Origin of the sequence: Streptomyces sp. CB02261 (genome assembly GCF_001905665.1) — a bacterium.
In the GTDB taxonomy this organism is placed as follows: Bacteria; Actinomycetota; Actinomycetes; order Streptomycetales; family Streptomycetaceae; genus Streptomyces.
Genome location: NZ_LIVX01000007.1, coordinates 1 through 224,299, shown reverse-complemented (window position 1 = coordinate 224,299; position 224,299 = coordinate 1). Strand labels below are relative to the sequence as shown.

General features: G+C 73.3%; 208 protein-coding genes, 3 pseudogenes and 2 riboswitches (1 of these 213 cut by a window edge). Of the genes and pseudogenes, 96 read left to right on the top strand and 115 right to left on the bottom strand.

The window, feature by feature from the left end; translation table 11 throughout:
- Nucleotides 1-1,568, bottom strand: partial view of a M14 family zinc carboxypeptidase gene (locus AMK29_RS23635; protein ID WP_073816313.1) — the 5' portion only. Its footprint begins 205 nt before the window's first position; 1,568 of the gene's 1,773 nt are visible here — the first part of the coding sequence; its start codon is at nt 1,566-1,568; the stop codon falls past the left edge of the window.
- A 443-nt stretch (nt 1,569-2,011) separates the two neighbouring features.
- On the opposite strand from AMK29_RS23635, the gene AMK29_RS23630 reads away from it, so the two are divergent.
- Complete coding sequence (locus AMK29_RS23630) at nt 2,012-2,971, top strand: helix-turn-helix transcriptional regulator (RefSeq protein ID WP_079197088.1); 960 nt, start codon at nt 2,012-2,014, stop codon at nt 2,969-2,971.
- A gap of 82 nt (nt 2,972-3,053) precedes the next feature.
- Here the strand turns inward: AMK29_RS23630 and AMK29_RS23625 are convergent, their stop codons facing one another.
- Nucleotides 3,054-3,884 (bottom strand): DUF1206 domain-containing protein, encoded by an 831-nt coding sequence (locus tag AMK29_RS23625; RefSeq protein ID WP_073816311.1) that lies wholly within the window; start codon nt 3,882-3,884, stop codon nt 3,054-3,056.
- Nucleotides 3,885-4,021: 137 nt separating this feature from the next.
- Between AMK29_RS23625 and AMK29_RS23620 the strand changes: the two genes are divergently transcribed.
- On the top strand, nt 4,022-4,291 hold the full coding sequence (locus tag AMK29_RS23620; RefSeq protein WP_073816308.1) for a WhiB family transcriptional regulator: 270 nt from the start codon (nt 4,022-4,024) through the stop codon (nt 4,289-4,291).
- A 44-nt stretch (nt 4,292-4,335) separates the two neighbouring features.
- Here AMK29_RS23620 and AMK29_RS23615 read toward each other — a convergent pair whose 3' ends face one another.
- From AMK29_RS23615 to AMK29_RS23605, 3 genes are read right to left on the bottom strand one after another with little or no spacing between them, the layout of a single operon-like run.
- Entirely contained in the window at nt 4,336-5,271 is a 936-nt protein-coding gene (locus tag AMK29_RS23615) for an RNA polymerase sigma factor SigF (RefSeq protein ID WP_079197087.1), read from the bottom strand.
- Between the two features lie 42 nt (nt 5,272-5,313).
- Nucleotides 5,314-5,766: an ATP-binding protein gene (locus AMK29_RS23610; protein WP_073817164.1), complete on the bottom strand. Its 453-nt coding sequence runs from the start codon at nt 5,764-5,766 to the stop codon at nt 5,314-5,316.
- Nucleotides 5,766-7,016, bottom strand: coding sequence for a PP2C family protein-serine/threonine phosphatase (locus AMK29_RS23605; protein WP_311775897.1), 1,251 nt, complete (start codon nt 7,014-7,016; stop codon nt 5,766-5,768). The genes AMK29_RS23610 and AMK29_RS23605 overlap by 1 nt, the downstream gene beginning before the upstream one ends.
- 107 nt (nt 7,017-7,123) lie before the next feature.
- Here AMK29_RS23605 and AMK29_RS23600 point away from each other — a divergent pair, with 107 nt between their 5' ends.
- Entirely contained in the window at nt 7,124-7,636 is a 513-nt protein-coding gene (locus tag AMK29_RS23600; RefSeq protein ID WP_073816304.1) for a MarR family winged helix-turn-helix transcriptional regulator, read from the top strand.
- A 144-nt stretch (nt 7,637-7,780) separates the two neighbouring features.
- On the opposite strand, the gene AMK29_RS23595 is transcribed toward AMK29_RS23600, so the two are convergent.
- The 4 genes from AMK29_RS23595 to AMK29_RS23580 form a co-directional block, all read right to left on the bottom strand.
- Nucleotides 7,781-8,941: a PP2C family protein-serine/threonine phosphatase gene (locus tag AMK29_RS23595; protein ID WP_073816301.1), complete on the bottom strand. Its 1,161-nt coding sequence runs from the start codon at nt 8,939-8,941 to the stop codon at nt 7,781-7,783.
- Between the two features lie 62 nt (nt 8,942-9,003).
- On the bottom strand, nt 9,004-9,372 hold the full coding sequence (locus AMK29_RS23590) for an STAS domain-containing protein (RefSeq protein WP_073816299.1): 369 nt from the start codon (nt 9,370-9,372) through the stop codon (nt 9,004-9,006).
- Nucleotides 9,373-9,417: 45 nt separating this feature from the next.
- Nucleotides 9,418-11,934 (bottom strand): GAF domain-containing SpoIIE family protein phosphatase, encoded by a 2,517-nt coding sequence (locus tag AMK29_RS23585; protein WP_079197085.1) that lies wholly within the window; start codon nt 11,932-11,934, stop codon nt 9,418-9,420.
- A 120-nt stretch (nt 11,935-12,054) separates the two neighbouring features.
- Complete coding sequence (locus tag AMK29_RS23580) at nt 12,055-16,080, bottom strand: HAMP domain-containing protein (RefSeq protein WP_073816297.1); 4,026 nt, start codon at nt 16,078-16,080, stop codon at nt 12,055-12,057.
- 325 nt (nt 16,081-16,405) lie between these two features.
- On the opposite strand from AMK29_RS23580, the gene AMK29_RS23575 reads away from it, so the two are divergent.
- Entirely contained in the window at nt 16,406-16,633 is a 228-nt protein-coding gene (locus AMK29_RS23575; RefSeq protein ID WP_073816294.1) for a DUF5133 domain-containing protein, read from the top strand.
- Nucleotides 16,634-16,785: 152 nt separating this feature from the next.
- Here AMK29_RS23575 and AMK29_RS23570 read toward each other — a convergent pair whose 3' ends face one another.
- The 19 genes and pseudogenes from AMK29_RS23570 to AMK29_RS23480 all read right to left on the bottom strand — a co-directional run.
- On the bottom strand, nt 16,786-16,947 hold the full coding sequence (locus tag AMK29_RS23570) for a DUF5670 family protein (RefSeq protein ID WP_073816292.1): 162 nt from the start codon (nt 16,945-16,947) through the stop codon (nt 16,786-16,788).
- A gap of 189 nt (nt 16,948-17,136) precedes the next feature.
- Nucleotides 17,137-17,394, bottom strand: coding sequence for a hypothetical protein (locus tag AMK29_RS23565; RefSeq protein ID WP_073816288.1), 258 nt, complete (start codon nt 17,392-17,394; stop codon nt 17,137-17,139).
- Between the two features lie 169 nt (nt 17,395-17,563).
- Nucleotides 17,564-17,839, bottom strand: a complete 276-nt coding sequence (locus AMK29_RS23560) for a gas vesicle protein K (RefSeq protein ID WP_073816286.1) — start codon at nt 17,837-17,839, stop codon at nt 17,564-17,566.
- Nucleotides 17,836-18,021, bottom strand: coding sequence for a gas vesicle protein (locus tag AMK29_RS23555; RefSeq protein ID WP_079197084.1), 186 nt, complete (start codon nt 18,019-18,021; stop codon nt 17,836-17,838). The genes AMK29_RS23560 and AMK29_RS23555 overlap by 4 nt, the downstream gene beginning before the upstream one ends.
- The gene (locus AMK29_RS23550) at nt 18,021-18,869 is read right to left on the bottom strand and encodes a GvpL/GvpF family gas vesicle protein (protein ID WP_073816281.1); all 849 of its coding nucleotides are present in this window, start codon (nt 18,867-18,869) and stop codon (nt 18,021-18,023) included. The genes AMK29_RS23555 and AMK29_RS23550 overlap by 1 nt, the downstream gene beginning before the upstream one ends.
- Nucleotides 18,866-19,177, bottom strand: coding sequence for a gas vesicle protein (locus AMK29_RS23545; RefSeq protein WP_073816279.1), 312 nt, complete (start codon nt 19,175-19,177; stop codon nt 18,866-18,868). Before AMK29_RS23545 ends, AMK29_RS23550 begins: the two co-directional genes overlap by 4 nt.
- Nucleotides 19,178-19,249: 72 nt before the next feature.
- Nucleotides 19,250-19,489 carry a gas vesicle protein GvpG gene (locus tag AMK29_RS23540; protein WP_073816276.1) on the bottom strand — a complete coding sequence of 80 codons (240 nt, stop codon included), beginning with the start codon at nt 19,487-19,489 and terminating at the stop codon, nt 19,250-19,252.
- A gap of 4 nt (nt 19,490-19,493) precedes the next feature.
- A complete protein-coding gene (locus AMK29_RS23535; protein ID WP_073816273.1) occupies nt 19,494-20,213 on the bottom strand; it encodes a GvpL/GvpF family gas vesicle protein in 720 nt (239 codons plus the stop codon).
- Complete coding sequence (locus tag AMK29_RS23530; protein ID WP_073816271.1) at nt 20,210-20,653, bottom strand: gas vesicle structural protein GvpA; 444 nt, start codon at nt 20,651-20,653, stop codon at nt 20,210-20,212. Before AMK29_RS23530 ends, AMK29_RS23535 begins: the two co-directional genes overlap by 4 nt.
- Before the next feature lie 61 nt (nt 20,654-20,714).
- Nucleotides 20,715-21,035, bottom strand: coding sequence for a gas vesicle protein GvpO (gene gvpO / locus AMK29_RS23525; protein WP_073816269.1), 321 nt, complete (start codon nt 21,033-21,035; stop codon nt 20,715-20,717).
- A 75-nt stretch (nt 21,036-21,110) separates the two neighbouring features.
- On the bottom strand, nt 21,111-21,374 hold the full coding sequence (locus tag AMK29_RS23520) for a hypothetical protein (RefSeq protein ID WP_073816266.1): 264 nt from the start codon (nt 21,372-21,374) through the stop codon (nt 21,111-21,113).
- Nucleotides 21,375-21,530: 156 nt separating this feature from the next.
- On the bottom strand, nt 21,531-22,796 hold the full coding sequence (locus AMK29_RS23515) for a peptide ligase PGM1-related protein (RefSeq protein WP_073816264.1): 1,266 nt from the start codon (nt 22,794-22,796) through the stop codon (nt 21,531-21,533).
- A gap of 59 nt (nt 22,797-22,855) precedes the next feature.
- Nucleotides 22,856-24,403, bottom strand: coding sequence for a PP2C family protein-serine/threonine phosphatase (locus AMK29_RS23510; RefSeq protein WP_079197083.1), 1,548 nt, complete (start codon nt 24,401-24,403; stop codon nt 22,856-22,858).
- Nucleotides 24,404-24,459: 56 nt separating this feature from the next.
- Nucleotides 24,460-25,935 carry an aminotransferase class I/II-fold pyridoxal phosphate-dependent enzyme gene (locus tag AMK29_RS23505; protein WP_073816262.1) on the bottom strand — a complete coding sequence of 492 codons (1,476 nt, stop codon included), beginning with the start codon at nt 25,933-25,935 and terminating at the stop codon, nt 24,460-24,462.
- A gap of 146 nt (nt 25,936-26,081) precedes the next feature.
- Nucleotides 26,082-26,855, bottom strand: coding sequence for a metallophosphoesterase family protein (locus tag AMK29_RS23500; protein ID WP_073817158.1), 774 nt, complete (start codon nt 26,853-26,855; stop codon nt 26,082-26,084).
- 185 nt (nt 26,856-27,040) lie between these two features.
- Nucleotides 27,041-27,292, bottom strand: coding sequence for a BON domain-containing protein (locus AMK29_RS23495; protein ID WP_073816260.1), 252 nt, complete (start codon nt 27,290-27,292; stop codon nt 27,041-27,043).
- Nucleotides 27,293-27,326: 34 nt separating this feature from the next.
- Nucleotides 27,327-28,730 carry an FAD-dependent oxidoreductase gene (locus AMK29_RS23490; protein WP_073816257.1) on the bottom strand — a complete coding sequence of 468 codons (1,404 nt, stop codon included), beginning with the start codon at nt 28,728-28,730 and terminating at the stop codon, nt 27,327-27,329.
- 39 nt (nt 28,731-28,769) lie between these two features.
- Nucleotides 28,770-29,447, bottom strand: a complete 678-nt coding sequence (locus AMK29_RS23485; RefSeq protein ID WP_073816255.1) for an HAD family hydrolase — start codon at nt 29,445-29,447, stop codon at nt 28,770-28,772.
- A 213-nt stretch (nt 29,448-29,660) separates the two neighbouring features.
- A pseudogene (locus AMK29_RS23480) lies at nt 29,661-30,128 on the bottom strand (SRPBCC family protein); the annotation flags it as partial.
- 171 nt (nt 30,129-30,299) lie between these two features.
- On the opposite strand from AMK29_RS23480, the gene AMK29_RS23475 reads away from it, so the two are divergent.
- The 7 genes from AMK29_RS23475 (at nt 30,300) to AMK29_RS23445 (ending at nt 36,685) form a co-directional block, all read left to right on the top strand.
- Nucleotides 30,300-31,022, top strand: coding sequence for a HemK2/MTQ2 family protein methyltransferase (locus AMK29_RS23475; RefSeq protein WP_079197081.1), 723 nt, complete (start codon nt 30,300-30,302; stop codon nt 31,020-31,022).
- A 55-nt stretch (nt 31,023-31,077) separates the two neighbouring features.
- On the top strand, nt 31,078-31,587 hold the full coding sequence (locus tag AMK29_RS23470; RefSeq protein ID WP_079197080.1) for a CDGSH iron-sulfur domain-containing protein: 510 nt from the start codon (nt 31,078-31,080) through the stop codon (nt 31,585-31,587).
- Nucleotides 31,584-32,624 (top strand): iron-containing redox enzyme family protein, encoded by a 1,041-nt coding sequence (locus AMK29_RS23465; RefSeq protein WP_073816250.1) that lies wholly within the window; start codon nt 31,584-31,586, stop codon nt 32,622-32,624. The genes AMK29_RS23470 and AMK29_RS23465 overlap by 4 nt, the downstream gene beginning before the upstream one ends.
- Nucleotides 32,625-32,700: 76 nt before the next feature.
- Complete coding sequence (locus AMK29_RS23460; protein WP_073816248.1) at nt 32,701-33,186, top strand: Lrp/AsnC family transcriptional regulator; 486 nt, start codon at nt 32,701-32,703, stop codon at nt 33,184-33,186.
- 136 nt (nt 33,187-33,322) lie between these two features.
- Nucleotides 33,323-33,718, top strand: a complete 396-nt coding sequence (locus AMK29_RS23455) for a TOBE domain-containing protein (protein WP_073816246.1) — start codon at nt 33,323-33,325, stop codon at nt 33,716-33,718.
- 69 nt (nt 33,719-33,787) lie between these two features.
- Nucleotides 33,788-34,606, top strand: a complete 819-nt coding sequence (gene modA, locus AMK29_RS23450) for a molybdate ABC transporter substrate-binding protein (RefSeq protein WP_073816244.1) — start codon at nt 33,788-33,790, stop codon at nt 34,604-34,606.
- A 120-nt stretch (nt 34,607-34,726) separates the two neighbouring features.
- Nucleotides 34,727-36,685 (top strand): ABC transporter permease, encoded by a 1,959-nt coding sequence (locus AMK29_RS23445; RefSeq protein WP_073816241.1) that lies wholly within the window; start codon nt 34,727-34,729, stop codon nt 36,683-36,685.
- A 4-nt stretch (nt 36,686-36,689) separates the two neighbouring features.
- Here AMK29_RS23445 and AMK29_RS23440 read toward each other — a convergent pair whose 3' ends face one another.
- Nucleotides 36,690-38,750 (bottom strand): SpoIIE family protein phosphatase, encoded by a 2,061-nt coding sequence (locus AMK29_RS23440; protein WP_073816239.1) that lies wholly within the window; start codon nt 38,748-38,750, stop codon nt 36,690-36,692.
- A 292-nt stretch (nt 38,751-39,042) separates the two neighbouring features.
- Here AMK29_RS23440 and AMK29_RS23435 point away from each other — a divergent pair, with 292 nt between their 5' ends.
- Nucleotides 39,043-40,509 (top strand): hypothetical protein, encoded by a 1,467-nt coding sequence (locus AMK29_RS23435; protein WP_073816237.1) that lies wholly within the window; start codon nt 39,043-39,045, stop codon nt 40,507-40,509.
- A 171-nt stretch (nt 40,510-40,680) separates the two neighbouring features.
- Complete coding sequence (locus AMK29_RS23430; RefSeq protein WP_241845695.1) at nt 40,681-42,408, top strand: serine/threonine-protein kinase; 1,728 nt, start codon at nt 40,681-40,683, stop codon at nt 42,406-42,408.
- On the opposite strand, the gene AMK29_RS23425 is transcribed toward AMK29_RS23430, so the two are convergent.
- Nucleotides 42,390-45,560 carry a helix-turn-helix transcriptional regulator gene (locus AMK29_RS23425; protein ID WP_073816233.1) on the bottom strand — a complete coding sequence of 1,057 codons (3,171 nt, stop codon included), beginning with the start codon at nt 45,558-45,560 and terminating at the stop codon, nt 42,390-42,392. The two genes, AMK29_RS23430 and AMK29_RS23425, sit on opposite strands and share 19 nt — an antisense overlap.
- A gap of 97 nt (nt 45,561-45,657) precedes the next feature.
- Entirely contained in the window at nt 45,658-46,257 is a 600-nt protein-coding gene (locus AMK29_RS23420; protein ID WP_073816230.1) for an isochorismatase family protein, read from the bottom strand.
- A gap of 182 nt (nt 46,258-46,439) precedes the next feature.
- Between AMK29_RS23420 and AMK29_RS23415 the strand changes: the two genes are divergently transcribed.
- Entirely contained in the window at nt 46,440-47,501 is a 1,062-nt protein-coding gene (locus AMK29_RS23415) for an ATP-binding protein (protein ID WP_073816228.1), read from the top strand.
- Entirely contained in the window at nt 47,498-49,309 is a 1,812-nt protein-coding gene (locus AMK29_RS23410; RefSeq protein ID WP_073816225.1) for a vWA domain-containing protein, read from the top strand. Before AMK29_RS23415 ends, AMK29_RS23410 begins: the two co-directional genes overlap by 4 nt.
- A 6-nt stretch (nt 49,310-49,315) precedes the next feature.
- Here the strand turns inward: AMK29_RS23410 and AMK29_RS23405 are convergent, their stop codons facing one another.
- The 4 genes from AMK29_RS23405 to AMK29_RS23390 all read right to left on the bottom strand — a co-directional run bounded on the left by AMK29_RS23405 (nt 49,316) and on the right by AMK29_RS23390 (nt 52,299).
- Nucleotides 49,316-49,696, bottom strand: a complete 381-nt coding sequence (locus AMK29_RS23405; RefSeq protein ID WP_073816223.1) for a VOC family protein — start codon at nt 49,694-49,696, stop codon at nt 49,316-49,318.
- 38 nt (nt 49,697-49,734) lie between these two features.
- Nucleotides 49,735-50,172: an STAS domain-containing protein gene (locus AMK29_RS23400; RefSeq protein ID WP_079197123.1), complete on the bottom strand. Its 438-nt coding sequence runs from the start codon at nt 50,170-50,172 to the stop codon at nt 49,735-49,737.
- A gap of 225 nt (nt 50,173-50,397) precedes the next feature.
- The gene (locus tag AMK29_RS23395) at nt 50,398-50,805 is read right to left on the bottom strand and encodes a nuclear transport factor 2 family protein (RefSeq protein WP_073817154.1); all 408 of its coding nucleotides are present in this window, start codon (nt 50,803-50,805) and stop codon (nt 50,398-50,400) included.
- 81 nt (nt 50,806-50,886) lie between these two features.
- Nucleotides 50,887-52,299, bottom strand: a complete 1,413-nt coding sequence (locus AMK29_RS23390) for an aminopeptidase P family protein (protein ID WP_073816220.1) — start codon at nt 52,297-52,299, stop codon at nt 50,887-50,889.
- A gap of 160 nt (nt 52,300-52,459) precedes the next feature.
- Between AMK29_RS23390 and AMK29_RS23385 the strand changes: the two genes are divergently transcribed.
- Nucleotides 52,460-53,443, top strand: coding sequence for a LuxR family transcriptional regulator (locus AMK29_RS23385; RefSeq protein WP_198942324.1), 984 nt, complete (start codon nt 52,460-52,462; stop codon nt 53,441-53,443).
- Here AMK29_RS23385 and AMK29_RS23380 read toward each other — a convergent pair.
- From AMK29_RS23380 to AMK29_RS23365, 4 genes are read right to left on the bottom strand one after another with little or no spacing between them, the layout of a single operon-like run.
- Complete coding sequence (locus AMK29_RS23380) at nt 53,337-55,541, bottom strand: prolyl oligopeptidase family serine peptidase (protein ID WP_073817152.1); 2,205 nt, start codon at nt 55,539-55,541, stop codon at nt 53,337-53,339. The two genes, AMK29_RS23385 and AMK29_RS23380, sit on opposite strands and share 107 nt — an antisense overlap.
- A gap of 40 nt (nt 55,542-55,581) precedes the next feature.
- On the bottom strand, nt 55,582-57,648 hold the full coding sequence (locus AMK29_RS23375) for an iron ABC transporter permease (protein ID WP_073816215.1): 2,067 nt from the start codon (nt 57,646-57,648) through the stop codon (nt 55,582-55,584).
- A 4-nt stretch (nt 57,649-57,652) separates the two neighbouring features.
- Nucleotides 57,653-58,630, bottom strand: a complete 978-nt coding sequence (locus AMK29_RS23370; RefSeq protein ID WP_073816213.1) for an iron-siderophore ABC transporter substrate-binding protein — start codon at nt 58,628-58,630, stop codon at nt 57,653-57,655.
- Nucleotides 58,627-59,487, bottom strand: coding sequence for an ABC transporter ATP-binding protein (locus AMK29_RS23365; protein WP_073816211.1), 861 nt, complete (start codon nt 59,485-59,487; stop codon nt 58,627-58,629). The genes AMK29_RS23370 and AMK29_RS23365 overlap by 4 nt, the downstream gene beginning before the upstream one ends.
- 172 nt (nt 59,488-59,659) lie before the next feature.
- On the opposite strand from AMK29_RS23365, the gene AMK29_RS38000 reads away from it, so the two are divergent.
- The 6 genes from AMK29_RS38000 (at nt 59,660) to AMK29_RS23340 (ending at nt 65,054) form a co-directional block, all read left to right on the top strand.
- Entirely contained in the window at nt 59,660-59,743 is an 84-nt protein-coding gene (locus AMK29_RS38000; RefSeq protein ID WP_352027631.1) for a putative leader peptide, read from the top strand.
- 187 nt (nt 59,744-59,930) lie between these two features.
- A complete protein-coding gene (locus AMK29_RS23360) occupies nt 59,931-60,791 on the top strand; it encodes an ABC transporter permease (protein WP_198942323.1) in 861 nt (286 codons plus the stop codon).
- On the top strand, nt 60,764-61,495 hold the full coding sequence (locus tag AMK29_RS23355) for an ABC transporter ATP-binding protein (protein ID WP_073816208.1): 732 nt from the start codon (nt 60,764-60,766) through the stop codon (nt 61,493-61,495). Before AMK29_RS23360 ends, AMK29_RS23355 begins: the two co-directional genes overlap by 28 nt.
- 38 nt (nt 61,496-61,533) lie before the next feature.
- Nucleotides 61,534-62,565, top strand: a complete 1,032-nt coding sequence (locus tag AMK29_RS23350) for an ABC transporter substrate-binding protein (protein WP_073816205.1) — start codon at nt 61,534-61,536, stop codon at nt 62,563-62,565.
- Entirely contained in the window at nt 62,565-63,776 is a 1,212-nt protein-coding gene (locus AMK29_RS23345) for an LLM class flavin-dependent oxidoreductase (protein WP_073816203.1), read from the top strand. The genes AMK29_RS23350 and AMK29_RS23345 overlap by 1 nt, the downstream gene beginning before the upstream one ends.
- Before the next feature lie 201 nt (nt 63,777-63,977).
- Nucleotides 63,978-65,054, top strand: a complete 1,077-nt coding sequence (locus tag AMK29_RS23340) for an NAD(P)-binding domain-containing protein (RefSeq protein ID WP_073817148.1) — start codon at nt 63,978-63,980, stop codon at nt 65,052-65,054.
- 12 nt (nt 65,055-65,066) lie between these two features.
- On the opposite strand, the gene mltG is transcribed toward AMK29_RS23340, so the two are convergent.
- Both mltG and AMK29_RS23330 read right to left on the bottom strand, forming a co-directional pair.
- Nucleotides 65,067-65,972 (bottom strand): endolytic transglycosylase MltG, encoded by a 906-nt coding sequence (gene mltG / locus AMK29_RS23335; protein WP_079197079.1) that lies wholly within the window; start codon nt 65,970-65,972, stop codon nt 65,067-65,069.
- Between the two features lie 288 nt (nt 65,973-66,260).
- A complete protein-coding gene (locus tag AMK29_RS23330; protein ID WP_073816201.1) occupies nt 66,261-68,126 on the bottom strand; it encodes an ABC transporter ATP-binding protein in 1,866 nt (621 codons plus the stop codon).
- 104 nt (nt 68,127-68,230) lie between these two features.
- Here AMK29_RS23330 and AMK29_RS23325 point away from each other — a divergent pair, with 104 nt between their 5' ends.
- The 3 genes from AMK29_RS23325 (at nt 68,231) to AMK29_RS23315 (ending at nt 73,294) form a co-directional block, all read left to right on the top strand.
- Entirely contained in the window at nt 68,231-68,746 is a 516-nt protein-coding gene (locus AMK29_RS23325; protein ID WP_241845665.1) for a MarR family winged helix-turn-helix transcriptional regulator, read from the top strand.
- Nucleotides 68,747-68,786: 40 nt separating this feature from the next.
- Nucleotides 68,787-71,711 carry an FAD-binding and (Fe-S)-binding domain-containing protein gene (locus AMK29_RS23320; protein WP_073816197.1) on the top strand — a complete coding sequence of 975 codons (2,925 nt, stop codon included), beginning with the start codon at nt 68,787-68,789 and terminating at the stop codon, nt 71,709-71,711.
- A gap of 164 nt (nt 71,712-71,875) precedes the next feature.
- Nucleotides 71,876-73,294 (top strand): Gfo/Idh/MocA family protein, encoded by a 1,419-nt coding sequence (locus AMK29_RS23315; RefSeq protein ID WP_073816193.1) that lies wholly within the window; start codon nt 71,876-71,878, stop codon nt 73,292-73,294.
- 45 nt (nt 73,295-73,339) lie between these two features.
- Here AMK29_RS23315 and AMK29_RS23310 read toward each other — a convergent pair whose 3' ends face one another.
- Nucleotides 73,340-74,947: a peptide-N4-asparagine amidase gene (locus AMK29_RS23310; protein WP_073816191.1), complete on the bottom strand. Its 1,608-nt coding sequence runs from the start codon at nt 74,945-74,947 to the stop codon at nt 73,340-73,342.
- Nucleotides 74,948-75,145: 198 nt separating this feature from the next.
- On the opposite strand from AMK29_RS23310, the gene AMK29_RS23305 reads away from it, so the two are divergent.
- Both AMK29_RS23305 and AMK29_RS23300 read left to right on the top strand, forming a co-directional pair.
- Nucleotides 75,146-76,957, top strand: a complete 1,812-nt coding sequence (locus AMK29_RS23305; protein ID WP_073816188.1) for an ABC transporter ATP-binding protein — start codon at nt 75,146-75,148, stop codon at nt 76,955-76,957.
- The gene (locus tag AMK29_RS23300) at nt 76,954-78,735 is read left to right on the top strand and encodes an ABC transporter ATP-binding protein (RefSeq protein WP_073816186.1); all 1,782 of its coding nucleotides are present in this window, start codon (nt 76,954-76,956) and stop codon (nt 78,733-78,735) included. The genes AMK29_RS23305 and AMK29_RS23300 overlap by 4 nt, the downstream gene beginning before the upstream one ends.
- Before the next feature lie 93 nt (nt 78,736-78,828).
- Here AMK29_RS23300 and AMK29_RS23295 read toward each other — a convergent pair whose 3' ends face one another.
- On the bottom strand, nt 78,829-79,620 hold the full coding sequence (locus AMK29_RS23295; RefSeq protein ID WP_073816181.1) for a metal-dependent hydrolase: 792 nt from the start codon (nt 79,618-79,620) through the stop codon (nt 78,829-78,831).
- A gap of 131 nt (nt 79,621-79,751) precedes the next feature.
- Here AMK29_RS23295 and AMK29_RS23290 point away from each other — a divergent pair, with 131 nt between their 5' ends.
- Together AMK29_RS23290 and AMK29_RS23285 are read left to right on the top strand one after the other, a co-directional pair.
- Nucleotides 79,752-82,265 (top strand): DEAD/DEAH box helicase, encoded by a 2,514-nt coding sequence (locus AMK29_RS23290; protein ID WP_073816179.1) that lies wholly within the window; start codon nt 79,752-79,754, stop codon nt 82,263-82,265.
- A gap of 15 nt (nt 82,266-82,280) precedes the next feature.
- On the top strand, nt 82,281-83,144 hold the full coding sequence (locus AMK29_RS23285; RefSeq protein ID WP_073816176.1) for an acyl-CoA thioesterase: 864 nt from the start codon (nt 82,281-82,283) through the stop codon (nt 83,142-83,144).
- Between the two features lie 60 nt (nt 83,145-83,204).
- On the opposite strand, the gene AMK29_RS23280 is transcribed toward AMK29_RS23285, so the two are convergent.
- Both AMK29_RS23280 and AMK29_RS23275 read right to left on the bottom strand, forming a co-directional pair.
- On the bottom strand, nt 83,205-84,275 hold the full coding sequence (locus AMK29_RS23280; RefSeq protein WP_073816173.1) for an RNA ligase (ATP): 1,071 nt from the start codon (nt 84,273-84,275) through the stop codon (nt 83,205-83,207).
- 112 nt (nt 84,276-84,387) lie between these two features.
- The gene (locus AMK29_RS23275; RefSeq protein ID WP_073816170.1) at nt 84,388-84,612 is read right to left on the bottom strand and encodes a DUF6011 domain-containing protein; all 225 of its coding nucleotides are present in this window, start codon (nt 84,610-84,612) and stop codon (nt 84,388-84,390) included.
- A gap of 36 nt (nt 84,613-84,648) precedes the next feature.
- On the opposite strand from AMK29_RS23275, the gene AMK29_RS23270 reads away from it, so the two are divergent.
- Both AMK29_RS23270 and AMK29_RS23265 read left to right on the top strand, forming a co-directional pair.
- Entirely contained in the window at nt 84,649-85,131 is a 483-nt protein-coding gene (locus tag AMK29_RS23270; RefSeq protein WP_073816167.1) for a glutathione peroxidase, read from the top strand.
- Nucleotides 85,132-85,192: 61 nt separating this feature from the next.
- The gene (locus AMK29_RS23265) at nt 85,193-85,900 is read left to right on the top strand and encodes a putative protein N(5)-glutamine methyltransferase (RefSeq protein ID WP_241845693.1); all 708 of its coding nucleotides are present in this window, start codon (nt 85,193-85,195) and stop codon (nt 85,898-85,900) included.
- A 66-nt stretch (nt 85,901-85,966) separates the two neighbouring features.
- Here AMK29_RS23265 and AMK29_RS23260 read toward each other — a convergent pair whose 3' ends face one another.
- Nucleotides 85,967-87,343: a cytochrome P450 gene (locus tag AMK29_RS23260; protein WP_073816162.1), complete on the bottom strand. Its 1,377-nt coding sequence runs from the start codon at nt 87,341-87,343 to the stop codon at nt 85,967-85,969.
- Nucleotides 87,344-87,508: 165 nt separating this feature from the next.
- Here AMK29_RS23260 and AMK29_RS23255 point away from each other — a divergent pair, with 165 nt between their 5' ends.
- Nucleotides 87,509-87,976: a VOC family protein gene (locus AMK29_RS23255; RefSeq protein ID WP_073816159.1), complete on the top strand. Its 468-nt coding sequence runs from the start codon at nt 87,509-87,511 to the stop codon at nt 87,974-87,976.
- Nucleotides 87,977-88,092: 116 nt separating this feature from the next.
- A complete protein-coding gene (locus AMK29_RS23250; protein ID WP_073816156.1) occupies nt 88,093-88,278 on the top strand; it encodes a hypothetical protein in 186 nt (61 codons plus the stop codon).
- Nucleotides 88,279-88,379: 101 nt separating this feature from the next.
- On the opposite strand, the gene AMK29_RS23245 is transcribed toward AMK29_RS23250, so the two are convergent.
- Nucleotides 88,380-89,597 (bottom strand): acyl-CoA dehydrogenase family protein, encoded by a 1,218-nt coding sequence (locus tag AMK29_RS23245; protein ID WP_073816155.1) that lies wholly within the window; start codon nt 89,595-89,597, stop codon nt 88,380-88,382.
- Between the two features lie 162 nt (nt 89,598-89,759).
- Here AMK29_RS23245 and AMK29_RS23240 point away from each other — a divergent pair, with 162 nt between their 5' ends.
- Nucleotides 89,760-90,407 (top strand): TetR family transcriptional regulator, encoded by a 648-nt coding sequence (locus tag AMK29_RS23240; protein WP_073816152.1) that lies wholly within the window; start codon nt 89,760-89,762, stop codon nt 90,405-90,407.
- Between the two features lie 57 nt (nt 90,408-90,464).
- On the opposite strand, the gene def is transcribed toward AMK29_RS23240, so the two are convergent.
- Nucleotides 90,465-91,025: a peptide deformylase gene (gene def / locus AMK29_RS23235; RefSeq protein WP_073816150.1), complete on the bottom strand. Its 561-nt coding sequence runs from the start codon at nt 91,023-91,025 to the stop codon at nt 90,465-90,467.
- Between the two features lie 125 nt (nt 91,026-91,150).
- Between def and AMK29_RS23230 the strand changes: the two genes are divergently transcribed.
- The 5 genes from AMK29_RS23230 to AMK29_RS23210 all read left to right on the top strand — a co-directional run bounded on the left by AMK29_RS23230 (nt 91,151) and on the right by AMK29_RS23210 (nt 95,712).
- Entirely contained in the window at nt 91,151-92,398 is a 1,248-nt protein-coding gene (locus AMK29_RS23230; protein ID WP_073816148.1) for a Mur ligase family protein, read from the top strand.
- Between the two features lie 19 nt (nt 92,399-92,417).
- Nucleotides 92,418-93,146, top strand: a complete 729-nt coding sequence (locus AMK29_RS23225; RefSeq protein ID WP_073816146.1) for a type 1 glutamine amidotransferase — start codon at nt 92,418-92,420, stop codon at nt 93,144-93,146.
- 159 nt (nt 93,147-93,305) lie between these two features.
- Complete coding sequence (locus AMK29_RS23220) at nt 93,306-94,331, top strand: 6-phosphofructokinase (protein WP_073816143.1); 1,026 nt, start codon at nt 93,306-93,308, stop codon at nt 94,329-94,331.
- A 104-nt stretch (nt 94,332-94,435) separates the two neighbouring features.
- A complete protein-coding gene (locus AMK29_RS23215) occupies nt 94,436-95,383 on the top strand; it encodes a cytochrome c oxidase assembly protein (protein ID WP_073816140.1) in 948 nt (315 codons plus the stop codon).
- A 116-nt stretch (nt 95,384-95,499) separates the two neighbouring features.
- Nucleotides 95,500-95,712 carry a hypothetical protein gene (locus tag AMK29_RS23210; RefSeq protein WP_073816138.1) on the top strand — a complete coding sequence of 71 codons (213 nt, stop codon included), beginning with the start codon at nt 95,500-95,502 and terminating at the stop codon, nt 95,710-95,712.
- Between the two features lie 108 nt (nt 95,713-95,820).
- On the opposite strand, the gene AMK29_RS23205 is transcribed toward AMK29_RS23210, so the two are convergent.
- Nucleotides 95,821-96,846, bottom strand: a complete 1,026-nt coding sequence (locus AMK29_RS23205) for a DUF3048 domain-containing protein (RefSeq protein WP_073816136.1) — start codon at nt 96,844-96,846, stop codon at nt 95,821-95,823.
- Nucleotides 96,847-96,926: 80 nt separating this feature from the next.
- Here AMK29_RS23205 and AMK29_RS23200 point away from each other — a divergent pair, with 80 nt between their 5' ends.
- A complete protein-coding gene (locus AMK29_RS23200; protein WP_073816133.1) occupies nt 96,927-97,643 on the top strand; it encodes a lysophospholipid acyltransferase family protein in 717 nt (238 codons plus the stop codon).
- A 64-nt stretch (nt 97,644-97,707) separates the two neighbouring features.
- Entirely contained in the window at nt 97,708-98,745 is a 1,038-nt protein-coding gene (locus AMK29_RS23195; protein WP_073816131.1) for an NAD-dependent epimerase/dehydratase family protein, read from the top strand.
- A gap of 54 nt (nt 98,746-98,799) precedes the next feature.
- Here AMK29_RS23195 and AMK29_RS23190 read toward each other — a convergent pair whose 3' ends face one another.
- The 8 genes from AMK29_RS23190 to AMK29_RS23155 form a co-directional block, all read right to left on the bottom strand.
- Nucleotides 98,800-100,380 carry an alpha/beta hydrolase gene (locus AMK29_RS23190; protein WP_073816128.1) on the bottom strand — a complete coding sequence of 527 codons (1,581 nt, stop codon included), beginning with the start codon at nt 100,378-100,380 and terminating at the stop codon, nt 98,800-98,802.
- Between the two features lie 137 nt (nt 100,381-100,517).
- Entirely contained in the window at nt 100,518-101,261 is a 744-nt protein-coding gene (locus AMK29_RS23185; protein ID WP_073816125.1) for an urease accessory protein UreD, read from the bottom strand.
- On the bottom strand, nt 101,258-101,935 hold the full coding sequence (gene ureG / locus AMK29_RS23180) for an urease accessory protein UreG (RefSeq protein ID WP_073816123.1): 678 nt from the start codon (nt 101,933-101,935) through the stop codon (nt 101,258-101,260). Before ureG ends, AMK29_RS23185 begins: the two co-directional genes overlap by 4 nt.
- 18 nt (nt 101,936-101,953) lie before the next feature.
- Nucleotides 101,954-102,616 carry an urease accessory protein UreF gene (locus tag AMK29_RS23175; RefSeq protein WP_073816121.1) on the bottom strand — a complete coding sequence of 221 codons (663 nt, stop codon included), beginning with the start codon at nt 102,614-102,616 and terminating at the stop codon, nt 101,954-101,956.
- Nucleotides 102,617-102,629: 13 nt separating this feature from the next.
- Nucleotides 102,630-104,351 carry an urease subunit alpha gene (locus AMK29_RS23170; RefSeq protein WP_073816119.1) on the bottom strand — a complete coding sequence of 574 codons (1,722 nt, stop codon included), beginning with the start codon at nt 104,349-104,351 and terminating at the stop codon, nt 102,630-102,632.
- A complete protein-coding gene (locus AMK29_RS23165; protein ID WP_241845663.1) occupies nt 104,344-104,742 on the bottom strand; it encodes an urease subunit beta in 399 nt (132 codons plus the stop codon). Before AMK29_RS23165 ends, AMK29_RS23170 begins: the two co-directional genes overlap by 8 nt.
- A gap of 11 nt (nt 104,743-104,753) precedes the next feature.
- A complete protein-coding gene (locus AMK29_RS23160) occupies nt 104,754-105,056 on the bottom strand; it encodes an urease subunit gamma (RefSeq protein WP_073816116.1) in 303 nt (100 codons plus the stop codon).
- A 239-nt stretch (nt 105,057-105,295) separates the two neighbouring features.
- Nucleotides 105,296-105,574 carry a type II toxin-antitoxin system Phd/YefM family antitoxin gene (locus AMK29_RS23155; protein WP_073816114.1) on the bottom strand — a complete coding sequence of 93 codons (279 nt, stop codon included), beginning with the start codon at nt 105,572-105,574 and terminating at the stop codon, nt 105,296-105,298.
- A 58-nt stretch (nt 105,575-105,632) separates the two neighbouring features.
- Between AMK29_RS23155 and AMK29_RS23150 the strand changes: the two genes are divergently transcribed.
- From AMK29_RS23150 to AMK29_RS23140, 3 genes are all read left to right on the top strand, one after another.
- A complete protein-coding gene (locus AMK29_RS23150; RefSeq protein ID WP_079197078.1) occupies nt 105,633-106,256 on the top strand; it encodes a ClpP family protease in 624 nt (207 codons plus the stop codon).
- Nucleotides 106,257-106,263: 7 nt separating this feature from the next.
- A complete protein-coding gene (locus AMK29_RS23145) occupies nt 106,264-106,569 on the top strand; it encodes a hypothetical protein (RefSeq protein WP_073816109.1) in 306 nt (101 codons plus the stop codon).
- 347 nt (nt 106,570-106,916) lie between these two features.
- Nucleotides 106,917-107,090, top strand: a riboswitch (cyclic di-AMP (ydaO/yuaA leader).
- Nucleotides 107,091-107,093: 3 nt separating this feature from the next.
- On the top strand, nt 107,094-107,570 hold the full coding sequence (locus AMK29_RS23140; protein ID WP_073816107.1) for a C40 family peptidase: 477 nt from the start codon (nt 107,094-107,096) through the stop codon (nt 107,568-107,570).
- A gap of 96 nt (nt 107,571-107,666) precedes the next feature.
- Here the strand turns inward: AMK29_RS23140 and AMK29_RS23135 are convergent, their stop codons facing one another.
- Both AMK29_RS23135 and AMK29_RS23130 read right to left on the bottom strand, forming a co-directional pair.
- A complete protein-coding gene (locus AMK29_RS23135; RefSeq protein ID WP_073816104.1) occupies nt 107,667-108,104 on the bottom strand; it encodes an ATP-binding protein in 438 nt (145 codons plus the stop codon).
- A gap of 176 nt (nt 108,105-108,280) precedes the next feature.
- On the bottom strand, nt 108,281-109,468 hold the full coding sequence (locus AMK29_RS23130) for an 8-amino-7-oxononanoate synthase (RefSeq protein ID WP_073816102.1): 1,188 nt from the start codon (nt 109,466-109,468) through the stop codon (nt 108,281-108,283).
- 143 nt (nt 109,469-109,611) lie between these two features.
- Here AMK29_RS23130 and bioB point away from each other — a divergent pair, with 143 nt between their 5' ends.
- From bioB to mug, 11 genes are all read left to right on the top strand, one after another.
- Nucleotides 109,612-110,880: a biotin synthase BioB gene (gene bioB / locus AMK29_RS23125; RefSeq protein WP_073816099.1), complete on the top strand. Its 1,269-nt coding sequence runs from the start codon at nt 109,612-109,614 to the stop codon at nt 110,878-110,880.
- A 5-nt stretch (nt 110,881-110,885) separates the two neighbouring features.
- Nucleotides 110,886-112,166, top strand: coding sequence for an adenosylmethionine--8-amino-7-oxononanoate transaminase (locus AMK29_RS23120; protein WP_107422688.1), 1,281 nt, complete (start codon nt 110,886-110,888; stop codon nt 112,164-112,166).
- Nucleotides 112,167-112,185: 19 nt separating this feature from the next.
- Nucleotides 112,186-112,935 carry a dethiobiotin synthase gene (gene bioD, locus AMK29_RS23115; RefSeq protein WP_073816096.1) on the top strand — a complete coding sequence of 250 codons (750 nt, stop codon included), beginning with the start codon at nt 112,186-112,188 and terminating at the stop codon, nt 112,933-112,935.
- 9 nt (nt 112,936-112,944) lie between these two features.
- Nucleotides 112,945-113,289 carry a VOC family protein gene (locus AMK29_RS23110; RefSeq protein ID WP_073816093.1) on the top strand — a complete coding sequence of 115 codons (345 nt, stop codon included), beginning with the start codon at nt 112,945-112,947 and terminating at the stop codon, nt 113,287-113,289.
- A 68-nt stretch (nt 113,290-113,357) separates the two neighbouring features.
- Complete coding sequence (locus AMK29_RS23105) at nt 113,358-114,029, top strand: class I SAM-dependent methyltransferase (protein ID WP_073816091.1); 672 nt, start codon at nt 113,358-113,360, stop codon at nt 114,027-114,029.
- An 89-nt stretch (nt 114,030-114,118) separates the two neighbouring features.
- Complete coding sequence (locus AMK29_RS23100) at nt 114,119-114,544, top strand: GNAT family N-acetyltransferase (protein ID WP_073816089.1); 426 nt, start codon at nt 114,119-114,121, stop codon at nt 114,542-114,544.
- Nucleotides 114,545-114,792: 248 nt separating this feature from the next.
- Nucleotides 114,793-116,136: a hemolysin family protein gene (locus tag AMK29_RS23095; RefSeq protein WP_073816086.1), complete on the top strand. Its 1,344-nt coding sequence runs from the start codon at nt 114,793-114,795 to the stop codon at nt 116,134-116,136.
- On the top strand, nt 116,133-117,152 hold the full coding sequence (locus tag AMK29_RS23090; protein ID WP_073816084.1) for a hemolysin family protein: 1,020 nt from the start codon (nt 116,133-116,135) through the stop codon (nt 117,150-117,152). The genes AMK29_RS23095 and AMK29_RS23090 overlap by 4 nt, the downstream gene beginning before the upstream one ends.
- Before the next feature lie 125 nt (nt 117,153-117,277).
- Nucleotides 117,278-118,060, top strand: coding sequence for an SGNH/GDSL hydrolase family protein (locus AMK29_RS23085; RefSeq protein WP_073816082.1), 783 nt, complete (start codon nt 117,278-117,280; stop codon nt 118,058-118,060).
- A gap of 129 nt (nt 118,061-118,189) precedes the next feature.
- Complete coding sequence (purB, locus tag AMK29_RS23080; protein ID WP_198942322.1) at nt 118,190-119,632, top strand: adenylosuccinate lyase; 1,443 nt, start codon at nt 118,190-118,192, stop codon at nt 119,630-119,632.
- On the top strand, nt 119,629-120,177 hold the full coding sequence (gene mug / locus AMK29_RS23075; RefSeq protein ID WP_073816077.1) for a G/U mismatch-specific DNA glycosylase: 549 nt from the start codon (nt 119,629-119,631) through the stop codon (nt 120,175-120,177). Before purB ends, mug begins: the two co-directional genes overlap by 4 nt.
- 13 nt (nt 120,178-120,190) lie before the next feature.
- Here mug and AMK29_RS23070 read toward each other — a convergent pair whose 3' ends face one another.
- Nucleotides 120,191-120,628: a hypothetical protein gene (locus AMK29_RS23070; protein WP_073816074.1), complete on the bottom strand. Its 438-nt coding sequence runs from the start codon at nt 120,626-120,628 to the stop codon at nt 120,191-120,193.
- Between the two features lie 152 nt (nt 120,629-120,780).
- On the opposite strand from AMK29_RS23070, the gene AMK29_RS23065 reads away from it, so the two are divergent.
- The gene (locus AMK29_RS23065) at nt 120,781-121,938 is read left to right on the top strand and encodes an ROK family transcriptional regulator (protein WP_073816072.1); all 1,158 of its coding nucleotides are present in this window, start codon (nt 120,781-120,783) and stop codon (nt 121,936-121,938) included.
- A 217-nt stretch (nt 121,939-122,155) separates the two neighbouring features.
- Here AMK29_RS23065 and AMK29_RS23060 read toward each other — a convergent pair whose 3' ends face one another.
- On the bottom strand, nt 122,156-122,896 hold the full coding sequence (locus AMK29_RS23060) for a GntR family transcriptional regulator (RefSeq protein WP_073816070.1): 741 nt from the start codon (nt 122,894-122,896) through the stop codon (nt 122,156-122,158).
- Between the two features lie 246 nt (nt 122,897-123,142).
- Nucleotides 123,143-124,048, bottom strand: coding sequence for an RNA polymerase sigma-70 factor (locus AMK29_RS23055; protein ID WP_389536373.1), 906 nt, complete (start codon nt 124,046-124,048; stop codon nt 123,143-123,145).
- A gap of 121 nt (nt 124,049-124,169) precedes the next feature.
- Between AMK29_RS23055 and AMK29_RS23050 the strand changes: the two genes are divergently transcribed.
- The 5 genes from AMK29_RS23050 (at nt 124,170) to AMK29_RS23025 (ending at nt 133,873) form a co-directional block, all read left to right on the top strand.
- Nucleotides 124,170-125,003 carry an alpha/beta fold hydrolase gene (locus AMK29_RS23050; RefSeq protein WP_079197077.1) on the top strand — a complete coding sequence of 278 codons (834 nt, stop codon included), beginning with the start codon at nt 124,170-124,172 and terminating at the stop codon, nt 125,001-125,003.
- Between the two features lie 1,061 nt (nt 125,004-126,064).
- The gene (pdxR, locus tag AMK29_RS23040) at nt 126,065-127,549 is read left to right on the top strand and encodes a MocR-like pyridoxine biosynthesis transcription factor PdxR (protein ID WP_073817140.1); all 1,485 of its coding nucleotides are present in this window, start codon (nt 126,065-126,067) and stop codon (nt 127,547-127,549) included.
- Between the two features lie 234 nt (nt 127,550-127,783).
- Nucleotides 127,784-129,376, top strand: a complete 1,593-nt coding sequence (locus AMK29_RS23035; RefSeq protein ID WP_073816064.1) for an alkaline phosphatase D family protein — start codon at nt 127,784-127,786, stop codon at nt 129,374-129,376.
- Nucleotides 129,377-129,558: 182 nt separating this feature from the next.
- The gene (locus AMK29_RS23030) at nt 129,559-132,318 is read left to right on the top strand and encodes a DUF6493 family protein (protein WP_198942321.1); all 2,760 of its coding nucleotides are present in this window, start codon (nt 129,559-129,561) and stop codon (nt 132,316-132,318) included.
- An 88-nt stretch (nt 132,319-132,406) separates the two neighbouring features.
- On the top strand, nt 132,407-133,873 hold the full coding sequence (locus AMK29_RS23025; protein ID WP_073816062.1) for a GNAT family N-acetyltransferase: 1,467 nt from the start codon (nt 132,407-132,409) through the stop codon (nt 133,871-133,873).
- Here the strand turns inward: AMK29_RS23025 and AMK29_RS23020 are convergent.
- A complete protein-coding gene (locus AMK29_RS23020) occupies nt 133,770-135,011 on the bottom strand; it encodes a trans-sulfuration enzyme family protein (protein WP_073816060.1) in 1,242 nt (413 codons plus the stop codon). The two genes, AMK29_RS23025 and AMK29_RS23020, sit on opposite strands and share 104 nt — an antisense overlap.
- 59 nt (nt 135,012-135,070) lie before the next feature.
- On the opposite strand from AMK29_RS23020, the gene AMK29_RS23015 reads away from it, so the two are divergent.
- The 3 genes from AMK29_RS23015 to AMK29_RS23005 all read left to right on the top strand — a co-directional run bounded on the left by AMK29_RS23015 (nt 135,071) and on the right by AMK29_RS23005 (nt 137,839).
- A complete protein-coding gene (locus AMK29_RS23015; protein ID WP_073816058.1) occupies nt 135,071-135,568 on the top strand; it encodes an Lrp/AsnC family transcriptional regulator in 498 nt (165 codons plus the stop codon).
- Between the two features lie 49 nt (nt 135,569-135,617).
- Nucleotides 135,618-137,321 carry a DUF885 domain-containing protein gene (locus AMK29_RS23010; protein ID WP_198942320.1) on the top strand — a complete coding sequence of 568 codons (1,704 nt, stop codon included), beginning with the start codon at nt 135,618-135,620 and terminating at the stop codon, nt 137,319-137,321.
- 68 nt (nt 137,322-137,389) lie between these two features.
- Nucleotides 137,390-137,839: an Lrp/AsnC family transcriptional regulator gene (locus AMK29_RS23005; protein WP_073816054.1), complete on the top strand. Its 450-nt coding sequence runs from the start codon at nt 137,390-137,392 to the stop codon at nt 137,837-137,839.
- Here the strand turns inward: AMK29_RS23005 and AMK29_RS23000 are convergent.
- The 4 genes from AMK29_RS23000 to AMK29_RS22985 form a co-directional block, all read right to left on the bottom strand.
- On the bottom strand, nt 137,829-140,930 hold the full coding sequence (locus AMK29_RS23000; protein WP_073816052.1) for an AAA family ATPase: 3,102 nt from the start codon (nt 140,928-140,930) through the stop codon (nt 137,829-137,831). The two genes, AMK29_RS23005 and AMK29_RS23000, sit on opposite strands and share 11 nt — an antisense overlap.
- The gene (locus AMK29_RS22995; RefSeq protein WP_073816050.1) at nt 140,927-142,105 is read right to left on the bottom strand and encodes an exonuclease SbcCD subunit D; all 1,179 of its coding nucleotides are present in this window, start codon (nt 142,103-142,105) and stop codon (nt 140,927-140,929) included. The genes AMK29_RS23000 and AMK29_RS22995 overlap by 4 nt, the downstream gene beginning before the upstream one ends.
- A 237-nt stretch (nt 142,106-142,342) precedes the next feature.
- Complete coding sequence (locus AMK29_RS22990; protein ID WP_073816049.1) at nt 142,343-142,978, bottom strand: YigZ family protein; 636 nt, start codon at nt 142,976-142,978, stop codon at nt 142,343-142,345.
- Between the two features lie 351 nt (nt 142,979-143,329).
- Nucleotides 143,330-144,748, bottom strand: coding sequence for a PucR family transcriptional regulator (locus AMK29_RS22985; RefSeq protein WP_241845661.1), 1,419 nt, complete (start codon nt 144,746-144,748; stop codon nt 143,330-143,332).
- Between the two features lie 186 nt (nt 144,749-144,934).
- Here AMK29_RS22985 and AMK29_RS22980 point away from each other — a divergent pair, with 186 nt between their 5' ends.
- From AMK29_RS22980 to AMK29_RS22970, 3 genes are all read left to right on the top strand, one after another.
- A complete protein-coding gene (locus AMK29_RS22980) occupies nt 144,935-146,446 on the top strand; it encodes a long-chain-fatty-acid--CoA ligase (protein ID WP_073816047.1) in 1,512 nt (503 codons plus the stop codon).
- Nucleotides 146,443-147,987 carry a carboxylesterase/lipase family protein gene (locus AMK29_RS22975; protein ID WP_073816045.1) on the top strand — a complete coding sequence of 515 codons (1,545 nt, stop codon included), beginning with the start codon at nt 146,443-146,445 and terminating at the stop codon, nt 147,985-147,987. The genes AMK29_RS22980 and AMK29_RS22975 overlap by 4 nt, the downstream gene beginning before the upstream one ends.
- Nucleotides 147,988-148,066: 79 nt before the next feature.
- Nucleotides 148,067-148,513 (top strand): CoA-binding protein, encoded by a 447-nt coding sequence (locus AMK29_RS22970; RefSeq protein ID WP_073816043.1) that lies wholly within the window; start codon nt 148,067-148,069, stop codon nt 148,511-148,513.
- 26 nt (nt 148,514-148,539) lie between these two features.
- Here the strand turns inward: AMK29_RS22970 and AMK29_RS22965 are convergent, their stop codons facing one another.
- Together AMK29_RS22965 and AMK29_RS22960 are read right to left on the bottom strand one after the other, a co-directional pair.
- Nucleotides 148,540-149,103: a YbaK/EbsC family protein gene (locus AMK29_RS22965; RefSeq protein ID WP_073816041.1), complete on the bottom strand. Its 564-nt coding sequence runs from the start codon at nt 149,101-149,103 to the stop codon at nt 148,540-148,542.
- A gap of 44 nt (nt 149,104-149,147) precedes the next feature.
- Nucleotides 149,148-149,720 (bottom strand): helix-turn-helix domain-containing protein, encoded by a 573-nt coding sequence (locus AMK29_RS22960; RefSeq protein WP_073816039.1) that lies wholly within the window; start codon nt 149,718-149,720, stop codon nt 149,148-149,150.
- Between the two features lie 106 nt (nt 149,721-149,826).
- On the opposite strand from AMK29_RS22960, the gene AMK29_RS22955 reads away from it, so the two are divergent.
- Nucleotides 149,827-150,690 (top strand): DMT family transporter, encoded by an 864-nt coding sequence (locus AMK29_RS22955; protein WP_073816038.1) that lies wholly within the window; start codon nt 149,827-149,829, stop codon nt 150,688-150,690.
- Between the two features lie 113 nt (nt 150,691-150,803).
- Here AMK29_RS22955 and AMK29_RS22950 read toward each other — a convergent pair whose 3' ends face one another.
- A complete protein-coding gene (locus AMK29_RS22950) occupies nt 150,804-151,571 on the bottom strand; it encodes an acyltransferase (RefSeq protein ID WP_073816036.1) in 768 nt (255 codons plus the stop codon).
- A gap of 131 nt (nt 151,572-151,702) precedes the next feature.
- Between AMK29_RS22950 and AMK29_RS22945 the strand changes: the two genes are divergently transcribed.
- Nucleotides 151,703-152,230 carry a gamma carbonic anhydrase family protein gene (locus AMK29_RS22945; RefSeq protein ID WP_073816035.1) on the top strand — a complete coding sequence of 176 codons (528 nt, stop codon included), beginning with the start codon at nt 151,703-151,705 and terminating at the stop codon, nt 152,228-152,230.
- Between the two features lie 80 nt (nt 152,231-152,310).
- Here AMK29_RS22945 and AMK29_RS22940 read toward each other — a convergent pair whose 3' ends face one another.
- Nucleotides 152,311-152,970 (bottom strand): DedA family protein, encoded by a 660-nt coding sequence (locus AMK29_RS22940; RefSeq protein WP_073816034.1) that lies wholly within the window; start codon nt 152,968-152,970, stop codon nt 152,311-152,313.
- Nucleotides 152,971-153,166: 196 nt separating this feature from the next.
- Complete coding sequence (locus AMK29_RS22935) at nt 153,167-153,619, bottom strand: DUF4442 domain-containing protein (RefSeq protein WP_198942319.1); 453 nt, start codon at nt 153,617-153,619, stop codon at nt 153,167-153,169.
- 108 nt (nt 153,620-153,727) lie between these two features.
- On the opposite strand from AMK29_RS22935, the gene AMK29_RS22930 reads away from it, so the two are divergent.
- Together AMK29_RS22930 and AMK29_RS22925 are read left to right on the top strand one after the other, a co-directional pair.
- Nucleotides 153,728-154,825 (top strand): hypothetical protein, encoded by a 1,098-nt coding sequence (locus AMK29_RS22930; protein WP_073816031.1) that lies wholly within the window; start codon nt 153,728-153,730, stop codon nt 154,823-154,825.
- A gap of 164 nt (nt 154,826-154,989) precedes the next feature.
- Nucleotides 154,990-156,360 (top strand): MFS transporter, encoded by a 1,371-nt coding sequence (locus AMK29_RS22925; protein ID WP_073816029.1) that lies wholly within the window; start codon nt 154,990-154,992, stop codon nt 156,358-156,360.
- On the opposite strand, the gene AMK29_RS22920 is transcribed toward AMK29_RS22925, so the two are convergent.
- From AMK29_RS22920 to AMK29_RS22910, 3 genes are all read right to left on the bottom strand, one after another.
- Complete coding sequence (locus tag AMK29_RS22920; RefSeq protein WP_073816028.1) at nt 156,322-157,167, bottom strand: spermidine synthase; 846 nt, start codon at nt 157,165-157,167, stop codon at nt 156,322-156,324. The two genes, AMK29_RS22925 and AMK29_RS22920, sit on opposite strands and share 39 nt — an antisense overlap.
- A 298-nt stretch (nt 157,168-157,465) precedes the next feature.
- Nucleotides 157,466-159,622, bottom strand: a complete 2,157-nt coding sequence (locus AMK29_RS22915; RefSeq protein WP_158071353.1) for a LamG-like jellyroll fold domain-containing protein — start codon at nt 159,620-159,622, stop codon at nt 157,466-157,468.
- A gap of 136 nt (nt 159,623-159,758) precedes the next feature.
- A complete protein-coding gene (locus AMK29_RS22910) occupies nt 159,759-160,493 on the bottom strand; it encodes a DNA alkylation repair protein (RefSeq protein WP_073816024.1) in 735 nt (244 codons plus the stop codon).
- A gap of 94 nt (nt 160,494-160,587) precedes the next feature.
- Between AMK29_RS22910 and AMK29_RS22905 the strand changes: the two genes are divergently transcribed.
- Entirely contained in the window at nt 160,588-161,367 is a 780-nt protein-coding gene (locus AMK29_RS22905; RefSeq protein ID WP_073816023.1) for a TVP38/TMEM64 family protein, read from the top strand.
- Nucleotides 161,368-161,384: 17 nt separating this feature from the next.
- Here AMK29_RS22905 and AMK29_RS22900 read toward each other — a convergent pair whose 3' ends face one another.
- A complete protein-coding gene (locus AMK29_RS22900) occupies nt 161,385-162,554 on the bottom strand; it encodes a thiolase family protein (protein WP_073816021.1) in 1,170 nt (389 codons plus the stop codon).
- A 104-nt stretch (nt 162,555-162,658) separates the two neighbouring features.
- On the opposite strand from AMK29_RS22900, the gene AMK29_RS22895 reads away from it, so the two are divergent.
- The 4 genes from AMK29_RS22895 (at nt 162,659) to lnt (ending at nt 166,304) form a co-directional block, all read left to right on the top strand.
- Nucleotides 162,659-163,129 (top strand): winged helix-turn-helix transcriptional regulator, encoded by a 471-nt coding sequence (locus AMK29_RS22895; protein ID WP_073816019.1) that lies wholly within the window; start codon nt 162,659-162,661, stop codon nt 163,127-163,129.
- An 81-nt stretch (nt 163,130-163,210) separates the two neighbouring features.
- Nucleotides 163,211-164,083 carry an undecaprenyl-diphosphate phosphatase gene (locus AMK29_RS22890; protein WP_073816017.1) on the top strand — a complete coding sequence of 291 codons (873 nt, stop codon included), beginning with the start codon at nt 163,211-163,213 and terminating at the stop codon, nt 164,081-164,083.
- 112 nt (nt 164,084-164,195) lie between these two features.
- Entirely contained in the window at nt 164,196-164,642 is a 447-nt protein-coding gene (locus tag AMK29_RS22885; RefSeq protein ID WP_073816016.1) for a nuclear transport factor 2 family protein, read from the top strand.
- Nucleotides 164,643-164,723: 81 nt separating this feature from the next.
- Nucleotides 164,724-166,304: an apolipoprotein N-acyltransferase gene (gene lnt, locus AMK29_RS22880; protein ID WP_079197073.1), complete on the top strand. Its 1,581-nt coding sequence runs from the start codon at nt 164,724-164,726 to the stop codon at nt 166,302-166,304.
- Here the strand turns inward: lnt and AMK29_RS22875 are convergent.
- Nucleotides 166,249-167,154, bottom strand: coding sequence for a Gfo/Idh/MocA family protein (locus AMK29_RS22875; RefSeq protein WP_073816014.1), 906 nt, complete (start codon nt 167,152-167,154; stop codon nt 166,249-166,251). The two genes, lnt and AMK29_RS22875, sit on opposite strands and share 56 nt — an antisense overlap.
- A 53-nt stretch (nt 167,155-167,207) precedes the next feature.
- Nucleotides 167,208-168,398: an FAD-dependent monooxygenase gene (locus tag AMK29_RS22870; protein ID WP_073816012.1), complete on the bottom strand. Its 1,191-nt coding sequence runs from the start codon at nt 168,396-168,398 to the stop codon at nt 167,208-167,210.
- 92 nt (nt 168,399-168,490) lie between these two features.
- Here AMK29_RS22870 and AMK29_RS22865 point away from each other — a divergent pair, with 92 nt between their 5' ends.
- The 3 genes from AMK29_RS22865 (at nt 168,491) to AMK29_RS22855 (ending at nt 170,393) form a co-directional block, all read left to right on the top strand.
- Nucleotides 168,491-169,228: a TetR/AcrR family transcriptional regulator gene (locus AMK29_RS22865; RefSeq protein WP_079197072.1), complete on the top strand. Its 738-nt coding sequence runs from the start codon at nt 168,491-168,493 to the stop codon at nt 169,226-169,228.
- A 35-nt stretch (nt 169,229-169,263) separates the two neighbouring features.
- A complete protein-coding gene (locus AMK29_RS22860) occupies nt 169,264-169,800 on the top strand; it encodes a DinB family protein (protein ID WP_382618700.1) in 537 nt (178 codons plus the stop codon).
- A 95-nt stretch (nt 169,801-169,895) separates the two neighbouring features.
- Complete coding sequence (locus AMK29_RS22855; RefSeq protein ID WP_241845659.1) at nt 169,896-170,393, top strand: hypothetical protein; 498 nt, start codon at nt 169,896-169,898, stop codon at nt 170,391-170,393.
- A gap of 46 nt (nt 170,394-170,439) precedes the next feature.
- On the opposite strand, the gene AMK29_RS22850 is transcribed toward AMK29_RS22855, so the two are convergent.
- The 7 genes from AMK29_RS22850 to AMK29_RS22820 form a co-directional block, all read right to left on the bottom strand.
- A complete protein-coding gene (locus AMK29_RS22850) occupies nt 170,440-170,922 on the bottom strand; it encodes a hypothetical protein (RefSeq protein ID WP_073816008.1) in 483 nt (160 codons plus the stop codon).
- Nucleotides 170,923-170,990: 68 nt separating this feature from the next.
- Entirely contained in the window at nt 170,991-171,674 is a 684-nt protein-coding gene (gene ung, locus AMK29_RS22845) for a uracil-DNA glycosylase (RefSeq protein WP_073816006.1), read from the bottom strand.
- An 85-nt stretch (nt 171,675-171,759) separates the two neighbouring features.
- On the bottom strand, nt 171,760-173,337 hold the full coding sequence (locus AMK29_RS22840) for an ABC transporter substrate-binding protein (protein WP_073816004.1): 1,578 nt from the start codon (nt 173,335-173,337) through the stop codon (nt 171,760-171,762).
- Nucleotides 173,338-173,485: 148 nt separating this feature from the next.
- Nucleotides 173,486-174,253 (bottom strand): SDR family oxidoreductase, encoded by a 768-nt coding sequence (locus tag AMK29_RS22835; RefSeq protein ID WP_073816002.1) that lies wholly within the window; start codon nt 174,251-174,253, stop codon nt 173,486-173,488.
- 30 nt (nt 174,254-174,283) lie between these two features.
- On the bottom strand, nt 174,284-175,045 hold the full coding sequence (gene fabG, locus AMK29_RS22830; RefSeq protein ID WP_073815997.1) for a 3-oxoacyl-ACP reductase FabG: 762 nt from the start codon (nt 175,043-175,045) through the stop codon (nt 174,284-174,286).
- A gap of 181 nt (nt 175,046-175,226) precedes the next feature.
- The gene (locus AMK29_RS22825) at nt 175,227-175,610 is read right to left on the bottom strand and encodes a DUF3037 domain-containing protein (RefSeq protein WP_073815995.1); all 384 of its coding nucleotides are present in this window, start codon (nt 175,608-175,610) and stop codon (nt 175,227-175,229) included.
- Nucleotides 175,607-176,452 (bottom strand): HipA family kinase, encoded by an 846-nt coding sequence (locus AMK29_RS22820; RefSeq protein WP_073815993.1) that lies wholly within the window; start codon nt 176,450-176,452, stop codon nt 175,607-175,609. The genes AMK29_RS22825 and AMK29_RS22820 overlap by 4 nt, the downstream gene beginning before the upstream one ends.
- A 375-nt stretch (nt 176,453-176,827) precedes the next feature.
- Here AMK29_RS22820 and AMK29_RS22815 point away from each other — a divergent pair, with 375 nt between their 5' ends.
- On the top strand, nt 176,828-177,682 hold the full coding sequence (locus tag AMK29_RS22815) for a caspase family protein (protein WP_073815991.1): 855 nt from the start codon (nt 176,828-176,830) through the stop codon (nt 177,680-177,682).
- Nucleotides 177,683-177,688: 6 nt separating this feature from the next.
- On the opposite strand, the gene AMK29_RS22810 is transcribed toward AMK29_RS22815, so the two are convergent.
- The 3 genes from AMK29_RS22810 to AMK29_RS22800 form a co-directional block, all read right to left on the bottom strand.
- Nucleotides 177,689-179,761: a hypothetical protein gene (locus AMK29_RS22810; RefSeq protein ID WP_073815989.1), complete on the bottom strand. Its 2,073-nt coding sequence runs from the start codon at nt 179,759-179,761 to the stop codon at nt 177,689-177,691.
- A 309-nt stretch (nt 179,762-180,070) separates the two neighbouring features.
- Nucleotides 180,071-180,514, bottom strand: a complete 444-nt coding sequence (locus AMK29_RS22805; RefSeq protein ID WP_073815987.1) for an STAS domain-containing protein — start codon at nt 180,512-180,514, stop codon at nt 180,071-180,073.
- 181 nt (nt 180,515-180,695) lie between these two features.
- Nucleotides 180,696-181,346 carry a fasciclin domain-containing protein gene (locus AMK29_RS22800; protein ID WP_073815985.1) on the bottom strand — a complete coding sequence of 217 codons (651 nt, stop codon included), beginning with the start codon at nt 181,344-181,346 and terminating at the stop codon, nt 180,696-180,698.
- Nucleotides 181,347-181,559: 213 nt separating this feature from the next.
- Here AMK29_RS22800 and AMK29_RS22795 point away from each other — a divergent pair, with 213 nt between their 5' ends.
- Nucleotides 181,560-182,264, top strand: a complete 705-nt coding sequence (locus AMK29_RS22795) for an adenosylcobinamide amidohydrolase (protein WP_382618705.1) — start codon at nt 181,560-181,562, stop codon at nt 182,262-182,264.
- A gap of 95 nt (nt 182,265-182,359) precedes the next feature.
- Nucleotides 182,360-183,547 carry a MerR family transcriptional regulator gene (locus AMK29_RS22790; protein WP_073815983.1) on the top strand — a complete coding sequence of 396 codons (1,188 nt, stop codon included), beginning with the start codon at nt 182,360-182,362 and terminating at the stop codon, nt 183,545-183,547.
- A 28-nt stretch (nt 183,548-183,575) separates the two neighbouring features.
- Here the strand turns inward: AMK29_RS22790 and AMK29_RS37385 are convergent, their stop codons facing one another.
- The 6 genes and pseudogenes from AMK29_RS37385 to AMK29_RS22765 all read right to left on the bottom strand — a co-directional run bounded on the left by AMK29_RS37385 (nt 183,576) and on the right by AMK29_RS22765 (nt 189,228).
- Entirely contained in the window at nt 183,576-184,367 is a 792-nt protein-coding gene (locus AMK29_RS37385) for a class E sortase (RefSeq protein WP_241845656.1), read from the bottom strand.
- A 67-nt stretch (nt 184,368-184,434) separates the two neighbouring features.
- Nucleotides 184,435-185,097 carry an alpha/beta hydrolase gene (locus AMK29_RS22780; protein ID WP_073815982.1) on the bottom strand — a complete coding sequence of 221 codons (663 nt, stop codon included), beginning with the start codon at nt 185,095-185,097 and terminating at the stop codon, nt 184,435-184,437.
- A gap of 156 nt (nt 185,098-185,253) precedes the next feature.
- Nucleotides 185,254-185,298 (bottom strand): annotated as a pseudogene (locus AMK29_RS37380) (hypothetical protein); the annotation flags it as partial.
- Nucleotides 185,299-185,372: 74 nt separating this feature from the next.
- Nucleotides 185,373-185,984, bottom strand: coding sequence for a sigma-70 family RNA polymerase sigma factor (locus AMK29_RS22775; protein WP_382618709.1), 612 nt, complete (start codon nt 185,982-185,984; stop codon nt 185,373-185,375).
- A 124-nt stretch (nt 185,985-186,108) separates the two neighbouring features.
- Nucleotides 186,109-187,482, bottom strand: coding sequence for a cryptochrome/photolyase family protein (locus AMK29_RS22770; RefSeq protein WP_073815980.1), 1,374 nt, complete (start codon nt 187,480-187,482; stop codon nt 186,109-186,111).
- Nucleotides 187,483-187,584: 102 nt separating this feature from the next.
- Complete coding sequence (locus AMK29_RS22765; protein ID WP_073815978.1) at nt 187,585-189,228, bottom strand: SDR family oxidoreductase; 1,644 nt, start codon at nt 189,226-189,228, stop codon at nt 187,585-187,587.
- Between the two features lie 119 nt (nt 189,229-189,347).
- Between AMK29_RS22765 and AMK29_RS22760 the strand changes: the two genes are divergently transcribed.
- The 5 genes from AMK29_RS22760 (at nt 189,348) to AMK29_RS22740 (ending at nt 194,168) form a co-directional block, all read left to right on the top strand.
- Nucleotides 189,348-189,839, top strand: coding sequence for a MarR family winged helix-turn-helix transcriptional regulator (locus AMK29_RS22760; protein ID WP_073815976.1), 492 nt, complete (start codon nt 189,348-189,350; stop codon nt 189,837-189,839).
- 193 nt (nt 189,840-190,032) lie between these two features.
- Nucleotides 190,033-192,201 carry an MMPL family transporter gene (locus tag AMK29_RS22755; protein WP_073815974.1) on the top strand — a complete coding sequence of 723 codons (2,169 nt, stop codon included), beginning with the start codon at nt 190,033-190,035 and terminating at the stop codon, nt 192,199-192,201.
- A 104-nt stretch (nt 192,202-192,305) separates the two neighbouring features.
- A complete protein-coding gene (gene sigK, locus AMK29_RS22750; RefSeq protein ID WP_107422686.1) occupies nt 192,306-192,830 on the top strand; it encodes an ECF RNA polymerase sigma factor SigK in 525 nt (174 codons plus the stop codon).
- Nucleotides 192,827-193,585, top strand: a complete 759-nt coding sequence (locus tag AMK29_RS22745) for an anti-sigma factor (protein ID WP_073815970.1) — start codon at nt 192,827-192,829, stop codon at nt 193,583-193,585. Before sigK ends, AMK29_RS22745 begins: the two co-directional genes overlap by 4 nt.
- 175 nt (nt 193,586-193,760) lie before the next feature.
- Nucleotides 193,761-194,168, top strand: a complete 408-nt coding sequence (locus AMK29_RS22740; RefSeq protein ID WP_073815968.1) for a Rieske (2Fe-2S) protein — start codon at nt 193,761-193,763, stop codon at nt 194,166-194,168.
- Here the strand turns inward: AMK29_RS22740 and AMK29_RS22735 are convergent.
- Entirely contained in the window at nt 194,155-194,889 is a 735-nt protein-coding gene (locus AMK29_RS22735; RefSeq protein ID WP_073815966.1) for a cysteine hydrolase family protein, read from the bottom strand. The genes AMK29_RS22740 and AMK29_RS22735 overlap by 14 nt on opposite strands.
- Before the next feature lie 78 nt (nt 194,890-194,967).
- Here AMK29_RS22735 and AMK29_RS22730 point away from each other — a divergent pair, with 78 nt between their 5' ends.
- Nucleotides 194,968-195,435: a pyridoxamine 5'-phosphate oxidase family protein gene (locus AMK29_RS22730; protein WP_073815964.1), complete on the top strand. Its 468-nt coding sequence runs from the start codon at nt 194,968-194,970 to the stop codon at nt 195,433-195,435.
- A gap of 36 nt (nt 195,436-195,471) precedes the next feature.
- On the opposite strand, the gene AMK29_RS22725 is transcribed toward AMK29_RS22730, so the two are convergent.
- Nucleotides 195,472-196,374 (bottom strand): LysR family transcriptional regulator, encoded by a 903-nt coding sequence (locus tag AMK29_RS22725; RefSeq protein WP_073815962.1) that lies wholly within the window; start codon nt 196,372-196,374, stop codon nt 195,472-195,474.
- 73 nt (nt 196,375-196,447) lie between these two features.
- On the opposite strand from AMK29_RS22725, the gene AMK29_RS22720 reads away from it, so the two are divergent.
- The gene (locus AMK29_RS22720) at nt 196,448-197,467 is read left to right on the top strand and encodes a DMT family transporter (RefSeq protein WP_073815960.1); all 1,020 of its coding nucleotides are present in this window, start codon (nt 196,448-196,450) and stop codon (nt 197,465-197,467) included.
- A gap of 32 nt (nt 197,468-197,499) precedes the next feature.
- Here the strand turns inward: AMK29_RS22720 and AMK29_RS22715 are convergent.
- A pseudogene (locus tag AMK29_RS22715) lies at nt 197,500-197,883 on the bottom strand (phosphotransferase); the annotation flags it as partial.
- Between the two features lie 103 nt (nt 197,884-197,986).
- Nucleotides 197,987-199,321, bottom strand: coding sequence for an aminotransferase class I/II-fold pyridoxal phosphate-dependent enzyme (locus tag AMK29_RS22710; protein WP_073815957.1), 1,335 nt, complete (start codon nt 199,319-199,321; stop codon nt 197,987-197,989).
- A gap of 36 nt (nt 199,322-199,357) precedes the next feature.
- Between AMK29_RS22710 and AMK29_RS22705 the strand changes: the two genes are divergently transcribed.
- A complete protein-coding gene (locus tag AMK29_RS22705) occupies nt 199,358-200,029 on the top strand; it encodes a pyridoxamine 5'-phosphate oxidase family protein (protein ID WP_073815955.1) in 672 nt (223 codons plus the stop codon).
- A gap of 126 nt (nt 200,030-200,155) precedes the next feature.
- On the opposite strand, the gene AMK29_RS22700 is transcribed toward AMK29_RS22705, so the two are convergent.
- From AMK29_RS22700 to AMK29_RS22690, 3 genes are all read right to left on the bottom strand, one after another.
- Nucleotides 200,156-201,136, bottom strand: a complete 981-nt coding sequence (locus tag AMK29_RS22700; RefSeq protein WP_073815953.1) for a DMT family transporter — start codon at nt 201,134-201,136, stop codon at nt 200,156-200,158.
- 175 nt (nt 201,137-201,311) lie between these two features.
- Complete coding sequence (locus AMK29_RS22695) at nt 201,312-202,427, bottom strand: EamA family transporter (RefSeq protein ID WP_073815951.1); 1,116 nt, start codon at nt 202,425-202,427, stop codon at nt 201,312-201,314.
- 112 nt (nt 202,428-202,539) lie between these two features.
- Nucleotides 202,540-203,088 (bottom strand): Clp protease N-terminal domain-containing protein, encoded by a 549-nt coding sequence (locus AMK29_RS22690; protein WP_241845654.1) that lies wholly within the window; start codon nt 203,086-203,088, stop codon nt 202,540-202,542.
- Between the two features lie 196 nt (nt 203,089-203,284).
- On the opposite strand from AMK29_RS22690, the gene AMK29_RS22685 reads away from it, so the two are divergent.
- Together AMK29_RS22685 and AMK29_RS22680 are read left to right on the top strand one after the other, a co-directional pair.
- Complete coding sequence (locus AMK29_RS22685) at nt 203,285-203,509, top strand: hypothetical protein (RefSeq protein WP_073815949.1); 225 nt, start codon at nt 203,285-203,287, stop codon at nt 203,507-203,509.
- Between the two features lie 70 nt (nt 203,510-203,579).
- Complete coding sequence (locus AMK29_RS22680) at nt 203,580-204,008, top strand: type II toxin-antitoxin system Rv0910 family toxin (protein WP_073815947.1); 429 nt, start codon at nt 203,580-203,582, stop codon at nt 204,006-204,008.
- 76 nt (nt 204,009-204,084) lie between these two features.
- Here the strand turns inward: AMK29_RS22680 and AMK29_RS37820 are convergent, their stop codons facing one another.
- Entirely contained in the window at nt 204,085-204,702 is a 618-nt protein-coding gene (locus tag AMK29_RS37820) for a PadR family transcriptional regulator (RefSeq protein ID WP_073815945.1), read from the bottom strand.
- Between the two features lie 426 nt (nt 204,703-205,128).
- Between AMK29_RS37820 and AMK29_RS22670 the strand changes: the two genes are divergently transcribed.
- Nucleotides 205,129-205,938 carry a PhzF family phenazine biosynthesis protein gene (locus AMK29_RS22670; RefSeq protein ID WP_073815943.1) on the top strand — a complete coding sequence of 270 codons (810 nt, stop codon included), beginning with the start codon at nt 205,129-205,131 and terminating at the stop codon, nt 205,936-205,938.
- 130 nt (nt 205,939-206,068) lie between these two features.
- Here AMK29_RS22670 and AMK29_RS22665 read toward each other — a convergent pair whose 3' ends face one another.
- Nucleotides 206,069-206,794: a CPBP family intramembrane glutamic endopeptidase gene (locus AMK29_RS22665; RefSeq protein WP_241845688.1), complete on the bottom strand. Its 726-nt coding sequence runs from the start codon at nt 206,792-206,794 to the stop codon at nt 206,069-206,071.
- Between the two features lie 171 nt (nt 206,795-206,965).
- On the bottom strand, nt 206,966-208,465 hold the full coding sequence (locus tag AMK29_RS22660; RefSeq protein ID WP_073815939.1) for a glutamate-cysteine ligase family protein: 1,500 nt from the start codon (nt 208,463-208,465) through the stop codon (nt 206,966-206,968).
- Between the two features lie 483 nt (nt 208,466-208,948).
- Between AMK29_RS22660 and AMK29_RS22655 the strand changes: the two genes are divergently transcribed.
- On the top strand, nt 208,949-209,539 hold the full coding sequence (locus AMK29_RS22655) for a hypothetical protein (RefSeq protein WP_073815937.1): 591 nt from the start codon (nt 208,949-208,951) through the stop codon (nt 209,537-209,539).
- A gap of 332 nt (nt 209,540-209,871) precedes the next feature.
- Nucleotides 209,872-210,078, top strand: a complete 207-nt coding sequence (locus tag AMK29_RS22650; protein WP_053648929.1) for a DUF5999 family protein — start codon at nt 209,872-209,874, stop codon at nt 210,076-210,078.
- A 97-nt stretch (nt 210,079-210,175) separates the two neighbouring features.
- Here AMK29_RS22650 and gcvP read toward each other — a convergent pair whose 3' ends face one another.
- A complete protein-coding gene (gcvP, locus tag AMK29_RS22645) occupies nt 210,176-213,061 on the bottom strand; it encodes an aminomethyl-transferring glycine dehydrogenase (protein WP_073817122.1) in 2,886 nt (961 codons plus the stop codon).
- A 177-nt stretch (nt 213,062-213,238) separates the two neighbouring features.
- Nucleotides 213,239-213,338, bottom strand: a riboswitch (glycine riboswitch).
- Nucleotides 213,339-213,451: 113 nt separating this feature from the next.
- Here gcvP and AMK29_RS22640 point away from each other — a divergent pair.
- On the top strand, nt 213,452-213,826 hold the full coding sequence (locus AMK29_RS22640; RefSeq protein WP_198942318.1) for a PRC-barrel domain-containing protein: 375 nt from the start codon (nt 213,452-213,454) through the stop codon (nt 213,824-213,826).
- 81 nt (nt 213,827-213,907) lie between these two features.
- On the opposite strand, the gene AMK29_RS22635 is transcribed toward AMK29_RS22640, so the two are convergent.
- The 10 genes from AMK29_RS22635 to AMK29_RS22590 form a co-directional block, all read right to left on the bottom strand.
- Nucleotides 213,908-215,272, bottom strand: coding sequence for a DNA polymerase IV (locus AMK29_RS22635; protein ID WP_073815933.1), 1,365 nt, complete (start codon nt 215,270-215,272; stop codon nt 213,908-213,910).
- A 105-nt stretch (nt 215,273-215,377) separates the two neighbouring features.
- Nucleotides 215,378-216,037 (bottom strand): MerR family transcriptional regulator, encoded by a 660-nt coding sequence (locus AMK29_RS22630; RefSeq protein ID WP_073815931.1) that lies wholly within the window; start codon nt 216,035-216,037, stop codon nt 215,378-215,380.
- A gap of 192 nt (nt 216,038-216,229) precedes the next feature.
- Nucleotides 216,230-216,703 (bottom strand): bifunctional nuclease family protein, encoded by a 474-nt coding sequence (locus AMK29_RS22625; protein WP_073815929.1) that lies wholly within the window; start codon nt 216,701-216,703, stop codon nt 216,230-216,232.
- A 65-nt stretch (nt 216,704-216,768) separates the two neighbouring features.
- Nucleotides 216,769-217,512, bottom strand: coding sequence for a transcriptional regulator FtsR (ftsR, locus tag AMK29_RS22620; protein WP_073815926.1), 744 nt, complete (start codon nt 217,510-217,512; stop codon nt 216,769-216,771).
- A gap of 29 nt (nt 217,513-217,541) precedes the next feature.
- A complete protein-coding gene (locus AMK29_RS22615; RefSeq protein WP_073815924.1) occupies nt 217,542-218,483 on the bottom strand; it encodes an FHA domain-containing protein in 942 nt (313 codons plus the stop codon).
- A gap of 81 nt (nt 218,484-218,564) precedes the next feature.
- A complete protein-coding gene (locus tag AMK29_RS22610) occupies nt 218,565-219,548 on the bottom strand; it encodes a DUF881 domain-containing protein (protein ID WP_382618729.1) in 984 nt (327 codons plus the stop codon).
- Between the two features lie 5 nt (nt 219,549-219,553).
- Nucleotides 219,554-219,886 (bottom strand): small basic family protein, encoded by a 333-nt coding sequence (locus tag AMK29_RS22605; protein WP_015032176.1) that lies wholly within the window; start codon nt 219,884-219,886, stop codon nt 219,554-219,556.
- Nucleotides 219,883-220,812 (bottom strand): DUF881 domain-containing protein, encoded by a 930-nt coding sequence (locus AMK29_RS22600; RefSeq protein WP_073815920.1) that lies wholly within the window; start codon nt 220,810-220,812, stop codon nt 219,883-219,885. The genes AMK29_RS22605 and AMK29_RS22600 overlap by 4 nt, the downstream gene beginning before the upstream one ends.
- A 101-nt stretch (nt 220,813-220,913) precedes the next feature.
- Nucleotides 220,914-223,409, bottom strand: a complete 2,496-nt coding sequence (locus tag AMK29_RS22595; RefSeq protein WP_073815918.1) for a mannose-1-phosphate guanyltransferase — start codon at nt 223,407-223,409, stop codon at nt 220,914-220,916.
- A gap of 116 nt (nt 223,410-223,525) precedes the next feature.
- Nucleotides 223,526-224,134, bottom strand: coding sequence for a CDP-alcohol phosphatidyltransferase family protein (locus AMK29_RS22590; protein WP_073815916.1), 609 nt, complete (start codon nt 224,132-224,134; stop codon nt 223,526-223,528).
- Nucleotides 224,135-224,299 lie beyond the last annotated feature (165 nt).

The window sequence follows — 224,299 nt, the reverse complement described above, 5'->3', positions numbered from 1 at the left end:
ATGTACGTGTGCTTGATGTGCACCTCGGCCGTCGAGGACGACGAGGCGGTGCCGGTGCAGCCGGAGACCGTGACGGAGGAGGTGACGGTGGCGTTGTCGCCGATGACCACGTCGTCGCCGTTGGTGGCGGTGCAGCCGGCGGGCGGGGGTGGGGTGGTGCCGTACGGGGTGGCGGCCTTGTCCGCCGCGTAGGTCAGCATGGGCTTGACCTGGTTCCAGAAGGTGTTCTGGCAGGAGTACGCCGGGTGGAAGCCGCTGCAGGTGCCGCTGCTCGGGCCGACCTCCCAGGTGAAGCTCGGCACGCCCAGGTCGTCGTACGCCCAGTCGTCGTGCGAGCCGCTCGCGTCGTAGAGGATCTCGCCGGGCTGGCCGTACTCCCAGCCGCCCGCCAGCCTGGCCATCTCCTTGCCGATCGCCCGCATGGCGGCGTCGTTGCCGGAGGCCACGGTGTCGTCGAAGCCCCAGGGGAACAGCACCATGTCGGCGTAGCTGTGCATGGTGACGAACATGCCCTTGGTGTCGGCGGGCGCCGCGGTGCTGTCACCGGTGGCGCGCTTGTCCGCGAACAGCTTGCGGTAGAGGGCCTGGAGCGCCTTGTTCTCGGCCTCGGAGTCCTTCGCCGGGCCCTTGTACGTCTGGTTGCACGGGTCGGTGCTGGTTCCGGCGCCACCCCAGTGGGAGCCGTTGTTGCGGTTCAGGTCGATGCCGATGCCGCTGGAGGAGCTCTCCGAACAGGTCGAGCCGTGGCTGTGGTTGGCGTTCTTGCGGTGCCACTGCTGGCCGCTGTTGCCACCCATGAAGCCCTGCTGGACCATGTCGACGCCGTCGGGGTTGGCGATCGGCACCACCCAGATCTCGCGGGTGTCGAGGATCTTCGTGGCCGTGGCGTCGCTGCCGTAGCCGTCCGTCAGGTAGTCGATCCAGCGGTACGCCATCTCGCCGGTGGTCAGCTCGCGGGCGTGCACCTGCGCCTGGACGAAGAAGCGCGGCTTGGTCGAGTTCGGCGTGAGCGAGCAGTCGCCGGCCTGCTTCTTGGTGAGACAGACGGCCTTCAGGTCGTAACCGTTCGGCTTGCCCGACGCCTTGCGCCACGAGTCGCCGTAGTCGATCACGGTGGCGAGGCCGGAGTGGTCGGCGGCGACCTGGTCGAGGTGCGCGTACTGGGCGTTCACCGTGCGGTAGCCGCCGTAGTACGTCTCCTCGGCCACGGCCTCGGACAGCACCGCGGCCTGGCCGCTGCGCTTCGGCGGCTCCCAGGGGGCGGGTTCGATCCGCTGCTCGATCTTGGGGCGGAGCCCGGCCGCGATGAGTTCGGCGGCCGTGGTGGCGTCGCCGAGCACGAACAGGTCGTCGCCGTCGCGGTCCTCGATCAGGTCGAAGCGGGCGAGCCGGTTCGGGGACAGGTGGGCGCCGCCGGGTATCCGGTAGATGTAGGCGCGATCGTCGGCTGTGGTCTTCCTGCCGGGGGGAGGCTCGGTGGTGACGACGCCGTAGCCGTAGCCGGTTCCGGCCACGACCGCGGCGGCGGTGACACCCGCGACGAGCCACGCGGTGTACTTGCGTTGCACAGGGACCTCATTCGGTGGGGGGTTGAGCGGACCTGCCTCGAACGATCGGGATCGGAGAGGTGAGGAGGTGGTGATCGCCGTGGCGACGCTCACAGCAGCTCCGGGGGTCCGTCTCGTGGCCGAGGTGGATCCGCCGCACATGCGGTGCGTGCCATCCCGAGGTACGGGCGGGCGCCCGCGCGAGGGTGATGGCAGAGACAAGAATCGGCCTGCGGGCAATCGCCTGTACATCGCCTGACGTTTCCGATCCCGGACAATGTCCGGCTTCTCCGTGGGGACCGTCGCGGAGCTATGGGGAGGAAAGCGGCCGAACCTCCTGGTCCGCGCGGTTCTCCCCGAACGGCGAACCTCCGCACGAGCCTTGACCCGCGGTCGGAGCGCGACCTACGGTCGCATTCCGTCCGGTGCGGCGTCTGTGCCCCGACCTGCTCACGAGGTGCCCTGTGTTCCTGCTGGAGCCGGTCGGCCTCGGACGCGTCGAGAACGACGTCTACCTCGCCCTGCTCGATCTGGGACGGGCCACGACCGACGAAGTCGCCGCTCGTGTCGGGCATTCCGCGGACATCACCGGCACCGCGATCGACCGCCTCGCCGAAGCGGGTCTCGTCGAGGGGCTCGGGCTGCCGCCGACGGTCCATGTCGCCGTCTGCCCCGACGAGGCGCTGTCCGCGCTGATCGACCGCAAGCGCGGGCAACTCGCCGCGATGCAGCTCGACGCCGAGAAGCTGGCCGGGCGGCTGCGCGCGACGTCCGGCTCCCGGGGTGCGCCTCTCGTCGAGCTCGTCGAGGGGGAGGACGCGGTCCTCGCCGCCGTCACCCGGATGCAGGTCCGAGCGCGCGAGGAGATCATCGCCATCGGGGCTCCTCCCTACATCGGGGGCCAGGCGAGCCCCAGCAACCTGCAACTCGCGCGGCTCGCCGACGGCATCACGTACCGCTTCCTCTACTCCCGCGAGTCGCTGTCGTCCCCCGAGCACGTGAAGGCCATGCGCCGCTGCGTCGAGGCGGGCGAGCAGGCGCGCATCCTGCCCGGCGGGGGCAAGAAGATGATGATCGCCGACCGTGCCACCGCGCTGCTCCCCGCCTCCTTCAAGGACCCGGCCCCGGACGTGCGCCTGCTGGTCCGCGAGTCATCGCTGGTGGAGGTGCTGGTCTGCCTGTTCGAGTACCTGTGGTCCCGGTCGACCCCGGTCGACGCGCCCCAGTCCCCCACCGAACTCTCGGCACGTGACCGCGAGTTGCTGTCGCTCCTTGCGTCGGGGATGAAGGACCGGACCATAGCCCGCGCGCTGGGCGTGACGGAGCGCACGGTCGGCCGCCGGCTCACGGAACTGATGACGGCCCTGGGCGCCGAGACCCGCTTCCAGGCGGGTATCCAGGCGGTCCGGCGGGGCTGGCTCTAGCCCGGGGCGCCCGCCGCCGGGCAGGTTCGGCGGTCCGGTGCGGCCCGCTCCGAGGCCGACGGCCTCGACGCGAGTCGGCGGATCAGACCTCGCGCCACTTCGCCTGGCCGAAGGAGAACACGCCGAAGAGCACGAGTCCGACGGCCACGGCGATCAGCAGCCACGGTCCCGCCGGGGTCTGCGCGAACGACCGGATCGCGTCGTCCATGCCCTTGGCCTCGGCCGGGTCGAAGGCGAGGGAGGCCTTCAGGCCGGAGAAGCCGAGCGCGGCGAAGACGAGCCCGCGGCCGACACCGCCCGCCACGCCGGTCACGTCCATCAGACGGCGCTGGTACGACGCCATCCGCCCCCATCGCAGGTGCTTGCGGTACTTCCGCGCCACGGCCCGGCCGGCGATCCACAGCCCGGCTCCCAGGAACCCGGCCGCGACCGCGCCGACCCACCACTGGCCGCCCGGCAGGCCCAGCAGACGTCCGGTGACGTCCTGGCTCTGACGGTCGGTCGAGCCCGCGCCGCTGCCCCGGTCCCCCGCCGCGAAGGACAGGACGAGGAAGGAGGTGACGGCGTAGAAGACGAAGCGGCAGCCCGACAGCGCGCGCTTGCGCGCCCGGCCGCCCTTGGGTCCCGCGGCGCCGAAGAGGGCCTCGGACAGCCGCCACAGCGCCATGCCGGCGAGGCCTATGCCGAGGGCCCAGAGGAGGACGGTCCCGAAGGACGTCGAGGCGACGTCCGTGAGGGCCCCGCCCCGGTCGGCCTGTTCGTCCGAGCCCGTCGTGCCGATCCGCACGGCCAGTGCCCCTATGAGCAGGTACAGCACACCGCGTGCCACGAAGCCCGCCCGGGCACCCGCTCGTACGACCTCGCCGCGTGCCGCTCTTCTCGCCACGGCCGTCGACGCTCCCGCTGTGGTCATGTCCGGTCCTCCCCTTGGGTCAGAACGATCGGGTGCCCCGTCTTTTCGCGCCGAATCCGCCGGGATCGGCGTTTCAACCGCCGACGACCGGTCAGCCGAGAAGTAACGACTTGTCCACTCTTACGTCAGGAGGACCGATGGACAGCTGGCGCGAGGCCGCGGCCTGCCAGAGCGTCGACCCCGATCTCTTCTTCCCGGTGGGGACGGGTGCCCCCGCCCTCGTCCAGGCCGAGGAGGCCAAGGCGGTCTGCCGGCACTGCCCCGTACGCGAGGCGTGCCTCGACTGGGCCATGGACGACTCCCGCCAGGTGACGGGGGTCTGGGGCGGCCTGGACGACGACGAACGCCGTTCCCTGAAGCGGCGGTTGCGCCGCGCGGCGCACGCAGGGGAACGGCCCCACCGGTAAGGGCGCCGGTGAGGCCGTTCGGGAGGGGCTCGTGCCCCCGGGGGTCAGGCCTCCAGGGGGGCGAGCATCCCCTTGCGCAGGCGGGCCAGATTGCGCGAGAGGAGGCGCGACACCTGCATCTGGGAGACGCCGAGCCTCTTGCCGATCTCGGACTGCGTCAGTTCCTCGACGAACCGCAGGTGGAGCAGCAGGCGGTCCCGCTCGCCCAGTTCCTGGAGCAGCGGTGCGAGGGCGTGGCAGTCCTCGAAGAGCTCAAGGGCCGCGTCCTCCTCTCCTATGAGGTCGGAGAGCATGGCGCCGTCCTCGTCGTCGCCGCCGACGGCCGCGTCGAGGGAGGTGGACCGGTACGCGTTGGAGGCGACCCGTGCCTCTATGACCTCGTCCTCCGAGAGGTTCATCAGGGTGGAGAGCTCCGACACGGTCGGCGACCGCCCGAGGCGGGAGCTCAGCTCCTCCGTCGCCTTGGCCAGCTCCACGCGCGCCTCCTGCAGCCGGCGCGGGACGTGGACGGCCCAGGAGGTGTCACGGAAGAAGCGCTTGATCTCGCCCACGATGCACGGGACGGCGAAGGTGGTGAACTCCACCTCGCGGGAGATGTCGAACCGGTCGATGGCCTTGATCAGGCCGATGATGCCGACCTGGACGATGTCCTCCATCTCGTCGCCGCGGGCCCGGAAGCGTCCGGCCGCGTAGCGCACGAGCGACATGTTCATCTCGATCAGCGTGTTGCGCGCGTACTGGTACTCGGGGGTTCCCTCCTCCAGTACCGCCATCCTGCTGAAGAACACCTTCGACAGTTCACGCGCGTCCTTCGGTGCGACGGCGCGGGGAGCTTCTACGACGGGCAGTCCCCCCACAGTCGCCTCAGTACGGTCCTTCGTCTCCGTCTGCACTGCAGTCGACACTCCGCTGACCCCTTCGTTTCTCGACAACCCGATTCTCCCCCGGGCGGCTCGCCTACCCGGGCTCTCCCGGTTCATGCACACAAATTTCGAACCAGTTTTTTTCGGGTCGGACCCGGGTCAGCGGGCCCCGGCGAGGGAGAGGCGGGCCCTGACCCGCTTGCCCGTCGGGTGCGGCTCCACGGTGACGCTCTCGCAGATGGCGACGACGATCTCGACGCCGTGCTGGCCGATGCGGCCGGGGTCGTGGCCCCGTGGGACGGGGGACGTCTCGACGCGGTCGAAGACGGAGATGTCCAGCACGTCGTCGAACAGTTCGAGCAGCAGTCGACAGGGGCCCGGAGCGTGCCGTACCGCGTTGGTGACGAGCTCGCTGACCACCAGCCGTGCCAGGTCCACCCGTTCACGGGAGACCGGCTGACGTCCCACGGCCGGCGAGGCGGTGAGGAAGTCGGCGGTGAAGGCGCGCGCCGACGCGATCATGCCGTCGCCGACGTCGCCGACGTCGTAGTCGACGCTCGCGGACAGCACGGGCTCTCGTGTCGCACGCTCGGTGGCGATCGCGTCCGTCATCAGCATCCCCCTTCCTCACACGGCTTCGTGCCGTGCTTCGCACACACCTCGTACTCCGCCCTTCCCCCCTTTGCGCTTTCCATTCCGTCCGCACCGTAGATTGCGGACCCGCGCCAGTCCAGACAGAGTACGAGGATGTCGTCCGGAAGCCTGCCCGGGGCCCCCCTCAGGGCCCGTACGACGGCCTGGGGCGTCTCGGCACCGTCCAGGTGCCGTGTCCGCTCGATCGCCCGGCCGACCGAGCGGTCGAGGCCCACGTCACCGCCCCCGGACGGGGGCTCGCCCCGGTCGCAGGCGACGAAGAGCAGCCGGTCGCCGGGGAGGACGCGGAGACGCTGCGTGGCGTAGACCGTGTCCTCGAACATCCCGAGGGGCAGCTGCCGCTCCAGCTCGATCCGCTCGGTCCGGGATCCCCGCCGCCGCCAGACCGTCGGCGAGCCGGCGTCGACCACCTCCACGTCACCGGTGGCGAGGGTGAAGCCCAGCAGCAGGGCGGAGAGGGACCGCTCGCCCCGGTGCTGCCCGTAGAGCGCCTGGTCGGTGAGGCTGGCCTGGCCGACCAGGTCCAGTCCGGCGCGCCGGGCATTGCGGATCGCGTTCAGGGCGAGGGTGCTCACCAGGGCCGACCGGGTGCCCGGGCCGGTGGCGTTGGCGACGACCAGCTGGAGTTCCTCCCCGGTCACGGACCAGTCCAGGACGTGCCCGCCCGAGCTGTAGGAGGGCTCCCAGTAGGCGTGGAGGTCGAACTCGGGGCCGGCGCAGGCCCGTCCCGGGAGGGCGCCCCACTGCATCTCCGCCGGGACGCTGAGGGGCCGGGTCCTGCGGGTCAGGCGGTAGAGGTCGGTGTGCCGGTCGGCGACGCGCAGGGCGTGCCCCAGCACCTCGGCGACATGGACGAGGTCCTCGGTCGTCTCCGGTGCGACGCGGTCGGAGGGCAGGACGACCACAAGAACCCCGTAACGCTCGCCACGAACCGTCACAGGAAGGTACGCGGTCGCCGTGGGCCCGTCACCACCGAAAAGATATGGTTGCTGTGTGGCGAAGGCGCGGCCCGCGGGTCCTGTCCCCACGGCCGCGTGCTGCACCCCGGCATGGTCCTGTACGGGCTCGACGGGGCGGAGCGACGTGAGCCCGTAGTCGACGAGCAGGAGGTCGGCGGAGAGCGCGGCGAGTTGCTGTGCCAGATCGACACGGAGGGAGTCCAGAAGCCGGTGTGGCGGCGCCCCGCGCAGTGCGCGTTCCACTGTCACGCGTCGATCCACGGAATGGGTACCGCCTTCCGGAGAGATGTGGAGATGACCGGTGTGTGGCACGGCCGACGCCCTCGGCCCCGGACGTCCGAGGAGTGTCGATAGCCATGAACCCCAACCCCGCCGAGTCCCATCGGGAGCCGCAGGAGACGACGCAGGCCGCCCGCGAGCTCATCGAGCTTCTCGAGGTGCTGTGGGAGCGCGGCCGGGACATGGTGTCGTCGACACCGGTGTCGGCGTCTCAGCTGCGCGTGCTGTACAGCCTCGACCGCGAGGAGGGCATCAACCTCCGTGCCCTGGGCGAGCTGCTCGGTTCCGCACCCCCCTCGGTGAGCCGCATGTGCGACCGCCTGGAGGCGCTGGGTTTCGTCCAGCGGCTGCCCAGCCCCGTCAGCCGACGGCAGCTGGAGCTGCATCTGACCGTCCGGGGGAAGACGTACCTGCGGGAGCTGCGCGTCCAGCGGGAGGAGGCCCTGCTCGCCGTCATCTCCGCGATGCCGGCGACGAGCCGCAAGGCGCTGCTGCGCGGGCTCACGGGCTTCCAGGAGGCGCTGGGCGAGAGACCCTCGTCGAACGCCTCAGGCGGGAGGGCGCCGCTCAAGGACGTCCGGTCCGCCTGATCCTCGTACGCCGCGCGCTCCGTCCGCACGCGTGCCCCATGCCCCACTTGTCACCCTTTGGTCACCTATGACGTGTTCACCTTGGACACGAGCCAGGTGTTGCCTCAAGGATACAGTTGCCGCGCGGCAACTGTTGACGCAGGCTCACTGACGGCCCTGCCAGTCGAGACAGACGACGAGCGCGTCGTCCTCCAGCGGTGTGCCGCCGTGGTACGTGGCGAGCTCACGCAGCACCGCCCCCGGCACCTGCGTGGGCGGCAGCAGCCTCGTCGCGGTGAGCGCGCGGGCCAGCGCCCTCTCCCCGTAGCTCTCCCCCTCCGGGGAGGCGGCGTCGTACACGCCGTCGCTGCCGAACAGCAGCCGGTCCCCCGGCAGCACCGTGAACCGCTCCGGGACGTACGCGCTCTCCTCGAACATCCCCAGGGGCAGCTGGGCCTCCAGGGAGATCCGCTCGACGTTCCGGCCGCGCAGTCGCCACAGACGGGGCGAGCCGGCGTCCACGGCCTCCACCTCACCCGTGGCGAGGTCGAAGCGCAGGAGGAGGACCGAGATGAAGGCGCTCCCGCGGTACTGCGCGTACACGGCCTGGTCCGCGAGCGCCGCCTGGTCCGCGAGGCCGAGGCCGGCCCGGCGGGCGTTGCGGAGCGCGTTGATGGCGAGGTTCGTCAGGAGGGCGGCCTCGATGCCCTCCCCCATGCCGTTGGTGACCGTCAGGGTCAGATGGTCGGCCGACGCCGACCAGTCGTAGTTGTCCCCGAAGATCGCGTAGGCGGGTTCCAGATGCGCGCCGAGGGCGAACTCGGGGCGGGCGCAGGAGCGGCCCGGCAGGAGCTGCCACTGCATCTCGGCCGCGAGGGTCAGCCTGGTGGCCCGCCGCGCCAGGACGTACAGGTCCGTGTCGCGTTCGGCCACCAGGATCTCGTGGCCGAGCGCCTCGCAGAGGTGGCGCAGCCCGGGTAGGAGCGGCACCAGGTCGGTCCCCGCCGGCATGCCCACGGTGAGGACGCCCATCCGGTCCCCCCTGATGGTGACCGGCAGATGCACGGAGACGGAGTCGGCCTCCTGGGTGACGTACGGCTCCTGGGCGTTGAAGGCACGGCCCTGCGGGCTGTCGTTGATGAGGACCTGGCGGGGCGCGTCGGGCGCGCCTCCGACGAGCTGGAGCGACCGCAGCCCGTAGTCGGCCAGTCGGAGTTCCACCCGCCGGGCGTCCCGGTGCTTCCGCAGAGCGTCCTCCACGACGCTCACGAGGAGGTGCGGAGCGGCCCGGCGCAGTGCCTGCTCGACTCCGGTGATCTCGTCCACGTGTTCCCGCTGGTCCTTCCACCCGGGTGCGGTGTCCGCGTGGGGACCGCACCGCTCTTCGTCTAGGCCGCTCTGTCGGCCGCTGCCAGGGCCTCCGCCACATCGGCGTGGAGGGGCGTCGTCATCGTCAGGCCGGTGATCTCCAGAATGCGTCGCACGGCCGGGGTCGGCGCGGCGAGGTGCAGGTCGCCGCCCGCCTCCCGGGCGTCCCTCGCCGCCCTGATCAGCACGTTGAGGCCGGACGAGTCCATGAAGTTCAGCGGGGAGAGGTCCAGCACGAGCCGGTGCCGGCCGTGCAGGAACTGGTTGGCCAGGTGGTGGTGGAGCTTGGTGGCCGTCTCGATGTCGAGTTCGCCGCCCACGGAGAGCACCGCCGTAGCGGCGTCGCGGATCTCCACTTCGACGTCGAGGTTCATTTCTCGTTCGGGCATGTCTCCTGCTTTCCACGGTGGGGGAACGGTCGGTCGGGCATGCGGTCAGTAGACGCGCACACCGATCAGGCACGTGTCGTCGTCGGTGTCGGACTTGCTGTGCGTCAGCAGCAGGTCGAGCCGTCGTTCGAGGCTGCCGGCCGGAGCCTGGGCCATGGTCAGCAGCTGGGCGACGGAGTCCTGGACGGAGGTGTCCCGCCGTTCGACGAGACCGTCGGTGTACATCAGCACCGTGTCCTCCGCCTCCAGCTGGATCTCCGCCTCCTCGTACTCCGCCTCGGCGAGGGCGCCGAGGAGCATGCCCCTGAGCAGCGGCAGGTTGCTGGCCTCAGCACCCCGTACGAGGACCGGCGGGAGGTGTCCCGCCCTGGCCCAGCGAAGGGTGCGGGCCTCGGGGTCGAAGATGCCGCAGACGGCGGTGGCCGTGACGTGCGCGGTGAGGTGGTGCGCCACGTTGTTCAGCCAGGACAGCAGCTGCGCGGGTCCCGCCCCGGTGACGGCGAGGCCGCGCATCGCGTTGCGGAGCACGACCATCCCGGTGGCGGCCTCGATGCCGTGGCCCGCGATGTCCCCGACGCACAGCAGTATCTTCTTGGACGGCAGGACGACGGCGTCGTACCAGTCGCCGCCGACCAGGGACTCGGTCTCGGCGGGCCGGTAGCGCACGGCGACGTCGAGGCCCGGGGCGTCCAGCGGGGGTTTGGTCGGCGGCATGATGGCGTGCTGCAGCTGGAGGGCGAGGCGGTTGCGCTCCGCCGACTCCTGCTCCGTGACGGCGAGCTGGTCGCGGGTGGCGGCCAGGGCGACCTCGGTCCAGTGCTGCGCGGAGATGTCCTGGTAGGCGCCGCGCACGGCGAGGAGCCGCTCGTCGATGTCGAGAGAGGGTTCGGCGATCACCCGGATGTGACGGGTGACCCCGTCCTGGCGGAGCATGCGGAAGGCCGTGGAGCTCGCCCGGCGCTGGTGCAGCACGGCCCGCAGGAAGCGTCCGATGGCGACCGCGTCGTCGGGGTGGGCGTGGGCCGTGAGGTCACGCAGGGAGACCGGCGGTTCGGTGGTGTCCCGGCCGAAGAGCTCGAAGAGCTGGCCGTTCCAGGTGATCTCCCCGGTGAGGACGTCCTCCTCGAAACCGCCGATGCGGCCGAGGCGCTGGGCGTGCTGCAGCAGGCTCGCGAGCCGGGCGGACTCGTCCTCGACGCGCCAGATGAGCAGGACGCTGTCGCCGTGACGGCTGATGCTGATGTCGGCGACGGAGGACAGCGGCACCTGGTCCACGAGGGCGGTCATCCGGGTCCGCCGGGCGCGGAAGGGCTCACCGGTGGCGTAGACCCGCTCGATCTGCTCGAAGAGTTCGCTCTCGCCGGCCGTCGCGGGGTACGCCTCCAGGAGCAGGGTCCCGTCGACGGCGCTCCTGGAGCGGCCCGCCGGGTCCTGGAAGCGCGCGTTGGCGTGACGGATGCGGAAGTCCCGCAGGTGGCCGTCGTCGTCCAGGTACGGGATCAGGACCAGGGCGGGGTCGTAGAGACCGTCGGCGAGCTCCACCAGTTCCGACGACCGCTCGGGGCCGGCGAACGGCCGTACCGGCGGCGACTCCGCGGGAAGGGTCTCCAGCGTGTGTGCGCACAGCTCCGCCAGGGCCTCGATCTGGCGCTCCACGGCCTGGGGCTGGGGGTCCAGGGGCCGGGGCCAGCAGATCTCCAGGACGCCGTGGATGCGGCCGCCGGTGCCCGCGGGCACCACCACGCGGCCGCCGTCGGGGTGGCGTGCGTGGCCGATCGAGGGGATGCCGGCGGCTGCGAGCGAGGGGATCCAGACGGTTCGGCGGCCGGTGAGCGCCTGCCGGGCCGCGGTGGCCACACCCGGCGGTACGTAGCGCCAGCGGGCGGGCTCGTCGGCGCCGAAGCCGGCGTGACCGACGAGGGTCAGCGAGGCGTCGGGGCCGGTGGTCCAGATGGCGACGGCGCTCGCGCCCAGGGGGGCGAGGGCGTGCGCCAGCAGAGACTCGGCGACGGCCTGACTGTCCCCCGCGTTGAGCGCGGCGCTCTCGGCCGTCCGCAGGCGCACCCCGACCGAGGGGTCGGCAGCGGCGTCGGCGCCGGGCTCGGCCGACTCGCCGATGGTCTGCTTGACGAAGTCGCCCGCGACCTCGGCGACCCGGTCGTGGGCGGCCTGGTTGATGATGTCCGCGGCCAGCTCCAGCTGCGAGAGCCCGGCCTGCCCGGCGAGCGCGGCGAGTTGCCGCGCCGCCTGGGCGGGGCCGCAGCCGAGGCGCTCGACGATGACGCCCTTGGCGAGTTCGATCAGGGCGCGGCCCTCGGCCGCGGCGTGCGCGGCCCGCACCTCCTCACGGAGCCGCTCCACCGTCGCGGCGAGCCGGCCGACGGTGGAGTGGTCCTCCGGCGGTCGGCTCTCCACGGAGACGTCGGACGGGAGGCTCTCCAGGGCGGTGTCCGGCCGTCGCGGGGAGGGCGTGGCGCCCAGGGGAGTCCCGGTCGGCACGAGGGCTCCGTCCCCTTGGGTCTGGGCGGCGGTGTCTCCGCCGCGGGGAGGGGGAGCGCTCATGACGGGGACTCCTCGGACAGGGCGGCCGTGGGCCGCGGGACGGTCGGGGACAGGGTGCGCCGTGGGGGGCGCGGGGCCCGCGCGGTGGCGCGGTGCGTGCCGGCGGGGAGACCCATGGCCCTATCCGTCGATCAGCCACCGGCGGACGCAGGCGATGAGCTCGTCGGCGTCGACCGGCTTGGTCACGTAGTCGCTGGCACCCGAGGCCAGGCTCTTCTCGCGGTCCCCCGGCATGGCCTTGGCGGTGACCGCGACCACCGGCAGGTCGGCGTGCTCGGGCATCTGCCGGATCCTGGAGGTGGCCGTGTATCCGTCCATCTCGGGCATCATCACGTCCATCAGGACCAGGTCGATGTCGGGGTGCTCGGTGAGCGCCTCGATCCCCTCCCGGCCGTTCTCCGCGTGCAGGACCTTGATGCCGTGCAGCTCCAGGATGCCGCTGAGGGCGTACAGGTTCCGGGCGTCGTCGTCGACGACGAGGACCGTGCGGCCGTGCAGGGTGGAGTCGATGGTCTGCGGCGCCGGCGGCCGGTGCTCGCCGCGCATCAGGGGGACGACGTCGCCCGGCTGGTCCGCCGACAGGTGCAGGGCGATCCGCTCGCGCAGTTCGTCGAGGCTGGAGAGCAGTTCGAGCGGCCGCTGGCGGGCGAGGGCCTGCAGGGCGCGTTCCTGGTCGTCGGCGAGCCTGCGGTTGTTGTGGGCGAGGACGGGGACGGTGCGCAGGGCCTCGTCGCCGTCCATGGCGTCGAGGAAGCGCAGGGCCTCGCCGTGGGCCATGTCGACGTCGAGCACCACGCAGTGGAACGGCTGGGTGGCGAGGGCGGTCGCGGCCTCCTGCGGTCCGACGACGGCGATCAGCTCGATGTCCTCCCGGTCCGCGTGCGAGCGGTCCGCGGTCAGCTCCGTGACCGCGTTCTCGGCGACGAGCGAGAGCAGTCCGCGCGGGCGCTCCTCGATGACGAGGAGGCGTCTGGTCTGCCGGGCCTGCGGGCCGGCCGGCAGTGCGGGGCGGCCGGTGGGGGCGCCCTGGGGCTGGTCCTCGGGGCCCTCGTCCGGTTCCGGCGCGGGGGTCGGGGTCTGGGTGGACAGCTCCTTGAGGTCCGCCCGGGCGACGGGCAGGTAGAGCGTGAAGGTGCTGCCTTCGCCGGGCTCGCTCGTGACCGTGAGGGCACCGCCGAGCAGGTAGGCGATCTCCCGGCTGATGGACAGACCGAGGCCGGTGCCGCCGTACTTGCGGTTGGTCGTGCCGTCCGCCTGCTGGAAGGCGCCGAAGATGGCCTCCAGGTGCTGGGCGGGGATGCCGATGCCGGTGTCCTTGACCCGGAAGGCGACCACGGCGCCGCCGCGGTGGACGGTGGCGGGGAGCTCGTCGTCGGACGCGGGCTCGATGCTCAGGTCGACGCTGCCGCGCTCGGTGAACTTGACGGCGTTCGACAGCAGGTTGCGCAGGACCTGCCGCAGCCGGGTGTCGTCGGTGACCAGGTCGGCGGGGGCGCCGGGGGCGGTGGAGACGGTGAAGGTGAGGCTCTTCTGCGTGGTGAGCGGGCGGAACGTCGCCTCGACGTAGTCGAGGAGGCGGCGCAGCGGCACCCGTTCCGGGTTGAGGTCCATCTTCCCGGCCTCGACCTTGGACAGGTCGAGGATGTCGTTGATGAGCTGGAGCAGGTCGGATCCGGCGGAGTGGATGATGCCGGCGTACTCGACCTGCTTGGCGGTGAGGTTGCGGGTCGGGTTCTGGGCGAGCAGCTGGGCCAGGATCAGCAGGCTGTTGAGCGGGGTGCGCAGCTCGTGGCTCATGTTGGCCAGGAACTCGGACTTGTACTTGGAGGCGAGGGAGAGCTGCTGGGCCCGGTCCTCGAGTTCCTGCCGTGCCTGCTCGATCTGCAGGTTCTTGGCCTCGATGTCGCGGTTCTGCGAGGCGAGCAGGGCCGCCTTGTCCTCGAGTTCGGCGTTGGAGCGCTGCAGCTCGACCTGCTGCACCTGGAGCTCCTCGGAGCGGGCGCGCAGTTCGTCGGCCAGCCGCTGGGACTCGCCGAGGAGTTCGTCGGTACGGGCGTTGGCGACGATCGTGCTGACGTTGACGCCGACCGTCTCCATGAGCTGCTCCAGGAAGTCCCGGTGCACGGAGGTGAAGGGGGCGAAGGACATCAGCTCGATGACGCCGAGGACCTGGTCCTCGACCACGATCGGTACCACGATCAGGCTGCCACGGGCCGTCCGGCCGAGGCCGGAGGAGATGGAGACGTAGTCCTCGGGCACGTTCTCCGCGGCGATGGTGCGGCGGCTGCGGGCGGCCTGGCCGACGAGGGACTCGCCCAGCCGGAACCGGTCGTGGCCGGAGCTGTCGGCGGGGCGGCCGTAGGAGCCGACGAGGCCCAGCTCGATGCCGCCGGGGCCGTCCTCCGCGAGGTAGAAGGCGCCGTACTGGGCGGAGACGAGCGGGGTCAGCTCGTCCATGACGAGCTCGGCGACGACGGCGAGGTCGCGGTGGCCCTGCATGAGGGCGGAGATCCGGGCGAGGCTGGACTTGAGCCAGTCCTGCTCCTGGTTGGCCCGGGTCGTCTCGCGCAGCGAGCCGACCATCGAGTTGATGTTGTCCTTGAGCTCGGCCACCTCGCCGGAGGCGTCGACGGTGATCGAGCGGGTCAGGTCGCCCTCGGCGACCGCGCTCGCGACCTCGGCGATGGCGCGGACCTGGCGGGTGAGGTTCCCGGCGAGTTCGTTGACGTTCTCGGTGAGCCGCTTCCAGGTGCCGGAGACGCCCTCGACCTCGGCCTGGCCGCCGAGGCGGCCCTCACTGCCCACCTCGCGGGCGACGCGGGTGACCTCGGCCGCGAACGAGGACAGCTGGTCGACCATGGTGTTGATGGTCGTCTTCAGCTCCAGGATCTCGCCGCGGGCGTCGACGTCGATCTTCTTGGAGAGGTCGCCGTTGGCGACGGCGGTGGTGACCTGGGCGATGTTGCGGACCTGCCCGGTCAGGTTGTTCGCCATGGAGTTGACGTTGTCGGTGAGGTCCTTCCAGGTGCCGGCCACGTTCGGCACCCGCGCCTGGCCGCCGAGGCGGCCCTCGGTGCCGACCTCGCGGGCCACGCGGGTCACCTCGTCGGCGAAGGCCGACAGGGTGTCCACCATCGTGTTGATGGTGTCGGCGAGGGCGGCGACCTCGCCCTTGGCCTCCACGGTGATCCGGCGGGAGAGGTCGCCGCGGGCCACGGCGGTCGCGACCTGGGCGATCGAACGCACCTGCCCGGTGAGGTTCGACGCCATCACGTTGACGTTGTCGGTGAGGTCCTTCCAGGTGCCGGAGGCGCCCCGCACGGTGGCCTGACCGCCCAGGTTGCCCTCGGTGCCGACCTCCCGGGCGACGCGGGTGACCTCGGCGGCGAACGCCGACAGCTGGTCGACCATCGTGTTGATGGTGGTCTTCAGCTCCAGGATCTCGCCCCGGGCGTCGACGTCGACCTTCTTGGAGAGGTCACCGGTGGCCACGGCGGTGGCGACGTGCGCGATGGCACGCACCTGGGCGGTGAGGTTCCCGGCCATGGAGTTGACGGAGTCGGTGAGGTCGCGCCAGGTGCCGGAGACGCCCTTCACGTCGGCCTGACCGCCGAGGATGCCCTCGGTGCCGACGTCACGGGCCATGCGCGTGACCTCGTCGGCGAAGGAGGAGAGCTGGTCGACCATCGTGTTGATGGTGTTCTTGAGCTCCAGGATCTCGCCCCGGGCGTCGACGTCGATCTTCTGCGAGAGGTCGCCCTTGGCGACGGCGGTGGCGACCTGGGCGATGTCACGGACCTGTGTGGTGAGGTTTCCGGCCATCGCGTTCACCGAGTCGGTGAGGTCCGCCCAGGTGCCGGAGACTCCCGGCACCTTGGCCTGCCCGCCCAGGGTGCCCTCGGTGCCGACCTCGCGGGCGACGCGGGTCACCTCGGAGGTGAAGAGGGAGAGCTGGTCGACCATCCCGTTGAAGACGCTGGAGATCTCGCCCATCAGCCCGCTCGCCTCGTCGGGCAGACGGGTGCCGAAGTCTCCGTCCCGCACGGCGGTCAGCCCGGCCAGGAGCTGCCGCAGTTCGGACTCCCCCACGGCGGCAGGCCCCGGCCGCCGCGCGGCCGAGGAGCCTTCGATCGTGGTCTCAGACATGCCTCATCCTCGTTCGCTCGCCAGGCACCCGCTGCGGTGTACCTCGGTCACGGTCGGTGCCGGACCGCCGCCCCTCCTGTACGACTCCGGCCTCGACCGTTGCCGTACGACAATAAAGACGACACTACCCCGCTGTGATCGGTACGAGGAGAGCGGTAGCCGATCAAGAGGCCTGAACGAGCCGCTGCCGGAGCTCTCCCGTCCCGCGCCTTCCGGAGGCCTACCTGCCCATGAGGCCGCGCGTCAACCCGCATGGAACCGGGGTGCGGGGGTACGCGGCGCTTCGAACCGGGCGGTCGGCGCCCTACGGCGAGGGGAGAGCACTGTGTTGATGGCCCATCCCGCGGTGTTGAGCAATCTGATCGAGCAGTACGAGACGCTGAGGGTGCTGCACGCGGAGAACGGCAGCACCGAGGTACGGCGGCGTATGGACGACATCGCGTACACGCTCTGTGTGTCCACGGGCACGCGGGACGTGGACACCGCGCTGGTCGCCGCCCGCCACCGCCTGCCCGGCGCGCGCCCGGAGGACGACTCGGTCCTGATGGCCTGAAATCAGCACGGTCGAACCCGGCACGGCCCCCCTCCCAGGGGCCGTGCCGGGTTCTTCCGTGTCGTGTCCCGCGAGCCGACGACGACCGCGCCCGCTGCCGGTGTCGGCAGCGGGCGCGGTCGTCGTGGCGCGGTCTACATGTGATGAATGTCCTACCAGCGGTACCAGCGGCCCGAGCCGCCCTTCGGCCGGGCCACGAAGCCCAGCAGCCAGAGGACGAGCACGATCACGGCGATCCACCAGAGGGCCTTCACCGCGAAACCGGCGCCGAACAGGATCAGAGCCAGCAGGAGAACCAGCAGAAGGGGAACCATGTGTCTTCAACCTCCGGAATTATTTATGCAAACGCTCCGCCCGCCCGTCCCCGTGAATGCTCGTGAAAAGGAATTCACGGGGACGGGTGTCGCGTGAGCGGGTCTCGCAGGAACGGTTTTCACGTCAGCGGGTCGGTCTTCTTCTCCACGGCCGGGAAATTCGGTTTCTCTTTCCCGTGGCACCGCGTGTCAGAGACGGCCGCCCGTGAGCCGGGAGAGGGGACCGCGGGAGCGGAGCCCCGCCCGGCGTCCCAGCGCGTACGCTCCGGTGAGCGCGGCGGCCGCGCTCACGGCGGCGCTGCCGGAGACCGCCTTGCGGGCGCGTACGACGGTCAGCAGCGTCCCACCGGTGCCGCGGACGGCGTGGACGGCCGCCATGGTCTTCTCGGCGAGAGGAGCGGGAAGCGCGGTCAGCGTCCCGGTGACCGTTCCCTCACCCTTCTCCACCGCGTGGACGGTCTTCTTCGCCGCGTTCGATGCGCGGCCCGTTCGGCTCCGCGTGCCGGTGCTTTCCGAAGCGGCACTCGAATTGTTCCGACCGGACGGGGTCTCGTTGCTCTTCTCCGATGCACTCATATGCATCGTGTAGCCCCACCCGGTCGGAACAAACCCTCTTTCAGAGGAGTTTGCCGAGCGGACCGAGATCGATATTGAGGTCCTCCGGTTCCAGGCCGAACCGGTCGCGCAGCAGTCCCATCCGGTCCTCGAGGAGCATGAGGGTCAGCCCGAGCCGTTCCTCCTGCTCCTCGGTGAGATCGCCCACCTCGACCCGCCGCAGGGCCTGGCGCTCCATCAGCTGCCGCAGCAGCTCGACGACGGTCAGGACCAGGCAGGCGAGGTCGCGTTCGACGGTGTCGGGGTCGAGTTCCACCCGTCGTGGTGAGGTCGTCACGGTGTCACCTGCTTCCACGGGGAGGGCACGGCGTCGCCGACGGAGCTGATGAGCGCCTTCAGGTCCACGCGGACGAGGTCGACGTCGGCGATCGTCAGGGTGATGTCGCCGGCCAGGACCACGCCGCCGGCGAGGAGCCGGTCGAGGAGGTCGACCAGGGCGATCTCGCGCTGGTCGCTCATCATCGGTCCGGCCCCCCGTCCGCCCCGGTCCGTGCGGCCTCGCTCGCGGTCCCCACGGCATCGGTCTCGGTCCGGGTGAACGAGTAGGGCACCCAGGGGCCGGTGATCTCCACGCGCAGACCCGCGTGGAGATCCTCGGGCGGGGTGACCGTGTCGAGGAACTCCTGCCGCCTCCCGTCGGGGACGAGATAGGCGGCGTTGAAGACGTTCCGGCCGGGCCCCTCGGCCAGCCGCGCCTGCTGGGGCGGGTGCAGCACCGTCTCCGCCGCCACCCGCGCGAGTGACTCGTGCAGGTCCCGTGCGGTACGGGCGGCCGTGTCGTCGACGTCCTGGCGGGCCCGCCGGTCCCCCAGCCTGCGCCGCAGGTAGTCACGCCCGGAGCTCGCCGGCTCCGCGGCGCCGCCGCCGGGGCTCGCGGCCCCGGCGGCGGCGGACGGCTCGTCGACGTACAGCTTGATCCCCCACTCGTGGGCGCCGGTCAGGCGGTCGATGGCCTCCGAGAGGCGGTGCTCGCCCTCTTCGAGGAGACGGCGCACGCCCGGCTCGCCACGGCAGACGGTCGCGAGGCGCAGCGGCACCGTCGTGACATGGCCGCCGGCGGCGGCGACCACACGGTGGTGCGCCCTGGCCACCCCCGCCAGCCAGTCCAGGTCCTCCAGGCGCGCACGCAGGGGCGCCTCGTCGAAGTCGGCCGCCGGGACCTCCTCGACGAGGGCGGTGAGGCCCCGGTGCGCGACGGTCGTGACGCCCGCGCCCAGGGTCTCACCGGCCGGGGGGCCGGGAGGCGGCCCGGTCGTACCGGAGGCCCGCACGACGGCGTACACGTACAGCAGCGGTTCGTCCTTCATGACTCCTGCCTCGCCTCCAGCTCCTCGATCCGGCGGCGCAGCTCCTCGTTCTCCCGGCCGAGCTCGTTGCGGCGGGCTCCGGACGACAGGGCCGGGTCCTGTTCCCACCAGTCGATGCCCATCTCCTTGGCCCGGTCGACCGAGGCCACGACGAGACGCAGCTTGATGGTGAGGAGTTCGATGTCGAGGAGGTTGATGCGGATGTCCCCGGCGATGACCACGCCCTTGTCGAGGACGCGTTCCAGGATGTCGGCGAGGTTGGCCGACTGCTCGTCATACGGACGGGGAAGTCCCGACGGCATCGTCATACGGTGTCCTCCTCGTCTTCCGGCTGTGCGGGCGGCCCGGCCCCGTCGGGCACCGGGCGCGCGTGGGAGTGGTCATCGGATGTCCCGCCGCGCCGTCTCCAGGCGGGCCAGGAGGTCGTCCTCGCGGCGGTCGAACTCCTCCTCGTCGATCTCTCCGGCCTCGAAGGCCGCGACGAGGCCGGCCAGTTCGCGGTGGACGACCTCCGGGTCGTAGTACTCCCGCTCCGCCACCTCGACGACCTGCCGCAGCACCCAGGCGGTGCCCCGCACCGGCGCGGCCGGCAGCAGGAGGACCTCCTTGAGCAGTCCCATGGGGTCACTCCGTCTCGACGAAGCTGTACACGGGCAGCGGCCCCGTCACCTGTTCCTTGAGGTGCTCGTGCTCCTGGTGGAGGGCGCGTACGGCGGCGAGGAACTCCTCCTGCCGTTCGCGTTCCACGAGGAACGACAGGTTCGCGAGCCAGCCGCTGCCCTCCGGGCCGCGCACCACCGCCGCCGCGTACGGCGCGAGGGCCTGCTCGACGAGCGCCGCGTCGGTCTTCTCCCGTTCGGCGACGGCCCGGGCGACCAGCTCCCCGAAGGCGAGCTTCTCCTCGTGGGTGGCTCCGCCCGCCGCGCGCTGGGCGGCGTGCCGGGCCAGGAGTTCGGGGTCGGCGGCGAGCACCACATGCAGCACGGCCTCCTCGTCGTGGTAGACCTTGACGTTGAACTCCTCCTTGCCGTCCAGCGTCTTCAGCCGCTCCACATAGCGGTCGTGGTGCTCCTCCAGGATGGCGGCGACGGTCTCGTCGTCGGGCGAGACCCCACCGAACCGCAGGGGCAGCACCGGACCGTCCTTGCCGGCCGTGATCACCACGTGCTGGTGCGCCAACAGGTCGCGGCGCTTGGCCTTCAGCTCGGGCGGCGCGTCGCTGCACAGGGCGACCAGCTCGCCGCTGCGCACGGTGCGTACCGGCATCGGCGGCTGGCCGATGCCCTCGATCGTGTCGGGCAGCTTCCGGTCTGCGGGGGCGATGCCGTAGACGTACGTGCTCATTCCTTCTCCTCCCGGCGGGTCGAGGTGCGGCGGCGCGAACTGCCGCTGCTGCTGGTGCTCTTCTCCTCCGGCTCCTCGTCACGCGACTGGTGCAGGGCGTCGGAGATGGTCTGGGCGGCGCCGCTCAGGGCGCCCTTGGTCTTGCCGCGGGCGCCGGACTCGGTCATCTCGCCGACCAGGTCGGGCAGTCCGGGGCTCTTGCGCGGACCGGCCTCCAGGTCCAGCCGGTTGCACGCCTCGGCGAACCTCAGATAGGTGTCGACACTCGCGACGACGACACGGACGTCGATCTTCAGGATCTCGATGCCGACCAGGGAGACGCGCACGAACGCGTCGATCACCAGGCCTCGGTCCAGAACCAGTTCGAGCACGTCGTACAGACCGCTGGAGCCACCTCCGGAGGTGGCCGGAGCGGCGGTCTGGGTGGGAACGACAGTCATTCTTCTCGGTCTCCCTCTCGTCTGGGGACGGACGGGTGCGGGAAGGGCGGAGCCGCGTGGGTCAGCGGCGGTCCGCCCGCCCCCGCTCGTAGCGGCGGGTGCGCCGGTAGCCGATGAGGTGCCCGCTCGGGTCGGCTTCGACCTCGTACGAGGCGAGCAGGCTCATCGTGTCCGGTACGCGCTGCAGTTCGAGGACTTCGACGGTCAGGTGCCAGTCGCCGTCCTCGCCGCGTCCACAGGAGCTGACGGCCTCCGCCTGCTGGTTCAGGAGCAGCGCGAGCTGCTCCATCGCCGTGCGGATCACCTCGGCCACCGGTGCCGGCCGATCCGTCTCCTTCTGCGCGGCCTTGCTGTCCGTCCCGCTGTCCGATGAATGGGCCATGACTTTCTCCTCTCTCGTGTGTCCGGGCGTTCCGTTCCCAAACCGGCTGAAACGCACGGCACTTGTGGTCCGGGGTCAGCGCAGACCCTTCACCTGCGACAGGGCGGCGACGCCGAGGGCCGCGAGCAGCAGCTGCGCCAGCCACTCGGTCCAGTCCACCCCGGAGGTGTCGGAGAGCCCCACCACGCGGGCGAGCGCGGTGCCCGCCAACGCGGCGGCGATGCCGACGACGAGGGTCCACAACACCCCGATGTGCTGGTGCCCCGGGACGACGAGCCTCCCCAGCGCACCCACGACCGTTCCGATGAGCAGCGCGCTGATCACGCCCGATATCTCCACCGTCGCCTCCCCGGTCTCCGGACCACGTGTCCTTCGACCCGCCTGCCCGCCGCGCGCCACTCCACGCCCGGGTCGGAGCATCCGATGGCTCTCCGAAGGCTCGACGATGGCTCAGGAAGCGATTCGACGGCCGCCGGGCACCGCGGTGACGGGCTCTCAGGAGGCCGTGGTCCAGGTGGACCGCAGCAGTGCCTCGTACCGCTGCAGGCTGTCGCGGTCGTCCGCGATCACCGCGTAGCGCCAGGTCACGCCGTCCGCCGGCGCTCCGGAGTAGAGCACGATCCCCTCGCCGCGCGCGGGGTCGAAGGCGATCCGGAGGGCGTGCAGCCGGTCCACGGCCTCCTCGAAGGAGTACGGCGCGGACGCCCGCAGCCGGCCCGTCGCCCAGGTCGGGTCACCGGGACCGGCGAGGCGGGCCACCATGGCCTGCGGGGTGGTCGTGGCGGTGCGCCGCACGTTGCTCTCGCCCGCGTACAGCACGCCGTCGGCCGACACCATCGCGTCGACGCCGAACGGCCCCGCGTAGCCGCGCTCCGTCAGGAAGCCGCCCAGCGCGCGTCCCCAGGCCTCAAGCTCGGGCGCGAACCGCGCCACGGCGGCGGGCAGGGGGGACAGATATCCCGTGAAGGAGCCCCCGACGGTCCGCATCTCACCGCTGAAGAGCGGCTTCGGTCCCTCGCCGCCCGTCTCCAGCTGGACGCTCACCGAGCGGGCCACGTCGATCTCCTCCTCGACCACCCACAGTCCCTCCGTCCCGCCCACCGGGGCGAGGGTGCCCGCGTCCCACGGGCCGCCCGCCGACGAGAGGAAGAGCAGACCGTGGCCCCCGGCGGACCGGTCGGGCTTGACGACGACCCGTTCGTGCGAGGCCAGCAACTCCCCGACGACGCCCGCCACCTCGGCGCGGCGGCAGACGCGGCCGTCCGGCAGCCGCATACCGAGGGCCTGTGCCGTACTCCGGAAGCCGGCCTTCGTGTTGAGGAGGTGGGTCACGTCGAGCGCGGCCTCGGCCGCCGCGGCGGAGGCGTACGGCGCCACGGTCGCTCCGAGGCCGCGGGCGAGACCGACCGCCGCGTCGTCCAGGGCCGTGGGGAGGACGGCGGCGACGGGGCGACCCGCCGCGGCCTCGCGCACCGCCTCGACGGCCGCCCGATACGCGCCCCGGTCCCCGGCGGACACGAAGCCGTCGGGCAGGGTGATCACCGTCACCGACGCGCGCGGGACGCCGGTCAGGGCGCAGGCGTACGCCAGGAACGCCTCGCCGACCGGCACCGGCGTGACCAGGACGTCTCCGGAGCGGAGCAGCCACACCTCACGGGTTGCCTGTTCCGCCCAGGCACCGAGCACCTCGCGCTGTTCGAGGTCCACCGCCAGGTCGGAGACGAGATTCGCGTAGAGGACCTGAAGGCCGGGCCTGTCCATACGGGTCCTCTCGCGGGGTGGTCGGGTCGGCACCGGGCGCGGGGTGCGCCCGGTCGCGGTCAGACGCTGATGTGCATGACGCAGATGTCGTCGCGGCGGGTGTCCGGGTCGACGAGGGAGTCGAGCACGTCGTCCAGGAGGCGGCCGCCGCCGCTGTGTTCGGCCGCCGTGCGGGCCAGGCGGGCGAGCCCGTCGTCGATGAGCTGCCCGGGTGCCTCCACCAGGCCGTCCGTGAAGAACAGCAGGTGGTCACCGGGCAGCAGGCGGAAGGTGGCGGAGTCGTACCGCGTCGCGGTCGTGGCACCCAGGAGGACGCCGTGGGGCGACGTCAGATAGCGCGCCTCGCCGTCGCGCAGGAGCAGCGGCGGCAGGTGCCCGGCCTGTACCCAGGTGAGCAGTTCCGCGTCGGGCTCGTAGCGCGCCATGATCACCGTGGCGGTGTTGAAGGCGCGTTCCGCGCTGTGCCACAGGAGCGTGTTGAGCCGGGCGAGGATCGTGGGGAGCGGAGTGCCCGTGATCGCCATGCCCTTGGCGGTGAACCGCAGCTGGGCCATGGTGGCCACGGCGTCGAGCCCGTGCCCGGCGACGTCGCCGACGACGAGCAGGGCGCTGCCGTCGGGGAGCTCGATGGCGCTGTACCAGTCGCCTCCGACGTTGAGGCCCTCCTGGTGGGGCTGGTAGGCGACGTCGACGGTGAGGCCTGCCAGGCGCAGCGACTGCTGGGGAAGGGGCAGCAGCGCGTGCTGGAGCCGGGCGGCGAGGGTGCGCTCGGCCGCCAGCCGCCCCTGCTGGGCCATGGCCGACCGCTCGTGCCCGAGAAGGCGCTCCTCGGCACGGGTCAGGTCGGTGAGGTCCTGGAAGAAGCCGTGGATCTCGACGGGCACGCCGCGGACGTCGGCCTCGGCCTCCGCGACCATCCGGACGTGCCGGACCTCCCCGCCGTCCGTGGTGACGCGGAAGGTGTGGTCCATGGAGCGGCCGTCGCCGACGAGGCTCCGGATGTTCTCGCCCAGGGCGGGCAGGTCGTCGGCCACGACGTGCCCGGGCAGTTCCTCCAGCGTGATCGGGCCGAGGGACGGGTCCCGGTCGAAGATGTCGTAGACCTGTCGCGACCAGGTGAGGGTGGAGCGGACGAGGTCCCAGTTCGCCCAGCCCATGCTTCCCAGGCGCTGCATCACCTCCAGGCGGCGCTGCTCGCGCTCCCCGCTGTCGAGGCGGACCCAGGAGACGATCAGCCCTCCCTGGCAGGCGGCCGCGCGGACGGTGAAGCGGGAGCGGCGGGGGAAGCCGGCGAGCACCTCCTCGTACTCGAACGGCTCGCCCTCGTAGCGGGCGCCGCCCGCCAGGACCCCGAGGTATCCGTGCCACAGGGGCGTGCCCCGCACGCTCGGGTACGTCTCCGCGATGCTGAGCCCCACCAGTTCCCCGCCCCGCCGGCCCCCGATGTCCAGGGCGTCGGGCGAGGCCGCCTCCACCCGGAAGTCCTCCACCTCGCCGTCCGCCCCGTAGAGCGGCACCAGGAAGGTCACCGAGCCGGGAAGCCCGTCCAGCAGTTCCTGGACGACGGTCGCCGTGGGGGCGGGTGATCGCGCTCCTTCGGCCTTCATGGGACGAGCATGCCACGGCCGGAGACGACGGCCCCGCGGGGTGGTGCCCGGCGCGCTCACCCGGTCGATCCGTGGGAGGCCACGACGCGGAACGTGCGGAGGGAGGCGTCGGCCGCGTCCGGGACGAGCATGCCGTGGGCGACGCCGCTGCGCAGGTAGTCGACGACCTCGTCGGTGATGACCTCGCCGGGTGCGATCGCGGGCACGCCCGGCGGGTAGGGGGTGATCAGCTCGGCCGCGATCCGGCCGGCGGCGCGCTCCGCCGGTACGTGGTCCGCCTCGGCGAAGAACGCGTCGCGCGGCCGCATCGCCTGCTCCAGTTCCAGCGCCGGGGGGTGGGGCAGGTGGACGGGCGGCTGCCGCTCCATGGAGTCGGCGCCCTCGACGAGGGCCCGCAGCGCGGCCAGCAGGATCTCTTCCGTCGCGTCGTCGTCGGCGTGCGTCAGGGAGGCGCTGATACGGCAGGTGTCGGAGCTGCCGACGTCGACGTGCCGGTGGGTGCGCAGCCATTCGGCGGCCTGCATGCCGGTCACGCCCAGTCCCCGCACGTCGATGACGAGCTTCAGCGGGTCGAGGTCGGCGGCGAGCCCCGCGTGGACGACCTCGCGGTCCATGAGCCGCAGGCCGGGCAGCTCCCGGATCGCGGCGCGGACCCTCCCGGCACGGTGCAGTGCGGCGTCGAGCAGTTCATGGCCGTGCTCCGCCATCTGGCGGCGCCAGCCGTCGAGCGTGGCGTAGACGAGGGAGGACGCGCTGGTGGTGCCGAGGAGGTCCTCGCGCTGTTTCAGCACTTCGGGTGAGATCCGGTCGTGCTGCAGGTGGAAGACCGAGCTCTGCTCGACCGCCCCGCCCATCTTGTGGACGCTCGTCACGACCAGGTCCGCCTCGTGGTACATGCCCCAGGGCGGCAGGCGGGGGTGGAAGGGCAGGTGGGCGCCCCATGCCTCGTCGACGACGAGCGGTACGTCGGCGTCGTGGCAGACGCGGGCCACGCCCTGGATGTCGGCGCAGGTCCCCCAGTCGGTGGGGGTGATGAGCAGCATCCCCTTGGCGTCGGGATGCTCCTTGAGGCGGCGGCGTACGTCGTCCGGCTCCGGCGGGTGCGCGAGGTGGCGCTCCGCGTCGAACTTCGGGTGGACCCAGACGGGCTCGACGCCGTTGATGATGACCGCCGAGATGACGGACTTGTGGGCGTTGCGCGAGAGGAGCAGCTTCTCGCCGGGGCCCGCCACGGAGAGCATGGCCGTCTTGACGGACAGGGAGCTGCCGCAGGTGGAGAAGAAGGTGTGCTCGGCGCCGACGGCGTCGGCCATCAGCTCCTGGGCCTGGTCGAGGACCCCCTGGGACTCCCTGCGGTCGTCGAGCCCGTTGAGCAGGAGGACGTCCGAGCGGAACACGTCGAGACCGACGACCTCCGCGACCCGCGGGTCGGTCCCGCGCCCCTGTTTGTGACCGGGCGGCCCGTACACCACGTCGTTCCGTCGCCGGAACTCCTGAAGGGCCTCCAGTACCGGGGCACGTGACTGGTCCATCGTTCCTCCCATGGCCGGACGCGCGGGTCGGCGGCCGCCCACGGGGGTGTGGGCGGCCGCTCGGGTTCTCCACGCGTCTTGCCCGTGGCCGTCGGCGGAAACACGGGCCGACGGCGGCCGGACGGGCCCTGACGGGTGTGCGGGATTCAGCCGGGTGTGCGCGTCGGCGTCCCCGCCGCGGGCATGGGCGCCGTCCTCGTGAGCGGCAGGTGGTAGAGGGCGAAGGCCCTGCGGATGACGGGCTGGGCGACGTTGCGGACGCGTACCCCGGCGGCCGTCATGCCGTGCTCCGTGCCCATGTGGGCGTGGCCGTGCACCGCGAGGTCCGCTCCCGTCTCGTCGATGGCCTCCGCGAGGAGGTAGCTGCCGAGGAAGGGGTAGATCTCGACGGGTTCGCCCGCGAGGGTGTCGGGGACGGGGGCGAAGTGGGTGAGGGCGATCCGTGCGCCACAGCCGTCGGCGCCCAGCTCCATGAGGGCCCGGCGCAGGCCGTCGGCGCCCTGGCGGCTGGTGCGGACGAAGTCCTTCATCACGCGCTCGCCGAACTCTCCGGCGCTGCGGCCCGCGAACCCGCCGCAGAACCCCTTCGTGCCGGCGATGCCGACCTTCCCCCCGGCCACCGGCAGGACGACGCTCTCGCCCTCCAGGACGGTGACGCCGGCGTCCGTGAGGACGCGCGCGACGTCCGCCTCCTGCTCGGAGTGGTAGTCGTGGTTGCCGAGCACGGCGACCACGGGCACGCCCAGGTCGCGCACCTCCTCCGCGACCACCTCCGCCTCGGCGACCGTGCCGTGGCGGGTGAGGTCGCCGGCGAGGAGGAGGACGTCCGCGCTGTGGTGCAGGGTCTCGAAGGAGGGCCGCAGCAGGCCCCGGCAGTCCGGGCCCAGGTGGATGTCGCCCACGGCCGCCACCCGGACCACGGCTCCGTCGTCGTGAGGGGCGGGCGCTACGTGACGGACCGGCTCGTAGGGGACGTGCGGCACGTCGCCGGGGCGGGCCGGAGCCTCGTGGGGACGGGACGGTGCGGCGGCGGGGCGGGCCGGAGCCTCGTCGGGGCGGCGCGGGAGGCCCTCCTGCTCGCCGGGGGATGTCACGCCGGGGGATGTCACAGCAGCTCCTCGGGTCGGTCGGGCGGATCCGCGCAGACGACCTGGACGTCCGCGCGGACCGGGATGTCGGCCAGCTCCGCCTCGGCGATGCGGAGGATCTCGTCACGGCGGTCGGCCGTCGGGACGGTTCCCGTCAGGAGGACGACCGCCCCGCGCACCTCGATCCGCACGCCGAGCTCGGCCACCTCCTCACGCGCGAGCCGGTCCCTCAGCCGGGCGATCCGGTACTCGCTCTCTCCGGTGCTCATGGTGTCTCTCCGTCCTGGTCCCGCCGGGCGTCGATCATGTGTCGAGGGGGCGGGTCGCCGGGCCCTGGAGCACCCGCCCGTCCTGTGCGAAGCGGGAACCGTGGCAGGGGCACTCCCAGGTCTGTTCGGCCTCGTCGAATCCCAGCTCGCATCCCATGTGCGTACAGCGCCGACCGGCCCGCCGGCCCTCCACGAAGTGGCGCGCCACGGTGGCCTGGTGCCGCGCGACCCCGGGAAGCTCACGGGCGGGCAGGCGGCGGCGCGGGTCGACGAGTTCGGTCCAGGCCGGGCGGGGCGCGCCCGTCAGGTGCGCGGTGAGCAGCCGGCCCGCGGCGACCCCGTTGCTGAGCCCCCAGCCGCCGAAGCCGGTGGCGATGTAGACGTGTTCGGTGTCGGGGTGCTCGTGGCCGATGCAGGGCAGCCCGTCGACGGTGTGGACGTCCTGGGCCGCCCACCGGTGGATCCTGGGCGCCTCGGCGAAGCCCGGCAGCTGCTCGCGCGCCCAGGCCTCCAGACGCTCGTATCGCGCGCGTACCCCTCCGCTGCCCGGTTCGAAGCCCTCGCCCGCGACGATCAGCAGCCGTCTGCCGTCGGGCAGGGGCGCGGTGCGCACCGACCGGGTGTCCTGCTCGGGCGTCAGATACATGCCGTGCGGGGCGTGACGCTCCTCGACGGCGGCCGCGACGACGAGTTCGCGTCGCAGCGAGAGCCGCATGAGGAGGGTGGTGTGACAGCGGAGGGGGAAGTGGGTGGCGAGGACGACATCGCGCGCGTGGACCGTGATACCGCCCTCGACGGTGAGCCGGCAGTCGGCTCCCTCGTGCAGGCCGGTGGCGCGGGTGCCCTCGTGGATCCGGCCGCCGTGCGCGGCGAGGTCGTCCGCGAGGCCGAGCAGGAACCGGCGCGGGTGGAACTGGAGTTGGCCGTCCACCCGGACGGCGGCCGCGACGGGATACGGAAGTCCCGTGTCGGTCACCGTCGTGGCCTTCAGACCCGCCGCCGCGGCTGCTGCCGCTTCCGCCCCGACGTCCCCGGCACGGTCCTGGTCGAGGGTGTAGGTGTACGCGGGTCGGCGCTCGATCTCCGCGTCGACGCCCAGCTCCTCGCAGAGCCGCACGACCTCGCGCAGGGCGCCCTCCTGGGCGTCGGCGTACAGGGCCGCGGCCTCGGCGTCGTGGCGCCGGCGCAGGCGTTCGTAGATCATCCCGTGCAGGGACGTCAGCTTGCCGGTGGTGTGGCCGGTCACCCCGGCCGCGATCCGGCCGGCTTCGAGGACCACCACGTCGCGTCCGGCACGTGCCAGGGCGCGGGCGGTGCTCAGTCCGGCGATCCCGGCGCCGACCACGGCCACGTCGGTGTGGAGGTCGCGGTCGAGCGGTGGACGGAGGGCGCCGGGCGGGGCCGACTCCATCCAGTACGAGTTCCGGTCTGCGGGCATCAGCGCTCCTCTCGGGGCCGGACCGGGGCGGGCCTGCGTCTACCGGGACCCGGCCTGCCCGGTCGCGAGAGGACTGGTGCCGAGGTGCGCGAGGAGGTCGGCCGCGTCGTCGTACACGGCGGCGGCGCCGGCCTCCGTCAGGTCCTCCCGCGGCAGGCCGCCGCAGAGCAGTCCGACGCACACCACACCCGCCCGGCGGGCGGCCTTCATGTCCCACACGCTGTCGCCGACGAACACGGCCCGGTCCACGCTCCCTCCCACGAGGGAGAGCGCGTGCTCGATCGGGTCGGGGGCGGGTTTGCCCTCGTCGACGTCGTCGGCCGTGGCCGTGGCCGTGATCGCGTCGTCCGCGTCCAGGGCACCGCGCAGCGCGTCGAGTTCCCGGTCCTTGGCCGAGGTCACGAGCACGACCTTCCAGCCGCTCCCCGCGAGGGTCCGCAGCAGGTCCGCGGCCCCGTCGAAGGCGACGAGCCGCTCGAAGTACGTCCCGTAGAGGGCGTCGTGGGCGCCGCTGAGGCTCCCGTCCCGCGACCGGTCCCTGTCGGGGCCGAGCAGGTGCTCCAGGAGGTCCTCTCCCGGCAGGCCGATCGCACGGTGGACGGCGTGCGAGGGGACGTGGTGTCCGCCTTGGCGCAGGGCCTCCCACCAGGCGACGACATGCAGGGCGTTGGAGTCGACGAGGGTGCCGTCGACGTCGAAGAGGGCGACGCGGTCCATGTCCGGGGTCCCTTCGAGCGGCTCCGGGCCGCCGTTCGGTCAGATGCGGTCGATGGAGTCCGGGTCGTCGGGCCTCGGCTGAACGGGACGGGACTCACCGAGGCCGCCGGCCGCTCCCATGCCCGTCGTCCCGGTCATCCCCGTCGTCGGTCCGGGTTCGCCCCGCACCGGTCCGGGGCCCTCGCCCGTCATGCCGCCCACGGGGCCCTGCGCGGTGTCGGCATCGGCCGGGCGGACGCGGCCGCGCCAGCCGCCCGACTCGTGGCCGTGCTCCTCGACGTAGCCCTTGAACCGCTTCAGGTCTCCCTTGACCCGCCGGTCCAGGACGCCGACGGCCTCTCCGAGCTTCTCCATCATCCCGTCGGCCTCGACGTCCATCGCCAGCCGTACCCGGGTGTGCTCGCTGTCGAGCTGCTGGAAGCTCACCACACCCTTCTGCCGGGTGTCGCCCGCGACCGTCCGCCACGAGATGCGCTCGTCCGGCAGCTGGTCGATGATCTCCGTGTCGAACTCGCGCCGCACACCGGCGACCTTGGTCTGCCAGTGAGAGTGCCGGTCGTCGATCTGGCGGACCTCCTCGACGCCTTCCATGAACTTCGGGAACTCCTCGAACTGCGTCCACTGGTTGTACGCCGTCCGCACCGGTACATCCACGTCGATCGTCTGCTCGACCATGCTCATGGTGCTGCCTCCTCCGAGTAGTCACGGTCTGTTTCGCGATCGACCGGCGCGTACCCGACGAATCTCACCTCATGCGTACACGGCCGACACCTCGGCCGTGACGGGGGCACCCCGCATGGCGGAGCAGGTCAGGGGTATTCGCGGACCGACCGACGAGTGAGGAGACCGGAGATGAAGATTCTGACGACGGGTGCCGGGGGAGCGCTCGCGCCGGTGGACGGCCTGACGCCGTCGGCGCACGTCCCGCGGATGTGGCGTCTCCCCGGGGTCTACGCGCCCCAGTCGGACACGAGCCTGCTCGCGGCGCACCTACGGCGCGAGGAGCTGAGGCCGGGCGCGCGCTCGCTCGACCTGTGTACGGGGACCGGCGCCCTCGCCCTCGTCGCCGCCCGGCACGGCGCCCGGGCCACCGCCGTCGACATCTCGCGCTCCGCCATCGCCACCGCGAAGCTGAACGCCCTGCGGCACCGCTGCCGGATCCGGGTGCTGCGCGGCGACCTGGACGCGGCGGTGCCCCACGAGCGCTTCGATCTGGTCACCGTGAACCCGCCGTACGTGCCCAGCGAGGACCCGGAGGTGCCGGCCCGGGGCGCGCGGAGGAGCTGGGACGCGGGGACCGACGGCCGGCTGCTCCTCGACCGGGTCTGCGCCCGGGCACCCCGGCTCCTGACGCCCTCGGGCGTCCTGCTGCTCGTCCAGTCGTCGCTCTCGGGTGTCGACGCCACCCTGGACGCGCTCGGACGGCAGGGTCTCGAGGCCCGTGTCGTGGACCGGCGTACGGAGTCCTTCGGGCCGGTGCTCTCGGGGCGGTCGGACTGGCTGGCGGCCCAGGGTCTGATCCCGCCCGGCGCGCGTACGGAGGAACTCGTCGTGATCCGCTCGTGGAGGCCGTGATGCGCTCCGGGCCGTCGTGTGCGAGCGGTGCCGTCCATCCGATCGGTGGTGTGTGATGTCCGTTTCCCCTGACGTGAACGACGGGGTGAGCCCCGGGTCCGGAACCCGGGCCGCCGGGCGGGCGGCCCCTCGGGTCGAGCCCCTCCCCGAGGGCCCGCTCCTGATGGAGGGCCCGGCGGACATCGTCATGCCGGACGGGTCGGTGGTCCACTGCGACCGCCCCATGATGGCCCTGTGCACCTGCCGGCGGAGCCTGCGGGCGCCGTTCTGCGACACGAGCCACCGCCCGCGTCTCAAGCGCGGCTCCCGCACGAAGGCGGCTCGCGGGCCGCGCCCTTCCGGCACCGGGGCGGACGGATCCGAAGCCGACGGCTCCGAGGCTGACGGAGGCGAGGCCGACGGATCCGAGGCGCGCGCCTCCGAGATCGACGGATCCCAGGCGCGCGCCTCCGATGCTGACGGAGGCGAGGCGCGCGGCTCCGAGGCCCACAGTTCCGCCGCCGACGCATCCGGCCGGGCGGGCACGGAGCCGGGCGGGCCGACCGAGGAGGCGCGGACCCCATGACCGTCGTTCCCCCGCTCACGAGAGCGGCGCCTCCCGTGCCCGAGGCGCGCGGCGACGTCTCGTACGCCGTACGAAGACGGCTGCTCGGGGGCGGCGCCGAGCAGCTGCCGAGCGCGTCGCAGATCGCCCGCTGCTCCCCGTACGGGGAGGATCTGCAGCTCGCCCTGCACCTCTGTTACGAGCAGCACTACCAGGGCTTCGACGGGGTTCCCGAGACGCTCGAATGGGACGCGGGCCTGCTCGGGGTGCGGGCGCTCCTGGAGCACCGCTTCGAGAGCGCGCTGCGGCACGACTGCCGCGACCGTCCGGACGTGGACGAGGCGCTCGCCGCCCTGCTGGTGGAACCGGCCGAGGACACCGGCGCGGCCCAGTACCTGGTGTCCCGGGGAGAACTGTGGCAGCTGCGCGAGCACGCGGTGCTCCGCTCCGTGTCCCAGCTCCGGGAGGCCGATCCGCAGCTCTGGGCCGTGCCCAGGCTGCGGGGGCGTGCCAAGGCGGCCATGGTGGCGATCGCCTACGACGAGTACGGCTGCGGGCGGGCGGAACGGATGCACGCCGGGCTGTACGCCGACCTCATGACCGCGCTGGGTCTCGACCCCGCGTACGGGCGCTTCGTGGACCTGGCCGGCGCCGAGACGCTCGCGGCCTCGAACCTCATGTCGCTGTTCGGCCTGCACCGCAGGCTCCGCGGGGCGATCGTGGGGCATTTCGCCGTCCTGGAGATCACCTCGTCGCCGGCCGCTTCGCGGCTCGCCGCCGCGCTGCGCCGGTCGGGGGCGGGCCCGGCGGCGGAGCGGTACTACGACGAGCACGTGGAGGCGGACGCCGTCCACGAGCAGGTGGTACGCCGGGAGGTCGTGAGCGGTCTCCTGGAGGACGAGCCGGAACTCGCGCCGGAGGTCACGTTCGGCATCGCGGCGACCTGTCTCCTGGACGACCGGTTCGGCAACCGTCTCGTGGAGGCCTGGTCGCGGGGCGAGAGCGCGCTGCGCACCCCGTCCCACGGGGACGTGGATCAGGTTCTGCACCAGGATTGACCCGAAATGATCTTCTACGGTCCCGAGTCCGGTCCGGACCCGGGGCCGGGACCGAGTCCGAGGAGGACGGCGGGGCATGGCCGTGGACGAGCTCGACACCCGGATCCTGCGGCTGCTGATCGAGCAGCCGCGGACGAGCGTGCGGGAGTACGCGCGGATCCTGGGGGTGGCGCGGGGCACCGTGCAGGCCAGGATCGACCGCCTGGAGCGGGACGGCGTGATCACCGCGACGGGGCCCGTCCTCTCCCCCGCCGCCTTGGGGCACCCGGTCCTCGCGTTCGTCCACATCGAGGTGACCCAGGGGCATCTGGACGAGGTCGGAGAGGCGCTCGCCACGGTCCCGGAGATCGTGGAGGCCTTCTCCATCACCGGTGGCGGCGACCTCCTCACCCGGGTGGTGGCCCGGGACGCCGGGCACCTGGAGGACGTCATCCAGCGTCTGATCCAGCTGCCGGGCGTGGTCCGCACCCGGACCGAGATCGCCCTGCGCGAGCGGGTGACCCACCGGCTGCTGCCCCTGGTCGAGGCCATCGGTCGGCGGGCGGGCACCGGCCCCCGCTGACGCCCCCCTTGGGCGGGGGGTACCGCGCCCCACTGCACCCGCATTCTTGGCGGTTCCTCCAGGCGCCTTGGCAGATGCGATGAGATGATCCCTGATTCATTGCAGATGAGAGCTCATGCGGCCTAACGTGTCGCACATGCAGTCCTACACCATCGGACAGGCGGCGCGCCTGCTGGGCGTGAGCCCCGACACCGCACGCCGCTGGGCCGACGCGGGCCGGGTCGCGACCCATCGCGACGAGAACGGCCGGCGTCTCATCGACGGCCGTGACCTGGCCGCCTTCTCCGTCGAAGTCGCGCAGAACGGCCCGGGGGACGAGGACGTGCCGTACACCTCGGCGCGCAACGCCTTCCCCGGCATCGTCACGGCGGTGAAACTCGGCGACGTCGCCGCGCAGGTGGAGATCCAGGCCGGGCCGCACCGGCTCGTGTCGCTCCTCACCCGCGAGGCCGTCGAGGAACTGGGCCTCGAGGTCGGCATGCAGGCCACCGCCCGCGTGAAGTCGACCAGCGTGCACATCGACCGGACCTGACCCCGTGCGGTCCGGGTCCCTCTCTGCCCGGGCGGCAGCGCCGCCCCACGCCCAAGGAGTCCCACCCTCATGCGTCCCACCCGCACTCTCTCCGGTCGCCGGGCCCTCGCCGTCGCCGCCACGGCCGGGCTGCTGCTGCCGCTGACCGCCTGCGGCGGCGACAGCGGACCGGAGGACGGGCCGTCGAAGCCCGGCACCGGCTCCACGGCCTCCGGGCCGCCCGCGGCCCGTCTCACGGTGCTCGCCGCCGCGTCCCTCACCGATGTGTTCAAGACCGCCGGGGCCGCCTACGAGAAGGCCCACCCCGGCACCCGCATCACCTTCTCCTTCGCCGGTTCCCAGGAACTCGTCGCCCAGGTCGCCCAGGGCTCCCCCGCCGACGCCCTGATCACCGCCGACACCAAGAGCATGGACAAGGTCAGGGCGGACACCGGCACCCCGACCGTCATCGCCAGGAACCGGCTGGTGATCGCCACCGCCGAGGGCAACCCGCTCAAGGTCGACGAGCTGAAGGACCTCGCGGACACCCGGCTGAAAGTCGTCCTCGCCGCCCCCGAGGTCCCGGCCGGCAAGTACAGCGCGAAGATCCTCGACGCGCAGAAGATCACGGTGAAGCCGGTCTCGCAGGAGCCCAACGTCCGTGCCGTCCTCAGCAAGGTCGAGCTGGGCGAGGCCGACGCCGGACTCGTCTACCGGACCGATGCCGAGAGCGCGAAGGACAAGGTGGACGCCGTCGAGATCCCGGACGCCCAGAACGCCGTCGCCGCCTACCCGGCCGCCACGATCAAGGACTCGGAGAACGCGGCGGCCGCGGCGGCCTTCGTCGCCTGGCTGTCCTCGCCCGAGGCGCAGAAGATCCTCCAGGACGCCGGCTTCCAGAAGCCGTAGTCCCGGAGACGCACGTGGGGGCTGTCCGCGTCCGGGGGCCGGACAGCTCCCGCCCCCGCTCCGGGAAGGACCACGGGTTCCACCCCCTCCGCCGCCCCCCCTAGACGCCTGGAACGAACGATGAAACGCCTGCACGGTCGTCCCCCCGGGCGCGGCCCCCGCACCCCGCTCCTGCTCGCCGTGCCCGCGCTGCTCGCCATCGCGTTCCTGCTGCTGCCGCTCGTCGGCGTGCTGGCCCGCACGGAATGGGATGCGCTCGGCGCGCATCTGACGAGTCCCGCCACCGTCGAGGCCCTCACGCTGTCCGTGGTGGTGTCCGTCTGGGCACTCGGTCTCTCGCTGCTGCTCGGGGTACCGCTGGCCTGGTTGCTGGCCCGGGTGCCGTTCCGCGGGAAGGCGATCGTCCGGTCCCTCGTCCTGCTGCCCATGGTGCTGCCGCCGACGGTCGGCGGCGTGGCGCTGCTGCTCGCCTTCGGCCGCCGTGGTCTCCTCGGCCCCTGGCTGGAGAGCACCTTCGGGGTGACGCTGCCCTTCCACACCTCGGGCGCCGTCGTCGCCGCGACCTTCGTCGCCATGCCGTTCCTCGTCATCAGCCTGGAGGGCGCGCTGGGCGGTCTGCGCCCCCGGTACGAGGAGACGGCGGCGTCGCTCGGCGCCTCGCCGGTCCGGGTCTTCTTCACCGTCACGCTGCCGATGGTCGCCCCGGGTCTGCTCGCCGGTGCCGCGCTGACCTGGGCCCGGGCGCTGGGTGAGTTCGGCGCCACGATCACCTTCGCCGGCAACCTGCCCGGCACCACGCAGACCCTGCCGCTCCAGGTCTACCTGCTGCTCCAGGAGGAACCCGAGGCCGCCACCTCCGTCTCGCTGCTGCTGCTCGCCATCGCGATGGCCGTCCTCCTCGCCCTGCGCGGCAACTGGACCGGAACGCCGTCCGCACGCCGTCCTCGCACACCGGACGTCCCGGTGGAGGAGCCCGTGGGCCCGGCCGCCCCGCCCGCCGGACCGGCCCCCGACACCGGGGACGGGGGTGCCGCGGCGGACGGACGCTGGGCGCTGCACGCGGAGGTCGACGGCTTCACCGAGCTGGTCCTGGACGCCGGGCCCGGCACCACGATCGCCGTCGTCGGCCCCAACGGCGCCGGCAAGACGACCCTCCTCCGTGCCCTCCTCGGGCTCACCACCCGGGCCCACGCGGTGCTGCGGCTCGGCGACACCGACGTCACCGAACTGCCGCCGCACCGCCGTCAGGTGGCGTGGGTGCCGCAGGACGGCGCCCTGTTCCCCCGACTGTCCGCGCTCGCCAACACCGCGTACGGGCTGCGGGCCCGCGGAGTCCCGCGCGCCGAGGCCCGCCGGGAGGCGCAGCGCTGGCTCGACCGCCTCGGCGTCGGCCACCTCGCCCGCCGTCGCCCGGCCGAGCTGTCCGGCGGACAGGCCCAGCGGGTCGCCCTGGCGCGGGCGCTGGCCGCACGGCCCCGGCTGCTGCTCCTCGACGAGCCGCTCGCCGCCCTCGACCAGACCACCCGCGCCCACGTCCGGCACACCCTGCGCAGTCACCTCGCCGGTTTCGGCGGCGTCTGCCTGATCGTCACCCACGACCCGGTCGAAGCCGTGTCCCTCGCCGACCGCGTCCTCGTCCTCCAGGACGGACGTCCGCTCCAGGACGCCTCGCCCGCCGAGGTCTCCCGTCATCCCCGGTCGCCGTGGGTCGCCCGCATGCTCGGCCGCAACGCGTGGGCCGGCACCGCCACCGCGGACGGCCTCGACCTGGACGGGGGCGGCGCTCTCATCACCGCCGAGCAGCCGCCGCCGGGAACGCCCGCGCTCGCGATCATCGCGCCCGAGGCGGTGGCCGTGCACCGCGAACGGCCGGGCGGGAGCCCTCGTAACGTCTGGCCGGGGACCGTACGCGAGATCACCGCGAGCGGCAGCCGGCTCCGGGTCCTCGTCACCTCGGACCGGGCCCCTTCGCTCGTCGCGGAGATCACCCCGCAGGCCGCCGCCGAACTGGGCCTCGCGGACGGGGTGCCGGTCTGGACGGGCGTCAAGGCGACCGAGGTGACCGTCGTACCCCTGTGATCTCTCAGCGCGTGACCCGGGCCAGCAGCATCGCCACGTCGTCCTGGGCGGGGCCCACGAGGAGCCGGTGCAGGATCTCGTCGCACAGCGTGTCCAGCGGGCGGTCGAGGTTCGTGAGCGCCCGGCCGAGCTGGCGCATCCCCTCGTCGAGGTCGCGGTCGCGCGCCTCGATGAGGCCGTCCGTGTAGAGCACCAGGAGCCCGCCCGCCGGCAGGGAGAGCTCCTCGGTGCCGAAGTCGTGGCCGCCGGTGCCCAGCGGTGTTCCGGGCGGTCCGTCGAGGAAGGTGATGGTGCCGTCCGGGGCCGCCACGGCGGGCGGCGGGTGTCCGGCGCGGGCGATGACCCAGCCGCCGGTGGCCGGGTCGTGGACGGCGTACACGCAGGTCGCCATGGTGTCCTCGCCGAGGTCGGCGACGACGGCGTCGAGGGAGCTGAGCATCCGCGCCGGCGGGATGTCGTGGCGGGCCAGGGTCCGTACCGCCGTGCGCAGCTGGCCCATGACGGCCGCCGCGTGGATGCCGTGCCCCATGACGTCGCCGATGACGAGGCCCGTCCTGCCGCCCGGCAGGGCGATGGCGTCGAACCAGTCACCGCCGACGTCGTGGGAGCTCGCGGGCAGGTAGCGGCCGGTGAGTTCGAGGCCGGTGACGTCGGGGAGTTCGCTGTTGGTGAGGCTGCGCTGGAGGGTGAGGGCCGCCTCCCGCTGGGTCGTGTAGAGGCGGGCGTTGTCGATGTTGAGGGCGGCGCGGGCCACGACCTCGTCGATGAGGACACAGTCCTGCTCGTCGAAGGGCTCACGGGTCCTCAGCCGGGTCACCGTGACCGCGCCGAGCACCTGGCCCCTGGCCACCAGGGGCACGAGCCGCGCCGCACCGATCCGGGTGGCGAAGTAGGTACGGAGCGCCTCGGTGCGCGGGTCGGTGAAGAGCGCCGGGATGTCGGACGTGAAGAGGTCGGTGGGCCGGCCGCGGGCGACGACCTGCTCGTACACCGAGTCCAGCGGGAGCTGGAAGGTCTGCCCGGGGGCGAGCATCGACGTGGGTGCCGTGGGGTCGGGGAAGCGCGCGGCGAGCCGTCGCAGCACCCCGCGCGTCGAGGCCGCGGGGTCGTCCGGTTCGAGGACGGACTCCAGCATCTGCACGTCCGCCGAGTCGGCGAGCTGCGGCACGAGGAAACGGACCGCCTCCTCCGCCGTCTGCTTGAGGTCCAGGGTGGTGCCGATCCGGGCGCCGGCCTCGCTGAGCAGGGCGAAGCGGTGCCGGGCCCGCTCGACCTCGCTGTGGGCCTCCTGGCTCTCGGTGATGTCCACGAGGGAGGCGATCAGCCCCAGGGACCGGCGGTCGGTCCGGTCGATCAGCGGGGCGTACGAGCAGGACCAGATGTGGTCGCGGTCGGGGTCGGCGGGGGTACGGCCGACCCGGCGCGCGTCGACGACGGCGGTCCCGCTGTGGAGGACCTGGCGCATCAGGGATTCCAGTGAGTCGGCGTTGACCCCGGGCACCACCTCGGTGAGGCGGCGGCCCACGTGCTGGGCGGCGGCCACTCCGTTCATCCGGGCCAGGGCGTCGTTGACGCGCAGGAACCGCAGGTCGGGGCCGAGGAGGGCGAGACCGATCGGGGACTGGGTGAAGAGGCTCTCCATCGCCGCCAGGTTCTCGCGCATGCGCAGGACCTCGGAGGTCTCGACCGCGATGAGCATCGCCCCCGGCCTGCCCGCCGGGTCGGCGGCCGGCACGATCCACATCTCCATGGCGACCGTGTGGCCGTCGCGGTGGCGGACCGGGAGGGTGCCGACCATGGTCTCGCCGGCCTGGACGCGATGGGTGAGCCGTTCGGCGAGTTCGCGGTTGGCGTCCGGGACGAGGAGCGGTGTGGCGAGCCGTCCGAGGACGTGCTCGGGGCGGTGGCCGAGGAGGTCCTGGGCGGCGAGCGACCACTCGACGATGTGGCCGTCCGCGTCCTCCCGCCACAGGGCGATCGGAAGGAGCTCACGGAGCACGCCCGCGTCACCGACGGCCGCCCGGGGCGGCTGCGGAACCCTGCTCGACGACTGGTGAGTCTCCAACGCATCGACCTACGCATCGGCCCGGCCCCGGCGGGGCGCATTCCCTGTCGAATCACCCTAGCCGAGTACCTGACAGGGAGCGCTGCGCAGTGCGGCCGATCGATGTTCCGTAGTTCTACGGATGTGCGGGGCGCCGCGGGACTGCGAAAGTCGGTCCGACCTGTGTGTCCGCTGTGTGCGTGCGCACGTCCGCCGCCCGGCGCCGACCCCCTCCGCAGCCTTTCCGATGCCGTTCCGATCCCTTTCCGATGCCTCTCCGACGCCCTCGCCGCCACCCCCCGGAGCACCCCGTATGAGCAGCCGCTCGCCCGACGAGTCCCGCCTCGGTGTCCGTCCGTACGACCCGGGGCCCGGCGTCGGCGGCGAGCCGGAGGATCCGCACGAACTGCTCCATCGCGCCCGGCGGCTCTCCGCCCTCGGGCACCCCCGGGCCGGCAGCGCGTGGGAGCGGGCCGCGACGGCGCTGCGACGCGCGGGGGGCGCCCTGGCCCCCGGCGACCACGCCGACGCCCTGGACGCGACCGCGTTCGACTGCCGGGGCGCGGCGCGGCCCGCCGCGGGCCCGCTCTTCTTCCGGGCCGCCGACCTGCACGAGCGGGCCGGGCAGCGCGGCAAGGCGCTGGTCTCACGGGCTCGGGCGCTCCTCGCGGGCCTCGGCCACGGTCCCGACGCCGGCGGCCACGCCGGCCACGGACTCGACGCGGGCTACGACCGCGGCCCCGGCCCGTGCTCCGGTGCGACGGCGGTGGCCCGGATCGGGGAACTGTGCGAGCGGGCCGCCGTCCTCCACGCCCTCGGGCAGGCCGGTGCCGTGGAGACGGCGACGCTGCGCCTGCTGCACGGCCGGGCCCGCGCCGCACTCCTCGACACCGCCCCCGACCCGGTGGCCGAGGCCTCGGCCCTGCGGGCGGAACTCACCCGGCTGGTCGAGGTCACCGCACCGCACCCGGAGGACCGCGCCGCCCTCGGCGTACGGGCCGACGCCCGCGCGCTGCTCGGCCGGATCACCGCGCCCGACGACCCGGCCGCCGCGCTCACCCAGCTGCGCGCCGCGATCGAGGACCACCGCGCGGCGGGCCGACCGTGGCCGGCCACCGGGCACCGGCTCCTGCTCGCCTCGGTCCTGCGGACGTCCGGCGCCCCCGAGGAGGCGGCGGCGCTGCTCCGGGCCGCCCTCGCCTCCGACGAGCGGGACGCACCGCTCCAGGCCGGCGACCGGGCCCGCCTCTGCCTCGCCCTGGCGCGGACGGTCGCCGGGTCCGGGCCCGAGGCGGCGGACGAGGAGATGGCGCTCCTCGCGGAGGCCGTCGACCGTGCCGACGGGCCGGTCCGGGACGTCCGGGTGGGCGCCCTCGCCCGGCTGCGGCTCGGCGTCCTGTACGCGGAGCGCGGGCGCTGCCGCGAGGCGTCGGCCCTGCTCGACGAGGCCCTCACCGGGTTCGGGGAGGACGGCGACACGGCGGCCCGGGTACGGGCGAGGGCCTGGCTCGCGGACTGCGCGCTGCGTCTGGGCGAGCCCGGCCGGGCGGCCCTGGAGTACGCTCGCGCCGCGGCCGAGGCCCGGTCGGGGGACGACTCGCGTCCGGGGGCGCCCGACGACCTCGCGGCGGCGGCTCGTTCGCTGCACGCGCGGGCGCGGCGGGTGCGGGCCGGCGGCGGGGACGTGAGCGCGGACGGCCCCTGGCCTGGGCTGCGCGCCCTCCCGGAGACGTCCGGACCGTGGGGGCGGTACCGGGGAGACGTGTACGGCGAGAGGTGAACGCGTACGGCGGCGGACGACCGTCCGGGACGGCGTGTGACCATGAACGGCGAAGTGGGCGGGGGCCGGGCCGTGGGCCGCCACCGTCCCGGGGACCCGAGTACAGGGGTGCGTGTGAGCAGAGTGATCGACGGCCGTTTCGCGCTGGTGGAGCGGCTGGGCGGGGGCGGGATGGGAACGGTCTGGCGCGCCCGCGACCTGGCCCTCCACCGTGACGTGGCGGTGAAGGAGGTGCGGCCGCCGGACCCCGCGATGGCCGAGCACGACGTCGAGGGGGCCAGGACCCTGCGCGCCCGTGTCCTGCGGGAGGCACGCGCCCTCGCCCGGATCGACCACCCCAACGTGGTGACGATCCATCACATCGTGGACGCGGGCGAGGGGACGTACCCGTGGATCGTGATGGAGCTGGTCACCGGCGGGTCGCTGCAGGACCGGCTCGACCGGGGCACGATGACCCCCGCCGAGGCCGCCGGCCTCGGCCGCGAGCTGCTCTCGGCCCTCCGGGCCGCCCACGCGCGGGACATCGAGCACCGTGACGTCAAGCCGGCCAACGTCCTGCTCCGCCCCGACGGCCGACCGGTGCTCACCGACTTCGGCATCGCGGCGATCCGCGAGTCGACGGTCCTGACGGCCTCGGGCTCGATCATCGGCTCGCCCGACTACATGGCGCCCGAGCGGATCCGCAGCGTCGGGAGCGGGCCGGCCGCCGACCTGTGGTCCCTCGGGATGCTGCTGTACGTGGCGGTCGAGGGCCACCACCCGCTGCGCCGGGAGAACACCCTGGCGACGCTCGCGGCCGTCCTCTCCGACGACGTGCCGCCCCCGCGGCGGGCCGGCGCGCTGACCGGCGTTCTCGGCCGTCTCCTCGTCCGGGACCCGGCCGCCCGCCCGGACGCCGAGGAAGTGGACCGCGCGCTCGCCTCCGTCGCGGGGGCGGAGCAGGGCGGGGCCACGGGCGGGCCGGCGGGCGGGCCCAGGGGCGGGAGCGAACCGACCTCTTTCCGGCTGGCGCCGCCTCCGGTCCACACCCACGAGGACGCTGCTCCGACTCACGCGGCCCCGGTGACCGGTACCCCGTCGCCCGTGGGGGCTCAGGTGACCGGTCCCTCGACGCCCGCGACCCCGGTGACCGGTCCTCCGGGCGACCCCCGGTTCGCCGGCTCGGCGGTCTCCCCCGCGACCGTTCCCTCCTCTCCCGCGGCGGCCGCCGGGGCACGCGCCGACGGGGGGCGCCGGAGGGGGCGTACCGCTCGGGTCGTGGGCTCCGCCGCCGCGGTGGTGCTCGCCGTCGGCATCCCCGTCGCCGCCATGAACGGGTCGTGGTGGTCGGCCGATGCGAAGGGCGGCCCGGGCACCACGCCCTCGTCGCAGCAGACTCCGGCCGCCCAGCGGCCCTCGGCCTCGGCCTCGGCCTCGGAGGCGCCGACGAAGGCGGCGGAACCGGTCGAGAGGGACCTGCTGACGCCGGCCGGCGTCCGGTCCGCCATCGCCGCCATCAAGCTGGCCTCCGGCGGCTCGAAGGTCTCCGGTTTCGTCGTGTACCCGGAGTACGCGATCGCCGAGTCGCTGGTCAAGGGGAGTACGAAGCGGTACGACCGGTACGTCTACCGGGGCGGGGACGTGGCCGAGCGCCAGGGATCCGGCACCGCGTTCCCCGGAACGGTCCCGGCCGATCTGGACGCGTTCGACTGGGACGTCCTGCCGACTCTCCTGAAGCGCGCGGACAAGGAGCTCGGGGTCGCCCGGCCGACCAGTCGCTACCTCGTCCTCACCACGGCGTCGACGCTGACCGGGAACGGGGCGGGCATGAGCATCTATCTGTCCGACGACTACGGAACGGCGTATCTGAACGCCGACGCGAAGGGCCGGGTGACGTCCACCTACCCCCGCAAGGACTGAGACCCGCCCACCCCGTCCCTGACCACGAGGGAGGCGAGTGCGGCCCGGGTCTCCACGCCCGTCTTGCGGTAGACCCGGGCGACATGGCTCTCGACCGTGCGGGGGCTCAGACAGAGGCGGTCGGCCACGGCCTGGTTGGTGAGCCCTTCGGCCACCAGGGCCGAGATCTCCCGCTCGCGCGGGGTGAGGACGGCGAGTCGTCCCCCGGCGGCGGCCTCCGGGGGCACCGGTCCGCTCCGGTCGGCCAGTTCGAGGAGCATGCGGGCGCCGCCCTGCGCGGCCAGCCGGCGGCCTCTGCGCCACTGGGCGGCGGCCCGGGGCCCGTCGCCCGCCGCCCGGGTGCAGGGCGCGGCGAGCAGCAGACTGTGGGCCTCCCGCAGGACGGCTCCGCGGCGGGCGCTGTCCCGCGCCGCCTCGGTGAACGCCGCCGCCGCTGCCGCCGGTTCGCCCCGGCGCGCGAGGACCTGGCCCCAGGCGCGCCGCGCGGCGCCGAGCTGGACGGGCAGGCCGAGCGGCTCGGCCTCGGCGAGGGCGAGGCGGGCGATCCGCTCGCCCTCCGCGAGGTCCCCGGTGGCGAGGGCCGCGCCCGAGAGGAGTTCGAGGTACCCGGGGCGCAGCGAGGGCTGGATCCGGGAGAGGTCCGGGTCGCCGCCGGCCCGCACGAGCACCTCCCGCACCCGGTGCGGGTCCGCGCCGATGGGTACGGCGTAGCCGAGGAGGCAACGGGTCTGGGTGGCCCACCAGCCGTCCGCGGTCCCGACGGTGGCGGCGGCCTCCTCGGCCGCGGCCAGCGCCTCGGAGTCGCCGGGCGGTCGGGCGTGGAGCAGGACGACGGCCCGGATCGCCCCGCTGAAGCCGAGGAGTTCGGCGCCGCCCAGGGTGCGGGCGACGGCGAGCGACTCCTCGGCCTGGTCGAGCGCGGTGCCGACCCTGCCCGTGACGAGGTGGACGTACGCCGAGCAGAGGAGGAGCTGGGAGAGGGCGAAGGGCCGGCCGGCCCGCCGGGCCATCGCGATCCCCCGGGTGGCGTGCCGCTCTGCCGTCCCGTACTCCTCCAGGAAGACCTCGGTCCAGGCGAGGCGCACCAGTGATTCGGCGTGGTCGGCCAGGCGCCCGTCGGTGAAGGCGTCGGTGAGGGCGGCCGCCTCCGCCGCGTGGACCCGGGAGGAGGCGATGTCGCCCTCGTACGCCTCGCCGAGCGCGGCCAGGGTCAGGACCTCGGCCGCGCCCGTGTCGTCGCGCCTCCGCCGGGCTTCGGCGAGCGTGGGGGCGAGGACGGGACGGACCTCGGGGTAGCGGGCGGCGAAGAGGGCGCGGCAGCCCCACTCGACGACGAGCCGGGTCCGCAGGCCGGGGCGGGGGCCGGGGGTTCGCTCCAGTTCCCCGCGGAGCAGTGCGTCGGCCTCGGGGTAGCGGCCGAGGTGGCGTTCCATGAACGCGCAGAGCAGGACGGCCGAGGTGCGCAGCTCGGCCGTGTCCGTGCCGCCGCCGGGGCCGGGTCGGCAGCTGTCGATCAGGTGGTGGAGGAGGTCACGGCTCTCCGCCACCCGGCCGGCCGAGCCGAGTGCCTCTGCCCGTCGGAGCGTCAGTTCCCGGCGGGTGGGGAGGTGTTCGGGGGTGTCCGGGAGCAGTGCGAGGACCGCGCCGAGCCAGTGGGCGGCGCACGCGGGATCGGCCGCCCCGATCCGCTCGGCGGCCTCGACGAGGGCCGCGGCCACGGCCGGGTCCCAGGTGGTCGCGGTGCGGACGAGGTGCGGGGCACGCTCGGTCACGGGCGCCCCGGCCCGGGCGAGGGCGTCGGCGGCCCGCCGGTGCAGTTCTCTGCGGCGCCACGGGTCGAGCGTGTCCCGTACGAGTTCCGGCAGCGCCGGGTGGCGCAGGACCAGGACCCGTCCCTCGTCCTCGGACCGGACGAGGTCGCGGCGGGTCAGCTCGCTCAGCGCCCGGTCGGCTCCCGCGGCCCCGTCGGTCTGCGGGGCGGACGTGGCGACGGCTGCGAGGAGGCCGGCAGCCGCGCGCCCGCCGAGCACGGCGAGGGCCTCCACGACCGCCCGCTCCGACGCGCCGAGCGGGGCGAGTTCGTCGAGGACCATGGCCACCGGCCCGGTGCCCGGTGCCTCGCCCGGGTGCGTGCGGGCGTGGGCGAGGGCGCGGTGGTAGAGCGGGTTGCCGAGGGCGGTGGCGTGGATCTCCCGGGCGAGGCCGGGCGGCAGCCCGGGGACGAGCCCCTCGGCGCAGTCGTCCGCCGGCAGCGGTCCGAGGGCGAGGGGGGCGAGGGAGCCCGCGTCGGTGGCCCGGGCGAGGGCCGAGGCGAGCGTGGGCCCGGTCTGCCGCTCGCGGTGGGCGAGGACGAGCAGGAGGTGCGCCCGGGGCGGGTGCCGGAGGAGATGGTCGACGAGCGTGACGGAGGCGGGGTCCGCGTGGTGGAAGTCGTCGAGCACGAGCACGAGACCGCGCGCCGGGACCTGCGCGAGGGCCGCCGCGATGCGCCGCACCCGAGCGGGCGGCACGGCCCGGACGTCCCCGGCACCGGCCGTCCCGGCGGCGGGCGCGTCCGCCGGGCCGCCGTACCGCATCCCGCCCCGGTGCGCCGGCCCGTCGTGAAGGACGTCCGGGTCCGCCATGACGGCGGGCGCGTCCATCAGGCCGCCGTGCCGCTTCCCGCCCCGGTGCGCCGGCTCGTCGCGGCTGACGTCCGGGTCCGCCACGGCGGCGGGCGCGTCCATCAGCCCGCCATGCCGCTTCCCGCCCCGGTGCGCCGGACCCTCGTGGAGGACGTCCGGGTCCGCCGCTCCCGGCGCCGGTGGCGGTTCGACGAGTTCCGCGAGGACGGCCAGGGCCGGGGAAGCGGCACGGTCACCGGGGTCCAGGTCGGCCACGGCGTCGGCGAATGCGTGGAAGGGGGTGCCGTGGGGGGCGTCGCCGGCCGCCCGGCCGCACAGGACGGTCGCCCCGCGCCTCCGCGCCCGCAGGGCGAACTCGGTGAGGAGGCGGGTCTTGCCGATGCCCGGCTCGCCCGTGACGCCCACGGCCGGCGGCCCGCCCGGCCCACCGACCCGAAGGCGCAACAGCCCCTCCAGGAAGTCGAGTTCACGGGCTCGCCCGACGAAGGGCGCGCGGTCGGCGCCCCCCGGCTCCGTGGACGTGTCCACCTGCGGTCCCCCTCGTGCGGCCGGTGCTGTCCTTGTCCGCTCACAGTTGTACGGCACGCGGAGGGGCGCGCCCGACACGGTCGCGGAGGGGCCCGCCTCAGTGCGCTCCGGCGGGGGCGGTGAAGGTGACACCGGCGGCCGGGACGGTCACCTCCGCGTCGCTCCCGAGGGCGTACGCCGCGACCCGGGAGACCGTGGCGGCCGGTACGACCCCGCTGATCCCGGGCGCGGCCGGGACGTCCTGGGTCGCGTGGGCGTCGTGCGGCACGACGACGCGATAGCCGCGCTCCAGGGCCGTTCGGGCCGTCGCCTGGACACACATCTCGGACATCACCCCGCAGACGGCGACCGCCCGCACCCCCGCGTCGGCGAGTACGCCGCCGAGCGGCGTCTCCCGGAAGCCGTCGTCGTACGGCTTGCGGAGGACGATCTCCCTCGGTCCGAGGCGGACGGGGTGGTGCAACTCCCAGCCGGGCGTGTGGGGTTCGTCCTCCGCGCCGGGCGGTCCGTCGTTCTGGAGGTGGACGAGGAGCGCGCCGCCCTGCCGGGCCCGTGCGATGAGGTCGGCCGTGCGGTCGACGAGCCGCGCGGCGCCCGGCACGGCGCCGCCACCGGTGACGAAGGCCGTCTGCAGGTCCACGACGATGAGGGCGTCGACGGGACGCGGGGGCGGGGCGGTGTCGCCGTGCTGGTCCATCCCGCCATCATCCCGGCCAAGGACCCCCGCGACCAAGGGTTTTCGCCGCGCCGCGGTACGGCCGGGGGCCGCCTCACCGCCGTAATTCGGCTGCGTCGTCGTGCCCGTGGCGTCCACACTGTCCGCGCACCGCCGACCCGTCCGGTCGCGCCGGGCATCGTCCGTATCCAGGAGTTCCCCTCGTGCAGGCCGCCGTCACCGTCACCCCCTCCCGTGTGCCCGAGCTGCTGCTCGGGCTGGCCACCGTGCGCCCGGTCTTCCTGTGGGGCGCCCCCGGCATCGGGAAGTCCTCCCTCGTACGGGACTTCGCCGAGTCGCTCGGCCTCGAGTGCGTCAGTCTGCTCGGCACCCAGCTGGCGCCGGAGGACCTCATCGGCGTCCCTCAGATCCGCGACGGCAGGTCCGTGTTCTGTCCGCCGGAGGCCATCGCCCGCGACGAGCCGTACTGCCTCTTCCTGGACGAGCTCAACGCCGCCACCCCCGACGTGCAGAAGGCGTTCTACTCGCTCATCCTCGACCGGCGCATCGGCACGTACGAACTCCCCGCGGGATCCATCGTCATCGGCGCCGGCAACCGCGCCACCGACAACGCGCTGGCCCGTCCCATCGCCTCCGCGCTCGTGAACCGTCTCACCCACGTCCATCTGCGCGCCTCGGCCGGCGACTGGCTCGTGTGGGCGGGCGAGAACGGCATCCACCCGTGGGTCGTCGACTACCTGACCGACCGGCCCGACCACCTCTGGTCGCAGCCGCCCAAGACCGAGGAGCCGTTCTCGACCCCCCGTTCCTGGCACATGCTCTCCGACGCGCTGCACTCGTTCGGACCGGCACTGGACGAGGAGACGCTGAAGATCGTCGCGCACGGCACCCTCACCCCCGGGCACGCCGTCTCCTTCTGCGGGTACGCCAAGATCGTGCGGCACGCGTACGGGCTCGACGCCATCATCAAGGGCGACGCGCCCTGGCCGCACCGCGTCGAGGACCGGGACCTGCTCTACTACCTGGCCGACGCGTTCCGTGGCCGGCTCGTCAAGGAACTCCCCGCCGGCCGCGACCACGTCTCCCCCGCCCTGCGGCAGACCGCCCACCGCGCCAAGGCGCTGCTCGTGCAGCTCGCCGAGATCTCCGTCGAGCTCGCCCAGACCGTCATCCGTGACGACGAGGACGGCCTGCCGGTGCTGCCCGCCTGGTTCCTCGTCGAGGCCGCCCGCGACATGCCCCGGCTGGTCGAGGCCCGCCGGTGAGCGGCGCGGCACCCGCGCGCCGGCGTGGGAAGGGCCCCCGGAGCGACCCCGCGGCCGAGGCGTTCGTCGCCGGTCTGGCCCTGGTGCGGCGCAACCCGGCGCTCGCCGCGCTGGACGCCGACATCTGCCGGAGCCGCGACTGCGACCTGAACCCGCGGCACGGCCTGGCCGCCGTCGACTCCGACGGCAAGGTGCACGTCCACCCGGACCGTCACGCCGATCCGGCCGACTGGGCCTGGGCCCTCGCCCACTGCCTGATCCACCTCGGCTTCGGGCACGTCCCGGCCCACAAGGACGTCGTTCCGCAGCCGGACCGCTTCGACCTGGCCGCCCGCTGCGCCGTCGTCAACCGCTTCCTGCTCACCTTCCCCGTCGGCCGCACCCCCGAGCACCTGCCGACCGCCTATCCCGACGGGGACGAGGAGCAGCTCGCCGCGCGCTGGCGCAGGTCCGGACTCCCCGCCGTGTACGAACGGGGCGGTACGGGCGGCGACGCGCCCGACCAGATCCTGGTGCGGTCCCGGGCCTGGCACACCCTGCCCGACTGGCAGCTCGCCTTCGCGCACGCCCTGACCCGCGCCATGTCCGCGGCCATGGACGTCGCGGGCGGCCGGCGCGACACGCTCACCGGGGAGCGGGCCCCCCGACAGCCCTGGGACCGGGCGCTGAGCTGGTTCATCTCCTCGTATCCGCTGCTGGGCGGCATCGCGTCCGGCATGCGGCTCGTCGCCGACGCCGGGATCGCCCGCGCGCACGGCATCGCCGTGGCCGCCGTCGACGCCTCGCTCGGCGAGATCTACCTCAATCCGCTGCGCCGGTACGACGACGAGGAGTGGCGGTTCGTCCTCGCCCACGAGATGCTGCACGCCGCCCTGCGCCACGGTGACCGGCGGGGCGCCCGCGACCCGTACCTCTTCAACGTCGCCGCCGACTACGTCGTCAACGGCTGGCTCGTGGAGATGGGTGTCGGCACCATGCCGGAAGGGCTGCTGTACGACCCGGCGCTGGCGGGCCTTTCGGCGGAGGAGGTGTACGACCGGATCGTCACCGACGCCCGCCGTATGCGCCGCCTCGCCACGCTGCGCGGCAAGGGTGTCGGCGACATCCTCGGCGAACCGCTCGGCGGCCGTCCGCGCGACGCGGTCGACCTCGACGAGTTCTACCGGCGCGGTCTGGTCCAGGGCCTCGACCTGCACGTCAGCGGCGAGCGCGGGCTGCTGCCCGCGGGGCTCGTGCAGGCGATCCGGGCGCTGTCCCACCCGCCGGTGCCATGGGACGCCCGGCTGGCACGCTGGTTCGACGAGTTCGTGCCGCGCCCCGAGCCGGTGCGGAGTTTCGCGCGGCCCGCCCGCCGCCAGGCGTCCACGCCCGACATCCCGCGCGCGGGGCGGTACTTCCCGCCGGAGGAGGTAGCCCGCTGCACCTTCGGTGTCGTCCTCGACACCTCCGGGTCGATGAACGCGCAGCTGCTCGGCAAGGCCCTCGGCGCCATCGCCTCGTACGCGGAGGCCCGTGACGTGCCGGCGGCACGGGTGGTCTTCTGCGACGCGGCCGCCTACGACGCGGGTTATCTGCCGCCCGTGGAGATCGCGGGCCGGGTCCGTGTCCGCGGCCGCGGCGGCACCCTGCTGCAGCCGGGCGTCGACCTGCTCCGGAGGGCGGAGGACTTTCCGCCGTCTGCGCCGGTGCTCGTGATCACGGACGGCTACTGCGACGTGCTCCACGTACGCCGCGAACACGCCTATCTGATCCCGGAGGGGGCCTCCCTCCCGTTCACGCCCCGGGGGCCCGTCTTCCGCCTGCGGTAGGTGTCCTCAGAGGGGCCGGAGCCGGGTGTGCAGGAGGCAGAACTCGTTGCCTTCCGGGTCGGCCAGGACGTGCCAGTTCTCGGTGCCGTCCTGGCCGACGTCGGCGGGCCTGGCGCCGAGGGCGAGCAGGCGCTCCAACTCGGCGTCCTGGTCGCGGTCGGTGGGGTTGACGTCGATGTGCAGGGGGAGCTTCCCGGCCTTCGGGTCGCCGCTGGGGCTGAGGATGAGCGTGGGCTGCGGGCCGCCGAAGCCGTCGGGCGGCCCGATCTCGATGCTGCCGTCGTCCTCCCGCCCGAGTTCGACGTAACCGAGGACCTCGCTCCAGAAGGCGGCGAGCCGTTCGGGGTCGGCGCAGTCGAGGACCAGTTCGCTGATGCGGCATGCCATGCCCGTCAGTCTAGGTCGGGACCCCGCGTGAACCCCTGTCACGCCGGGCCCGACAGTCGCAGGACCGTCGGTCCCGACCAGGCGGGTGGGCCGGGTGACGATCCGTCGGGCAGTGCGTCCGCCCATTCGCCGGGCAGGTCGTCGGGGAGCGCGGGTTCCGGGTGCAGGACGTCGTCCAGCGCGGCCAGGCGGATGAGCCGGAGGATCCGGGGCTGGTCGCAGACGAGCCTCCAGCGCGCGCCGCGCTCTCGTATGCGTCCCGCGCAGTGGGCGAGGAGGCCGAGCCCGGTGGCGTCGCAGAAGGTGAGGCTCCGGATGTCGACGGTCAGGGCGCCGGACTCCCGGACGAGGCCGTCGAGCTCGGGCCGCAGGTGCCGTACGAGGACGAGGTCGAGCTCGCCCCGGAGGGCCGCGAGGGTGAGACCGCCGGACGAGCGGACGACGAGATACGGGTCATGACGGGGGATCAGCTGCATCGGACGCTCCACAGGGTGGCTCCATGTGTCGCTCCGAGCGTGGCCGTCCCTCCGCGGGGAGGGACGTTTCGCCTCGGCAGCTGTCACCTGAATCGGTGATTGTTCGTGCCGCCCGGACCCGCCCGCACGGCCGGGAGCCGGACAGGAGGGCGAGCGGGCGGGGTGCGGCGGCGACGAGGCCGGCGTCGGCCGCCGGGCCGCTCACCCGCTGCCCGCCGCGGGTGACTACTCCGCTCCCCCGGCCGCCGCGAGCGCCTCGGCCCTGATGCGGTCGAACTGGGCGCCCATGGCGGCGGAGAGCGCCTGCGCGGCGGACAGGGGCCGGACCATGACGGTGAAGTCGTCGATCCGGCCCTCCTCGTCGAAGTGGAGGAAGTCGCAGCCGTTGATCTCCTTGTCGCCGACCTTCGCGACGAAGACGAGGGCGTGGTCCCGGCCGTCCGCGCTCGCGATCTCGCGGACGTACCGGAAGTCGGTGAAGACCCGGGTGACCCCGCGGAGGATGGCTGCGGTGATGGCCTTGCCGGGGTACGGACGGAAGGCGACCGGGCTGGTGAAGACGACGTCCTCGGCCAGCAGGGCCTCCATGGCGGCGTGGTCCTGGGTCTCGACGGCCTTGCGGAACGGATGCATCACGCACTCCATAGGCAACTCGTTGAATAGGTGCAGGGGCAGCTAACCGCATGATCCGCACCCCGTCCAGACCCCCCGGGATCAGCCGGCGAAACGCGCCATCCAGGCCTCGACCTCGGCCGAGGAGCGGGGCAGGCCCGCCGAGAGGTTCTCGTGGCCGTCCTCGGTGACGACGAGGTCGTCCTCGATCCGGACGCCGATGCCGCGCCACTCCTCCGGCACGGTCAGGTCGTCGGGCTGGAAGTACAGACCCGGCTCGACGGTGAGCACCATGCCCGCTTCGAGGAGGCCGTCGACGTGCTCCTCGGTGCGGGAGTGGGCGCAGTCGTGGACGTCCAGACCCAGCATGTGTCCGGTGCCGGCCATGGTGAAGCGGCGCTGGAGACCGAGGGCGTACGCGCGGTCGACGGGGCCCTCGATGAAGCCCCACTCGACGAGTCGCGCCGTCAGACTGCGCTGGGCCGCCTCGTGGAAGTCACGGAACGGGGCACCGGGCTTGACCGCGGCCATGCCGGCCTCCTGCGCCTCGTACACCGCGTCGTACACCTGCCGCTGGACCGGGGTGAACGTGCCGCTGACGGGGAGGGTGCGGGTGACGTCGGCGGTGTAGAGGGAGTGGGTCTCCACTCCGGCGTCGAGCAGGAGCAGTTCCCCGGGCCTCACCGGGCCGTCGTTGTCCGTCCAGTGCATGATCGTGGCGTGCTCGCCGGCGGCGCAGATGGTGCCGTAGCCGACGGCGTTGCCCTCCAGGCGGGCCCGGCGGAAGAACGTGCCCTCGATCCACCGCTCGGAGGAGGCGACGGCCCGGGACAGTTCGCCGACGCAGTCGGTGAAGCCGCGCACGGTGGAGTCGACCGCCTTGCGCATCTCGCCGATCTCCCAGGCGTCCTTGACGAGCCGGAGTCCGCTGAGAACCTCCTCCAGCTCGTCGTCGCGCTCCTCGTCGGTGGTGACGGCGGCTTCGAGGGCCGGGTCGTGGCCCCGGACGATCCGGGTCGGCACGCCGGATCCCGCGGCGAGGTCCTCGGCGGCGGTGCGGACGTCCCGGCAGGGCAGTCCGAGGACGCGCTCCGCCTCCGCGAGGGAGCGGCGCCTGCCCATCCACAGCTCCGCCGTGCCGCCCGTCCAGAACTCGTCGTCGTTCCGGCTGTCGCGGGGCAGCTGGTAGCAGTACGCGTCGTGGCCGCCGTCGGCGCGGGGTTCGAGGACGAGGGCGCCGTCGCGCGCCTGGTCCCCGGTCATGTGGACGTAGCCCGAGTACGGGCGGAACGGATAGGTGTCGTCGTTGGAGCGCGTCTTGAGGTTGCCGGAGGGCACCACGAGGCGTTCGCCGGGGAAGCGCGCGGAGAGGGCGGCGCGGCGGCGGGCCGCGTGGGGGGCCTGCTCGTCGGGTTCGAGTCCGTGCCGCTCGGTGTCCGCCCACCCCGTCCTCATCAGCGCGGAGAGTTCCTCGGAGACGCCTCCGTAGAGGCCGTTCTTGCGACCCTTCGCCACGTCCTGCTCCTTCGTCCGGGGGTGAGTTCGGTGTGTTCCTGGTCCGCCGGTCGCCCGGCGGCTCCCGGAAGGTACTCCGCCCGCCGCGCCCCCGGTGCCCGGATCGGCCACTGGCACGGATCGGACACCGGCGTGGGGTGGCGGGGCGATAATGCGGTGCATGGCGAACCACAAGCTCGGCGAGGCCCTGCGTGTCCTGGGGATCGGCGAGGAGGCCGTACGGGTCTACCAGGAGCTGCTGGAGCGGGGCCCCGCGCCGCTGGCCGCGATCAGGTCGGCGGCCGGTCTGGACGGAGCCGCGTTCTCGGCGGCGTACGGCGAGCTGATCGACTCGGGTCTGGCGAGCGCGGCCGGGGGGAGCACGGACGTGGTGGCGCCGGTTCCGCCGGCCGCGGGCCTGGAGATCCTCGGCCGGCACCGGGCGGCCGAGATCGACGAGTCCCGGATCACCGTCGGCGGCGCGTTCGAGTCGTTCCGGCGCCAGCGCCTCGCCGCGTACGACGACCGTCTCGTGGAGGTCGTCACCGGGGACGCGATCGGCCTGCGGATGCGGCAGGCCTGGGCCAGTGCCCGCGAGCAGATCCGGCAGTTCGACTCGCCGCCGTACTTCCCCCTCGAAGGCGCCACCGACGACGCGCTGGCCACCCTCGCCCGTGGGGTGACCCAGCGGGTCGTGTACTCACGGGAGTCGCTGGAGCACCCGGGGCAGCTGGAGAACTCCATCGAGCCCTGCGTCGAGGCGGGCGAGCAGGCGAGGGTCCTGCCGTCGGTACCGGTCAAGCTCGTGATCATCGACGACGCGTACGCGCTGGTCTCCCTGTCGATCAGGGAGACGGACGTCTACAACACGATGCTGGTCGTGCAGCCGTGCGGGCTCCTCTCGGCGCTCGTGGCGCTGTTCGAGCAGGCGTGGCAGAACGCGCTGCCCTTCCACGGCCGTTCCCCGCGTCCCGCCGGTCTGCCGCCGGCGGACCGGCGGCTGCTCCGGCTGCTCGCGGCCGGAGCGGCCGACGACGTCATCGCCCGGGAGATCGGGGTCAGCCGCCGCACCCTGTTCCGCCGGGTGCAGGTCCTGATGGCGCGGCTCGGCGCGACGAGCCGGTTCCAGATGGCGCTGCAGGCGCAGCGCGCGGGATGGCTGTGACGGCATCTCCGGCGGGGCGGGCCGGGGCCGGGACCTCGGTGACGTCCGGGGTGGGGGCCGCCGTGGCGGGTGGTGCGGTGCGGGTCAGCTGCTGCCACAGGTAGGTGTGGACGAGCGCGCTGTTGTGGGCGGCCTGTTCGTTGTCGCCGGCGCCCGCGTGGCCGCCTCCGGTGTTCTCGTGGAACAGGACCCGGTGGCCGAGCTCCCGCAGCCGCGCCGCGGTCTTGCGGGCGTGGCCGGGATGGACGCGGTCGTCGCGGGTCGAGGTCATCAGGAGGACCGGCGGGTACTCCCGGTCCGCCGTGAGCCGGTGGTACGGGGAGATGGCCCGCAGGTGGGTGAGGTCGGCCTCGTCGTCCGGGTCGCCGTACTCGGCGATCCAGGACGCGCCCGCGAGGAGCTTGTGGAAGCGGGTCATGTCGAGGAGCGGCACCTGGGCGACGATCGCGCCGAACAGCTCGGGGTGGCGGGTGAGCATCGCCCCCATGAGCAGCCCGCCGTTGCTGCCGCCGGACGCGCCCAGCATGGCGGGGGTGGTGATCCCGCGCGCGACGAGGTCCTCGGCGACGGCGGCGAAGTCCTCGAAGGCCCGGGGCCGTTCGGCGCCGAGCGCGGCCTGGTGCCAGTCGGGGCCGTACTCGCCGCCGCCGCGGATGTTCGCGATCACGTGGGTTCCGCCGCGCTCCAGCCACGCCCGGCCCGTCACCGCGCCGTAGTAGGGCGTGAGGGAGACCTCGAAGCCGCCGTAGCCGTAGAGCAGGGTGGGGCCGGGGCCGCCGGTGGCGCGGTCGGGGCCGATGACGAAGTACGGCACGCGCGTGCCGTCGCGGGAGGTGGCGAAGTGCTGGGCGACCGTGAGCCCGGTGGAGTCGAAGCGGTGCGGGGCCTGCTTGAGCACCTCCGAGCCGGCGCCGACGCGTCCCAGGTGCAGGGCGGACGGCTGGAGGAAGCCGGACACGTCGAGGACGTACTCGTCGGACACGTCGGGGTCGGTGTCGACGACGCTGACGGCGGACAGCTCCGGGACCCCGACGAGCGGGGCGCGCGACCAGCCTCCGCCGGCTTCGGGGGTGAGGACCTCGATGCGGGTGCTGACGTCCCGCATCGTCTCCAGGATCAGGTGGTTACGGGTCCAGCTGTATCCGGCGAGCGCGGTCCGCCGGTCGGGCGTGAAGAGCACCTCGGGTGTCCGGTCGCCCGCCATGAAGGCGTCGAAGTCGAACGCGAGGAGCGAGCCCGTCGGCTGTCCGAGCCAGGCGGACTTCAGGGTGACGAGCAGGTACCGCCGGTGGGCGTCGACGTCGGCGTCGTCGGGCACGTCGATCCGCGCGCGCGTGCCGTCGGGCCGCAGCAGGTACGTCTCGCTGCGGAAGAAGTCCAGCGAACGCCCGACGAACTCCCGCTCGAACCCGGGCGTGGCGTCCCGGTACCCCCAGGCCGCCACGTCTCCCTGCTCGGCCTCGTAGACGAGTTCGGAGGCCTCCACCGGGGTCCCGCGCCGCCATCTGCGGACGGTGCGCGGATAGCCGGAGTCGGTCAGCGAGCCCGGCCCGAGGTCCGTGCCGACGAGGACGGTGTCGGCGCCGGCCCATCCGATGCGCGTCTTGGCCTCCGGGAGCCGGAAGCCGTCGTCGACGAACTCCCGCGTCGCGAGGTCGAACTCCCGCACCACGACGGCGTCCCCGCCGTCGCGCGAGAGCCGCACGAGCGCCCGGTCGTACTCCGGCCGCCGGACCCGCGCCCCGTCCCACACCCACTTCTCGCCCTCGGCGGCGGCCAGCGCGTCGACGTCGAGCAGGATCTCCCACTCGGGCGCGTCCTCGCGGTACCGCTCCGGGGTGGTGCGCCGCCACACCCCGCGTACGTGGCGGGCGTCCCGCCAGAAGTTGTAGAGGTACGCCCCGCGGCGCACGGTGTAGGGGATCCGGTCGGAGGCGTCGAGCACCTCCCGCAGGCGTGTCTTCAGCGCCCCGAACCCGGCGTCCCCGGCCACGGCTCGCGCGGTCTCGGCGTTACGCTCGGCCACCCACGCGAGGGCGGCGTCGCCCGAGATGTCTTCCAGCCACAGGTACGGATCGTCATCGGTCACGTCTCGTATTGTGCAGGCCGGGTCGTCGCCGCACGAAGGGTCCGTCACCTCAGCCCCGGCTTCGTACCAGCAGGTACAGGAAGTACGGGGTGCCGATCGCGGCCGTCATGAGGCCGGCGCCGAGCTGGGCCGGGGCGATGACGGTGCGGCCCACCAGGTCCGCGGTGCAGACGAGGACGGCGCCGAGGAGCACCGCGACGGGGATGACGCGGGCGTGCTGCCGGCCGACGAGGGCGCGGGCCGCGTGCGGTGCCACGAGTCCCACGAAGCCGATCGCACCGGCGGCGGCCACGGCGGTGGCGGTGAGCAGGACGGCGAGGGCGAGGAAGCCGAGGCGTGCGCGTGCCAGGCCGAGGCCGAGGAGGCGCGGGGTGTCCTCGTCGAGGGAGACGAGGTCGAGTTCGGTGCGCCGGGCGAAGGCGACGGCCGCGCACACGGTGAGGACGGCCATGAGGGGCACCACGTCGGGCAGGGTCCGCCCGTAGGTGGAGCCCGAGAGCCAGGTCAGGGCCTTCGTCGCGTTGAACGGGTCGGTGAGGATGATCAGGAGGCTGATCAGGGCGGAGGCGGCGATGGCGACGCCGAAGCCGACGAGGACGAGCCGGTTCTGCTGGTACCCGCCCCGCGCGGCCAGTCCGAAGACGAGGACCGAGCTGGCGGCGGCTCCCGCGAACGCGGCGCCGGCCATGCCCCACGAGCCGGCCAGGGGCACGGTCGTCACGAGGAGTACGGCGCCGAGCGCGGCGCCGCCGGAGACGCCCAGGATGCCGGGTTCGGCGAGCGGGTTGCGGGTGACGGCCTGGACGAAGGTGCCGGCCAGGGCGAGCGCCGCTCCCGCGAAGAGGGCGGCGAGAACGCGGGGCATCCGGGTGTCGAGGACGAAGGTGACGGTCCGGCCCGCCCGTCCCTGGGCCCAGTTCAGGACGTCGCCGAGGAGCAGTTTGCTGTCGCCGAGGAGGGCGGCGGCGATGGCGACGCCGACCGCGGAGGCCACCAGGACGGCGGTGACGGTGAGGAAGCGGGTCCTGCTCCTGATGCGGAGCCGCTCGGTGGCGGTGGCTCCGGCCGTGTCCCGGACGCGGGTGGCCATGACGATCAGGAAGACGGCGCCGACGAGGCTGGTGACGACGCCGGTCGGCACGGAGACCGCCACGTCGGCCGGTACGAGGGCACGCAGCAGGACGTCGGAGCCGAGCACCAGGGCGGCGCCGGTGAGAGCGGCGGCGGGCAGGAATCCCCGCGACCGGGTGAACCCGCGGAACCTGCGGGCGAGCGGGCGGACGAGTGCGGGGGCGCACAGGCCGACGTAGCCGACGGGTCCGGCGAGGGTGACGGCGGCCGTGGAGAGCAGGGCGGCGAGCACGACCGCGGTGACCCGGGTGGCGCGGACGGGTACGCCGAGGCCGCGGGCGGCGTCGTCGCCGAGGGCGAGGGCGTCGACCCGGCGGGCGATGAGCAGCAGCCCGACGAGGCCGACGACGGCGATCGGGGCCATCTGCAGGACGCCGTCGAAGCCGCTCTGGCCGATGCTGCCCTGGTTCCACTGGTAGAGGCCCTCGGTCTGCCGGGGGAACAGCAGGAGCAGGCCCTCGGTGACGCCGGTGAGGCCGAGGGTGAGGGCGCTGCCGGCGAGGACGAGCCGGACGGTTCCGGCGCCCAGGCCCGAGAGGGCGAGGACGACGGCCGCCGCCGCGAGGCCGCCGGCGAACGCGACGGCGGAGGAGGCGAACCACGGCAGCGACAGGCCGAAGGCGGCGCCGATGCCGAGCGCGAAGTAGGCGCCCGCGTTGACGGCGAGGGTGTCGGGCGAGGCGAGGACGTTGCGGCTGACGGCCTGGAGGGCGGTGCCCGCGATGCCGAGGGCGGCGCCGACCAGGAGGCCGGCGGTCATCCTCGGCAGACGGGAGGCGATGACGACGGACGCGTCGGCCGGGTCGGCCCGGCCCGTGAACGCCTTCCACACCTCCGGGGCGCCGACGGCGGCCGTGCCCTGGGTGATGTCCACGAGCGCGAGGGCCGCGACGAGGAGGGCCAGGGCGGCCGTCACCGGGGCCGCGCCCGTCCGGGACGGGGCCGCCGGCGGACGGGTGTCGGGAGTGGTTGCGGTGACGGCCATGGTGTTACTTCGTCAGGGCGGCGACGACGGAGTCGACGTACTTGCTCATCGACCGGGGGCCGCCGAACATCCAGATGCCGTCGGGCAGCCGGTGCACGTCGCCCTTCTTGACGAACGGCAGGGACGTCCACACCTTGTCCTTGGCCAGGACGCCGGTGAAGGGGGTGCTGGCGGCGTCGCCGTCGTTGCCGACGTAGGCGAACTGGACGTCACCGAGCTTGGTGAGGCCCTCGACGTCGGTGGCGGCGAGGCCGTAGGCCGGGTCGCCCTTGACGGTCCAGGCGTTCTTCAGACCGAGCTTCTCGCTGACCGCGCCGATCAGCGAACCGCTGGTGTAGGGGCGGATCGAGACCTGGTTGGACATGACGTAGCCGTCGGCGAAGGCGTACTTCGTGCCGGCGAGGCCGGCGTCGGCGAGCGCCTTCCTGCCCTCGTCGAGCTTCGCCTGGAACTGCTTCTTCAGCTCCTCGGACTTCTGCGTGGTGCCGGTGGCCTCGGCGATGGCGTCGAGGTCCGCGTTCATCCGGCCGATCGGGTCGGTCGCGTCGGCGGCCTTCAGTGTGAGGACCGGGGCCACCTTGCGCAGCTGCTTCACGGCGGCCGGCGGCAGGTCCGTGGTGGCGACGATGAGGTCGGGCTTGAGGGCGGCGACGGTCTCCACGCTCGGCTCGCCGCGGGTGCCGATGTCCTTCGGCTCGTTCTTGAGCGGGACGGCGGTGTCCCAGGTCTTGTAGCCCTTGACGTCGGCGACGCCCACCGGGTCGACGCCGAGCGTGATCAGGTGCTCGACGACGTTCCACTCGGTGCCGACGACCTTCTCGGCGGGGCCGTCGAGCTCGACCTTCACGCCCGTGGCGTCGGTGAGGGTGATGCGCTCGGTGGTCTTCTTCGCGTCGTCGGCGGCAGGCTCGGTGGTCCCGCAGGCGGACAGGGTGAGGGCCGCGGTGGTGGCGGCCGCCGCGGTGATGAGGAGTCGTCTCATGAGGTGGTGCTGAGCCTTTCGCTTCGCGAGTGGTGCCGGCCGATGGCGCGCGTGCGCAGCCGGCCGGTCAGGGGGTCGGTGTCCACGTCGATACGGATGCCGTACGTGTCGGTCAGCCGTTCGGGAGTCAGGACGGCCTGGGGGTCTCCGTCCGCGACGACCCGTCCCGCGGCGAGCAGGACGATCCGGTCGGCGACGGCGGCGGCCTGGTCGAGGTCGTGGAGGACGGCGCCGACGGCGATGCCGTGGTCGTCCGCCAGGTCACGCATGAGGTCGAGGAGTTCGACCTGGTAGCGGAGGTCGAGGTAGGTGGTCGGTTCGTCGAGCAGCAGGACGCCCGTCTCCTGGGCGAGGCAGCCGGCGAGCCAGACGCGTTGGAGCTGGCCGCCGGAGAGGTGCTCGGCTCCGCGCGCGGCGAGTTCGGCGACGCCGGTCATGGCGAGGGCGCGGTCCACCGCGGCCCGGCCGTCCGGGTCGGCCCTGCCCCAGCGCCCGCGGTAGGGGTAGCGGCCGAATTCGACCAGGTCCCGTACGGTCAGTCCGCTGGGGGTGGGGCGTCCCTGGGTGAGCAGGGCGACATGGCGGGAGAACTGGCGGGGGCTCAGCGCGAGGCCGTCGGTGGCGCCGTCGAGGACGAGCGTGGCGGTCCGTGGCTGCTGGAGCCGTGCGATCGTGCGCAGCAGTGTCGACTTGCCGCTGCCGTTCGGCCCGACGAGCACGGTCACCTCGCCGGGGCGCAGCGTCATGGCGGCGTCGTGGACGACGTCGACGCCTTCGTACGCCACGGTGACACCCGTGGCCGAGAGTTCATGACCGTGGGGACGCGGGGTCGCGGCGGTCTGTTCAGCTGCTTGCACGTCGCAGAGGTTAGCCTAACCTTACTAAGAATGAAAAGGGGCCCTCGAACGCGACCACAAGTCGCATTTCGGCCAAGCTCCGCTCACAGCACGCCAGGTCGCCTGCCCCATTCGTGCGTCCACCCTCCGAGACACCGTTGACCCGGCGCGCGGGCACCGCTACGTTCGCGCCATGTTGCGTACAGCCCTTCTCACCACGCGCGGTCACATCGACCTGCTGCGGGTGGCCTCCGCCGCGTGTCGCCGCGGCCGCTGACGCCTTTCTCCCTCTCTGCACGTCACCTCGCCGACGTCGCACCGTTCTGACATGACGTCAGTCCGGCGCGTCACGTCGCCCTGACGTCACGCCACCCTCCCGACGCCCGCCCTGCCGTGTGCGCGCCCACCCCGCGCCCACGGTCGCCGACGCGTACCTTCCCCGCCTCTCCCCCCGGAGTCACGCCATGACGATCAGTCATGCACCGCCGCCACCCGTGTCCGACATATCGGTCGTGCCCGATGTCGAGATCCTCACCCCCGACCGCGGTCCCGGCCGCGGCCCCTCCGTCCCCCGCTGGCTGCGCCGTACCGTCGGACCGGTCCTGCTCCTCGTCCTGTGGCAGACCCTCAGCTCGACGGGTGTACTGCCCGCCGACGCCCTCGCCTCACCCGGGACCATCGCCCGTGCGGGCGGTGAGCTGATCGGCGACGGGACCCTGCCGACCGCGATGGGCGTCTCACTGCGGCGCGTCGCCGCCGGCCTCCTGATCGGCGGGATCGTCGGCATCGCGCTCGCCCTGCTGTCCGGGCTCTCCCGGCTCGGGGAGGACCTCGTCGACGCGCCCGTCCAGATGCTGCGGACCGTGCCCTGGGTCGGGCTCATCCCCCTCCTCATCATCTGGCTGGGGATCGGGGAGGCGCCCAAGGTGGCGCTCATCGCCCTCGGTGTCGCCTTCCACCTCTATCTGAACGTGTACGCCGGCATCCGCGGCGTGGACGCCCAACTGGTCGAAGCCGGCCAGTCGCTGGGGCTCGGCCGCTGGGGTCTGGTCCGGCACGTCGTGCTGCCGGGCGCGCTGCCCGGGGCCATGACCGGGCTGCGCTACTCCCTGGCCACGGCCTGGCTGGCGCTGGTCTTCGGCGAGTCCATCAACGCCGACGCCGGCATCGGCTTCCTCATGAACCAGGCGCGGGAGTTCTTCCGCACCGACGTCATCGTCGTGTGCCTGGTCGTCTACGCCTTCCTCGGCCTGCTCGCCGACGCCGTCGTCCGCACTCTCGAAAGGCTGCTGCTGCAATGGCGACCGACCTTCACCGGGCAGTGACCGTCCAGGGTCTCACCCGCTCCTTCGACGGCCGTCCGGTCGTCGACGGGCTCGATCTGACGCTGGCGGCCGGGCAGTTCACGGCGCTGCTCGGACACAGCGGCTGCGGCAAGTCGACCCTCCTGCGCGTCCTCGCCGGGCTCGACCGGGAGATCTCCGGCACCGTCCTCGTCCCGCGCCGCCGGGCCGTCGCCTTCCAGGCGCCGCGCCTCATGCCGTGGAAGCGGGTCTGGCGCAACGTGCTGCTCGGGCTGCCCGGGAAGCCGGGCCGGGCGGTCGCCGAGAAGGCCCTGGAGGAGGTCGGACTCGGTCACCGCTCGGGCGCCTGGCCGAAGACCCTCTCCGGCGGCGAGGCCCAACGGGCCTCCCTGGCAAGGGCGCTGGTACGGGACCCGGACCTGCTGCTGCTCGACGAGCCGTTCGGCGCGCTCGACGCGCTGACCCGGATCAAGGCCCAGCGGCTCGTGGCCGAGCTGTGGCAGCGGCGCGGCTGCACCGTCCTGCTCGTCACCCACGACGTGGACGAGGCGCTCCTGCTCGCGGACCGCGCGCTGGTGATGCGGGACGGCGTGATCGCGTACGACACCGCCGTCGACCTCGACCGCCCCCGCTCCCCCGGCGACCCCGCGCTCGCCGCGCTCCGCACCCGTCTGCTCGCCGAACTCGGCGTCGCCGAGGCCGACGGCGCCCGACAGGCGGCCTGAACCATGACGACCCTTCCGACCCCCGAGGAGATAGACCCGTGAAGTCCTTCCGTCTGTCCACCGCGGCCCTGCTGGTGCCGCTCGCCCTGCTCGCCTCCGCCTGCTCCGGCGCCTCCGCCGCCGGCCAGTCCTCCAACTCCGACGGGAAGGGCGCGCTCGTCCTCAACGTGGGCGACCAGAAGGGCGGCGCCGAGGCCCTGCTCCGGGCCGCGGGCGAACTCGACGACCTCCCCTACCGGATCACCTGGTCGACGTTCACCTCCGGCCCACCCCTGCTCGAAGCGGTGAACGCCAGAGCCGTCGACATCGGATCCGTCGGCAACACCCCACCCGTCTTCGCCGCCGGCGCCGATTCGAAGATCACCGTGATCTCCGCAACGCACGGTGACTCCGCGGGCGAGGCGATCCTCGTCCCGAAGGGCTCACCCGCCCGATCCGTCGGCGACCTGAAGGGGAAGAAGGTCGCCGTCGCCCAGGGCAGCTCCGCCCACTTCCAGCTGATCTCCTCGCTCGGCAAGGCCGGACTGAAGCTGAGCGACATCCAGGTGACCCTGCTCCAGCCGGCCGACGCCCTGGCCGCGTTCAACAGCGGCAAGGTGGACGCGTGGGCGGTGTGGGACCCGTACACCTCGCAGGTCCTGCTGAGCGGCAAGGGCCGGGTCCTCACCGACGGGCGCGGGCTCGTCAACGGCCTCGGCTTCCAGGTCGCCTCCCCCTCGGCGCTCGCCGACCCCGCGAAGGAGAAGGCGATCGGCGACCTCGTCGAGCGGCTGCGGCGCGCCCAGGGCTGGGTGTTCGAGCACCCCGAGGAGTGGGCCGAGGTATGGGCGAAGGAGACCGGACTGCCGTACGAGGTGGCTCTCGCGGCCGTCAAGCGCAGCAACGGGACCCGGATCCCGGTCGCCATCGACGACGCGGCCGTCGCCTCCGAGCAGAAGATCGCGGACACCTTCGCCGCGCTCGGGCTCATCCCCCGCTCGTTCCGCTTCGCCGACTACGTCGACACCCGCTTCAACAAGGACCTGCCGCCGTCGACCACCCCGGCGCGCAGCTACGGAAAGGCCTCCTGATGACCGTCCACCTGCACTGGTTCCTGCCGACCGGCGGCGACGGCCGGACCCTCGTCGACCGGCACGCCTACACGGACGGCGGCATCACCCGCGACCGGACCGTGTCCGGGGTCCGCGCGCCCGACATCGACTATCTGATCCAGATCGCCAAGGCCGCCGAGCAGCTGGGCTTCGAAGCCGTCCTGACCCCGACCGGGACGTGGTGCGAGGACGCCTGGCTGACGACGGTCGCCCTCTCGCAGCACACCGAACGGCTCAAGTTCCTGGTGGCGTTCCGGCCGGGGGTGATCTCGCCGGTCCTCGCGGCCCAGATGGCGTCCACCTACCAGCGGATCACCCGCGGCAGGCTCCTCCTCAACGTGGTGACCGGTGGCGACTCCGCCGAGCAGCGCCGTTTCGGCGACCACCTGGACCACGACCGGCGGTACGCGCGCACGGCCGAGTTCCTCTCGGTCGTGCGGGGCGCGTGGGGCGGCCGGCCGTTCGACTACGAGGGCGAGCACTTCCGGATCGACGGCGGGCTGACCGCGCTGCCGCCGGACCCGCTGCCGGAGATCTTCTTCGGCGGCTCGTCCGCGGCGGCGGGGCCGGTGGCCGCCGAGCACGCGGACGTCTATCTGACCTGGGGCGAGCCGCCCTGGCAGGTGAAGGAGAAGATCGACTGGATCCGGGGCCTCGCCGAGGAGCGCGGCCGCACGGTCCGCTTCGGCATCCGGCTGCACACGATCTCCCGTGACTCGTCCCGGGAGGCCTGGGCGACCGCCGACCGGCTGCTCTCGGACCTCGACGCCGAGACGGTCGCGGCCGCGCAGGCGGCCCTCGGCCGGAGCGAGTCCGTCGGCCAGCAGCGGATGCTGGCCCTGCACCAGGGCGGCTCCCTCGGGCGCGACCGGCTGGAGATCTCGCCGAACCTGTGGGCGGGGGTCGGTCTGGTACGGGGCGGGGCGGGCACCGCGCTCGTCGGCAGCCACGCCGAGGTCGCGGACCGCATCGAGGAGTACCACGACCTGGGCGTGGAGCACTTCGTCCTGTCCGGCTACCCGCACCTGGAGGAGGCGTACTGGTTCGGCGAGGGCGTGCGTCCGGAACTCGCGGCGCGCGGACTGCTGCCGTCGGCACCGGCCTCCCCGCTGCTCGGCGTCCCCGCGGCGAACGGGCGTCCCGCCTCGGCGCCGGGCGGCGCGCCGCTCCTGGTGGCGGGCGGACGGTAGGCGCCCGGCTCCGGTCGGCGTCGGAGCCCGGTGCCGAGGCCGGGGTGGGGGCGCGGGAAGATCCGCGCCCCCACCCCGGTTGGTAGAACCGTGAACGATTTCATGGTGGAAGAGGTCGCGGCCCCGCGTGCCGCCGGGCAGCGGGTCACGCCCGGGGACGTCGCCGTCACCCCCGGGACCGCCGAGCAGCGGGTCACGCCGGTGGACGTCGTCGTCATCGGCGCCGGACAGGCGGGGCTCTCGGCCGCCTTCCATCTGCGCCGCGCCGGACTCGCGCCGGACCGGGACTTCGTCGTCCTCGACCACGCCCCCCGCCCGGGCGGCGCCTGGCAGTTCCGATGGCCCTCGCTCACGTACGGCAAGGTCCACGGGATGCACGCGCTGCCCGGCATGGAGCTGACGGGCGCCGACCCCGCGCGCCCCTCGTCGGAGGTGATCGGCGCGTACTTCGACACCTACGAGCGCACCTTCGACCTGCGGATCCACCGGCCCGTCGACGTCACCGCCGTCCGGGAGGGAGAGGGCGGCCGGCTCCTCGTGGAGACCTCCGAGGGCGCGTACGCCACCCGGGCCCTGATCAACGCCACCGGCACCTGGGACCGACCCTTCTGGCCGCGCTACCCCGGCCAGGAGACCTTCCGGGGGCTCCAGCTGCACACCGCCGGATACCCGGGCCCGGCCGCGTTCGCGGGCAAGCGGGTCCTGGTCGTCGGCGGCGGCGCCTCCGGCACGCAGCACCTCATGGAGATCGCGGACGTCGCCGCCGACACGTTCTGGGTGACCCGGCGCGAGCCCGTCTTCCGCGAGGGCCCCTTCGGGGAGGCGGAGGGCCGGGCGGCCGTCGCGCTCGTCGAGGAGCGGGTGCGGCGGGGGCTGCCCCCGCAGAGCGTCGTCTCCGTCACCGGGCTGCCCCTCACCGACGCCGTCCGCGCGGCACGCGCGCGCGGGATCCTGGACCGTCTCCCGATGTTCGACCGGATCACCCCGACGGGCGTGGCCTGGGACGACGGCCGGACGGTCGACGTGGACGTGATCCTGTGGGCGACGGGCTTCCGCGCGGCGATCGACCATCTGACCCCCTTGCGACTGCGCGAACCGGGCGGCGGCATCCGGGTCGAGGGCACCCGTGCCGTACGGGACGAGCGCGTCCACCTCGTCGGCTACGGCCCCTCGGCCTCGACGATCGGCGCCAACCGGGCCGGGCGCGCCGCCGTCACCGACATCCGCCGCCTCCTCCGCGACGCCTCCGCCGCCCCGGTGGCGGCCGGCACCGGGTGAACCGGGCCGGACTCAGCTCTTCCCGGCGCTGCGGAGGGCGTTGAACTCGGCCACGTTGGCCTGGTGGGCCGCGTAGTCGGCGGTGAAACGGGTGTCCCCGGGACCGACGGTGACGAAGTAGAGCCAGTCGCCGTCCGCCGGCCGGATCACCGCGTCCAGGGCCTGGTCCCCCGGGTTGCCGATGGGCGTCGGCGGCAGGCCCTTCCGCTCGTAGGTGTTGTACGGGCTCCGCGTCCGCGTGTCCTCGTGCGTCGTGTCCAGGGTGCTGCGGTCCAGCGCGTAGTTGAGGGTCGAGTCCATCTGGAGCGCCATGCCCCGGGCGAGCCGGTTGTGGACGACCCGGGCGACCTTCGCCATGTCCTCCGGGTTGTCCGCCTCGGCCTGCACGATGCTGGCCGCGACGACCGTCTCGTAGACGCTCAGTCCGTGCGCCTTCGCCCCCTCGACGATCCGCGGGGCGCCGAAGCGCCTGCCCGCGGTGGTGACCATGAAGCGCAGCAGCTCCTCCGGGGTGGTGGCGGAGAGCACCGGATAGGTGGCGGGGAAGAGATAGCCCTCGGGGTTGCCGCCGGCCGCCGGGGGCAGCGGAAGGGCGGTCGCCGGCGCGGTCGCGGTCTTCCGCGCGGTCCCCCGGGGCAGGCCGAGCGCCCGGTCGACGGCCGTGTACACCTGTCCGGCCCGCCAGCCCTCGGGGACGAGCAGCGCCCGGGGCTGCTCGACGGCGGGGGGTTCGTCACGGGTCAGGAGCAGCGGGACGGTGACGGCGGCGGCCACGGCGAGCACCGCTCCGAGCAGGAGCGCCACCTTGCCGCGCCGGGTCAGCCGGGGGCGGCGGGAGGGCCGGGGCGGCCGGGGGAGGGAGAGGCGTCGGGAGCGGCGGCGTGGGGGTGCGTACGGTGACGGCGGCCGGTACGTCATGGCCGCACGCTAACCCGGCCCGTACCGGAATCCGGGGAACCCGCGCACGCGGCGGCGCCGCCGGTCCCCTGGGACGGGGGACCGACGGCGCCGGGCACTGCGATCGTCAGACGAGCCATCCCAGGAAGTGAAAGACGCCGGCGAGCAGATCGGTGATGACGTTCATGGTGGTGCTTCTCCTCGTGCAGGTACATCAGTGGGACTGCGCGGTCACGGTCTGCAGCCCGTCGATCGCGCACCGCAATCCTCCGACGGCGGCCGGGAGCGGGGCAACGATTCCCGGCACGATCACACGTTCTGGGGAACAACCGCTCCCACGTTCGCCTGTTCGGTCCCGGAGGTGCCCGCCGCTCCGCGTTCGTCCCTGCGGACCAGGGCGGCGTACCGCCCGTCCCGCGCGAGCAGCTCGTCGTGGGTGCCGCGCTCCGCGATCCGTCCCGCCTCCAGGACGACGATCTGGCCGGCCTCGCGGACGGTGGAGAGCCGGTGGGCGATGGTGATCGTGGTGCGTCCCGCGGAGAGGGCGTCGATGGCCTGCTGCACCGCGTGCTCCGTGCGGGTGTCGAGCGCGCTGGTCGCCTCGTCGAGGATCAGCACCGGCGGGTCGCGCAGGATCGTGCGGGCGATGGCCAGGCGCTGCTTCTCGCCGCCCGAGAAGCGGTATCCGCGCTCGCCGACCAGGGTGTCGTACCCGTCGGGGAGCGAGGCGATGTGCTCGTGGATCTGCGCGGCGCGGGCGGCGGCCTCGATCTCCTCGTCGGTGGCGTCCGGCTTGGCGAAACGGAGGTTGTCGGCGACGGAGGCGTGGAAGAGGTACGTCTCCTGCGAGACGACGCCGACCGCGCGGGCGAGGGTGTCGAAGTCCAGGTCGCGCACGTCGACCCCGTCGAGGGTGACGCGGCCGCCGGTGACGTCGTAGAGCCTCGGCACCAGGTAGCTGAGGGTCGACTTGCCGGAGCCGGTGGGGCCGACGACGGCCAGGCTGCCGCCGGCGGGGACCGTCAGGTCGATGGAGTCGAGGGTCGGTCGGCCCTCGCCCTCGGGGTCGTAGCGGAACACGACCTTCTCGAAGGCGACCTCGCCGCGGACCTCGCCGAGCCGGACCGGCTCGGCGGGCTCGGTGATGTCGACGGGCAGGTCGAGGTACTCGAAGATGCGCTGGAAGAGCGCGAGGGACGTCTGCATCTGCACTCCGGTGGAGAGCAGGCTGACGGCGGGCCGGAAGAGGCCCTGCTGGAGCGAGACGAAGGCGACGAGCGTGCCGAGCGAGATCGCGGCTCCGCCGGAGCCCACCGCGACGCCGGCGGCCCAGTAGATCAGGGCGGGCATCGCGGCCATGACGATGCCGATGGTGGACATCCGCCACCGCCCGGCCATGGAGGAGCGCACCTCGAGGTCGACCAGGCGCTCGGACTCCTCGGCGAAGGACCTGGTCAGCGAGTCGGCGCGGCCCATGGTGCGGCCGAGCAGGATGCCGCTGACCGAGAGGGACTCGGTGACGGTCGCGGCCATGGCGGCCATCTGCTTCTGGCGCTGGGTCGTGATCCGCTTGCGCTCGCGGCCGACGCGCCGGCTGATCCAGACGAACACGGGCAGCAGGAGCAGCGAGACGAGCGTCAGGCGCCAGTCGAGGGCGAGCATGGCGACGACGGTCGCGACGACGGCGGTGAGGTTGGAGACCAGTGAGGTGGCCGTGGAGGTCACGGTCGCCTGCATGCCGCCGATGTCGTTGGCGATGCGGGACTGGACCTCGCCCGTGCGGGTGCGGGTGAAGAAGGCGAGCGGCATCCGCTGGAGCTGCTCGTAGACCCCGGTGCGCAGGTCGTGCATGACGCGCTGGCCGACGGTGGTGGAGATCAGGGTCTGGAGGACGCCGAAGACGCTGGTCAGCACGGCGGTGGCGATCATGCCGAGGGCGAGCAGGCTGAGCAGCCCGGTGCGGCCCTGGGGGATCGCGGTGTCCAGGATCTCCTTGAGCAGGAAGGGTGACGCGACCGTGACGAGCGAGGCGGCGCCGACCAGCAGGCCGACGACGACCAGGCGGGCGCGGTAGGGGCGGAAGAGTCCCAGGATGCGCCGCAGCTGCGCGGGCTCCTTCGGTCGTGAGGAGTCGCGGGGCGGGGGCGTCCATTCGGACTGGTCGTGGGGGCGCATGGGCTCCTTCGGGGTTCGGGGTCGACCGTGGTTCGGGGCCGACGAAGACCCTAGCTCATTGTTACCTATGCTCACAATGAACTACATCCTGATATTGTTCCCGCATGACCGCCTCCGACCCGACGACCCCCTCCGACGCGCCGACCAGGACCGACTCGGCCGGCCGGACCGACCCGTCGGGCAGGACCGACGCCGACGGGCTCCTCTCCGAGCAGCTCCTCCGCCTCACCCGGCGGCTGCACCGCATCCAGAAGCGCCATCTGGAGCCGGTCGGCATCACCCCCGCCCAGTCCAGGCTGCTGCGGACGGTCGCGCACTTCGGGGAGCCGCCGCGGATGGCCGATCTCGCGGCCCGGCTCGAGGTCGTCCCCCGCGCCGTGACCAGTCTCGTCGACGGTCTGGAGGCCGTCGACCGGGTGCGCAGGGTGCCCGACCCGAGCAACCGGCGGGTCGTGCGGATCGAGCTCACCGACGCGGGGCGCGCCACGCTGCGGGAGCTGCGCAGCGCGCGCCGGGCGGCCGCAGAGGACATCCTTGCTCCATTGACCGCCGCACAGCGCGAGGTACTCGGAGGTCTCCTGTCCGCCCTGGTCGACCCCGGCCCTGAGGGCGGCTGCTGACCCCTCGGGTGCGGGGACGCGCCGAAGGGAAGCCGTTGACATGCCGCTGTTCGAGCCGAACCCGCAGGCCCTTCGTCCCGGTGCGAAGCGGAGTCCGGCCCCGGACCGCGTCCCGGAGCTCCAGGCCCGGGGCACGCCACGGCGGATGCGGGAGGAGCTGACCGAGCTCCTCGGCCCGGAGAAGGTCCTGTCGAAGATCTCGGACCTGGTCCGGTACGCCTCGGACGCCAGCCCGTACCGCTTCGTGCCGCAGGTCGTCGTCGTCGCCGAGGACATCGACGACATCTCCACGATCCTGTCGTACGCGCACGGCAAGGGCCGTGAGGTGGTCTTCCGGGCCGCCGGGACCAGCCTCAACGGGCAGGCGCAGGGCGAGGACATCCTGGTCGACGTGCGCCGCCACTGGGTCGGGGTCGAGGTCCTGGACGGCGGCGCGCGCGCCCGGATCCGTCCCGGCACCACCGTCGTGCGGGCCAATGCCGCGCTCGCCCCGTACGGGCGGGTCCTGGGCCCCGATCCGGCGAGCGCCGTCGCCTGCACGATCGGCGGGGTCGTCGCCAACAACGCCTCGGGCATGACCGCCGGGACGACCCGCAACTCCTACCGGACCGTCTCCTCGCTCACCGTCGTGCTGCCGAGCGGCACGGTCGTCGACACGGCCGATCCGGACGCCGACGCGGAGCTGGCGCGGGCCGAGCCGAGGCTCTGCGCGGAACTGACGGCCCTCAAGGCGGAGATCGAGGCGGACGCCGAGCTGACCGCCCGGATCCGCGCCAAGCACACCATCAAGAACACCAACGGCTACCGGCTCGACGCCTTCCTCGACGGCGACACCCCGGTGCGGATCCTCCGGGGCCTCATGGTCGGCTCCGAAGGCACCTTCGGTTTCCTCTCCGAGGTCGTCTTCGACACGCTGCCGCTCGATCGCGAGGTGTCGACGGCGCTGCTGTTCTTCCCCTCGCTGCCCGCGGCGGCCGCCGCGGTGCCCCTCTTCAACGAGGCCGGGGCACTGGCCGTGGAGCTGATGGACGGCAACACGCTGCGGGCCTCCGTGAGCGTGGCGGGCGTGCCCGCGGACTGGGCGGAGCTGCCCAGGGAGACGGCGGCGCTGCTGGTCGAGTTCCGGGCGCCCGACGCGCCGGCGCGCGAGGCGTACGAGCGGGCGGCGGAGGATGTCCTCGCCGGGCTCGACCTGGTGGCCCCGGTGGCCTCCGTGGAGAACGCGTTCACCCGCGACCCGCGGAAGATCGCCGGGTACTGGAAGGCCCGCAAGGCCTTCGTGACGGCGGTCGGAGGCTCCCGCCCCTCCGGTACGACCCTGATCACCGAGGACTTCGCGGTCCCGCCGGCCCGGCTCGCGGAGGCCTGTGCGACGCTGCTCGACCTCCAGTCCCGGCACGGTTTCGACGCGGCCGTGGCCGGTCACGCCGCGCACGGCAACCTCCACTTCCTCCTCGCCTTCGACGCGGCGGACCCCTCCGACGTCGAGCGGTACGCGGGCTTCATGGACGAGTTCTGCAAACTGACCGTCGAGCGCTTCGACGGCTCGCTGAAGGCGGAGCACGCCACCGGCCGCAACATCGCGCCCTTCCTCGAACTGGAGTGGGGGACGAAGGCGACCGACCTGATGTGGCGGGTCAAGGAGGCCCTCGACCCCGCCGGGGTGCTGGCGCCCCGGATCGTCCTGGACCGCGACCCGCACGCCCATCTGCGCGGTCTGAAGACGATCCCGTCCGTGGAGCGGATCGCCGACCCCTGCATCGAGTGCGGGTTCTGCGAACCGACCTGCCCCAGCCAGGACCTGACGACCACTCCGCGCCAGCGGATCGTGCTGCGCCGGGAGATGATGCGGCAGAACGCGGGCTCCCCGGTCGAGGCCCGGCTCCTGGAGGCGTACGGCTACGACGCCGTCGACACCTGCGCCGGCGACTCGACCTGCAAGCTGGCCTGCCCGGTGGGGATCGACACCGGGGCCCTCATGAAGGAGTTCCGGCACGAGCGGCACTCCTCGCGCGAGGAGCGGCTCGCCGCCCTCGCGGCCCGGAACTTCCGCGCCGTGGAGGCCTCAGCCCGGCTCGCCGTCGCGGCGGCGGACCGGATCGGGGACCGGGTCCTGGGGTCGGTGACGGGCCTGGCCCGCCGGGCGGTCAGCAACGACCTGGTGCCGGAGTGGCTGCCGCAGATCCCCGGCCCGGCGGCCCGGCGGCTGCCCCGCACCCACCGCCCGGCGGCGGTCGCCGTCTACTACCCCGCCTGTGTGAACCGGATCTTCGGCGGTCCGGACGGCGACCGGGGGCCCTCGCTCCCCGAGGCGGTGGTGGCGGTGTCGGCGCGGGCGGGGAAACCGGTGTGGATCCCGGACGACGTGGCCGGTACGTGCTGCGCGACGATCTGGCACTCCAAGGGGTACCGGCGGGGCAACGAGCTGATGGCGAACCGGATCGTCGAGGCGGCCTGGGGCTGGACGGCCGGCGGGACGCTGCCGCTGGTGGTGGACGCCTCCTCGTGCACGCTCGGCATCGCGCACGAGGTGGTGCCCTACCTGACGGAGGACAACCGGGCGCTGCACGCGGAGATGACGGTGGTGGACTCGCTGGTGTGGGCGGCGGACGAGCTGCTCCCACGGCTCGACGTACGCCGCCGCGTCACCTCCGCCGTGGTGCACCCGACGTGCTCCATGCGCCACCTGGGCGACGAGGACAGGCTGACGGTGCTCGCCGAGGCCTGCGCGGAGGAGGTCGTCGTCCCCGCCGACGCGGGCTGCTGCGCCTTCGCGGGCGACCGGGGGATGCTGCACCCGGAGCTGACGGCCTCGGCGACCGCCCGCGAGGCGGCCGAGGTTACGTCGAGGTCCTTCGACGCGCACCTCTCGGCCAACCGGATGTGCGAGATCGGCATGGACCGGGCGACGGGCCGATCCTACGGCTCGGTGCTCCTCGCCCTGGAGCGCGCCACGCGTCCCTGACCGCCCGCACGGACGGCGGACCTGACGGCCCCTCACCCCGGACGGTGAGGGGCCCTTCGTCTGTTCGGGTGACGGTCGGTGATCCGTACCGCTCGACGCCGGGTCCGGAACAGTACAGTCCGACCATCCGACGGGACGGCCGTGCACTCGGTCCGGGAGGTTCCATGAACGAGCAGTCGCCGTACGCCCCGAGCCGCCGCCAGGCCCTCGGGGCCGCCGCGGCGGTCGGCGCGGGCCTGGGCGCCGGCGCCCTCGGCGCTCCGTCCGCCCGGGCCGCCGAGGCGGCCGTGCCGGCTCCCGCCCCTCCCGCCGGGGCCGCGTCCGTGCCCGGGCGCCGTGGGGCCACCATGGCCGGGGTCCCCTTCGAGCGGCGCTCCACCGTCCGGGTCGGCATCGTCGGGTACGGCAACCGGGGCGGCAGCGTCATCGGCCACTTCCTCTCGCTCCCCGGCGTCCGCGTGACCGCCGTCTGCGACCCCGTGCGCGACAAGGCCGAACGGGCGGCCGCCAAGGTCACCGCCGCCGGGCAGCCCGCCCCCGCCCTGTACACGAACGGCGAGAACGACTTCGAGAAGCTCTGCGCCCGCTCGGACGTCGACCTCGTGTACGTGGCCACCCCCTGGGACAGTCACTTCGCCATCGCCCGCGCGGCGATGCTGAACGGCAAGCACGTCGGCGTGGAGTGCCCGGTCGCGACACGGATCGACGAGCTGTGGGAGCTGGTCGACCTGTCCGAGCAGACCCGCCGGCACTGCATGCAGCTGGAGAACTGCTGCTACGGCCGGAACGAGATGCGGGTGCTGCGGATGGCGCACGCCGGCAAGTTCGGCAGGCTCCTGCACGGCGCGGGGGCGTACAACCACGACCTGCGCGGTCTGCTGTTCTCCCCGACGTACTACGAGGGCCCCTGGCGCCGGCTGTGGCACACGCGGCTGAGGGGGGACCTCTACCCCAACCACGGCTTCGGTCCCGTCGCCACCTACATGGACGTCAACCGGGGCGACCGGGCGGTGAGCATCAGCAGCTTCGGCACGCCCGCGCTCGGCCTGGCCGAGTACCGCGAGGCGAACGTGCCGGCCGACGACCCCAGCTGGAAGGAGTCGTACACGGCGAGCGACCGGACGATCAGTCTGGTCCAGACGGCGAAGGGGCGGGTGATCCGCCTCGAACACGACGTGTCCACCCCGCACCCGTACAGCCGGGTCAACAGCCTGGGCGGTACCAAGGGCGTCTTCGAGGACTACCCCGCCCGCGTCTACATCGAGCCGGACCACCAGGACGACAGGTGGGGCGACTTCTCGGCGTACGCGGCCGAGTTCGACCACTGGCTCTGGAAGGACAACACCGCCCCGCCGGGCGCCCACGGCGGCATGGACTACCTGATGGTCTTCCGGCTGATGCAGTGCATGCGGCTCGGGCTCACACCGGACTTCGACGTGTACGACGCCGCCACCTGGACGGCGCCGCTGCCGCTGAGCGACGCCTCGATCAGGGCCAAGGGCGCGCCGCAGGAGATCCCCGACTTCACGCGCGGGGAGTGGACCGCGGCCCGCTCGGGCGTGGACTCGGTGAAGCCCGCCTGACGGTGCGGTGCCCGGCCCGCGTGCGGGGGCCGGGCACCGCCGTGCTCAGCAGCGCCGCAGGTCCTGGGTGACGGTCCCCTGCACGGTGGTGACGCTCCGGTCGTGGCAGCCGTCGGAGCCGTACAGCCGGTACCGCTCGTTCGTGGTGCCGACCGCGTGCCGCTGGTCGCGCGGGACGCCGGTGGTGTACGTGGCGTCCCCGGTGTACGTGTCGTCGAGCCGCGACCAGGAGCGGAGCCGGCCGTCGCGCACGACGCTCGTCGCGGCGCGGTCCCCGAGGGTGAGGACCGTACGCAGCCGGTCGCCCGCGCCGACGGTCGTCTCGCCGTCCATGGTGTACGCGCGGTCGGTGCGGGTGACGGTCCGGCCTGCCGTCACGGTCTCCCGGTCGGACCAACTGGCGGTGAACGCGTCCGGGTTCTCCCCCTCGCCCCAGCGGTGGACGGAGGTGTGGGCGACGGTCCGGTCGACGGTGGTGACGACCCGGCCGTGCGAGGTGTTCAGGTGGCCGGCGACGGTGAGCCGGTGGGCCGCCTCCGTGTCCAGGCGGTGCGGGGAACCCGCCGTGTAGCGGGAGGAGTTGCGCGGGGCGGTCTCCTCGTGGCGGTCGAGACCGCCGGTGACGACCCGGCTGCCCTCGTCCTGCCAGAGGAGGACGTTGGCGGGGGTGGACCAGCCGGCCTGCCCGGCGGGGACGCCGGCGACGGCGACCTCGACGCGGTGCGCCCGGCCGTCGTTGAGGAGTGCGGCGAAGGGCGTCAGGTCGTAGACGATCGGCTGGACGTCGAAGGCGCGCGGCCCGGGCGTGACGTACCAGAGGAAGGGGTTCGACCAGCCGCCGGTCCAGACCGTGGGAAAGGGCGCGGCGATTCCGGCGAGGCGCCCGTCGACGGAGACGCGGACCTCCCGGTGCGGGCCCTCGGCGGCGCGACAGGAGTAGGGGGCGGCGTCGGGGACCGAGAGGTACCAGTACTCCTCGCAGCCGCCGCCGGAGCCGGTGGCGTACACCTCGGCGAGGACCCGTTCGGTGTTGCGCGGGGTGGTGAGAGTGGCTCCGGTGAGCGGGATCACCCGGTCGGGCGTACCGGCGGCGGGTTTCACCCGGCCCTGGGCGGTGTGGAAGGTGAGGGTGACACGGACGTCGAGGACGCCGGTGTACGTCTCGTTCACGACATTGCCGATGAGCATCTCGACCGGCTGCGGGCGGCTGAGGGTGTCGCGGTAGCGGGTGACGTCCTTCTCGACCGACCAGGTGATGCCCTCGGGTGAGGGCTGGGGCGTGGAGGTGCGGAAGATCTCCACGCCACCGACGGTCAGGTACCCGAGGCGGTCGTACTGACGGCCCTTCACGCTGCCTTCGAGACGCAGGACGACCTTGTTCCAGAGGGTGCCGCACTCCTTCGGCGGCGTGTAACTCCCCTGGTAGGGGGTGAAGTCACGGAACTGCGCGGCGGCGAGGGTCACCTCGCAGCTGCGGGTGCCGGGGGTGTCGACGGGCGGGGCGGCGGTGACCGGATCGTGCCAGTCGCCGGTGAACTCGGCCGGGGGCGTCGGGCCGGTCGGGCCGTCGGCGGCCGCCGGGTGTGCGGTGAGGAGCGCGCTCACGGCGAGCACCAGACCGCTGAGCATGCTCATGATCTTGAGTGATCTCATGGGGCGGAAGTGAAGCGCGGTCAGTGCCGCGCGGTCCAGAGGGCGATGAGCGGACATGGCGCGATCTGTTCCGTCGTGTGGAAATTCGATTGCTGCCCGGCGGGGAAAAAGCGAACCTTGCACGGTTTCCATCCACCGCCGTCGCACACCCCCGGCGCGCGTCTTCCCCCCGCCGACCCCCGGAGACCCTGGGACGCCATGCAGATTCGAGATCTTCCCTACGCCGACCCAGGGGTCCCCGATGTCCGCTCGGGCACCCGGTTCCTGATCTGGCTCGGCCGCCGACAAATCGCCGGGCAGACGAAGTCCATGCTCTGGGGGCTCCTGCACCACCTGGGCATCGCCGGACTGCCGATCGGCACCGGCATCGCCGTCCAGTCCGTCGTGGACCGCGACGGCGGGCGGCTCACCCTCGCCGGAGTGCTGCTCGTGGTCATGGGCGCCGCGATCGCCGTCGGCGACGTGATGCTGCACCGCACCGCCGTCACCAACTGGATCACCGCCTCCACCCGGGTCCAGCAGCTCCTCTCCCGCAAGACCGCCGAGCTCGGCTCCCTGCTGACCCGCCGGGTCGCGGCGGGCGAGGTCGTCGCCGTCTCCACCGGCGACGTCGAGAAGATCGGCTGGTTCGTCGAGGCCCTCTCCCGGTTCGCCGCGGGCGCCGTCGTCCTGGTGATCATCTGTGTCGGTCTCGTCCTCTACGAGCCGTCCCTCGGCGTCGTGGTGGCCGTCGGCGTCCCCTTCCTCGCCCTGTCCGTGCTCCCGCTCCTCCCCCGCGCGACCCGCCGGGCGGACATCCAGCGCGAGAAGGCGGGCAAGGCCACCGAACTGGCCTCGGACACCGTCGCCGGGCTCCGCGTCCTGCGCGGCATCGGCGGCGAGGAGCTGTTCCTCGACCGCTACCGCGCCGCGTCCCAGGAGGTCCGCAGGGCGGCCGTGCGCAGTGCCCGCATGTGGGCGCTGATCTCCGCGACCCAGGTCGTGCTGCCCGGCATCCTGCTCATCGCCGTGGTGGCGTACGGGGCACGGCTCGCGCTCGACGGCCGGATCACGGTCGGTGAGCTGGTCACCGTCTACAGCGCCGTGGCGCTCACCTACCACCCGCTGCGCAACTTCGAGGAGATCGCGATGGCCTTCTCCTTCTCCCGGCCGTCCGCGAAGCGGGCCGCCCGGGTGCTCGCCCTGACCCGCACGTCGACCACCATCACCGACGCCGGGGACGAGGACCGCGCGGCGACCGGTGACCTGTACGACCCGCTGACCGGGCTGCTCGCACCGGCCGGCCGCTTCACCGCGGTCGTCTGCGGCGACCCCGACCTGGCCGGGCGGCTCGCGGACCGGCTCGGCGGCCACCCGGCGGAGCCCGGCGCCGACCACACCTCGGTCCTGCTCGGCGGCGTCCCGCTCGACGAACTGCCGCTGGAGACCGCCCGTACGGCCGTCCTCGTCCAGGACAAGGACCCGGTCCTGCTCTCGGGCACCCTCGACGAACTGCTCGACGTACCCCGCTCCGGCGCGGTGCTCCCCGGGCAGGCGCTGGCCGCCGCCCGGTGCGACGACGTCCTCGACGCGCTGGCGCAGGCCTCCGTGGACACCGACGGCGATCCGATGCGCACCCGCATCACCGAGCGGGGCCGGTCGCTCTCCGGCGGCCAGCGGCAGCGGCTCGCGCTCGCCCGGTCCCTGGTGTCCGACCCCGAGGTGCTCGTCCTCGACGAGCCCACCTCGGCGGTGGACTCGCACACCGAGGCCCGGGTCGCCGCCGGGATCAGCGAGCTGCGCGCGGACAGGACCACCGTGGTCCTCGCCTCCTCGCCGCTGATCCTGGACCGCGCCGACCGGGTCGTCCTGGTCGACGAGGGCCAGGCGATCGCCGTCGGCACCCATCGCGAGCTGCTGGCACGGGAGCCCCGCTACCGCGCGGTCGTCACCCGCGAGACCGACGAGGAACTCGGCACGGCGGTCCCCCGCCTCGACGAGATCGAAGCACTGGAAGGGGAATCGGCATGATCGGCCTGGCGCCGCCCGCGTACGACCCGGCGGCCCCCACGACGGCGACGACCCTGCCCGTCGCCGCCGGCACGACCGTCCTCACCTACGTCCGCGAGCTGCTGCACCGCCACCGCCGGGCGTTCGCCGTGCTCATCGGGGTGAACACGGTCGCCGTGATCGCCTCGATGGCCGGCCCGTACCTGCTCGGTTCGGTGGTGGACGAGCTGGCCTCGGGAGCCCGCGAGCTGCATCTGGAGCGTACGGTCGCGCTGTTCGCGGTCGCCCTGCTCGTCCAGACGTTCTTCGTGCGGCTGGTCCGGCTGCGCGGGGCGATGCTCGGCGAGGAGATGCTCGCCGACCTGCGGGAGGACTTCCTCGTCCGCGCGGTCGGTCTGCCGCCGGGCGTCCTGGAACGGGCGGGTACCGGCGATCTTCTGTCCCGGATCACCACGGACGTCGACCGGCTGTCCAACGCGATGCGCGAGGCCGTGCCCCAGCTGGCCATCGGTGTCGTGTGGGCGGGGCTGCTGCTCGGCGGCCTCGCCGTGACGGCGCCGCCGCTGGCGCTGGTCGCCCTGCTCGCGGCGCCGCTGCTGGTCGTCGGCTGCCGCTGGTACTTCAAGCGGGCGCCCTCGGCGTACCGCTCGGAGTCCGCGGGGTACGCGGCGGTGGCCGCCGCCCTCGCGGAGACGGTCGACGCGGGCCGTACGGTCGAGGCGCACCGCCTCGGCGCCCGCCGGATCGCCCTGTCGGACCGGCGCATCACGGAATGGGTCGCGTGGGAGAGGTACACGCTCTTCCTGCGCTCGGTGCTCTTCCCCGTCGTCAATCTCACCCATACGACGGTGCTCTGTTCGGTGCTCCTGTTCGGCGGCGTGTTCGTGCTCCAGGGCTGGATCGACGTGGGTCAGCTGACGACGGGCGCGCTGCTCGCGCAGATGCTGGTGGACCCGATCGGGATCGTGCTCCGCTGGTACGACGAGCTCCAGGTCGCCCAGGTGTCGCTGGCGCGGCTCGTCGGCGTCCGGGACATCGAGCCGGAGGCGGGCGACGCGGAGGTACGGCCGGAGGGCCGTGCCGTCCGGGCGGACGAGGTCAGGTTCGGCTACCGCGAGGGCGTCGACGTGCTGCACGAGGTGACCCTGAAGGTGGCGCCCGGCACCCGGCTCGCGCTCGTGGGCCCGTCCGGCGCGGGCAAGTCCACCCTCGGCCGGCTGCTCGCGGGCATCTACGCCCCGCGGACCGGCTCGGTCACCCTCGGCGCGGCGGAACTGGCCCGGATGCCCGCCGAGCGGGTCCGTGAGCACGTGGCCCTGGTCAACCAGGAACACCACGTCTTCGTGGGCACGCTCCGGGACAATCTGCTCCTGGCGAGGACCGGCGCGTCCGACACGGAGCTGTGGGCGGCGCTCACGGCGGTGGACGCGCAGGTCTGGGCCCGGGGTCTCGACGAGGGCCTGGACACCGAGGTCGGCTCGGGCGGCCGGTCTCTCACCCCGGCGCAGGCCCAGCAGATCGCGCTGGCCCGTCTGGTGCTCGCGGACCCGCACACCCTGGTCCTCGACGAGGCGACCTCGCTGCTCGACCCGCGGGCGGCCCGGCACCTGGAGCGTTCGCTCGGCCGGGTCCTGGACGGGCGCACGGTCGTGGCCATCGCGCACCGGCTGCACACCGCGCACGACGCCGATCTGATCGCGGTGGTCGAGTCGGGGCGGATCAGCGAGCTCGGCAGCCACACGGAGCTGGTCGCGGCGGACGGGGCGTACGCGGCCCTGTGGCGGTCCTGGCACGGCTGATCCGCGGAGACGCACGGCTGATCCACGGAAGGGGGGCCGCACCGGACGTCGTCCGGTGCGGCCCCCCTTCCGTGGTCCTGGAGGCCCGTGCCGCTAGATGAAGCCCAGCGCCGAGGCGCCGCCCGCTCCGCCGAGGAGCATGAAGGCGGGCATGAGGACCTTCAGCTCGACCCAGCTGCCGGCCCGGAAGCGCATGGCCTTCGGCGGGCCGATCGGGTACCAGCGCTTCCGGCCGACCGGGATGGGCCACAGGATCGGGCAGCCGGAGACGGTCAGGGCGTCGCCGATGTCGTGGACGAGGGCGCCGAGGACGATCGGCAGCCCGAGCCACAGGTACTCCTGGCCGGGGGCGGTGAAGAACCAGTCCGCGCCGTTGCCCGGCTGGTCGAGGACGCCCGCCAGGATCCAGGCGCTGGTCGCGCCGAGCAGCCAGACCAGGACGTCGCTGGACACCCGGGCGGCGCGCCACAGCAGGCCCTCCACGGCGAGGACCAGGTGGACGAAGAGGATCGCGAGCACCGCCCACCGGCCGCCGGTGACCGCCGCGGCGGAGGCGCCGCCGCCGATCAGGACCGCCCAGAGCCAGGTGTGGGTCAGCGTCCGGTGGCCGCCGGACCTGCGGGGGTCGGCGGAGGAGCGGGTCGCCTTGTAGACGGCGTACGACAGCTTGTCGACGATCCCGCAGAGGGCCTTGGAGACCGGCCCGAAGGCGCGGGAGATGGTCGCGGATCGGTGATCGAGGTCGGGGGCGAGGGCCGCGCCCGCGCAGATGAGCGCGCCGACGACGAGGACCGGCCAGGGCATCGGCCGGTCGAAGGCCGCCGCGGCCGCTCCGACGCCCAGCCAGGCCGCCGCTCCGGACAGCGAATGCGCCGGTCCCATCATGCTTGGCCCGCCCCGTTTCTCCCCTGCCGGCGCTCAGTTGACGACCGGTCGACGGACGAGCCTATCGTCCGTGATCTTGGCCGTCCGCGGCCGGTTCCCTCATCCGAGCGGAAGCCAGGCAAGATGGGGGCGTGACCCTTATCGATCAGCTGCCGCCGACCGCCGACCCCGACGCCCTCTTCGAGGCCTTCTCCTCCTGGGCCGAGGACCGGGGCATCACGCTCTACCCGGCCCAGGAAGAGGCGCTGATCGAGGTCGTCTCCGGGGCCAACGTGATCCTGTCCACCCCCACCGGCTCGGGAAAGTCGCTGGTAGCGGCGGGGGCCCATTTCACCGCGCTCGCGAACGACCAGGTGACGTTCTACACCGCGCCGATCAAGGCGCTGGTGTCGGAGAAGTTCTTCGACCTGTGCAAGCTCTTCGGCACCGAGAACGTCGGCATGCTGACCGGCGACGCCTCGGTGAACGCGGACGCGCCGGTGATCTGCTGCACGGCGGAGGTGCTGGCCTCGATCGCGCTCCGCGACGGCAAGTACGCCGACATCGGCCAGGTCGTCATGGACGAGTTCCACTTCTACGCCGAGCAGGACCGCGGCTGGGCCTGGCAGATCCCGCTGCTCGAACTCCCCCAGGCGCAGTTCGTCCTCATGTCGGCGACGCTCGGCGACGTGTCGATGTTCGAGAAGGACCTGACCCGGCGCACGGGCCGGCCGACCTCCGTGGTCCGCTCCGCGACCCGGCCGGTGCCGCTCTCGTACGAGTACCGCCTGACGCCCATCACGGACACCCTGACGGAGCTCCTGGAGACCAGGCAGGCACCGGTGTACATCGTGCACTTCACCCAGGCGCAGGCCGTGGAGCGCGCGCAGTCGCTGATGAGCATCAACATGTGCACGCGCGAGGAGAAGGACAAGATCGCCGAGCTGATCGGCAACTTCCGCTTCACCACCAAGTTCGGCCAGAACCTCTCGCGTTACGTCCGCCACGGCATCGGCGTGCACCACGCGGGCATGCTGCCGAAGTACCGGCGCCTCGTCGAGAAGCTGGCCCAGGCCGGCCTGCTGAAGGTGATCTGCGGGACGGACACCCTCGGCGTCGGCGTGAACGTGCCGATCCGTACGGTCCTCTTCACCGCTCTGACGAAGTACGACGGCAACCGGGTGCGGACCCTGCGCGCCCGTGAGTTCCACCAGATCGCGGGCCGCGCCGGGCGGGCCGGCTTCGACACGGCCGGTCTGGTCGTCGCCCAGGCCCCCGAGCACGTCATCGAGAACGAGAAGGCGCTCGCGAAGGCCGGCGACGACCCGAAGAAGCGCCGCAAGGTGGTCCGCAAGAAGGCGCCGGAGGGCTTCGTCGCCTGGAGCGACACCACCTTCGACAAGCTGATCGACGCCGAGCCGGAGCCGCTGACCTCCCGCTTCAAGGTCACCAACATCATGCTGCTGTCGGTGATCGCCCGCCCGGGCAACGCGTTCGAGGCGATGCGCAAGCTCCTGGAGGACAACCACGAGCCGCGCAAGGCGCAGCTGCGGCACATCCGCCGGGCCATCGCGATCTACCGCTCGCTGCTCGACGGCGGGGTCGTGGAGCAGCTGCCCGAGCCGGACGCCGAGGGCCGCACCATCCGGCTCACGGTCGACCTCCAGCAGGACTTCGCGCTCAACCAGCCGCTGTCGACGTTCGCGCTCGCCGCCTTCGACCTGCTCGACCCGGAGTCCCCCTCGTACGCCCTGGACATGGTCTCCGTCGTCGAGTCGACGCTGGACGACCCGCGCCAGATCCTCGCCGCCATGCAGAACAAGGCGCGCGGCGAGGCGGTCGGGCGGATGAAGGCGGACGGCGTCGAGTACGAGGAGCGGATGGAGCGGCTCCAGGACATCTCGTACCCGAAGCCGCTGGAGGAGCTGCTCTGGCACGCGTACAACGTCTACCGGACGTCCCACCCGTGGGTCGGCGACCACCCGGTGTCGCCGAAGTCGGTCATCCGTGACATGTACGAACGGGCCCTGACCTTCACCGAGTTCACCTCCTGGTACGAGCTGGCCCGGACCGAGGGCATCGTCCTGCGCTACCTCGCGAGCGCGTACAAGGCGCTCGACCACACCATCCCGGACGACCTGAAGACCGAGGACCTGGAGGACCTGATCGCCTGGCTGGGCGAGATGGTGCGCCAGGTGGACTCCTCACTGCTCGACGAGTGGGAGCAGCTCGCCAACCCGGAGGTCCAGACGGCCGAGGAGGCCCAGGAGAAGGCCGACCAGGTCAAGCCGGTCACGGCCAACGCGCGCGCCTTCCGGGTCCTGGTGCGCAACGCGATGTTCCGCCGGGTGGAGCTGGCCGCCCTCGACAACCTGACCGCGCTCGGTGAGCTGGACGCCGAGTCCGGCTGGGACGCGGACGCGTGGGGCGACGCGATGGACGCGTACTGGGACGAGTACGACGACCTCGGTACGGGTCCGGACGCGCGCGGCCCGAAGCTCCTCGCCATCGAGGAGGACGCGGCGCACGGCCTGTGGCGCGTCCGGCAGACCTTCGCCGACCCGAACGGCGACCATGACTGGGGTATCAGCGCGGAGGTGGATCTCGCCGCCTCCGACGAGGAGGGCCGGGCGGTGGTCCGCGTGACGTCCGTCGGACAGCTGTAGAAGGGGAGTTCAGCCGTGACGAATCCCGCCGAGAGGCTCGTGGACCTGCTCGACCTGGAGCAGATCGAGGTCAACATCTTCCGTGGGCGCAGCCCGCAGGAGTCGCTGCAGCGGGTCTTCGGCGGGCAGGTCGCCGGGCAGGCCCTGGTGGCGGCCGGCCGCACCACGGAGGGCGACCGGCCGGTGCACTCGCTGCACGCCTACTTCCTGCGGCCGGGACGGCCCGGGGTGCCGATCGTGTACCAGGTGGAGCGGGTGCGGGACGGGCGCTCGTTCACGACCCGCCGGGTCACGGCCGTGCAGGAGGGGCGGACGATCTTCAATCTGACGGCCTCCTTCCACAAGCCGGAGGAGGGTGCCTTCGAGCACCAGCTGCCGCCGCGGCACCTGACCGACCCGGAGAGCCTGCCGAACCTGGCGGACGAGATCCGCGAGCACCTGGGCACCCTTCCGGAGGCCCTGGAACGGATGGCGCGCCGGCAGCCCTTCGACATCCGGTACGTGGACCGGCTGCGCTGGACCGCGGACGAGGTCAAGGACGCGGACCCGCGCTCCGCGGTGTGGATGCGGGCCGTGGGTCCGCTCGGCGACGACCCGCTGGTCCACACCTGCGCCCTGACGTACGCCTCGGACATGACGCTTCTGGACGCGGTGAGGATCCCGGTCGAGCCGCTGTGGGGCCCGCGCGGCTTCGACATGGCGTCGCTCGACCACGCGATGTGGTTCCACCGCCCGTTCCGGGCGGACGAGTGGTTCCTGTACGACCAGGAGTCCCCGATCGCGACGGGCGGCCGGGGACTCGCGCGGGGCAGGATCTACGACCGCGAGGGCCGGCTCCTGGTGTCGGTGGTGCAGGAGGGCCTGTTCCGCGCGCTGTAGGGGGTGTCGTCCCGAGCCCGGGCCGAGCGGCGGGACACCCCCCCTTCCAGGTCTCCGGGATCACTCGTACTCGGTGCCGCCCCTGCGGGTCAGGTAGGCCGGGCTGACCGCCTTGGCGATGGCCCGGCCGCCGGTGACCGGGCTGTAGCGCTCGGTCGCGGGCCGGATGACGACGCCCTCCCGCAGGTGCGCCTCACGCCCGGAGACGGTCTCCCGGCCGGTCGCGTGCGCGAGGACGGTGTCCAGGTCGTACGGGCCGGAGTGGAGCCGCGGTACGAGCGGGACCTCACCGGGCTCCAGGACCTCGACGGGGTCCAGCCAGTGGACCCGGCCGTCGATCTCGGCCGAGACGTCGAAGAGCGCGTATCCGACGGTCTGGGACCGGGCGTCGGCGCCGTACGCGAGGTCCTGCACCCCGGAGCCGTACACCTCGCCGAAGAAGCCGACACGGCGGGCGCCGAGATGTTTCGCCAGCCGCTCGGCGACGGCGGGCAGGCCGTGGCCGTGGACGGCGCGCCAGTACAGGTTCCGCGGGTCCTCCTTGAGGGCGAGACCCTTCGCCCCGAAGCCCTTCGAGGAGACCTGCACGCTCCCCTCCTCGGCGTGGTACGTCAGGAGGCAGGCCGTGCCGTGGAGCTTCTCCGTCAGGACGACGGGCTCGCCGGGCTCGAAGATGCCGGGGTAGCGCTGGAGGTTCTCGATGTCGACCCAGGACAGCAGGTCGGGCGCGACCTCGACCTCGCCGCTCATGGTCGGCGGTATCGGCGGCGCCCACTTGACGATGCCGAGCGTCTCCGCGAAGTCGGTCCCGTCGGCGGCGGCCCGCGCCAGGTCGACGTCCGCGAGCGCCCGTGGCCGGCACACGAGCCCCTGGGACAGCTCCCCGCGCAGCCGCACCGCCTTGACCCGGTCGGACTTCGCGCCGGCGAGCCGTCCGGTGAGGCCCAGCTCGTCGACGAGCGCGGCGGGCAGCACCGACTGCTCCGGGATGTAGACGGCGACGTCGCCGGTCCGGTAGGCGCCCTTGGCGACGACGGCCCGGTAGAGCCCGACCTGGGCCAGTTCCAGGGCGTCGGCGTTCGGATGGGGATGGACGGTGAGGACTTCGGCGGTGACGCGCAGGGTGGACATTCAGGACTCCGGTCGCTCGGGTTTCGCTCTCATCGGCGCCCACTCTGCTGACCGGGGAAACCGCTGGGCCACCGAATTCCCGGGCTGGTAGCGTCGCCCGGTCACGGGCCGGCTACAGGGCGCGGTCGATGCCCGGCAGGGTGTCCTGCGCGACCTCGTGGCGCCTGGTGCGGATGTCGGGGGCCGGGGGGTGGAGTTTCGCGTCGCAGGTCGGGCCCAGGCCGGTCCTGCGCGAGTCCGCGCCCGTCAGGGGACGGCCGCAGAGGCGGCAGCGCACCCGGCGCGGTCCCTGCTCGGGCGCGGAATCGATCGTGATTGCCAGCGGTTCGTCTCCCATGTTGAGATCAAACCCTATTCGCATGAGGAGCGGTCCATGAGCCTGTACGACATTCCCCTGAAGACCCTGACCGGTGAGCCGGTCTCCCTCGCCGACTACCGGGACCGCGCGGTCCTGGTCGTGAACGTGGCCTCCAAGTGCGGTCTGACCCCGCAGTACGCCGGTCTCGAGCGGCTGCAGAAGGAGTACGGGGAGCGCGGCCTCACCGTGCTCGGGGTTCCCTGCAACCAGTTCGCGGGCCAGGAGCCGGGCAGCGCCGAGGAGATCCAGACCTTCTGCTCGGCGACGTACGGGGTGTCCTTCCCGCTGCTCGAGAAGACCGACGTCAACGGTGAGGGCCGCCACCCGCTGTACGCGGAGCTGGTGAAGACCGCCGACGCCGAGGGCGAGGCCGGTGACGTCCAGTGGAACTTCGAGAAGTTCCTGATCGGCCGCGACGGCCGGGTCACCCGCTTCCGTCCGCGCACCGAGCCGGACGCCCCCGAGATCGTGGCCGCGATCGAGGACCAGCTTGCCTGACACCGGCGTCGTCGAACGGCTGCGGGCCGCGGGCTGCGTCTTCGCCGAGGAGGAGGCGGAGATGCTGCTCGCGGCGGCGGCCGGACCCGGCGAGCTCGACCTGATGGTCGAGCGGCGGGCCGCGGGGCTGCCGCTGGAGCACATCGTGGGCTGGGCCGGGTTCGGCGGACTGCGGATCGAGGTCGCCAGCGGGGTCTTCGTGCCCCGGCGGCGTACGGAGTTCCTGGTGGGGCAGGCGGTGGAGCTGGCCCGGCCGGGCGCCGTCTGCGTCGACCTGTGCTGCGGCTCCGGCGCCGCGGGCGCGGTCCTGCTGGACCGTGTCCGGGGCGCGGAGGTGCACGCCGCGGACATCGAGCCCGCGGCGGTGCGCTGCGCCCGGCGGAACGTCGAGCCGCGCGGCGGCCGGGTGTACGAGGGCGACCTGTTCGCGCCGCTGCCCGCGGAGCTGCGCGGCCGGGTCGAGATCCTGGTCGCCAACGTGCCGTACGTACCGACCGAGGAGATCGGGCTGCTTCCGCCGGAGGCGCGGGACCACGAGCCGCTGGTCACGCTCGACGGCGGCCGGGACGGTCTCGACGTGCTGCGCCGGGTCGCCGCCGGGGCGCCGGAGTGGCTGGCGCCGGGCGGACACCTCTTCATGGAGACCGGCGAACGGCAGGCCGAGCGAGCCGCGGAGGCCGTCACGGAGGTCTCGGACGGCCGCCTCACCCCCGAGGTGATCACCTCCGAGGAGTGGTGGGCGACGGTCGTGGTCGCGACCCGGCGCTGAGCCCGGTCGCGAGGGCCGGGGCGGCCGCGCCGCGTGGCGCGGGCCCCGGCCCTGCGAAGGCCCGGCCTAGGCGGTCGTCCTCGGCGTGAGGCGGCAGCGGGCCGTGCCCTTGGCCTGGAGGGTGATCGCCGGGGCGACGGGCACCTCGGTGTCGATGGCCTCGAAGCCGTACCGCTGGAGGATCATCGCGAGGGCGATCACCGACTCCAGCATCGAGAAGTGCTGGCCGATGCACGCGCGCGGGCCGCCGCCGAAGGGGAACCAGGCGTACCGGGGGCGGGCCGCCTCCGCCTCGGGCGTGAAGCGGTCCGGGTCGAAGCGCTCCGCGTCCTCCCAGTAGTCGGGGTGGCGGTGGGTGACCCAGGGGGCGACGATGACGTCCGCGCCCGCGGGGATGGTGACTCCGCCGACCTGGGTGGCGGCGACGGCGCGGCGCCCGATGACCGGGGCGGCCGGGAAGAGCCTCATGGCCTCCTTGAGGACCTGCGTGACGTAGGGCAGCGCGTCGAGGTCGGCGGCGCCGGGGGTACGGCCGCCGAGGACCCGGTCCACCTCCTCGTGCGCCTGCTTCTGCGCCTCCGGGTGGAGGGCGAGGAGGTGGAGGGCGAAGCCGAGCGAGGTGGCGGTCGTCTCGTGGCCGGCGAGCAGGAAGACGAGGACCTGCTCGCGCAGCTCGGTCGCGTCGAAGCTGCCGTCCTCGGCGCTCTCGGCCTCGGCGAGGAGGGTGAGGAGGTCGTCGCCCTCGCCGGGGGCCCGGTCGGAGACCCGGCGTTCGGCGATGATGCGGTCGCAGACCTCGTACAGCGCCTGGTGGACGGCGGCGGCCCTGCGGTTGCCGGGGGTGGGCCAGTCGCGGGGGATGTTCACCGGGGAGTAGCCCCGGCGCAGCACATAGGCGCCGAGTTCGGGGAAGCTGCGCTCGACGATCTCGACGGCGGCGTCGACGTCGGTGCCGAAGAGGATGCGGGCCACGGCGCGCAGGGCGAGCCGGGTCATCTCGTGGAGGACGTCGACGGACGCGGCGCCCCCGTCCCGCCACTCGCCGGTGAGGGTGGTGACCTCGGCGGCGACGGCCGCGGCGTAACCGTCGACGCGGCGGCGGGTGAACAGCGGCTGGACGAGCCGGCGTTGGCGGAGGTAGTCCTCGTCCTGGCTGGTGAGCAGCCCGTTGCCGAAGGACTCGCGGATCTCCTGGTAGAAGTGGTTGTCCTTGCGGAAGTTGGCCGACTCCCCGGCGAGGACCTGCTGCGCGCCCTCGGCGGAGAAGATGCCGTACACGACACCGCGCATGCCGGGCGGTCCCGCGGTGATCCGCACGACGTCGCCGTGCTCGCGCCGGGCGCGCAGGAAGGTGCCCAGGGAGTCGTTCTTGAGGTCGAGCATCGAGCCGAGCAGCGGAAGTCCCGCGAGTTCGGGTGCTTCGGTACCGGTGGTGATGGCCATGGACGGTTCCCCCTCGATCGTCGTCTGCGGGCGATTCTCCCCCAGGGGGTGACCCGCCGGTAGTAACCGGGGAAACGCCCGTCCGGATCCGGCCGATCGGCCCGTTCCGGTCCTCGGCGCTTCCGTGGACCGGCCGTTGTCAGTGGCGTCTGGGAGCCTCGTCGCATGGAGCGACCCGAGCTGACCCTGCAACTGACGATCGACTGCGCCGACCCCCAGCGCCTGGTGCCCTTCTGGCTGGAGGCCCTGCGCTACGTCCCGGACCCGCCGCCCGCCGGGCACGCCACCTGGCGGGAGTACTGGGAGGCGATCGGCGTGCCCGAGGAGGAGCTGGGCGAGGACGCCGGGGAGCTGCCGGAGTCGATCGTGGACCCGAAGGGTGTCGGGCCGCGGATCTGGTTCCAGCGGGTCCCGGAGCCCAAGACCGTCAAGAACCGGGTCCACCTGGACCTCAAGGTCGGCGGCGGCCGCGACGTCCCGCTCGCGCTGCGCCGGGAGCGGGTGGACGGCGAGGTCTCCCGGCTGACGGCGATCGGCGCGACGATCCTGTACGCGATGGACGAGCCGAACGGCATGGACTACTACGCGGTGGTCCTCCAGGATCCGGAGGGCAACGAGTTCTGTCTGGTGTGACCTCGCTCGCAGCCGCGGCGGGAGACCCCGCCGCGGGCGGGCCCGGCCGGGGTGCGTGGCGGATGCCACGTCCGTCGGAGACCGGGGCTGTCGGACCCAGCGCCTACGCTGGACGCATGTCCGACACCGATCCGCGCAGAGGGGCCCCGGGCCCCACCGCTCTGAACGACGCGATCCGCACACTGTGGGTCCGCGCCGGCGAGGAGCGCCGCCCGCTGACGGCGGACGAGCAGAGGATCTACCAGGTGCTCGTGGCCGCCTGGACCGACGCGGTGCAGACGGGGCAGGAGCTCGCCGCCTGAGCGGGCCTCCCGTCGCTCCCCCGCCCGCTCCGACGCGCACGCCGACAGCAGCCCCGCACCGATCCGGTGCGGGGCTGCGGCACGTCGCCGGGGCCGGTCGGCTACTTGGCGAGGGCGCGGCTGATCACCATGCGCTGGATCTCGCTCGTGCCTTCGAAGATCGTGTAGATGGCGGCGTCGCGGTGCATGCGCTCCACCGGGTACTCGCGGGTGTAGCCGTTGCCGCCGAGGATCTGGATGGCCTGGCCGGTGACCTGCTTGGCGACCTCGCTGGCGTACAGCTTGGACATGGAGCCCTCGGCCGCCGTGAAGGGCTTGCCGGCCGTGGCCATCCAGGAGGCGCGCCAGACGAGGAGGCGGGCCGCGTCGATCTGGGTGGCCATGTCGGCGAGCTGGAAGGCGACGCCCTGGTTCTCGATGATCGGACGGCCGAACTGCACCCGGGTCTTCGCGTAGTCCAGGGCGACTTCGTACGCGGCGCGGGCGGTGCCGACGGCCATGGCGCCGACCGCCGGGCGCGAGGCCTCGAAGGTGGCCATGGCGGCGTTCTTCACGCGCTCGCCACCGCCCGCCCGGGCCTTCTCGCGGGCCCTGGCCAGGCGCTCGTCCAGCTTCTCCTTGCCGCCGAGGAGGCAGTGGCCGGGGACGCGGACGTTCTCGAGGACGACCTCGGCGGTGTGGGAGGCGCGGATGCCGTGCTTCTGGAACTTCTGCCCCTGGGAGAGGCCGGGGGTGTTCGGCGGGACGATGAAGGAGGCGTGGCCCTTGGAGCCGAGCTCGGGGTCGACGACGGCGACGACGACGTGGACGTTGGCGATGCCGCCGTTGGTCGCCCAGGTCTTGGTGCCGTCGAGCACCCACTCGTCCTTGGCCTCGTCGTACACGGCCCGTGTCCGCATGGAGGCGACGTCCGAGCCGGCGTCGGGCTCCGAGGAGCAGAACGCCGCGACCTTGATGTCGTTCGCGTCGCCGTACATCTGCGGGACCCAGGTGCCGATCTGCTCCTCGGTGCCGTTGGCGAGGACGCCGACGGCGGCGAGGCCCGTACCGACGATGGAGAGGGCGATGCCGGCGTCGCCCCAGAAGAGCTCCTCCATCGTCATCGGGATGCCGAGACCGGTGGGATCGAAGAACTGCTGGGCATAGAAATCGAGCGAGTAGATGCCGATCTTGGCGGCTTCCTGGATGATCGGCCAGGGAGTCTCCTCACGCTCGTCCCACTCGGCGGCCGCGGGGCGCATCACATCGGCGGCGAAGCCGTGGAGCCAGTCGCGGACCTGCTTCTGGTCCTCGTTGAGTTCGAGCGTGAACTCGCCCATGTGCCCTCCCAGCGGTGCGTTACTTGCGGTAACACCAGTCTGTTACCAGCGGGTATGGACTGTCAACCAGCGGCGAAGCGCTTCGGCCCGGACAGCGCCGGGCACCGGGCGGGTGTTACGTTGCGACAGCCTCACGGAATCGCACGGGCGGGGAGACACGCTATGGACATCGCACACCGGACCACCGACCAGCAGACGCCCGCCGAGCAGCGGCGACGCGAGCTGCTGGAGGCGGCGGACCGGGTGGTGCTCCGGGAGGGCCCCAAGGCGTCCATGAACGCGATCGCGGCCGAGGCCGGCATCACCAAGCCGATCCTCTACCGCCACTTCGGCGACAAGGGCGGCCTGTACCGCGCCCTCGCCATCCGGCACACGGACGCCCTCCTCTCCGCCCTGCGGGCCGCGCTCGACGCGCCCACCGACCGTCGGCGCCGCGTCGAGGCGACCCTCGACACCTATCTCGCGTCGATCGAGGCGATGCCCCAGGTCTACCGCTTCCTCATGCACCCGGCCGAGGAGCCGCACCAGACCGAGCAGGGCTTCGACGTCGGCCGCCACTCCGCCCCGCTGCTCCGCCGCATGGGCGAGGAGCTCGGCCAGGTCATCGCCGAGCGCGTCGACCTGGGCCCGGGCGCCGAGGTCCAGGCCCGGATCTGGGGCCACGGCATCGTCGGCATGATGCACGCGGCCGGCGACTGGTGGCTCGGCGAACGCCCCTGCTCCCGCGCCGAACTCGTCCGCAGCCTCGCCGACCTCCTGTGGGGCCGCCTCGCCCAGGCCGACGACCGCCCGGACGGCCCCGGCTTCTAGCGAGGCCGCGGCGGAAGGGGCCGGAGGGGCTCCCCGGAAGGGGCCGGACCGCGGCGGCTACGCCTCCAGGACCCCCGCCCCGCTCCCCCACGGCTGCTTGCGGACCGCGCGGAGAAGGCGTGACTTGCGCCACCCCGTGACCCGGTCCGCGTAGACCCCGCCGTCCAGGTGGTCCGTCTCGTGCTGGAGGCAGCGGGCGAAGAAACCCGTCCCCTCGACCCGTACCGGCGTCCCGTCCATCCGTACGCCCTCGACCACCGCGCGGTCGTGACGGGGCGTCGGGGCTTCCAGGCCCGGCAGGGACAGGCACCCCTCCGGGCCCCGGATCACGTCACCGTCCGCCTCGACCAGGCGCGGGTTCACCACATGGCCCAGATGGCGGTTCTCCTCGTCGTCGGGGCAGTCGTACACGAAGACGCGCAGGCCCACGCCCACCTGGTTCGCCGCCAGGCCCACACCGTTCGCCGCGTACATCGTGGCGAACATGTCCTCGACGAGCCGGGCCAGTTCGGGCCCGAAGTCGGTGACGGGCGCACAGGGTCGGTGCAGCACGGGGTCGCCGAGCAGAGTCATCGCTCGGACGAGGCCGGAACTGCCGGGGATGGGGCGGTTTCGCATGGCGGTAAGGGTACGGTCCGCCGTGACCTGGCTGTTTCGCGCACCTCTCGGCGGTGCCGCTGTTCGGGCTGCTGGCCGGATCTCGATAGGCTGAGCCCGGACCGACGCAAGGAGGAACAAGAACGATGTCAGGACACCCCGGTAATCCAGAGCCGCTGTCGCCGCGCGCCAAGCTGGCCGTGACGGCGGGCAGGGCGGCGGCCGCGGTGTCGCGGGCGGCGGGGCGCGGCAGCGGTTCGGTGATCGGCGGCAAGGTGGCGCTGAAGCTCGACCCCGACCTGCTCGGCCGGCTCGCACAGCATCTGGACGTCGTCCTGGTGTCGGCGACCAACGGCAAGACGACCACGACGCGGCTGATCGCGGAGGCCCTGCGCGCCGCGGGCCCCGTCGTCTCCAACGCCCTCGGCGCCAACATGCCGGCCGGCATCACCTCGGCACTCGCCGGCGGCTCGGACTCCAAGTACGGCGTGATCGAGGTCGACGAGAAGTACCTCGCCGGAGTCGCCCGCGACACCACGCCGAAGGTCATCGCGCTGCTCAACCTCTCCCGCGACCAGCTCGACCGCGCCGCCGAGACCCGCATGCTCGCCGAGAAGTGGCGCGAGGGTCTCAACGGCACCAAGGCCGTCGTCGTCGCCAACGCCGACGACCCGCTGATCGTCTGGGCCGCCTCCTCCTCCCCTAACGTGGTGTGGGTGGCCGCGGGCCAGGAGTGGAAGGACGACGCCTGGTCGTGCCCCGCCTGCGGCGGTGTGATGCAGCGTCCGGGCGACGACTGGTTCTGCGGCGAGTGCGGCTTCCGCCGCCCCGCGCCGAGCTGGGCGCTCAGCGGCGACCACGTGCTCGACCCGCACGGTTCGGCCTGGCCGATCCGGCTCCAGCTGCCCGGCCGCGCCAACAAGGCGAACGCGACCAGCTCGGCCGCCGTCGCCGCCGTCTTCGGGGTGCCGCCGCAGGTGGCCCTGGAGCGCATGTACCAGGTGCAGGCCGTCGCCGGACGCTACGACGTCATCTCGTTCCAGGGCCGCGACCTGCGACTGCTGCTCGCGAAGAACCCGGCCGGCTGGCTCGAGACGTTCTCCCTCATCGACGGGCCGCCCGCCCCGGTGATCCTCTCCGTCAACGCGCGCGGCGCCGACGGCACGGACACCTCCTGGCTGTGGGACGTGGACTACGGCAGGCTCGCCGGCCACCCGATCATGGTGATCGGCGACCGGAAGCTGGACCTCGCGGTCCGCCTCGAGGTCGCGGGCGTGGACTTCCGCGTCTGCGAGACGCTGGACGAGGCCGTCGCGATGGCCCCGCCCGGACAGATCGAGCTGATCGCCAACTACACCGCCTTCCAGGACGTCCGCCGCCGCGTCGGCAACTGACCCGTAGAGGACATGCAGCATGACTGACAGCAGCCTGCGCCTGGTCTGGGTCTACCCGGACCTGCTCAGCACCTACGGCGACCAGGGCAACGTCCTCGTCGTCGAGCGCCGCGCCCAGCAGCGCCGCCTCAGCGTCGAGCGCGTCGACGTGCGCAGCGACCAGCCGGTGCCGACCTCCGGCGACATCTATCTGATCGGTGGCGGCGAGGACCGTCCGCAGCGGCTCGCGGCCGAGCGGCTGCGGCGGGACGGCGGTCTGAGCCGGGCCGCCTCGAACGGCGCGATCATCTTCTCGGTCTGCGCCGGCTACCAGATCCTGGGCCACGAGTTCATCAACGACCTCGGCGAGCGGGAGACCGGTCTCGGTCTCATCGACGTGATCTCGACCCGTGGCGAGGGTCAGCGGTGCGTCGGCGACGTCCTCGCGGACATCGACCCCCGGCTCGGCCTCCCCCAGCTGACGGGCTTCGAGAACCACCAGGGCATCACCCACCTCGGCCCGACGGCCCGGCCCTTCGCCCGGACCGTCTTCGGCAACGGCAACGGGACCGGCGACGGCACCGAGGGCGCGTACAACGACACCGTGTTCGGTACGTACATGCACGGCCCCGTCATGGCCCGCAACCCGCAGATCGCGGACCTGCTCCTGAAGCTGGCCCTCGACGTGAACGCGCTGCCGCCGACCGACGACCGCTGGTACGAGGCGCTGCGCGCCGAGCGCATCGCGGCGGCCACGCAGCCCGCCTAGGGTCGCCCCGGCCGCCGCTGCCGGCCTCTCGTACGCACGTACGCTGTCCACCGTTCGGACATCCGGTTCGGCCCCGTCACCCAGCGGCTATAGGGTGGCGGGGATCCAGCCGGACGACGTGGTCCGGGAGTCGGCCCACGTTGCAAAGGTTTATGGGCTATGCGCATTGGCGTGCTCACCTCCGGCGGAGACTGCCCCGGTCTGAACGCTGTCATCCGTTCCGTCGTGCACCGCGCCGTCGTCGACCACGGCGACGAGGTCATCGGTTTCCTCGACGGCTGGAAGGGCCTCCTGGAGGGCGACTACCGCAAGCTCGACCTCGAAGCGGTGGGCGGCATCCTGGCCCGGGGCGGCACCATCCTCGGTTCCTCGCGGGTCCAGCCCGCGCACCTGGTCGGCGGCGTCGAGCGTGCCCGCGGCCATGTCGCCGACCTGGGTCTCGACGCGATCATCCCGATCGGCGGCGAGGGCACCCTGAAGGCGGCGAACCTGCTCTCCGAGGCGGGCATCCCGATCGTCGGCGTCCCGAAGACCATCGACAACGACATCGCCTCCACCGACGTCACCTTCGGCTTCGACACGGCCGTCACCGTCGCCACCGAGGCCCTCGACCGGCTGAAGACCACCGCCGAGTCCCACCAGCGGGTCCTCGTCGTCGAGGTCATGGGCCGTCACACCGGCTGGATAGCGCTGCACTCCGGCATGGCCGCCGGCGCGCACGCCGTGGTCGTCCCCGAGCGCCCCTTCGACATGGACGAGCTGACGGCCCGGGTCGGCGCCCGCTTCGCCGACGGCAAGCGCTTCGCGATCGTCGTCGTCGCGGAGGGCGCGAAGCCGCGCGAGGGCTCGATGGAGTTCAAGACCGCCGGCACCGACATCTACGGCCACGAGCGGTTCACCGGCGTCGCCAACCAGCTCTCCGTCGAGCTGGAGCGGCGCCTCGGCAAGGAGGCCCGCCCGGTCATCCTCGGCCACGTCCAGCGCGGCGGCACGCCGACCGCGTACGACCGGGTCCTCGCCACCCGCTTCGGCTGGCACGCGGTCGAGGCGGCGCACCGCGGCGAGTTCGGCATGCTGACCGCGCTGCGCGGCACGGAGATCACGATGGTTCCGCTGGCCCAGGCCGTGGAGACCCTCAAGACGGTCCCGGCCGACCGCTACGCCGAGGCGGAGTGCGTGCTCTGACCGTCACCGGCGCGTGACATCCGCCCCCGGTCGCAGCAGCGGCCGGGGGCGGTTCTAGTCTGGTGCGGACAACAAGCACGAATCGGGCTCCAGGAGTGCACACGATGGATCACAGCGGGCACGGCATGACCACGGATCTGCCGCCGTTCACGCTGGGACGGGGCCTGGAGTTCTCTCCCGACCTCTTCTTCCTGATCGGCTGTCTCACGGCGCTCGGTCTCTACGGGTGGGGTGTGACGCGGCTGCGCCGGCGCGGGGACGCGTGGCCGGTGAGCCGGACGGTGTTCTTCACGGTCGGCGTACTGACCATCGCCCTCGTCATGTGCACCAGGCTCAACGACTACGGCATGGTCATGTTCAGCGTGCACATGGTGCAGCACATGGTGATCTCCATGCTGTCGCCGATCCTGCTGCTCCTGGGCGCGCCCGTCACGCTCGCGCTGCGGGCGCTGCCGGTGGCGGGGCGGGGCGCGATGGGCCCGCGCGAGCTGCTCCTGAAGCTGCTGCACAGCCGGTACATGAAGGTCATCACGCACCCCGGCTTCACGATCCCGATGTTCATCGCGAGCCTGTACGCGCTGTACTTCACGCCGCTCTTCGACTTCCTGATGAGCTCGAAGCCGGGCCACATCGGGATGATGGTCCACTTCCTGATGGTGGGCGTGGTCTTCTTCTGGCCGATCATGGGCGTGGACCCGGGCCCGCACCGGCCGGGCTACGTGATGCGGATGCTGGAGCTGTTCGCGGGCATGCCGTTCCACGCCTTCTTCGGCATCGCGCTGATGATGGCGTCGGAGCCGATGGTCGGCGCGTACGCGAGTCCGCCGGCCTCGCTGGGCATCGACGCGCTCTCCGACCAGAACGCGGCGGGCGGCATCGCCTGGGCGTTCAGCGAGATCCCGTCCGTGCTCGTGCTGATCGCGCTCGTCTACCAGTGGTACCACTCCGAGCAGCGGCAGGCGGTCCGCCAGGACCGGGCGGCCGACCGGGACGGGGACAAGGAGCTGGAGGCGTACAACGCGTACCTGGCCTCGCTCCAGACGCGGCGGTGACACCGGCGGGCGCCCGGCGCACGCCCGGTGTGTCCTGGGAGTAGCGCGCGCCCCTCTCGGGGGGTCACGATGGTCGGGACGGCTTCCGTGGCCTCGGTCGGGAGGAGGGCGGACTGATGTCCGGTTCCACGAAGACGATGGCGGTGCTCACCTTCGCCGCTTTGGTGCTGACGACGGCCTACACGGTGGCGCTCGGCAGCAGTGGCTGGCTCTGGTTCGGCTGGGTGGTGCTGGGCGTGGTCACGATCGGGATGGCGGCGTCGGACGGCGCGGCCCCGCCCGGCCCCCGCCGCCGCCCACCGACGGGCGCGGGGCCCGCGCGCCCCTAGGGCGACTCCCCCGGGGTCGGTCTGACCCCGGGGCAACCCCGTATGAGGGCCGGCCTGGCCCCCCCTAGGGCGAGTCCGTACGGGTCCGGCCTGAGCGGCGAGACGCCCCTAGCCCTTGGGTGCCAGGACCACCCAGACCTGGCCCGGGGCGAAGGCCAGCGGTGCTCCGTCGGGGGTGGTGAACGTGGTGCCCGCCGACGCCGAGGGCCGGGACCAGTGGGCCTCGTGGGCGCGTCCGTCGCGCAGGACGAGCGCGGTGCCGCTGCCGACGGTCTCGGTGTACGGGGAGACCGCGCCGGACCGGTCCCGGAAGTCGGAGGCGCGGACGGCGACCCGCTGGACGACGACCGTCGACGGGCGCAGCGGCCCGGTGTCGGTGGCACGGGCGGCGCGGCCGTCCATCGCCACCCGCCAGCTCCGGTCGGCGGCGGACCAGGTGAAGGTGTAGCGGGCCGCGGGGAAGCGGACGGTCTCGGAGGCGACCGGGGTGCCGCCGCCAGGTGCCGGCCCGAAGCGGAAGCCGATGTCCCGCGCGTCCCCGGCTCCGGGGTCGGTGGCGAGGGCCCGCTCGGGCCGCAGGTAGAGATTGTGCGGCGCGGCCCGGTCCGGGGAGCGCCGGAAGGCCCCGGGGGCCGTGGTCTCGGTGACGGGGTGCAGCGGCGCGGCCCGCACCAGGGGGTTCAGGGCGGACTGCGCCCCGGAGTAGGCGAGGACCGGCCGGCCGAAGGCGCCGAGGAGTTCGAGGTCGGATTCGCGGGCGCTGCGGACGGGTCCGGCGAGGTCGGGGAGGCGGGAGGAGTACACGGCGAGGAGCCGGGTGACCCCGCCCTCGACCTGTTCGACGTAGACGAGGTCGGCGGCGCCGAGTCCGGTGTGGGGGCGGGCCGCGGTCACGTTGTCGATCTTGACGGCGAGGACCGGGGCGGGCCGTGCGGGGAGCCCGGTGAAGGGTGAGCGCCCGGCGGGCGCCGGTGTCGTCGGCGCGGGGGCCGTGGTCGCGGGCGAGGGGGTCGGCACCGGGGCGGGTTTGGGAGGGCCCGAGTCGGAGCAGCCGTACAGCCCGGCCGCCGTCAGCGCGCAGAGCAGCGCGGTGAGGACACGGCCGGGGCGCCTGGCCCCGCGCTCGCCTCTCATGGTGACGCTCCCCCACCAGTGGACCACGGGGCCGCACACGGATACAACGGGGCTTGACGGACGACGAACGGGGGTTACGGGTGTTCTACCACCTGATGAAGTACGTGCTGCTCGGACCGCTCCTGAAGCTGCTCTTCCGGCCCCGGATCGAGGGGCTCGAGCACATCCCCGAGGAGGGCGCGGCGATCGTCGCGGGCAATCACCTCTCCTTCTCCGACCACTTCCTGATGCCGGCCGTGATCACCCGGCGGATCACCTTCCTCGCGAAGCAGGAGTACTTCACGGGGCCGGGGATCAAGGGCCGGCTCACCGCCGCGTTCTTCCGGGCCGCCGGTCAGATCCCGGTCGACCGCTCGGGCAAGGAGGCCGGGAAGGCCGCCATCCGCGAGGGGCTCGGGGTGCTGGACCGCGGCGAGCTGCTCGGCATCTATCCGGAGGGGACGCGTTCGCACGACGGGCGGCTCTACAAGGGGAAGGTGGGGGTGGCGGTGATGGCGCTGACGGCCGGGGTCCCGGTGGTGCCGTGCGCGATGGTGGGGACCTTCGAGATCCAGCCGCCGGGCAAGGTCGTGCCGCGGATCCGCCGGGTCACCATCCGGTTCGGGGAGCCGCTGGACTTCTCCCGGTTCGCCGGGTCGGCGGACGAGCGGGCCGTGGTCCGCGCGGTCACCGACGAGATCATGTACGAGATCCTGCGCCTGTCGGGTCAGGAGTACGTGGACGCGTACGCGGCGGACGTGAAGGCCGCCGAGGCGCCCGGGGGCCCGGCGCGGAAGTTCCCCGGACGGGAACGCTGAGGGCGGATCCGCGCACGGCGCAATCCCCTGGGCCGGGGCTCCGGGCGCCCGTAGCGTCGCCTCCATGATCAAGGGAAACGCGTTCGTGCTGGGTGCGTCGGGGCAGGTGGGGCGGGCGGCCGTACGGGCCCTCGTCGCGGACGGCTGGGAGGTGACGGCCGCCTCGCGGGGCGGCGTCAGGGACGACAGGTGGCCGGACGAGGTCCGGTCGGTGCGGCTGGACCGCACCGAGGAGGGCGCGCTCGCGGCCGGACTCGGCGACGGCTGTGACGTGCTCGTCGACATCGTCGCGTACGACGGCGGGCACGGCAGGCAGCTGACCGGTCTCGCCGACCGGATCGGTTCGGCGGTGGTGGTGTCGAGCGGCGCCGTCTACGAGGACGAGGAGGGCCGCAGCTTCGACACGCAGGACCGGCCGGACGGCTTCCCCGCCTACCCGGTGCCGGTCGCGGAGGACTGGCGGACGGTCGCGCCGGGCGACACCTCGTACGGCACGCGGAAGGTGGCCCTGGAGCGGGAGTTGCTCGCGGCGGGCGAGGCGCTGCCGACGACGCTACTGCGGGCGGGCGCCATCCACGGCCCGTACTGCCCGGGTCCGCGTGAGCTGTGGTTCGTGAAGCGGGTGCTCGACGGGCGGCCGGTGCGCCTCCTCGCGTACGGCGGCGCCTCGCGGTTCCACCCGGTCCACGTGGACAACCTGGCGGAGCTGGTCCGGCTCGCGGCGGCGAACCCGGGCAGCCGGGTGCTCAACGGCGCCGACCCGGAGGCGCCGACGGTGGCGGAGATCGGGGCGGCGATCGACGCGGCCATGGGGGCGGAGAGCGAGACGGTGCTGATCGAGGGACCGCCGCCGGAGGGCATCGTGGGGCTGACGCCGTGGACGGCCCCGCGTCCCATGGTCTACGACATGACGGCGGCCGAGCGGGAGTTGGGGTACCGGCCGGTGGTGTCGTACGCCGAGTCGCTGCCGGCGACGGTCGAGTGGCTCGCCGGGCACCTCGCGGGACGGGAGTGGCGGGAGGCCTTCCCCAACCTCGCGAAGTACGGGGTGGACTTCTTCGACTACGCGGCGGAGGACGCCTGGCTGGCGGCCAGGCGGTGAGAACGGGACGGGGGGAGGGACCGTCGGCCCCTCCCCCCGTCCCGTTCGCGGCCGTTACGGCTGCGGCGTGGCGTGCGGGGCGCAGGTCTGGTCCCTGGCGTCCAGCTTCCCGGTCAGCAGGTAGGCCTCGACCTTGGTGTTGAGGCACGGGTTGACCAGGTTGGTGATGCCGTGCGAGCCGGCGTCCTTCTCCGTGATCAGGCGCGAGCCCTTGAACCGCTTGTGCAGTTCGACGGCGCCGCCGTACGGGGTGGCGGCGTCACGCTCGGCCTGGGTGATGAGCACCGGCGGCAGGCCCTTGCCGGTCTTCACCTCGGTGGGGCGCTGGCGCGGGGTGGACCAGGTGGCGCAGGGCAGGTTCATCCAGGCGTTGGCCCAGGTCATGAACGGGTACTGCTCGTGGAGCCGACTGTTGTCCCGGTCCCACTTCTTCCAGCTGGTGGGCCAGGGCGCGTCGGCGCACTCGACCGCGGTGTAGACGGCGTTGCCGTTCTCCGAGGCGGCGTTGCCTGCGGTGTCGGTGAGATCGGCGGCCGCGGAGTCGATCAGCGGCTGCGGGTCACCGGCGGCGTACGCGCTCCAGGCCTCGGCCACCGGGGCCCACATGGAGTCGTAGTACGGGGCGTTCTGGAAGAAGGCGACGAGTTCGGCGGGGCCGACCTTGCCGCCGAGGGGCGCCTTCTTGGCGGCGGCGCGCAGGGTGTCCCACTGCTGGCGGACCTCCGCGTAGGTGTCGCCGAGGTGGTAGGTGGCGTCGTGCTGGGCGACCCAGGTCATCCAGTCCTCGAGCCGGCCCTCGAAGGCGATGTCCTGGTCGAGGTTGGCCTCGTACCAGATCTTGCGCGTCGACGGGTTGACGACGCTGTCGAGGACCATGCGGCGGACGTGGCTCGGGAAGAGGGTGCCGTAGACCGCGCCGAGGTAGGTGCCGTAGGAGACGCCGACGAAGTTGAGCTTCTTCTCGCCGAGGGCGGCGCGGACGACGTCGAGGTCGCGGGCGGTGTTGAGGGTGTTGATGTGCGGCAGCAGGTCGCCGCTCTTCTCGGCGCAGCCCTGGGCGTATTCGGCGGCGAGCTTGCGCTGCGCGCGCTTGTCGGCCTCGCTGTCGGGGACCGGGTCGAGCTTGGGGCCCTTGACGAACTCGGTCGGGTCGACGCAGGAGATGGGGGCCGACTTGCCGACGCCGCGCGGGTCGAAGCCCACGAAGTCGTAGGCCTTGGCGGTGTTCGCCCAGATCGCGTTCTTGGTGGTGACCCGGCGCGGGAAGCGCAGGCCGGAGCCGCCGGGGCCGCCGGGGTTGTAGAGGAGCGCGCCCTGGCGCTCGGCGGGTGTACCGGTGGCGCCGATCCGGTCGACCGCGATCTTGATCTTCTTGCCGTGGGGCTTGGCGTAGTCGACGGGGACGGTGACCCAGCCGCACTGGATCGGCTTCTCCAGGCCCCAGTCGGCCGGGCAGTCCTGCCAGTCGATGCCCGTCTGGGCGGCCCGCGCCGCGGCGACGGCGACGCCGATCGCCTCGGCGTCGCGCAGCCGGCGGTCGCTGTCGGCGTTCGCCGCCGGGGCCGTGAGCGCTCCCACGACGAGCGTGCCCGCTATGAGAGTGCCGGCCGAGCCGAGTGCTGCCGTGCGTCGCACAAGTCCTCCCCCTGTAGGTGTCGTTCTGTCCGGGTGATCCTTTCGTCCGGGGGCAGCACGACGTAAGCCCGTACGGGTGTTTCTTTGCCGAACCCATAACCGGTGACGGTGCTCCGGTGAGCGGTGAGCGGCGCGGCTCAGGAGGGCGCGAGCAGCTCCAGCGCCTCGTCGAGGAGGCGGCGCAGGGCCAGGGCGTCGGGGGCGACGGCGGTGGCCAGGGCGGCGGTTCCGGCGAGCGGGGTGATCGCCGCGTGCTCGCCGAGGAGCTGTGGCGCGACCGGCTTCTCCTCGAAGCCGGGTTCGACGACGAGGAGTTGTCCGGTGGCCCGGTGCCCGCCGAGGACGGCGCCGCCGTCCCAGCCGCCGGGCGCCCCCGGGCCGAACGCGAGCTCCTGGTCGAGGAGGGGTCGCCCGGCCCGGCGGACGGTGAGCCGGGTGCGGAGGGTGCCGGGGGGTTCGCCGTGGCGGCCGAGGATCTGCTCCTCGCGGAGGACCAGCCGTGCCGTGGGGGCGAGTTCGACGACGGTGCGCATCCGCAGGTCCGAGCCGTCGACGGAGACCAGCTGTTCGGGGAGCCAGCGCAGGACGGCCTCCTCGCCGACGGTGATCCGGACGTCGTACGCGGCGGGCTCGGCGCTCCGGCCCGGCAGGGCGAGGGTCGCGGCGGCCGAGTCGACCAGGAGCCGGGCCCCGTCCCGTACCTCGGTCTCCACGGCCAGCCGGTCACCGCCGAGCGGGGCGCTCATCGCGCCGACGAGGGTGACCCGGGTGTACGGTCCGGCCGTCCTGGTCCGGCGCAGGGCGAGCGGTCCGTCGCTCACCAGGAGCGGCAGCCCCCCGTCGGCGTCGACGGCGATCCGGGCCGTGGCGCGCAGGCTCACGCGGTCCATGCCCCGAGCTGGGCGCGGACCCAGTCGGCGACGGGGGCGACGCCGTTCTCGGCGCGCAGCGAGGTGAAGGCGACGGGCAGTGCGCCGCGCTGCGCGGCGGCGTCGTGGGCCATCCGCTCCAGGTCGGAGCCGACATGGGGGGCGAGGTCGGTCTTGTTGACGACCAGGAGGTCGGCGGTGGTGACGCCGGGGCCGCCCTTGCGCGGGATGTCGTCGCCTCCGGCCACGTCGATGACGAAGATCTGCGCGTCGACGAGGCCCTTGGAGAAGGTGGCGGTGAGGTTGTCGCCGCCGGACTCGACGAGGATGAGGTCGAGCGGTCCCACGGCCTCCTCCAGTTCCTCGACGGCTTCGAGGTTGGCGGAGATGTCGTCGCGGATGGCGGTGTGGGGGCAGGCGCCCGTCTCCACGGCCTGGATGCGCTCGGGCGGCAGGACGGCGTTGCGGAGCAGGAAGTCGGCGTCCTCGCGGGTGTAGATGTCGTTGGTGACGACGGCGAGGGAGAGGGTGTCGCGGAGGACCCGGCAGAGGGCGGCGACGGTCGCGGTCTTCCCGGAGCCAACGGGGCCGCCGAGGCCGATGCGCAGCGCGCGGCGGGTGCCGTCGGGGCGGTGGGCGTCGGCGGAGACGGCGCCGTGGTGGGTGTGGGCGTGGTCGAGGTGCATGGTTCTCCTGTCGGAGCGTTACGAGGCGAAGAGGCGGACGGGCCAGGCCGCGTGCTGTTCGGCGGTGAGGTCGAGAAGGGGGGCGGAGGCGGCGGGGAGGGCGTCGACGCCCTCGCGGGCGGCGGCGGTGGCGCGCTCGACGACCTCGTCCATCTCGGGGCCGAGGCGGGCCAGGACGGCGGTGGCCTGGTAGGGGTCGAGGCCGAGGAGGCGTACGGCGGCGGTGGTGGGTCCGCCGACGGTCTCGTACGCGACGCAGTGGGCGGCGTCCTCGGGGCCGAGTCCGGCGGCCAGGGCGGTGGTGCCGAGGACGACGGGCTGGTGGGCGCCGCGGGGGAACGCCGCCGCGAGCGCGTCGAGCGCGGGGCTCGGCCAGGTGGCGCGGGCGGCCCGCATCAACTGCCGACCGAGCCTGCGGGCGGTGGCGCGCAGGGCGGGTGAGGGGGTGCGGGCGTCGGCGGCCGCGTCGAGTTCGAGCGGGTCGAGTCCGTACGCGGCTCCGGCGGCGAGCGCGGCCGTGGTGAGGCCGGTGGTGTGCAGCCGGCCCCGGCAGAAGGACTCGAGTCCGGCGGCGTCCTTGATGCGGCCGGCCCGGACGGCGGCCTCCGCGCCGCCGGAGTGGGCGTGCCCGCCGGCGGGGAACCGTCCGTCGGCGAGCACGAGGAGTGCGGAGCGTGTCATGGTGGCGGCGCTGTCAGAAGAGGAAGTAGCGCTGGGCCATGGGCAGTTCGGCGGCGGGGGCGGGTTCGACCGCTTCGCCGTCGATGGTCACCGTGAAGGTGTCGGCGTCGACCTCGACCCGGGGCAGGGCGTCGTTCTCGCGCATGTCGGCCTTGGTGACCCGCCGGGTGGAGCCGATGGCGGCGAACTCCTTGTGGAGACCGAGTCTGCGCGGCAGGTCGTCCTCGATGGCCGCCTGGGCGACGAAGTTGACCGAGCCGGCCGCCGCGGCCCTGCCGAGCGCGCCGAACATCGGGCGGGGCAGGATCGGCTGGGGCGTGGGGATGGAGGCGTTGGCGTCGCCCATCTGCGCGTACGCGATCTGGCCGCCCTTGACGACGACGAGCGGCTTGACGCCGAAGAAGGCGGGCTCCCAGAGGACCAGGTCGGCGAGCTTGCCGGGCTCGACCGACCCGACGAGGTGGTCCATGCCCTGGGCGACGGCCGGGTTGATCGTGTACTTGGCGACGTAGCGGCGGACCCGGTGGTTGTCGGCGCGGCCGTCGCCGGGCAGGGGTCCGCGGCGCTTCTTCATGACGTGTGCGGTCTGCCAGGTCCGCATGATCACCTCGCCGATCCGGCCCATGGCCTGGGAGTCGGAGGAGATGATCGAGATGGCGCCCAGGTCGTGGAGGACGTCCTCGGCGGCGATGGTGGAGGGCCGGATGCGGGACTCCGCGAAGGCGAGGTCCTCGGGGACGGCCGGGTTGAGGTGGTGGCAGACCATCAGCATGTCGAGGTGTTCCTCGATGGTGTTGACGGTGTGCGGCCGGGTGGGGTTGGTGGAGCTGGGAAGGACGTACGGCTCCGAGACGACCGTGATGATGTCGGGGGCGTGCCCGCCGCCGGCGCCCTCGGTGTGGTACGCGTGGACGGTGCGCCCGGCGATGGCGGCGAGGGTGTCGCCGACGAAGCCCGCCTCGTTCAGGGTGTCGGTGTGGATGGCGAGCTGGGCCCCGGTCTCCTCGCAGACGGACAGGCAGGCGTCGATGACGGCGGGGGTCGCGCCCCAGTCCTCGTGGATCTTGAAGCCGAGGGCGCCGCCGCGGAGTTGGGAGTGCATGGCCTCCCTGGACATCGTGTTGCCCTTGCCGAGCAGACCGATGTTGACGGGGAAGGTGTCCAGGGCCTCGAACATCCTGGCCGTGTGCCAGGGGCCGGGGGTGACCGTGGTCGCCTTGGTGCCCTCGGCCGGTCCGGTGCCGCCGCCGACGAGGGTGGTGACGCCGGTGGCGAGGGCCTGCTCGACGACGGTGGGCGAGATGAAGTGGACGTGGGCGTCGACGGCGCCGGCGGTGACGATCCGGCCGTTGCCGACGATGATCTCGGTCTCGGGGCCGATGACGAGGCCGGGGTGGACGCCGTCCATGGTGTCGGGGTTGCCGGCCTTGCCGAGGGCGGTGATGCGGCCGTCCCGGATGCCGATGTCCGCCTTGACGATGCCCCAGTGGTCGATGATCACGGCTCCGGTGATCACGGTGTCGGGGGCGCCTTCGGCGCGGGTGGTGCGGGCCTGGCCCATGGACTCGCGGATGACCTTGCCGCCGCCGAAGACGGCTTCGTCGCCCGCGCGCCCGGGTCCGCCGCTGCGGTCCTCCTCGATCTCGACGAGGAGGTCGGTGTCGGCGAGCCGGACGCGGTCGCCGGTGGTGGGGCCGAACAGGTCGGCGTACACGGCGCGGTGGAGGTCAGGCATGGTCGCCGCCCTGGTGGTGGTGCGCGGTCGCGCCGGTGGTGTCGTCGGTGTCGAGGGGGCCGGCGGTGTCGAGGGGGCCGGCGGGGTCGAGGGGGCCGGCCGTCTCGCCGCGCAGGCCGGGCACGATCCGGCGGCCCGCGAGGGGGACGAGTTCGACCTCGACGGGGATGCCGGGCTCGAAGCGGACGGCGGTGCCGGCGGCGATGTGCAGCCGCCGGCCGTGCGCGGCGGCCCGGTCGAACTCCAGGCCGGGGTTGACCTCGGCGAAATGATAGTGGGAGCCGACCTGGACGGGCCGGTCGGCGGCGTTGAGCACGGTCAGGCGGGTGACGGGGCGCCCCTCGTTGAGGGTGACGGGGCCGTCCGCGTACAGGATCTCTCCGGGGATCATCGGCGGCCCGTTCAGACGATGGGGTCGTGGACGGTGACGAGCTTGGTGCCGTCGGGGAAGGTGGCCTCGACCTGGACGTCGTGGATCATCTCGGGGATGCCGTCCATGACCTCCTCGCGGGTGAGCACCGTGCGCCCGGAGGCCATCAGTTCCGCGACGGTCCGGCCGTCGCGGGCGCCTTCGAGGATGTGGGAGGTGAGGAGCGCGACGGCCTCGGGGTGGTTGAGCCGCACTCCCCTGGCCCGGCGCTTCTCGGCCACGTCCGCCGCCACATGGATGAGCAGGCGTTCCTGTTCGTGCGGGCTCAGTTGCACTCTTCCACCTCACAGTCGTCGACCGGGACACACCCGGACAGCTGCGGACCCTACCGACCGTCAACACACTGTTGAGGTGCCGAGATGCGGCACGTGGTCAGACATTGCACGTTAGGGCGGAAGTTTTTCCGGCTCGTTAACTGCGGCTTTGCGTTCGCATGATCATCAGACCGGGCGGGCCGGGATCTCCGGGCCCGCCGGGCGCCCGCTCGTGGACCGCGCGTCCGGAGCGCCGAAGGCTACGAGGCGCCGGGCTCGCGGTGGTGTGCGGCGATGCCGAAGCGGCCCTGTTCGCCGGGAGCGGAGTCCATCGGGTGGAAGCGGGACACCGAACTGACCACCTGCTCGTCGGCGGGCTTCTCGGCCGCTTCCAGTTCCTCCAGGTCAGCGGCGGAGACCAGCGCGACGAGCGGCTTCCCGTGACGGGTGACGACGACGCGCTCACCGCCGTATACGACGCGGTTGATGAGGTCGGCGAGCTCGGCTCGCGCTTGCGTCACCGGGATCTCGTAGGTCATGCTCCCCATCTTACGGCCTGTACATCCTGTACATTTTTTACAGATGGAGGTACCCGTCATGCACGCTCGTCACGTCCTGCCCGAGTTCACGGAGCGGACCAGCTACGGCACCAGGACCCTCGACCCCTACTCCCGGCTCCTCGCCTCCCGGATCGTCTTCCTCGGCACGCCGATCGACGAGACCTCGTCCAACGACGTCATCGCCCAGCTCCTCCACCTGGACCACGCGGCGCCGGGTCAGGACGTCTCCCTCTACCTGAACTGCCCCGGCGGCTCGATCACCGCGACGACCGCGATCTACGACACGATGCGCTCGCTCCACTGCGACGTGGAGACCACCTGTCTGGGCCAGGCCGGCTCCACGGCCGCGCTCCTGCTCGCCGCCGGCGCCCCGGGCAAGCGGCTGATGCTCCCGGGCGCCAGGGTCACGCTTCGGCAGCCGGCCCTCGACGAGCCGCTGCGGGGGCAGCCGAGCGACCTCGACCTCCACGCGCGCGAACTGCTCCGACTCCGCGGCCTGGTGGCCGGGGCGCTCACCGAGCACACGGGGCAGCCCCGGGAGCGGGTGGACGCCGACCTCGACCGCCTGACCGTCCTGGACGCACCGGCGGCGGTCGCGTACGGCCTGGTGGATCATGTGATCACCAGCCGGCGCGCGGCCGTCGGCGGCACGGCGCGGTGACCCGGCCGTGGTTCCCGAGCTGCCGCCGCTCCCCGCCCTGACCCGGGCCGAGGGTGAACTCGTCGACGCGTACCTCGACGTCGTCGACCTGCTGGGAAAGATCAATCCATCCCGAGGTACGCATACCTTGGGGGCACTCCGGGCGGCACAGGCCCTGGTGGGGCGAGCCGAGGCGTTGCGCGAGGCCCTGACGCTCATGCACGCGCGGGGCGAGAGCGAGGTGCACGCGGAGACGCTGGCGCGTGCGCTGCGGGTGCTGGACGGGGAGCGCAGGACCGGCCGCGTCACCGTCCGTGAGCCGCGCGCGAGTTGACATTTCGTCGTGTCGTGTCCAGGTCCGTACGGCCGACATCTGCCGCAGAAACCCTCGCTCGTTCGGCGTAGTCGACGAGTCGATATATGGCCCGGGTGACTTGCGCAGCACGTGTACACATTTGGCGGAATGGGGCGTTCCACCCCTGGTGCGGGGCTCGTTGGCCAAACCTCCGAAGATCACGAAAGCGTCCTGTCCACCCGAACGGATCAGTCGTGAGGAGCCTCACATATCGCTGTTTCAGCTCGGATTTCACCCCGGATGTGGGTCAAGATCCCTGTCGACGACAAGCCCCCGCCGCCGCGGCGGGGCGGTCCGGGCGGACGCCGAGTCCTGCCGCTGTCCCGGACGTCTGGTCGACAGGAGTAGATCGGCAGGAGTGGAGGACCCGATTTTTACGGGGCGTACGCGCTGTTCCGGCAGCGAGGCCGTCCCTTGGGGTGAAGCCGCGACAGCGGCCGGGCATCTTCGCCTGCCCGAACCCGACAGGTCATCCTTCACAGGCGGCTGACGAAGGGTTGCGCATGACTGCGCAGATGCACGTCCCGTCCCTGCTGTCCCGGGCCGGAGCCGTCTCGGCTCTCACCCTCGCCGCCGTCGGCGGCACGCTGCTCGCACCCGGAGCGGCGTCGGAGGCCCAGGCAGCCACCACGCACGCGAACAAGGCACTGAGCGTCGCCGCGTCCAAGAAGGGAGCCCCGTACCGGTACGGGAGCGCCGGGCCCTCCAGGTTCGACTGCTCCGGTCTGACGCTCTACGCGTACAAGAAGGCGGGCAAGTCGCTGCCTCGCACCGCGCAGCAGCAGTACAACAAGACCCGGCACATCTCCGCCTCCACCAGGCAGAAGGGGGACCTGGTCTTCTTCCACTCCGGCGGCAGGGTGTACCACGTGGGCATCTACGCCGGCAGCGGCAGGATCTGGCACTCGCCCAAGAAGGGCTCCTGGGTGAAGCTCGACCGGATCTGGTCGTCGAAGGTCTACTACGGCCGCGTCCGGTGACGCGACGGGATTGACGGTCCTCGAACGGGGGGGGTGCGGTGGCGCCGCCGTACCCTCTGCTCCGCCGGACCGGCCCCGTACAGCCCTGGACACCCCCTAGCGACGCGCCAGGGGGGCCGTGGTCCACGGGATCGTGATCCAGACCGTCTTGCCGCCGTCCTCGGTCGGGGTGACCGAGAGACGGCCGCCCGCCTCCGCCGCGAGGACGCGGATGATGACCATGCCCCGGCCGTTGTCCTGCTGGACCGCCGCCGGGAGGCGGCGGGGCCGACGGGGGTGGCTGTCGGTGACCCCGATGTGGAGCCGCTCCTCGCGCTCCAGGCGGACCTCCACCGTGAAGGTGGGTGACTGGCCGAGGGTGTGCAGGACGGCGTTGGTGGCGAGTTCGGAGACGATCAGACGGACCGAGTCCGCGATGTCCGCGGCGCCGTCGAGCCCCCAGTCGGTCAGGACGTCCGCGACGTACCGCCGGGCCGTGGGGACCGAGGCGGGATCGCTCGGCAGCGTGAGGGATGCTTCCTGATGATCTGCCATGGCGACGCTGTCCCTTTCCCGCCGGGGCCGCTGCCCCGGATCGCGCTTCGCGTCAGAGTGCCACCGATCGTGCCGCGCCGTGCGGCGTTCCGCCAAGATATGTCCCCATCTGTCGCCCGAAGCGGTGAACTCTGGTGCGCGGGAACGCCCTTGACCCATCCGCCACCCCAGCCCCATCACCCCCGCGGGACGCCGGGCGCGGTCCTCAGGATCGTCTCCACCGCGCGCTCGATCTGCGCGTCCGTCAGATCCGCGCGTGCCGTGAGCCGCAGTCGCGAGATGCCGTCGGGGACGGACGGGGGCCGGAAGCAGCCGACCCCGAGGCCCTGCTCACGGCAGTCCGCCGCCCAGCGCAGCGCCGCCTCGGGCGAGGGCGCCCGCACCGACACGACGGCCGCGTCGGGCCGGGCCGCCACGAGGCCGGCGTCGGTGAGCCGCGTGTACAGCGTGGAGGCGACGGTACGGGCCCGCCCGGCCAGGCCCGGCTCTGCCACGAGCAGGCGCAGGCTCGCGAGCGCGCCGCCCGCCGCGGCCGGGGCGAGCCCGGTGTCGAAGATGAAGGTACGGGCCGCGTTGACCAGGTGCTCGATCACCCGGGCCGGACCGAGGACGGCACCGCCCTGGCTGCCGAGGGACTTGGACAGGGTCAGCGTGGCCACGACGTCCTCGTCGCCCGCGAGCCCGGCTTCGTGCAGGGCGCCCCGGCCCCCGTCGCCGAGGACGCCGAGGCCGTGGGCGTCGTCCACGACGAGCCCGGCGCCGTGCGCGCGACAGGCCGCGGCGAGCTCCGGCAGCGGGGCCTTGTCGCCGTCGACCGAGAAGACGGAGTCGCTCACGACCAGGGCCCGCCGCCCCGGATGCGCGTCGAGGGTCTTGGCGACGGCCTCGGGGTCGGTGTGCGGGACGACGGCCGTCTCGGCGCGCGCGAGCCGGCAGCCGTCGACGATCGAGGCGTGGTTGGAGGCGTCGGAGACGATCAGGGAGTCCCGGCCGCCGAGCGCCGTCAGCGCGGCCAGGTTGGCGGTGTAGCCGGAGGAGAAGACGAGAGCCGCCTCGAAGCCGCAGAACTCGGCGAGTTCGCGCTCCAGACGGGTGTGCAGCCGGGTGGTGCCGGTGACGAGCCGCGAGCCGGTGGAGCCCGCGCCCCAGCGCCCGGCGGCCTCGGCCGCCGCAGCGGTGACCTCCGCGCGTCGGGTGAGGCCGAGGTAGTCGTTGCTCGCCAGGTCGAGCAGGTCCGACTCCGCCTCCCGGGGGCGCAGCGTCCGCACGAGGCCGGCCTCCGTCCGGCGGCGCGCCTCGGCGTCGGTCCAGTCGAACGCGGTACGGCTCGGGCCCGCGGCCCGGGCGTCGTCGGCCTGTGGCATGAGGCGATCCTTTTGTAGGCAGCGCACAGACCCTAACCGGAGGGTGCCGAGGTCGGGATGTGGTCATCCACACACCTCCAACGGAGGCGTTTGTTCGGATCCTCCTTGGCCCGGGGGTGGGCGGTAGGCAAGGATCAGCCCTTATGGACCTGCTGAACACGCTGGTGGAGAAGGGGCTGCGGCGCGAGCTGCCGACCCGTGAAGAAGCGCTCGCCGTCCTGGCGACCTCCGACGACGAACTGCTCGATGTGGTGGCGGCGGCCGGCAAGGTGCGCCGTCAGTGGTTCGGGCGCCGGGTGAAGCTCAACTACCTCGTCAACCTGAAGTCGGGGCTCTGTCCCGAGGACTGCTCGTACTGCTCCCAGCGACTCGGCTCCAAGGCCGAGATCCTCAAGTACACCTGGCTGAAGCCGGACGAGGCGTCCCAGGCCGCCGCGGCGGGTGTCGCGGGCGGGGCCAAGCGGGTCTGTCTGGTGGCGAGCGGGCGCGGTCCGACGGACCGGGACGTGGAGCGGGTCGGCAAGACCATCGAGGCCATCAAGGAGCAGAACGAGGGCGTCGAGGTGTGTGCCTGCCTGGGTCTGCTCTCGGACGGCCAGGCGGAGCGGCTGCGGGACGCCGGCGCCGACGCGTACAACCACAACCTCAACACCTCCGAGGCGACGTACGGGGGGATCACCAAGACCCACACCTACGCGGACCGCGTGGACACCGTGCAGAAGGCGCACGCCGCCGGTCTCTCGGCCTGCTCGGGTCTGATCGCGGGCATGGGCGAGACGGACGAGGACCTCGTCGACGTCGTGTACGCGCTGCGCGAGCTGGACTCGGACTCGGTGCCGGTCAACTTCCTCATCCCGTTCGAGGGAACCCCGCTCGCCAAGGAGTGGAACCTGACCCCGCAGCGCTGTCTGCGGATCCTCGCGATGGTGCGGTTCGTCTGCCCCGACGTCGAGGTCCGGATCGCGGGCGGCCGCGAGGTGCACCTGCGCTCGATGCAGCCGCTGGCCCTGAACATCGCGAACTCGATCTTCCTCGGTGACTACCTGACCAGCGAGGGCCAGGCCGGGCAGGCCGACCTGGACATGATCGCGGACGCGGGCTTCGAGGTGGAGGGCGCGGGGACGACGACGCTGCCGAAGCACCGTGCCGACGCGCTCGCGGCGGCCGGTGCGGCGGGCGGCGGCTGCGGTTCCTCCGCGTCGGCGGGCTGCGGCTCTGCCGAGGACGCGGCGGCGGAGGGCGCGGGCTGCGGCTCGCACGCCGAGGCCGGTGGCGGCTGCGGTCCCTGCGGCGGACACGCGGTGCCCGCACCCGCGGAGGCGGAGGCCGAGGGCGCCCCGAACCAGGCGCGCACCGACCTGGTCGCCGTGCGCCGCCGCGGCGCCGGCACGGACCTCGCACCGAACGCGTGACGCCGGTGCGCAACGACGAACTCGTCTCCCTCGACCGGGCGCACGTCTGGCACCCGTACGGCCCCATGCCGGGGCGTACGGACCCGCTGGTCGTCGAGTCCGCTTCCGGTGTACGTCTCCGGCTCGCCGAACCCGCCGAGGGACACGCCGAGTTGATCGACGGCATGTCGTCCTGGTGGTCGGCGATCCACGGCTACAACCACCCCGTGCTCAACGAGGCGGTGCGCGGCCAGCTGGAGCGGATGAGCCACGTCATGTTCGGCGGGCTCACCCACGAGCCGGCGGTGCGGCTCGCCGCCCGGCTCGTCGAGATCACCCCCGGGCCGCTGCGGCACGTCTTCCTCAGCGACTCCGGCTCCGTGTCCGTCGAGGTCGCGGTCAAGATGTGCCTGCAGTACTGGCGCTCCCTGGGCCGCCCCGAGAAGCGGCGGCTGCTCACCTGGCGCGGCGGCTACCACGGGGACACCTGGCAGCCGATGTCCGTGTGCGACCCCGAGGGCGGGATGCACGAGCTGTGGACGGGGGTGCTCCAGCGGCAGGTGTTCGTGGACGCCCCTCCGGCCGGCTACGAGGAGTCGTACGCCGAGCTGCTGCGGACCGAGATCGGGAAGCACGCGCACGAACTGGCCGCGGTCGTCGTGGAGCCGGTGGTGCAGGGCGCGGGCGGCATGCGCTTCCACGACCCGGCGTATCTGCGGGTGCTCCGTGAGGCGTGCGACGCGCACGACGTGCTGCTCGTCCTCGACGAGATCGCCACCGGCTTCGGGCGGACGGGCACGCTGTTCGCCGCCGACCAGGTGGGGATCTCCCCCGATGTGATGTGCGTGGGCAAGGCGCTGACCGGCGGTTATCTGTCGATGGCGGCGACGCTCTGCACGAGCCGGGTCGCCGACGGGATCTCGCGCGGCGACGTGCCGGTGCTCGCGCACGGGCCGACGTTCATGGGCAACCCGCTGGCGTCCGCGGTGGCGCTGGCCTCGATCGACCTGCTCCTCTCGCAGGACTGGGAGGTCGAGGTCAAGCGGATCGAGGCCGGACTGCGGGAGGGACTCGCCCCGGCGGCCGACCTCCCCGGTGTGCGCGAGGTGCGGGTGCTCGGCGCCATCGGCGTCGTCCAGCTCGACCACCCGGTCGACATGGAGGCCGCGAGCCGCGCGGCGGTCCGGGAGGGCGTGTGGCTGCGCCCGTTCCGGGACCTGATCTACACGATGCCGCCGTACGTGACCGGCGACGAGGACCTGGCCCGGATCTGCGCCGCCGTGCGCGCGGCGGCGGCAGCGGGCTGAACGGAAGAAGGGGACAGCGGTGGGAATCGTCGTCGTCAGCGGTACGGGCACGGAGATCGGCAAGACGGTCGTGACCGCGGCGGTGGCCGCCGTGGCCACCGCCGCCGGCCGGTCGGTGGCCGTCCTGAAGCCCGCGCAGACGGGCGTCGGGCCGGCGGAGCGCGGGGACGCGGACGAGGTCGTCCGGCTCTCGGGCGCCGCGGGCTCCATGGAGCTGGGCCGTTTCCCGGAGCCGCTGGCTCCGGGTACGGCGGCCCGGCGGGCTGGGCTCGCCCCCGTCGGGCCCCGGGAGGTCGCCGAGGCCGCCCGGAAGCTGGCGGCCGAGCACGACCTGGTGCTCGTGGAGGGGGCGGGCGGGCTGCTCGTGCGCTTCGACGAGGAGGGCGGCACGCTCGCGGACGCGGCGGCGCTGCTGGGCGCACCGGTCCTGGTGGTGGTCCCGGCCGGTCTGGGGACGCTCAACTCGACGACCCTGACCGGCGAGGCGCTCCGGGCGCGCGGGATCGAGCAGCTGGGTGTCGTGGTCGGCAGCTGGCCCGCCGAGCCGGACCTGGCGGCGCGGTGCAACCTGGCGGACCTGCCGGAGGCGGCGGGCGCGCCGCTCCTCGGAGCCGTGCCGGAGGGGTCGGGGGCGCTCGACCCGGCGGAGTTCCGGGCGGCGGCGGGAGGTTGGCTGGGGCCCGCCCTGGGCGGGAGCTGGGACGCGGAGGCGTTCGGGGAGGGGTTCGCCGCCGCTTTCGAGCAGCACCCGGGGGCCTCGACTCCGTAGGCTGGAGGCATGCGTGCTTCCGTGCAGGAAATCGTGTTCGACTGTGCCGATCCGGCCGCGCTCGTCCGCTTCTGGGCGGAACTCCTCGGGGGCGAGCCGGTCGACCGGAGCGGCGACTGGTCGTACGTGGACCCGCCGGGGTTCGTACGGCTCGCCTTCCAGCGGGTGCCGGAGGGCAAGTCGGTGAAGAACCGGGTCCACCTCGACCTGGAGGTGGCGGACCTGGAGCGGGCCGCCGACGAGGCGCTGCCCCTGGGTGCGGCCCGGGTCGGCGACCTGGTGACGGACGAGCAGGGTTCCTTCCAGGTCATGCGGGACCCCGGGGGCAACGAGTTCTGCTTCGTGAGCGGCTGAGGTGGTGCGTGTGCTGCCGCCGAGGTCGTTCCGCACGACGTTCCCATGACGCTGCTGAGGTGGTTCGCATGACGCCGCCGCGACCGGGCCGGGCGGGATCTCCGTCGCCCCGGGTCCACCATCCGCTGTTCGCCCGCTTCTACGCCCGTTTCAGCGTGTCCGCCGACACCAGGGCCGGGCTCGGCGACCTGCGCGGGGAGCTGCTCGCCGGGCTCTCCGGCCGGGTCCTGGAGATCGGGGCGGGGAACGGGCTGAACTTCGCGCACTATCCGGCCGGGGTCTCCGAGGTGGTGGCCGTCGAACCGGAGGCCCGGCTGCGCCGGCTCGCCCAGGAGAGCGCGCGGCGGGCCGCCGTACCGGTGACCGTGCTGCCGGACACGGCCGAGGCGCTGCCGCTGGAGGACGCCTCCTTCGACGCGGCGGTGGCCTCGCTCGTCCTGTGCACGGTACGGAACGTGCCGCAGGTCCTCGCGGAGCTGCACCGGGTCCTGCGCCCCGGCGGTGAGCTGCGGTTCTTCGAGCACGGCGTGGCGGACACGCCCGGTCTCGCGCGCGTGCAGCGAGGGCTGGACCGGACGGTCTGGCCGCTGCTCTTCGGCGGCTGCCACACCTCCCGCGCCCCGCTGGCGGCCATGGAGGCGGCCGGCTTCGTCCTCGGGCCGTACCGCTCCTTCGACGTCCCGGAGAAGGGGCCGCGGCTGCCGTCGTCGCCGTGTGTGCTGGGAGTGGCCCGGCGGTAGCGCGCGACCCTGCCCGCTGCTCAGCCACGCGGCGTCCGTCGTCCGGAACTCCGTGGCACCGGCACGGCGACGCGTGGTGGGATCGGGCCATGATCGATCTTCGGATACGTGCCGCCACCCGTGACGACGCCGGGGCGGTCCTGGCCTTCTGGAGCGAGTCCGCCGAGGGGACGTCCGTCTCGGACGACCTGGCGGGCGTGACCCGGCTCGTCGAGCGTGACCCCGAGGCGCTCGTCCTCGCCGAGGCCGACGGCGTGATCGTGGGGTCCGTGATCGCGGGCTGGGACGGCTGGCGGGCTTCTCTCTACCGGCTCGCGGTGCTGCCCTCGTACCGTCGGCGGGGCGTCTCCACCGCTCTCCTCCGCGCCGCCGAGGAACGTTTCCTCACCCTCGGCGGACGGCGGGTCGACGCCATGGTCCTGGTGGCGAACGAGACCGGGCAGCTGGCGTGGACGGCCGCCGGGTACGAGCGCCAGGAACAGTGGCGCCGGTGGGTGAAGCCGCTCACGGAATGACCTCGCGCCGCGCGGGTAGAGCGCGGGGATGAGCGACGCCGGACCGAGCAAGGGGCCGGGCGCCCGGGGCGATCATCCCGGCGCTTTGCCCGTCCTTTACCATGGTTGCTCATCCCGACGACCGAAAGGTGTGAGCGTCCGCCCATGGGCGAGCCTCCCAGTAGCACTGGTTCCGACAGCACCCGCTTCGACGACCGACATCGAGCGATCCTCCCCGCCCTGGCCGATCATGGGACGGAGGTGAACCGATGACCGAAGTGCTTCTGCTCCTCCTCGCGCTCCTCCTCTCCGTCGCGTGCGGCGCCTTCGTCGCGGCCGAGTTCTCGCTGACCACGGTCGAGCGCGGCGAGCTCGAGGCGGCCGCGGACCGCGGCGAGCGCGGGGCGGCCGGTGCGCTCAAGGCCGTCAGGTCGCTGACGTTCCAGCTCTCCGGCGCCCAGCTGGGCATCACCGTCACCAACCTGGTGGTCGGCATGCTCGCCGAGCCCTCCATCGCCGCGCTCATCCGCGGTCCGGCCGAGGCCGTCGGCCTCTCCCCCACGGTCGCCTCGTCCGTGGCCCTCGTCCTGGGCACCGCGCTGTCGACCGTCGTCCTGATGGTGGTCGGCGAGCTGGTCCCCAAGAACTGGGCGATCTCCTCGCCGCTCGCCGTCGCCAAGGTGGTGGCCACCCCGCAGCGGGTCTTCACCGCCGCGTTCAAGCCGCTGATCAGTCACCTCAACAACACCGCGAACCGGATCCTGCGCCGTCTGGGCATGGAGCCCACCGAGGAGCTGGCGTCCGCGCGCTCCCCGCAGGAGCTCGTGGCGCTCGCCCGGCACTCCGCGAAGGAGGGCGCCCTGGAGGCGGACACGGCCGAGCTGTTCGTCCGTACGCTCAACCTGGGTGAGCTGACCGCCGAGAACGTGATGACGCCCCGGGTCCAGGTCACCGCCCTCGAGGTGCAGGCCACCGCCGAGGACGTCGCCAACGCCACGCGCGCGACCGGCCTCTCCCGCTTCCCCGTCTACCGGGGCAGCCTCGACTCGGTCGTCGGCATCGCCCACATCAAGGACGTCCTCGCCATACCGGCCGAGGAGCGCCCGCGCCGCGGGATCGGCGAGATGCTCCGCGAACCGCTCCTCGTCCCCGAGACGCTCACCGTGGACCGGCTGCTCGACCGGCTGGCCGGGAAGCAGACGATGGCGGTCGTCATCGACGAGTACGGCGGCACGGCCGGCGTCGCCACCCTGGAGGACATCGTCGAGGAGGTCGTCGGCGAGGTCCGCGACGAGCACGACCCGCACGAGACGCCCGACCTGGCCCGCGCCGGCGCGGACGCGGACGGGCGCGAGCTGTGGTCCGCAGACGGCGCGGCCCGTACGGACCAGGTCGGGGCCATCGGCCTCCGGGTGCCGGACGGCCCGTACGAGACGCTCGCGGGCGTCGTCGCGACGGAGCTGGGCCGTATCCCCGCCGTCGGCGACAGCGTGGAGCTGGGCGGCTGGCGGCTCGACGTCGTGGACGCCTCGGGTCGCCGCGCCGCGCGCGTGCTGCTGCACGCGCCCGTGACCGACCACAGCGACGACGAGACCGGGGAGGCCGGCCGATGACCGCGATCCAGCTGTTGATCGGTCTGCTGACCCTGATCGTCAACGCCTTCTTCGTCGGCGCCGAGTTCGCCCTGATCTCGGTCCGCCGCAGCCAGATCGAACCGCTCGCGGAGTCCGGCGACCGGCGCGCGCGCAGCGTCATCTGGGGCCTGGAGCACGTCTCCGCGCTGCTCGCCGCGGCGCAGCTCGGCATCACGCTGTGCACCCTGGTGCTCGGCATCGTCGCCGAGCCCGCCATCGCGCACCTGCTGGAGCCGGTCTTCGACGCGGTCGGTGTGCCGCACGGTCTGGTCCACCCGATCTCGTTCGTGATCGCGCTGAGCGTGGCGACGTATCTGCACATGCTCCTCGGCGAGATGGTGCCGAAGAACATCGCGCTCGCCGAGCCGACGCGCACCGCGCTGCTGCTCGGTCCGCCGCTCGTGACGCTGGCGCGGGCGCTGCGGCCGGTGATCTTCGCCATCAACGCCTTCGCCAACGCGCTGCTCAAGCTGTTGCGGGTGGAGGTCAAGGACGAGGTCTCGGCGACGTTCTCGGACGACGAGCTGGCCCGGATGGTCACCGACGCGGGTGACGCCGGACTCCTGGACGACCGGGCCGCCGAGCGGCTGCACGACGCCCTGGAGCTGGGCCGGCGTCCCGTGCGGGATGTCGTGATGCCGGCGGAGAAGGTGGTGTACGCGCAGGTCGGGACCACTCCCGAGGAGCTGGAGGCGCTGTCGGCGCTGACGGGCTTCTCGCGCTTCCCCGTGGTCGACGCGGAGCGCCGGATCCTCGGCTATCTGCACGTCAAGGACGCCTTGGACGTCGTACCGCGCGATCTGCCGTTCCCGGTGTCCGCGCTGCGGCCGATCGCCCGGGTCCGGGCGGCCACGCCGCTGGACGACGTCCTGACCGCGATGCGCCGCAGCCGGACGCACCTGGCCGCGGTGCTCGACGAGGACGGCAAGCCCGCCGGCCTCGTGGCGATGGAGGACGTGCTGCGGGAGCTGGTGGGCCGCCCGGCGGCCCCGTAGCGGCTCGTCTGGCAGCGGTCGTCGTCGCGACGCGTACGTACGACAGGGAGGGCCCCGGGACGCGTCCCGGGGCCCTCCCGCGCGTCGGGCACCCCGCGCATACCGCGCGGTATGATCGCTCCGCCATGCAGATGAATGCCACGTACAACAGTTTCGTCGCCCTGGGCGACAGTTTCACCGAGGGGATGTCGGACCTGCGGCCCGACGGGACCTACCGCGGCTGGGCCGACGTCCTCGCGGACCGCCTCGCCGCCCGCGCCCCCGGTTTCCGCTACGCCAATCTCGCCGTCCGCGGCAAGCTCATCGGCCAGATCGTCGAGGAGCAGGTCGAGACGGCGGCCGCGATGAAGGCGGACGTCGTCACGCTCGTCGGCGGGCTCAACGACACCCTCCGTCCCAAGGTCGACATGGGCCGGGTGCGCGGCCTGCTCACCGAGGCCGTCGAGCGGCTCGCCCCCTCCTGCGGCCAGTTGGTCCTGATGCGCAGCCCCGGCCGCAACGGCCCGGTCATGGAGCGCTTCCGTCCCCGCATGGAGGAGCTCTTCACCCACATCGACGACCTGGCCGCACGGCACGGGGCCCTCGTCGTCGACCTGTACGGGGCCCCCTCGCTCGGCGACCCCCGACTGTGGGACGTGGACCGGCTCCATCTCACGGCCGACGGCCACCGGCGCGTCGCCGAGGCCGTGTGGCAGGCGCTCGGGCACCCGCCCGAGGAGGACTGGCGGGCGCCGCTCGCCCCGGCCCCCCTGCCCGGCTGGGCGAGCCGCCGGGCCGCCGACGCCCGCTTCGCCAGGGAGCACCTCGGCCCGTGGATCGGACGCAGGCTGACCGGCCGCTCGTCGGGCGACGGCCGCGCCCCGAAGCGCCCGGAGCTGCTCCCGTACGAGCCGCCGACCGGTCCGTAGCCGCCGCGGGCGGCCGGCGGACCCGGCGGAGCCGGGCGCCGCTCGGGTCCGCGTGAGCTGCGTCTCGTAGCAAGCTCCACATAGGGCCGTGGCGCTGGCCTGCAGAAACCGCCAGTAGAATCTGTCCACGTGACTGCTGTGACTGCGAAGCCCCGCATCCCCAACGTTCTGGCCGGCCGCTACGCCTCCGCGGAGCTCGCCGTCCTCTGGTCCCCCGAGCAGAAGGTGAAGCTGGAGCGTCAGCTGTGGCTCGCCGTCCTGCGTGCGCAGAAGGACCTCGGGATCGAGGTTCCCGAGGCGGCGCTCGCCGACTACGAGCGCGTCCTCGACCAGGTCGACCTCGGTTCCATCGCCGAGCGCGAGAAGGTCACCCGCCACGACGTGAAGGCCCGCATCGAGGAGTTCAACGCCCTCGCCGGCCACGAGCACGTCCACAAGGGCATGACCTCGCGCGACCTCACCGAGAACGTCGAGCAGCTGCAGATCCGGCTCTCCCTGGAGCTGATGCGGGACCGTACGGTCGCCGTCCTCGGCCGTCTCGGCAAGCTCTCCGCCGAGTACGCCGAGCTGGTCATGGCGGGCCGCTCGCACAACGTGGCCGCCCAGGCGACGACCCTCGGCAAGCGCTTCGCCACGGCCGCCGACGAGCTGCTCGTCGCCTACGGCCGCCTGGAGGAGCTGATCGCCCGCTACCCGCTGCGCGGCATCAAGGGCCCGGTCGGCACCGCGCAGGACATGCTGGACCTCCTCGGCGGCGACGCCGGCAAGCTCGCCGACCTGGAGCAGCGGATCGCCGGTCACCTCGGCTTCGCGCAGGCGTTCACCTCGGTCGGCCAGGTCTACCCGCGCTCGCTCGACTACGACGTGGTGACCTCGCTGGTGCAGCTGGCGGCGGCCCCCTCGTCGATCGCCAAGACGATCCGCCTGATGGCGGGCCACGAGCTGGTCACCGAGGGCTTCAAGCCCGGCCAGGTCGGCTCCTCGGCGATGCCGCACAAGATGAACACCCGCTCCTGCGAGCGCGTCAACGGCCTGATGGTCATCCTGCGCGGCTACGCGTCGATGACCGGCGAGCTGGCCGGCGACCAGTGGAACGAGGGCGACGTGTCCTGCTCCGTGGTCCGCCGGGTCGCCCTGCCCGACGCGTTCTTCGCGCTCGACGGTCTCCTGGAGACCTTCCTCACCGTGCTCGACGAGTTCGGCGCCTTCCCGGCCGTCGTCGCCCGTGAGCTCGACCGCTACCTGCCGTTCCTGGCGACCACCAAGGTCCTCATGGGCGCGGTGCGCGCCGGCGTGGGCCGCGAGGTCGCCCACGAGGCGATCAAGGAGAACGCCGTCGCCTCCGCCCTCGCCATGCGCGAGCAGGGCGCCGAGCGCAACGAGCTGCTCGACAAGCTCGCCGCCGACGAGCGCATCCCGCTGGACCGGGCGCAGCTCGACGAGCTGATGGCGGACAAGCTGTCCTTCACCGGCGCCGCCGCCGACCAGGTCGCCTCCGTGGTCTCGCGGATCGAGGAGATCCTCAAGCAGCACCCGGAGGCCGCCGCCTACACGCCCGGAGCGATCCTCTGACCCGGTTCACCCCGGAGCAGCTGGAGGCCGCCCGCGACCGCGTCGTTCCCGATGTGGTGGCGGGCGGCCTCTCCGTGCTGTTCTGCGGGATCAACCCGGGTCTGGTGTCGGCGGCGACGGGCCACCACTTCGCCCGCCCGGGCAACCGGTTCTGGCCGGTGCTCCACCTGTCCGGGTTCACGCCGAGGCAGCTGCGGCCGGACGAGGAGAGGGAACTCCTCACGTACGGTCTCGGGATCACGAACGTGGTGGCGCGGGCGAGTGCGCGGGCCGACGAGCTGAGCCGCGAGGAGTACCGCGAGGGCGGGCGGCTCCTCGTCGAGAAGGTGGAGCGGCTCGCGCCGCGCTGGCTCGCGGTCGTCGGTGTCACGGCGTACCGCACGGCGTTCGGTGAGCCGAAGGCCGCGATCGGGCCGCAGGAGCGTCTGATCGGCTCCACCCGGGTGTGGGCGCTGCCCAATCCGAGCGGTCTGAACGCGCACTGGACGGCGGCGACGATGGCCGAGGAGTACGCCCGTCTCCGCGAGGCGGCCGACCGCGGGTAGCTCCTCCCGGCCGTCAGGGCAGGTCCACCTCGGTGATCACGGCGAGGAGCTGGAACGGCAGCTCCTTGTCCCACTGGGAGACGCCGACGCCTATCCACCGCCCGTCCGCCCGCCACAGCGTCAGACGCGGGGTGTGGCAGCTGAGGGTGGACCACGGCTCCGGCACCTCCTCGCCCTCCATGCTCCGCTCGAGCACGGACCACAGGCTCAGCTCCTCCGGCGGGCCCCAGCGGGCGGTGAGCAGGACGGCGAGCCCGTCCCGCTCCGCCTCGTACTGCTCCTCGACGAGCACGCGGCGCGTGCCGTCGTCCTCCCAGAACTCCTCGCTCGTGGCGAGCTCCCCCACGTGGAAGCCCGGACCGCTGTCGACGGAGCCGGAACGCTCCGGTCGCGCGGGGAAGGCGCGGGAGCGGAGTAAGTCGATCGTCGCCAGGTGCCGTGCCGTGGTCATGGCTCCAGTAAAGCGGCCGCCACTGACAGTTGGCGTTCCGTCAGAGCCGGGGCGCGAGCGGCGGCGGCCCCCCGCCCGGGGCGGCGCTCGCCGCCGCCGGGCCCATTGAGTACCATCCGCCCGAAGAGGTGCACGAGCTGGAAGGACACACTGTGGGGCGGCTGACCGGCGGGGATCCGTCTCTGCTGCGGCGGATCAACTCCGCGGTGGTACTCCATGCGCTGCGCGGCGCGGACGCGCCCACGCTCACCGATCTGACCCGGATCACGGGCCTCTCGCGGCCCACGGTCGAGGGCGTCGTCGAAGGGCTCATGGAAGGGGGTCTCGTCGTCGAGGCGGCCCCCGAGGAGGGGGAGGCCCGACGGCAGGGGCGTCCGGCGCGGAGGTTCCGGTTCCGCGCGGAGGCCGGTCATCTGCTCGGCATCGAGATCGGCCCGCACCGGGTGGCCGCGCTGCTCTCCGGTCTGGACGGGCGGATCATCGGCGCCGGATCCCGCGAGGTGTCGGAGACGGCGCCCGAGGACGAGCGTCTCGACCGGGTGCGTACGGTCGTCGCGGACGTGCTGCGCAGAGCCGGGGTCGCCCGGTCCAATCTGCGGGCCGTCGGCGTCGGCACCCCCGGGATCGTGGAGGCCGACGGCACCGTCCGCCTCGGTACGGCCCTGCCCGGCTGGACGGGACTTGCGCTCGGCGAGCGCCTGCGGCGCTCCTTCCGGTGCCCGGTGATCGTGGAGAACGACGCCAACGCGGCGGCCGTCGCCGAGCACTGGAAGGGTGCCGCGACCGACTCCGACGACATCGTCTTCGTCCTCGCCGGGCTGAGCCCGGGGGCCGGATCGCTGATCGGCGGACGGCTGCACCGCGGTTTCGGCGGCGCGGCCGGGGAGATCGGCGCCCTGCACCTCCTGGGCCGCGGCGTCACCCCCGAGCATCTGCTCTCGACCACGGACGAGCCGCTGCACCCGCTGGACGAGCAGGCGGTCGCGAAGGTCTTCGCGCTGGCCCGCGAGGGCGACGCGCGCGCCGAGGCGGCGGTGGAGCGGTTCATCCAGCGGCTCGTGCACGACGTGGCGGCGCTCGTGCTCGCGATCGACCCCGAACTGGTGGTCGTCGGCGGCTGGGCGGCCGGCCTGGACGGGGTGCTGCAGCCGCTCCGGGACGAGCTGGCGCGGTTCTGCCTGCGGCCCCCGCGGGTGGTGCTGTCCCTGCTCGGCGAGGCGGCGGTGGGCACGGGCGCGCTGCGGCTCGCCCTCGACCACGTCGAGGAACAGCTGTTCGCGGTCGACGGCACGGTGACGGCGCGGCGCTAGGCCGTGTCCGGAGAGTCCCACCTGGCGCGCGTCTGCCCGGTGGGCCGGGTTCGGGTACGCCTCGACCGGTGACGGCCCGCCTGGCGCGACCTGCCCGGTGGCAGCGCCCACGGGGCCTGCCCTCGGCCGGGTGGCGGCACGGTGACGGCCCGTCGCCGGACGGGTGTCCTGCGGCGGGCCGGTGGCGCGGGGCGTGGTGCTGCTGCGGGCGTGGGCCCTACGAGGCCATGACCAGGTCGCCGGAGTCGCCGAAGGTCAGACGGCAGGTGTCGGCACGGTACGTGGCCACGGAGACGGCGGCGGTACGCCCTCCGGAGAGGTATCGGGTCGTCACGACGAGCACGGGCGCGCCCGGCAGCCGGTCGAGCTCCTTGGCGTCGTCGGCGCGGGCCGAGCCGAGCTCCACGGAGCGGTCCTGGCCGTCGAGGGCGAGGTGCTGCAGTTCCCGCAGCACCGCGCGGGCGCGGGCGGGGCCCGCGGGCGCGTCGATGGCGCTGAGCCCCGGGACGGAGCCGGCGGGCACGTACAGCAGCTCGGCGGCGACGGGCTGGCCCTGGCTGATGCGGAGCCTGCGGACGACGTGCACCCGGTCCTCGGCGCTGCTCTCCAGGACGCGCGCGACGGCGGCGGGGGCCACGTCGGAGGCGGAGTCCAGGGGCTGCCAGGCCTCGTCACCGACGCCCGGCCAGGTGTGCTGGGTGGTGGAGACGTCGACGCCTACGCGCGGCGGCGCGACCGTGGTGCCGACGCCGCGGCGGCGCTGCAGTCGGCCTTCCAGCTCCAGCTGCTCCAGGGCCTGGCGGAGCGTGGCACGGGCGACGCCGAAGCGGGCCGCGAGCTCGCGCTCGTTCGGGAGGATCTCCCCGACCGCGAAGTCCGAGTCGAGCGCCTCGCCGATCACTGTCTTGAGGTGCTGGTACTTCGGCTCCGGTACCGATGCCAGCTGCGTGGTCCCCACCCTGATCCTCCGCAATTCGCCGTGTCCCGCGGCGTTTCCGCGCCCTTGTTTATTAAAGGTTCCTGCACTAACTCTGCGACCATAAGGCGAGCCACCCCCTTGGTCAAGACCAATCCTCTGCCGAACGCCCCCGAATGTGACCCTCTGACCTAGATCGTTCACAGGACGTTCGCGCGCTCGTGAGCCCCGCGCAGCACAAGGCCCCGCCCTCCCGGAGGGGAGGGCGGGGCCTCGGCGCCGTGCGGCTCAGCGTCCGTCGGGATCGGCGAAGCGACGGAGCTTGTCGGGGTTGCGAATGATGTAGACGCACTGGACACGCCCGTCGCGCGCCTCGATCTGCACCAGGGTGTCGGGCCGTCCCCCGTCGAGGACGAGGACGGCGGGACCGCCGTTGACCTCGACGACGCGCAACTCGTGCGTCGCGTCCGCCCCCTGGGACGTGGCGGCGAGGAAGCGTCCGACCTTGTCGGAACCCTCGATGATCCGCCGCGGCGTCCTGGCCTTGCCGCCGCTGTCGCCGACGAGGCGCACGTCCGGGGCGAGCAGGGCGAGGAGATCACCGAGATCGCCGCCCGAGGCCGCGGCGAGGAAACGTTCGGTCAGGTCCCGGCGCTCGGTCGGGTCGACGTCGTAGCGCGGCTTGCCCTCGTCGACGTGGCGTCGCGCGCGCCCGGCGAGCTGGCGCACGGCCGCCTCGGAGCGGTCGAGGGCGGCGGCGATCTCCCCGTACGGGAAGCCGAAGGCCTCCCGCAGCACGAAGACGGCCCTCTCCAGCGGCGAGAGGGACTCGAGGACGACGAGGACGGCGAGGGAGACGGAGTCGGCGAGCAGGGCACGCTCGGCGGTGTCGGGGGCGGCCGGGCCGAAGTCGGTGACGACGGGCTCGGGCAGCCACGGGCCGACATAGGCCTCACGACGGGCCTGGGCCTGCCGGAGCCGGTCGATGGCGAGCCTCGTCGTGATCCGGACGAGGAAGGCACGGGGCTCGCGTACGGCCGCCCGGTCCTCGGCGGTCCAGCGCAGCCAGGCCTCCTGGACGACGTCCTCGGCGTCGGCGGCGCGGCCGAGCATCCGGTAGGCGACGCCGAGGAGCATCGGGCGGTGCTCCTCGAAGAGTTCGGTCAGGTTGTCGGTCGGAATGTCGATGGGCACGCCCCCATCCCAACCCACCGTCCCCGCCAAGTCCAGTTTCGAACAGGGGCTTGAACTCCGGGCTACTGATCGGTAATTCTCGTTGACAGGACGTCTGACAAGCTGCAGGACAGGGAGCCGCATGCCCGCACGGAGCACGTTCGCCATCGAGACCCCGGCGGGTCCCCGCACGGCATCCCTCACGTACGAACGCCGGGGCGTGGGTGAGCCGCTGCTGCTCCTGCACGGGATCGGACACCACTGGCAGGCGTGGGAACCCGTCCTGGACATCCTGGCCGCCGAGCGGGACGTGATCGCCGTCGACCTGCCGGGCTTCGGCACCTCCGACGAACTCCCCGAGGGCTGTACGTACGACCTGTCCACCGTCAGCCGCGTGCTCGGCGCCTTCTGCGCGGCCCTCGGCGTCGAACGCCCGCACGTGGCGGGGAACTCGCTCGGCGGACTGCTCGCCCTGGAACTCGGCCGGGAGAAGCGGGTGCGCTCGGTCACCGCGCTCTCCCCCGCGGGGTTCTGGTCGGAGGGCGAGCGGCGGTACGCCTTCGTGACGCTCCGGGCGATGCGGGGCGCCGCCCGGTCGATGCCCCTGCCGATGATCGAGCGCCTGTCCCGCACCCCCGCCGGGCGCACCGCCCTGGCCAGCAGCATCTACGCGCGCCCGGGACGCCGTTCACCCGAGGCCGTCTACGCCGAGACGCTCGCGCTGCGCGGGGCCACCGGCTTCCGGAGGACCCTGGAGGCCGGCGGGGCCGTGCGCTTCCGCGACGACGTGCCCGAGGTGCCCGTCACCGTCGCCTGGGGCACCCGCGACCGGCTGCTCCTTCCCCGCCAGGGCGTCCGCGCCAAGCACACCCTGCCCCGCGCGCGGCTCGTCCGGCTGCCCGGCTGCGGCCATGTGCCCATGAGCGACGACCCGGCTCTCGTCGCGCGCGTGGTCCTGGACGGCAGCCGCGGCTGAGGGCCGCCGGGACGAGCGGGTGAACAGGCCGGTGCCCACGGCGGCGCCGGCCCCGACGAGCAGACTGCCGACCGCCTGCGGGAGCCCGAAGGCGGCGTCGGCGACCAGCACGGCGCTCAGCGCGGCGGCGACCGGGATCGCGCCGGTGAAGAGGGTCGCCCGCTCCATGCCGACCCGCTGGACACCCATGTAGAAGAGGACGAAGCCGACCACCGTGGCCAGGACCGCCTGCCAGACCAGGGCGCCCGTCTCCACCGCCGTCGGCACGCGCACCCACGCGGCTCCGTCGACCAGGAGGCCCACGAGCGCCGCCTCCGCCGCGCCGAGCCCACAGACGGCGGCCGTCAGCAGCTTCGGGCCGAGCAGCCGGAGCACCGGGACGGCCAGGACCGTGAACCCCACCTCGCCCGCGAGCGCCGCCACCGACCAGCCGATCCCGGCGAGGTCCGTCCGCCCCCAGCCCTGCACGGTGAAGGCCCCGGCGGCGACGAGCAGCGCCCCGTACAGCACGGCGGGCGCGGGCCTGCGGCCCTCGGTCAGGGGGACCAGGACGGCGACGACGACGGGGGCGCAGCCGACCAGGACACCGGGGACGGCCGGCTCGGCCGTCCGCTCGGCGGCGAGGACCGCCAGGTTGAAGCCGACCATGCCCACGCCCGCGAGGGCGGCGAGCCGGAGCCAGTGACGAGCGGTCAGGGCGCGCAGGGGCGCGAGGCCGCCGCGGCCGAGCAGGGGGAGCAGGAGCAGACAGGCGGCTCCGTAGCGCAGTGCCTGGCCGCCCGCGTACGGGTACGCGCCGAGGAGGCTGTTCGCGGTGAAGGAGGCGCCGACGAGGGCGTAGGCGAGGGTCACCAGGAGGACCCCGCGGAGGGCGTTCGCGTTCATGACTCCGACGCTAGGAAGCCGCGCGGCCCCGGTTAAGGTCCACTTCTGACACGTCATCGGGGACCACTTGGGCCGGGCGGCCGGAACGGATGAACCAACTGGGACGGACGGACGGACCGGGACGGACCGACCGGGTCGGACGGATCGGGTGGGTCGTACTACGGGGGGCGCGCGGCATGAACGGCCACGACAGGGACGGCCACGACACGAGCGCCCCCGTCGTCGGCGGCCTCGGGGAGGGCGGCCACAGGCAGGGAAGCCACGGGCAGGCCGCCTGGGAGCTGCTCCTGCCGGCGGCCGGCGCCCCGGCGCGGCGGCGCGGGCGGGCCCTTCAGGAGGCGCTGCGCGAGGCGGTGCGGTCGGGGCGGCTCGTGGCCGGGACCCGGCTGCCGTCCACGCGGGCGCTCGCGGCCGACCTGGGCGTCTCGCGGGGCCTCGTCACCGAGGCGTACGAGCAGCTCACCGCCGAGGGGTACCTGCGCAGCGACCGGGGCGCGGGCACCTGGGTGGGCGGGGCGGCCAGGGCGGCCGTGCGCGGAGCGCGTGACCTGGCCCCGGGGGCGGCCCGGGTCCGGGTGGACTTCCGCCCCGGGACCCCCGACCTGTCGCTCTTCCCGAGGGCCGGGTGGGCGGCGGCCCAGCGTGCCGTCCTGGCGCGGCTCCCCCACCCGGCGCTCGGGTATCCGGATCCGCGCGGGCTGCCCGCACTGCGGGAGGCGCTGGCCGGGATGCTGACCCGGCGCCGGGGCGTGGTGGCCGATCCCGAGCGGCTGGTGGTGTGCTCGGGTGTGGCGCAGGCGTCGACGCTGCTCGGCTTCGTCCTGCGGGCGCGGGGGCTCGGCGCGGTCGGCATCGAGGATCCCGGTAGCCCGGAACACGGGCGGCTGTTCGCCTCCACCGGTCTGGACACGGTGTGGCTGCCGCTGGACGAGGAGGGGCTGCGGACCGGGCCGCTCACCGCCTCCGGCGTGCGGGCCGTGGTCGTGACGCCCTCGCACCAGTTCCCGTCCGGGATCAGCTGGTCGGCCGAGCGCCGCGGCGCACTCCTCGACTGGGCACGGGCGGTGGACGGATACGTCCTGGAGGACGACTACGACGGGGACTTCCGGTACGACCGGGCGCCCGTCGGCGCCCTGCAGGGGCTCGATCCGGAGCGGGTCGTCTACGCGGGCTCGGTCAGCAAGTCGCTCGCGCCCGGTCTGCGGCTCGGCTGGATGCTCGTCCCCGAGGGCCTGCTCGGGGAGGTCGTCGAGCGCAAGCGGACGATGGACCTCGGCAACCCCGTGCTCGATCAGGCGGTGCTCGCCGAGTTCGTGACGGGGGGCGGGTACGACCGTCAGCTGCGCCGCTGCCAACGCGCCTACCGGGAGCGGCGGGACGCCCTGCTCGCCGCGCTCGCGGAGTACCTTCCGGGCACACGGGTGAGCGGCATCGCGGCCGGACTGCACGTCATCGCGCGCGTACCGCCCGTTTTCGGGCCGCCGGAACGGTTCCTGGCGCGGGCGGCGGAGGCCGGGGTGGAGCTGCGGCCCCTGGAGGACTACGGCACCGCACGGCCCACCGACGGGGACGTCCGGCTCGTCATCGGGTACGCGCACCTGACGCCGTCCACCGTGAGGACCGGGATCCGCCTGGTGGCGGAGGCGGTACGCCGGGGCTGAGGCGGCGTTGCATACAGACGGGAGCCCGGGGCGTACACCGTACGGCGGGATCCGGCCGGTGCCGGGGCGTGCGCCGTGCGGGCGGGATCCGGCCGGTGGCGGGGCGTGCGCGGGATCCGGCGCGGGGCGGGCCCGATGATCTGTTCACGCGGGGTTCGTGTGGGCGCCGTCCCCGGCCGTTAGGCATGGGGCGACGCACCGCCCCCGCCCGGACACCGCCTCGGAGGCCCTTCCATGTCCCAGTCCGTCCCCGGATCGTCCCCCTCCCCCGCCCGCCGCAGCGTGCTGCGCGGCTCCCTCGCCGCCTCGGCGGCGCTCACCCTCGGCGGTACGTGGTCGGCCGCCCCGGCGTTCGCCCTGTCGGGCCGCCCCCGCGCCGAGTGGGGGGTGCAGACCGGCGACGTCACGACCTCCTCCGGTCTGGTGTGGGTGCGGTCGGACCGGCCGGCGCGGATGCTCGTCGAGACCTCCGCGAGCGAGTCGTTCCGGCGGGTGCGCCGGCACCACGGGCCGCTGATCGGCTCGGGCACGGACTTCACCGGCACCACCGCGCTGCGCGGTCTGCCGGCGGGCGAGCAGATCCACTACCGGGTCACGCTCGCCGACCCGGACGATCCGCGCCGCACGGGCGAGCCCCTGACCGGCACCTTCCGCACGGCCCCCGACCGGCGCCGGGACGGGGTGCGGTTCCTGTGGTCGGGTGACATCGCCGGGCAGGGCTGGGGCATCAACCCGGACATCGGCGGCTTCCGCGCGTACGAGGAGATGCGCCGTCTCGACCCGGACTTCTTCCTGTGCAGCGGGGACTCGGTCTACGCGGACGGGGTGATCCAGCCGAGCGTGCCCCTGCCCGACGGACGGATCTGGCGGAACGTCACGACACCGGAGAAGTCCAAGGTGGCGGAGACGCTCGACGAGTACCGGGGCAACTTCCGCTACAACCTGCTCGACCACAACGTCCGGGCCTTCAACGCGCAGGTGCCGTCGGTGGTGCAGTGGGACGACCACGAGGTGCGCAACAACTGGTACCCGGGCCAGATCCTGGACGACGCCCGCTACACGGAGAAGGACGTGGACGTCCTCGCCGCGCGGGCCCTGCGCGCCTTCGGCGAGTACACGCCGGTCTCCACCCTCCACGCGCGCGGTATGGGTCGCGAGCGCCGGATGCACCGCGTCGTGCGGTACGGTCCGCTGCTCGACGTGTTCGTGCTCGACATGCGCTCCCACCGGAACGCGAACTCCCCCGGCCGACAGGCCGACGACACCACCGGCATCCTCGGCGCCGAACAGCTGGCCTGGCTCAAGCGGGAGCTGGCCGCCTCGACCGCGGTGTGGAAGGTCCTCGCGGCGGACATGCCCCTCGGCCTGGTCGTACCGGACGGCGCGGCGAACTTCGAGGCGATCGCGCAGGGCGACCCGGGCGCGCCGCTGGGCCGTGAACTGCAGATCGCGGAGCTGCTGCGGTTCGTCAAGCACCGTCGGATCACCGGGACGCTGTGGCTGACGGCGGACGTGCACTACACCTCGGCGCAGCACTACGCGCCGGAGCGGGCGGCCTTCCAGGACTTCGCGCCCTTCTGGGAGTTCGTGTCCGGGCCTCTCGCGGCGGGCGGTTTCCCGGCGAACGCGCTGGACGCGACCTTCGGACCGGAGCGGGTGTTCGTCCGGGCGCCGGAGCGGGCCAACCTGTCGCCGATGGAGAGCCCGCAGTACTTCGGGGAGGTCGACATCGACGGTCACAGCGGTGAGCTGACGGTGCGCCTGCGGGCCGAGGGCGGGTCGGTGCTCTTCAGCAAGGTGCTGCGGCCCGGTCGCGTCGGGCAGTGACATCCGGGTGGAGCCGTGCGGTGTCCGGGCCCTGACGGCCGGGCGCGGTCGGCCGGGCCCGTGACGCCAGGTCAGGAGTGGTGCGGGAGGCTTCGGTCCGGTGATTGTCAGTGCCGGGTCCTACCGTCGTGGATGACGGGTCCCAGCCGGAGGGGCGGGACGCGGAGAGCACGGGGGGCGACGTGGCGGACGGAACCGGGACGGGCGCGGGGACCACGACGGGAGACGGCACGGGGGGCGATACGACGGTCGGTACGGGGGCCGGCGCGGCAGGGGGCACGGTCGGCGTCGCGGGGGCAGATTCCGGGGTCGAGCGGCTGCTCGCGGCGGTGCGCGCGGGCCGGGCCGCCGACGTGCCGGCGCTGCTGGAGCCGCTGGACGACGCCGCCCGCAAGACCGCGCTCGCACAGCTGAAGGAGCTGCGCGCCGAGGTGGACGCGGGGAAGTGGGCGGCGCCCGCGTTCGTGGCGAACCGCATCCGCGGCGCGCTGTACGTGGCGGGAGCCGGCTGTCTGCCGGGGGTCGCGGCGGCCGCGAGCTGGCTCGGCGCGCGGGATCTGCTGACGCGGTCGGCGGACGGCGGACGCCTGGCGCTGTCGGCGCTCGGCGACCGGGGTCCCGAGTGGGCGGCGGACCTGGCGGGACGCCTGGCCAAGCGGCGGGCCGTCGCGGAGGCCGCCTATCCGCTGGTCCACGGCCTGATGAGCCGCAGCGGGCAGGCGGTCCCCCCGACGGACGGCTACGTCACCGGGTGGATCCGGCACATCACCGACGACCGGCTCGTGGAGCGGCTCCGGGAGGACCCTCGGACGCCCGCCCTCGTGGCGCACGCGCTCGCGATGGCCGCGACCCCCGAGCCGTTCACGCGGACGGTCCGTCCCGGCTCGCCGAGGCACTGGCCCACGGCGCTGCGGACGCTCGTCACGGAGGGCACCCTGGACCGGGCGCAGATCCTGGACCTGTGCGTGACCCGGCTGCTGCGCGGCGGCCCCGCCCGGAACCTGCGCTTCCCGCTGGAGGTGACGCGGCTGCTCGAACCCGGCGCGGACGAGCTGCGGAAGCGGATCCCGGACTGGGTCGGGCTGGCGTCCGACGCGCCTTCCGCCGTCGCCGGGTACGCCCAGGACGTCCTGGCGGATCTCGCCGCCGCGGGGGCGCTGCCGGTCGCGGCGCTCGCCGAGATGACGGCGGGCGTCCTCTTCCGGACCGAGAAGAAGCTGGTACGGGCCCAGCTGGCGCTGGTCGGCAGGGTCCTGGCGCGGGAGCCCGGCGCGGCGGGCGCGCTGCTGCCCGCCGTGACGGAGGCCTTCGGGAACGACGACACCAGCGTCCAGGAGCGGGCGCTCAAGCTGGTGGGCCGTCATCTGCGCGCCTTGGAGCCGGAGGTGCGGCGCGAGCTGGCCGAGACCGCGGGGCTGCTGAGCCCGACCCACCGGCAGGCCGCCGAGGCCCTGTTCGGGGACGCCCTGGAGGGGCCCGCGGGGGCGGCGTACGAGGAGATCCTGCCGCCGGTGCCCGAGCGTCAGCCGGTCGGCCCGCCGGTGACGACGGTCGAGGCGCTGATGGAGCAGCTGGTGGTGGAGCGGCTCTCCGAGGACCCCGTGGCGTTCGAGCGGGCGCTCGACGGTCTGGTGCGGCTCGCGCACCGCGACCGGACGGCCGTGGTGGAGGCGGTGCGGGAGACCTTCCCCCGGACCGAGTGGCAGGACGCCTCCTCCTTCACGGACCGCGCCCAGGGGATCGAGGTGGTGCTCGCGGGGCTGCTCGGGCTGCTGGACCAGGCGCGTGTGGACCTCGGCCGGACCCCGGGACATGGTGCGGACTCCTGTTTCCACGAGGCTCTTTCGGGGGTCCTCGACGTCCGGCTGTGGGAGGCGGCCGACCTGATCGGGACGGGCGCGCTGCCGTTCCTGCTCGCCACGCCGACCTGGCACACCGGCGGGATCGACCCGCCGGTCCTGGTGGAGCGGCTGCGGGCCTGTCGGGACGCGGGTGTCGAGCCCGCCCCGGCCGATCTCGCCCAGGCCCTGCTCCGGGTCCTTCGGAGGGACCCGTCGGCGGGGCGGGCGGCCGAGGAGGCTGCGGCGCTCGGCACCCCGGCCGGCCGCGGGCTCGCCGCCTGGCTGCGGGAGGAGGACGCCGTGGCGGCGTCCGTGCGGTTCCTCGTCCGGGGCCGGGAGCCGTCCCCGGTGACGGGGTGGCTGATCGACCGGATCGTGGTCGACGTCGACGACCGTGCCACCGTGCGGGAGGAGTTCCCGCCCGCCTTCACATGGCTGGGCGGCGCGCTGGAGGGGGTCCCGCGTCGCTGTCACCACGGGGAGGACAGCAGCCGCGCGCAGTGGGCCACGGTCCTGCCGGCCGACCGTGACGTCCTCGCGGCCTGTCTCCTGCCGAGCCTCGCGGGTTGTGTCGACGGGAGCGCGCGAGGGGCCACGGAGCCGCTGACGACGCTGGTCGAGGCCGAAGGTCCGGTCGGCCGAGCGGTCCATCTGGTCCTGGCGTTCGGGCTCGGCTGCGTGGACGCCGACGACCGGCTGCGCGCGGTGGACGCCATGCTCGTCCTGGCGTCGCGGGGCGAGCTGAACGCCCGGCGGCTCGGCGCCGAGCTGGCGTGGCTGGTCGCGGAGGGCTCGGTCAAGCCGAACCGGCTGGCGGACGCGGCCCGGACGGCGGCGGACACCGGGGCGTACGGGACGGTGTGGACGGTCCTCGCGGCGATGCTGCCGGGGCCGCTCTCCGCCGCGACGCCGGTGCGGGGGCTCGGCGAGGTGCTGGCGGTGGCGGCGGACTGCGTGGAGCGGTGCGGGGCGCGCGACGAGCCGGCCGGGCTCGACGCGCTCGCCTCGGGGCGGGGTTCCACCCAACTGGTGGTGCAGGCCCGGCGCCTGCGGAACGCACTCCGTCAAGGGACCGATCAGAGCCTGGCAGAAACGGCCTGAATCAGTCCTTAGGGCACCAGATCGGCGCTTAACCCGTCAGTCACAAAGCGTTCGTGATCACGCAACACCACTGGGTCACAGTGAGGTCATGACCGATGTGACGTCTTCGAAGAGCGCCCGCCGCCCCCACCACTGGCGGCACGACCTGATCGAGCTCGCCGCCCTGTTCACCGCCGTGGTGGTGGCCGACACGATCGCCAAGACCATCGTCAAGGGCCCCGACGGCCACTACCTGCTGGTCTTCTCGGCGATCGCGCTGGTCGCCACCGCCGCCTTCCACACCTGGTGGGCGCGGAGGCACAGTCATGCGAGCCATGCCCCGCCCGCCGGTCCCACCGGCGGGCACTCCACCGCGGCCCACCGTGCCGACGCGGCCCTCGCGGCGGAGACGCGGGAGCACGCGGAGGAGTCCGGGGTGCCCGTCGAGACCACGCTGTGGCGGATGCGCACCACCGTCGCGGACACCCCGGGCAGCCTCGCCGCGCTGTGCACGGTCCTCGCCCGCCTGGGCGTGGACATCCTCACCCTCCAGACGCATCCGCTGGCCGACGGCACGGTCGACGAGTTCCTGCTGCGGGCTCCCGCGGACCTCTCCGCCCACGCCCTCGCCCGCGAGACCGCCGCCGCCGGCGGCCGTGACACCTGGACCGAACGGGCCGACGCCCACGACCTGGTCGACACCCCGACCCGGGTCCTCGGCCTGGCCACCCGTACCGCTCTCGACGCGGCCGAACTGCCGCTCGCGCTGCGTCAGCTCCTCGGCCGCTGCACCCTCCACACCGTGCCCGCCGTCTCGCTGACGGGCCGTCCCACCGGTGAGCAGGCCCCGGTCGAAGGGGTCCTGGAGGAGACGGTGATGCGGCTGCGCGACCCCGACGGCGGCACCCTCATCGTGGAGCGGCCCTATCTCCCCTTCACCCCGACCGAGTTCGCCCGGGCCCGCGCCCTCGTCGAGCTCGACGCCCGGCTCGGCCCGCGCGTCCCGCGCAGCCAGGACGTCCTGACCCTCCCCGAGGGCAACGAGATCACCGTCCGCCGCGCCGATCAGCGCGACCTGCCCGCCGCGCGCGCCATGCACGACCGCTGCTCGGCCCGCACGCTCGGTCTGCGCTACCACGGCCCGGTCGGCGACGCCGACCGCTACCTCGACCATCTGCTCAGCCCCCGCTTCGGGCGCACCCTCGCCGTGCAGACGACCTCCGGCCGTCTCGTCGCCCTCGGGCATCTGCTCTGGGACGGCGACGAGACGGAGGTGGCGCTGATGGTGGAGGACGACTGGCAGCGGCGCGGCATCGGCTCCGAGCTCCTCGGCAGGCTGGTCGCCATGGCGGAGGACGCCGGATGCGCGAGCGTGTACGCCGTGACCCAGTCGTCCAACACGGGGATGGTGGCCGCGATGCGGGCGCTGAACCTGCCCCTCGACTACCAGATCGAGGAGGGCACGCTCGTGATCACTGCCCGGCTGGCCTCGGCACCGCGACCGGCCGGCCGCCCGCAGCAGCAGGAACAGCAGCAGGAACAGCGACACGAGGGAGCGCGGCGGGCGGAGCGCTGAGCGCCTCGGTCAGGTCGCGCCACAGGTCCTCGACGTCCTCGAGACCGACGGACATCCGCAGCAGCCGGTCGCTGACGCCCGCCGAGCGCCGGTCTCCCTCGGCCACGATCCGGTGGCTGATGGAGGCCGGGTGCTGGATGAGGGTGTCGACGCTGCCGAGGCTGACGGCGGGGGTGATGAGCCGGACGCCGGCGATGACGTCGTGCGGGTCGCCGTACACCTCGAAGGCGATCATCGCGCCGCCGATCCGCGGGTAGTGGACCCGGGCGATTCGGGGGTCGGTGGCCAGTCGCCGTACGAGCTCCGCCGCCGTCGCCGACGCCGCCCGCACCCGTACCGGCAGGGTCGACAGACCGCGCAGCAGGAGATAGCCGGCGAGCGGGTGCAGCACGCCGCCGGTGGCGAAGCGCACCTGGCGGAGGGTGCGGGCGAACTCCTCGTCGCAGGCGACGATGCCGCCCATGACGTCGCCGTGCCCGCCCAGGTACTTGGTGGCGCTGTGCAGCACGAAGCGGGCGCCCTGCTCGACGGGCCGCTGGAGCACCGGCGTGGCGAAGGTGTTGTCGACCAGGAGCGGCACCGAGCCGCAGGAGTGCGCCAGGGCGCGGATGTCCGCCTCGGCGAGGGTCGGGTTGGCCGGGGACTCCACCATGACCAGGCCGGTGTCGGGCCGGATCGCGTCGGCTATGCCGGCGGGATCGGTCCAGGTCACCTCGGTGCCGAGCAGTCCGGCGTCGAGGAGGTGGTCGCTGCAGCCGTACAGCGGACGGACCGCCACGACGTGCCGCAGGCCCTGGCTCGCCCGGGCGAGGAGGACGGCGGTGAAGGCCGCCATGCCGCTGGCGAAGGCGACGGCCGCCTCGGTCCCCTCGAGCCGCGCGAGGGCGTCCTCGAAGCGGGCCACGGTCGGGTTGTCGAGCCGGGCGTAGACGGGCGGCCCGTCGGGCCGGGCCCCGGTGGTGGCGAACTCGTCGATCCGCGCGGCCTCCGCACGGGCGTCGTACGAGGGGTAGGTGGTGGACAGGTCGAGCGGCGGGGCGTGTACACCGAGCGAGGCGAGGTCGTCGCGGCCGGCGTGCACGGCTTCGGTGGCGAGGGCCCTCGGGGTGTCCGAGCGGCCGTAGTCCATGGCGTCCATGGCGGCACTGTGAACGGATACCGGGAAGTAGCGGGAAATCGCCGTGCTACGTTCGCCCGATGGCTGATTCTGTCGTACTGGACGCGGTCGATCTGCACATTCTTCGCCTCCTGCAGAACGACGCCCGGACCACTTACCGTGAACTCGCCGCCGAGGTCGGGGTGGCGCCCTCCACCTGCCTCGACCGGGTGGCGCGACTCCGTCGCACGGGCGTGATCCTCGGACACCAGCTACGACTGGATCCGGCCAAACTCGGCCGTGGGCTTGAAGCGCTCCTTCTCGTCCAGGTCCGCCCGCACCGGCGGGAACTGATCGGTCCGTTCGTCGACCGGATCCGGGCCCTCCCGGAGTCCCGCGCTCTGTTCCATCTGACGGGACCCGACGACTACCTGGTGCACGTGGCTGTGGCGGACCCCTCCGACCTGCAGCGACTCGTGCTCGACGAGTTCACCTCGCGCCGCGAGGTCGCCCGCGTCGAGACCCGGCTGATCTTCCAGCAGTGGGAGTGCGGCCCGCTCCTGCCGCCTTCCGCGGGCCCTTCCTTGTCAGCCGACTGAGGCCTGGCGAGGGTGACGGGGGCCTGCCGAAGAGTCCAGGATGACCCCCATGCCAGAGACTTCCAGCAGCACGCTGCCCCGCCAGGTCGCCGACGACCACGTCGACGCACTCATCGCCCTCGACCCGATCATCGGTACGTACCTGGGAGTCAAGGAGAGCGCCGGACTGCTGCCCGACTTCTCGCCCGCCGGCCAGCGGGCCGTGGCCGACCTCGCCCGCCGGACGCTCGCCCGGCTCGACGAGGCCGAGCGCGCGCCGGGCGCGGACAGCGAGGCCGAGCGGCGGTGCGCCCGTCTGCTGCGGGAGCGGCTGACGGCGGAACTCGCCGTGCACGAGGCCGAGGAGAGCCTCTGCGCGGTCAGCAACATGCGCTCGCCCGCGCACAGCGTCCGCCTGGCCTTCACCGTGATGGCGGCCGAGACCGAGGAGGACTGGACGGCGGTCGCGTCCCGGCTGCGCGCCGTCCCCGCCGCCCTCGAGGGGTACCGGGCCTCGCTCACGCTCGGTCTGGAGCGCAAGCTGTTCGGCGGGCCGCGGCCCACCGCCACCTTCGTCGACCAGCTCACCGAGTGGTCCGGAGCGGAGAGCGGAAGGCCGGGCTGGTTCGAGGAGTTCGCCGCCGCGCGGCCCGACACCCTGCCCGAGGAGCTGCGCGACGAACTCGCGCGCGCGGGCCGGGCCGCCACCGAGGCCGTCACCGCGCTGCGCGACTGGATGCGGGACGTCTACGCCCCGGCCGTCGCGGACGCCCCCGACACGGTGGGCCGCGAGCGGTACCAGCGCTGGACCCGCTTCTTCAACGGCACCGACCTGGACCTCGACCAGGCGTACGCGTACGGCTGGAGCGAGTACCACCGGCTGCTCGCCGAGATGCGGACCGAGGCCGAGCGGATCCTGCCGGGCGCCGACCCCTGGGAGGCGCTCGCCCACCTCGACGAGCACGGCACCCACATCGAGGGGGTGGAGGAGGTCCGGCTCTGGCTCCAGCAGCTCATGGACGAGGCCATCGAGGCCCTCGACGGCACCCATTTCGAACTGGCCGACCGGGTCCGCCGCGTGGAGTCCCGCATCGCGCCGCCGGGGGGCGCCGCCGCGCCGTACTACACCGGCCCGTCCGAGGACTTCTCGCGCCCGGGGCGCACCTGGCTGCCGGTGGACGGCACGACCCGCTTCCCGGTGTACGACCTGGTGTCGACCTGGTACCACGAGGGCGTCCCCGGCCATCACCTCCAGATCGCGCAGTGGGTGCACGTCGCCGACCGGCTCTCCCGCTACCAGGCGACCATCGGCAAGGTCAGCGCCAACATGGAGGGCTGGGCGCTCTACGCGGAGCGCCTGATGGACGAACTCGGCTTCCTGCCCGACGCGGAGCGGCGGCTCGGATATCTGGACGGCCAGATGATGCGCGCGTGTCGGGTCATCGTGGACATCGGCATGCACCTGGGTCTGGAGATCCCGGCGGACTCGCCGTTCCGCCCCGGGGAGCGGTGGACGCCCGAGCTGGCCCAGGAGTTCTTCCAGCGGCACAGCAGCCGTCCGCCGTCGTTCGTGGAGAGCGAGATGACCCGCTATCTGTCCATGCCGGGGCAGGCCATCGGCTACAAGCTGGGCGAGCGCGCCTGGCTCCTCGGCCGCGCCAACGCGCGGGCGGCGCACGGCGACGCGTTCGACGCGAAGGCCTGGCACATGGCGGCCCTCTCGCAGGGGCCACTGGGCCTCGACGACCTGGTGGAGGAACTCTCGCGCCTCTGAGGCCGTCCCGACGGGTTTCCCCGGCCGATCGCTTGATCGACCGGGGAATCCCCTGCTATTCCTCGTCCATGACCACCGACTACACCCCCGACGCCACCGACTGGCGCATCCTCGAAGCCCTCCAGTCCGAGGGCCGCGCCAGCTTCGCCGAGCTCGCCCGTACGGTGTCGATGTCGCCGTCGGCCGTGACGGACCGGGTGCGGCGCCTGGAGGAGGCGGGGGTGATCACGGGATACACGGCGATCGTCGACCAGGACCGGCTCGGCCTGCCCATTCTCGCGTTCGTACGGCTGCGCTACCCGCACGGCAACTACAAGCCGTTCCACGACCTGCTCGGCACCACGCCGGAGATCCTGGAGGCGCACCACGTCACCGGCGACGACTGCTTCGTCCTCAAGGTCGCCGCCCGCTCGATGAGGCATCTGGAGGAGATCACCGGGAAGATCTCCACGCTCGGCGCGGTGACGACCAGCGTCGTCTACTCCTCGCCGCTGCCCCGGCGCTCGCTCAGCCGCTGAGCGCGTCGCCACCCGTGCGCAGCCGCACCGCGGAGCCCTGCCGCGCCTTGACGACCTCCAGCTGAGCCGGGATCCGCCGGCGCAGATCGCCGACGTGGCTGACGATGCCGACACTGCGGTCCCGCTCGCGCAGCGAGTCGAGGACGTCGAGGACCTCGTCGAGGGTCTGCTCGTCGAGGCTGCCGAAGCCCTCGTCGATGAAGAGGGTGTCGAGCCGCACGCCGCCCGCCTCGTCCGTGACCACGTCCGCGAGGCCGAGGGCCAGGGCGAGCGAGGCGAAGAAGGTCTCGCCGCCGGAGAGCGTGGCGGTGTCGCGCTCGTTGCCGGTCCAGGCGTCGACGACGTGCAGTCCGAGTCCGGCCCGCTTGCCGCCGGAGCGCGCGTCGGAGTGGACCAGGGTGTAGCGGCCGGAGGACATCCGCTGGAGGCGGGCGGTCGCGGCGGCGGCGACCTGTTCCAGGCGGGCCGCGAGGACGTAGGACTCCAGTCGCATCCGGCGCTCGTTCTCGGCGGAGGTACCGGCGGTGAGGGCGGCGAGGCGGGCCACCCGGTCGTACTCCTCGCGGAGCGGGCCCAGTCGGCGCACCTCCGTCACGGCCTGCCGGGACAGTCCTGCGAGGTCGGCCACGCGTTCCCGGGCGGCGGCCAGGACGGACGCGGCCTCGCGGAGCGCCCGTTCGGCCGCCGTGTGGGCGGCCGTGGCGCCGGCGGGGTCGGCGGGCGGGAGGGCCGCGGCGGCGACGGTGCCGGGCTCGGCGAGCCGGTCCGCGACGGCGGCGGCCTCGGCCTGCCAGGCGTCCACGCGGTGCTGGTGGTCCCGGCGCTCGCTCTCGCGGAGGAGCGCGGCGGCGGCCTCGGCCGGGGTGGCGAAGCCGGCGCGGTAGGCGGCGTCGGCGAGCCGGTCGTCGGCCTCCTTGAGCCGCTGGGCGGCGAGTTCGGCGGAGCGTACGGCTCCGGCGGCGTCGACCAGGAGGGCGATCCGGCGCTCCAGGCGGGTCGCGTGCTCGGCCACGGTGCCGAACGCGCCGCGCCCCAGGGCGAGTTCCTCGTCGAGCGCGGCCTGTTCCCGCTCCAGGGCCTCGCGCCGCGAGGTCCGGGCCGCGACCCGCCGCTCGGCCTCCCGCTGGACGGCGACCCGCTCCTCGTACTCCCGCTCCGCCCGCGCGAGCGTCTCCCGCGCGCTGTGGCTCTGCCCGGCGAGCGCGTGGGCCTCGGCGTGCAGAAGCGTCAACTCCTCGACCTCGCGGGCGAGTTCCTGGACGGACGGGTCGGTCGCGCCGGAGGCCGCGGCTGCTGCGGAGGGTGCGGCGTCTGCCGCGGACCGGGCGCCCCCCGCTTCGGAGGCGGCGGCGCCCGCCAGGGCCTCCGTGCGGGCCGTGGACCAGGACTCGCGGGTCACGGCCAGCTCGCGTTCGGCGGCCGTGCGGGTCTCCTCGGCGCGGGTGTAGTCCGCGTAGGCGGCTTCCTCGGTGGCGCGGTCCACGTGGTCGGCGGTGGTGCGGGCGGGCGCCGGGTGGGCGGTGGAGCCGCAGACCTGGCAGGGGTCGCCGTCGGTGAGGGTGACCGCGAGTTCGGCGGCGATGCCCTCCAGGCGGCGGGACTTGACGTCGAGCCAGGTCTCGTGAGCGGTGTTGCGGCGCTCGCGGGCGTCCGCGAGGCGCGCCTCCGCGGTCCTGGCGTCCTCGGCGAGGGCGTCACGGCGGCGGGCCGCGGCGAGACGGCGGCGGGCGGGTTCCAGACGGCCCGCGAGGTGTTCGGCGCGGGCCGTGGCGTCCCGTGCGGCCTCGGCCCGCTCGGTGAGCGCGGCGCGCCGCGGCTCCCAGCCCGCGAGCCAGTCGGCCGCGTCCCGCAGGACGTCGTCGTCGGCGCGGGCCTCGCGGGCGAGGACCGCGCGCTCCTCGGCGACCGTGGCGGCGCGGCGCTCGGCGCGACGGGCGGCCTCCAGGCCACCGAGCTCCTCGCGGAGCCGGTGTTCGAGGGCGGAGAGGTGGTCGGCCCCGGCGTCGGCGAGGTCGGGGGGCAGCAGGGCGCGGGAGCGTTCCCGGGCGGCCCGGGCGGTGGCGTGCTCGCGCTCGGCGTCCTGACGCAGCCCGAGCGCAGGGGCCACCCGGTCCGCCTTGAGGCTGCGGTCGAGAGCGGCCTGGAGGCGGTCGCGTTCGGGGGCGCGGGCGGCGAGCCGGTCCTTCCGGAGGAGCGCGTCCGCGTGCCGGGCCTGACGGGCGGCGAGGTCGTTCTCGGCGTCGAGCGCGGCGCGCGCGGCGCCCTGCCGGGCCTCGGCCGCGTCGAGCCCTACCCGAGCGATGTCGAGGGCCTCGTGGGCCTCGGTGCGGGCGACGGCGGCCCAGGTGAGGACCGCGTCGGTGAGCCCGGGGTCGCCGGGCCGCCCCTCGACGGAGGAACGGGCGACGCCGAGGCCGCCGGCGGCCTGGCCCATCCGGTGGGCGAGGGCGAGGAGCCGCTCGTCCCCCTCCTCCACCTGCTGCTGGGCGGCGCGCCGCAGCTCGGCGAGGCGCTCCTCCACGGCGGCGAAGCGCCGGGTGTCGAAGAGGCGTCCGAGGAGCCTGCCGCGGGCCTCGGCGTCGGCGCGCAGGAAACGGGCGAAGTCGCCCTGCGGGAGGAGGACGACCTGGCAGAACTGCTCGCGGCTCATGCCGACGAGCTGGGTGATCTCCTCCCCTATCTCCTGGTGGGAGCGGCTGAGGCCAGCCCAGGTCCCGGCGGCGGGGTCGTACTCGCGCAGCCAGGTCTGGGCCTTCTCGGTGGTGAAGCCGTCCCCGCGCTTCTTGGGGCGCTGCTGGGCGGGGCGCCGGGTGATCTCCAGCCGCCGCTCCCCCACGGTCAGTTCGAGGACGACCTCGGTGGAGGTCCCGACCGGGGCGTGGTCGCTGCGCAGGGAGGTGCCGGGGTTCTGCCGGACGCCGGGCACGCTCCCGTACAGGGCGAAGCAGACGGCGTCGAGGACGGAGGTCTTGCCGGCGCCCGTGGGTCCGTGGAGCAGGAAGAGCCCGGCGGAGGACAGGGCGTCGAAGTCGACGGTCTGCGTGCCGCCGAAGGGGCCGAACGCGGTGATCTCCAGACGGTGCAGCCTCACCGGCCCACCTCGCGCTCGGCCGTGTCGACCCGCACGTCGTCGAAGGCCCCGTGGAGGACCGTCCGCTCGGCCCCGTCGAGGGCCGCGCCGCCGCGCACATGGGCCACGAAGTCCTCCGCGATCTGCTGGTCGGTGCGGTCCCGGAGCCGCTGGGCGTAGGAGGCGGCGGGGTCGTCGCCGGTCCGGTCGGGGTCGAAGACCAGGTTCAGGGTGTGCGGGAAGCGTCCGGTGAGCCGGGCCATCGGTTCGGCGGGGCGCACGGGGTCGGTGAGCGTGGCCTCGACCCAGGCCTGCTCGTGGGGCGTGAGCGCGGGATCGTCGAGGAGGTCGTCGAGCCTGCCCCTGATCCGGGCGAGGGGGCGCGGGACGGGGCAGTCGAGCCGTTCGGCGGTGACGACGGCCCCGTCAGGACCGCCGGGGCCCAGCTCGATCAGCCACATCGTCTTGCGGTGGTCGGCCTCGGAGAAGGAGTACGCGAGGGGCGACCCGGAGTAGCGCACGCGCGGGGTGAGGGTCTGGCTGCCGTGGAGGTGCCCGAGAGCGACGTAGTCGACCCCGTCGAAGACGCCGACGGGGACGGCGGCGACACCGCCGACGGTGATGTCCCGCTCGCTGTCGCTGGGCGCGCCGCCGGCGACGAAGGCGTGCGCGAGGACGACGGACCGGGTGCCCGCGGGCCGGGCGGCGAGGTCGGCGCGGACCCGGTCCATGGCGGCGCCGAGCACGGCCTCGTGACCGGCCTTCTCGGCGCCGAGCTGCTCCCTGACGAGGGCGGGTTCGAGGTAGGGCAGGCCGTAGAGGGCGACGTCGCCGTGGTCGTCGCCGAGGACGACGGGGGTGCCGATGCCGGCGGGGTCGGTACGGAGGTGGATGCCGGCCCGCTCGATGAGTCCGGCGCCGACGCCGAGGCGGCGGGCCGAGTCGTGGTTGCCGGAGATCATGACGGTGGGCACGCCGGCCTCGGCGAGGCGGTGCAGCGCGGTGTCGAAGAGCTCGACGGCGGGCAGCGGGGGCACGGCCCGGTCGTAGACGTCGCCGGCGACGAGGACGGCGTCGACGCGGTGCTCGTGGACGGTCGCGACGAGGCGGTCGAGGAAGGCGGCCTGGGCGCCGAGGAGGCCGACCCGGTGGAAGGACCGGCCGAGGTGCCAGTCGGAGGTGTGCAGGAGCCTCACGATGCCGTCCCACCCCGCATGTGCGCCGCTCCTCGCCGCTCGTGCCCGTCGTGTGCGGCCTCCACGCTATCCCGCCGGGGGGTGTGGTCGGGCCCGCTCGCGCGCTCCGGTGCGGGGGCCGCGCGTGCCGAACGGGCGGCGCGGGCCGGGGAGTAGGGGTGGGCGGCGGCCGGTTCCGGTCCGTCACGTGTCGGGCGTCACGCGCGCCCGGGCCGCGCCTCGCGCGCCCCCGCTCCGTCACGCGCCGGGGACGTCGCCGTACGCCTCGCCGCCCGGTTCGAACGAGGCGGTGCCCGCCGTGGCGTCGGCCAGCCAGGCGCGGAAGGCGGGGACGTCGCTGTCCGGGAGGCCGATCTCGATGGTGACGGCGTCGGCGTACCGCACGTCGCGGACGGCCCGCCCGGTCGCCCGCAGGTCGTTCTCCAGCTTGCCCGCACGCTGGTGGTCGACGGTGACGGTGGCGAGCCGGAACCGCTGCCGGGTCACCGTGCCGAGGGCGTCGAGCGCCTCCCCGACCACGCCGCCGTACGCGCGGATGAGGCCGCCCGCGCCGAGCTTCACGCCGCCGTAGTAGCGGGTGACGACGGCGGCGACGTACCGCGTCTCGCGGCGCAGGAGCATCTGGAGCATGGGAACGCCCGCCGTGCCGCCGGGCTCGCCGTCGTCACTCGCCTTCTGGACGGAGGCGTCGGCGCCGAGGACGTACGCGAAGCAGTTGTGGCTGGCGGTCGGGTGCTCCCTGCGGACGCGCGCGACGAACTCCTGCGCCTCCCGCTCGTCGGCGACGGGCGCGAGCGCGCAGAGGAAGCGCGAGCGGTTGATCTCGGTCTCGTGGACACCCTCGCGGGCGAGCGTGCGGTACTGCTCCTGCATCCGGCCAGCCTACGTTCCGCCGCCGCGGTGCCGTTCGGCGGCCGGGGCGGGGGGTCATGGGCCGTCGGGTCCGGCGCGGGCCCGCGGCGGGTCGGGGCGATCCTCGGCGGGTCGGGAGCGGGCCTCGGCGGGGGGCGCCGCGCGGCAAGGCGGGAGCGGGCCTCGGCCGGTCGGAAATGGGCTTCGGCGGGTGGGTAGGGGGCTGCGGCTCGTCGGCGCGTGCTCGGCGGCGACCGCCTCGGCGGCTACGGCCGGTCGGTGTCGGGCTCGGTCGTGGCCGGACGGCATCTCGGCGGCTACGGCCCTGCGGTGTCGGGCTCGGCCGTGGCCGGACGGCGACCGGCTCGGCGGCTACGGCCCTTCGGTGTCGGGCTCGGTCGTGGCCGGTTCGGGGGTGGTCGTGACGCCGGCGTACGGCAGGGCGCGCAGGGCCAGGGCCCAGCCGAGGCGGGCCTCGCCGGACTCGCTGGAGCGGCCGGTGAGCTCGGCGATGCGGCCGATGCGGTTGAGGACGGTGTTGCGATGGCAGTAGAGCTGCTCCGCCGCCCGGGAGGCCGAACAGCCGTGGTCGAGCCAGGCGCGGAGCGTGGAGAGGAGCGCGGCCCGCTCGCCGCCGGTGGCGAGGACGGGGCCGAGGTGGACCGTGACGATCCGCTCGGCGATGTCGGCGCGCCCGCTGAGCAGCACCTGGGCGAGCCGGTCGTCGAAGACGGCGATGTCGCCGCTGCCCGCCGGGAGGGTGCGGAGGGTCTGTTCGGCGAGCCGCAGGGCGCGGCCCGCGTGGGAGAGGCGTTCGAACTCCGGGGAGACCCCCGCGGTGGCCCCGGTCCGTTCGCGCAGGGCGGCGAGGAGCGCGCGCGTGGCGGGGTCGGTGCCGGGCCCGGTGGCCGGTGGCCTGCCGGGGGGCACGTCGCGGCGGGGCAGCCTGACGATGCCGGCGTACCGGCCGGATCGGGGCCGCCAGAAGGACCACATGCCCTGTGCCTCCAGGGCGGGCGCGGGGTGCGGGGGCGCGGCCGGGTCCTGCGCGGCGACCACGACGACGTACCGGTCGACCGCGGGGACGCCGAGCGCGGCCGCGGCGGCCGAGGCGACGGCGGGGTCGTCGGCGCGACCGTCGAGCAGTGCCTCGAAGAGCGCGACGCGCCGGGTGTCCTGGCGGCTCTGGAGTTCCAGCTGGGCGATCCGGTACGCGTCGGCCATCGCGACCGAGTAGCGGTCGATGGTCTCCCAGACACCGCTCGCCATGTCGAGCTCGACGTCCCGGCTGTCGGCGTCCCGCCCGGCCCTGACCCTGAGGTGTTCGGCCATGACCTGCCAGAGCACGCGCCCGCCGCGCCGGTAGGCCTGGAGGACGGTGTCCAGCGGCACTCCCTGCTCGGCGCGGCGGCGGCCGGTCTCACGGGCCGCCCATTCGAAGTCGCCGCCCGTCGCGGTGAGGCCGCCGAAGTCCTGGAGGGCGCGCAGCAGGTTGTCGCGGCAGATCTCCCAGAGGTCCTCGCGGGTGACGGGGGCGTCGGAGGCGTACGTACCGGAGTGGGCGCGGATGTCGTCGACGGCGCGGTCGGTGAGCCGGTCGATGTCGGCGAGCATCGCCGTGGCGAGGGAACGCCGGAGCGCGCCGGAGCCGCTCAGGGGCGTGTGGGCCCCACCGGAGCCGCCGGAGCCGGCCAGGGGGGTGTGGTCACCGCCGGAGCCGCCCGGGGGGATCCGGTTCCCGCGTGAGCGCGCGCCCGCGGGTTCACGGGGTGCGGACGAGCTGTGCGTCATGGCTGGCACCGTAGCCGCGTGATTAGGCGAATGCCACGGCTCACGCGGGTCGGCGGGGCCGCTGCCCAGCCGGGGGCGCCGCATGATGGGCGATTGCACATGGCGTCCGGGTGGTGGCGGGACGGATTCTGAGCCGTGTCACCGATCGTCAACAGAGCTGTTGACTCCGCGTCCCTGGAGCGTGTCATGTCACTGAGCGTCGCCGGCGTGCTGGGCGAGTCCGCCCGTCACTTCCCCGACCGGATCGCGGTCGTCGAGGGCGCGACCCGGCTCACCTACGGGGAGCTGTGGACCGAGGCGCTGCGCTGCGCCGCCGGGTTGCGGGAGGCGGGGGTGAAGCCGGGCGACCGGCTGGCCGTCCTGCTGCCGAACACGACCGAGTTCCTCCGCGTGTACTACGGGGCGCTCGCCGCAGGGGCCACCGTCGTCCCGGTGCACGCGCTGCTCGTCGCCGACGAGGTGCGGTACGTCCTGGAGCACAGCGGCGCGGTGGGGATCGTGAGCGGCGGGCCGCTGTGGGCGGTCGCCGACGAGGCGGCGCGGGCGGCCGGGGTGCGGGCGTTCCCCGGGGCGCCCACGGCCGCGGAGCCGCTGGCGGCGCCCGAGCCGGCCGAGCCGTCGGACATCGCCGTGATCCTGTACACGAGCGGGACGACGGGCCGCCCGAAGGGGGCTCTGCTCACCCATCTCAACATCGTCATGAACGCCTCGGTGACCTCGCAGGACCTGCTGGGTCTCGGTGCGGGTGACGTGGTCCTCGGCTGCCTGCCGCTCTTCCACAGCTACGGCCAGACCTGCGCGATGAACGGCACCCTCCGCCAGGGCGCGACGCTCGTGCTGATGCCCCGGTTCAGCGGCCCTGCGGCCCTGCGGGTCCTCGCCGACGAGGGCGTCACGGTCTTCATGGGGGTGCCGACGATGTACCACGCCCTGGTGGAGGCCGCGGCGGGTGCCGAGGTGCGTCCGGCGGCCCTGCGCGCCGCCGTGTCGGGCGGGGCGGCGCTGCCGGTGGCCGTCCTGGAGCGCTTCGAGGAGACCTTCGACACGCAGGTCCTGGAGGGGTACGGCCTGACGGAGACCTCGCCGGTCGCGACGTTCAACCAGCCGCACATCGGCCGGCGGCCCGGGACGGTCGGGCATCCGGTGTGGGGCGTCGAGGTCGGCATCGCGGACGCGGCCGTCGACCGGGAGGTCGTCCTGCTCGCGGACGGCGCCGTCGGCGAGGTCGTGGTGCGCGGGCACAACGTCTTCGCCGGTTACCTGAACGACCCGGAGGCGACGGCCGCGGCGGTCGTGGACGGCTGGTTCCGCACCGGTGACCTGGGCGTACGGGACGAGGACGGCTTCCTGCGGATCGTCGACCGGAAGAAGGACCTGGTCATCCGGGGCGGCTTCAACATCTACCCGCGCGAGGTGGAGGAGGTGCTCGTGCGCCATCCCTCGGTCTCAGAGGTCGCGGTCGTCGGCGTCCCCGACGAGGCGAAGGGCGAGGAGGTGTGCGCGGTGGTGGTACGCCGGGAGGGCGCCCCGCTCTCCGAGGAGGAGCTCGTGGACTGGTCGCGCGAGCGCCTCGGCCGCCACAAGTACCCGCGGATCGTGCGTTTCGTCGGGGAGCTGCCGCTGGGCCCGACGGGGAAGGTCCTGAAGCGGGCACTGGCGGCGCACTCCGACGGCGCGAGGGAAGGTGGGGGTCGATGACGGAGCGGGTAGCTGAGGTCCGCACACGGTACGGGGCGTTGCGGGGCTCCCTGGAGGACGGCGTGGCCGCCTTCCTCGGTGTGCCCTACGCCCGTGCCCCGGTGGGGCGGCTACGGTTCCGGGCGCCGGAGCCGGTCGCGCCCTGGGACGGGGTGCGGGAGGCGACGGCCTTCGGTCCGACGGCGCCGAAGCGGCCGTACGCCCCGCCGCTGGACGCGCTCCTGCCCGACCCGGACATCGAGGGCGAGGCCTGTCTGAACCTGAACGTCTGGGCGCCGTGGGACGGTTCGGCGCAGGGGGACGGGTCGAGGCCCTCGGACGGTTCACGCGCCTCGGACGGCTCGCGGGCCCCGGACGGTTCGGCACCGGCCACGCCGGAGGGCGGGCGGCCGGTCATGGTGTGGATCCACGGCGGTTCCCTGATCCATGGTTCCTCGGCGGTCCCGGTCTACGACGGCACCGCCTTCGCCCGGGACGGGGTGGTGCTCGTCTCGGTCAACTACCGGCTCGGCGTCGAGGGCTTCGGCGTCTTCCCCGACGCCCCCGCGAACCTGGGCCTCCGCGACCAGATCGCCGCGCTGACCTGGGTGCGCGAGAACATCACGGCCTTCGGCGGGGACCCGGAGCGGGTGACGGTGTTCGGCGAGTCGGCGGGCGCCATCTGCATCGCCGCGCTGCTGGCCTCGCCCCTCGCGGCGGGCCTGTTCCGGCGGGCGGTGGTGCAGAGCGGCGCCCCGGTCGCGCAGCCGCCCGCCACGGCCCGCCGGACCACGGAGGCGGTGGCCGCGCGGCTGAGGATGCCGGCGACGGCGGAGGCGTTCGCGCGCGTGGACCCGGAGACCTTGCTCGACGCGCAGACGGAGGTGACCGGCAAGGGGTCGCCGCTGACAGGCGGCCACGCGTTCCAGGTCGTGGTGGACGGCGAGGTGGTGCCCCGCGATCCGGCGGAGGCGCTCGCGGCCGGGGACTCGGCGGACGTGGACCTGCTCATGGGCACCACGACGGAGGAGTACCGGCTGTGGTTCGTGCCGGGAGGGCTCGTCGACCGTGTCGGCCCCGTGGCCCAGCGGCTCCTGCTGTGGAGGACGAAGGTGCCGTCCCGGACGGCCCGGGTGTACCGCGCGGGTCGCAGGGGCGAGAAGCCGGGCGAGGTCCTGGGTGCGCTCGCCACGGACAAGCTGCTGCGGATCCCGCTGAACGCCCTCGCGGACGCCCGGCTGCGCCGCGGCGCGCCCGCCGGGACGTATCTGTACGAGTTCGCCTGGCGCTCCCCCGTCCTGGGCCTCGGCGCCTGTCACGCGCTGGAACTCGGCTTCGTCTTCGACACCCTCGGCCTGCCGGAGACCCGCGCCCTGACGGGCCCGGACGCGCCCCGGGAGCTGGCGGCGGCGATGCACGCGGCCTGGGTCGCGTTCGCGGCGACGGGCGACCCGGGCTGGCGCCGGTGGGACCGGGGCCGCCCGGTGATGACCTTCGGCCCGGCCCTTCCGTCCGTGGTGGAGGCCCCGCGCGAGGCGGAACGCCGGGCGTGGGAGGGCTGATCGTCCGCCGGGGAATCACGGCCCGGGGCGGCTCGTTGACCGGGGAGTACGGGCCACGCCGAGAAGGGCAGCAGAGACGATGAGCGTCGACACCACGACCACGGGACCCACCGAGTACTCCGCGTCGGAGGCGGTGCGGCGGATCCTCACGTCCACCGGCGACACGTGGGCGGTGGTGGGGCTCTCCTCGAACAGGGGGCGGGCGGCGTACGGCGTGGCGGCCGTCCTCCAGCGCTTCGGGAAGCGGATCGTCCCGGTCCACCCGAAGGCGGAGACGGTCCACGGCGAGCAGGGTTACGCCTCGCTCGCCGACATCCCCTTCCCGGTCGACGTCGTCGACGTGTTCGTCAACAGCGAGCTGGCGGGCGGGATCGCCGACGAGGCCGTCGCGATCGGCGCCCAGGCGGTCTGGTTCCAGCTGGACGTGATCGACGAGGCGGCGTTCGCCCGCACCCGCGCGGCGGGCCTGGACATGGTGATGGACCGCTGCCCCGCGATCGAGATCCCGCGCCTCGGCCTGGGCTGATCCGGCTGGGCTGATCCGGCGCGGGGTCAGCCGACGGGGACGCCGAGCCCCTCGACGACGACCGCGCCCGGCAGTTGGGCGAACGCCTTGCCCGGGAGGATCAGCTTGCCGCGGCGGCGGCCGCTGCCGATCAGGACCCACTCGATGTCCACGACGGCGGCGTCCACGAGGAGGGGCCAGTCGGTGGGGAGGCCGACGGGGGTGATGCCTCCGTACTCCATGCCGGTCTCGCCGGTCGCGGTGTCCATCGGCGCGAACGAGGCCTTGCGGGCGCCGAGATGCCTGCGTACGACCCCGTTGACGTCGACCCGGTCGGCCGACTTCACGACGCACGCCGCCAGGGTCGTGCTGTCGCCGCGTCTGCCCGCGACGATCACGCAGTTGGCGGACCGGTCGAGCAGCTCGGGCCCGTGGTGCGCCACGAAGACGGCGGTGTCGGCGATGGCCGGGTCGGTGTCCACGTACAGGAGTTGATCGGCCGGTACGGGTCCCGTCCAGGCGCGGACGGCGGCGGCGACGGGACCGGTCAGCAGGTCGAGACCGTCGGGGGCGGGCGTGGCGTCGGCGAAGTCTCCGATGGGTGCGCGCATGCGCCTCACGCTAACAAGCGGCGCACGGCGCACGGCCGTCCGTCTCAGCGTACGGGCGGGATGGAGACGGCCATCGTCATCTCGACGGGCTCGGTGCCGTCGTTGCGGTAGGCGTGGTTCGCGTTGGCCTCGAAGACGGCGGAGGTGCCGGCCGGCAGGGTGTGCTCCTCGCCGTCGACGACGAGGGTGAGGACGCCGGAGGTGACGTTCAGCAGCTCGACCGTGCCCTCCGGGTGCGGGTCGGAGGCGCTGCCGTCGCCCGGCATGAGGGTCCAGGACCAGAGCTCCAGGGGGCCGCGCGCCTCGGTGCCGACGAGGAGCGTGGTGTGGCTGCCGGTGGAGGTGGACCACATGCGGACGGCCTGGTCGGGCGGGACGAGCCGGACCTGGGGGCCCTGCTCGTAGTCGAGGAGGGTCGTGATGGAGACGCCGAGGGCGTCGGCCAGCTTCACGGTGGTGCCCACGCTGGGGTTGGTCCGGGCCTGTTCGATCTGGATGATCATGCCGCGGCTGACGCCGGCCCGTGCGGCGAGGGCGTCCAGGGTGAGGCCCCGCTCCTTGCGCCAGCGCTTCAGGTTCCGGGCGAGCGACTGCGTGAGCTGATCGAGGTCCGACACATTCCGTCCAATATGATGGATGACAGAGTTCATTTTATTGAACTACGGTGGGGTGCACCCGATGGTTCACTGCACTGTACTGCCGTCCGTGACTGCGAGGACTCCGATGACCGCCCTGTTCGCCCTGGCCACCAGCCTTCTGTGGGGCCTCGCCGACTTCGGCGGTGGGCTCCTCACGCGCCGCATACCGGCGCTCACCGTCGTCGTCGTCTCGCAGCTCCTGGCGGTCCTCGTCCTCGGCGCCGTCGTCCTCGCGACCGGCGCATGGACGGAGGCGGGCCCGCAGCTCTGGTACGCCGTCGGGGCGGGCGTCGTGGGCCCCGCGGCCATGCTCGCCTTCTACAAGGCGCTCGCGCTCGGCCCCATGGGCGTGGTCTCCCCGCTCGGCTCGCTCGGCGTCGTCGTCCCCGTCTCGGTCGGCCTCCTCGTCGGCGACCGGCCGGGACTGCTCCAGTTCGCCGGGATCGGGGTCGCGATCCTCGGCGTGGTCCTCGCCGGCGGGCCCGAACTGCGCGGGGCGCCCGTCCAGCGGCAGGCCGTGCTGCTGACCCTGGTCGCGGCCTTCGGCTTCGGCTCGGTGATGGCGCTCATCGCCGAGGCCTCCACGACGGTCACCGGCCTCTTCCTCGCCCTGTTCGTCCAGCGGGTCACCAACGTCGTGGTGGGCGGCGGCGCCCTGTACGCCTCCGTGAAGCGCGGCGGCGCGGCCCTTCCCGAGGGCGGTCCCGGCGTGATCCGCGCGGCGCTCCCGGCCCTCGCCTTCGTCGGCCTCGCCGACGTCGCCGCCAACGGTACGTACGCGATCGCGGCCCAACAGGGCCCGGTCACCGTCGCCGCGGTCCTCGCCAGCCTCTACCCCGTGGTGACGGCCCTCGCGGCCCGGGGCGTCCTGAAGGAACGTCTCCGCGCGATCCAGGCGGCGGGCGCGGGCCTCGCCCTGGTGGGCACGGTCCTGCTGGCGACGGGCTAGGTGTGTCGATCACGAGCGTCGACAACGCTCGTGATCGACACACCGGGGAGTCACCGACAGGGGCCGTCCGGCCCGGTCGTCAGCCCCGGGTCGTCACGGGCGCCCCTGGCGTCTCACGGGGAGACGGTCTCGGAGCTGCCCTTCCGCCCGGCCTCCCAGGCAGCGAGCGCCTCCAGCTGAGCGGCGGTGACGTGTTCCGGGATCGGGACCGGGGCCGGGGTGCGCAGCGGCGGCTGCCACCCCTTCTCCGGGTCCCAGCCCCGGACGACCCGGGCCGGGGCGCCCGCCACGACCGAGTGGTCCGGCACCTCACCGCGTACCACCGCGCCGGCCGCGACGACCACGTTCCGGCCGAGCCGGGCGCCGGGGAGGATCACCGCGCCCGTGCCGAGCCAGCAGCCGGGGCCGATGGTGACCGGCGCCGAGCGGGGCCACTGGCGGCCGACGGGCTCGTCCGGGTCGTCGTAGCTGTGGTTGGTCGAGGTGATGTAGACGTACGGGCCGCAGTACGTGTCGGAGCCTATGGTCACCTTCGCGTCGGCGATGACATGGCTGCCCCGGCCGAGGACGACCCCGTCACCGAGCGTCAGTACCGTCTCGGTCCCGAGGTCGAGGCCCGGCAGCATCCCGGCCGTCAGCGTGACCTGCTCGGCGACGATGCAGCACTCGCCGATCTCGATCCACCGCTCGCCGAAGACCGTGCCCTGCGGGAAGGCGAGCCGGGTGCCCGCGCCGAGACGGCGGAAGCGCAGCTTCCCGGGGTGCTCGGCGGTGACGGAGCCGGCCTCCTGCACCCAGCGCCAGCCGCCCTGCACCGCACGCGTGAGGACCCGGCGCCGCCAGGCGGCGAGAGAGGAGAACGTGTTTCTGTTCCTGGGCACCCGGACACCGTAGTCGGCGCCGTCCTGCCTGATCGGCGCGGTGCGCTGTGATGTCCGTCATGAGCACGGCATAGGGTGCGGCCGGGGGCACCCCCGGGCGTGACATGACGGCTGACGATCAGGAGCGAACCATGACAGAGGCGTTGATCAAGGGTGTGGGCGGCAAGGAGCCGCGGATCGACCCGACCGCCTTCACCGCCCCCACCTCCGTGGTCCTCGGCGAGGTGACGCTCGGCCCCCGCGCCAACATCTGGTACCACACCGTGCTCCGGGCCGACTGCGGTCCGATCGAGGTCGGCGAGGACGCCAACATCCAGGACAATTCCACGGTTCACGTCGACCCGGGCTTCCCCGTCTCGATCGGGGCCCGGGTGACCGTCGGTCACAACGCGACCGTGCACGGCTGTGTCATCGAGGACGACGTCCTCGTCGGCATGGGGGCGACCGTCCTCAACGGGGCCCGGATCGGCGCCGGATCGCTCGTCGCCGCGCAGGCGCTCGTCCCGCAGGGCATGGAGATCCCGCCGGGGTCGCTCGTCGCCGGCGTCCCGGCGAAGGTGCGCCGACCGCTGACCGAGGAGGAGCAGGCGGGCATCAGGCTCAACGCCGAGATGTATCTGCACCTCGCCAAGAGTCACGCCGAGGCCTTCGAGGACTGAGCCGTGGGGCCGGGGACACGGAAAGGAGGGCGGTACCCCGTCGACGGGGTGCCGCCCTCCTTTCCGTGGGCCGCAGGGGGTCAGTCGGCCACCGCGACCGGCTCCGGAGCCGGCTCCGCGGCCTCCGAGCGCTCCGCCGCGGCCTTCTTGGCCCGGTTCTTGATGATCAGCATCGAGCCGACACCGATGAGGACGGCGAGGACGAGGCCGAGCCACGAGAAGCGCTTCAGCCACGCCTCGGCGACGATCCCGACCGAGTAGATGACGGCCGTCGTGCCGCCGGCCCAGAGGATGCCGCCGAAGACGTTGGCGATGAGGAACTTCCAGTACGGCATGTGGAGCACGCCCGCGAGCGGCCCGGCGAAGATGCGGAGCAGGGCGACGAAGCGGCCGAAGAAGACCGCCCACATGCCCCACTTCTGGAAGGAGCGCTCGGCGAGGCCGATGTTCGCCTCGCTGAAGTGCTTGGGGAACTTCCTGCCCAGCCAGGCGAGCAGCGGGCGCCCGCCCTTGCGGCCGATGGCGTAGCCGATCGAGTCACCGATGATCGCGCCGGCGATGGCGCAGGCGCCGAGCACCCACGGGTTGATGTCGCCGTGCTGCGAGGCGAGCAGTGCCGAGCTCACGAGGACGATCTCGCCCGGCAGCGGGATGCCCAGGCTCTCCAGCCCGATCACCACCCCGACGAGGACGTAGACGGCGACCGCGGGGATCGTCTCCAGCCACTCCTGGACGTGCAACGCGGCTTCCTCCCGTTTCGACTGCCCCTGCCGCGCCGGCCCGTGGTCGGGGGCCCTGGCGCGGGCGCGCACCGCGGCGGGCACGCCGGGGCAGCCTACCCGGTCGTGGCGGGGTGCCCGGTCCGGTGCCGTGTGGTGCGGAGCACGGCCGCCCCCGCACCCAGGGGGTACGGGGGCGGCGCGCGGCGCTCCGGGGTCAGGCGTTCGGGCGCAGGGTCCAGACGACGGTCATCTCGCCGGTCACGGCGCCGTCCTCGCGGGTGATGTCGATCCGCACCGGGAACTCCGGCCGCTCACCGGCGTCGAGCTCGGCGACGACCTCGGCGGCGGGGCGCCCCAGGGTGGCGGTGGCGGTGACGACGCCCATGGCGAGCTTCTTGTAGCCGATCTCGGCCCGGACGGCGAGCGGCACCGCGCGGCTCAGCTGGTCGCCGAAGGCGGCGAGCACGATGGCGCCGCTGGCGGACTCGGCGAGGGTGAACATCGCGCCGGCGTGCGGGCCGCCGACGTGGTTGTGGTAGGCGGCCTGGTCCGGCAGGCGGACGACGGCACGCTCGGCGGTGGTCTCCAGGAACTCCAGGTTCAGGGTTCCGGCCATGGGGACCGTGGCGGCGAGCATCTCGCCGACGGACATCTGGTCTGCGCTCATGGTCCGCGATGTTACCCATGAGTAGGAGTCCTTGGCCATACCCTCGCGGGCCCACGGTGCCGGGGCGGGCGTGGTCGCGGCGCCCCCGCACCTCTATGGTTACTGGCCATGTGGCCAGGACAGCAGCCGCCCGGGGGCGAGCAGAACCCGCAGGACCAGAATCCGAACCCCTACCAGCAGTCGGGGTACCAGCAGCCGAACCCGTATCAGCAGCCACCGGCCCAGCCCGGGTACCCGCAGCCGCCGACGCAGCCCGGCTACCCGCAACAGCCGCCGCCCTCGCAGCCCGGCTACCCGCAGCCCGGCTACGGCCAGCCGAACCCGTACCAGCAGCCGACCGTGGCGCAGCAGTACGCGGTGCCGGGTCCGGGCATGCCCGGCGGGCCGGACGGCGGGAAGAAGAAGCAGACGACGCTCGTGGCGATCGTCGCCGCGCTCGCCGTGGTCGTCGCGGCCGGTGTCACCGGGTACCTGGTGCTCGGCGGGGACGAGGAGCAGCCGACGGCCGGCGGCAAGAACCCGTCCGCGGCACCCTCCGCGCCGGCGGCCCCGTCGACGGAGCCCAGCGGCTCCCCGTCGCTCGCCAACCCGCGTGACGGCGCCGCCCAGCAGCCGACGATCCCCGGCTGGAAGGTCGTCTACAACCCGAAGTACAACACCCTCTTCGACGTTCCGCCGGAGTGGGAGGTCCTGAAGCCCGGGATGATCACGGCCTTCGAGGACGAGAAGAAGAACGACGGCAGCCCGCTGATGACGATGACGTCGCCGACGCGCCTCAAGGGCGAGTGGTGCACGTACGACGTCGACAAGAACGGGACTCCCGAGACCTGGGGCCTGAGCACCGCCGGCACCAAGGGCGGCCAGGGCGCCAAGAACACCGCGGACGCCGCGTACGGCGAGGCCGGTTCGTGGGTGTGGGGCGGCTACGCGCAGCACATGCCGAAGAACACCATCAAGATCACCAAGGCCGTGCCCTACAAGACGGCATCCGGGCTCACCGGCAGCATGGCGACGGCCACGGCGCCGGGCGTCAAGAAGCGCAACAAGTGCGAGTCCGACGGCAAGTCGATCGCCTTCACCTTCAAGAACACCGCGGGCGACTTCACCACCTGGGTGCTCTACGCGGCCGACGGTGTCGCGGGCGAGCTGCCGGACGCCACCATCCGGCAGATCCTCTCGACGGTCCGTCTGGCACCGGAGTCCTGACCCGTCGGCTCGGCGGACCGGTCACGTGCCCGGTCCGCCGAGCGGACGACGGCCCGGCGGACGGGGCGCGGGGCCGGTCCACCCAGCCGGCAAAGGCCTGGCCGACGGGGCGCGGGCCGGATAACGGCTTGGCATCGGGGCAGGTCGGCAGGGATAGTCCCGGGGTGAACAGTGCCGCCCCCTCCCGCCGTACCCCGCTCGGTTCCCGCCGCCCCGAGTGGGCCGGCCGCAACTACGTCCTCCTCACCGCCGCCACGATCGTGACCAACCTCGGCACGCACGGCGCCCTCATCGCCACGACGTGGGCGGTCTTCGAATCCGGGGGCGACGCGGGCGACGTGGGGCTCGTGGCGATGGCGCGCTTCCTGCCGCTCGTCCTCTTCCTGCTCATCGGCGGCGCCGTCGCCGACCGGGTGCCCCGGCACCGGGTGATGGTCGCCGCCAACACCCTCAACTGCGTCTCGCAGGCCGTCTTCGCCGCGCTCGTCCTCGCCGGCGAGGCCCGCATCTGGCAGATGATGGTGCTCACCGCGCTCTGCGGCACCGGCCAGGCCTTCTTCAACCCGGCGGCGGAGGGCATGCTGCTGTCCAGCGTCACGGGCGAGCAGGCCAGCCGTGCCTTCGCCGTCTTCCGGATGGCGATGCACAGCGCGACCATCGGCGGCGCCGCGCTCGGTGGCGCCCTCGTCGCCTTCGTCGGTCCCGGCTGGGTGCTGCTCATCGACGCGGTCGCCTTCGCCGTCGCGGGCGGACTGCGCGCCTTCCTGGACGTGAGCGGCATCCCCGACCGCGCTCCCGGCGGCGGCCTCTTCGCCGATCTGCGGGAGGGCTGGCACGAGTTCGTCGGCCGGCCCTGGCTCTGGTCGATCGTCGCCCAGTTCTCGGTGGTGGTCGGGCTGATCGGGGCGGTCGAGTCGGTGTACGGGCCGCTGGTCGCCCGGTCCGACCTGGGGGGCGCGCGGCCCTGGGGCATCGCGCTCGCCGCCTACGGCGTGGGGACGCTCGCCGGCGCCGTCCTGATGGCCCGGTGGAAGCCGCGGCGGATGCTGTTCGTCGGGACGCTGTGCGTGTTCCCGATCGCCCTGCCGTCGGCGGCGCTCGCCGTGCCGCTCGACGCGGTGGGGCTGACGGCCGCCATGTTCGTGAGCGGCGTGGCCATCGAGGTCTTCGGCGTCTCGTGGATGACGGCCCTGCACCAGGAGATCCCGGAGGAGAAGCTGTCCCGGGTCTCGGCCTACGACTGGTTCGGCTCGACGGCCCTGCTGCCGCTGACCACGGCGCTCGCGGGCCCGGCGGAGAGCGCGTTCGGCCGGAGCGAGGCGCTGTGGGGCGCGGCGGCGCTCATGGTGCTCGTCACGGCTCTGGTCCTGGTGGTGCCGGACGTACGGAACCTGACCCGGCGTCCGCACACGAAGGAGATCCCGGGCCCGGCTCCCCTGCCCGGTCCGGCGCACGCGCCCGCGGCCTCCGCTTCCGTCGCCGCCGTCCCTTCCGCCTCAGCCGATGCCGAAGGCGCCGTCCGGCGGGACGGGTGAGGGTACGGCCCCGGCGTCGAGGACCGGTTCCGCGTCCCCGGTGAGCCGGGCGAGCGCCTCTCCGTGCTCCACGCGCGCGGGGAAGGCGTCCGCGGCGGCCCGGCGCGCGAGGTGCGCGAGGTCGATCTCCCGGCCGGAGGCGACCAGGACCGCGTTGCCGAAGCGGCGGCCGCGCAGCACGGCAGGTTCGGCGACCAGGGCGAGCTCGGGGAAGACGGCGGCGAAGGTGGCCAGCTGGGAGCGGAGGAAGGGGAAGGGAGCCCCGTCGGCCAGGTTGGCGGCGTAGATCCCGTCGGCGCGCAGGACGCGCCGGACCTCGCGCGCGTACTCGACGGACGTGAGGTGGGCGGGCACGCGCGAGCCGCCGAAGACGTCTCCGACGACCAGGTCGGCCGAGGCGGCGGGGGCCGCCTCCAGCCACCGCCTGGCGTCGGCGGCATGCACGGTGACACCGGAGTCCGCGGGCAGCGGCAGGTGTTCTGCGACGAGGGCCAGCAGCCCCCGGTCCGCCTCCACCACGTCCTGGCGCGAGCCGGGCCGGGTGACGGCGACGTACCGGGGCAGGGAGAGCGCCCCGCCGCCCAGGTGCAGGACGTCGAGCGGCGCGCCGTCGTCGGCGGCCCCGTCGACGACATGGGCGAGCCGGCGCGCGTACTCGAACTCCAGGTACGCCGGGTCGTCGAGGTCGACGTACGACTGGGGCGCACCGTCGACCGTCAGCAGCCAGGCCCGCTCCCGATCCACGTCGGGCATGAGGCGCGCGGTGCCCTGGTCGACCTCGCGGATGACGGGGATCTGCTCGTTCACGTGCTCATTGTGCCGGGGGCGCGGGGGCGGCGGGGGCCGCGGGGGGGCCGGAGCGACGGGCGCGGCCGGTGTCGCCGGGGTCGGGGCGGCCGGGGGCAGCCGGTACCGCCCGTGCCCTTACCGCAGGGGCAGCCGGTGCCGGTACGACGGGTGCGGCCAGGGCCGCCTGTGCCACCCGTCCCGGGGTCGGCCCGGCCGGCCGCCGGCGCGGTCCGGGCCGGGCCGCGCCGACCCCGGTGGGGGGCTCAGGGTTCCCCGGCCGGTGGGTGACCACCGGCCGGGACCGGCCGCCGAGGGCTCAGCGCGTCCTGAAGTTGCAGGTCGCCGCGAGGGGCGAGACGGCGGTTCCGTCGGTGGTGCGCACCTGCCAGGCATAGCTGTGGCCGGGGACGAGCGGAGGCGTGGTGACGGAGACGGTGCCGCCGCCCCGCACCCGCGCACTGGCCGACCCCGGTCCGCCCAGCACGATCGGCTGCGCCCCGGCGGTGTCGTCCCTCAGGGAGAACTCGGCCCACACCTCCTTGGACGGGTCCGGGTGGTCGACGGTGGCCGTGAGCGTCGGCGTGAGGCCGATCGCCGTGCCGAAGTCGGCGCCGAAGAAGTCGAGCGGGAGGTGGCAGCCCTGCGAGAAGGAGTCCCACTCGCCGCCCTGAAGCGGGGTGCTCTTGTCGGTGGGCGCGGTCAGCCGGGTGGCGTGCGAGGCGACCTGGTCGTCCCGCAGGGCGTGGTCGAAGACCTCGACGCCCTGGACGAAGCCGTCGAAGTAGGCGTTGTTCACGCCGTTGACCTTGTCCCGGCCGATGACGAACGGGCCGTTCGCGTCCCAGCGGGACGTGTGCGTGGCCGTGGCCTTCTTCTGGCCGTCGACGTAGAGGGCGACCGCACCGCTGACCGCGTCGTACACGCCCGTCAGCCGCGTCCACACACCGGCGGTCGCGGGGGCCACGGCCTGGTCGACGGCCCAGGTGGAGCTGTCCGCCTTGGGGAGGCCGAAGCGCCAGGTGCCGTCCTGCCCGTACCAGAGCATCATGCCGCTGATCGTGGTCCCGTCCTGGGACAGGACGACCGAGGTGCCGGCGCCGGGGTCGACCTTGGCCCAGGCCGAGACGGTGAAGCTGCGGCTGGTGCTGACGACGGGGCCGGTCGCGGTGACGGCTCCGTCGGAGCCGTTCAGCTCCAGGGCGCCGCCGTGCTCCGCCGTCCACGCTCCGCCGCCCGTGAGGGCGCCGGTGTGGCCGCCGGACCCGCCCGAGGTGGCGTCGGGGCCGCCGTCGAGCTTCCAGGCGAGCTTCGCGCCGCCCTGGGTGTAGCCGTAGAGCGGGGTGTGGTCGGAGTAGGCGGTGGGGTCGGGGTCGCAGGGGCTCCAGTTCGTCTTGGGTGTGGTGGAGGTGCAGGTCGGCTGCACCGTCACGCGGTAGTCCGTGCGGTCGCCCAGCTGGGTCCACGAGTCGCAGCCGGTGAAGGCGTCGGTCGAGAAGAGGTAGTCGATCTTCGACGTCTCGTAGCCGTGGGACACGATCCCGCCGTTGGCGTCCGTCACCACGTTGCTGCGAGTGATCTTGGTGGGCTCGTTGACGGCGTCCGTACCGTCAGGTGTGTAGGCCCGCTGGTCGCACTCGGACATGAGGCTGTAGAGCGGCTGGAGCTTGTTCTGGTCCCTGGTGTTGAAGTCGCCGCCCAGGACCACGGAGGGGAATTTCTTCACCACGTTCGCGACGGTGTCGATCTGGTCCTTGTAATAGCCGTCGAACGTGGCGCCCGAACCGAAGTTGGCCACGTGCGTGGTGCAGACGTGGCTCTCCCAGCCCTCCACCTCGACGCACAGCACGGTCCCTCGGCCCATCGTCAGACCGAGCGGGGTCTCGAAGTCCGTCTCCGTCTTCCAGGTGATCTTCCCCTTCACCGCGATGGCGACGCCCAGCGTCCCGGTGAGAGCGGGTCCGCGGCAGTCCGAACCCTCCTGGTCGATCATCTCGACGCCCGAGCGCTCCGGCTCCGCGTACGGCTCGTCGGGCCGGGTCATGCCCGCCGACGCGAAGGTCCACTCGCCTTCGAGCTTGCCGGCGAGCAGGTCGAGGTGGTTGACGCCTTCGGTGTCGCCCGGCGTCTTGCCGGCGCAGACCTCCTGGAGCATCACCACGTTGAGGTTCCGGTCGTTGACGACCTTGGCCACGCCCGCCATCTTCGTGGCGGGTCCGTCGAAGGTCTTCCCGTCGTCCGTCGTGTTGCCGTTCCGCCACGGGCAGTATCCGGCGTCGGACGCGATCCTGCCGCCCGCGTCGCCGCAGATGTTCCAGGTCATCGCCCGGACCGACTCCCGGGTGTGGGCGGTGCCGCCGGGGTCTCCCGGGGTCGTCGTGACGGCCGCCGCGGGCACCGCCTGCGCGCCCATCAGGGCGACGACCGCCAGAACGGTCCCCCATATGTGCAGCCGTGAGGCCGAGGTTCTTCTCATCATCGCTCGCTACCGGACCTGAGGGTGTCCGATCCCCCCACCCCGAGCTCAGGGCGGCCCCGTGACTCTTCCAAACGGGTCGGACGACGATCAATCCGGGTGGCGCCCCGAAAGGGCCGGGGGCGCACCCGCCCCCTCAGAGGGGATCGAGGTGCTTGAGGGCCTCGCGGACGGAGAGGGGCGAGAGCCGGGAGGCGTTCGCGGCGACGAAGGCGCGGACCTCGCCGGGGGCCGTCCTGGCGTACTCGCGCAGGGCCCAGCCGATGGCCTTGCGGAGGAAGAAGTCCGTGTCGGGCGCCCGGCGCAGGCAGTACGCGAAGAGCCGGTCGGCGTCCGTGGCCCCCTTGAAGCGGAGCTGGTGGAGGAGCGCCGTGCGGGCCACCCACAGGTCCTCGTCCTCGATCCACTCGTCCATGCGGTCGCCGAGCGAGGGGTCAGCCGCGACCAGTCCGCCGACGACGTGGGCGGCGAGGTGGTCGACGGTGTCCCACCAGGAGACGGTGGTGACGAGCCGGCGGGCCACGGGCAGGAAACCTGAGGAGCAGCGCCGCACATGGCGGCGCAGGTAGTCGACCGCGAAGTAGTGGTACTCGCGCTCGGGCAGGGCGAAGCAGCGCAGGGCGACGGCGGCGCAGTCGGTCTCGTCGGGCCGGGGGATGCCGTCGAGGACGGTGCGGGACAGGATCCGGCGCTCGGGGGTGCGGACGCCGAGGAAGGGGGCGACGCCCTTCATGTACGCGACCATCTCCTGCGCCCGGAAGGGGTTTCCGGCGGCCGGGTAGACGGTGGTGAGCCGGTCGAGGACGGTGTCGGCGAGGGCGCTGCGGGGCACGTCTCCGGAGCCGGTGTCCGGCGGCGCGATGTCGGTCATGGGTCTCCCTGCCCTGAGGTCGTCCGGGGCCCGGCCCGGAGGGACATGACGCACATTACGGCGATCATACGGACGCGTCCGTTACTCTCCCCGAATGCTCGCTCCCGTGCCCCGGCCGCCGGGCTCCCTCGCCGTCCGCTGCTCCCGGGCCCTGTTCTCCCCCCGCGCGCGGCTCTCCCTACTCGCCCTGCTGCTGCTCACGGCGGCTGCCCTCGTGGTGTCGTACGAGCCGCAGCGGTTCCTGGCCTCCGGCTGGCCGCCACGGACGAGCGGCCCCGGGGCGGTGCTGCTCTTCGGCCTGGCGTACGGGGTGTGCACGGCGGCGTTCGTCCCGCGGCCGGTGCTCAATCTGGCGGCGGGCGCGCTGTTCGGTTCCGCGGCGGGGCTGACGGCGGCGGTGGCGGGGACGGTCCTGGGCGCCGGGATCGCGTTCACCCTCGGCCGGTTCCTGGGGCAGGACGCGCTGCGGCCGCTGCTGCGGGGGCGCTGGCTGACGGCGGCGGACGGGCAGTTGAGCCGGCACGGGTTCCGTTCGATGCTGGCTATCCGGCTGTTCCCGGGGGTGCCGTTCGCGGCGGCCAACTACTGCGCGGCGGTCTCCCGGATGGGGTACCTGCCGTTCCTCCTGGCGACGGCGCTCGGCTCGGTGCCCAACACGGCGGCGTACGTGGTGGCGGGCGCCCAGGCCGGCTCGCCGGGCTCGCCGGCCTTCCTCTTCTCCGCGGGCTTCATCGTGCTGTCGGGCGTGGCCGCCGCGGTGGTGGCCTGGCGCAAGCGGCACGGTCTGCGGGCTCCGGCCCCGTCCCCCGCCCCGGCCGGGGACGGCGTGCCGGAGCCGGACGGCGTGCCGGAGCCGGTGGGCGGCGTCCGCTAGGAGCGGCCTCGTCGGAGTCAGAGCGCCTCGACGATCATCGCGTTGGCGAGGCCGCCCGCCTCGCACATCGCCTGGAGGCCGTAGCGGGCGCCCCTGGCGCGCAGCGCGTGGACGAGGGTGGTGGTCAGGCGGGTGCCGCTGGCGCCGAGGGGGTGGCCGAGGGCGATGGCGCCGCCGTGGACGTTGACCCTGGCAGGGTCGGCGCCGGTCTCCTGCTGCCAGGCGAGGACGACACTGGCGAAGGCCTCGTTGATCTCGAAGAGGTCGATGTCGGAGAGGGAGAGGCCCGCGCGGCGCAGGACCTTCTCGGTGGCCGGGATGACACCGGTGAGCATCAGCAGCGGGTCGGAGCCGGTGACGGCGAAGCTGTGCAGCCGGGCGAGGGGCCGCAGGCCGAGGCTCCTCGCGGTGTCGGCCGCCATGACGAGGACGGCGGACGCGCCGTCGTTGACGGGGCTGCTGTTCCCGGCGGTGACGGACCAGTCGATCTGCGGGAAGCGGGCGGCGAAGCCGGGGTCCTCGAAGGAGGGCCGGAGCCCGGCGAGGACCTCGGGGGTGGTGGCGGGCCGCACCGACTCGTCGCGGCGGACGTCCTCGTACGGGGCGACCTCGGCGTCGAAGAGTCCGGCCGCCCAGGCGCGGGCCGCCCTGGTGTGCGACGTGGTGGCGAAGGCGTCCATGGCCTCACGGCCGATCGACCACTTCGCTGCGATGAGTTCGGCGCTGACGCCCTGCGGCACGAGGCCCTCGGGGTAGCGCTCGGCGACGCCCGGGCCGAAGGGGTCGGCGCCGGGCGGCACGTTGGACCACATGGGCACCCGGCTCATGGACTCCACCCCGCAGGCGACGGCGATGTCGTACGCCCCGGAGATCACGCCCTGGGCGGCGAAGTGGACGGCCTGCTGGGAGGAGCCGCACTGCCGGTCGACGGTGGTGGCGGGCACGGACTCGGGGAATCCGGCGCCGAGCCAGGCGTAGCGGGTGGTGTTCATGGCCTGCTCGCCGACCTGGTCGACGGTACCGCCGATCACGTCGTCGACGAGGGCGGGGTCGATGCCGCTGCGTTCGACGAGGGCGCGCAGGGTGTGGGAGAGGAGGGCGACGGGGTGGACGTGGGACAGGGCTCCGCCCGCCTTGCCCTTTCCTATCGGGGTCCGGACGGCTTCGACGATGACGGCGTCGCGCATGGCGTGCTCCTGAGTTGGAGAAGTGGACCGACACTCATCGGTAACATAGCCCAGTGGGTTGGAATTTCAAACCCTCTCCTCGCATTCTGCCCTACGCTGGACCCATGAAGGCCGCCCCCCGCCCCTGCTCGATCGCCGACACCCTCACCCTCGTCGGCGAGAAGTACGCGCTCCTCGTGCTCCGCGAGGTCTCGCTCGGGGTGTGCCGCTTCGACCGGATCGCCCGCAACACCGGCGCCCCCCGCGACATCCTCACGGCCCGCCTCAAGCGGCTCGTCGAGGCCGGGATCCTGGAGAAGGTGCCGTACAGCGAGCGCCCCCGACGCTTCGAGTACCGGGCCACGGCCGCCGGCGAGGAACTCCAGCCGGTGCTGGTGACACTGATGGCCTGGGGCGACCGCCACCTCAACGCCGACGCGCGTCCCGTCGTCCTGGAGCACGACTGCGGCGAGGTCCTCAGCCCCCGGCTCGTGTGCGCCCACTGCGGCGGCGAGGCCGACCGGGAGACGCTCACCGCCCACGTACGGGCCCCGGGCTGGACGACCTCGGGGCCGACGGACCCTCAGGAGGCCTGAGCACGGCCGATTCATCTGGGGACGGTACGCTGCGCACGACCTTCTGACCGCACACGTACATAACGGGACGGCCCTAGCCCCATGAGTTGGTTCGAATCGTTCATCCTCGGACTCGTCCAGGGGCTGACGGAGTTCCTTCCCATCTCCTCCAGCGCGCACCTCCGGCTCACGGCGGCGTTCGCCGGCTGGCACGACCCAGGTGCGGCCTTCACCGCGATCACCCAGATCGGCACGGAGACCGCGGTCCTGATCTACTTCCGCAAGGACATCGCGCGGATCGTCTCGGCCTGGTTCCGCTCCCTCACCGACAAGGCGATGCGCTCCGACCACGACGCCCAGATGGGCTGGCTGGTGATCGTGGGCTCGATCCCGATCGGTGTCCTCGGCGTCACGTTCAAGGACCAGATCGAGGGCCCCTTCCGCGACCTGCGGCTGATCGCCACCACGCTGATCGTCATGGGCGTCGTCCTCGGCATCGCGGACCGGCTCGCCGCACGCGACGAGGCCGGCGGCCGCCACCGGGTGGTCCGCGAGCGCAAGACGCTCAAGGAACTCGGCGTGAAGGACGGCCTGATCTTCGGCCTCTGCCAGGCGATGGCCCTGATCCCGGGCGTCTCCCGCTCCGGCGCGACGATCTCCGGCGGCCTGCTCATGGGCTACACCCGCGAGGCCGCCGCCCGCTACTCCTTCCTCCTCGCGATCCCGGCGGTCCTCGCCTCCGGCGTCTTCGAACTCAAGGACGCCGGCGAGGGCCATGTCTCCTGGGGCCCGACGATCTTCGCCACGATCATCGCCTTCGCCGTCGGCTACGCGGTGATCGCCTGGTTCATGAAGTTCATCACCACCAAGAGCTTCATGCCGTTCGTGATCTACCGGATCCTGCTCGGCATCCTGCTGTTCGTCCTGGTCGGCACGGACACCCTCAGCCCCCACGCGGGCGAGTCCGCGGGCTGACCGCGCCGGCCGGGGGCCGCCGCGCCCCCGGCCCCGTCCCGCTCCCTCCCGGCGACGCCACAGGTCGCGCACGCCTCTTGGCCCCGGGCGCCCACTGCTCGACACTGAGCCGATGACGCAGCGCGTGGACCTCGCGACCGTGATGGACCGAATCGCCCTCGACGACCTGATCACCGGGTACGCGGCGGCCGTGGACGACGCCGACTGGACCGCCTACCGGGAACTGTTCGCCCCGGACGGCCGCGCCGACTACCGGGGGGCGGGCGGGATGGAGGGCCCCGCCGCCGAGGTGGCCGACTGGCTCGCCGAGACGATGACGCTCTTCCCCGTACGCCAGCACCTCATCGTGAACCGGCGGGTCGTCTTCCGGGAGGCGCACGGATATCCCGAAGCGGGTGACGCGGCGGACGTCCGCGCCGACTACGTCAACCCGATGCGGTTCGCCTCCGGCGAGGACTTCGTCTGCGGGGGACGCTACGCCTTCCAGGCCCTGCGAACCGCCGACGGCTGGCGGCTGCGCTCGGTCGTCGTCGACGAACGCTGGCGCCGGCACCAGTGATCCGCCGGACGCCGTGCGGCCCGTCGGGCCGCGCCCGGCTCCGTCACGGCCGACACTGAAGGCGAGGGCGGGAGGCCTGCCATGCGGAGTGCGGTGTCCGGCTCGATCCGGGGGCCGGTCCGGCGACGCGGGGGCGTTCGTTCCCTGGTCGCCGTCGGCTGTGGCGCGCTGCCCGCGCTCGCCTTCCCCGCCCCCGGCCTGTGGTGGTGGGCGTACCTGGCACTCGTCCCGTGGCTGCTGCTGATCCGTACGGCTCCGGGGGCGCGCAGGGCCGGACTCGACGGCTGGTTCGGAGGTTTCGGCTTCGTGCTCGCCGTCCACCACTGGCTCCTGCCCAGCCTGCACGTCTTCCTCCTGCCGCTCGCCGCGGTGCTCGGTCTGCTGTGGCTGCCGTGGGGCTGGCTCGTACGGTCCCTGCTCGGCGGTGTGCCGTCACCGTCGAGGGCCGTCGCGGCCCTGCTCGCGGTGCCGTCCGGGTGGCTGCTGATCGAACTGGTCCGCTCCTGGGAGGGCCTCGGCGGGCCCTGGGGGCTGCTCGGGGCGAGCCAGTGGGAGGTGCCGGCGGCGCTGCGGCTCGCCTCCGTCGGCGGGGTCTGGCTGGTGAGCCTGCTCGTGGTGGCGGCGAACACCGCCGTGGTCCTGCTCGTGGCGGTGCCGGGGCCGCGCGCCGTCGGGATCGCGGGGCTCGCGGCCTGTGCGCTGGTCGCGGGCACCGCCGCCTGGGGTGTCGGGACGCCGGGCGAGAGCGGGACGGTGCGGGTGGCGCTCGTACAGCCCGGGGTGTTCGGCGGTCCGGACGGGCCCGAGCGGCGGCTGGCCCGCGCCGAGGAGCTGACCCGCTCGCTCGCGGGGCAGCGCCTCGACCTGGTCGTCTGGGGTGAGAGCGGGGTGGGCGTCGATCCGGCGGGCCGACCCGAACTCGCCGCCCGGCTCACCGCCCTGGCGCGCGCGGTCGACGCGCCGCTCCTGGTGAACGTGGACGCCCGCCGCGCCGACCGCCCGGGCATCTTCAAGAGCGCCGTCCTGGTCGGCCCCACGGGGCTCACGGGAGAGCGCTACGACAAGATGCGGCTCGTACCGTTCGGCGAGTACGTCCCCGCACGCGCGGTCCTGGGCTGGGTGACCTCGTTCGGCAAGGCGGCCCAGGAGGACCGGCGGCGGGGGACGGAGCCGGTCGTGATGACGCCGTCCGGCCCCGGCGGGGGCCAGGGCCCCCGGGTCGGGCCGCTGGTCTGCTTCGAGTCCGCCTTCCCCGACATGAGCCGGCGGCTCGTCAGGGACGGGGCCGGGCTCCTGGTCGTGCAGTCGTCGACCAGCACGTTCCAGGAGAGCTGGGCGCCGGCCCAGCACGCCTCGCTGGCCGCGTTGCGGGCGGCGGAGACGGGCCGGCCGGTGGTCCACGCGACGCTCACCGGCGTCAGTGCCGCGTACGGTCCCGACGGGCGCCGGATCGGGCCCGCGCTCGGGACGGACGCGAGTGCCGTCGCCGTCCGCGAACTGCCGCTCTCGGTGGCGACGACGGGCTGTGTCCGCTGGGGCGACTGGCCGTTGTACGGGGCGCTCGCCGTGGTGGGGGCGGTGTGCGCGGCCGAGGGCGCCGGGGCCTTCAGGAGGCCTGCGTCAGGGCCTCGCGCACGACGCGCTCGCACAGTTCGTGGGTGACCAGGGCGTCCCGCGCGCTGAGGAGCCGCCCGTCGCGCACGGCGTCGAGGAAGGAGAGGACGGCCTGCTCGATGCCGCGCTGGCGGGCCACCGGCACCCAGTCGCCGCGCCGGCGCAGGGTCGGCTGGCCCTTGTGGTCGACGACGTCGGACAGGTTGAGGACCTGGCGCTTGGTGTCCTGTCCCGAGACCTCCAGGACCTCCTCGGTGGAGCCGTTCATCCGGTTCATCATGCCGATGGCGGTGAAGCCGTCGCCGGAGAGCTGGAGCACGACGTGGTGCATGAGCCCGTCGCGGATCCGGGCGCGCACGTCGACGTGCTCCACCTCGCCGGGGAGCAGGAACCGCAGGGTGTCGACGACGTGGATGAAGTCGTCGAGGACGAGCGTGCGGGGGTCCTCGGGCAGGCCCACCCGGTTCTTCTGCAGGAGGATCAGCTCGCGCGGGTGCTCGACGCACTGGGCGTAGGAGGGCGCGAGGCGCCGGTTGAAGCCGACGGCGAGGGAGACCGAGCGCTTCTCGGCGAGTTCCACGAGCTGCTCGGAGTCGGCGTACTCGTACGCGAGGGGCTTGTCGACGTACGTGGGGACGCCCGCTTCGAGGAGGCGGCCGACGATCTCGGCGTGGACGGCGGTCGGCGCGTGGACGAAGGCCGCGTCGAGTCCCGCGGCGAGCAGCGAGTCCAGGTCGCGGTGGCGCTGGGCGGCCGGCAGGTGGAGGCTGCCGGCGACCCGGTCCAGGGTGGCGGCGGTGCGGGTCTGGAGGTGGAGTTCGACGCCGGGGAGGGTGGCGAGGACCGGGAGGTACGCCTTCTGCGCGATGTCGCCGAGTCCGATGCAGCCAACCTTCACGGGGTCTCCCTTGTCGTGTCCACCGGCCCGCTCGCGCGGGTCGTTCGCGCCGGTCAGCTTACGCGGGGGGCGGGGGCGACCGGCGGGTGCCAGTCGGCGATGCCGTCGAAGCCGCGCAGGACGAGTCCGGGCCCGAGGCGGGAGACGGCGCCGACGAGCGCGGAGCGCAGGGCGACGGCGGGGCGGGCGGAGAGCATCGTGACCGCTCCGGTGCGGGCGGCCTTGCGGACGATGGCGGTGGTGCGCGGCAGGCGGTCGGCGGTGTAGGCGGCGAGGGCGGGGCCGGGGACGAAGTCGGCTGCGGAGCGGGCGTGATGGGCGAGGACGACGGCGTCCTCGATCGCCTGGTTCCCGCCCTGGCCGAGGCTCGGCATCATCGCGTGCGCGGCGTCGCCGAGGAGGGCGACCCGGCCGCGGTGGAAGGCGGGGAGCGGGTCGGGCAGGTGGTGGACGTCGTGGCGCAGGACCTGGGCGGGGTCGACGGCGGCGAGGATCTCGGGGACGGGGTGGTGCCAGTCGCCGAAGAGGCGCAGGAGTTCGGCCTTCTCGTCGTCGGGGGCGCGGCCGCCGGCGGGGGCGGTGGCCATGGCGTACGCGTAGATCCGGCCGTCCTTGAGGGGCTGGGTGCCCCAGAGGCGCCCTGCTCCCCAGGTCTCGTGCGGGGCGAAGGGCCGGGCGGGGGCGGGGACGACGACCCGCCAGGTGGTGCAGCCGGAGTAGCGGGTGCCCTGGTGCCCGGGGAAGAGGGCGTGGCGCGTCACGGAGCGGATGCCGTCGGCGCCGACGACGAGTTCGGCCTCCGCCTCGCCCTGGGGCGTGGCGAGGCGGGCGGGGCGGTGGTCGTCGCCGGGGTCGACGAGCGCGGCCGCCGCCGCGGTGCGGACGGTTCCGTCGGGGAGGGCCGAGGCGAGGATCTCGACGAGGGTGGCGCGGTGGAGGAGGACGAGCGGTCCGCCGAAGCGCGCTGCGGCCGCCGTGGCGTTCGTGCGGGCGAGCCAGCGGCCGTCGGGGGTGCGCATGCCGCCGTCGCCCTGCCAGGCGGCGAGGTCGCGGACGCGGTCGCCGAGGCCGATGACGTCCAGGGCGCGCTGGGCGTTGGGGGCGAGGCCGATGCCGGCGCCGACGGGGGCGAGGTCGGCGGCGCGTTCCAGGACGGTGACCTGCCAGCCGTCGCGGTGGAGGGCGACGGCGGCGGTGAGTCCGCCGATGCCCGCTCCGACGACGATGGCGCGGCGCTGTTCCATGGGGACTCCTCGGATCGGGAGACTACAGGTGTAGTGCATCCGGCTTCGTGACCGTACTACAGATGTAGTCGACCGGGTAGTAGGTTGTCTCCATGAGCACCTCCGCCGCCTCCCCCGCGTCCGACGGCACCGAAGAGGCCCGCACCGAGGCGGGCACCCACGACACGTCCGGCGCCGGCACCGAGGCGGGCGGCCGTGCCGCGACTGCCGCCCCGGACGCCCCGGCCGTCTCCCGTGCCGAGCGGATCGGGGACGCCGCCCTCGACCTCCTCGTCGAGCGCGGCATGCGCGGCCTGACGCATCGCGCGGTGGACGAACGGGCGGGGCTGCCGCAGGGCTCGACGTCCAACCACGCCCGCACCCGGCAGGCCCTCCTGGAGACGGCCGTCCGACGCCAGGTGCAGCTGGAGGCCCGGGTCCTGACCCCCGACGAGCTGCCCGGGGCCGGCGGCGGCGGTGACGCCCGCGTCGACCCCCACGTCCTCGTGGACGCCCTCTCCCTCGCCCTGCACCGCTACCTCACCGACCACCGCGCCCTGCTCGTCTCCCGCTACGAACTGGCCCTCGAAGCCACGCGCCGCCCCGAGCTCCGCGTCTTCTTCGACGCCGCGGGATCCGTGTTCCGCGGTCCCCTGGTCGCGATGGCCGCGGCGGCCGGCTCGACGGAACCCGAGCGGCACGCGCTCTCCCTCATCGCCTGGGCCGAGGGACTGATGTTCTCCTGCGCCGTCGGTTCCTTCCATTCCACCGTTCCCGGCCGCGCGGAACTGCGCACCGGCATCGCCGAGTTGCTGCGGGGCATGCTCGGCGACCGACCCGCCCGGGGCTGAGAAAGCGTTGGCGGCGCCGTCGGCCATGGGGGACGATGCCGCGCATGACCACCGAACGCACCGCAACCGTCCCCCGCGTCGACCCGTCCACCACCTCGGGCGAGCGTGAGGCGCTGGAGCAGTGGCTCGACTTCCATCGCGCGACCCTCGCGAGGAAGTGCGAGGGGCTCGACGACGCCCAGCTGCGCACCCTCTCCGCCGCTCCCTCCGACCTCAACCTGCTGGGACTCGTCCGCCACATGGCCGAGGTCGAGCGCGGCTGGTTCCGCCGCGTCCTCGCCGGCGAGGAGACCCGTTGGATCTACTCGACGGACGAGGACCGCGACCGGGACATCCACACCACCGAGGACGACACCTACGAGGAGGCGTACGCCACCTGGCAGGCCGAGATCGCCCACGCGCGCGAGGTGGCGGCGGGCCGCGGCCTCGACGAGCTGGGCGCGGGCGAGCACCGCAGCGGACGGACCTTCAACCTCCGCTGGATCTACCTCCACATGATCGAGGAGTACGCCCGCCACAACGGCCACGCGGACCTCATCCGGGAGCGGATCGACGGCGCGACCGGCGACTGAGCGGGTCAAGTCCGGTCCCGTGGCGGCTCACCCGTGCGGGGCATTCCCCGCCGGTAGGGGCGCGAAGATCACCGGGGGCCAGCAGAGTGGCGCGGGTGCATGGAACCCGAACCACAGCGAAGATCCTGGCCGGAGCGGCCGTCGCCGCCCTCGCGGGCTGCGTGTCGGTGGACGCCTCGCCGACGGCGCCCGCTCCCGCTCCCGCCGCGGAGACCTTACGTCCCGCCCAGGAGGTGGCCCCGCAGATCCTCCAGGGGCCGGCCCTGGAGGCCCTCGAAGCGGCGCTGCCCCCTCGTCCACCGTCCGCCGCGCCCCGCACGGCCCCCACCCCGGAGGCCCACCGGAGGGCGGCGGCGCCCGCGCCGAGGACAGGGACGCGGCAGCCCGAGGCAGTGCCCCACCCGCGTGCCCGCGAGCGGGAGCACCCGCACCCCACGACCCGGCCGGCGCTCCCCGACCTGCCGACACCGATCGGACTGCCGAAGGACGCGCCGGTGTCCCGGGCGGACGTCTGCGCGCTGGGCGAGCGGTACGGGGGCTGGGCCTCGGGCAGCGACCCGTCCAGGATCTGCCACGGCACGTTCGGCCGCTGAACCGCCCGGGGGCGGCCCCGCCCCGCCGACCGGGTCGCCCCCGAGGTCACACCCCTCGCTCCGCGCGGAGTCGTAGCTCCAGGCGCTCGATGGCGGCCCGCACCCCGTTCCCGTAGCCGTCGTCGTCCAGGTGGTCCGACGCCGCTCGCGCCCGGTCCAGATGGACGCGGGCGGCGTCGAACTGCTGGAGCTTGACGTAGTCGGCGGCCAGGTTGAGGTGGAGCGAGGGGTACAGCGCCCGGAGCGCCACGGCCGAGCCGTGCGCGGCCACCCGCTCCCCCGCGAGGCCCTCGGCGGCGCTCAGGGCCCGGAGGTCCCAGGCCAGCTCGGTGTCCGGGTCGTCCTGGGCGTCCGCCATGTAGTGCGCGAGGGTGCAGCGGTGCAGGGGATCCCCGTCGGGGCCGATCTGCTGCCAAAGCAGCCCGAAGCGATTGCGGGCCTCCTCGCGGTCGCCGCCGTGGAGCAGCATCATGGCCTGCCCGATCCTGGTCATGACCCCGTCGTCCGACACCTGCTGCTGCTCGGTCACGCGACCTCCACCCGCTCACCACTGGGAGGATCGACGCTAGCCGCCCCCGGCCCGGATCGGGCCGAGGCTCAGCCGAGGTCGGGGATGCGCCAGTCGATCGGCTCGTGTCCCTGGGCCGCGACGGCCGCGTCGATCTGGGTGAAGGGCCGCGATCCGAAGAACTTCTTCGCCGAGAGGGGCGAGGGGTGGGCGCCCTTCACGACGACGTGCCGCTCCTCGTCGATGAGCGGCAGCTTCTTCTGCGCGTAGTTGCCCCAGAGGACGAAGACGGCGGGGTCGGGCCGCGAGGCGACGGCGGTGATCACCGCGTCGGTGAACTTCTCCCAGCCCTTGCCCTTGTGCGAGTTCGCCTCGCCGGAGCGGACCGTCAGAACGGCGTTGAGCAGGAGGACGCCCTGCTCGGCCCACGGCATCAGATAGCCGTTGTCCGGGATCGGGTGGCCGAGCTCGGCCTGCATCTCCTTGTAGATGTTCCGCAGGGAGGGAGGGGTCTTCACCCCGGGCCGGACCGAGAAGCACAGGCCGTGCCCCTGCCCCTCGCCGTGGTAGGGGTCCTGACCGAGGATCAGGACCTTCACCTTGTCGTACGGCGTGGCGTCGAGGGCGGCGAAGACCTCGTCCTTCGGCGGGAAGACCGGCCCCCGGGCGCGCTCCTGCTCGACGAACTCGGTGAGCTGCGCGAAGTAGGGCTTGCGCAGTTCCTCGCCGAGGACGTCCCGCCAGGACTCGGGCAGCATGCTGGTGTCGGTCACGGTCTACAACCTCCGGTGGACGTGTCTGTCTCTCCACCGCAGAACCTATCGGGGGCCACTGACAGTGGCCCCCGCAGGCGGCTTCCTACCAGCTGGCCCGGCGGTGCAGCTGCCAGAGCTGCATGACCGTCTGCGGGTCGAGGGCGACCTCGCCGCCGCCGATGTCCTCACGGGCCGCGATGTACAGCTTGCCCTGCCACAGCGGCAGCAGCCGGACGTCCTGGACCATGATCTCCTGGGCCTCGACGAACTCGTCCGTGACGGTCCCGCGGTCGCTCTCGCGGCGGGACTTCGGGAGCAGCTCGCCGGTGATCCGCTTGCTCACGTAGGGCGTGCCGAGGACGTTCTCCGCGCCGATGAAGGGGGCGACGAAGTTGTCCGGGTCCGGGAAGTCGGGGAACCAGCCGCGCCCGAAGACCGGGTACTCGCCCTTCTGGTAGCCCGCCTGGAACTCCTTCCAGGGCTTGCCCTGCACGGTGACCTTGAAGAGACCGGACTCCTCCAGCTGGCGCTTGAGTTCCTTGAACTCGGCGGCCGTGGAGGAACCGTAGCGGTCGGTCGTGTACCAGAAGTTCAGCTCGACGGGCTCGGTGATGTCCGCGTCGCGCAGGAGCTTCTTGGCCTTCGCGACGCTCGGCGAACCGTAGCGGTCGTAGAACTTGGTGGTGTGAGCCGCGATTCCCTTGGGCACCATCGAGTACAGGGGTTCGGCGGTGCCCTGGTAGACCTTGTTGACCAGTTCGTCGCGGTCGACGAGCTGGGCGATGGCCTTGCGGACGGCGGGCTTGGCGACCGAGGGGTCCTGCGTGTTGAAGACGAGGTACCGGATGTCGGCGCCGGTCGACTCGACGAGCTGGAAGCCCTTGTTCTCGGGCTTGTCCTCCTGGAGGGCGACGACCTCCTCGGCGGTGAGGCCGCGGTAGGTGGCGTCGATCTCCTTCTTCTTCAGCGCGGCGACCATCTGGTCGGACTGGTCGAAGTAGCGGATGGTCACGCCGCCGTTCTTACGGTCGGCGAAGCCCTTGTACGTGGGGTTCTTGGTGAGCTCCGCCGACTCGCGCTCGGTGTACGAGTCCAGGACGTACGGCCCCGAACCGGTGAGCTTGCCGTCCTTGCGGAGCTGGTCGGCCGGGTACTCGGCGGGGTCCACGATGGACATGGCCGGCGTGGCGAGGACGAACGGGAAGGTGGCGTCCGACTTGTTGAGCCGGAAGACGACGGTCCTGTCGCCGACGGTCTCGATCTTGTCGAGCGAGCCGAGCATCCCGTTGGGGCCGCCCTTGTGGTTGATCGTGCGGATGCGCTCGATCGAGTACTGCACGGCCTTGGCGTCCAGCTTGTGCCCGTTGGAGAACGTGAGGCCCTCGACGAGCTTGCACTCGAAGACCCGGCTGGCGGTGTCCGAGAACTTGCAGTCGGCGGCGTCCGAGGCCGGGGTGGTGCTTCCGGTCGGGAAACTCACCAGGGTCTGGAATACATTCCGGAAGAGCTCCCAGGAATTGTCCCAGGCTGCGGCCGGATCAAGCGTGGTGGGAGAACTCGTCGTGCCGACGACGAGCTTCTGATCCCCGGCGGAGTCACTGTCCGAGAAGACACTGCATCCGGACACCAGGGATATGGACACAAGGGCTGCAGCGGCCTGCAGACTGGTCCGGTTGAACACGTGCACGCTCCTCGTTCAGCCAGGGGTCGGCCGACGATACCGCAGCACCCCGTCAGGTCAATGTTCGAGTCTGACGGGGCACTTGAGGCATTCATTACCCAACCGGGCGCAATCCGGACACCGAATCCGGAAAGTGTCCGATTATCGGTCACCCGACTCCGGCGTTCAGGAAAATCCCGCCGTCGACGACGAGTGTCTGACCGGTGATCCACTCCGACTGCGAGGAGGTCAGGAAGGCGGCGGCGCCACCGATGTCCTCGGGCTCGCCGAGCCGGCCGAGCGGATAGGCGGCGGCCGCCTCCGCTTCCCGGCCCTCGTACAGCGCCTGCGCGAATTTCGTCTTCACGACGGCCGGTGCGATGGAATTGACCCGCACGAGCGGCGCGAATTCATGCGCCAGTTGCAGGGTGAGGTTGACCATCGCGGCCTTGCTCATTCCGTATGCGCCGATGAAGGGCGAGGCGGACACGCCGGCGACCGACGCGATGTTCACGATCGCGCCGCCGTGGTCCTTCTGCCAGGCGTGCCAGGTCCGCTGGGCGAAGCCGAGCGCGGAGACCACGTTGGTCTCGAAGACCTTGCGGGCCACCCCGAGGTCGAGGTCGGCGATCGGCCCGAAGACCGGATTCGTACCGGCGTTGTTGATCAGGAAGTCCACCCGGCCGAAGCCGTCCATCGCCGCCTCGACGGCGGCGGCCTGGTGGGCCTCGTCATGGGCCTTGCCGGGGACGCCGATGGCCCGGTCGGCGCCGAGCCGCTCGACGGCCTCCTTGAGGGCCTCCTCGCCGCGCCCCGTGATGACGACCCGGTCGCCGCGGGCGACCAGCGCCTCGGCGATGCCGTACCCGATGCCCCGGCTCGCGCCGGTGACGAGGGCGACCTTGCCGGACAGCTCCGGCCGTGCCTGTGCGGTCATGAGTGCCGTACTCCTCTCGCTTGCCGGTCGTCAGTTGAGCGGGCCGCCGGCCACGTACATGACCTGGCCGGAGATGAAGCCGGCGTCGTCGCCGGTGAAGAAGGCGATCGCGTGGGCGACGTCCTCGGGGCGGCCGACCCGCTGCACCGGGATCACGGACGCGGCGGCCGCCTGGAACTCCTCGAAGCCCATGCCGACGCGCTCGGCGGTCTGCGCGGTCATCTCGGTGACGATGAAGCCCGGGGCGACGGCGTTGGCGGTGATGCCGAACTTGCCGAGCTCCTTGGCGAGGGTCTTGGTGAAGCCCTGCAGACCGGCCTTGACGGCCGCGTAGTTGGCCTGGCCGCGGTTGCCGAGCGCCGAGGAGGAGGAGAGCGAGACGATCCGGCCGAAGCCCGCGTCCACCATGTGCTTCTGACAGGCCTTCGCCATCAGGAAGGCACCCTTGAGGTGCACGTTCATGACGAGGTCCCAGTCCGACTCGGACATCTTGAACAGCAGGTTGTCGCGGAGCACACCCGCGTTGTTGACGAGGATCGTCGGCGCGCCGAGCTCGGCGGCGACCCGCGCGACGGCGGCCTCCACCTGGGCGCTGTCGGAGACGTCGCAGCCGACCGCGAGGGCGGTGCCGCCCGCGGCGGTGATCTTCTCGACGGTGTCCTTGCAGGCCGCCTCGTCGAGGTCGAGTACGGCGACGGCGCGGCCCTCGGCCGCGAGGCGGAGCGCGGTGGCGGCGCCGATTCCCCGTGCGGCACCCGTGACGACGGCTACGCGCTGCTCGGTGGTGGACATGCTTGGTTCTCCTCGCCCTTGGATCGTCCCTGGTCGCGGCCGAACCGGTCACCCGCTCCTGCGTCCCGCACATGAGCGACCGCTTAGTATCGTCCGCAGACGAGACGCTAGAAGCCCTGGCACCCGGTGTCAACGGCCCACCGGGTGCACCCGGCCACTCCCCGTCCACGGACGGCCGCGCTCAGCGCACCAGCAGGTCGAGCAGCCGCTCCACCTCGGCCTCCGGGTCGAGGGTGAGGCCCGTGTGCACGGGTCCCGGCTGGACGACCGTGGAACGGGGAGCGATCAACCAGCGGAAGCGCCGCCCCGCGTCGTCGCGCGCGGCCTGACCTGCGGCGTCACCCCCCAGACAGACTCCCTCGACGGCGCGCAGCGCCGCTCGCACGCCGGTCACGTCGGCCGCCGGGTCGAGCGCCGACAGCTTCGCCTCGTCCAGATGCGTCCGGGCGGCGACGAAGGACCGGGCGCGGCAGTAGACGACCACCCCGGCGTTGAAGCACTCGCCGCGCTCGACCCGCGGCACCACGCGCAGCAGCGCGTACTCGAAGACATCGCGGTCGCTCACGGGGTGCTGTCCTTCTCGGTGGGGTGCGGCCGGGGCGCGAGGCGCTCGGCGAGCCAGCCGGGCGGCTGCTGCGGCCGGTTCTCGCTGCGGGGGCCGAGCGTGATCCGCTCGTGGATGGTGGCGGCGCGGGACAGCAGCGCCTCGACGTAGGCGGCGCGCACCTCGTCCGTACCGTCGAAGCCGGGCTCGTCGACGAGCCACTCGTCGGGTACGTCGGCGGCGACCGCGTCGAGCAGCTCGCGGGTGACGAGCGGCGCGAGCTCGGCGGCCGCGGCGGCGATGTCCGGCGAGAAGGGGGCGAGCGCGTGGTCGGAGGCGTCGTACGGCTTGGCGGCGGAGGCCTGCGCGCCCGGCCAGTTGTGGTGCCAGATCATGGTGGCGCCGTGGTCGATGAGCCACAGGTCGCCGTGCCAGACGAGCATGTTCGGGTTCCGCCAGGAGCGGTCGACGTTGTTGATGACGGCGTCGAACCAGACGACCTTGCCGGCCTCGGCGGGGTCCACCTCGTACGCCAGCGGGTCGAAGCCCAAAGACCCGGGCAGGAAGTCCATCCCCAGGTTGAGCCCGCCGCTCGCCTTCAGCAGCTCCTGCACCTCCTGGTCGGGTTCGGAGAGCCCGATGACGGGGTCGAGCTGGATGGCGACGAGCTCCGGCACACGCAGCCCGAGCCGGCGGGCGAGCTGCCCGCAGATGACCTCGGCGACCAGGGTCTTGCGCCCCTGGCCGGCGCCGGTGAACTTCATGACGTACGTACCGAGGTCGTCGGCCTCGACGATCCCGGGGAGCGAGCCGCCCTCACGCAGGGGCGTGACGTAGCGGGTCGCTGTCACTTCTGTAAGCATCGCTCCAGGCTATCCACTCGCCGGAGGGCCCCGACCGGCGGCGGGAGCCGACGGGGTCCCGGGCTGTGGCGACCGGGCCAGGACGTCTCCTTCGGACACCTGGTCGTCACCGGCCCGCAGCGCGACCCACCGGGCCCAGGGCCGCTCCTGGTTCGCAGACGATCCCGAAGAAACGACCCGGGCCACGACCGCCCGGGCGGCGTCCGTCGGATGTTGACAGCCAGCTGGGCCATCCCGGTGGCAAACGGCCGCCAGAATGGAATCGCATATTTACCGTATGTAGCTTGATATGCGCTCGGCGTGACAGTTCGAGCACCCCTCTGGCAGGGAAACGCTCCCTGACACCGGGGCCGGCCCGGAGACACGGAGACGAACATGCCCAAAGGGCTGTCCATCCACATCGGCATCAACGAGATCGACGAGACCCGCTACGGCACCAAGGCCGAACTGAAGAACCCCGAGAACGACGCCCTGGCCATGGCCGAACTCGCCAAGGCCAACCGGTTCGCCCCCGTCGCGACCCTGCTCACCAAGAACGCCACCAGCGAGAAGGTCACCGGAGCGCTGAAGGAAGCCGCCGACCAGCTCACGGCCGGCGACATGCTCCTGCTCACCTACGCGGGCCACGGCGCCCAGGTCCCCGACAAGAACGGCGACGAGCCGGACCGCCGCGACGAGACCTGGGTCCTCTACGACCGCCAGTTCGTCGACGACGAACTCCACGCGCTCTTCGGTACGTTCGCCGAAGACGTACGCATCCTGCTGCTGTCCGACAGCTGCCACAGCGGCACCGTGGCGCGCGACCTCTCCCTCTTCCTCGACGACAGCGAGCTGGAGCGCGGCTTCGACACCAGCGACCGGGTCGAGGTCCGCGCCCGCGTCCGGGCGCTCCCGCAGGACGTGCAGTTCCGCAACTACCAGCGCGACCAGGAGCTCTACGACGAGATCCAGCGCTCCGTGCCCGCCCTGGACCTCCAGGACATCGCGGCCGACGTCCTGCTGGTCTCCGGCTGCCAGGACAACCAGACCTCCAGCGACGGCGCGGGTGCCCACGGCCTGTTCACCGAGACCATGCTCAAGACCTGGAAGAACGGCGCCTTCCGGGGCACCTATTCCACGCTCCACCGGCAGGTCACCGAAGCCATGCCGTTCTACCAGTCGCCGAACCTGTTCCAGACGGGGAAGTCCACCCCCGCCTTCCTCGCCCAGTCCCCCTTCGCCATCTCCTAGGGCGTGTCAGCCGCTCGGAAGCGGTGCCGGCTCCCCGGTCGGAGTCGTCCAGCCGGGGATCGAGGTGCCGTCGGGGAGTCGGCCCGTGAGGCGTACCGGTCCCTCCGCGGCGCCGGCCTCGGCCGACAGGACGGGGCCCCGGGTAGTGGCGGTGACGGCGCCGCCGGCCGTGAGGCCGGTCAGGCGGCGGCTGCCCGCGGCGAGGAAGTACCGCGTGCCCGACGGCGCCGTCCAGTACGCGCCGGCGAGGACGTGCTGACCGAAGCGGCTGCACGCCGCCGTGTCCCGGAGTTCCGTCACGGTGCGCGGCTCGGCACCCGCCGGTCCCGCCGGTGCCGTGAGGGAGACGGAGATGCGCCCGCTCCCCTCCCAGGTGTCCACGCGGGAGCAGACCCACAGGGCCCGGCCCGCGCGTTCGGGCAGTGACTGCTCCGCGTACTCCCAGCGGTTGACCGAGCGGACGCCGGTGCCGTGCAGGGCCGCGAGGGAACAGGCGGCGGGAGCCCAGGCCGCCAGTCCCCGGTCGCCGGTGGCCTCGCGCGGCGCCCGCGCCGGGGCGCCCGTGCCCGGCCCCGGTGTCCAGGTCAGGTGGACCGGGGTCAGCTCCCCCAGGTCCGCGAGGAGGAAGGCGTGGTCCTCGACGATCCGTGCGGAGGAGGTGAGCCGGAGCGCGGTCGCGTTCGCGCACCGGCCCGGCCCCTCGTACGGGACATCCGCGGTGAGGCCCTCCGGGGTGACGTCCAGGGGGCGGGCCGCCGCCCCGGGCGCGCGGAGGTCGCGTACCTCCGCCTCCGCGATCCACGGCGCGAGGAGGTACCGCGCCCGGCCCGGCGTCCGGATGAGCACCACGGCCGCGCCCGTGGTGACGTCGGCGTCGTCCACGCGCGCGAGGTCCAGGACGACGGGGCCGCGCCCGTCGCCGGACTCTGCGTACCGGGCGAGTCTGCGGCCGTCGTGGAGGAGGACCACCGCGGCGCCGTCGACCGTGCCCGCGTAGAGGAGGCGGGGTGGTTCGGCGGGCGGTGACGTGGGCGTGCCCGGGGTGGCCGACAGTCGTACGCCGGGGCCCGCACCCCGGGACCAGGCCTCCAGGGCGCGCCGCAGCAGGGCCGTGTCCGCCGTCCGCGCCCCGCGGGCCGGCCAGGCGGTGAAGTCGACGCGCGAGGTGTCGGCCCAGCGTTCGGCGGGTGCGCGTACCAGAGCGGTGGGGTCGAGGGCGCGGGCCAGGGCGGCGGCGGAGGGGGCAGTCGCGGACGCCGTGCGGTCCGGTGTGTTCCCGGAGCGGAGTTCGACGGTGGTGACGGCGGCCGTCGTGACGAGGAGGACCGCGCCCGCGAGCGCGGCGAGCCGCTCGCGCCGGTGACGGCGCAGGAGGTCGGTGGGGCGGGTGTGGACGGTGCACGGGTCGAACTCCGCGCTGCCGAGGAGCGTCGCGATGTCGGTGCCGGGTGCGGAGTCGAGGAGTTCGGCGGCGCGCAGGGCGGAGTCCGGTTCCGCGGTGCCCGCCCGGGCGAGGAGGTGGACGACCGTTTCCTCGGGAAGGCGTTCGAGCGTACGGAGGGCGAGCGCGGCCCGCGTCGCGGGCGCGGCGCCCGCCAGGGCGCGGTCCAGGGCGAGTTCGTCGGAGCCCCCGGCGCGCGGGAAGAGCCGCAGGCCCAGGACGAGCGGCAGCCGGACCGCCGGAGCGAATCGCCGCGGCGGTCGCAGCGCGGCCCGTACGACGGTCTCCCGCAGCCAGGAGTACGCGGGCCGCTCGCCGCCCCGCTGCCCGGGCAGGGACACCGTGGCGCGGTGCGGCGGGTCGGTGGACGTCCCGGGATGGTGCGGCCGGTCGGGGGGCGCGGGCGGCTCGGGCCGGGGGTGTGCCGGGCGGGGGCGGCCGGTGGATTCCGCGAGTGCCTTCTGTACGAGGGCGTGGGCGGTCAGGACCCGGCGGTGGCGGCCCAGCGTCGGCGGCAGGATCAGATAGGCGAGGCGGACGAGCCGCGGATAGTTCTCGACGAGCGCCGCCTCGGCGTCCTCCCGGGCGGGGCGGTCGGCCGGTATCGCGGTGCCGGTGGTGACATGACGGGACAGCATGACCGGCCAACGATCCCGGAACGGCGGCGTCACCTCGTAAGTGTGACCGTACGACTCCCCCGGAAGCGGGACGCGTCGACGGAGCCGGCCCCGCCCGGAAGGCCGCCGGGGCCGCACCGGGCAGGTCCACTGCGGTCCTGACCGGCACGGCCCCGGCGTTCACGGGAGGGCGGGCGTCATCCTGCGGCTCGTCCCCGGATCACCCCCGCTCCCAGGTGCCGATCCGGCGGTGCCGGGGGCGTTCGGGTCGCTGACGGGGCAGCAGGGCCACCGCGAGGAACAGCGGGACGAGGACGAGGAGCGAGAAGGTCACACTCCCTCCCCCGCGTACTCCTTTCCGGGACGGGCGCGTCGGCGCGAGGTGGGTGGGGAGGCGCCCCAGGCGGCTGCGCGCAGCCGTTCCATCGCCGGGGTGACGCCGGTCAGCCGCAGTTTCCGGCCCCGGTCCGTCCAGTCCGTGAGGATCCGCAGAAGGGCGGAGTCCGCGAAGGTGACACGCGAGGTGTCGAGGACGAGCCGGTGGTAGCCGTGGGCGGGCGCGACGGCCAGCATCACCCTCAACGGCCCCGCGCTGTGGTGGTCGACCTCACCGTGGAGTTCGACCCGCAGGGTCTCCGCGTCGGGAGTGGTGCAGGAACGGACGCTTATGGCGCAGGGTGCGGAGTCCGCACCCTGGTCCAGCGGTCCGGCGCCCGACGGGGCGGAGGGGGTGGAAGGGGCGGTCAGTATCGGAAGGTTGCTTGCGGTACTCACACCAGGGGAACGGGGCCGGGGCCACGGACGGCACGCGACCTCACCCCGCTGGACCGCCGATGCGCACGTGCGGGGGAAACGCGTCACCCGTACGAGCCACGCACGCGGCGGGGCCCGTCACGTGGTGTCACGTGACGGGCCCCGCCTCCCCTTTACCGGATCCGGTTCCCCCGGCTCGCCCCTACTTGGGCATCAGGACGGTGTCGACGATGTACACGGTGGCGTTGGCCGTGGGGACGTTGCCGCAGACGACCTTCGAGGAGTCGTTGACGGTGTACGCCTCGTCCGCACCCTTCGTGGTCAGCGTGCCCTTCTGGAGCGTCTCGAAGGAGCCGTCCTCCAGCTGTTCGGGCGTCAGCTTCTGGCCCACCACGTGGTAGGTGAGGATCTTGGTGAGCTGCTCCTTGTCGGCCAGCACCTTGTCCAGGTCGGCCTTGGGGATCTTCGCGAAGGCGTCGTTCGTGGGCGCGAACACCGTGATGTTCTGCGCGGTGTTGAGGGTGTCCACCAGGCCGGCCTGCTTGACCGCGGCCACCAGCGTGGACAGCGCCGGGTTGTTGGAGGCGGCCGTGGCGACCGGGTCCTTCGCCATGCCGTCGAAGGAGCCGGCGCCGTCCTTCGGCACCGAGGCACAGGCCGGGCCGAAGGGGCTGTCGGCGGCCATGTCCGTGCCGGTCGAGGGCGCGTTCTCCCGCGGCGACGAGGACGAGACCTCGGAACCCGCCTCGGACGCGGTGTCCGAGCCGGAGTCCGAGCAGGCGGCCAGGGAGAAGGGCAGTGCGACCGCTGCTGCCACGGCGACGGCGGCGCGGCGGAGGCGAAGAGCGTTCATGAGGAGATGACCCCTTGTATCGAGTGCGCGAGCGAGAACGCACGGTGGGAGGAACGGCACGACCACCCCGGCCGGGAGTGCGGTGACGCGTTCGGGCCACCGCGGGGAACTCCCCACCGCGGCCCTGTTGTCGTGGGTGTTTCGGAGCCCGCGGCCATCCGGATGGGTCTTTCACCCGTTCGAGTGAGAAGAGCCCTCGCGTTAGGGTGTGGCGTGCCTTCGCGAACCCTCCTCACCAGCACTTCTCTCGCGCACGCCGCTCTGCGCTCGCATGTCGAGGGGGGCCGGGAGTGGCCGCTCCTGGTGTGGGCTCCCGGGCCGGGCGTCCGCATGGTGTCGAGTGCCGTGCTCGGTGGAGGCATCGGCGCGCGGGAGTGGGTGCTCAACGCCCAGGTCCCGCCCGGCTACGACCGGCGTGACCCCGTGGCACACCTTCGCGACCTGGCTTCGGACGCGGGACTCACCGGCGCCGGCGTGGGGCTGATGACGGCGGCCTCCGTCACGGACCGGCGTCATGCCGAGGACGGCGGCGTCCAGGCCGTGGTCACCGCCGGGATCGGGGTACGGGGCTGGGCCGCGGTGCCGGGAAGCGGCGGCGTCGCCGCTCAGCGCCCGGGGACGATCAACATCGTCGTGTCGCTGCCCGTGGCCCTCACGGACGCCGCGCTCGTGAACGCGGTCGCCACCGCCACCGAGGCGAAGACCCAGGCCCTCGTCGAACTCGGGGCCGACGCCTCCGGCACGCCGACGGACGCCGTCTGCGTGGCCGCCCCCGCCCCGGCCGGGACCGAGGCCGAGCCGTTCGCCGGTCCGCGCTCCCTCTGGGGCGCGCGGCTCGCCCGCGCGGTGCACCGGGCGACGAGGGAGGCGTGCGAGGGCCTGCTCGCCGCCGAACGTTCCGGCACGCCGGTCGCCTGACAGCGGCGACCGGGAACGGGTAATCCCTCCCGGACTGAGGACCGGGGAACCCCCTCCACCCGACTCGCATCGTTTGTGCGTCGTACGCTGGAGGCATGTCCGACACGGAGCACGCCCTCACCACCGGCGCGGTCGCCCGGCGCCTCGGGGTGTCGCCGACCACCCTGCGCTCATGGGACCAGCGGTACGGCATCGGTCCCGAGGCCCGGGTCGGCGGACGTCACCGGCGCTGGGCCCCGGGCGACGTCGCCATGCTGGAGGAGATGTGCCGGCTGACGGCCTCCGGAGTCCCTCCCGCCGAGGCCGCGCGAGCGGCCCGGACCGCACGCGCGCGCCCCGGCGCGGGCGACGGCGCCGAGACGCGGGCCAGGATCCCGGCCCCGTACCCCGACCTGCCCGGGCCGGACGCCCCCGGGCGGAACGGGCAGGGGCCGGGCGGGCCGGGCCCCGGCGGACCGGCGCGGGGCGGTCCCGGACCGAGCGACCCGGGACCGATCGACCCTGGACAGAACGGCCCGGGGCACGGCGGACCGGGACCGAGCGCGGTGGGGCCCGGCGGGACGGGCGCACCTGCTCCCCGCACCTCGGCGCGACAGCCGGGATCGGGCAACGGTCTTCCCCTCGGTGATGTGCGCCTGGAGTGCCGCGGCCTGGCCCGCGCCGCCGTGCGGCTCGACGGGCCCACCCTCGACTCCCTGCTCCGGGACGTCGTGGCGGACCACGGCCTCGTCACCGCGTGGGAGGAGGTGATGGCCCCGACCCTGCACGCGGTGGGACGCAAGTGGGAGTCCTCCGGAGACCGTTACGTGGAGGTGGAGCACCTGCTGTCCTGGCACGTGTCGACCGCGCTCCGGCAGGTGGTCGCGGCCACCGGCCCCGTCGCCATGGCCCCGGTCCTCCTCGCGTGCGTTCCCGCCGAGCAGCACACCCTGCCGTTGGAGGCGCTGGCCGCGGGCCTCGCCGAACGCGGTGTGCCCAGCCGCATGTTCGGCGCGGCCGTCCCCGCCGAGGCGCTCGACGCCGCCGTCCGGCGCACGGGCCCGGCCGCGGTGGTGCTGTGGTCCCAGGCCCGCTCGACCGCGAACCACGCCCTGGCCCAGCACGTCGCGGCGAGTTCCTTCGGCGTCAAGGGGGCACGGACGCACCCTCTGGTGATGCTCGCGGGACCGGGGTGGGCGGGCCGCGCCGTACCGCCGGGCATGCTGCGTCCCGGCGGTCTGCGGGAGGCGCTCGACGGCCTCTCGCGGCTCTACGCGGAGGCACCGGCACCGCAGGCCGGCTGAGAGGGCCGTCGCGCGTCGGCGTACGTTCTCACGCCGGGCGGGTCGAGGTCAGGACGCCGATCTTGTCGATGCGGTGCTCGGGGTTGCCCTGGGCGTCCCGCCAGAAGTTGCCCGCCGCGTCGTCCTCCGGCGTCGCGCAGGTGGAGAGCGTGATCATGGCCCGGGTGGGCTTCTCGCCGGGTTCGCCCGGCACGGCGGCCCGCTGTTCGGCGAGCGAGCGGGCCGAGCGGAAGGACGTGGTCCGGGTCTCGACGATCTCGTAGGTGTAGACGGTGCCCTCGGCCGTGACGCGCACCTGGTCCCCCACCTCGACCGAGGGCAGCTCACGCAGGGGCCCGCCGGCCGAGAGCCGGTGGGCGGTCACCAGGTAGTTGCCGACCTCGCCCGGCCCCACGCCACCGCGCTCGCCGTAGGGACTCGCCGCCACGCCACGGTCCTGGATGCGGGTGCCCGCGCGGTCGTCCGTGGTGCCCTCGTACGGGACGACGTCCAGGTCCTCGACGCCGATCGACGGTATGGACAGCTCGGCGTCGACCGGCCCCCGCGGGGAGGGAGCGGTCGACGTGGGCGCGGGGGCGGCGGGAAGAGGCGCCGCCGTGAGTTTGGGGGGAAGGGCGTCGGCCGTGGGGGCCGACGACGTGACCGGGGGGACCGCCGGCGCAGGGCCGTGCGCTCCCGTGGACGTACCGTCGCCGCCCGCGCAGCCGACCAGCGCGGCGACGGCCGCGACCACCGCGGCCACGAGGGCGACCAGACCCCTGCGCGGGCTCCGGCCTCCGGACCGGGCCTTCGGGACGGCCTCACCACGCTTGGCACCCATGTCCCCAGGATGGCCTACTCCCCCGTCCCCGGCACCTACGGCGTGGGCGGTCGGCCGCCCCGCCGCCTCAGCCGTGCGAGAGCAGTGCCGCCGTGAGTTCCGCCGCGCGCCGGTGCCAGAGGTCCGCGCACCGGAGCATGGCGTGGCCCCCGGTCGGCATCGGGATGCCGACGGCGTCGGCGCCCGCCGCGCGCGCACGGCGGACGAAGTCCCAGGACTCGCGGGCCGAGGTGACGCGGTCGGTCTCGTCGTGGAGGAGGTAGAGGCGTCGGCCGCCGAGGTGGTCCACCGGCTCGTCCGCGGGGCACCACGGCGCCAGGGCGACGACACCCCGGACCGCCGGGTCGCCCGCGGCGCGGAGGGCCGCTCGGCCCCCCATGGAGTGGCCGATGAGGACGACGGGCACGGCACCCGCCCGCTCGCGGAGGGCCGCGAGCGCGGTCTCCGCGTCCTTGGCGGCGTCGGCGCGCGGGCCGTTCCAGCCGCGGTGGCGGTAGCGCACCTCGCCGATCAGGACGTCCCGGCCCCGGACCGCGCGGGTCACGGCCGAGGCGAAGGGCCGCATCCGCAGCGCCGGGAGGTTGAGGGCGGGCGGCGGCTCGGGCCCGTCGGCGCGGCCGCCGTGGAGCAGCAGCACGGCCGCGGTGGGCGCGGGCGGCCCGCTGCGGACGAGCAGGGTCGACGTGCCGGGGGTGCTCGGGTCGGCACGGCGCCGGGTACGGCATGTCATCGCGCGGCCGTCCCGTTCCCGCGCCGGGGCGCGGGGAGGGGGAACCCGCTCGCGCGGGCCGTGTGGGCCGCGTATCCGGGCCGCTTCGCCATATGGGGCCTCCAGGAGTCGTTTGCCGCTTCCCCGGATGAGCGGGGCGCTCATGACGAGGGGGGAGACGACCGTGAGGGCCGCAGTCTGCCAGGTTCCGCACCTCGTCAGACACAGACCCCACCAGACGGGAAAGTCGCCGTCGTGGTGGGGGTGTTGTCCGGCCCGGCTGCACGGCCCCGTGGTCAGGCCGCGTCCAGGCTGCGGCGCATCCGCTGAAGTCCCCGGCGGGCGTGGCTCTTGACCGTGCCCAGGGGCATTCCGGTGCGGTCGGCGATCTGCACCTGTGTCAGGTCGCCGAAGAACGCGAGGGTCAGCACGTCGCGCTGGACCCGGGGCAGGCGCGCCAGTTCGCGGGTGACCACGAGCCGGTCGAGGACGTGCTCGGGCCCCTCGCGGGTCTCGGGGAAGGGCGTGAGGGCCGCGCCCGCGGCGGCGACGAGGTCCAGTCGGCGGGTCCGTGCGGTGAGCGCGTCCGCGATCTTCCGCCGGGTGATGCCGACGAGCCAGGCGGGCACGGGGCCGCGCTCCGGGTGGTATCCGGCCCTGCCCCGCCAGGCGGCGAGGAAGACCTGCTGGGTGACGTCCTCGGCCTCGCGGGGGTCGCCGAGCGCGCGGGCCGCGAGGGTGTGGACGAGCCGGGCCCAGCGTCGGTGGGCGACGGCGAGACAGCGCTCGTCGCCCCGGACGAGCCCCCGGCCGATCTCCTCGTCGGAGAGCGCGTCGGGCAGGACGGGGACGGCGGCGGTGCTGACGGCCGCGGTCGTGGGCGCGGTCATGGTCATGGTCGCGGTCATGGCGGTCCTCCTCCTCCCGGGGCTCCGTGCTCCCGGCTCCCTCAGCGTCCGGCCATCGGGGGGAGTGACTCAACTCGCATCGTTTGTGCGTCGTATTGGTGCGGCAGCCCGCTCCGGGGTGTCCTCAGTCCCTGCCCCTGGCCTGCCGGAACCGGCTCAGTCCCTCGGCGAGGTCGACGATCGGTTCCGGGTAGTCGTACGCGGCCCGGTCCAGGCCCTTCAGCCGCCAGGGCTCGTGGATCAGGGGCCCCGCCAGGTTCGCCAGCTCCGGCACCCAGCGCCGGACGTAGGCGCCGGAGGGGTCGTACCGCTTGCCCTGGAGGACGGGGTTGAGGACCCGGTGCGGCCGGGTGTCCGTCCCCGTCCCCGCCACCCACTGCCAGTTCATCTGGTTGTTCGCGATGTCGCCGTCCACGAGGAGGGCGAGGAAGTGCCGGGCCCCCTCGCGCCAGTCGAGGTAGAGCGTCTTGGCGAGGAAGGAGGCGGCGAGCAGCCGGCCCCGGTTGTGCATCCAGCCCTCGTGGGCGAGCTGCCGCAGGGCCGCGTCCACGACGGGGTAGCCGGTCCGGCCCTCCCGCCAGGCCTTCAGGTCCGCCTCGGCCTCCTCGCCGCGCCGCCAGTTGTCGTGCCGGGGCCGGTAGTCCTCGACGGCGCTCCTCGGCCGCGCGGCGAGCACCTGCTGGTGGAAGTCCCGCCAGCACAGTTGCCGGACGAAGGCCTCGGCGCCCGCGCCGCCCCGGGCCCGCGCCCGGTGCACGGCCTCGGTCGCCGAGACCGCGCCGAAGTGGAGGTACGGGGAGAGGCGGGAGGTCGCGTCGCCCGCGAGGTCGTCGTGGATCTCCTCGTAGGTGTCGGCGTGCCGGGACAGCCAGGCCACGAGCCTCCGGCGTCCCTCGGTCTCCCCGCCCGTGGCGAGCCCCTCGGAGACGTCCGCCAGGGAGGCGCGGTCCGGCAGCGGCTCGGAGCGCAGTCCCGCCGGCACCGGCACCTTCCGGGGGGCGGTGAGGGGGGTGCGGAGCGGCTCGGCGACCCAGCGCCTGAGGTACGGGGTGAAGACCGCGAAGTGGTCGGAGCCCTGGGGGGTGATGTCGCCGGGCGGCACGACCGTGGTCACGGCGTCGTGCACGTAGAGCCGGCGCCCGTCGGACTCCAGGGCCCGTCGCAGCCGCGCCTCCCGGGCGCGGGCGAAGGCGGAGTGGCCGGCGGCCATGTGGACCTCGTCGGCGTCGGCCTGCCGCACCACTCCGCACACCTCGGTCACGGTGTCGCCGGTGCGCACGACGAGCCGGCCGCCGCGTTCCCCGAGCCGGGCGTCGAGGTCGGCGAGGCAGTCGGCGAGGAAGGCGAGCCGGTTGGGTGCCGCGAAGCCGGCCCGGTCCACGGCGGGGTCACGGACGAACAGCGGTACGACCTCGGCAGCCGCGTCGACCGCCGCGCGGAGCGGTGGATGGTCGTGGACGCGGAGGTCGGCGGTGAAGAGGACGACGGAGACGGTCATGGGGCCCCTCCCGGAGGGGGTCGGTCGCCGGACGGGCCGTGAGGCCGGACGTGCGACGGGCTGCTGTGTGGATGTGCCGCCCCCCTTTCCCGTGGCGCCGACTCACGGATGCGGCGGCCCGGCCGCACCCGTGGACGGCCCTCCGCCGGAGGGACCCGCCGCCCCCTCGGACGGACCCGCTTCTCCCCGGGCCGGCCCCGCCGTCCCCTCGGCGGAGAGTCCCCCGGCCGGCCCGGCCGAAGCCGCCTCCCTCTTCTCCGCCGTCCGCGCGATGTTCCGGGCCATGCCGCCGAACACGACCGCGTGGAACGGCGAAACGCTCCACCAGTACGCCTGGCCCGCGAGCCCGCGCGGATGGAACAGGGCCCGCTGGTGGTACCGGGTGCGTCCCTCGTCGTCCCGTTCGGCGCGCATCTCCAGCCAGGCGAGCCCGGGCAGCCGCATCTCGGCGCGGAGCCGCAGCAGCCTGCCGGGCTCGATCTCCTCGACCCGCCAGAAGTCGAGCGCGTCACCGACCCGGAGCCGCTGGGCGTCGCGGCGGCCCCGGCGCAGCCCGACGCCGCCGGCGAGCCGGTCGAACCAGCCGCGTACGGCCCAGGCCAGCGGGAAGGAGTACCAGCCGTTCTCGCCGCCGATCCCCTCGATGACCCGCCAGAGGGCCTGTTGCCCGGCGTCGACGGTCCGTTCGCGTTCGTCGGTGTAGAGGCTTCCGCCCGCCCAGTCGGGGTCCGTCGGCAGGGGGTCGCTGGGGGCTCCGGCGAGCGAGGCGGAGCTCCACCGGGTGGTGACCCGGGCCTCCTGGACCCGTTGGAGGGCGAGGGTGAGGGCCTCGTCGAAGGAGATGGGGGTGCCGGGCGGGTCGGGCACGTGGTCGGCGATGTCGTGCTCGGCGCAGACCACCTCGTACCGGAGCGACTCGGCGAGCGGGCGGGCCAGGGAGGCGGGGACGGGGGTGACGAGGCCGATCCAGTGGCTGGACAGGCGCGGGGTGAGCATGGGGACGGGCAGGATGAGCCGTCGGCGCAGTCCGGCGACCTCCGCGTAGCGGATCATCATGTCGTGGTACGTGAGGATGTCCGGGCCGCCGATGTCGAAGGCGCGGTTGACGTCCTCCGGCATGCGGGCGCTGCCGACGAGGTAGCGCAGGACGTCGCGGACGGCGATGGGCTGGACGCGGGTGCCGACCCAGCTGGGCGTCACCATCACGGGGAGCCGTTCGGTGAGGTAGCGGAGCATCTCGAAGGAGGCGGAGCCGGAGCCGATGACGACGGCGGCCCGCAGCACGGTCGTGGGGACGCCGGAGTCGAGCAGGATGCGGCCGACCTCGGCCCGGGACCGCAGGTGCGTGGAGAGTTCCCGCTCGGGGATGTCCGCCGGGGTGAGTCCGCCCAGGTAGACGATGCGCCGGACCCCGGCGGCGCGGGCCTCGTCGGCGAAGGTGCGGGCGGCGCGCCGGTCGGTCTCCTCGAAGCCGTGCCCGGCGCCCATGGAGTGCACCAGGTAGTAGGCGACCTCCACGTCGCGGAAGGCGTCCCGCAGTCCGGCGGCGTCGGTGACGTCTCCCCGTACCACCTCGACCCGGTCCGCCCAGGGATGGTCGCGGAGGTTGGCGGGGGTGCGTGCGAGGCAGCGGACGCGGTATCCGGCGTCGAGCAGTTCGGGGACGAGCCGGCCTCCGATGTAGCCGCCGGCGCCGGTCACGAGGCAGAGCGCGCGATCGGACGCGTCCCGCGGGTGCGTCGCCATGGTGTGTACTCCGTTCCGTCGGGGGCGTCACGACGCCAGGGGAAGGGGCCGCCCCTGATGATCCTTCCCCGTCGACGGCTCGGGCGGATGCGTGGGAGCGATGTCTATAGGCTGAACGCGTGGCCCGCAACGAAGACCGAGACGTCCCCGCCGCCCCCGTAGGCCCCCCGGGTGACCTGCAGAGCTTCGCCGTGGCGCTGCGACGGACGCAGGGCGAGATCAATCGCCTGGTGCACGGTTTCGCGCAGGCGCAGGGGCTGCATCCCACGGACGTGCAGGCGCTGGCCGTCGTCCTGGACAGCCCCGAACCGCTGACGCCGGGGCGGCTGCGCGAGCACCTCGGGCTCACGTCGGGAGCGGTCACGGCCTGTCTCGACCGTCTCGAGAAGGCGGGGCACATCCGCAGGACCCGGGAGAGCGCGGACCGCCGTGTCGTCCACGTGCGGTACGAGGACGGGGCCAGGGCCGCGGCCCGGCGGTACTTCCTGCCGCTCGCGGAGGCGGCGGAGCGGGCACGGGAGCAGTTCGATCCGGCCGAACTGTCGGCGGCCCTGCGCTTCCTGAACGCGCTGAACGACGAGCTGGGGGCGCTGCGCGTACCGCGCCGCTGAAGCCGCGTACGCGAATCCGGCCGTCGTCCCCATCCGTCCGTCGGCGCATGTGCCCGTCGGCGCGTGTGCCCGTATGCGCATCCGTCCGGCGGTCACGAACCGAAGGGGTCGTCGAGAGCCGAGCCTGGAGCATGATAGAAACTCTCTCAATCATTGAGATAGTTAATGATCGAGATACAGTACGGAGCCCCCGATGCCGCCCAGCGCCCTGCGCAGGACCCGACTTCTGCTACCCCTGACGCTGCTCATCGCCTGGCTCGCCGTGGGCGGCGGGCTCGGCCCCTTCGCCGGACGCCTCGGCGAGGTCGCCACCAACGACCAGGCTGCCTTCCTGCCCCGCAGCGCCGAGTCCACACGCGTCGTCGAGGAGCAGAAGGCCTTCCGCCGGGCCGAGAGCGTGCCCGCCATCGTGGTGTGGACCGCGCGGGACGGCGGGCCGCTGGCCGCCGACGCGGCCCCCGCGGCGACCCGGGCGCTCGCCACCCTCGCCGGCGGCGAGGGCATCGCGGGCCCGCCCTCCCCCGCCCTGCCGTCCGAGGACGGCGAGGCGCTGCGCGCGGTCGTCGCCCTGCAGCCGGACCTCGGCGACGAGCTGCCGACGACGCTCGACTCCGTCCGGAAGGCGGCGGCCACGGTCCCGGGGACGACCGTCTCCCTCGCCGGTCCCGCCGCCACCCAGGCCGATCTCTCCGGCGCCTTCTCCGGGATCGACGGCCTGCTCCTCGGCGTCGCCCTGATCGCGGTGCTCCTCATCCTGCTGGTCGTCTACCGCAGCGTCCTGCTCCCGCTGATGATCATCCTGGGGGCGGTCTTCGCCCTCGGCCTCGCCTGTGCCGTCGTGTACGTGCTCGCCGACGCCGGTGTGGTCAGGGTCGACGGCCAGGTCCAGGGCATCCTGTCCATCCTGGTGATCGGTGCCGCTACCGACTACGCGCTGCTCCTGGCCGCCCGCTACCGCGAGGAGCTCACCGCCCCCGGCGCCGACCGCTTCGCCGCGATGAACCGGGCCCTGCGCCGCTCCTTCGAACCCATCGTCGCCAGCGCCGCCACCGTCGCCCTCGGCCTGCTCGCCCTGTTCGTGAGCGACCTGTCCAACAACCGGGCGCTCGGCCCCGTCGGCGCCATCGGCATCGTCTGCGCCGTCCTCAGCGCCCTCACCTTCCTGCCGGCGGCCCTGGTCCTCACGGGCCGCGCCGCGTACTGGCCGGCCCGCCCCAGGACCGCCCCGGCAGGCACCGACTCCGAGCGCACCGGCGGTTCCGCCGAGACCGACGGCCACCCCGTCTGGCACAAGATCGCCGCGCTCGTCGACCGCGCTCCCCGCAAGGTCTGGGCGGTCACCCTCGCCGGGCTCCTGGCCTGCGCCGCCTTCGCTCCCGCCCTGAACTCCCGCGGCGTGCCCTTCGACGAGATCTTCGTGAACGACGCGCCCTCCGTCGCCGCCCAGGAGACCCTCGGCCGCCACTTCCCCGGCGGCGCCGGCAACCCCGCGGTGATCATCACCGACGCCGGGGCGGTCGCGAAGGTCGTCGCCGCCGCCGAGGACGTCGACGGCGTCGACTCCGCCCTCCCGGTGAACGCCGCGGGCCGCCCCGCGCCCGGCGCGCCGCTGGTCGTCGACGGCAGGGTCCGCGTCGACGCCACCCTCACGGCCGCCGCCGACAGCGACGCCGCACGCGAGACGCTCGCCCGGCTCCGTACCGCCGTCCACGCCGTACCGGAGGCGAACGCCCTGGTCGGCGGCTCCACCGCCCAGCAGTACGACACCCAGCGCACGGCCGCCCGGGACCGGACGATCATCGTGCCGGTGGTCCTGGCGATCATCCTGCTGATCCTGGTGGCGCTGCTGCGCTCGCTCGTGCTGCCGGTGCTCCTCGTCGCCACCGTGGCCCTCAACTTCGCCGCCACGCTGGGCGTCTCGGCGCTGGTGTTCGAGCACGTCTTCGGCTTCACCGGCACGGACGCCTCCGTCCCGCTGTACGGCTTCGTCTTCCTCGTCGCGCTCGGCGTCGACTACAACATCTTCCTGATGTCACGGGTCCGTGAGGAGTCGCTGCGCCACGGGGTGCGCGAGGGCGTCCGCATCGGTCTGACCGCCACCGGCGGTGTGATCACCTCGGCGGGCGTGGTGCTCGCCGCGACCTTCGCCGCCCTCGGGGTGATCCCGCTGGCCTTCCTCGTGCAGATCGCCTTCATCGTCGCCTTCGGCGTCCTGCTCGACACGCTGGTGGTCCGCTCGCTCCTCGTCCCGGCACTGGTCCGGGACCTCGGCCCGGTCGCGTGGTGGCCCGGTGCGCTGAGCCGCCGCACCGAGGACCGGAGCCGTACCGACCAATCCGCTCCCGCCGCCGCTCCGAAGTAGGGGCGCATCCCAGGACACGCAGGAGGGCACATCCGGTGAGAGAGCACGCGACGGTCGGCGGAGGTCCGGCCCCGGACCCGGGCGCAGCCGGTCTGCCCGAACTGATGGTCCAGGTCGCCCGGGGGGATCAGGAGGCCTTCGCGGCCGTCTTCGACCAGGTCTCCGGCCCCGTCCTCGGCGTGGTCCGCTCCGTGGTGCGGGACCCCGCCCAGTCCGAGGAGGTGACCCAGGAGGTGATGGTCGACCTCTGGCGGTCCGCCGCGCGCTACCGGCCCGACCGCGGCTCCGTCCTGAACTGGGCGCTCACCCTCGCCCACCGGCGGGCGGTGGACCGGGTCCGCTCCGAGCAGGCTTCCTCGGACCGGGCCCGGCGGGTCGCACTCCTGGAGCACACGCCCGCGTACGACGAGGTGACCGAGGAGGTGGAGAACCGGCTCGACCGCGAGCGGGTACGGCGCTGCCTCCGGGGCCTCACGGAACGCCAGCGGCAGTCCGTGACCCTCGCCTACTACCGGGGACTGACCTACCGCGAGGTCGCCGAGCTCCTCTCACTGCCGCTCGGCACCGTGAAGACACGGATGCGCGACGGTCTCATCCGGCTGCGCGACTGCCTGGGGGTGACGGCATGACCGGCGGTGACCTGCACACGCTGACCGGCGCGTACGTCCTGGACGCGCTGGACACGGACGGGGAGCGCGAGGCGGTCGAACGGCACCTCGCCCACTGCGCCGCGTGCGCCCACGAGGTCCGCGAACTCTCGGAGACGGCGGCCCGGCTCGGCCTGGCCGTCGCCGAGCCGGTCGCCCCCGCGCTGCGCGCCGAGGTGCTGCGCCGGATCGCGGGCGTCCGCCAACTGCCGCCGGTGACCGTGCCGTCCGGCCGCGCGCTCGGGCGTGGACGCGGGCTGCGCCGGCTGCCCCGCTGGACGCTGGCCGCCTCGGTCGCCGGGGTGGTGGCGCTGGCCGGTGTCGCGGGCGTCCAGTACCAGCGGGCCGAGGAGGCCGACCGGCGCGCGGACCGTGCCGAGGCCGGCGCGACCGCCGTCGCGGCGGTGCTCGCGGCGCCCGACGCCCGGGTCTCCACCGCCCGGCTCGCGGACGGCGCCGTGGGGACGCTCGTCCACGCCCCGTCCCTGGACCGGGCGGTGTTCGCCGCCGCGGGGATGCCGGCCCCGCCGGCCGGCAAGGTCTACCAGCTCTGGTACGACGACGCCGGGACCATGCGGTCGGCCGGCCTGATGGCCTCGGGTACGAGGTCGTCGACGACCCTCCTGGAGGGGCCGGCGAACCGGTCGGCAGGCATCGGCATCACCGTGGAGCCCGAGGGCGGTTCGGACCGCCCGACCTCGGCGCCGGTCGCCACGATGGCCATGCCGAAGGTCTGAGTCCACGCCGTGGGGCCACGACGGTGGCCTCACGGCGTGCCGGGGCGCGAACCCCGGGTCGCTGCCCGGAACGTCACAACCGCGCACCCGAAGTCCCCTCCTGTGCACGGGACACAGCTCGCCGCCGTACCGTCTGGTGTCGGCATACCAGCGCACCGAGGGAAAGAGAGACGGCATGAGCGGAGTGGCACGACGGACGGTGGTCGCGGCGGCGGGCAGCGCGGGCCTGGCGGCGGCGCTCGCCGCCTGCGGGGGCGGCACCGACGACAAGAACACGACGCCGGAGGGCACGGAGGGCGCCACCCTGGCGCGGACGGGGGACATCCCGGTGGGCGGCGGAAAGATCTTCGCCGACAAGGGCCTGGTGATCACCCAGCCCAAGGCCGGTGAGTTCAAGGCCTTCTCCTCCAAGTGCACCCACCGGGGCTGCGCCGTGAGCAGTGTCAGGGACGGGGTCATCGTCTGCCCGTGCCACCAGAGCCACTTCGACATGTCGGACGGCAGCGTGAAGTCCGGTCCGGCGACCGCGCCGCTGCCGCCGGAGCCGATCCAGGTGGTCGGCGACGAGATCAGCTTCGGCTGACGGCGCTTCCGGCGGGCCGGGGGCGCCTGGGGAGCTTCCAGCACCCCAGCACCTCGTCGGTCGTGGTGATCGTGGCGACGAGCGCGAGGGTGTGACGGATCATCGCGGGGGTGTAGTCGGCCGGCACCCCCGCGATGGCGTCGGCGGGGACGACGACCGTGTAGCCGAGGTTGACGGCGTCGAAGACCGCGTTGGGCACGGCCACGTTGGCGGAGACTCCGGTGACGATCAGCGTCCGGCAGCCGAGGTTGCGGAGCAGCGGGTCGACATCGGTCCCGGCGAGCGGCGAGAGCCCGTGGAGGCGCCGCACGACGAGGTCCTCGTCCGCGACCTGGATCGGTTCGGCGATCCGTACCGCCTTACTGCCGGAGTGCTGCTGTACGGGCAGCCGGGCGGCGGCCCGGAACAGCCGGGCGTTGCTGTTGGCGCCCCGCCCGTCGGGGCGCCGCTCCGCGACGGCGTGGATCACCTGGACGTCCACCTCGTGCGCGGCGGCCACGAGCCGGGCGACGTTCCACAGGGCGCCCGACGCGCGGGCGACGGCGGCCAGTTCGGGCAGCGCGCTGTCGGGGCCCACGACTCCCTGCTGGCACTCGACGGTGAGCAGCACGACTCCGCCGTCCGGCCGGATCCGCTCCGCGAGCCGCTCCCCCGCGTCCCGACCCCGGCCCTGAGCTTGACCCTGCGCCTGACCCTGCCCGCGAACCTGCTCCTGCCCCATGGTTCCTCCCCTTGCACCGGCGCGACGTGACCCCCATGCTTTCTGACGTCTCATCAGAACGCCAGAAGGGTGCGGCCGATGACCGTCACACAGCGCCGTGGACGCCGGATCATGATGACCCCGGCCGAGCTCGACTCCTTCCTCGCCGAACAGCGCACCTGCCGGGTCGCGACCGTCTCCGCCGACGGCCGCCCGCATGTGAGCGCGCTCTGGTTCGCCTGGGACGGCTCCTCGCTGTGGCTGTACTCGCTGACGCGCAGCCGCCGCTGGGCCGAGCTGCGCGCCGACCCGAGGGTCGCCGTCGTGGTGGACGACGGCGAGGAGTACGGCGAACTGCGCGGCGTCGAGCTGTCGGGCACGGTCGACTTCGTCGGCGAGGCCCCGCGCATCGGGGAGCCGTGCCCCGAACTCGACGTGCCGGAACAGCTCTTCGCCGCCAAGAACTTCGGTCTGGACGCGATGCCCCACGACGGCCGGCACGCCTGGATGCGGCTGACCCCGGACGCCGTGGCCTCCTGGGACTTCCGCAAGCTCGCCGCTCCCTGAGCGGCGGCCCCGCCAGGCCGTGAGCGGGTACGGACGTCAGCCGGCCAGCGGCTCGGCCGCCGCCCGCAACGCCCCGACGACCGCCCGTACGGAGGGCCGGCGGCCCGCGTCGGCGCGCCAGGTGGCGTAGATGTGGCGCCGGACCGGCTGGCGTACGGGCACGAACACCACCCCGTCCGGCACCGGGCGGCCGAGCCGGGGCGTCACGCACACCCCGAGCCCGGCGGCGACGAGCGCCAGCTGGGTGTGGTGCTCCCCCGCGAGATGTCCGATGCGCGGTTCGATGCCCTGCGAGCGCAGGGTGAACATCAACCAGTCGTGGCAGAACTCGCCCTCGGGCCAGGACACCCACTCCTCGTCTGCGAAGTCCACCAGGTCCACCGCCTCCCGTCCCGCCAACGGGTGCCCGGCGGGCAGGGCCACGTCGGCGGTGTCGTCGAGGAGATGGGCCCGTTCGAGCCCGCCCGGCACGGGCGCGCGCTTGTTGCTCCAGTCCAGGACGAGCGCGAGGTCCGCGTCGCCGCGCAGCACCGCGCGGACGCCCTGCTCGGGCTCCCGCTCCGTCGTGCGCACCCGGAGTTCCGGGTGCTCCTCCTTCAGCGCTGCGAGCGCGGCGGGGAACAGGCCCCGGGCCGCCGTCGGGAAGGCGGCGGCCAGCACCTCGCCCACCACCTGGCCGCGCTGGGCCTCGATGTCGGCCTGCGCCATCTGGACCTGGGAGAGGATCCGGGACGCGTGCTCGGCGAGCAGCAGCCCGGCGTCGGTCAGCTTCACGCCCCGGCCGTTCTTGGCGAGCAGCTGCTGGCCCACCTCCCGCTCCAGCTTGGAGAGCTGCTGGGAGACGGCCGACGTGGTGACGTGCAGCCCGTCGGCCGCGCCACTGACCGAACCGTGCCGGGCGACGGCGTCGAGGGTGCGGAGGCGCTCCAGGTTCAACATGTAAGCAATCCTAAGGGAAGGGGTCGAGTAATTCTCGCTTGTTCTACGAGATCGCGCCCGTCACCCTGAGTGCATGAGCCCCGCAGCCCCGTCCTCCTCGCCCCCCGCCCTCCCCTCTCGCCTCCTCGACTGGCGCGTCCGCTTCGGCGTGCTGGCCCTGATCTGGGGCTTCAGCTTCCTCTTCATCAAGGTCGGAACGGAGGGCTTCGCGCCCTTCCAGGTGACCTTCGGCCGGCTCCTGTTCGGTACGGCGGTGCTCGCCGTCGCCCTGGTGGTGAAGCGCGACCGGCTGCCGCGCGGCGCCCGCGTCTGGGGGCATCTGACGGTGGCGGCCTTCCTCCTCAACGCGCTGCCGTTCTCCCTCTTCTCGTACGCGGAGCTGACGATCCCGTCGACCCTGGCCGGCATCTGCAATGCGACGACCCCCCTGTGGGGCATGCTGCTCTCCCTCGTCGCGCTCTCGGAGGACCGCCCGACCCGGGTCCGCGCCGCCGGTCTGGGCATCGGATTCGTGGGGGTGCTCACGGTCCTCGGCGCGTGGCAGGGCTTCTCCGGCCTCGACGTGACGGGCACCTCGCTGGCCCTGCTGGCGTCCTTCAGCTACGCGGTCGGCTGGATCTACGTCCGCAGGACACTGACCGGCACCGGCGCCACGAACCTCTCCCTCGCCGGCTCCCAGGTGGGACTCGCCACCCTGCAACTCGCGGTGGTCACCCCGCTGTTCACCTCGATGCCGGAGTCGGTGGAAGTGGTGCCGCTGCTCGCCGTGATCGCCCTCGGCGCGCTCGGCACGGGGTACGCGATGCTGCTCCAGTACGGCCTGGTCGCGGAGATCGGCCCGACGACGGCCGCCATGGTCACGTACTTCATCCCGGTCATCGCGACGGCGGCGGGCGTGGCCCTCCTGGACGAGTACCTGAGCTGGAACACCCCGGTCGGCGCCGTCGTCGTCCTGGCAGGCGCGGCCCTCACCCAGACCCGCCGCCCCACCCACCGCCGCACACCCCCACCACAGCCCCTGACCCCGGCCGCACCTGCCGCACCTGCCGCCCCTGCCGCCCCTGCCGCACGGCAACCCGCGACCCGCAGCTGACCCCGCTCAGGACCCGGCGCCTGCCAGGACATGATCGCCCTGGGGAAGCCCGCCAGGGCGACGGCCGCGTGGTCGCCACGGCTGATCGAGGTGAGGTCCAGTGGCTCGCCCGGAACCCACGTCATGATGGTCCAAGGCTTCGGGAAGCGCGCGGACGGTTCACCGGCCCGTACGGGATGCGGGACCGGGAGCGGCAGGCGCGGGGCCAGGACGGGCAGCCACCGGCGCTCCTCGCGCTGGAGGTCCGGAGCCTGTTCCGTGCGCGGCATGCGCACGGCCAACTCGTCTCCGAGGCGCCACATCTGATCGTCCCACCCGCCCGCCACCTCCCGGATGGCCGGCCCCGCGAGGTCCGGGTGCCGCTCCAGCACCAGGTCATGGACCAGGTCGGCGGTGATCTCGATCTCGGTCGTCATACGGGGGGCACGGTACGGGCACGGGCGGCGCCCGCCTGGGACGCCCACCGTCACGCGGCACGGGCCCAACGCGGCAAGGGCACCCGCACAGGCCCGGCTCCGCTCACCCGTAACTCCGCGCCACCACCGGCCCCACCGCCCCCGCCACCACCGCCGCCAGCTCCCCCACCTCCGTCACGGCGAGCCCGGAGACGGTCACCCGGACCGCCGGCCCCGCGTCCATGCGGAAGCGGGCGCCCGGCGCCACCGCCCAGCCCGCCGCGAGGAGCCGCGCCACCGCGCCCGTCTCGTCGGCGACCGGGATCCACACGTTCATGCCGCCGCGCCCATGGGCCTCCACGCCCCGCCGGGCCAGCGCCCGGACGAGTCCGTCACGCCGCTTCCCGTACGAGCGCGCCACGACGGCGGGGTCGACCGCCTCCGTGGCCCAGAGGTACGCGACCGTCCCCTGGAGCAGGCGACTGACCCAGCCGGGGCCGAGCCGCTGCCGCCCCAGCACCCGGTCGACGGTCTCGGCGTCACCGGTGAAGGCGGCGATCCGCAGGTCGGGCCCGTACGCCTTGGCGACGGAACGGACCAGCACCCAGGGCCCGGCGCCACCGGCGAGGGGGTGGAGCGACTGCGCGACGATGCCGTGCCCGTGGTCGTCCTCGACGAGGAGGACGCCCGGGTGTCCGGCGAGGACCCGCCGCAGCTCCCGCGCCCGCCCCTCGGTGACGCACGCGCCGGTGGGGTTCTGCGCCCGGTCGGTCACGATCACCGCACGCGCCCCGTCGTGCCGGATCGCGCGCTCGACCTCCTCCGGCAGCGGCCCCTCGTCGTCGACCGCCATCGGCACGGGGCGCAGTCCGAGCGCGGGCACCAGGTCGAGGAGGCTCCCCCAGCCCGGATCCTCGACGGCGACGGCGTCGCCCGGCCGGAGGTGGACGGCGAGCACCCGCTCGATCGCGTCGAGGGAGCCCGAGGCGACGCCGACGGGCCCGTCCGGCACCCCGTCCGCGTCGAACGCGGCGCGCGCGAGCCGCCCGAACTCGGCGTCGACGGGCGCCTCTCCGTACATTCCGGGCCGTTCGGCGTACCGCCGCGCGACCTCCGCGAAGGCCTCCCCGAGGGGCGGCAGCAGGGCCGGGTCGGGGCTGCCGTCGCTCACGTCGCGGACCCCCTCGGGGGCCTCGACCCGGATCGAGCCGCGCGCGGTGGTGGCGGGGCGCGGGCGCACCCGACTGCCGCGCCGCCCGTCGGTCTCGATGACCCCGCGCTCCCGCAGGGTGCGGTAGGCGGCGGCGACGGTGTTCGGGTTCACCCCGAGCGTGGCAGCCAACTCCCGCATCGGCGGCAGAAGTTGGCCGGGCTGCAGGGCTCCCGCGCCGACCCCTCTCTCCACGCTGGCGGCGATGTCCGATGCGCGACGACCTTCGATCCGATACTCTCCTAGCACAAAAACCAGTATGCACTAGTGCAATGGAGTCACGCAATGAGCACCACCGCCGACACGTACACGCCGACCGACCGGACCGTGCCCACGCGCTCCCGCGAGCGCGCCTCGTACGACAAGGCGCTGGTCCACTCGATACTCGACGAGGCGTACGTCTGCCACCTCGGCTTCGTCCGCGACGGCGCGCCGGTCGTCCTCCCGACGCTCTTCGGCCGCGTCGGCGACCGCCTCTACGTGCACGGCTCCACCGGCTCGCGGCCCTTGCGCGCCGCCGGCGACGGCGTGGCGGCCCCCGGACTGCCCGTCTGTCTGACCGTGACCCACGTCGACGGCCTCGTGCTCGCCCGCTCCGCCTTCCACCACTCCCTCAACTACCGCTCGGTCGTGGTCCACGGCACCGCTCACCAGGTCACCGACCCCGAGGAACTCCGGACGGCGCTCGACGCCCTCGTCGACCAGGTCGTCCCCGGCCGCTCCGCCGACTCGCGCCCCGCGAACACCAAGGAGCTCGCCGCCACGGCCGTACTCCGGCTCGACCTGGACGAGGTCTCGGCGAAGGTCCGCACCGGCGGCCCCAACGACGCTCCCGAGGACCTCGCCCTCCCCCACTGGTCCGGGGTGGTCCCGGTCCGCGGCGGCTACGGCCCGCCGGTCCCGGCCGACGACCTGGACCCGGCCGTCGGCCTGCCGGACTACCTGGCCGCGCTCTGACACGACACGTACGACGGGACGGCCGGAGGCGGCACGAACCGCCCCGGCCGCCGAGAACCCATCAGGCCCCCGCCACCGGCACCCGCCGGGCCACCGGCCGCCGGGACCCATCGGGCCGCCCGCCGTCTACACGGCCCCGGCCCGCACCGCCACCGCCTCCCGCCGGCGTTCGGCCGCCGCCGTCCGTGCCTCGGCGCAGGCGAGCCCCGTGACGGCGGCGAGCAGCAGCAGCGTGCCGAACACGACGGCGACGGTGAGCCGCTCCCCGAGCAGTGACACGGCGATGACGGCCGCGCTCACCGGCTCCAGGAGCATGATCACGGAGACCGTGGCGGCCCGGACGACCGCCGCTCCCGCGAAGTACAGCGCGTAGGCGAGCGCCGTCGGCACGGCCGCCACGTACACGAGGAGGAGCAGGACGCTGACGGGCGCGTCGGTGTGCGGTACGAGCCCCTCCGCGAGCGCGGCGGGCAGCAGCCCGACCGCCCCGATCGCGAACGCCCAGGTGGTGGTGGCGAGGGCGTCCGTCCGGCCGCCGCCCCGGCCGATCCACCGGGTGAGCAGGGTGATCGCCGCGTATCCGGCCGCCGAGACGACCGCGAGGACGACACCGAGCGGCCGTACCTCCGTGGCCCCTCCCCCCAGGACGAGGACGACGAGCCCGGCGAGGGCGCCGGTGACGGCGGCGACGCCGCCACGGCCGAGGCGTTCGCCCATGGTGAGCCGGGCGCCGAGCGCGATGAGCACGGGCCCGGCGCCCAGGGTGACGACGGTGCCGACGGCGAGGCCGGTGGCCTGGACGGCGGCGAAGTAGGCGCTCTGGAAGACGGTGAGGCCGATGCCCGTGGCGAGGATGCGGGCCGTGCGCCGGCCGCGCGGTTCACCGGTCGTGCGGGCGGCTTCGCGCCGTGGCCGCAGGGCCAACGCGCCGAGCAGCAGGGCGAGGCCGCCGAGGCAGCGCCAGAAGGAGAGGGCCAGCGGGCCCATGTCGCTGATGCGGAAGATCAGCGAGGCGGCCGCGCCTGCGGTGCCCCAGGCGATCCCGGCGACGATCAGATAGAGCAGGCTCCGCCCGACGGACAGGGCGGATTCCGAAGAGTTCGACACGTGACTTCTCCGTGGAAGACAGGAGGGAAGGATGGTCGCTCGGCTCCGCGCGCGGGCAGCGACGAACCGCTCGGGGGCAAGGAGTCGCCCGGCCGAGCCCGGTCTTCGTCGAGGAGAGTCGCCGCGCGCCTAGACGGCGGGAGGCGGAAGGACGGTCGCGTGCATGATCGGCACCCTACGGGGCCGTCCGTCCGGCGGACAACTCCGTATCGCGGCCCGGATCACGGCCCGGGTCGCGGCCCCCGGCCTCGCCCTCCGCCGCCGAAGCCACCGCTGAGTCCGTCCCCGCCGGAGCCACCTCCGCCATCGAACCGGCCACCGAACCCGCCATCGCATCCGCCACCGCACCCGTCACCGAACCCGTCACCGGTCCGGCCGCGACCGCCTTCGGCGTCGAGGACTGGGCGATGAAGGCGCCGATCAGCACGACCGCACCGCCGATGATCTGCGGCGCGTCGAGGTGCTCGCCGAGCAGCACCCAGGCGAGGACGGTGGCGATGACGGCCTCCAGACAGGCAACGACCCCCGCCACCTGCGGGGAGAGCCGGCGCACCGAGATGACGCCGGTGACGTACGCGAGGACGGTGGCGATCAGCACGATCCAGCCGAGCAGCAGCCACGCGGGCACCGCACTGCCGTCCATGTCGGCGCTGCCGCCGAGCAGCGCCCAGTCCATGCCCCACGGGCGGGCGACGACGGTGAGGACGAGCGCGCCGATGAGCAGCCCGTACGCGATGACGCCGAGCGGGTCGGCCTGTCCGTCCTCGTCGGCGCCCTGGTCGGAGAGGACGAAGTAGCCGACCTGGCAGCAGGCGGCGGCGAGCGCCAGGAGCAGACCGAAGAGGTCGAAGGTGAGTCCGGACCAGACCTGGACGACGCAGGCGAGGCCGCCGACGGCGAGGACGACACCGAGGGCGGCGGCGCGGGTGACGGGCCGGCGCTGGACGAAGCGGACCCAGCCGAGGACGAGCGCCGGGGCGAGGTACTCGATGAGGAGGGCGACGCCGACGGGGATGCGGGAGATCGAGGCGAAGTAGAAGGCCTGGACTCCGGCGACGGCGAGCAGGCCGAAGCCGAGGAGGAGCGCGGGTTTCCGGCGCAGGAGGTCGCGGTGGCGCCAGGCCACCGGAAGCATGACGAGCGCGGCGCCGGCGACCCGGAGCCACACCACGTGCAGCGGGTCGAGTCCCGCTTCGATCAGCGGCTTGGCCGCCACTCCTGAACCACCGAATGCGAAGGCCGAGGCCAGGGCGAGTCCCAGGCCGGCGCTTCTCCCCTGAGACGCGTGCATCGGGCCATGATGACAGGGTGCGGTCAGGCGCGTAACCCCCGTCACACCTGTTGAGACGGCTCGCGGCGACGACGCGGAACACGCGCCTCCGCCACGACGCAGGGGCGACCCGTCAGCGCTCCCCGATCCGTGTGGCCAGCGCGTCCGTGTCGACCCCCGCCCGGCGCAGCACCTCGGCGGCCCGGCTCCCGGGGTCGGCGGCGATGACGGCCAGGAGGTCCACGCCGCGGGCCTGCGCCTCGCCGCGCTCGGCCGCGCGCCGGAAGGCCTCCTCCAGAGCCGCCGACGCCGCCGGCGACCAGCCGGACGCCCGGGGATCCGGCGGCTCGGCCCCGCGCACGGCGGGCAGCAGGCGCCCCGTGCCGGAGTTCTCGACCGAGCGCTGCCAGCGCAGGCCGTAGCCGATGGACCGCTGGACGAGATAGCCGAGGACACGGGCGAGCTGGTGGTCGCCCTCGAATGCGGCACCCGCCTCGGGGTCGGACTCCAGAAGGGCGTGCAGCAGGTGCGCGGTGTCGATCTGCCGGTCGCCGTCCCGGAGGGCTCTGCGACGGGCACCCGTGACCACCGTCATGAGGGACGGCGTCAGGAGGGGCGCGAGCTCCGCACGCGGGGCGACGGGCTGCCGGAGCGGCTGGGAGAGCGGGACGGGACGGTGCACCCTCCCACCTCACCAGTCCCGGGCGGCCGGGACATCGCCGGGGAGAAGCATGTCCACATCCCACCGGGGTTGGGTACGCGCGCGCGGTTCCTCCTCCTTACGGATGAGATCGCGCACGTTGCTCCCCCAGGGCGTGCGTCGCCTTGCCCCGCGCCCCCGATGCAACCACGGGCCCCTCCGCCCACGTCCTCCGGTCGTGTTCTGGATGGTGGCGCTGCTCGCACGAGACGGGCGGCAGTACGTCTACCGGGTGTACGCGCCCCGGGAGGCGCTGCCCGCCGACCTGTTCTGGGCGGCGTTCCACTGCCACGAGGAGGACGGGGCTCCGCGCGCCTCGGACAGCTTCGACGTGGCCGAGATCTGGTGGATCGGCGATGGCGCGGGCCCCACGACCGCAGAACTGACAGTTCATCAGTATTGAATGTTCACGGACGCCCGGCTACGTTCCGCGACACCGGAACCAGTGGGCACGCGTGAAGGGGTGGTCTCTCATGGCCGAAGTCAGCGCGGAGGCACGGATCGAGGCGCCGACCGGGAAGGTCTGGGCGCGGCTCATGGACTTCTCCTCGTACGGGGAGTGGAACGCCACCCACACCGACTTCCCGAACGGCGGTCCGACCGCCCTGGAGACGGGCGCCACCTTCACCGAGAACATGAAGCTGATGGGCTTCCCCGCCGAGGTGCTCTGGACCGTCGAGGAGCTGGAGGCCGAGCGCGCCTTCGCCATCAAGGGCAAGGGCCCGATGGGCGTCCTCGTGACCACGCGCTACGCGCTGACGGAGGACGGGGACGCGACGCGGATGCGGATCGACGGCGAGTTCACCGGCGCGGCCGTCTCCCTGATGGCCGGCAAGCTCAGGGACTCGGCGACGACGGCGCTGACGGAATCCCTGCGGAGGCTTTCGGCCCTGGTTGCCTGACACGGACAGGCCGCCGAAGGGCCCCGCGGCACGCGCCACGGGGCCCTTCGGCGCATCCGGCCCTCGCGGGCACCGGTCAGTGCTCGTCGGCCAGGATGAGGTACAGCTTCTTGCGGGCCTCGTTGATCACGCCGACCGCCTTCTGCCGCTGCTCGGGGGTGCCGGTCTTCCAGACCTGACCGAACGCCTCCATCAGGCCGAACCCGGCCTGCCGGACCTCGTTCAGCGCCTCCCAGTCGACCCCGCGCCCCACCTCTTCCCAGGGGGCCTCCGGACCTTCCTCCGCTTCGGAGCGTCCGGCGTCGGTGAGCGTGAAGAGCTTCTTGCCGCCCTCGCTCGCGCTGGTGATCAGCCCCTCGTCCTCCAGCAGCTGGAGGGTCGGATAGACGGAGCCGGGACTGGGCTTCCACGCCCCGTCGCTGCGCTCGCCGATCTCGCGGATCATCTCGTAGCCGTGCATCGGGCGATCCTTCAGGAGCGCCAGGATCGAGGCGCGCACGTCACCGCGCCGCGCCCGCCCCCGGCCGCCACCGCCACCGCGACCCCGGCCTCCGCCGAAGGGCCCGCCGCCGAAGGCCGGCCCGAACGGACCGAACGCGGCGCGCCGCCCCTCGAAGTCGCCACGGGGCCCGGGGCCGCAGCCCCCACGACCGGCTCCGTGTCCGTTTCCGTACTCGTGTCCATGTGAACGCATCGCAACGCTCCTTCCATCGGGATTCCATCGTCGAACTGTCGCGATGCTTCAACGATATATCGGAAGCGTTCGCCGAGCAAGCAAACCGACTGCCCCGGCCTGACGAAGCCTGATCGTCAGGCTGCGGCCGACTACGGCTTTCGACCGAGCCGCGGTCAGCTGCGCGCCTCCGGGGGCCGGCCGCGGGATAGGGAGGTGGCCGGGTCGAAGCCGCAGGACGCCCGCATCTGGCAACGACGGCTGCACCAGCGGAGGCGCCTGGCGCCTCATCGCCGAACACATTCGGCAACGCCCCCGACCGGTCCCCGCGCCCCCACGGGATCCCCCGACCGTTCACGGCGCCACCGCCACGCGGGCCACTGACCGGTCCAGTTCTCCGGGATTGGCCTTGGCCTTCCGAATTCCGCCCCCGGTACGGTCGGCGACATGCGGATCCGAATCGTCGACGCCTTCACCGACCAGCCCTTCTCCGGCAACCCGGCCGGAGTCCTGCTCCTCGACTCCTTCCCGGACGACACCTGGCTGCAGCGCGTCGCCGCGGAGGTCAACCTCTCCGAGACGGCCTTCGCCCACCCGCTGCCCGCCGGCGGCGAGGCGGACTGGGCCCTGCGCTGGTTCACGCCCACCACCGAGGTCGACATGTGCGGCCACGCCACGCTGGCCACGGCCCACGTCCTGCACTCGACGGGCGCGGTGAGCGGCCCCGTGCGCTTCGCGGCCCGATGCGGCCTCCTCGGCGCCGCCCCCGAGCCCGACGGCACGATCACGATGGACTTCCCGACCTCGTCCCTCACGCCCGTCCCCGTACCCGACGGCCTGGAGAAGGCGCTCGGCGCCGAGATCCTCGCCGTCCACGACACGGCCGCCCACGTCGGCGACCTCGTCGTCGAACTGCGCGACGAGGCCGCCGTGCGGGGGCTCACGCCCGACTTCGCCGCCCTGAAGAGCCACTCCTCGCGCGGTGTCATCGCGACCGCCGCCGCCGAACATCCCGACCGCGGTCACGACTTCGTCTCCCGCGGCTTCTTCCCCGCCGTCGGCATCGACGAGGACCCGGTGACCGGAAGCGCCCACACCGCCCTCGCCCCCTACTGGTCGGCCCGGTTCGGCCGTGACGACCTCGTCGGCCTCCAGGGCGGCGCCCGCACCGGAATCGTCCGCACCCGCCTGCGCGGCGAGCGCACCCTGCTGAACGGCCACGCGGTCACGGTCATCGACGGCGACCTGCACGCCTGACCGCCACGCGTCACCAGAGCAACCCACGGGCGCCCCGGGTACCAGGTGCCGGGGTGCCGGCTGCCGGGTCCCGGGTGCACATGCGAAGGGGCGTACGGAGACCTCCGTACGCCCCTTCCCCACGAGCTCGTCACACCGTGGGCAGCCACCCCACCTTCCCCGCGAGCAGCCCGTACCCGACGAAGGCCACGATGTCGAGCAGCGCGTGCGCCACGACCAGCGGCCCCACCCGCCCCCATCGCCGGTACAGCAGGACGAAGACCACGCCCATCACCACGTTGCCGACGAAGCCGCCGATCCCCTGGTACAGGTGGTACGAGCCGCGCAGTACCGAACTCGCCACCAGGGCCGCCATCGGCGTCCACCCCAACTGGCCGAGCCTGCGCAGCAGATACCCGACGACGATGACCTCCTCCAGGACGGAGTTCTGGATCGCCGAGAGGATCAGCACCGGGTACTTCCACCACACCTCGGGCAGCGACTCGGGCACCACGGTCAGGTTGAACCCCGTCGCCCGCATCACCAGGTAGAAGGCCAGCCCCGCGCTCCCGATGCCCGCCGCGACCAGCGTGCCGCGCCCGAGGTCGGACCACGGCCTGGTCCGGTCGAAGCCGATGGCCCGCAGCCCCGACCCCTCGCGCAGCAGCAGATGGGCGACGAGCACGACCGGCACGAGGGCCGTGGCGATGCCGAACAGCTGCCAGGACAGGTCGAGCCAGGGCCGCCCCAGCGCGTACGAGCCGTTGAGCGTCGCCGCCTGCTCCTTCAGCGCCTCGGACTTGGTCAGCGAGCCGATGAAGCTGATGAGGGACGACACCGCGCTCGCCCCGAGCGAGAGCGCCAGGACGATGAGCATCTCGGAGCGCAGCAGCCGGCGGGGCAGGCGCTCGGGGGGCGGGGCGTCATCACTGACTCGTTGCTCGGACACCACACCTGTCTCCACTTCCCGGTCGCGTACGGCGCTCGCCGTACCGGCGGCGCCGACCACTTTGCCATGGTCAGCCGCCGCGCCGCCCGCACGCCGGGCTCAGTCGACGCCCACCGGCCAGGTGTGCACCGGTTCGCCCGCGTGCATGAGGGTCCGGTAGCGGCGGGTCGTCGCCGCGAGCGCCGCCTCCCGGTCGAGGCCCGACGCCAGCGCCCGGTGGAAGGTGTCGGCCTGCCAGGAGGCCCCGTTCACACGTCGCAGACAGCGCTGCTCGATCACACCGAGGTAGAAGTCCCGGTCGGCGGGCTCGATGTGCCAGGCGTCGAGCCCGGCCGCGGCGAGCGGCAGCAGCTCGTCGAGGACGAGCCGTACCGCGGGAACGGTCGCGACGCCGCCCGCGCGGCCCGAGCGGGGCCAGCGCAGCTCCGCTTCGATGCCGTGGCGGCAGGCCGTGTCGAAGTTGGCCTCGGCGTCCTCGAAGGTCATCCGCTTCCACACCGGCCTGGGGTCGTCGGCGAGCGAGCGGACGAGCCCGTAGTAGAAGGCGGCGTTGGCGATCACGTCGGTGACGGTCGGCCCGGCGGGCAGCACCCGGTTCTCGACGCGCAGGTGCGGGACGCCGTCGACCCAGCCGTACACGGGCCGGTTCCAGCGGTAGACCGTGCCGTTGTGCAGGACGAGCTCCTGGAGGCGCGGCACGCCGCCCTCGTCGAGGACGCGGAGCGGGTCCTCGTCGTCGCAGATCGGCAGCAGGGCGGGGAAGTAGCGGAGGTTCTCCTCGAAGAGGTCGTACACCGAGTCCACCCACCGCTCTCCGAACCAGGTGCGCGGCCGGACGCCCTGCGACTGCAGCTCGGGCGGACGGGTGTCGGTGGCCTGCTGGAACAGCGGTGGCCGCGACTCGCGCCACAGTTCGCGGCCGAAGACGAAGGGCGCGTTGGCGCCGAGCGCGATCTGGACCCCCGCCACCGCCTGCGACGCGTTCCACACGGCGGCGAACCGGGCCGGGGTCACCTGGAGATGGAGCTGGACCGAGGTGCAGGCCGCCTCGGGGACGATCGACTCCGAGGTGCACAGCAGGCGTTCGACGCCGTGGATGTCGAGCGTGAAGTCCTCGCCGCGGGCGGCCAGGATCTGGTTGTTGAGCAGCGTGTAGCGGTCGGCGGACGAGAGGTTCTCGAAGACCAGGTCCTCCTGTGTGAGGGTGGGAAGTATGCCGATCATGACGACCCCGGCGTCGAGTTCCGCGGCCATGCGGTCGGCGTAACCGATTCCGGTTCCGATCTCCTCCGCGAGCCGGTCGAAAACGCGGTCCCCGAGCTGGTGGGGCGCGATGTTCACTTCGAGGTTGAACAATCCGAGTTCCGTCTGGAAATCGGGGCTCGCGATCTTTTCGAGAACCGGCCCGTTCAGCATGCGAGGCAGCCCGTCGGGGCCGGCGAGATTGAGTTCGATCTCCACACCCATGAGATTGCGGGGACGGTCGAACCGCTTCTCCGCCAACAGCCTCGCCAGCCCCGCGAGACACTGCTGGAGCTTTCTCCGGTACCGCTGCCGGTCGGACGGGCCGAACCCGTCGGCCACGACCTTCTCCCCCATCTAAGGCGTCCCTCCACGAGTGGCCGGCCGCCACCACGGCCGCGTGTCACGGACGATGATGCCCACCCCGCTGATCCACAACGCCTGCGGAAGAAGGCTGTCGGACGATAGGCTGGATGAAGCACTCCACCGGCACTTTCCGGGGTCACAGGGCAATTGACATATACCAATGTCCTATTTTCTCGGAACCCCGGGTCGACATTCAGCCGTCCACCTCTGCGAGAAATAGGCAGGTGAGAGCGGCGCCGCCCCGGGATTCCGCTTCCGCGGCCCGCGATGTACGACCTGATGACGCCTTGCCAGGAATATCGGCGACGTCTAGCGGAAACACTCTGTGAACACGTGTCGTATAAACTCCGCGGACGAGGCAGAGTGTTGGCGCCCGGCCATGGCCTCATGGCCCTCCTCTGGCCCCGCCGCCGACAGCGTCGTCGTGTACCTGCCCACGCATCACCGTGTCTCCTGAGCGAGAGGCGACCCACCATGCTCCGACCCTCCCCGGCCCCTGCGCCGGCCCTCCGCAGCGTCCTCGCGGCCCTCGGTTCCCCGACCGCCGTCCACGAGGCGCGAACGCCCGCCCTACGGGCTGCGCAGGGACCGCTGAGCCCCGAACTCCCCTTGCCCGTACACGTGTTGGACGTCACCGGAGCACCGGGGCACGCGCCCCGCATCCGGCTCGCCGGCTGGCGATTCCTCATCAGGAGCGGCGACCGGGCGATCGCCGCCGCGGACACCATGCTCACCCCCGACGGCTGGTCCTTCTCGCACTTCTTCGAAGGTCCGTACGTCACCGCCACCGAGCGGGCGCTGCTCCAGGCCGAGGCGCTGCCCGTCCCGTACCAGCCGCGGCTCCTCTCCGTACCGGAGCTCTACATGCAGACCCTGTGGCTGCACGCCGACGCGGACGCGGACGGTGCCACCGCCGCCCCGGCCGCGGCCGATCTGATGGTGCCGCTCGCTCCCGCGCCGCCGGGGATCGCGGCCCACCGCGCCTACCAGATCGCCGATCTCCTGCCCGTGCTCAGTACGCGTCTCGCGCCGCCGCCCCTCATGGGTTCGCCGGCGCCCGCCTGATCCATCCCACGCGCACCACCGCCCCGTGACCCGCCCGGGTCACGGGGCGCACTGCTGTCCGATGGTCGCGCCCGAACGCCCCGCCCGAACACCCCTCCCGGACGGACTAGCCCACTGGGACCACTCCGAACCACCCGAAAAGACGGTGCAGTTGACCTGAACCGCCCCTGCGGGTGATGCGTCTTCCCCGGAGAGGACGAGCTGACGCGAAATACCTGCGGAAGGGCGTCCATGGGGCAAGACTGGGACCGGAACCGAACCGACCGACGGGGGCGGCGATGAGCGCGAAGAGCCGCAGGACATCCACCACGACGCAGCGAAAGAACCCACCCATGTGCCAGCACCAGCCTGCCTGTCCCACCGCCGACTCCGCCGACAGGGAGGCGGCCCGACTGACGGCACACCACCCGGAACAGGGCTGGAGCCTGCTGTGCAACGGCGTCCTGCTCTTCGAGGACACCGGTGAACTGCTGCCGGACGGGCAGATCATCGCCCCGCACCGGCCGCTGACGGCGGGACGGGTGACGACCGCCGCCTGAAGGCGCGGCATCGCCACCGTAGGAGCGCGAACGCGGGAAACGCCGAGGGCCGGCCCGGAGAGGATCTCCGAACCGGCCCTCACGTCATGCCGTGGGCTCAGTGGTCGTACTCGTCCAGCGGCGGGCACGAGCAGACCAGGTTCCGGTCACCGAAGGCGCCGTCGATCCGGCGGACCGGCGGCCAGTACTTGTCGGCGGCCGAGACGCCGGCCGGGAAGACGGCCTCGTCGCGGGTGTACGCGTGGTTCCACTCGCCGCCCAGCGACGCCGCGGTGTGCGGGGCGTTGTGCAGCGGGTTGTCCTCGGCGGGCCACTCGCCGGAGGCGACCTTCTCGATCTCGCCGCGGATCGCGATCATCGTGTCGCAGAAGCGGTCGAGCTCGGTGAGGTCCTCGGACTCGGTCGGCTCGATCATCAGCGTGCCGGCGACCGGGAAGGACATCGTCGGGGCGTGGAAGCCGTAGTCGATGAGGCGCTTAGCGATGTCGTCGACCGTGACGCCCGTCTCCTTCGAGAGGGGACGGAGGTCCACGATGCACTCGTGGGCGACCAGACCGGCCGGGCCGGTGTAGAGGACCGGGAAGTGCGGCTCAAGGCGCTTGGCGATGTAGTTCGCCGCGAGCACGGCCACCTGCGTGGCGCGCTTGAGGCCCTCGCCGCCCATGAGGCGGACGTACGACCACGAGATCGGCAGGATGCCGGCGGAGCCCCACGGGGCGGCCGAGATCGGGCCGACGCCGGTCTCCGGGCCCGCACTGGGCTGGAGCGGGTGGTTCGGCAGGTACGGGGCGAGGTGGGCGCGGACGCCGACCGGGCCGACACCGGGACCGCCGCCGCCGTGCGGGATGCAGAAGGTCTTGTGCAGGTTCAGGTGCGACACGTCGCCGCCGAAGTGGCCCGGCTTGGCGAGACCGACGAGCGCGTTGAGGTTGGCGCCGTCGACGTACACCTGGCCGCCGGCCTCGTGGACCTCGGCGCAGATGTCGGCGACGTGCTCCTCGAAGACGCCGTGCGTCGACGGGTAGGTGATCATCAGTACGGACAGCTCGTCGCGGTACTGCTCGATCTTGGCGCGCAGGTCCGCGACGTCGACCTCGCCGTCGTCGGCGGTCTTGACGACGACGACCTTCATGCCGGCCATGACCGCGGAGGCGGCGTTGGTGCCGTGCGCGGAGGACGGGATGAGGCAGACGGTGCGCTGGAGGTCGCCGTTGGCGCGGTGGTAGGCGCGGACGGCCAGCAGACCGGCCAGCTCGCCCTGCGAACCGGCGTTCGGCTGGATCGACACCTTGTCGTAGCCGGTGACCTCGGCGAGACGCTCCTCCAGCTCGGTGATGAGCGTGAGGTAGCCCTGCGCCTGCTCGACCGGGGCGAAGGGGTGCATCTGACCGAACTCGGGCCAGGTCACCGGCTCCATCTCGGTCGTCGCGTTCAGCTTCATCGTGCAGGAGCCGAGCGGGATCATGCCGCGGTCCAGCGCGTAGTCGCGGTCCGCGAGCCGGCGCAGGTAGCGCAGCATCGAGGTCTCGGAGCGGTGCGCGTGGAAGACGGGGTGGGTCAGGTACGCGTCGGAGCGCAGCAGCGCGGCGGGGAGCGTGTCCTCGACGACCGCGTCCAGGGCCTCGATGTCACCGTCGACACCGAAGGCGCCCCACACGGCGGCGAGCTGCGCGCGCCCGGTGGTCTCGTCGCACGACATGGAGACGTGGTCGGCGTCGACGCGGTACAGGTTGACGCCGGCCTCACGGGCGGCGGCCACGACCGCGTCGGCCCTGCCGGGCACCCGGGCGGTGAGGGTGTCGAAGAAGGCGCCCTGGGTGAGCTCCACGCCTCCGGCCGTCAGACCGGCGGCGAGGATCGCGGCGTAACGGTGGGTGCGGCGCGCGATGCCCTTGAGGCCCTCGGGACCGTGGTAGACGGCGTACATACCGGCCATGACGGCGAGCAGCACCTGGGCGGTACAGATGTTGCTGGTGGCCTTCTCGCGGCGGATGTGCTGCTCGCGGGTCTGCAGGGCCAGGCGGTACGCGCGGTTGCCGTCGGCGTCGACGGAGACACCCACGAGGCGACCGGGCAGCGAACGGGCGTGCTTGTCCTGCACGGCCATGTAGCCGGCGTGGGGGCCGCCGAAGCCCATGGGGACGCCGAACCGCTGCGTCGTGCCCACGGCGATGTCCGCGCCCAGCTCGCCGGGCGAGGTGAGCAGGGTGAGCGCCAGCAGGTCGGCGGCGACGGTGACGATCGCGCCGAGTTCGTGGGCGGCGTCGACCAGCGGCTTGATGTCGCGGACGGCACCGGAGGCACCGGGGTACTGGACCAGCACACCGAAGACACCGCGCTCGGCGACCTCGGCGGGGATGCCCTCGCTCAGGTCGGCGACGACGACCTCGACACCGGTCGGCTCGGCGCGGGTCTCGATGACCGCGATGGTCTGCGGCAGGGCGTCGGCGTCGACGAGGAAGACACCGTTCTTGACCTTGCCGACGCGCCGGGACAGCGCCATGGCCTCGGCGGCTGCGGTGCCCTCGTCGAGCAGGGAGGCGCCGGAGGTGGGCAGCCCCGTCAGGTCGGCGACGACGGTCTGGAAGTTCAGCAGGGCCTCGAGGCGGCCCTGGGAGATCTCGGGCTGGTACGGGGTGTACGCGGTGTACCAGGCGGGGTTCTCCATCACGTTCCGCAGGATCACCGGCGGCGTGAAGGTCCCGTAGTAGCCGAGGCCGATCATGGGCGCGAGGACCTGGTTGCGGTCGGCGAGCGTCCGCAGCTCGGCAAGGACCTCGGCCTCCGTGCGCGCGGCCGGCAGGCCCAGCGCCTCGGTGTTCTTGATGACGTCCGGCACCGCGGCGGCCGTGAGCTCGTCGAGCGAGCCGTAGCCGACCTGGGCGAGCATCTTGGCGCGCGCCTCGGCGTCGGGCCCGATGTGCCGCTGCTCGAACGGGATGCCCTGTTCGAGTTCGGAGAGCGGAATGCGGTTGGCGGTCATGTACGGAGGCCTCCTGGTCGTCACGACCTGCGAGGGGCACCACGGCGCGGGTACCCGGACGGCCTCCCCCTCTGTCATCTCAACCTGAGAGTTTCACCGGCACGCCTCGCGGCACGCCGGCTTTCACCGTCGGTGAGAGCGCATGCCGTCGGACACCGCTCTGCTTTCCAGAGTGACCTCGTCCGCGCGGTACAGGGGCCTGAGAGATTCCGGGGAGGATTTGCTCCTTCGGCGCCCACCGGAAGGTTTCTCCGGGGGACTCTCCCGCACGGGGTCGACAGCCACAGCCAGCCTACCAGCGAGGTTGCGACTCCTATCGCTCAAGTGGCCGACATCCCACATGTGCACTTTCGTAGGGGGTACGTGCAGTTGCGACCAGTTGGAGGGACCGTGCAGACCGATATCGATCCGCGCAGCCTGATCGGCCGCAAGGCGTTCGACCGCAACGGACACAAGATAGGAACCGTGGACGAGGTGTACCTCGACGACGCGACCGGCGTCCCCGAGTGGGCCGCCGTCCGCACCGGACTGTTCAGCCGGGACGCCTTCGTCCCCCTGGACCCGAGCGACCTGCTCGACGACGGCCTTCACGTGCCGTACGAACGGGCCCTCATCAAGGACGCCCCCGACTTCGGCGTGGGCCGCCACCTCTCCCCCGAACAGGAGCTCCAGCTGTACCGCCACTACAGCCTGACCCTCCCCCCGTCCCCGGCGGACGCCCCGGACACGGACTTCGGCCGCCTGGCAGGCCAGGAGGGCCCGTAGCGACCCCGCCTCACCCGGCACGACAGCCCCGAGGTGCGACGGGCGCCCCAGGCCCGGCCGCGAGGCCGGGCCCACCCGGGCCTACTCACGCCCCCGCACCAGCGGCAACGCCTCTCCCGGTACGAGTTCCGGATCGTCCACCGCGAAGGTCCGCACCCGCCCCGGCTCCGACCACGGCTCCTCGAACCGCACCGTGACCCGCCCGACCCCGCTCCCCTGCACCCACCCCGCCCCGTACACGGCGTGCCGCACGTCGTGCCCGGGCGCCCAGCGCCGCTCCACGGCCACCTCGGCCTCGGGCTCCGGTGCGGCGACGGCCTCGGCCGCGACCGGGGCGGCATTCCCCTCGCCGCCGGCCACCGCCCCCTCCGCCGCCTCGGCCTGCGCGAACAGGTCCTCCTGCGTGTAGTCGGCGAGCCCGCTCACCCCGACGCCCAGCAACCGCACGCCCCCGGTCGTGTCCACCGCTTCGAGCAGCCGCCCGGCCGCCTCCCGCACCACGCCCGGGTCGTCCGTCGGCCCCCGGAGCGTCTCGGACCGGGTCAGGGTCGAGAAGTCGAACCGCCGCACCTTCAGCACGATGGTCCGCCCGGAGTGCCCCGACGCCCGGAGCCGCCCCACGCACCGCTCCGCGAGCCGCTCGACCTCCGTCCGGATCCGCACCCGGTCGTGCAGGTCCACGTCGAAGGTGTCCTCGACGGACACCGACTTCGCGTCCCGCTCGGCCACCACGGGCCGATCGTCGTACCCCTGGGCCATCCGGTACAGCGAGGCCCCGTGCGCCCGTCCGAGGAGCCGTACGAGCTCGTCCTCACCCGCTTCCGCAAGGTCGGACACGGTGGTCATCCCGGCCCGCCGCAGGTGCTCGCCCGTGGCCGGACCGACGCCGGGCAGGATCCGTACCGAACGCGGCCCGAGGAGCTCGCGCTCGGTCCCGGGCTCGATCAGGACGAGCCCGTCGGGCTTGGCCTCCTCGGAGGCGATCTTCGCGATCATCTTGGACCCCGCGAGCCCCACGGACCCCGTCAGACCCGTCGTCGCCAGGATGTCGACCCGCAGCCGCTCCCCTGCGGCCCGGGCGCTCGCGCTGTCGTCGGCGACCTCCCCGGCCTCCAAGTCCACGAAGGCCTCGTCGAGGCTCAGCGGCTCCACGAGCGGCGAGAGCCGTCCCAGCAGCTCCATGACCTGCTCGCTGATCGACCGGTAGAAGGCGAAGCGCGGCACGAGATAGGCGGCGTTCGGCGCGAGTCGCCGGGCCTGCCCCATGGGCATGGCCGAGTGGACACCGAAGCGGCGCGCCTCGTAGGAGGCGGTGGCGACCACGCCCCTGGGCCCGAGGCCGCCGACGACCACGGGTTTTCCGCGCAGGCTCGGCTTCGCCGCCTGCTCGGCGGCGGCGAAGAAGGCATCCATGTCGAGATGCAGGATCGTCGGCGCGGCTCTCACGCTACCGATGCTGCCTCACGGCACTGACAACGCCGCCGCACCACCCCACGCGGGCGCCCCAGCCCGAGACGTACACAAGCCCCCCCGAGGGCGCTCGGGGGGCCCTCAGACCGCCCGGTCCCTCCGGCGCCTGGCGGCCAGCTCGTCCCCCGGGTTGTGCCCCACGAGCGTCTCGCCCGTGTCGACGCGCTCCCCGTGCAGCTGCGACAGCGCCGCCTCGACGTCCCGCCACACCACGCCCACGGCGATGCCGAAGACACCCTGACCGCCCTTGAGCAGGTCGACGACCTCGTCCGGCGAGGAGCACTCGTACACCGTGGCCCCGTCGCTCATGAGCGTCATCCGCTCCAGGTCGCGGAAACCCCGCGCCCGCAGGTGCTGCACGGCGGCCCGGATGTTCTGGAGGGCGACCCCGGTGTCGAGGAAACGCTTGACGATCTTCAGGACGACGACGTCACGGAAGCTGTAGAGCCGCTGCGTCCCCGACCCGTACGCGGGCCGTACGCTCGGCTCCACGAGCCCCGTACGCGCCCAGTAGTCCAATTGGCGGTAGGTGATCCCCGCCGCCGCACAGGCCGTCGGGCCGCGGTAGCCGACCGTCTCACCCGCCCCGCCGGGCCCCTCTCCGGGAGCGGCACCCGCCCCCGTACCGCCCGCACCGGCATCCGCACCGAAGTCGCCCACACTGCCGTGAAGCGGATACGGACCGCTCTCTCCGGACGTGCGTCCGAGCGAGCTGCCTGCCGTACCGTCCGCGCTGCTCATCACGCCGACCCTCCGTCCTTGACCTGCCCACACGAAGGTAGGCAGTCACTCGGGGTGCGTCAACGATCGCCACACTCGGCACGCCGAGTGATAATCACCCTGAGAGTGGTTTCCCGTATCTCTCTTCGGGGAAAGGCTACTCGAATGCCCTGACGGCACCCCGCGAACGGCTCTCGGCCGCGTCGCTCCGCGTCACTGACTGTTGGTCCCGAAGTCCTCCGGTGAGATCTGGTCGAGGAACTCGCGGAACTTCTCCACCTCGTCCTCCTGCTCGTCCGGAATCGCGATGCCGGCGTCGTCCAGCACACCGTCGCTGCCGAAGATCGGCGTCCCGGTACGAAGGGCCAGCGCTATCGCGTCCGACGGGCGGGCACTCACCTCCACGCCGCTGGCGAAGACCAGCTCGGCGTAGAAGACCCCGTCCCGCAGATCCGTGATGCGGACTTCGCTGAGTTCCTGTCCCACGGCCTCCAGCACGTCCTTGAACAGGTCGTGCGTCAGCGGCCGCGGCGGGGCCATCCCCTGCTGGGCGAAGGCGATCGCGGTCGCCTCACCCGGTCCGATCCAGATGGGGAGGTACCGATCGCCTCCCACTTCACGCAGGAGCACGATCGGCTGGTTGGAGGGCATTTCCACCCGGACACCCACAACGTCGAGCTCGTTCACACAGCAACCCTAGGACGTGCTCGACCGGTTTGGATAGTCGGGCCCCGTCAAGGCCACCGCCGAACTCACTGGAGACGGATCCCCAGAGCGGTCCGCACGAGGGCCGCGTGCAGCCTCACCGACTGCGTGGCGAGCTCCTGCGCGGTGGCCTCCGCATGGGCTCTGGTCTGCGGATTACGGTGCCGGCGCAGCGGCGCGACAACCTGTTCGATCAGCCCGGCCTCCCGGTCCGCGGAGGCCTTGACGGCCCTCAGGTGCCGCGGTTCCAGACCGAATCTCCCCATATCCGCGACAAGCCGCGCGACGATAACGGACTCGGGGTCGTAGCCGCCGCCCTCGGTCGGAGAGATCAGACCGTACGACTCCCACTCGACGAGCTCGGCCTCGGTCACCTCCGCCGCGGCCAGCAGCTCCGCCCGCCCGATCCGGGCCGCGGTGGGCGCCTCGGCGTCCTGCTCCCAGGGCCCTTCGGACAGGTCCCGCCGACGCCCGGGGGCCGGGAGCGTGATCTGCTCCCCCCTGGCGAGGGCGTCGAGGTGCTCGCGGATGACCTTCAGCGGGAGGTAGTGGTCCCGCTGCATCCGCAGGATCTGAGCGAGCCGCTCCACGTCCTGCGGGCTGAACTTCCGGTACCCGGAGGCCGTACGCCGGGGCTCCACGAGCCCCTCGGCCTCCAGGAACCGGATCTTGGAGATGGTCACTTCGGGAAATTCGTCGCGTAGCTGGTTCAGCACCGTGCCGATGCTGACCAGCCGGTCGCCCGCGGTGGGGGCGCCGGAATCGGCGCCACCCGTCGGTGTTCGCAGCATGGACCTTCCCTGAAGGCTTCTCCGAGGCGTCACACGCCCCGCTGGCTCGAGTAGAAGACCAGCCGGTACTTGCCGATCTGCACCTCGTCGCCGTTGGACAGAACGACCGAGTCGATCGGCTCACGGTTGACGTACGTGCCGTTGAGGCTGCCGACGTCGGACACGGTGAAGCTGCCGTCCTGGCCCCGCCGGAACTCGACATGGCGCCGGGAGACCGTGAAGTCGTCCAGGAAGATGTCGCTCTGCGGGTGACGGCCGGCCGTCGTCAGCTCGCCGTCCAGCAGGAACCGGCTGCCGGAGTTCGGCCCGCGCCGCACCACGAGCAGCGCGGAACCCAGCGGCAGGGCCTCCACGGCCGCCAGCGCCTCGGGAGAGAGCGAGGGCAGCTGCGTCTGGCCGGTGACCTCCGACTCGTAGGCCTCGAGACCCGAGATCGAGATCGTGGACGTCGTCTCCGAAGCACGCTCGGCGGCGACCCCGCCCCGCAGCGGCGTACCGCAGTGGGAGCAGAACCGGCTGTCGGCCGCGTTGCGGTGACCGCACCTCGTACACACCGGCATGGACGCATCCTCCTGCCGCGGCTGCCCCGCCGAGGTCTGTGTCGCGTACGGATCGGGGGCAAACCCTCCACCCGTACTTGAGGTTGATGGTTCTCCGAAACCTATGCGGGCAGCACCGGCGGGGTCAACAGACGACGCGCCGTGGGTGCCGGAAATGTCACCGCCCTGGCCGTCGACCTCGTCACGGAAGAGCGGGCGCTCGCCACCCTGCTCCTCGCTCTGGGCATGACGCGGCGCGCGGTGCCTGGCGTTGCCGCCGTCCTCGCGTGCGCTCTTGCCGAACAACTTCGCAAACAACTTCACGGGCGATTCCCCTTGACCGAAACAGACCCGCCCGTGGGGCAGGACGAACCGAGATCCATCACACCTGCCGACCCGGACACCTTCACAACGTCCGTATCCTCCGGACAGTTTCCACCACGCACCACCGTTGTGGTGCGCCGACCCCCCGCAACGCCTTGCCCATGTCGCGGGACCCCCCTCGTCCCCCTCTCACTGGGAGGACGACTGAGCGTAGTCAGGCCGCTTCGCGGGTCGCAAGGCGTCGACGACGATCTTCGCCGACCGCTCCACCGTGGCTGTGGCCTGCTCCTTCTCCAGGGTCTGCACGACACCACCGGGGATGTTGAGCGCGGGCTCGAGATCCTCCGGCTTGCCGATGACCTTGAAGACGTACGGAGCGGCCACCTTCGTTCCATCGATCCGCATGTCATCACCGATCCCGGTGAAATAACTGTCCGCGACGACCCTCACACCGTTGACCTGGATCGCCTCGGCACCGGCGGCGCGCAGCTCCTGGATGGCGTCGAGCAGCATGTCCGACTCGACGGCCCCAGTGGGGTCACCGACGGTCAGGGTGATGCCGGGGCCCTCGGCGGCGACGGTGCCGGCCAGGATCCCGAGCTGCTGCTCCTTCTCCTGGGTCTGCTTGCGCGCCTCCTCGGCCTGGTCCGAGCTGGACTCCAGCTCCGAGCGCTGCTTCTCCAGCCGGGCCTTCTCGTCCTCCAGGCGCTGCGTGCGGTCGTCGAGCTCGTCGAGGATGCGCACCAGGTCCTCCTGGCGCGCCCCGCGCAGCGCGCTGTTCTCGCTGGTCGAGGAGACCTGGATGGCCAGGCCGAGACCGAGGACGAAGAGCAGCAGCGCGACGACGAGCTGGGCCCGGGTCACCCGGAGCGGCCACAGCGCGGACGCCAGTCGCCGACGGCCGCTCGGATCGGTGCCGACGGGAGCGGCGGCGGACGCGGAAGCCGAAGGAGCGGGGGGCGTCACGGGCGCGGGGGCGTCCTCGGCACCGGCTTCACCCTCGACGGGGCCATTGGGGGCCCCTGGCTCCGCCGTCTTCCCGGCGCCGGCCGTCTCCGGGCCGCTCTCCGGCCCTTGCGGCTCGACGTGGCTCGCCGACTCGCGGGCGTCCTGAGGTTCCTCGGGGTTCTGCGGGTTCCGCGGGTCCTGGGGGCTCTGAGGGTTCTCGCTCATCGGCGTCACGCCCGGAAGACGTGGCGCCGGATGGCGGCCGCGTTCGAGAAGATCCGGATGCCGAGCACGACGACCACACCGGTCGACAGCTGCGCGCCGACGCCCAGCTTGTCACCGAGGAAGACGATCAGCGCGGCCACGACCACGTTGGAGAGGAACGAGACCACGAAGACCTTGTCGACGAAGATGCCGTCGAGCATGGCCCGGAGGCCGCCGAAGACCGCGTCGAGGGCGGCGACCACGGCGATCGGAAGATAGGGCTCGACCACCGCCGGAACTTCGGGGCGGACCAACAGTCCCACCACGACTCCGACGATCAGGCCCAGTACGGCGATCACGATGTGCCCTTCCCTGTGTCGGCCGTGGCCCGGCCGGAGGGCGTCGCCGCCCCGGCCCCCCTCGGCTCTGCGGTACGTACGGTCAGGCTCGGCGCAGCCGGCAGGCGCACGTCGCCCTCGGCCGTGATACCGCTCCTGATCCCGAAGTTCTCCACCAGCGCGTGCAGGTACTGCCCGTCGGCGCTGTCCTGGAACGCTGTGCTCAGCCGCTGTCCGTCCCCGATCGCGAGGATGGTGTACGGCGGCACCAGCGGCTTGTTGTCGACCAGTATGGCGTCGCCCGCGGCCCGGATCGCGGACAGCGAGGTCAGCCGCTGCCCGTTGATGGCGACGGCCTCGGCGCCCGACTCCCACAGCCCGTTGATCACCCGCTGCATGTCACGGTCGCGCACCCGGCCCGTGTCGGAGAAGCCGCTGCTCTCCCGCGGTCCGCCGCCACCGGTGTCGGTGTCCTTGGCGTCGTCGACGACGAGCTTCACCCCGGGGCCGTGCACCGGGGTCGCGCCCGAGAGCAGCGCCACCAGCTCGGCCTGGTCGCCGCCGAGCTGCTGCAGTGCCTGCCGCTGGCGTTCCCCGACCTCGGCGCCGATCCGCTCGACGTCCCGCTCCAGCTGGTCGGCCGTCGACGTCTCCGCGTCGATCCGGTCGATCAGCTCCTGCCGTTCCTTGGCGACGACGGGAGCGGAGATCCGCGCCTCGGCCGCGCCCACGGTCACCACGGCGGCCGCCAGCAGCAGGCCCGCGGCGACGCCCAGCTTGGCCCGCAGAGTACGGGGCAGCCCGCCTCCCTCGACCTCACGCCGGGCGCTCGCCTCCGCGTAGCCGTCGTCGAGCGCGTGGTCCATCACGTTGTTCAGCAGCGACATGGACGCGTCCGGACGCGGCGGCGGTGATCCGGTGCTCCGAACGGGGGGCTGCTGCGACATGCCGCACATCGTCGCACGTCGCACGACCTACCGCCGAATGGCCCCTCCGACCGGCGGGGAGGCACCCGGAGGCACCTCCCCGCCGACACGACCCGCGCGGGTCAGCTGCCCGCGCTGTCCACCACCGCGGCCCACTCGTCGAGCAGGGCCTGCGCGGAGGCGTCGTCGGGGCCCTCCGCCCACAGATGGGTGACGGCCTCGGCCGGGTCCGGCAGCACCATCACCCACCGTCCGTCGGCCTCGACCACCCGCACCCCGTCGGTGGTGTCCACGGACCGGTTCCCGGCCGCCTCCACCACCCGGCGCATCACCAGACCCTTGACGGCCCACGGGGTCGCGATGTCCTTCTTGAGGACGTGCGCCCGCGGGATCCGCGCGTCGATCTGGCTCAGGGTGAGCTGCGTCCGCGCGACGAGACCGATCAGCCGGACGAAGGCCGCGGCACCGTCGAAGACACTGCTGAACTCGGGCACGATGAACCCGCCGCGCCCGTCACCGCCGAAGATCGTCGACTCCTCGCGCCCGACCCGCGTGAGGTCGTCGGGCGAGGTGGTCGTCCACTCCACCTGCGTGCCGTGGTACGCGGCGACCTGCTCGGCGATCCGTGTGGTGGTCACGGGCAGCGCGACCCGCCCGGACCGCCGCTCGGCCGCCACCAGGTCGAGCATGACCAGGAGTGCCCGGTCGTCCTCGATGATCCGGCCCCGCTCGTCCACGAGCGAGAGCCGCTCACCGACGGGGTCGAACCGCACGCCGAACGCCGCCCGTGCCGAGGCCACGATCTCCCCGAGCCGTACGAGGCCCGCCCGCCGGCTCTCGGCCGACTCGGTGGGTCTCGACTCGTCGAGACCGGGGTTGATGGTCAGCGAGTCGACCTGGAGCCGCCCCAGCAGGCTGGGCAGCACGAGCCCTGCGCTGCCGTTGGAGGCGTCCACGACGACCTTCAAACCCGCTTCCGCGATCCCCGAGGTGTCGACGTTCCGCAGCAGCGAGCCGGTGTACGAGTCGAAGACGCTCGCCGGGAAGGACAGGTCACCGATCTCGCCGGGGAACGCCCTGCGGTACTCCTGGCGCGCGAACACCCGGTCCAGCTTCCGCTGCCCGCCCTGGGAGAGGTCCGCCCCGCGTTCGTCGAAGAACATGATGTCCACGGAGTCGGGCACACCCGGCGTGGTCCGCACCATGATGCCGCCGGCACTGCCCCGGGCGGTCTGCTGCCGTGCCACCGGCAGCGGTACGTTCTCCAGGTCGCGCACGTCGATGGCGCTGGCCTGCAGGGCCGAGATCACCGCCCGCTTCAGCGCTCGCGCGCCCCGGGAGTGGTCTCGCGCCGTGGTGACGGTCGCCCCCTTCTTGAGGGTCGTGGCGTACGCCCCCGCGAGACGGACCGCCAGCTCCGGGGTGATCTCCACGTTGAGGATGCCGGAGACGCCTCGCGCCCCGAAGAGGTGGGCCTGCCCGCGGGACTCCCAGATGACCGAGGTGTTGACGAAGGCGCCGGCCTCGATCGTCTTGAACGGGTAGACCCGCACATTGCCCTGCACGATCGATTCCTCACCGACCATGCACTCGTCACCGATGACGGCCCCGTCCTCGATCCGGGCCGCCCGCATGATGTCGGTGTTCTTCCCGATCACACAGCCGCGCAGATTGCTCTGCTGCCCGATGTAGACGTTGTCGTGGACGACGGCTCTGTGGAGGAAGGCGCCGCTCTTGACGACCACGTTCGAGCCGACGACCGTGTGCTCACGGATCTCCGCACCGGCTTCGACCTTGGCGTAGTCACCGATGTACAGCGGCCCGCGAAGCACCGCGTCGGGGTGCACCTCGGCGCCCTCGGCGACCCATACGCCCGGCGAGATCTCGAAACCGTCGACGTCGACCTGGACCTTGCCCTCCAGGACGTCGGCCTGGGCCTTCACATAGCTCTCGTGCGTGCCGACGTCCTCCCAGTAGCCCTCGGCGACATAGCCGTAGATCGGCTTGCCCTCCTTCATGAGCTGCGGGAAGACATCACCCGACCAGTCCACCGGAACGTCCGCCTCGACATAGTCGAAGACCTCGGGCTCCATCACGTAGATGCCGGTGTTCACGGTGTCCGAGAAGACCTGTCCCCAGGTGGGTTTCTCGAGGAAGCGCTCGACCTTTCCCTCCTCGTCGACGATCGTGATGCCGAATTCCAGCGGGTTCGGCACCCGGGTGAGACAGACCGTGACGAGGGCGCCCTTCTCCTTGTGGAAGGCGATGAGATCGGTGAGGTCGAAATCGGTGAGCGCGTCCCCGGAAATGACGAGGAAGGCGTCGTCCTTCAACGCTTCCTCGGCATTCTTCACACTGCCCGCTGTACCGAGTGGCTTCTCCTCGTTGGCATACGTGAGCTCCATCCCGAGCTCCTCGCCGTCGCCGAAGTAGTTCCGGACGAGTGAGGCGAGGAATTGCACGGTGACGACGGTCTCGTTGAGACCGTGCCTCTTGAGCAGTCGCAGGACGTGCTCCATGATCGGCCGGTTCACCACCGGCAGAAGAGGCTTGGGCATGCTCGAGGTCATGGGGCGAAGACGGGTTCCCTCGCCACCGGCCATCACGACGGCCTTCATGTCGGAAGCGTCCTCCTTCAAGAGATGACGGTCCTGCCGACTGTGCCTGTCCGCTCAGTAGCCCGCGGACGTCCTCGTCGTTGCCGGCGACGCTGCTCGACACGGAGGGATCGGGCTCAATCGGCCTCGGTATCCGTCTTCACGAGTCGACGGACCTGGACCACGTAGAGGATCCCTGCCCACCAATACAGAGTTGTACCCCATCCGGCGAAAGCCCATCCGAAAACTTCAGCGAGTGACGAAAGCCAGCCCGTTCCGTCACTGAGAAGCAGCAACGGGAACGCGTACATCAAGTTGAAAGTGGCAGCTTTGCCGAGGAAGTTCACCTGCGGCGGCGGGTAGCCGTGCCGACGGAGGATTCCCACCATGACCAGCAGCATGGCCTCGCGGGCCAGCAGGGCGGCGGTCAGCCACCAGGGCAGGATCTCCCGCCAGGTCAGCCCCACGAGGGTGGACAGGATGTACAACCGGTCGGCGGCCGGATCGAGCAGCCGGCCGAGCTTGCTGATCTGGTTCCAGCGCCGGGCCAGTTTGCCGTCGAGATAGTCGCTGACGCCGCTGAGCATCAGGACGAGAAGCGCCCAGCCGTCACTCTTGGGCCCGCCGAACTCCGGCCGGAGAATCAGCCACAGAAACAGCGGCACGCCGAGGAGACGCGCCATGCTGAGAATGTTGGGGATGGTGAGGACCCGGTCGGTCTGCACACGGGTCTCCTGGACCTCCACCCGGGGGCCTCCTGCTGGGAACGTACGGACGATGCCCCCTGACCTTACCCTCAAGCCGCGACACCCCGGCGCACAGGGGCTCTCCCGGCACCGGAACGCAAAAATGCCTCAACCCCCGGACAAGGTCCGGGGGTTGAGGCTAAAAATTGTTCGGCGGCGTCCTAC

Excerpts from the sequence above, each read along its gene's own strand:
- AMK29_RS23625 (WP_073816311.1), bottom strand. The coding sequence starts at position 3,884 with ATGACCACAGCGGGAGCGTCGACGGCCGTGGCGAGAAGAGCGGCACGC.
- AMK29_RS23620 (WP_073816308.1), top strand. The coding sequence starts at position 4,022 with ATGGACAGCTGGCGCGAGGCCGCGGCCTGCCAGAGCGTCGACCCCGAT.
- AMK29_RS23615 (WP_079197087.1), bottom strand. The coding sequence starts at position 5,271 with ATGAACCGGGAGAGCCCGGGTAGGCGAGCCGCCCGGGGGAGAATCGGG.
- AMK29_RS23610 (WP_073817164.1), bottom strand. The coding sequence starts at position 5,766 with ATGACGGACGCGATCGCCACCGAGCGTGCGACACGAGAGCCCGTGCTG.
- AMK29_RS23600 (WP_073816304.1), top strand. The coding sequence starts at position 7,124 with ATGAACCCCAACCCCGCCGAGTCCCATCGGGAGCCGCAGGAGACGACG.
- AMK29_RS23590 (WP_073816299.1), bottom strand. The coding sequence starts at position 9,372 with ATGCCCGAACGAGAAATGAACCTCGACGTCGAAGTGGAGATCCGCGAC.
- AMK29_RS23585 (WP_079197085.1), bottom strand. The coding sequence starts at position 11,934 with ATGAGCGCTCCCCCTCCCCGCGGCGGAGACACCGCCGCCCAGACCCAA.
- AMK29_RS23580 (WP_073816297.1), bottom strand. The coding sequence starts at position 16,080 with ATGTCTGAGACCACGATCGAAGGCTCCTCGGCCGCGCGGCGGCCGGGG.
- AMK29_RS23570 (WP_073816292.1), bottom strand. The coding sequence starts at position 16,947 with ATGGTTCCCCTTCTGCTGGTTCTCCTGCTGGCTCTGATCCTGTTCGGC.
- AMK29_RS23555 (WP_079197084.1), bottom strand. The coding sequence starts at position 18,021 with ATGAGCGACCAGCGCGAGATCGCCCTGGTCGACCTCCTCGACCGGCTC.
- AMK29_RS23550 (WP_073816281.1), bottom strand. The coding sequence starts at position 18,869 with ATGAAGGACGAACCGCTGCTGTACGTGTACGCCGTCGTGCGGGCCTCC.
- AMK29_RS23545 (WP_073816279.1), bottom strand. The coding sequence starts at position 19,177 with ATGACGATGCCGTCGGGACTTCCCCGTCCGTATGACGAGCAGTCGGCC.
- AMK29_RS23540 (WP_073816276.1), bottom strand. The coding sequence starts at position 19,489 with ATGGGACTGCTCAAGGAGGTCCTCCTGCTGCCGGCCGCGCCGGTGCGG.
- AMK29_RS23535 (WP_073816273.1), bottom strand. The coding sequence starts at position 20,213 with ATGAGCACGTACGTCTACGGCATCGCCCCCGCAGACCGGAAGCTGCCC.
- AMK29_RS23530 (WP_073816271.1), bottom strand. The coding sequence starts at position 20,653 with ATGACTGTCGTTCCCACCCAGACCGCCGCTCCGGCCACCTCCGGAGGT.
- gvpO (WP_073816269.1), bottom strand. The coding sequence starts at position 21,035 with ATGGCCCATTCATCGGACAGCGGGACGGACAGCAAGGCCGCGCAGAAG.
- AMK29_RS23515 (WP_073816264.1), bottom strand. The coding sequence starts at position 22,796 with ATGGACAGGCCCGGCCTTCAGGTCCTCTACGCGAATCTCGTCTCCGAC.
- AMK29_RS23510 (WP_079197083.1), bottom strand. The coding sequence starts at position 24,403 with ATGAAGGCCGAAGGAGCGCGATCACCCGCCCCCACGGCGACCGTCGTC.
- AMK29_RS23505 (WP_073816262.1), bottom strand. The coding sequence starts at position 25,935 with ATGGACCAGTCACGTGCCCCGGTACTGGAGGCCCTTCAGGAGTTCCGG.
- AMK29_RS23495 (WP_073816260.1), bottom strand. The coding sequence starts at position 27,292 with ATGAGCACCGGAGAGAGCGAGTACCGGATCGCCCGGCTGAGGGACCGG.
- AMK29_RS23490 (WP_073816257.1), bottom strand. The coding sequence starts at position 28,730 with ATGCCCGCAGACCGGAACTCGTACTGGATGGAGTCGGCCCCGCCCGGC.
- AMK29_RS23485 (WP_073816255.1), bottom strand. The coding sequence starts at position 29,447 with ATGGACCGCGTCGCCCTCTTCGACGTCGACGGCACCCTCGTCGACTCC.
- AMK29_RS23475 (WP_079197081.1), top strand. The coding sequence starts at position 30,300 with ATGAAGATTCTGACGACGGGTGCCGGGGGAGCGCTCGCGCCGGTGGAC.
- AMK29_RS23470 (WP_079197080.1), top strand. The coding sequence starts at position 31,078 with ATGTCCGTTTCCCCTGACGTGAACGACGGGGTGAGCCCCGGGTCCGGA.
- AMK29_RS23465 (WP_073816250.1), top strand. The coding sequence starts at position 31,584 with ATGACCGTCGTTCCCCCGCTCACGAGAGCGGCGCCTCCCGTGCCCGAG.
- AMK29_RS23460 (WP_073816248.1), top strand. The coding sequence starts at position 32,701 with ATGGCCGTGGACGAGCTCGACACCCGGATCCTGCGGCTGCTGATCGAG.
- AMK29_RS23455 (WP_073816246.1), top strand. The coding sequence starts at position 33,323 with ATGCAGTCCTACACCATCGGACAGGCGGCGCGCCTGCTGGGCGTGAGC.
- modA (WP_073816244.1), top strand. The coding sequence starts at position 33,788 with ATGCGTCCCACCCGCACTCTCTCCGGTCGCCGGGCCCTCGCCGTCGCC.
- AMK29_RS23445 (WP_073816241.1), top strand. The coding sequence starts at position 34,727 with ATGAAACGCCTGCACGGTCGTCCCCCCGGGCGCGGCCCCCGCACCCCG.
- AMK29_RS23435 (WP_073816237.1), top strand. The coding sequence starts at position 39,043 with ATGAGCAGCCGCTCGCCCGACGAGTCCCGCCTCGGTGTCCGTCCGTAC.
- AMK29_RS23430 (WP_241845695.1), top strand. The coding sequence starts at position 40,681 with ATGGGAACGGTCTGGCGCGCCCGCGACCTGGCCCTCCACCGTGACGTG.
- AMK29_RS23420 (WP_073816230.1), bottom strand. The coding sequence starts at position 46,257 with ATGGACCAGCACGGCGACACCGCCCCGCCCCCGCGTCCCGTCGACGCC.
- AMK29_RS23405 (WP_073816223.1), bottom strand. The coding sequence starts at position 49,696 with ATGGCATGCCGCATCAGCGAACTGGTCCTCGACTGCGCCGACCCCGAA.
- AMK29_RS23400 (WP_079197123.1), bottom strand. The coding sequence starts at position 50,172 with ATGCAGCTGATCCCCCGTCATGACCCGTATCTCGTCGTCCGCTCGTCC.
- AMK29_RS23395 (WP_073817154.1), bottom strand. The coding sequence starts at position 50,805 with ATGCATCCGTTCCGCAAGGCCGTCGAGACCCAGGACCACGCCGCCATG.
- AMK29_RS23385 (WP_198942324.1), top strand. The coding sequence starts at position 52,460 with ATGGCGAACCACAAGCTCGGCGAGGCCCTGCGTGTCCTGGGGATCGGC.
- AMK29_RS23375 (WP_073816215.1), bottom strand. The coding sequence starts at position 57,648 with ATGGCCGTCACCGCAACCACTCCCGACACCCGTCCGCCGGCGGCCCCG.
- AMK29_RS23370 (WP_073816213.1), bottom strand. The coding sequence starts at position 58,630 with ATGAGACGACTCCTCATCACCGCGGCGGCCGCCACCACCGCGGCCCTC.
- AMK29_RS38000 (WP_352027631.1), top strand. The coding sequence starts at position 59,660 with ATGTTGCGTACAGCCCTTCTCACCACGCGCGGTCACATCGACCTGCTG.
- AMK29_RS23360 (WP_198942323.1), top strand. The coding sequence starts at position 59,931 with ATGACGATCAGTCATGCACCGCCGCCACCCGTGTCCGACATATCGGTC.
- AMK29_RS23355 (WP_073816208.1), top strand. The coding sequence starts at position 60,764 with ATGGCGACCGACCTTCACCGGGCAGTGACCGTCCAGGGTCTCACCCGC.
- AMK29_RS23345 (WP_073816203.1), top strand. The coding sequence starts at position 62,565 with ATGACCGTCCACCTGCACTGGTTCCTGCCGACCGGCGGCGACGGCCGG.
- mltG (WP_079197079.1), bottom strand. The coding sequence starts at position 65,972 with ATGACGTACCGGCCGCCGTCACCGTACGCACCCCCACGCCGCCGCTCC.
- AMK29_RS23330 (WP_073816201.1), bottom strand. The coding sequence starts at position 68,126 with ATGCGCCCCCACGACCAGTCCGAATGGACGCCCCCGCCCCGCGACTCC.
- AMK29_RS23325 (WP_241845665.1), top strand. The coding sequence starts at position 68,231 with ATGACCGCCTCCGACCCGACGACCCCCTCCGACGCGCCGACCAGGACC.
- AMK29_RS23320 (WP_073816197.1), top strand. The coding sequence starts at position 68,787 with ATGCCGCTGTTCGAGCCGAACCCGCAGGCCCTTCGTCCCGGTGCGAAG.
- AMK29_RS23315 (WP_073816193.1), top strand. The coding sequence starts at position 71,876 with ATGAACGAGCAGTCGCCGTACGCCCCGAGCCGCCGCCAGGCCCTCGGG.
- AMK29_RS23310 (WP_073816191.1), bottom strand. The coding sequence starts at position 74,947 with ATGAGATCACTCAAGATCATGAGCATGCTCAGCGGTCTGGTGCTCGCC.
- AMK29_RS23305 (WP_073816188.1), top strand. The coding sequence starts at position 75,146 with ATGCAGATTCGAGATCTTCCCTACGCCGACCCAGGGGTCCCCGATGTC.
- AMK29_RS23300 (WP_073816186.1), top strand. The coding sequence starts at position 76,954 with ATGATCGGCCTGGCGCCGCCCGCGTACGACCCGGCGGCCCCCACGACG.
- AMK29_RS23295 (WP_073816181.1), bottom strand. The coding sequence starts at position 79,620 with ATGATGGGACCGGCGCATTCGCTGTCCGGAGCGGCGGCCTGGCTGGGC.
- AMK29_RS23280 (WP_073816173.1), bottom strand. The coding sequence starts at position 84,275 with ATGTCCACCCTGCGCGTCACCGCCGAAGTCCTCACCGTCCATCCCCAT.
- AMK29_RS23275 (WP_073816170.1), bottom strand. The coding sequence starts at position 84,612 with ATGGGAGACGAACCGCTGGCAATCACGATCGATTCCGCGCCCGAGCAG.
- AMK29_RS23270 (WP_073816167.1), top strand. The coding sequence starts at position 84,649 with ATGAGCCTGTACGACATTCCCCTGAAGACCCTGACCGGTGAGCCGGTC.
- AMK29_RS23265 (WP_241845693.1), top strand. The coding sequence starts at position 85,193 with ATGCTGCTCGCGGCGGCGGCCGGACCCGGCGAGCTCGACCTGATGGTC.
- AMK29_RS23260 (WP_073816162.1), bottom strand. The coding sequence starts at position 87,343 with ATGGCCATCACCACCGGTACCGAAGCACCCGAACTCGCGGGACTTCCG.
- AMK29_RS23255 (WP_073816159.1), top strand. The coding sequence starts at position 87,509 with ATGGAGCGACCCGAGCTGACCCTGCAACTGACGATCGACTGCGCCGAC.
- AMK29_RS23250 (WP_073816156.1), top strand. The coding sequence starts at position 88,093 with ATGTCCGACACCGATCCGCGCAGAGGGGCCCCGGGCCCCACCGCTCTG.
- AMK29_RS23245 (WP_073816155.1), bottom strand. The coding sequence starts at position 89,597 with ATGGGCGAGTTCACGCTCGAACTCAACGAGGACCAGAAGCAGGTCCGC.
- AMK29_RS23240 (WP_073816152.1), top strand. The coding sequence starts at position 89,760 with ATGGACATCGCACACCGGACCACCGACCAGCAGACGCCCGCCGAGCAG.
- def (WP_073816150.1), bottom strand. The coding sequence starts at position 91,025 with ATGCGAAACCGCCCCATCCCCGGCAGTTCCGGCCTCGTCCGAGCGATG.
- AMK29_RS23230 (WP_073816148.1), top strand. The coding sequence starts at position 91,151 with ATGTCAGGACACCCCGGTAATCCAGAGCCGCTGTCGCCGCGCGCCAAG.
- AMK29_RS23225 (WP_073816146.1), top strand. The coding sequence starts at position 92,418 with ATGACTGACAGCAGCCTGCGCCTGGTCTGGGTCTACCCGGACCTGCTC.
- AMK29_RS23220 (WP_073816143.1), top strand. The coding sequence starts at position 93,306 with ATGCGCATTGGCGTGCTCACCTCCGGCGGAGACTGCCCCGGTCTGAAC.
- AMK29_RS23215 (WP_073816140.1), top strand. The coding sequence starts at position 94,436 with ATGGATCACAGCGGGCACGGCATGACCACGGATCTGCCGCCGTTCACG.
- AMK29_RS23210 (WP_073816138.1), top strand. The coding sequence starts at position 95,500 with ATGTCCGGTTCCACGAAGACGATGGCGGTGCTCACCTTCGCCGCTTTG.
- AMK29_RS23205 (WP_073816136.1), bottom strand. The coding sequence starts at position 96,846 with ATGAGAGGCGAGCGCGGGGCCAGGCGCCCCGGCCGTGTCCTCACCGCG.
- AMK29_RS23195 (WP_073816131.1), top strand. The coding sequence starts at position 97,708 with ATGATCAAGGGAAACGCGTTCGTGCTGGGTGCGTCGGGGCAGGTGGGG.
- ureG (WP_073816123.1), bottom strand. The coding sequence starts at position 101,935 with ATGCACCTCGACCACGCCCACACCCACCACGGCGCCGTCTCCGCCGAC.
- AMK29_RS23175 (WP_073816121.1), bottom strand. The coding sequence starts at position 102,616 with ATGACACGCTCCGCACTCCTCGTGCTCGCCGACGGACGGTTCCCCGCC.
- AMK29_RS23170 (WP_073816119.1), bottom strand. The coding sequence starts at position 104,351 with ATGCCTGACCTCCACCGCGCCGTGTACGCCGACCTGTTCGGCCCCACC.
- AMK29_RS23165 (WP_241845663.1), bottom strand. The coding sequence starts at position 104,742 with ATGATCCCCGGAGAGATCCTGTACGCGGACGGCCCCGTCACCCTCAAC.
- AMK29_RS23155 (WP_073816114.1), bottom strand. The coding sequence starts at position 105,574 with ATGACCTACGAGATCCCGGTGACGCAAGCGCGAGCCGAGCTCGCCGAC.
- AMK29_RS23150 (WP_079197078.1), top strand. The coding sequence starts at position 105,633 with ATGCACGCTCGTCACGTCCTGCCCGAGTTCACGGAGCGGACCAGCTAC.
- AMK29_RS23140 (WP_073816107.1), top strand. The coding sequence starts at position 107,094 with ATGACTGCGCAGATGCACGTCCCGTCCCTGCTGTCCCGGGCCGGAGCC.
- AMK29_RS23135 (WP_073816104.1), bottom strand. The coding sequence starts at position 108,104 with ATGGCAGATCATCAGGAAGCATCCCTCACGCTGCCGAGCGATCCCGCC.
- AMK29_RS23130 (WP_073816102.1), bottom strand. The coding sequence starts at position 109,468 with ATGCCACAGGCCGACGACGCCCGGGCCGCGGGCCCGAGCCGTACCGCG.
- bioB (WP_073816099.1), top strand. The coding sequence starts at position 109,612 with ATGGACCTGCTGAACACGCTGGTGGAGAAGGGGCTGCGGCGCGAGCTG.
- AMK29_RS23110 (WP_073816093.1), top strand. The coding sequence starts at position 112,945 with ATGCGTGCTTCCGTGCAGGAAATCGTGTTCGACTGTGCCGATCCGGCC.
- AMK29_RS23105 (WP_073816091.1), top strand. The coding sequence starts at position 113,358 with ATGACGCCGCCGCGACCGGGCCGGGCGGGATCTCCGTCGCCCCGGGTC.
- AMK29_RS23100 (WP_073816089.1), top strand. The coding sequence starts at position 114,119 with ATGATCGATCTTCGGATACGTGCCGCCACCCGTGACGACGCCGGGGCG.
- AMK29_RS23095 (WP_073816086.1), top strand. The coding sequence starts at position 114,793 with ATGACCGAAGTGCTTCTGCTCCTCCTCGCGCTCCTCCTCTCCGTCGCG.
- AMK29_RS23090 (WP_073816084.1), top strand. The coding sequence starts at position 116,133 with ATGACCGCGATCCAGCTGTTGATCGGTCTGCTGACCCTGATCGTCAAC.
- AMK29_RS23085 (WP_073816082.1), top strand. The coding sequence starts at position 117,278 with ATGCAGATGAATGCCACGTACAACAGTTTCGTCGCCCTGGGCGACAGT.
- AMK29_RS23070 (WP_073816074.1), bottom strand. The coding sequence starts at position 120,628 with ATGACCACGGCACGGCACCTGGCGACGATCGACTTACTCCGCTCCCGC.
- AMK29_RS23050 (WP_079197077.1), top strand. The coding sequence starts at position 124,170 with ATGCCCGCACGGAGCACGTTCGCCATCGAGACCCCGGCGGGTCCCCGC.
- pdxR (WP_073817140.1), top strand. The coding sequence starts at position 126,065 with ATGAACGGCCACGACAGGGACGGCCACGACACGAGCGCCCCCGTCGTC.
- AMK29_RS23035 (WP_073816064.1), top strand. The coding sequence starts at position 127,784 with ATGTCCCAGTCCGTCCCCGGATCGTCCCCCTCCCCCGCCCGCCGCAGC.
- AMK29_RS23025 (WP_073816062.1), top strand. The coding sequence starts at position 132,407 with ATGACCGATGTGACGTCTTCGAAGAGCGCCCGCCGCCCCCACCACTGG.
- AMK29_RS23020 (WP_073816060.1), bottom strand. The coding sequence starts at position 135,011 with ATGGACGCCATGGACTACGGCCGCTCGGACACCCCGAGGGCCCTCGCC.
- AMK29_RS23015 (WP_073816058.1), top strand. The coding sequence starts at position 135,071 with ATGGCTGATTCTGTCGTACTGGACGCGGTCGATCTGCACATTCTTCGC.
- AMK29_RS23010 (WP_198942320.1), top strand. The coding sequence starts at position 135,618 with ATGCCAGAGACTTCCAGCAGCACGCTGCCCCGCCAGGTCGCCGACGAC.
- AMK29_RS23005 (WP_073816054.1), top strand. The coding sequence starts at position 137,390 with ATGACCACCGACTACACCCCCGACGCCACCGACTGGCGCATCCTCGAA.
- AMK29_RS22990 (WP_073816049.1), bottom strand. The coding sequence starts at position 142,978 with ATGCAGGAGCAGTACCGCACGCTCGCCCGCGAGGGTGTCCACGAGACC.
- AMK29_RS22985 (WP_241845661.1), bottom strand. The coding sequence starts at position 144,748 with ATGACGCACAGCTCGTCCGCACCCCGTGAACCCGCGGGCGCGCGCTCA.
- AMK29_RS22980 (WP_073816047.1), top strand. The coding sequence starts at position 144,935 with ATGTCACTGAGCGTCGCCGGCGTGCTGGGCGAGTCCGCCCGTCACTTC.
- AMK29_RS22975 (WP_073816045.1), top strand. The coding sequence starts at position 146,443 with ATGACGGAGCGGGTAGCTGAGGTCCGCACACGGTACGGGGCGTTGCGG.
- AMK29_RS22970 (WP_073816043.1), top strand. The coding sequence starts at position 148,067 with ATGAGCGTCGACACCACGACCACGGGACCCACCGAGTACTCCGCGTCG.
- AMK29_RS22965 (WP_073816041.1), bottom strand. The coding sequence starts at position 149,103 with ATGCGCGCACCCATCGGAGACTTCGCCGACGCCACGCCCGCCCCCGAC.
- AMK29_RS22955 (WP_073816038.1), top strand. The coding sequence starts at position 149,827 with ATGACCGCCCTGTTCGCCCTGGCCACCAGCCTTCTGTGGGGCCTCGCC.
- AMK29_RS22945 (WP_073816035.1), top strand. The coding sequence starts at position 151,703 with ATGACAGAGGCGTTGATCAAGGGTGTGGGCGGCAAGGAGCCGCGGATC.
- AMK29_RS22935 (WP_198942319.1), bottom strand. The coding sequence starts at position 153,619 with ATGAGCGCAGACCAGATGTCCGTCGGCGAGATGCTCGCCGCCACGGTC.
- AMK29_RS22930 (WP_073816031.1), top strand. The coding sequence starts at position 153,728 with ATGTGGCCAGGACAGCAGCCGCCCGGGGGCGAGCAGAACCCGCAGGAC.
- AMK29_RS22915 (WP_158071353.1), bottom strand. The coding sequence starts at position 159,622 with ATGAGAAGAACCTCGGCCTCACGGCTGCACATATGGGGGACCGTTCTG.
- AMK29_RS22910 (WP_073816024.1), bottom strand. The coding sequence starts at position 160,493 with ATGACCGACATCGCGCCGCCGGACACCGGCTCCGGAGACGTGCCCCGC.
- AMK29_RS22905 (WP_073816023.1), top strand. The coding sequence starts at position 160,588 with ATGCTCGCTCCCGTGCCCCGGCCGCCGGGCTCCCTCGCCGTCCGCTGC.
- AMK29_RS22900 (WP_073816021.1), bottom strand. The coding sequence starts at position 162,554 with ATGCGCGACGCCGTCATCGTCGAAGCCGTCCGGACCCCGATAGGAAAG.
- AMK29_RS22895 (WP_073816019.1), top strand. The coding sequence starts at position 162,659 with ATGAAGGCCGCCCCCCGCCCCTGCTCGATCGCCGACACCCTCACCCTC.
- AMK29_RS22890 (WP_073816017.1), top strand. The coding sequence starts at position 163,211 with ATGAGTTGGTTCGAATCGTTCATCCTCGGACTCGTCCAGGGGCTGACG.
- AMK29_RS22885 (WP_073816016.1), top strand. The coding sequence starts at position 164,196 with ATGACGCAGCGCGTGGACCTCGCGACCGTGATGGACCGAATCGCCCTC.
- lnt (WP_079197073.1), top strand. The coding sequence starts at position 164,724 with ATGCGGAGTGCGGTGTCCGGCTCGATCCGGGGGCCGGTCCGGCGACGC.
- AMK29_RS22870 (WP_073816012.1), bottom strand. The coding sequence starts at position 168,398 with ATGGAACAGCGCCGCGCCATCGTCGTCGGAGCGGGCATCGGCGGACTC.
- AMK29_RS22865 (WP_079197072.1), top strand. The coding sequence starts at position 168,491 with ATGAGCACCTCCGCCGCCTCCCCCGCGTCCGACGGCACCGAAGAGGCC.
- AMK29_RS22860 (WP_382618700.1), top strand. The coding sequence starts at position 169,264 with ATGCCGCGCATGACCACCGAACGCACCGCAACCGTCCCCCGCGTCGAC.
- AMK29_RS22835 (WP_073816002.1), bottom strand. The coding sequence starts at position 174,253 with ATGACCGCACAGGCACGGCCGGAGCTGTCCGGCAAGGTCGCCCTCGTC.
- fabG (WP_073815997.1), bottom strand. The coding sequence starts at position 175,045 with ATGTCCACCACCGAGCAGCGCGTAGCCGTCGTCACGGGTGCCGCACGG.
- AMK29_RS22820 (WP_073815993.1), bottom strand. The coding sequence starts at position 176,452 with ATGCTTACAGAAGTGACAGCGACCCGCTACGTCACGCCCCTGCGTGAG.
- AMK29_RS22815 (WP_073815991.1), top strand. The coding sequence starts at position 176,828 with ATGCCCAAAGGGCTGTCCATCCACATCGGCATCAACGAGATCGACGAG.
- AMK29_RS22810 (WP_073815989.1), bottom strand. The coding sequence starts at position 179,761 with ATGCTGTCCCGTCATGTCACCACCGGCACCGCGATACCGGCCGACCGC.
- AMK29_RS22800 (WP_073815985.1), bottom strand. The coding sequence starts at position 181,346 with ATGAACGCTCTTCGCCTCCGCCGCGCCGCCGTCGCCGTGGCAGCAGCG.
- AMK29_RS22790 (WP_073815983.1), top strand. The coding sequence starts at position 182,360 with ATGTCCGACACGGAGCACGCCCTCACCACCGGCGCGGTCGCCCGGCGC.
- AMK29_RS37385 (WP_241845656.1), bottom strand. The coding sequence starts at position 184,367 with ATGGGTGCCAAGCGTGGTGAGGCCGTCCCGAAGGCCCGGTCCGGAGGC.
- AMK29_RS22780 (WP_073815982.1), bottom strand. The coding sequence starts at position 185,097 with ATGACATGCCGTACCCGGCGCCGTGCCGACCCGAGCACCCCCGGCACG.
- AMK29_RS22775 (WP_382618709.1), bottom strand. The coding sequence starts at position 185,984 with ATGACCGCGACCATGACCATGACCGCGCCCACGACCGCGGCCGTCAGC.
- AMK29_RS22770 (WP_073815980.1), bottom strand. The coding sequence starts at position 187,482 with ATGACCGTCTCCGTCGTCCTCTTCACCGCCGACCTCCGCGTCCACGAC.
- AMK29_RS22765 (WP_073815978.1), bottom strand. The coding sequence starts at position 189,228 with ATGGCGACGCACCCGCGGGACGCGTCCGATCGCGCGCTCTGCCTCGTG.
- AMK29_RS22755 (WP_073815974.1), top strand. The coding sequence starts at position 190,033 with ATGCCGCCCAGCGCCCTGCGCAGGACCCGACTTCTGCTACCCCTGACG.
- sigK (WP_107422686.1), top strand. The coding sequence starts at position 192,306 with ATGGTCCAGGTCGCCCGGGGGGATCAGGAGGCCTTCGCGGCCGTCTTC.
- AMK29_RS22745 (WP_073815970.1), top strand. The coding sequence starts at position 192,827 with ATGACCGGCGGTGACCTGCACACGCTGACCGGCGCGTACGTCCTGGAC.
- AMK29_RS22740 (WP_073815968.1), top strand. The coding sequence starts at position 193,761 with ATGAGCGGAGTGGCACGACGGACGGTGGTCGCGGCGGCGGGCAGCGCG.
- AMK29_RS22735 (WP_073815966.1), bottom strand. The coding sequence starts at position 194,889 with ATGGGGCAGGAGCAGGTTCGCGGGCAGGGTCAGGCGCAGGGTCAAGCT.
- AMK29_RS22730 (WP_073815964.1), top strand. The coding sequence starts at position 194,968 with ATGACCGTCACACAGCGCCGTGGACGCCGGATCATGATGACCCCGGCC.
- AMK29_RS22725 (WP_073815962.1), bottom strand. The coding sequence starts at position 196,374 with ATGTTGAACCTGGAGCGCCTCCGCACCCTCGACGCCGTCGCCCGGCAC.
- AMK29_RS22720 (WP_073815960.1), top strand. The coding sequence starts at position 196,448 with ATGAGCCCCGCAGCCCCGTCCTCCTCGCCCCCCGCCCTCCCCTCTCGC.
- AMK29_RS22705 (WP_073815955.1), top strand. The coding sequence starts at position 199,358 with ATGAGCACCACCGCCGACACGTACACGCCGACCGACCGGACCGTGCCC.
- AMK29_RS22695 (WP_073815951.1), bottom strand. The coding sequence starts at position 202,427 with ATGCACGCGTCTCAGGGGAGAAGCGCCGGCCTGGGACTCGCCCTGGCC.
- AMK29_RS22680 (WP_073815947.1), top strand. The coding sequence starts at position 203,580 with ATGGCCGAAGTCAGCGCGGAGGCACGGATCGAGGCGCCGACCGGGAAG.
- AMK29_RS37820 (WP_073815945.1), bottom strand. The coding sequence starts at position 204,702 with ATGCGTTCACATGGACACGAGTACGGAAACGGACACGGAGCCGGTCGT.
- AMK29_RS22670 (WP_073815943.1), top strand. The coding sequence starts at position 205,129 with ATGCGGATCCGAATCGTCGACGCCTTCACCGACCAGCCCTTCTCCGGC.
- AMK29_RS22665 (WP_241845688.1), bottom strand. The coding sequence starts at position 206,794 with ATGCTCATCGTCCTGGCGCTCTCGCTCGGGGCGAGCGCGGTGTCGTCC.
- AMK29_RS22660 (WP_073815939.1), bottom strand. The coding sequence starts at position 208,465 with ATGGGGGAGAAGGTCGTGGCCGACGGGTTCGGCCCGTCCGACCGGCAG.
- AMK29_RS22655 (WP_073815937.1), top strand. The coding sequence starts at position 208,949 with ATGCTCCGACCCTCCCCGGCCCCTGCGCCGGCCCTCCGCAGCGTCCTC.
- AMK29_RS22650 (WP_053648929.1), top strand. The coding sequence starts at position 209,872 with ATGTGCCAGCACCAGCCTGCCTGTCCCACCGCCGACTCCGCCGACAGG.
- gcvP (WP_073817122.1), bottom strand. The coding sequence starts at position 213,061 with ATGACCGCCAACCGCATTCCGCTCTCCGAACTCGAACAGGGCATCCCG.
- AMK29_RS22630 (WP_073815931.1), bottom strand. The coding sequence starts at position 216,037 with ATGAGCAGCGCGGACGGTACGGCAGGCAGCTCGCTCGGACGCACGTCC.
- ftsR (WP_073815926.1), bottom strand. The coding sequence starts at position 217,512 with ATGCTGCGAACACCGACGGGTGGCGCCGATTCCGGCGCCCCCACCGCG.
- AMK29_RS22610 (WP_382618729.1), bottom strand. The coding sequence starts at position 219,548 with ATGAGCGAGAACCCTCAGAGCCCCCAGGACCCGCGGAACCCGCAGAAC.
- AMK29_RS22600 (WP_073815920.1), bottom strand. The coding sequence starts at position 220,812 with ATGTCGCAGCAGCCCCCCGTTCGGAGCACCGGATCACCGCCGCCGCGT.
- AMK29_RS22595 (WP_073815918.1), bottom strand. The coding sequence starts at position 223,409 with ATGAAGGCCGTCGTGATGGCCGGTGGCGAGGGAACCCGTCTTCGCCCC.